The organism is Pseudomonas sp. WS 5532 (assembly GCF_012985445.1).
GTDB classification, from domain to species: domain Bacteria; phylum Pseudomonadota; class Gammaproteobacteria; order Pseudomonadales; family Pseudomonadaceae; genus Aquipseudomonas; species Aquipseudomonas edaphica.
This window is the reverse complement of the sequence record NZ_JAAQWK010000007.1, coordinates 1-226,788: the sequence shown is the minus strand read 5'-3', so window position 1 is coordinate 226,788 and position 226,788 is coordinate 1. Positions and strand designations below refer to the sequence as shown.

Here is a 226,788-nt window from a genome sequence, read left to right as displayed (position 1 = left end):
TTCCTCCCACATCTGCGGGTTTTGCTGGGTCATTTGCTCGTCCCAGACAATCGGTACCGTCGATTTCGTGCAGTGTTGTACCGTCGGGTCCACGGCGATGTATTCGCATTGGGTATAGCGTTGTCGCCACGAAGGCAGAAAGTTGTTGCTCATCACGACCTTGGGGCGGGTGACGGGTATAGGTATTCGGATCCCATAGGCGCAATAGTCAAACCCTAGATGTTTTGCAGTGCTTACGATCCGGGTCAACAATTCAACTTCGGTTCGGGCATTGTCGATCGTGTCTAGCAAATCATCCATCCACTTCACTGTCATTCTCCTTGAATTGACCTTGTTACGTTCTATCTGCGCCGAAAATCACTTTCGGAGGCACTGATGACGCAGGGCAGTGTTGTCATGGCTGGGTTGACTGATCGGCCACAACCACGCCGAGCCAGCAATGCCTGCCCCTGTCGTGCTACCGGTAGCTGGATAACTGAGGGCGGCTTTCGCCGAATTAACTAAATCCTTTACAGCGATGTCCTGGCAACCAATGGGCAATCAACTGGCTGGGCTCCGGATACGTCGAGGGCTTCGATCAGGTGCCGGGCGGCCCTGCGCCCGATCTCGTAGTACGGCAGTTGTACCGTTGTCAGCGGTGGGATGAACAGTTCAGCGATACCGATCATGTTGTCGTAGCCGAGTACTGCGACATCGTCTGGAATTTTCAGGCCACGGCCCAACAACAACTGATAGGCACAAAAGGCAATGCGGTCGTTGCCACAGATCAGAATGTCGAATTGGGGACGACCGTCCATGATGTGCCTGTCGAGGATGGCTGCGGTTTCACCATAGGCGTCATGATCAGAAAGGTCGTATTGCAGGAGCGCGTCAGGCGCCAGCCCGAATGCCTGACAGGCGCGCTGCATGCCTTTTTGTCGCAGGTGCCAGGCCAGGCTCTTTTTGGGCAAATTGATACACAGAGGGCGCCTATAGCCCTGGCTCAGGGCGTGGTGTACCGCCCGATACTGTCCCATTTCGTCGTCTGGCACATAACTGACCAGGTGACTGTCATCCGCCAGGCAATTGGCGAGTACCAGGGGTTTGCTCTTCAAACGCTCAGGAATGCACACCTGGCGTAACCCCATGGCGCTGAAGATCAGCCCGTCGGGACGGTGCGATAGCATCAGGTCGATATTCTGGTCGGTGGGCGGGTTGCTTAGCAGGTTGAGGATAAAGACATTCCAGCCAGCTTGTTGTGCGGTCTGTTCGATGGACAGCAGTAACTCGACAGCAAACGGTGTTGTAGCAGTGTCCAGTGCGAACACACCGATGGTTCGACTCTGGAGGTTGTCGCCGCGAATCTTTCGCGCCGACATGCTCGGTACGAATTGCAGTTCGTCAATGGCACGACGCACCCGCTGATAGGTTTCGGGGCTCAATTTTTCAGGATTGCTGAGCGCTCGAGAAACAGTCATCAGGGACACACCGGCCAGCTGTGCAACGTCTTTCACTGAAGTCATGCGAGGAGAAACCGGTCAGATTGACGACGAATCATGACACATGACACATGGTTTGCGCTTCTCGCGACTCCAATGATGCTGCTCATAACCATCCCGAGGCGAGAGACCATGCCCTGGAAATCGAGACACGTCCGCCACTCCCGCTTGCAACAAGCTTCACACCCAAACTACCGGGCTGTGGGTATAGGCGACTGCTGAGGCTGAAGCGCCCGTTTTCGTCGAATACCTCAATGGACGAACGATCGAGGAACACCCGCAGTGCCAGCACCCCTTGTGTCGGGTCTATCGCCACGCTGCGCTGACCGGTGACTTGTGCGCCTGAGTGGCTGCGGTCAAGTACCAGGCGCTGCAACACCGCGTCGTAGTAGAGCAGGGTCTGTTCATGGTCATCGTCGCTACAGCGCAAGGCGATCCCCAAGTGCCCATCGGTGCAGTCGAGCACATCCAGGTGCACATGGATTTCCAGCCTATCGCCATTCACGTGCGGCACGTCCCGGGTTCCCGGCTCATCCCACCAGGGCGTACTCGGCAACGCTGCCTGGCGCAGAGCGGTGAGCTCCCGTGCCGGAAACATGCAAAGGCGATCTGCGCTGAGTTCAAGCTCGCGTGGCAAACCGAGCATGCCGCACCAATGATGGGCCTGGCTTGGCATCGGGCTTTCCCACATGTCGAGCCACGCCCACACGAGGCGACGACCATCGGGGGCCAATAGCGTTTGTGCGGCATAGAAGTCGTGGCCATTATCCAGCTCGATAAACGGCCCGCCAGTGAAGTGCCACTCGTTGTCGAGTCGGCCCACGCGGTAACCCGTCTGGTACTTGTTGAGCCGTTCGTAACCTTCGGACTGCATTCCTTGAGGGGAGTACAGCAGTACATCGTGTCCGTTCAGCCGAAACAGGTCCGGGCATTCCCACATATAGCCATCACCCTCGCTGCCGCTTGCCACATAGTCGAGAAACTCCCAGGCGTGCAGATCGGTGGAACGGTACAACGGCAGCAGCGGCGTATCGCCCAGGCGTGCGCCGACAATGAGGTACCAGCAGCCATTTTCCTTCCATACCTTGGGGTCACGAAAGTGCATGATGGTGTCTTGCGGTGGGGTCTCGATGACGGCGCCATGCTTGACGAACTGGATGCCGTCAGTGCTGGTGGCCAGGCACTGAACTTGACGGATCAAGCGTTCATCCCCCACTTCTCCCAGCCAGGTGTGGCCGGTGTAGATCAGGGCCAAGGTCTCTCCACACACCACGGCACTGCCGGAAAAACAACCGTCACGGTCGAAGTCTTCGCCAGGTGCCAGCGCGATGGGCAGGTGCTGCCAATGAACCAGGTCGGCACTCTTGGCGTGCCCCCAATACATAGGGCCCCATTTGGCTTCGAAGGGGTAATGTTGATAGAACACGTGGTATTCGCCACGAAAGTACACGACCCCGTTAGGGTCGTTCATCCAGCCTGCCGGGGGGGCGATATGATAATCGGGTCGATAATCCTGGATGACGCGAGACAGGCCATCAGTCAGTGCACGCTGCGCAAGGTCGAGGCAGGAAGACATTGAATCACTGGTGTTATTCGACGACATGGTCATAGGGCCTGTACTCGGACTGCGTGCAGAGCGACATCACTGCGCAGGTTTTCAACGGTGTGTGTGGGGCGCTTCAAGGCTGTGCCGTCGTCGTCGAACAGGTGCAGGTTGCCGATGTCCAGTTGCAGTTCGACCCGGTCGCCAGTCTTCCAGCCGGCGCTGACCTCACAACGACAGATCAGTGGCTCGTCCTGACCTGTTTCGAGGTGCACATACGTTTCGCTGCCAAGGTATTCGACCCCGGTCACGACGATTCCGGCGTCTGCCTCTGCCGCTTTGAGCGAAATGTGCTCGGGGCGAACCCCCAGGGTCAGCAACGTACCCGCCGCCAGGTCGGCGCTCTCGAAGGGCAGGGTGGTCATGCCCAACACGGGGGCGTCGACCAGGCTGGTGGCTCCCGGGGCCTGCAGGCGTGCCGCCAGAAAATTCATTTTGGGCGAGCCGAGGAAACCGGCGACAAAGCGGCTTGCTGGACGCTCATAGAGTTCACGCGGTGAGCCGACCTGCTCTACGCGACCGCCGTTGAGCACAACAATTTTATCCGCCAGGGTCATCGCCTCCACCTGATCGTGGGTGACGTAGACCATTGTCGAGCCAAGTCGATCATGCAGCCGGGCGATTTCGTTGCGCATCTGCACCCGCAAGGATGCATCCAGATTGGAGAGCGGCTCATCGAACAACAAAATGTCCGGTTCGCGCGCCATGGCCCTACCCATCGCCACACGCTGACGCTGCCCGCCAGACAGTTCCTTTGGCTTGCGTTGCAGCAGTTTGTCCAACTGCAGGATTTGCGCAGTTTTCAGCACGCGCTCGCGCAGACTGGTCTTTTCAGTCTTGGCCAGTTTGAGACCAAAGCTGATGTTGTCGTAGACGCTCATATGCGGGTACAGCGCATAAGACTGAAACACCATGCCGACGCCACGCTCGCGCGGTTCCAGGTCGTTGACCCTTCGCCCGTCGATCAACAAGTCGCCGCCGCAGATGGAATCCAGCCCGGCGATCAGTCGCAGTAGGGTCGACTTTCCGCAACCCGAAGGGCCAACGAAGACCACGAATTCACCCGCAGCAATCTCCAGGCTGACGTCGCGAAGAATCCGTGCGCCGCCCAATTGTTTGTTCACATTATCTAGCTTCAATTTGATCACGATGCTGTTCCTTGTAGTTGTTGGGCATCAACCCTTTAGCGCGCCGGCAGTGAGGCCGGAAACGATTCGACGCTGGAAGATCAGCACCAGGACCACCAGTGGGACGGTGACCAGTACCGATGCGGCCATCAACAGCCCCCAAGGCAGCTCATGGGGGCTCCCGCCGGAAATCAAGGCGATGGCAACAGGCACCGTGCGTTGTGAGTCTGTAAGGGTGAAGGTCAAGGCGAACAGGAACTCGTTCCACGCGGCGATAAAGGCCAACAAACCGGTGGTGACCAGTGCGGGCCATAGCAGTGGCAACAGCACCCGGGTAAGCGTGACCCAGGGCGAAGCGCCATCCATGATTGCCGCTTCTTCCAGTTCATGAGGGAGTTGACCCATGAACGTGGTCAGCACCCAGACGGTGAAGGGCAGGGTGAAAATGGTGTAGCTCAGGATCAACGCCCAAGACGTGTTGTACAGGCCCAGAGCGCGGATCACTTCGAACAGCCCCGACAGTACCGCGACCTGGGGAAACATCGACACGCCCAGCACCATCATCAATACCGTGCCACGCCCACGGAATTTCACTCTTCCCAAGGCATAGGCGGCAGTCACACTGAGGAACAGCGCCAGCGTCACCACGCAAAGCGCGACCGTCAGCGAGTTACCGATAGCCCGCAGGAATGAGGCTTGGTGGAGTACCGTCGCATAGTTGGAAAAGTCGGGACTGTCGACCCAGTAACTGACCTCGAACAAAGCGCTGGACGGCTTTAGTGACGTCACGATGGCGTAATAGAAAGGGAAGACCGCATACAGCAACAAAACCCCGATCAGGCACCAGAACCCGAAGCGCAACAGCGCTTTTTTGAGTAAGCGCAGGCTCATGCTCGAACCTCCATTTGACGGCGTCCGAGGTAGAGGTAAAGCATGGCGATTACCGCAACGACCAGAAACAGCAGAGTCGAGGCCGCGCTGCCATAGCCAACATCCTGGAACTCCACCAAGTGTTGGCGGGCATAGACCGACATGCTCATGGTGCTGGAAGAGTTTGAGGTCAGCACATAGATGACGTCGAATACCCGCAGGGAATCGAGGATGCGGAAGATCGCGGCCACCAACAAGGCTGGCATCAACAGTGGAAGCGTAACGCGCCAGAACACTTTCAGCGGATGAATACCATCGACCTTGGCGGCTTCGTAACAATCGCTCGGCAACATCTGCAAGGCAGCCAGCATCAGTAGCGTGACAAAAGGCACCGTCTTCCAGACGTCGACGATGATGACCGCCCACATCGACAGATCCGCATCTGCTGTCCAGGCCAGGGGAGCATCAATCAGGCCGACGCTCAGCATCATGTGATTGATGATGCCGAACTGGTCGTTGAGCATCCATGACCAGATCTTCGCCGAGACAATGGTAGGAATTGCCCACGGAATCAGAATCAGCGCGCGCACCAGGGAGCGGCCGGTGAACTTGGTGTTCAGCAGCAACGCCACCAGCAGCCCCAGGACGACTTCCAGTCCCACCGACACCACGGTGAAATGCAACGTGTTGCGCACGGCGTTCCACCATTGTGGATCAACCAGGATGCCCGACCAGTTGGCGCCGTCGCGGGACAGATAATTGCTCAAGCCCACGAAGGATCCGCCACCGGTGTCCGCCAGGTCGGCGTCGGTCAGGCTGAACCAGAATGTCCGTAGCAGCGGCCAGGCGGCCACCAGGGCCAGACACAGCAACATCGGTGTCAGAAACAGCCAGGCAGCGCGTATTCGGCGACGCTCTATGGGGGTTTCCCTGATGAGCAGGCGCTCATCAGGGCAGGCATGGGTAATAGAGGCAGGCATGGTGATTTTCTTCCTTGTGGCTTACCAGTTCTTGCGTTTGATGCGCGTGAGTTCGCTTTCCAGTTCGGCCAGTGCCTGATCGACAGGCAACTCGCCTGCCAGCACGCCATGCACTCGGTCGAAGAACGCATTGGAGACCCGTGGGTAACGCTCGGCGGTGATTGAGGCGGGGCGCATGACCCCGTCGCTGAGAATGCTGTGGAGCTGACTGTAATAAGGCATTGACGCGAGCAATTCGGGGTCCTTATACAGCGACTCGATAACCGGGTTATAGGCGCCGATCAGGGCACGGTGTTTTTGCTCTTGAGCACTGGTGAGGTAGCTCACCAACTCTGCCGCGAGTTTGGGATGAGCGCTGTAACGGGATACCGCCAGGCCCCAGCCGCCGAGCGTGGACGCATGGCTACCGGTCATGCCGCCTCGGGGCAGGGGAGCAACCCCAACCTTGTCCTTGACGACACTGTCCTGGCTTTGCACCAGGGCCCAGACATAAGGCCAGTTACGCATGAACAACGCATTTCCCGACTGGAATACGCCACGTCCTTCTTCCTCGGTGTAGTTGAGTACGCCGCGTGGGGAGATGTCGCCTACCCAGCTTTTCGCCAGGGCCAAAGCAGTTCTTGAGGCCTGACTGTTGACCACGATCTCTCCGCGTGGATTGACCAGCCCGCCTTCCGGTTGGCTGCTGATCCACTCCAGCGCATTACACGTCAGCCCCTCGTAAGCGCGTCCCTGGAAGATATAACCCCACGCATTGGCGTTCCCGGCGTTGCGTTCAGCCTGTTGAACCTCCCTGGCGGTAGTGGTCATTTCCTCCCAGGTCTGGGGAACCTGCTTGTTGTACTTCTCGAGCAAGTCCTTGCGGTAATACAGCAGGCCCGAGTCGGTGAACCACGGCATCGTTACTAGCCGTCCATTCACAGTCGCGTTATCCACCTGTGCCTGGAAGTAGCCTTGCGTCGCATCGGCGGGCAGCACGTCGCGCAAATCCAACAGATGTTTGGCCAGCATCCCGGGCCACACCATATCGATTTGAATGATGTCGATGTCAGTGGACTGCGCGCTGAGAATTTGTTGGTAGAACGACAACCTCTCGGTCGCCGAGTTAGGCGTGGAAACCACTTGGACGTTGTGGCCGGTCTGTTTGGACCATGCCTCGACTGCCTCTTTGCAGAGTTGCAGCTCCGCACCCACCGCGCCGCACGAGATCGTCAAATCGGCTGCGTTCGAGACGGATGGAAGTCCGACACAGAGGGTGAACAGTGCGGCAGGAAGAAGAGATTTCAGATGTTTCATTGATCACCCTTTATTTTTGTTTTTAGAGAAGTTAACGTTAACACGGCCAAATGTATCAGCGTATTTGCGATAAGACATCCTTTTTTCGCCAATTGGAACAACTCGCAACTCACGCAAAAAAGCCCGGTCGCGGGAGCAAACAATAAAAAAATAGGAAATCCACCATGCGGAAAGGATCAAACTGGCTACTTGCAGGTGTGCTCGGCACATCGGCGGCAACCTCTCAGGCCATGACTCTGGAAGAGCGCATGGCCGCGTTTGAAGCCCGTGCCAGCGCAGCAGAACAGCGTGCAGCCGCGGCTGAACAGCAGACCCAAGCACTTGCCAGGGAACTGCAGCAGATCAAACTCGCCACACCTCCCTTGCAGCCCGCCGCGTCTACAGCGAAAGTCATTGCGGAGCCTGCTTTGGACACCCGGGTGGCGAAACTCGAAGCCCGTCAGCAAAGCCTGGAGAAAGAGGGCAATACCGGACACCTCACGGATGGGTTCAGCTTCCACGGCTATGCCCGCTCTGGATTGCTGGTCGACGAAGGGCTTGGTGGTGGCCGTGGTGGCCCTTATACAACGCCGGCCGGCTCGGTCGGTGGCGCAGTCGGGCGACTCGGTAACGAGGACGACACCTACATGCGTATAGACCTGTCGAAAGAAATCTATGCGCAAAACGGTACCCGTTCCAAATTCACGGTCTCCATCGCCGACGGGGTGGAAAGCTCCAATGACTGGACGGCCGACGAGAGCAAACTGAACGTACGCCAGGTGTTCACCGCGCTCGACCATGTGGCGGCGTTCAAAGGGAATTCAGTGTTCGAGAACGCCACGCTGTGGGCAGGCAAGCGATTTGATAGAGATAATTTCGATATCCACTGGCTGGACTCTGACGTCGTCTACCTGGCCGGCACCGGCGGTGGCATTTACGATGTGCAGATGAACAAGAATTGGCGCTCCAATTACTCCTTGATTGGGCGTAGCTACGGGGATTTCAGTCAGGGCGGTATTAATGCCAATGTGGAAAGCTACATCCTGACCTCCAACCAGTTCTTCGAGGAGGGTCAATGGCAGTGGATGTACAACGCCATCGGCGCAAAGAAAAACGATTTCGGTACCCGCACCAATAAGGCAGGTTTGACGCCTGCGAATTCCGGCTTGCACACCATGTTGGCCAATCACCAGAAAAACTTTTTCGGCAGAGAAGGCTTCTTCAAAACCGCGCTGCTCTATGGGCAAGGCCTGGGGGCCGAGGTCAAGAACGTTGGCTCGGACGGTGAACTGATTGACGACGCCCGCGCTCTGCGTCTTGCACTTTACGGTGAGACGCCTATTGCGCCTGACTGGCGCATCGGGCCCAGTTTGCTGGCCGAACAGAGCAAGGACAGATACGTCAAGGGTGACGACTACCGCTGGCTAACCCTCAACGTGCGATTGGCTAACCAAATCAACAGCAACTTCGAGATGGCCTACGAAATGAGTTGGCAAACCATGAAGCTCGACCCCAAGGGCTATCTACAACGTAATGCGGTCGACGGTAACTTCTGGAAATTCACTGTCGCCCCGACATTCAAACTTGACGTTGGAGATCTTCTCACACGCCCCGAATTGCGAGTGTTCGCAAGCTTCATGAACTGGTCTTCGGATCTGGACAGATTCAGTACCACAGACTCCTTTGGCATGACGGACTTCCACGCTGGAGGCGTATGGCAATACGGCATACAGATGGAAACCTGGTTTTAATATTTGAACGCGTCCGGCCAACCGCCTTCAGCGCACCTGTCGGCTGTTGTCGCAAACAGAGATGTCGGCTGCAGACATCTGCTTTGAAGTTGGCTATGAAGACCTCTCTAACTTCAACAGACACTTTCGCATCGAAATGGAACAGACACCGAGCGAATATCGTCGCGGAACAGGCAATGACGTTATTCAATCGAAACGGTGCTCATCAATCCCTGCCTTTCACCAAAGCGCATTGAGTAAGTGATTACCGGTCGAAGCTGATCAGCCAGCAGTTGTCCCTACGACAAGAAAATGAGGAAATGACGATGATATTGCCTCGCGCAGTGGTATTTGGCGAAGCCCTGACTGAATCGCCCCGGGTTTCGTAGACACCTCTTTGCCTTACATTGGATTAATATCGAGCCGTGTGAGTTGCATGGGATTAATCATTAAGATGGGGGGGCCGTAACATAACGCATTTACGTCCCCCGGTAACCGGGGTAAGTTGGATTTCTTGCCTATACGGTTAAGTTATTTCAGCAAATGAATGCTTCATGAGTCTCCAGGTGGCGGCCTATTGGCCGCCCCTGATCCAAAAGTGCAGAAGTATTGAGTCTTAATAACAAGCTTGCGCAACCTATGAAGCCTCAATCTTCAATGTTGCCCATCGCTGTGGTATTGAAGCCGCCATCGACATACAGTATTTCGCCGCTAATTCCGGACGCCAGCTCCGAACACAAGAATGCGCCAGCGTTGCCAACTTCTTCGATAGTAACGTTGCGGCGCAGTGGAGTCTGCGCCTCGTTAGCCGCGAGCATCTTGCGGGCCTAGTGAGCCGGCAAGATAACGTACACTGGCTTCGAGAGAGGCTTTTGCCATGCCCATGACGTTATAGTTAGGCATGGTGCGTTCCGTGCCCAGGTAGGAAAGTGTCAAAAGGCTGCCATTACGGCCTGCCATCATTTTACGCCCTGCCTTGGCCAGCGCGACGAAGCTATAAGCGCTGATATCGTGGGCAATCCGAAAACCTTCACGGGTGGTCGATTCGGTGAAGTCGCCCTCAAGTTGGTCACTGGGGGCGAAGCCGACAGAGTGCACAATGCAGTCCAGGCTGTCCCAATGAGCGCCCAAGGCTCGCGGCGCAGTTGCTGTCCCAGGTTGATTCTCTCGGGCAGCAGGTCGACCGGATGGGCAAGAAGAACGACCGCTACCAAACCATCATCGAGCAGCTCACCCACGAAATCGCCTGGTTCAAACGTAATAAGTTTGCCAAGCGCAGTGAGCAATTGAGCCCTGCCCAAGGCTGCCTGCTCGACACCGACATCGCGGCCATCGAAGCCGAGCTGAAGGCGTTGAATCCGCCGGCCGCGCCGGCCTGGCGATCGCCCGCTCGACACTGGCGCAGTGGGTCGGCCAAACTGGCGTGCAGTTCCAACCCTTGGTCGACGCACTGCGCGAAACAGTGCTTGCTCAAGGCGTGATCCACGCTGACGAAACGCCGGTGCAGATGCTCACGCCGGGCGAGAAGAAAATCCATCGCGCTTATGTCTGGGCCGACTGCACTACGCCTTTTTCGGCGCTCCAGGCAGTGGTGTACGACTTCAGCCCAAGCCGTGCGGGCGAACATGCACGCAACTTTCTTGGCCAGTGGAATGGCAAGCTGGTTTGCGATGATTTTGCCGGCTACAAAGCCAGCTTCCAACAAGGCATCACCGAAATCGGCTGCCAGGCCCACGCCCGCCGCAAGTTTTTCGATTTGCACGCGACGAATAAAAGCCATCTGGCTGAGCGGGCGCTGCACTCAATTGGCGGGTTGTACGAAATTGAACGGCAAGCGCGGGAAATGACCGACGAAAATCGCTGGCGAATACGCCAGGAAAAAGCAGCCCCCATTATCGACGCACTGCATACCTGGATGTTGGCCCAGCGTGATCTTGTGCCCGAAGGGTCGGCTATCGCGAAAGCTCTGGATTACAGCCTCAAACGCTGGACGGCACTGACTCGATATATCGAGGACGGGGCTGTGCCCATAGATAATAACGCGGTCGAAAATCAGATAAGGCCGTGGGCACTTGGACGCTCGAACTGGTTGTTCGCGGGGTCGCTACGCAGTGGTAAGCGGGCAGCTGCGATCATGAGCTGGATTCAGTCCGCCCGCATGAATGGGCATGATCCTTATGCGTATCTGAAAGATGTGCTGACGCGCCTGCCGACGCAGCGAGCAAGTGAGATCGACCAACTGCTGCCAGAGCATTGGATCTCGGCCTGACGTTCTCAACGTGAGGGTGCTCTTGCATTAGAATGACCGCTCAACTCATATGGAACAGGATTGATCCGAATGGAAGCGCGAGCCACTTTTTCCTCCAAGAATTTCAAACCAACTGACCTGACTCTCACGCCCGAAATTACAACAGGCTTACCAGTGTCGATCAGCTCCATGGAAAAGTCCTATACAGGAGCTATCGATGGTATTTCTTCAACAGCCTTTACTGCGGCGTTCGACCAAGCGTCAAGAAGGGGCAGCTACGTCGCGATGGAGAGCTTCAAGGGTACGGTGAATGGGGTAGAGGGTTCCTTTAACTTCATTCATTCCGCCTCCACTACCGGAATTGATCGTGCAGATGAGTTTTTCTGCATAGTTGGAGGCAGTGGTACGGACGGTTTGAAAGGGATATCAGGGTCAGGAGGGATCACAATTGACACCGATGGAACGCACCATATTTGGTTGAATTACCACCTCGAATAATTTAACAAACCGTAAGGGGCACCGCCCCTGACGCACCAGGGAGGTGTCCTGGCTAGGTGCTTACCGTGGCTTTGCCGGACGCTTACCTTTGATCGACGGTAACAATCCACGCAAAGGTAATGTGTGACCACACAGGCTGCAGTTGCCCCGGGCACTGCGTGCAAGGGGATATATTTTCATGGTAAAAAGTTTTATTGACTAAAATATTATATGGGGTAATTATTTCTCTGCATCTGCTTCATGCAGAGTCATCTTCAGGGTTACCCCGATGAGTCATAAAGCCCAATTCTCCCTCGCGACTTCTTATGTCGAGGCCAATGAGTCTTCATTGGCCACTCGCGTGGCGCCGCTGCTGATGCAGGGGTTTCCCGCCGCGCCGGAACACCGGGTAACGTGGAACAACTGGATGCGCACGCCCTTCAATCAGTGGGGGTTCCGTCATCTGGCGCGACTGCGCCCCAGCATTGATGTGTCGGCGGGGCCGGGGCCTGTCGGTCAGCTCCAGGAGGCCCCGCGCGCGCTGGATCAGCTGTGTTTCGACAGTGAGAGTGGGCTGGGCATCCGTGTGATCGAGCACCTTGTCGCCAGCCAGACGGACGCCTTTTTGGTGATGCAGGGTGACACGGTGTTGTACGAGCGCTACTTCAACGGTCAGCGCGCCTGTGACCGGCACATCATGTTCTCGGTCACCAAGTCGCTGATCGGTACCTTGGGTGAACAGTTGGTGACGCGCGGCGTGCTCAAGCCCGAGCGGCCGGCCGCTTACTACGTGCCTGAACTGGCGGGCAGCGCATTTGGCGATGCGACGGTGCGCCAATTGTTCGATATGGCGGTGGGCATCGACTACAGCGAAGTGTATGACGACCCCAATTCACAAAGCTCGCAGTACGGCTATGCCTGCGGCTTTCAACCGGCACCGGCGCAGTACGCGCAGTTCGAATCGTTGTACCAGTACTTGCCATCCCTCAAGAAACGCGGCAGCCACGGGGGCTTTTTCCATTATGTGACGGCCACCACCGAAGCCTTGGCCTGGGTCATGGAGCGTGCCTCGGGCAAGGCGTGCAGTCAGATGCTGGAGGAGGTCTGGGGGCACCTGGGGTGCGACCGCGACGGCTATTTCCTGGCCGATCCCTGGGGCCGTAACGTGGCCGGGGCGGGCTTCAGCGCCACCTTGAGAGACATGGCGCGTTTCGGTCGCCTGCTGGCCAACAACGGTTGCCACGACGGCGTTGAGCTGCTGTCGCCCGAGACTGTGGCCCGTATCACGGCCGGCGCGGATCCAGCGATCTACGCGCAAAATGCTGAGTTCTCCCGCTGGACGCCCGGTGCGTCCTATCTAAGCCAGTGGTACGTGTTCAACGACCACAGCCAGGCCCTGATGGCCGGGGGTATTCACGGCCAGTACCTGTTCATCGACAAGCCGTCCGGCGTAGTGATCGTCAAGCAGTCTTCGCTTACCGATGCGGTCAGCCCATTTGATACTGACAGCGTGCGCATGCTGCGCGCGATCGCCGCCCACCTGAGCCACTGACCCACGCCAAACAATAAGAGTTTTGCGTTCTATTCACCTGGCTTGCCCAGGTGTTGGCGGCGCCCTGCGTCGCCATTGACTGCCCTGTAACAACAATAATTCCACAGGAGCTTCTTATGGTATTCAGCAAGCGTTTCTCTCGAGCGCTGTTGGCGGTCGGCTTACCCTTGACCACCCACGTCGCATTCGCGGGCTACACCTTTGAGGACGGCGATCTCAAGGGCGAAGTCAATCTCACCGCAGGCGGGGCAACGTTGTTTACCCGTGGGGTCAACTTCGGCAGCGGCCGGGTCGATGCGCGCAACGGTAAAAACGGCGGCGCCCGGATCAACTGGCAAGAGGTCTACGTAAAGCCGGGGGTCAAACTCGAGTATGTGTTGCAACCGGATTTCAGCCTGCTCGCGGGCGGTTCCCTGGTGGCGGCGAGCACCTTTGGCGATGGTGATGCGGGTGGCTTCAGCCGCAGTTCCGATGGCAAGGCCGCCGCCGAAGAACTCTATGGCGGTTTTCGCGCCGGCGAGTGGAAGCTCACCGCCGGCCGCCAGAACTACATGATCGGTACGGGGTTCATCGTCATGGATGGCAACCTCGACCAGTTCAAGGATGGCGCCTACTGGCTCGGCCCGCGAACCGCCTTCAGGGATTCGGCGATCCTCGCCTGGGATCATGGTGCGCTGAAGTCTCAGGCTTTCACCTTGCGCACCGATGATGACTTGGGCGATTTTCGCATGACCGGCGTCAACCTGGATTACAACCTCGATGACCAGGTGACGCTCGGCGCCATGGCCATGAAGGTCAATGCCCTTGGCCCCAGAGGTAGCACGCTCCCGCGCCGCCGGGACGGGATGCAGGTGTATAACCTGCGGGCGCTCAACGCCAAAGTGCCCGGCGTACAGGCGCTGACGCTGAATGCCGAGTACGCGCTGGAGCGGGGCAGCGGCGAGGGTGTCGATTACGCTGCCAGCGCCTGGTATGCCCAGGCCGACTATGCCTTCAACACCTTGCCGCTGACGCCGGTCCTTGGCTACCGCTACGCGAGCTTTTCCGGCGACGACAACCTCACCGACAACCGGCAAAAAGCCTGGGACCCACTGAGCAAAGGCTTCGTCGACTGGAGCACGTGGCTGGTCGGGGACGTGGTCGGCAATTACCTGCTGTTCAACAGCAACGAAAATGTCCAGCAGTTCTCCCTCAAGACCCACCTCAATGAAACCCTGACCCTCGGCGCGATTCACTACCAGTTCTGGCTGGATGAGAAAAACTACCTGGGCGCACCGGTCAGCGATCGGCGCTTTGCTGACGAAAGTGTGGTTTTCCTCGACTGGACACCCACGCCGTCGTTCTATACGTCGCTGTCCTACAACTGGGTCAAGCCACTGGCCGCCGCCAAACAGGTGTTTGGCGATGACCAGACGTTCAGTGCGCTGGAACTGTATTTCACCTACCGCTATTAAGTGCTGCGAGCCATCGCGGCCGCGCTGGAGTGTTTTGATCATGAACAGATTTCTGCGTAATACCGTGCTGGGCACTGTCGCCTCGTTGCTCATCAGTGGTGTTTGCCTGGCTGAAGAACGAACCGTACGGATCTACAACTGGATCGAATACCTGCCATCCGAAGTGCTGAAGAGCTTCGAGGAAGAAACCGGCATTCGGCCTATTTATGATGTGTTCGACAGTGCCGAAACCATGGAGTCCAAACTCTTGACGGGCAACTCCGGGTACGACGTGGTGTTCCCCGGCACCGCTAACCTGGGGCACTTGATCACGGCCGGTGCCGTGCAACCGCTGGACCGCAAGCAGTTGCCCAACTGGCAGCACCTGGACCCGCAGTTCATGCAGTCCCTGGAAGCCGTGGGTGACACCGGCAACCGCTACGCCGCGCCTTACCTGTGGGGCACCACATTGATCGGCTACAACGTCGACAAGGTGCGCAAAGCCCTCGGCCCCGACGTGCAAATGAACAGCTGGGACATCATCTTCAAGGAAGAAAACCTCGCCAAACTCGCCAGTTGTGGCGTGGGTTTTCTCGACGCCGGCAACGAGATCCTGCCGATTGCCTTGCACTACAAGGGCCTCGACCCCAATAGCCAGAAGCGTGAGGACTATGTGCAAGCCCAGGCGGTGATGATGAAGATTCGCCCTTACGTGACTTACTTCAACTCGTCGCGCTACGGCATGGACCTGGCCAACGGTGATATCTGTGTGGGCGTGGGCTGGTCCGGCGGCGTCGCACTGGCCATGCGCCTGGCAGATGCCGCCGGCAAGGGCGTCAAGGTCCAGATGGCACTGCCCAAGGAAGGCGCGCCGATGTGGTCGGACGTGATGATGATCCCGGCCAAGGCCCCTGATCTGGCGGAGGCCCATGCGTTCATCAATTACATCCTGCGCCCGGACGTGATTGCGCGCATCAGCAACAAGATCGGCTACCCCAACCCGAACAGGGACGCTACCGCGCTGGTGGACGCCAGCATCCGCAACGACCCCAACATGTATGTGCCGGACGAAGCGCGCAAGACCCTGTTTGCCCTGGAGCCGATTCCGGCCGCCGTGGAGCGCATCCGTACCCGCACCTGGACCGCCATCAAGAGCAACCGATGATCTGTGTGACCCGGTGCGTGCGCGCCGGGCTCGACTCAGGAGGCAATCAGGCCTGCATGCCGTAAAACACCAGCTCGGTGATACGCCTGACCTGCAGGGAGTGCGCGTCGATATCCGGGTGTTCCTGGTTTACCAGCCTGAACAATTGCAGGTGCGAATAGTCGTTCAACAGGAACGCGGCCAATTCCACATCGAGTTGCGCGCGCAGCTTGCCGGCCCGTTGCAGTTCCCGCAGCAGTTCGCTGATTTCGGCCCTGAGCGCATCGTTCATGGCCCGGTAGCCTTCGGGCAGTCCATTGCTGCCGCCGAACAGGATCAGCGGCAGCAGTTCACGCCACAGGCTGGGGTGCATGACCTCCAGGGCATAGCCCGTGAGCAGGCGTTCCAGGTGGCAGAGCGCTTCGACCGGGTCGTCTATTTGGTGGATCAGGCTGCGGGTGTCGGTGATCGCGCGTTGATCGGCGTGGTGCAGGATCTCCAGGATGATTTCCTGCTTGTTGCCGAAGTACTTGAACACCGTCGGCGGCGACACTCCGGCCTGGCTGGCGATCTGTTCGATGGTGGTGTTCTGGAAACCCTGGCGCTCAAACAGTTCGACCGCAGCTTCACTGATAGCTTGCCGGCGCTCGGCTTTCTGACGTTCACGCAGTCCACTCACAGGAGATCCTTGTCACGAATAATAAAGAGGGGCGCGTGTCGGCCCCATACCCCTGCAAAATACTTAATTGGGTAAAGCTTTTAAAGCACTAATTGCCATTCAAGGAGTTTGCCGCCGGTGCTTCTTCATACGGTAAGCAAATTGAGCACGGCTGAGCCCCACGAGCCTGGCGGCCGCGGCCAGGTTGCCGGCGCTTTGTTGCAATGCTTCAGTGATCAGGCGCGATTCAAGGCCTTCAATGGAAACCCCCTGGTCCAACGGGTCGAGGGTATCCAGCAGCGTCGAGCGAGGCGCCTGCGCGGTATTTGACAGGCTGCCTTGGTCGTCGAGGCCATAGGGCTCGGCGGGCATCGGTTCGTTGCGAAACAGATGCACCAGGTCAATGGCCTGGCCTTCGTCGCTGGCGATCAGGCCGCGTTCGATGAGGTTTTGCAGCTCGCGCACATTGCCCGCGAAGTCGTAGCGCAGCAACGTCTTCAGGGCGCGCATGGTCAGGCCTGCCGGGGTCCGGGCGTAGTCCTGGCAGAAGCGCGTCAGGAACGCATTGATCAGTAGCGGGATGTCGTCCCTACGTTCACGCAGCGGGGGCAGGGCGATGGGGTAAACGTTCAGCCGGTAGAACAGGTCTTCGCGAAAGCTTCCGTCTGCCACGGCTTTACGCAGGTCGATATTGGTGGCGGCCACCACGCGCACATCCACCTTGATCCCGCGCACCCCGCCGACCCGTTCGATTTCCCGTTCCTGCAAGGCTCGCAGCAACTTGCTTTGCCCGGGCAGGCTGAGGCTGGTGATTTCATCCAGGAACAGGGTGCCACCCTGGGCCCGTTCGAATCGCCCGGGGCGCGAGTGCGTAGCGCCGGTATAGGCGCCGCGTTCGACACCAAAGAGTTCGGCCTCCACCAGGTTATCCGGGATGGCGGCGCAATTGAGTGCCACAAACGGGCTGTCATGGCGACGACTGAGCTGGTGCAGCTGGCGCGCAAACATCTCTTTGCCCACACCGGACTCACCGCTGATCAGCACCGTCGCGGGCGTCAGTGCAACCCTTTGCAGCGCTTGCATCGCCGCGTTGAACGCGGCACTGGCGCCTACCAACGGTTGCGGCTGGCGGGTTCCGCCACTGCTGCCCACGGGGCCTGCGAGCGTGGGGGTGGCAGGGCCAGTGACGGCCTGGGACACATTCAGGTAGCGCAGGTCCTGTTCGATATCACCCCATTGCTCGGCCGTCTTGCCAATCACGCGGCAACGGCGATGGCCCATGCCACGGCATTCCACTTCGCGGAAAATCACCATTTGCCCGAAGAGGCCACTGACGAAGCCGATGGCGTAGCCGGTTTCGGTCCAGCACACCGGGTCCTGGCCGATGCCGTAGGCCCCTATATGTTCATCGGCTTCGCACGAGTGGTGCCAGAGAAATTCCCCTTCATAGAACCCCGAGTCGGCATCGAACTTGAAGTGCAGCGGTTCGACCTTGGTCATGCCTTCCAGGGTGTGCAGGTGTGTCCCGGCGCGAAACACCGCGGCGGCATCGGCCTGTGGCCAGCGCTCGCGGATCAAGCGCGCATCCCGTGCGCCGGAGGCATAACCGGTGCGGGTGAACAGGCCCCGGGCCTGGTCCAGTCCCAGGCGCTCGATGACCTCGGCGCGCAGGGCGCCGAACGACGAACTGTGCAGCAACAACATGCGTTGATCGTTGAGCCAGATGCGCCCGTCTTCAGGGGAAAAGAACAGGCAGTCGGCCAGTTCCGCAGTGGTGGGCGAGCTGCTGTCACTGAGTTGGCGACTGTCGCCTCGCGGAGGGTAGGGCGCGCTGGCCACCCGGTCGTCGGGCAGCGCGCTGTGGGGATTAGTCATTGTTATGCCCCTGCAAAGCGAGTGATCGATATGAGCAACTGCTCAGATAGTTATAAAACATAACCTTATCAATTGAACAAGTGGCTGAGCCCGGGTTTTTTGCGGGTCAACGCCCCAGGCGTGTGAGCGTTGCGCGGCAGGCCTCGACCCAGAGCCCTCGCCGGTTTATGTGCGCGCCGTTGCGTGCAAGCGGCACAGCCTTTGCTCAAGACTGGATGCGGCGTTTGCACCCTGTGCAGACGATGACAATTACAAGAACCGGAGTTGCCAATGCCAGTGTCTGAAACCACCCCCTTTCTACAGCGGGCCATCGCGTCCGAATGCCTGTTCAACGGCGACTGGATTCCCGTGTCGGGATCTGTGATTGACGTGATTGAACCCGCCACCGGCGAACCCCTGATGCGCTGCGCCATGGCCAACGCGGCCGACATCGCCATCGCCTGCCGCAGTGCGGCCCTGGCGCAGCCGGCCTGGGCTGCGTTGGGCCCACGGGAGCGCGCCGAGGTGTTTCGCAAGGCGGCGGACCTGGCCCAGCGGTCCTTCGCCGAGCTGGCGCTGTACGTCGCCCGGGAAACCGGGGGCGCGTTGTTCAAGGGCGAGCACGAAGTGCGTGAAGCGATTGTGCTGCTGCATCAGGCGGCGGGGCTGTTGTCCCAACCTCACGGGGTGGTGCTGCCCAGTGCAGCCGGCCGACTGTCCTATGCACGGCGCCAGCCCCACGGCGTGGTCGGGGTGATTTCACCGTTCAACTTCCCGCTGGTGCTGTCACTTCGCTCAGTGGCCCCGGCGCTGGCGGCAGGCAATGCAGTGGTGCTCAAGCCTGACCCGCAGACCCCGGTCAGCGGGGGTTTTCTCATTGCCCGGCTGTTTGAAGAGGCGGGCTTGCCCAAGGGCCTGCTGCAGGTGATGCCCGGCGCGGCGCCGGCGGGGGAAGCGCTGTGCCGCGATCCGAATGTGCGGATGATTGCGTTCACCGGTTCGACGGCGGCGGGGCGCAAAGTCGCTGAAGTGGCCGGGCGACACCTGAAAAAGGTTGCGCTGGAGCTGGGCGGGAAAAACCCGCTGATCATTCTTGAAGACGCCGACCTCGACCTGGCCGCAAGCAATGCAGCCTGGGGCGCCTGGCTGCATCAGGGGCAAATCTGCATGGCGACCGGGCTGATTCTCGTGCATCAATCCATCGCCGAACGCCTCACCCGCAAGCTGGTGGACAAGGCCCGGACACTCACGGTGGGCAATGCCGCCCGGGGTGAAGCGGCGCTCGGCCCGTTGATCAACCAACGGCAATTGCTGCGCGTGCACGAGATCGTCAGTGACAGCCTGCAGGCCGGCGCACGGCTCGAGGCGGGCGGCGACTATGACCGGTTGTTCTACCAGCCCACCGTACTCAGTGGCGTACGTCCGGGCATGCGCGCCTTTGAGGAAGAGCTGTTCGGCCCGGTGGCCACGGTGGTCAGCTTTACCACCGACGAGGAAGCGATCGAACTGGCCAACCGCACGGAGTACGGCCTCTCGGCCGCCATCATCTCGCCGTCGGTTGGGCGCGCCATGGCCATCGGTGAGCGGCTGGACTGCGGCCTGCTGCACATCAACGACCAGACCGTGGCCGACGAATGCATCAACCCGTTCGGCGGGCGCGGTGCTTCCGGCAACGGCGGCAGCGTCGGCGGGCCGGCCGACTGGGACGAGTACAGCCAGTGGCAGTGGGTCACGCTGAAAAATACGCCGCCTGTCTATCCATTCTGAGCCATAGCCGTTCTGGGCGCTGGCTCATCGCTTTGTTACCCCCGTGCCTATACAAAAATAAGAGGGCTTGAACATGAACCTGAACAACAAAACCCTGATCGTCACCGGCGTCGCTTCCGGCATTGGCGCCGAGCTGGCGCGGCTCGCGCGTTTCCAGGGGGCCACGGTGATCGGTGTGGATCGCCATGAACCGCAACTGACCCTGGATGGCTTCTTCCAGGCTGACCTGGGTGACCCTGCCAGCATTGATGCGCTGGTGGCGCGCCTGCCCGCGCGGGTCCACGGGCTGTGCAACATCGCTGGTGTGCCCGGTACGGCGCCCGTGCACGCGGTGGCCACGGTCAATTACCTGGGGCTGCGGCACCTGACTCAATCGCTGCTGCCACGCATGCCGGCGGGCGGCAGCATCGTCAATGTCGCCTCGGTGCTTGGCGCGCAATGGCCGCAACGGCTGGAGCTGCACAAGGCGCTGGCCGCGATACCCAGCTTCGAGGCCGGGCAGCAGTGGCTGGCGGCCAATCCGGTGGAGCAGGGCAGCTGTTATCAATACTTCAAGGAGGCGCTGATCGTGTGGAGCTTCCAACAATCCCAGGGCTGGTTTCGCGATCACTCGGTGCGTATCAACTGCGTGGCGCCGGGGCCGGTGTTTACCCCGATTCTCGGCGATTTCGTCAGCATGCTCGGGCCGCAGCGGGTGGCCGAGGACAGCCAGCGCATGACCCGTCCAGCCCTGGCCGATGAGGTGGCGGCGGTGATTGCCTTCCTCTGCTCGGATGCTGCGCGCTGGGTCAACGGGGTCAATCTACCGGTGGATGGCGGTTTGGCCGCCACCTACGTGTAGGCCCTGCCACAGCAATAAATCCCGGTGCGGCCCCTCGTGCCGGGAGTCTTGAACAACAACAAAAATACAGGACATACAAGATGCTCAAGCCTATCTTGCGGACGGTTGCGGCCACGACATTTGTCGCACTGACATCGACTGCACATGCTTACGACCTGCCCGGACTCAACCTCGGCACCACCAGTTTCTACGACGGCTCGCCAGCGCCGGCCGGCCCTGGCTGGTACCTGGAGGAGTACCTGACCTACTCGCGGGCCAGCCGTTTCAATGATGCCCACGGCAACAAGCTGGCGCTGCCCAAGCAGGACCTGGAAGTGGTGGCGCCCACCACGCAGATCATCTACGTCGGCCAACCCCTGGTCAATGGCGCGATGCCCGGCTTCACCCTGATCAACACTTCCTTGGCCCGGGTGAATGTCGACGATGGGTTGAACAATGCGGCGCTGAGTTCCCGTGCTGGCGTCGGTGACCTGACGGTCGGTGCCTTCCTGCAACTGCCAACCCTGAATCGCGCTGATGGCAGCCCGCTGTTGACCCAGCGTGTCGAGGCTGATGTTTCGATCCCGGTGGGGGCCTATGACCGCCATCGCTCGATCAACCCCGGCAGCAACTTCTGGTCATTCAACCCGTATTACGCGGCGACGTACTGGTTGAGCCCGACATGGTCGGCGAGCGGGCGTTTCATGTACCTGTGGAATGGCAAGAATGATGATCCGCAGGCTGGCTTCGGGGATGTTTCCGATACCCAGGCCGGCCAGGCATTGCATGCCAACCTGACGCTGCAATATGCCTTGAGCCAGCAACTGAGCGTGGGGGTGAACGGCTATTGGTTGAAGCAGATCACCGACACCCAGGTCGCTGGGCACGCCGTGAGCGGGCGCCGGGAAAAGGTCTGGGCCATTGGCCCAGGCCTGGTCTATGCGTTCAGCAAGGAGGAGGTGCTATCGGTAAACGCCTACTTTGAACAGCAGGCGCAGAACCGCACCGAGGGCAACAAACTGGTGCTCAACTGGCTGCATAAGTTCTAGTAGGCGCGGTACGCACCATCACGCTGATGATGGTCAGTGCGGCAATCACCACCCCGGGGGACGTCGCCAGCAGTACCCCCGCGGTGCCGGCGCCGGCAGCGAGGAGTTGCCCGGCCGCCAGCGGCCCGGCCACCGAACCCAGGCGGCCCACTGCCACGGCGGCCCCGACGCCGGTGGCACGCACCGAGGTGGGATACGAGGGCGGTGCCGAGGCGTACAGCACCAACTGCGCAGCCATCACGAACAAACCGGCGGCAAAGCCGGCAATGGCCATGGGTACGATGCCCACTGACAGCCCGACCCCGGCCAGGGCCGCCAGCAGCCCGGCGTACACCGACAGCACCACTTTGAGGGCATTACAGCGGTCCAGCAGCACGCCGCCGAGCAGCGACCCCAGGGCGCCGCCGATATTGAAGAGCATCTGCACCATGCCCGCCTGGGGTTTGCTGAAACCCTGTTCCAGCAACAGCGACGGCAGCCAGTTAAGCAGCATGTACATCACGGTCAGGGTGAAGAAGTAGCTGAGCCACAAGGCCAGCGTGGTGCGCGCGCGACCGTCGCCGAACAGCGCCTGGCCGGTGGAGGGGCGGGCGCCGTGGGTGTTGTCGAGCTGTTGGCGAAAGGCACTGGATTCAGGCAGCAGCAGGATCATCAGCGGCACGGCCAGCAAGGGCGCCAGGCCGCCGATAATAAACGTGGTCTGCCAGTGCTCACTGGAAAACATCGCCACCACCGCGGCCAATGCTCCCCCCAGCGGCACCCCGCAGTACATCACGCTGATGGCCGTGCCACGGTTGCGTTCGCTCACCGCTTCGGCGCACAGCGCGATCAGGTTGGGCAACGCGGCGCCCAGCCCCAGGCCGGTGAGAAAGCGCACCAGCAACAAGCTTGAGTAGCTCTCGACAAATGCGGTGCTCAGTGAAAACAACCCGAACAGCAGCACGGCGCTGACCAGGATTTTCTTGCGCCCGATCCGGTCGGCAACCCAGCCCCCGAAGAACGCCCCCGGCAGCAGGCCGATGATGCCGACGCTGAACACCCAGCCGAGCATCTTCGGATCCAGGGCGAAGGTTTGACGTAACCCAGCGGCGGCGGTGCCGGCGGCTTGCAGGTCGAACCCTTCGATCAGCGCAACGATAAAGCACAACGCAATAGTCAGCGTCGAACGACGCGATGGACTGTCCATGGCAAACCTCATTGTTGTTTTTGTTGTGGTGGCGAGCTTGAGTGGCTGCTAAGGATTAAGATAACAAATATAACTAAAAAATGAATCGTGGAATAAAATCAGTAAAAAAACGGAATAAAGTCATTAAATTCAATTGATTGAGATATTTGTTTGTTCATGGATAAAAAATAGATAGCTTTATTAATGTTCGATTATCGGTCAGTTACGGTTGACGAGTACCGTCGGCTGTTTCCATTCTTGGTTTGCGAGGCTCACAGGGCCGCGCGTGCGCCAACCCAATAACAACAACAAAAATGGACATCGAAAATGCCAGAACTCCCTATGGAGGACGCCGTTGCAGCGGCGTCCGTCTCCTGTGTGTCGAACAACACTCCACGCCGGCTGATGGCATTGTTGGCCTTGAGCGTGCTGCCCGGTTCGCTGTGGGCTGCAGGCTTTATCGACGACAGCCACGGCACCCTGACCTTGCGCAATTACTACCTGGACCGCGACTACAAGGATGACGGTGCGAAGACCGCCGCACGGGAATGGGCCCAGGCGTTCATCCTCAACCTGGAATCGGGTTACACCCCTGGCCCGGTCGGCTTTGGCCTGGATGTACGCGGGTTGATGGGGGTCAAGCTCGACTCTTCGCCGGACCGCAGCGGTACCGAGTTGTTGCCGGTGTCGGCCAGCGACAAGCGCGCCGCCGACGACTACTCGCGCCTGGCCCCAACCGCCAAACTGCGGTTCGCCCAAACCACGATCAAGGCCGGCGATGTGTCGATCTTCCTGCCGTTTGCCTTTGCCAGTCCGTCGCGGCTGCTGCCGCAAACGTTTCGCGGCACCACGTTGAGTTCCAAGGACATCGATGGCCTGACCCTCAACACGGGCTATATCGACCGCATCAACAAGCGCGACTCCACCGACTACCAGGCCATGACCATCGCCTCACCCAACCGGCGCTTCAACGCCACCGCCACCACCTCGCACCTGGCTTATGTGGGCGGTGATTACCAGGTCAACAAAGACCTCAGCCTGCGGGTCTATCACTCGCAGATCGCGGACCTCTATCAGCAGGACACTCTGGCGCTGCTGCACAACCTGCCGGTGGGTGATGGCGTGCTCACCAGCGACCTGCGCAGTTTTTTCAGCCGTGAGGATGGCAGTGCCAAGGCGGGCAAGGTGGATAACCGCAACCTCTCGGCGTTGTTTGGCTACCGCCTGGGCGGCCATCGCGTCAGCCTTGGCTACATGCACTCAAGCGGGGAGACGGCCACGCCCTATATCTCGGGAACGGAGTTGATGGGCATGAGCGAACTGACCATGAGTTCGGACTTTCTCAACGCCAAGGAGCGCACCTGGCAAGCCATCTACGACTATGACTTCGCGGCATCGGGTGTGCCGGGGTTGAAGACTCGGCTGCGCTATGTGCGTGGCGACCACATCGAACTGGCCGCTTTGAACGCCGAGGATCGCAAGGAGCGCGAGTTCCAGATGGAACTGGGGTATGTGATTCAGAGCGGCCCGCTGAAGAACGTCGGGTTCATGGCGCGCAAGTCGATATACCGCAATGACTTCCCGAGCGGCGCGGCCTTTCGCGATGAAAACCAGACCCGTTTCCTGGTGCTCTACACCGTGGCGCTCTGGTAGGCCGATTAGTCCTGATAGACCTTCTTCAGCAAGCGCAGCAGCTCTTCACGTTCCTGGCCGTCAAGGGCGGCGGTGGCGTCGAGGTCACTCTGGGCGGCGATCGCCTTGAGTTCCTTGAGCAGGGTTTCGCCGCTCTTGCTGAGGAAGATCCCGTAGGAGCGCTTGTCCGGTTTGCAGCGTACCCGCACGGCCAGAGCGCGGCTTTCCAGCTTGTTCAGCAATGGCACCACCTGGGGCGGCTCGATGGCCAGGGCGCGAGCCAGGTCGGCCTGCATCAGCCCGGGGTGCTGCTCGATGATCGCCAGGGCCGAGAACTGCGCCGGGCGCAGGTCGTGGTCCGATAACCGGCCGATCAGGTTCTGGAACAGCTTGAGCTGGGCGCGGCGCATGGCGTAACCGATCAGATCGTCCAGGGCTGAATCCAGCGGCGGCCGTACCTCGTCGTTGTCGGGCAGGGCCTGGCTGGCGGTGGCGATGGTGGAAGGCTTGGCCATTGGCAGTGCAATCCTCAGAAGGTGCAGGTTAATAAGAGTATCTAGTTTGCCGGTGTTGGCGCGCTATGGCTATGCCGGGTTTTGAAAGCGCCTGCACCGCGCGGGTTTTAAGCAGGAAAAATATTGGTTATTCAGATTAATAGTTAATTGACATAACTATATTTGCGGTTTAATTTCGAATCATCTTCACACCCAGAACAAGAGCGTACCGCCATGAGCAATTACGAAGGCCGTTGGACCACAGTCAAGGTTGAGATCGAAGAAGGCATCGCCTGGGTCATTCTCAATCGTCCGGAAAAACGCAACGCCATGAGCCCGACCCTGAACCGGGAAATGATCGACGTCCTGGAAACCCTCGAGCAGGATCCTGCCGCCGGCGTGCTGGTCCTCACCGGTGCGGGCGAAGCCTGGACGGCGGGCATGGACCTCAAGGAATACTTCCGCGAAGTGGATGCCGGCCCGGAAATCCTCCAGGAAAAAATCCGCCGCGAAGCCTCGCAATGGCAATGGAAACTGCTGCGCATGTACGCCAAGCCGACCATCGCCATGGTCAATGGCTGGTGCTTCGGCGGTGGCTTCAGCCCGCTGGTGGCGTGCGACCTGGCGATCTGCGCCGACGAAGCGACCTTCGGCCTCTCGGAAATCAACTGGGGCATCCCGCCGGGCAACCTGGTGAGCAAGGCCATGGCCGACACCGTGGGCCATCGTCAATCGCTGTACTACATCATGACCGGCAAGACCTTTGGCGGGCAGAAAGCTGCGCAAATGGGCCTGGTCAACGAAAGCGTGCCCCTGGCTCAACTGCGCGAAGTGACCATCGAACTGGCGCGCAACCTGCTGGAGAAAAACCCGGTGGTGCTGCGTGCCGCCAAGCATGGCTTCAAGCGCTGCCGTGAACTGACCTGGGAGCAGAACGAGGATTACCTCTACGCCAAGCTCGATCAGTCGCGCCTGCTCGACACCGAAGGCGGTCGCGAGCAGGGCATGAAACAGTTCCTCGACGACAAGAGCATCAAGCCTGGCTTGCAGGCCTATAAACGCTGAAGGGCGCGGCCGCCTGGCCGCGCCGTTGTACCCTGCTTGAACGTATTCCCGATAAAGACAATAAAGAGGAATCACCATGCTGGACGTGCCCCTGTTGATCGGCGGCCAGTCGTGCCCCGCCCGTGACGGTCGAACCTTCGAACGTCGCAACCCAGTGACCGGTGAAGTGGTCTCGCGGGTGGCTGCGGCGACCCTGGAAGATGCCGACGCCGCGGTCGCCGCCGCCCACGCCGCGTTCCCCGCGTGGGCGGCGCTGGCGCCCAACGAACGCCGCACCCGCTTGCTCAACGCTGCCGAGCAATTGCAGGCGCGCAGCAGCGAATTCATCGCCGCCGCCGGCGAGACCGGCGCCATGGCGAACTGGTATGGCTTCAACGTGCGTCTGGCGGCCAATATGCTGCGCGAAGCGGCGTCGATGACCACCCAGATTACGGGGGAAGTGATCCCCTCCGATGTTCCCGGCAGTTTCGCCATGGCCTTGCGCCAGCCTTGCGGTGTGGTGCTGGGCATCGCGCCGTGGAACGCTCCGGTGATCCTCGCCACGCGCGCCATCGCCATGCCGCTGGCCTGCGGAAACACCGTGGTGCTCAAGGCCTCGGAGCTGAGCCCGGCAGTGCACCGCCTGATCGGCCAGGTATTGCAGGACGCCGGCCTGGGCGATGGCGTGGTCAACGTCATCAGCAATGCCCCGGCGGATGCCGCCGCGATTGTCGAGCGATTGATCGCCAACCCGGCCGTGCGGCGGGTCAACTTCACCGGCTCGACCCATGTCGGGCGGATTGTCGGCGAGCTCTCGGCGCGTCACCTCAAGCCGGCGTTGCTGGAGTTGGGTGGCAAGGCGCCGTTGCTGGTGCTCGACGATGCCGATCTTGACTCGGCTGTGGCGGCGGCGGCCTTTGGCGCCTATTTCAACCAGGGCCAGATTTGCATGTCCACCGAACGCCTGATTGTCGATGCCAGGGTCGCCGATGCGTTCACCGCCAAGCTGGCGGCCAAGGTCGCGACCCTGCGTGCGGGTGACCCTACTGCGGCGGATTCGGTACTCGGTTCCCTGGTGGACGCCAGCGCCGGCACACGCATTAAGGCCCTGATCGACGACGCCCTGGCCAAGGGCGCGCGGCTGGTGATAGGCGGCCAGCTCGAGGGCAGCATCCTGCAGCCGACCCTGATCGATGGCGTCACCGAACAGATGCGCTTGTACCGCGAAGAGTCCTTTGGCCCGGTGGCCGTCCTGCTGCGTGGTGAGGGTGATGAAGCCTTGTTGCGCCTGGCCAACGATTCCGAGTTCGGCTTGTCGGCGGCGATCTTCAGTCGCGACACCGGGCGCGCGCTGGCACTGGCGCAGCGGGTCGAGTCGGGTATTTGCCATATCAACGGCCCGACCGTGCATGACGAAGCGCAGATGCCGTTTGGTGGGGTCAAGTCCAGTGGGTACGGCAGCTTTGGTGGCAAGGCGTCCATTGAGCACTTCACGCAATTGCGCTGGGTGACCTTGCAGAACGGGCCACGGCATTACCCGATCTGAGCAGTTGCTGCGACATAACAATAACAAGGCGGCTGTGATCCGCCTTGCTGGAGGACATCCTTGTGAGTTCCGAATTCCGACCGCAACCCCAGCCCGCACCGCGATACCGCGAGGTCTCCATCGGCCACGCACCGGTGGCGGTCACTGAAGAACACGGCGTGTTGCACATGCGCTCCCTGGAGCCCCTGGCCGAGTTGCCGGCGCGCCTGCTCGATCGCCTGGTGCATTGGGCTCGGGTACGGCCCGAGCAGACGTTTATCGCGGCACGCCAGGCCGGTGGGGATTGGCGCCGTGTCAGCTACCGCGAAATGCTCGACAGCGTGCGCGCGATTGCCCAGGGCCTGCTCAGCTACGGGCTGTCGGCGGACAAGCCGCTGGCCTTGCTGTCCGGCAACGACATCGAGCATTTGCAGGTTGCCCTCGGCGCCATGTACGCCGGTATTCCGTACTGCCCGGTCTCGCCGGCGTACGCGTTGTTGTCCCAGGATTTCGCCAAGCTGCGGCATGTCTGTGACCTGCTGCAACCCGGGCTGGTGTTCGTCAGCGATGCGGCGGCCTACCAGCGTGCGATCGAGGCCGTATTGCCGGCCGAAACCCCGTTGATCTGCGTGCGCGGCCAAGTGCCCGGGCGCAGCCAGATAAGCTTCGCCAGCCTGTTGCACACGCCGGGGGGCGCTGAGGCCGAGCAGGCCTTCAATGCCACCGGTCCCGACAGCATTGCCAAGTTTCTCTTCACCTCGGGCTCGACCAAATTGCCCAAGGCCGTGATCACCACCCAGCGCATGCTCTGCGCCAACCAGCAGATGCTGCTGCAGACGTTTCCGGTGTTCGGTGAGGAGCCTTCGGTGCTGGTGGACTGGCTGCCGTGGAATCACACCTTTGGCGGCAGCCACAACGTCGGCATTGTGCTCTACAACGGTGGCACCTTTTATCTGGACGACGGCAAGCCCACGGTCCAGGGGTTTGCCCAGACCTTGCGCAACCTCAAGGAAATTTCGCCCACGGCTTACCTGACGGTCCCCAAGGGCTGGGAAGAGCTGGTCAACGCCCTGGAACAGGACGCCGAGTTGCGCGAGCGTTTTTTTGCGCGGATGAAACTGTTCTTCTTCGCCGCCGCCGGCCTGTCCCAAAGTATCTGGGATCGCCTCGACCGCGTGGCCGAACAGCACTGCGGTGAACGCATCCGCATGATGGCCGGGCTGGGCATGACCGAAGCCGCGCCGTCCTGCACCTTCACCACCGGGCCGTTGTCCATGGCCGGCTATATCGGTTTGCCCGCGCCGGGCTGCGAGGTGCGCCTGGTGCCGGTGGACGGCAAGTTCGAAGGGCGCTTTCGCGGGCCGCATATCATGCCGGGATACTGGCGGGCGCCCCAGCAAACCGCCGAAGTGTTCGACGAACAGGGGTTCTACTGTTCAGGAGACGCGATCAAGCTCGCCGACCCTCGGCAGCCGCAACTGGGCCTGATGTTCGATGGGCGAATTGCCGAGGATTTCAAGCTCTCTTCCGGGGTGTTTGTCAGCGTGGGTCCGTTGCGCAATCGCGCGGTGCTCGACGGCTCGCCCTATGTGCAGGACCTGGTGATTGCCGCGCCCGATCGCGAGTGCCTCGGAGCTCTGGTGTTCCCCAGGCTCTACGAATGCCGTCGGCTGGCGGGCCTGGACGCCGCCGCCAGCGACGCCGACGTGCTCGGCAGCGCGCCGGTGCGCCAGTGGTTCGGCGACTGGTTGCAACGCCTCAATCGCGAGGCCACCGGCAATGCCAGTCGCCTGGAATGGATTGCCTTGCTCGACGAGCCGGCGTCCATCGACCGTGGGGAAATCACCGACAAAGGTTCGATCAACCAGCGCGCCGTGCTGCAATGGCGCGCGGCGAAGGTCGAGGCGTTGTATCGCGGCGAAGAGGCCACGATCCTGCGCGCCGAGCCGAAACCTTGAGCGGGCAGTATTCGGCATTTGCCGATGTGGCAATTCTCGAGGCCGTGCGCACCCCCTGGATTGACCTGGGTGGAGCACTGTCTCAGGTCTCACCCATCGACCTGGGGATCAAGGTAGGCCGTGAGGTACTGGCCCGGGCGGGTATTGAACCGCAGGCAGTGGACAGCGTCCTGGCCGGCTCCATGGCCCAGGCCAGTTTCGATGCCTACTTGCTGCCACGGCATATCGGCTTGTACAGCGGGGTGGCGCAAGCGGTCCCGGCACTGGGGGTGCAGCGCATCTGCGCCACCGGTTTCGAACTGTTGCGCCAGGCTGCCGGGCAACTGCAGGACGGCGTGCAACTGGCCTTGTGTGTGGCCAGTGAATCCATGTCGCGCAACCCCATCGCGGCTTACACCCACAGGGGCGGGTTTCGTCTTGGCGGCGAGGTCCAGTTCAAGGATTTTCTGTGGGAGGCCTTGTACGACCCGGCCCCGGGCCTGGACATGATCGCCACGGCCGACAACCTGGCGCGCCGTTATGGTCTGGGCCGCGAGGCGGTGGACCGCTACGCCTGCGCCAGCCACCAGCGAGCGTTGCAGGCGCAGCGTGACGGCGCTTGGGTTGACGAGGTGGTGGCGGTCGATAACCAGCTATTCGAGCTTGAGGGATACCAGCCCAGAGGCATCAGCCTGGCGCGTCGGACCGCTGCCGTCAGCGAGGACAGCCACCCTCGGCCCACCGACCTTGCGAGCTTGAAACGCTTGCGCGCCGTGCATCCCGGCGGCGTGCAAACCGCCGGCAACAGTTGTGCCGTGGTGGATGGCGCGGCGGCGGCGTTGGTGGGCCGCGCCTCGGCCTGCATGCGGCCGGCCCTGGCGCGGTTGCTGGCCAGCGCGGTGGTCGGCGTGGCCCCCGAGTTCATGGGCATCGGCCCGGCACCGGCGATTCGTCTGCTGCTGCAACGCAGCGGGTTGAATCTGGATGACATCGGCCGCTTCGAGATCAACGAAGCCCAGGCCGCCCAAGTGCTGGCGGTGGCCCATGAACTTGAGCTGGACAGCGCCCGCCTCAACGTCCAGGGCGGTTCGCTGGCACTGGGGCATCCACTGGCTGCCACTGGCCTGCGCCTGGTCATGTCCCTGGCCCGACAACTGCGTCAGCACAACCTGCGCTACGGGATTGCCGCGGCGTGTGTGGGCGGCGGGCAGGGTATGGCGCTGCTGATCGAGAACCCTGCTTTTCGCGCTTGAGTACGTGATTCTTTTTAGTTGATGAGGTGTCCCGATGTGGAGCTATGAGGCGCCCCTGCGCGATATGCAATTTGTCCTCGAACACTGGTTGCAGGCGCCCGACAGCTGGCGACGCAACCCGGCGTTCGAGGCCCTCGACCTGCCGCTGGCATTTCAAGTATTGGAGGAGGCGGCACGCTTCAGCCAGGGCGTGCTGGCGCCGTTGAACAGCCGCGGTGATCGCCAGGGCTGCCGCTGGCAGGCGGGCCAGGTCAGCACCCCGGACGGCTTCGTCGAGGCCTATCGTGCTTACGTCGAGGGTGGTTGGCCGGCGCTGGCGTGCGCCGAAGAGCTGGGCGGGCAGGGCCTGCCGCAACTGCTTGATGCGGCGCTGCAAGAAATGCTCTACGCCAGTAACCATGCCTGGGCCATGTACACCGGGATCGCCCACGGCGCCTACCTGTGCCTCAAGACTCACGCCGCCCCTTGGCTGCAGGCACGCTACTTGCCGGAGATTGTCAGTGGCCAGGCGTTGCCCACCATGTGCCTGACTGAGTCCCAGGCTGGCAGCGATGTCGGTTTGCTGCGCTGTCGCGCTGAACCCCAGGCGGATGGCAGCTATCGCTTGAGCGGCAGCAAGCTGTTTATCTCCGGCGGTGAGCATGACCTCACGGCCAATATTCTGCACCTGGTGCTGGCGCGCCTGCCCGATGCGCCGCCGGGCAGTCGCGGCATTTCACTGTTCCTGGTACCCAAGCAGCTGGACGATGGCCGGGCCAATGGTGTGCATTGCGACGGTATCGAACACAAGATGGGCATCAAGGGCAGCGCCACCTGCTCCCTGGTATTCAACGCCGCCCAAGGCTGGCTGATCGGTGATGCCAATCAGGGCCTGGCGGCGATGTTCGTGATGATGAATTCGGCGCGCCTGCATGTCGGCCTGCAAGGTCTGGGGCATGTCGAGGCGGCTTGGCAAAATGCCCGGCAGTACGCTGCCGAGCGTGTGCAGATGCGTGCACCGTCAAGGCCCGAAGACGTGGCGGCCCAGGCCGCTGACCCGATCCGTTATCACCCGGCCATGCGCCGCGTGTTGCTGGAGCTGCGCACCACCAGCGAGGGCATGCGCGCCATCGGCTATTGGGCGGCGCACCTGCTGGATCAAGCCGAGCATGGCCAGGATTCGTCGGCCGCCCGGTTGGCGCCTTTGCTGACGCCCATCATCAAGGCGTTTTTCACCGAGCAGGGCTTTCGTCAGGCGAGCAATGCGCTGCAGGTATTTGGCGGTTACGGCTATGTCACCGAGTTCGCCATCGAGCAAACCCTGCGGGACAGCCGCATCGCGATGATCTACGAGGGCAGTAACGAGATCCAGGCCAATGACCTGTTGCTGCGCAAAGTGCTGGGGGATGAAGGTCGAGCCTTTGGCCTGCTGCTGGCCCAGTTGCGTGCCGAGGCCGGGCAGGGCGTGCAATATGTCGAGTGCGCAGGGTTCTCCCGCGCATTGGACAGCCTGTGCGACGCGCTGGCCAGTGTGGTGAGCGCCGTGCATGAACGCGCGCAGGAAGACAGTGAATACCCCTATCGGGCCGCGCCGGATTTCCTCCAGCTCTGTGGCGTGGCGTTGCTGGCCTTTGCCTGGGCGCGGGCTGCGCGGGTCTCCAGGGCATTGCCCGAAGACGATCCATTGCGTGCCGCCAAGCTGCAAAGCGCCGGGTTCTTTTTCGATTACCTGCCGTCGCGGCTGGCGCAACACCTGGGTGCCATAGAGGGGGCGCGCGCCGCGCTGGCGTTCGTCTGACGGGATCGGATGCTTGCGGTACTATGGCAGGCCACGTTTTCTGGAAGTTGCCTGGATGAGTAAGCCCGGTCAATTGGTGCTGGTTGCACTGCGCAAGATGATTGCCAACGGGGAGTTGGTGGCGGGGGAGCGCCTGATGGAAACCCCTACGGCGCAACGCTTTGGTGTGTCGCGCATGCCGGTGCGCATGGCATTTCGTACCCTGGAGCAGGAAGGGCTGCTGGTGCCGTTTGGCGGGCGCGGCTATCAGGTGCGGTCGGTCAGCGCCAGCGACATTGCCGGCGCCGTCGAAGTGCGCGGTGTGCTGGAAGGCCTGGCTGCACGGCAAGCCGCCGAGCAGGGTCTTTCCGACGTGGCGCGTGCGGCGCTGGAGCGCTGCCTGGTGGAAGGCGACCAACTGTTCGAGAAAGGCTACGTGACCGAAGATGACCTCGAGGTTTACCACGACCTGAACATGCGCTTTCACCAGGTCATTGTGGAGGGCAGCCACAACCCCGCGATCACGGATGCGCTGGCACGCAATGATCACCTGCCCTTCGCATCGGTGACCGCGCTGGCGGTGGATCGTGAGGACATGGCTCGTGAATACCGACGCTTCAACTATGCCCACATGCAGCATCACTCGGTGTTCGATGCCCTGGTCAATCGCCAGGGCGCGCGCGCCGAAGCCATCATGCGCGAACACGCCAATGCGACATTGCGTTATGCCGAGATCTTCAGTTCAACCACCGCCGACGCGCGCATGAAGGTGATTTTGCCCGCGTCGTGACACGGTTCAGATGTCCAGCACCAGCAGTGGCGTTTTCGAGCGTGAGCAGCAGGGCGTGAACTGGTCATTCAGCGCCTGTTCCTGCTCGGTGAGGAACAGGTCGCGGTGCTCCGGGATGCCGTCCAGCACACGGGTCAGGCAGGTGCCACAGATCCCTTGTTCGCAGGACACGGCAATCTCGATGCCTTGGCTTTCCAGGACCTGGACCACGGTTTTGTCGGCGGGGATCGTGAAGACCTGGCCGCTGCTGCCGAGCTTCACTGAAAAGCTCCCGTCGAGGCTGTTGTCCACTGGCGCCGCCGAGAAGTACTCGCGATGCAGGCAGTCCTCCTGCCAGCCTTGCGCCCGCGCGCTGTCGAGCACGTGTTGCATGAAGCCGCCGGGGCCGCAGACATACAAGTGCACATCGTCTGCGGGCGCAGCCAACACCTCGGCAGTCTTGAGGGCCGTGTGGGGCTGCTCATCGAAATGCAGGAACACGCGCTCGGCAAACGGTGACGCCTTGAGCCGCTGTACAAACGCAGCACGCTCACTGGCGCGGGCACAATAATGCAGGTCGAAGTCCGCACCTGCATGGGCCAGGCGCTCGGCCATGCACAGGATCGGGGTGATGCCGATGCCGCCGGCGAACAGCAGGCTGCGTCGCGCTTCATGGGCCAGGGGGAATAGATTGCGTGGTTCGCTGATCGTCAGGTGGGCGCCCTCGTGTACCTGCTCGTGCAAGCTGCGCGAGCCGCCGCGAGAAGCCGGGTCGTTGAGTACGCCGATCAGATAGCGATGACGCTCCTCGGGGTGATTGCACAGCGAATACTGGCGCACCAGCCCGTCCGGCAGATGCACGTCAATATGCGCGCCGGCACTGAAGGCGGGCAGCGGCTGGCCATCGACCCTGGCCAGTTCATAGCTGCAAATGTCCTGGGCTTCGTTAATACGGGATACCACCACCACATCGATCATGTTCGGTCCTCGCAGAGTTGTCGCGCCGTTCAGGCGGTGGTGGTCGTGATCAGTTGTGGTTCGAGGGTGTGTTCCTTGGCGATCAGTCGCTCCAGGATTTTGCGCGACTGCACGCCGCCGGCATCGATATTCAACTTGAGCAGGTTGCGTTGCGGGTGGGCCAGCAGGTTCTGCTGCTGACGTTCGAGCATCTCCAGGTCTTCGCTGAAAATCTTCCCTTGGCCTTCGCGAATGCTGGCGGTCAGCGCCTCATCGTGAGGGTTGAAGTTGCGCGCCATGCCCCAGAAATACCAGATCGACGTCTCGGTTTGCGGGGTGATGAAGTCGACCACGATGCTTGCCGCCTTGTGTTCGGGCGCTGCGTGGTAGCCGCCCTTGCCGGCGTGGGCCACGCCGACTTCGATCAGCACATGGCTGGGCGGGGTGAAGCGACAGATCTGCCAGCGGTCCACCGGCACATCGTCGGCGAGGTTGTTGCCGCGCAGGGCCATGCGCCAGAACGGCGGAGCCATGATGTTTTCCATGTGCCGGGCGGTGACGACTTCGTCGCCTTCAACCGTGGTGACGGGAGGCGCTTCATCGATTTCCTTTTGGCCGATGCTGGAAGCGTGGACGTAGGTTTCGTGGGTCAGGTCCATCAGGTTGTCGATCATCAGGCGGTAATCGCACTGGATGTCAAACAGCCCGCCGCCGTACGCCCACTGGTCACTCACTGCCCACTCCAGGTGATGTATCAGCGCCGGGTCGGCAAGGGCCTGATCGCCGGGCCATACCCAGATAAAGCCATAGCGTTCAACCGCGGCAAAGGTCTTGTTGCACGGAAAACCACGCACCCGCTGCCCGGGCATTTCGACGGTCTTACCGTCAGCCCCCATGACCAGGCCGTGATAGCCGCATACCAGGTTGCCATTTTCGACATAACCCAGTGAAAGCGGTGCGCCGCGATGGGGGCAGAAGTCTTCGACGGCTACGACGCTGCCTTGCGAGCCACGATAAAACACCATTTTTTCACCGCAGATCTGCCGACCCAGGGGTTTTTGGGCGATTTCATCGGGTGTGCAGGCGACGTACCAAGTGTTTTTGGGGTACATGGCGACTCTCTGGTTAATTATTTTTGTTTAATGGATCCATTAAATTTCCAGAGCTGCTATGAGTCAATATATATGGCAGTAATTTTGAGGTTATTATGGGCGATTATCGACCAATGGATTCTTATTGGATCCATTGAGTGGGCGGCGTTTGGTGCGCTGATGGCAAAGAAAGGCCTGCCAAAAAATACCCTGTCTAGATCATCGGGCGTAACCAAGCCCTTCACCGGACATCCGCTACTTTTTTGCGCAGAAATGGAAAGTCACTGCGTCATTTGGTAGCAAATCGCTTTACCCGCTTTGCGCAATTTCCCCCACCTGAACGAAAGACTTCATTTAAATCAATGACTAATGTTCTGTGGTAGGTGTTGGCACGCGTTATGCTTTTTTGTATTCGTGGATAATTGGATACAAAAATACAAAGAGGCCGCCGATGCAATTTGCTCCCGCTCACGTTGACCGCCAGCCCCTCACTGCCGAGGAGGAGGCCTACAACTTCCTGCTCGACGCCATCTGCGGCGGTCGTTTCCGCAAGGGCGATCGCCTGATCGCCGAGGATATCGCCGGCGAGATCGGCATGAGCCGCATGCCGGTGCGTGAGGCATTCCGCCGCCTGGATGCCCAGGGCCTGGTGACGCTGCGGCCCAATCGCGGTGCCATCGTCAGCGGCCTGGATATCGCTGAGCTGTACGAAGTGTTCGAGATGCGCAGCGCACTGGAAGGCCTGGCGGTGCGCGTCGCGGTCAGCCGCATCGGTGAGCGCCAGTTGGCGGCTCTGGAGCGGCTGCTGGACGAGATGGATGACTACCGCGACGAGAGCGCCGCGTGGGTCCGTTGCCACCGTGCCTTTCACGAATACCTGTGCGGGCTCAGCGGCCGGCCACGCTTGCTCAAGCAGATTTCGGCGTTGTATTCGCTGGTGGAAGCGCCCATGCGCTTGTGGCTGCAGCACAGCGAAAAACCCCTCGGTGCGCGCCAGGAACACGCCGTAATCCTCGACGCGATTCGCGCCGGTGACGCCGCCGGTGCCGAAGCTGTGGTACGCGAGCACATCGAAAGCACCGTGCCGCTGCTGATTCAATTTCTGCAATTGGAAAAATAAAAGAGGCGGGCCCCAACCCGCCCATGTTTAGACGTTGATTCCTGCCCCGTTATTTAACGAAGTGGAGTGTCTGGTCATGCATAAACAACACCGCGCCTTGCTGGTGGCTGTCACCCTGGGTCTCTGTACACAATGGGCCTGCGCCGCAGTCCAGGTGCCTGAACGCCTGAAGAGCCTCGACAAACTCACCTATTGCTCGGGGATGGATTCACCGCCCCTGGTGTCCTTCGACGAATCCCAGAAACCGCGTGGGCTCACCGTCGACCTGGGCCTGGAAATCGCCAAGCGCCTGGGCAATAAAACCGTGCAATGGCGGGTCATTCCGTTTTCCGGCCTGGTGCCGGCGCTGCTTGCCCAGCAGTGCGACATGATCGTCGACCAACTGTTCGACAAACCCGAGCGGCGCCAGGTGATCGACATCGTCAACTACATGTACTCCAGCCAGTCGGTGGTGGTGCCCAAGGGCAACCCCAAAGGCATCAAGACCCTGGATGACCTGTCCACGCGCAAGGTGGCGGTGCTCAACGGCTCTACCATCAAGACCCTGCTCGACACCCAGAACGAGAGCCTCGCCAAGGCCGGCAAGCCACCGATGAAACTGGTGGTCTACAACACTGACACCGATGCGTTCCAGGCGCTGCGCATCAGCCAGGTGGACGCCTATGGCACCACCGTGGAAACCGCCGGTTACTACGCGGCGATGGCCCCGGAGCTGTTTCAGGAAGGGGTGCCTGCGTTCAGCCGCATCCTCACCGGCCTGGGCATGCGCAAGGACGACCCGCAACTGACCGCCGCCGTGCAGCAGATCATCAACGACATGCGCAGCGACGGCAGCTATGTGCAATTGCTCAACAAATGGCATGTCAGCAGCGACACACTCGACTGAGGTTCTACCACGATGAATTTCAATTGGGATGTGTTCTGGCAATACCTGCTGCAACCCAGTGGGGTCTACCTCACCGGGCTGTGGCTGACTTGCCTGATCAGCGTGCTGGCGATGCTGCTCGGCTGTGCGCTGGGTCTGGCGGCGGCGCTGTTGCGCCTGTCGAAGAACCCGCTTTTGCACCTGCCGGTACGCCTTTATGTGTGGCTGATGCGCGGCACGCCGCTGCTGGTGCAGATCGTGTTTTTGTACACCGCACTGGCAGCGGGCGGGATCTTCCGCTTCGAGGACATCGAGCTGTTCGGGCTGATCATCCCCGGCAATATCCAGGCGGCGATCATCGCCCTGGGCCTGAATGAAGGCGCGTACATGGCCGAAATCATCCGCGCCGGCATCGGCGCGGTGGACAAGGGCCAGTACGAAGCCGGGCGTTCCCTGGGCATGGGGTTCGGCAAGCTGATGCGGCGCATCGTGCTGCCCCAGGCGTTTCGGGTGATCGTGCCGCCGCTGGGCAATGAGTTCAATGTGATGCTCAAGAACACCACGCTGGTGAGTGTGATCGGCGTGCAGGAGTTGTTGCTCAGCACGCAGATGGTGACCTCGGCGACGTTTCGCGTATTCGAGTTGTACCTGGTCGTCGCGATTTACTTCCTGACCCTGACCACGCTGTGGGGCTTTTTTCAACGCTGGCTCGAACACCGTTTCGGCCAGTCCGATCGACCTTCGGCGCCACCTCCGGCCGCCAGCCGCATGTTCGGTCGCAGCACCCTGAAACTGCTGAGGGGACGTTAACCATGGCGCACCAAAGTGAAGAGCTGATCATTGACGCACAGGATATCCAGAAGTCGTTCGGCGAGTTGCAGATCCTCAAGGGCATCTCCCTGCAAGTGCGGCGCGGCGAAGTAGTGGTGCTGATCGGCGCCTCCGGCTCCGGCAAGACCACCTTTATCCGCTGCATCAACCTGCTGGAAGACATCCAGGGCGGGCGCATTCGCGTCAACGGCCGCGCCATGGGCTATCGCGAACGCGCCGATGGCAGCCTGATGCGCGATTCGGAGCGCAACATCGCCCGCCAGCGCCGCGACATCGGCATGGTGTTCCAGCGCTTCAACCTGTTCCCGCACATGACCGCATTGGAAAACATTATCGAAGCGCCGATCCAGGTGCTCGGCGTGCCGCGTGCCCAGGCGCTGGAACAGGCTCGGGGCTTGCTGGCGCGGGTCGGCCTGGCGGACAAGGCCAGCCACTATCCGTCGATGCTCTCCGGCGGTCAGCAGCAACGGGTGGCGATTGCCCGTGCGCTGGCGATGAAACCCCAGGCGATGCTGTTCGACGAACCCACCAGCGCCCTCGACCCGGAAACCGTCGGCGAAGTGCTGCAGGTGATGAAGGAACTGGCCGAGGAGGGCATGACCATGGTGGTGGTCACCCACGAAATGGGCTTTGCCCGTGAAGTGGCCGACCGCGTGGTGGTGCTCGACCAGGGCGAGCTGATCGAACAAGGCCCGCCGGAACAGATTTTCAGCCGTCCCAGCCATCCGCGGACCCGGGCGTTTCTCAGCCGCGTGTTATGACCTTTTTTTGAAGAGCCTTTGCCATGTTGAAATTCTCCGCTCATGAATACCCCTACCCGTCGCAACGCCAGAGCGTATTTGCCCGTCGCGGCATGGTTGCGGCGTCCCAGCCGCTGGCGGCCCAGGCCGGCATCGAAATCATGCAAAAGGGCGGCAATGCCATTGATGCCGCCATCGCCACCGCCGCTGCGCTGACCGTTGTAGAACCTACCGGATGTGGCCTGGGTGGCGATGCCTTTGCGCTGGTGTGGTGCAAGGGGCAGTTGCATGGCCTCAACGGCAACGGCCATGCGCCGGCCGCCTTGAGTATCGAGGCGGTCAAGGCGGCAGGGCATCAACAGATGCCGCTGTACGGCTGGACCTCGGTGACGGTGCCCGGTTGCCCGTCGGCGTGGGCCGAGTTGTCCAAACGCTTCGGTAAATTGCCGTTTGCTGATTTGCTGCAGCCGGCCATCAGCCTGGCGCGCGACGGTTTCCCGTTGTCGCCGGTGGTCGCCCATCAATGGCAGATATCCTTGAACGAATTCAGCCCGCACCGCGATGACGTGCTGCAAGCCTGGTTCGACACCTTCCTCATCGACGGTCGCGCGCCCCAGGCCGGCGAGATTTTCCGCAACCCGGCCCAGGCCCGTACCCTGGAAGAACTCGGCGCCACCGGCTGCGAAAGCCTGTATCGCGGCGCTCTGGCCGAGCGCCTGGATGCGCATTCGCGCGCCAGCGGTGGTTACCTGCGCGCCAGCGACCTCAAGGATTACCGCGCGCAGTGGGTGGAGCCGATCCACATCAATTACCGGGGCGTGGATGTTTGGGAAATCCCGCCGAGCGGCCAGGGCCTGGTTGCACTGATGGCGCTGAAGATCCTCGAAGGCTTCAACTTCGATCACCGCGACAGCCAGCAAACCTGGCATCGCCAGCTGGAAGCCATGAAGCTGGCCTACAGCGACGGCCTGCATTACATCACCGACCCTGCGCACATGCGCGTGGCGGTGGCCGACTTGCTGAGTGACGACTACAGCACCCGTCGCCGTGGCGAGATCGGCGAGCAGGCGCAGCCGCCCAAACCCGGCACCCCCCATGCCAGCGGCACGGTGTACCTGGCGACCGCCGACGCCGAAGGCAATATGGTTTCGTTCATCCAGAGCAACTACCACGGCTTCGGCTCCGGCGTGGTGCTGCCCGACAGCGGCATCGCCTTGCAGAACCGCGGGCAGGAATTCAGCCTCGATGAGTCCCATGCCAATTGCCTGGCACCGGGCAAGAAAACCTTCCACACCATCATCCCGGGTTTTCTCAGCAAGGACGGCCAGGCCCTTGGCCCGTTCGGCGTGATGGGCGGCTACATGCAGCCCCAGGGCCATGTGCAGATGGTGATGAACCTGGTGGACTTCGGCCTCAACCCCCAGGCGGCCCTCGACGCACCGCGCTGGCAATGGCTGGGCGACATGAAGGTCGGCATCGAACACGGCGCGTCCCGCGACCTGGTCAATGCGCTGGCGCGACGTGGGCACAAGGTGCAGACCGACAGCGACCTGACCGACTATGGGCGAGGGCAGATCATCCTGCGTGACCCGGCCACCGGCGTGTTGTGCGGGGGCACTGAGCCAAGGGCGGACTCTCATATCGCGGTTTGGTGAGCGGCTACACAAGCGCTGGGCCAGACGGCTAATAATGACGGGGTGATGAGTTGTTTGATCTTCGCGACGGCGGGTTGGCGCCGCCGCAAGCCTCAATGTGCACTTTGACTCATCAAATACGACGAGGCTCGCCCTGCGTAATTTCGCGTATCAGGCTCAGGTAACGAAGCGCGCCCAGTCCCAGGGGCCGGTTTTTTACCCAGATGATATCGACCCATAGCCGCATCTGACTCGGCATGTAGTCAAACACCACCTCCGTCAATGCGCCTGACGTGATGAGAGGGTGTACCAGCGATTTTGGAAGATATGCCCAGCCTAATCCTTGCTGCACCAGGTCCAGCGTGGCCAGATAATTGTCGCTGTGCCAAATCCGCCGCGACAGCACAACACGTGGATCAGAGTCTGCAGGTCCTCCGGTCGCGACGATGATCTGCCTGACGTTGACCAGTTGCTCCTCACTCAAGGGGCTTTTTTTGCCGGCGGCCGCAGGGTGATCCGGAGCAGCAACCGCGACTAACAACTGGCTCCCCGCCTCAAGAAATGTTTCCCGCTCGTCAAGCCCTGGTCGCTCAAATCCAAGTGCCAATTGCACACGCCCTTCATGGAGCATGCGCATTGCCTCCGGATGGGACGCGGAGCGAATCTCGATTTCAAGCGTGGGAAACTCCCTGGCGATAATCGACAGCGGACGATTCCATACGCCTGTTTGCAACTCCGGCGCCATCGCAAAGACCAAGCGTTCCTCCAACCCCTGATGCAGCTGGAGGGCATGCGCATCCAGCAGGTTGATCTGGCTCGCGACCTGTCGTGCCTGGGGCTCAAGTGCCTTGGCGGCGGCGGTAGGAATGGCTTTGCGAGTTGATCGGTCAAACAGCAACAAATCCAGCTCTGCTTCAAGCTGCGACACCGCCATGTTGACGGCCGAGGGGACCCGGCCTAATTTTCGCGCCGCCGCCGAAAAGGATCCGCTGTCGATGACCGAAAGGAAAATCTTAAGTGACTCACTGGTAAACGCCATGGGGGTTGTCAGATTTTCTGATGATGATTGTCTTTATGTATCAGATTTATTCGCCTAGTTTCTACTCTCTTTCAAATGAAGTACGTGGGGCACACCATGTTGGATACGCAATTGAGAGGGTATGTTGCACTCGTCAGTGGTGCCGGGAGTGAATCCGGGATCGGCATGGCTATTGCTCGCAGGCTAGGTGCATCCGGAGCGAAGTTGATCATCACTGCCAGCAGCAACCGCATTGTGGATCGGGTTAAAGAGCTGCGCCGTGAAGGGTTTGAAGTTGAAGGCCGACCTGTAGACCTTACTGATGAAAAGTTGGTGCGTGAATTCAGCCTGTGGGCAGAGTCAGTCTGGGGACGGGTCGATATTCTGGTGAATAATGCCGGGATGTCCATGCACGGCAGCCCTGAGATTTTCTCGGAATTGGCGTCGATGGAACTGCATGACTGGAACCTTTCACTGGCCCGAAACCTGACCACTGCCTTTCTGCTGACCCGAGCCGTGTTGCCCGGTATGAAGGCGAGAAGCTACGGGCGCATTGTCAATATCAGTTCCACCACGGGCACCCGCGGGAGCAATCCGGGGGAAGCCGCTTATAGCGCCGCCAAGGCAGCGATGGTGGGCATGAACATGGGGCTTGCGCTTGAAGTCGCCAGGCAGGGGATTACCGTCAACAGCGTGGCCCCCGGCTGGATCACCACGGGTTCAACCACCCCCGTTGAAGCCGAGGCGGGGCGTTTCACCCCGATTGGGCGCGCAGGCAGCCCCCGCGAAGTGGCGGCGGCGGTTGCATTTCTGGCATCGCCTGACGCCAGTTACATCACAGGGGACGTCCTTGTGGTGGATGGCGGGAACTGTCTGGTCGAGAACAAAGCCCCTCACGGCGATTATTAAGTTTGAATACGCGCCAGCGCGCTCAATCCACGAGGGTGGGCGGGGGCGATAACCGAGATTTATAAAAGCGTGATGTATCAAAGAACCTATGAGTTCTTTGAGCCGTATCCGGCTGTCAGTCAGCAACGGACTTTTAATTAATTTGATAATTAACATGGGGTATTGATCATGTCGAAAAGTGGAATCAGTGAATCAGCGATTGCTGCTTTTACCGCCTCCGAGCGTGCCCGGTTTATACAAAACAACCCCACCTCACTGGCGCTTGCCGAGCGCGCCAAGGCGAATCTGTTCAACGGTGTGCCCATGCACTGGATGAGCGACTGGTCGATGCCTTCGCCGCTCTTCGTTCAGCGTGCCAAAGGGGCGCGCTTCACCGATGTCGACGGTCATGAATACATCGACTTTTGCCTCGGCGACACCGGCACGATGTTTGGCCATTCACCTGATCCTGTTGCCCGCGCCATAGCCGAACAGGCGAACAATGGCTTGACCACGATGCTGCCGGGCGAAGACGCGGTGGTCTGCGGTGAGTTGCTGGCTGAGCGATTCGAGCTGCCTTACTGGCAAGTGACCGCCAATGCGACTGACGCCAACCGTTATGTGCTGCGCTGGGCGCGCGCTATCACCCGGCGCAAGGTCTTGCTGGTGTTCGATGGCTGCTACCACGGCACCGTGGATGACGTGATGGTGCGCTACCGTGACGGCAAAACAGTGCACCGTTCAGGTCTTGTGGGCCAAGCGTACGACTTGAGCCAATACAGTCGATCCATCCCCTTCAACGATGTCGCCGCACTGGAGGCGGCGTTAGCCAAGGGCGATGTGTGCGCGCTGATGTGCGAGCCGGCGATGACGAACATTGGCATGGTCCTGCCGGATCCGGGGTTCATGCAAACGTGTCGAGAGCTGACCCTTAAATATGGCAGCCTGTTGGTCATTGATGAGACCCACACTATTTCCACCGGCCTCGGTGGATGCACGCGCCAGTGGGATTTGAAACCCGACTTTTTCGTGGTGGGTAAACCCATTGCAGGTGGCGTGCCTTGCGCGGTGTTTGGCGTTAGCGAGCCAGTCGCCTCGGCCATGCACGACGTCCAGAAGACCATCAGCGAAGAGAGCGGCGGGCATGGCCACAGTGGCATGGGAACGACGCTGTCCGCCAACGCACTGGCGATGCGTTGCATGCGCGTCAGTCTCGAAGAGGTCATGACCGAGTCTGCATACGAGCACATGCTGGCGCTGGCCTCTAGGTTGGCCCAGGGGTTTCGAGGGTTGTTCAAGCGGCACCAGCTGAACTGGTCGGTAACAGAGTTGGGCGCGCGTTGTGAATTTCAATTCTGTGCCACACCGCCAAGAACCGGTGCGCAAGCCGAGGCGGCTTTTCACGACAGCCTTCAAATGGCGCTGCATCTCTATCTGATCAATCGCGGAATTCTGATCACGCCTTTTCACAACATGACCCTGTGCTGCCCGCAAACAGGTGATGCGGATATCGACCGGCTGATCGCTGAGTTGGATAACGCGCTGACCACGCTGCTTGCCCTGCCTGGCGCGCGGGTTATCGCTTGATAACGGCACGTCTGAAAACGCCATTGTTCTTACATACTGCCAGTCGCTTGAATGAGCGCTAAGAGGTTTGACATGCAATTTGCGGATAAAAAAGAGGCCCTGGATTATCTGGCCGCCCACCCTGAAGTGCTGAGCATCGAGTTGTTCCTTATCGACGCGAATGGCGTTCCACGGGGCAAACTGTTGCATCGCGACGAACTGCTGGCGATCTACGAAAATGGCCGGCCATTGCCCAGTTCCATTCTCGCCTTGACCGTGCAGGGTGAAGACGTAGAAGACACAGGCTTGGTCTGGGAGGTTGCCGACGCCGATTGTTGGACATACCCCTTGGCGGGAAGCCTGACCTTGCAACCCTGGCGCACCAACCCCACCGGTCAAGTGCAGGTGAGCATGCACCCGACCCAAGGTATTCCCGCCGCACCGGCGGACCCGCGCCACGTACTGGTGAACACTATCGAGCGGCTGAAAGCCGATGGATTGCACCCGGTCATGGCGGTTGAGTTGGAGTTTTACCTGCTGGACCGACAACGCGACGTCAACGGTCGGCCGCAGCCGGCGTTGCAGGCCAATGGCGTACGCCCTGTGGCTCCACAGGTCTATGGCGTATACGAGCTGGAGCAGCTTCAACCGTTTCTTGATGACCTCTACGCGGCGTGCGCGCTGCAGGGCTTGCCGGTACGTACGGCGATATCCGAGTACGCGCCAGGCCAGGTCGAGTTGACGCTGGAGCATCGGTTCGACGCACTCCAGGCCATTGATGAAGGCGTACGTTACAAACGCCTGGTCAAGGGTGTGGCCAACAAACATGGGCTGCAAGCGTGCTTCATGGCCAAGCCATTCAGCGATCAGGCCGGCAGCGGTATGCACCTGCACGTCAGCCTTGCCGACGAGCACGGCAATAACCTGTATGCGAGCGAAGACCCACAGGGCACGCCATTGTTGCGGCACTCCATCGGCGGGATGATGGAGACCTTGTTTGACGCTCTGGCGATATTTTGCCCCCACGCCAATTCATATCGACGCTTCCAAACCGGTAGTTACGCGCCGCTGGCTAAAAGTTGGGGCGTCAACAACCGTACCGTTTCGTTCCGCGTGCCCGGCGGCCCTGCAATCAGTCGGCATATCGAACACCGCATTTGCGGTGCCGATGCCAACCCCTATCTCGCCGCTGCCGCGTTACTGGCGGGCATTCACTACGGCATCACGCATGAAAGCGATCCCGGCGCGGCGATTGTGGGGAATGGCTATGAACAGGCGACCGATTTTCTACCCACCGACTGGCTGACAGCCTTGCAGGCACTGCAACGTTCAACCTGGGCACGTGAGGCGCTGGGCGCTGAGTTCCTGAAGGTGTTCCTGGCGATCAAGTGGCGCGAGTTCCGTGAATTCAATGCTGAAGTCGGAGAACAGGACTGGCGCTGGTACCTCACTCACGCATAAATGCTGGCCCGTCAGTTTGGGATTGCACGGCGTGCTCCGCTCACGCCTGCTGAGGTGCTGGATCAACTCAATGTGACACGTGTTGTGCCTTATGAAGCGCACTCCATGTCGATATCAGGCACTAGTGTGCCGTTATGAGGCTATTTTTGCGGTTGGAAGGCCGCGTATTGTGACTCGTCATTGGAGAATGATGATCGCCTGACCCTATAGTCAGAACGTCTTAAAGCCGATCACAGAGAACAATAAGAATGATCAACAGCCCAAGTTCGAAGGATGCAAGCGGCCAGCTGGCGCAGGGTTTCAAGCCGCGTCACGTCACCATGCTCTCCATTGCAGGGATTATCGGCGCAGGGTTGTTTGTCGGGTCTGGGCATGCCATTGCGGCGGCGGGCCCGGCGGTGATGCTGGCCTACCTGTTTTCCGGCCTGCTGGTGGTGCTGGTAATGCGAATGTTGGGAGAGATGGCGGTCGCCAACCCCGACACAGGCTCCTTCTCAACCTATGCCGATCAAGCCATCGGCCGCTGGGCCGGGTTCACCATCGGCTGGCTTTACTGGTGGTTCTGGGTGCTTGTGATTCCCATCGAAGCATTGGCCGCCGGGCATATTCTCAACCAGTGGTTCCCGCAGATCGACGCTTGGCTGTTTGCCTTGTTGTCGATCTTTTTGTTGGTGGTTACCAACTTGTTCAGTGTGTCCAAGTACGGCGAATTCGAGTTCTGGTTCGCGATGGCCAAGGTGGTGGCGATCATAGGTTTTATCGGCCTGGGGGGCGCGGTGTTGATGGGCTGGATTCCCGAACGGGAGGCCAGCGGTTTGAGTCGACTGATGGATGAGCATGGAGGCTTTGCGCCTAATGGTTTGTCGGCCGTCGTCGGCGCATTCATTACCATCATGTTCAGTTTTATCGGCACTGAAGCCGTCACTATTGCGGCTGCGGAGTCCAGCAACCCGGCGCAGAATATCGCCCGAGCGACACGTTCGGTGATGTGGCGCATCGGCGTGTTTTACGTGTTATCGATCTTCGTGGTTATTTCCGTGGTGCCCTGGAATGACCCGTTGCTGGCGTCGGTCGGCTCTTATCAGCGTGCACTGGAGTTGATGAACATTCCCCATGCCAAGCTGCTGGTGGATGTCGTCGTGTTGATTGCGGTGGCCAGTTGCATGAACTCCTCCATCTACATTGCTTCGCGCATGCTGTATTCACTGGGCAAGCGTGGGGACGCGCCAGCCTTGATGAAAAAAACCTCGGCACAGAGTGTGCCCAGGGCTGCGGTGATCGCCAGCACCATCCTGGGCGCTGGCGTGACCTTGCTCAGTTACTTCATGCCGGCTGGGCTGTTCCAGTTTTTGCTGGCCAGTTCGGGCGCCATCGCCTTGCTGGTGTACCTGGTGATCGCCGTTTCACAATTGCGCATGCGCAAGGTATTGCAACAGCGCAATATTCTGCTGACGTTCAAAATGTGGCTGTTTCCCTGGCTCACCTGGGCGGTAATTGTATTTATCTGCTGTGCATTGGCGGTGATGCTTTTAACGCCCGAGCATCGCTCCGAGGTGTCTTCGACGATCGGCCTGGCCTTGCTGATTTCACTGATCGGCGTCATCACCGCGCGGGAGCCCCACTCTGTACAAAAACCGATTCCCGCCGTCTCGCGCCCATGAAAGAACGGTCGGCGCACTGTTATTGGCTTATCCGGGGGTGAGTGGTTTTTTTGCCTGCGATTTACGTAATAGACACTTCGGTGTTTTTTTCTCTCGACCGTCACCCGAGTTTTCTACCCAGCAGCCAAGTGCTTATAGCCTCAACCAGTTCCGTCTTGCACTCCACCGGCAACCAATGCCCACCGGGCAAGCTGGTTACGCTGAGGTCTGCGCAAGCCGCACGCATGGGGTCGCCCAACCGATTGCCCTTGATGGTATTCATCGGGTCGTAATCGCCATTCACAAACAACACGGGCAATGACAGGCGGCCGCCATCGGGCGCTCGGTGCGCATAGTCGATATTGGCATCGTCGTTCAGATACCACGCGCAGGGTGCGCGGAAACCATGCGCTTCGAAACTGCGTACCAGTGCAGCGAAGTCCGCCTGCGGCCATAGCGCCAGGTCTGGTTGGGTGGGGGGCGCCCGATGCGCCTCGCCAAACCGTCCACCTTTGCGGGTCACTTCGGCATTTGACGTCACCTTGGAGATATTCGCCGGGTCGCCTCGCCGATAAATCGACGCCAGCGATGCGGCTTTATCCGCATCAAGATCAGCGACAGCAGACGCAAAGTGCGTGTTGTAGTAGCGGTAGTAATCCCATTGACCGTCAGGGTACTGGTCCGCCGGATAGAGCGTTCGGTCCACCAGCGGGACGAGCGTGGGCAGTGCATTGGTGCTCGGGAAGTACGGCACCGACACCAGCACCACGCCACGGCTGCGCTGCGGTTGATGGGCGGCCAGTTCACCTGCCACCACGCTGCCCCAATCATGGCCCACCCAGATGGCGGGTGCCCCACCGAGATGCTCATGCAGCTCGGCCATGTCGGCCACGATGTTTTCAAGGGTGTAGGCGTTGATGTCGGAGGGCGCAGAGGAGCCACCATAGCCGCGCATGTCGGGTGCAACGCAGTGCCAGCCTTGGGCAGCGAACGCCTCGATCTGCGCGCGCCAGATCAGGCTTAGTTCTGGCCAGCCGTGCAGGAAGATCATCAACGGCCCATCGGCCGGGCCCGACTCCAGATAGTGCGTGGTATGGCGGGGCGTGCTGTAAAAACGCGAAGTCAGCGTGGAAGTGGTCAAAGGAAATCCTCCTGATTAGCGCACGAACTTTACATAGACAAGCTCAGGGTCATGCTCATCAAGGTTCTCGATTCGCCCGCTCGGTATAAACCCGGCCTTGGCGAGCATGGCCTGGGACGCCAGGTTGGAGGCGTTGGTTGACGCAAACAACTTGGGCGTTTTGCACAACGCTTCTGCGCCCGCCAATAATTGCAGCGCCAGACCCTGGCGTTGATGTATCGGCGACACAACCACCAGCGCAACGAAGTCGTAGCTGAAAAACTCATCAGTCAACACCAGGTAGCCCGCGCATTCACCGGCAATGACGACGACCAGGCATCGCTGGCTAATTACCGCGTCATGGATAAACACGCGTCGATGAGCGTGGGCTGTGGCGTAGGCGTCCAACTCCACCAGGGCGCGCACGTCATCAGGCGTGGCCTGGCGGATTAGCCGGCTCTCAGGGGCCGGCGGGTGTCGGTCTTGGGCCATTGGAATCACCGTTGGGGCGAATGGGTAAGGTATTAGTGTTGAAGGCGTTTGCAGTGTTCAAAAAAAGAACAGCGGGCAAGTGCATCAGCAGCATACAGCCAGCGCTGGCCTTGAGCGCCTCCTTGGCCAGCGCTTTGCTGTCAGCGTGTCAAGCGCCAGGCCTGACGCGCAATGCCAGGAAGACCGGGCCGTCATGGAAGGTACTGGCTTGCAGCTCATCGAGTGGATTGAGCGTATTTGTTCGCGCCCCTGGGTTGCTGTAGAGCGTGTGGAGGTATCAACCTGGTAGTCGATGTAATCTGTCGAGACGATGGTGCTGGTCGTGTTGGCGTCAGGTGCCCAGGTGAAATCCAGGACTCTTGCGGCTTTGATCTGCTCCTGCGAGACGGTGGCCTGGGTGGTAGTGGTAGCGCCTGACTGCTGCAAGTCGTCGTTCATGATACTCATCCTTAAGTAAAGTGCGTGCTTGAATGCGGGTCGACATGGCCCGAAGCGTATGACTGCCGTCATAGCGCTATTTTTCTACAGCGCAAGCGTGCTTCATTTTTTATGCTGTGTGGATAAACAGTGGTCTGAGTTTTGTCGCCTCGCAACTGTGGCGAGGGAGCTTGCTCCCGCTGGGGCGCGAAGCGGCCCCAAAAATGGGACTGCTACGCACTCCAGCGGGGCCAAGCGCCCTCGCCACGGGTCAGTGATTGTCAGCTCGAACGCTTAACTGGCTGGCATTACGTAGGCTGGGTTGTTTTAACTCAGCTGCGCGCCGCCATCCGCACGTGCGTATTGCGCCAGCAGATCGGCCGCATCCTGGTAGCAACCCGTCCGCCAGTCGTGCGCTCAATACTGATCCACCAGGCGCTGCAACTGCGGGTCTCGAATCCTGAACACCTCGAACAGCCCAAGGGCACGTAACGCCGGGAGCAACGCCAGCAGGTCCTGCTCGGCGACGGTTCGCAGGTGTGCATCGGTGTTTGGATCACACCAGGCCTGGGCATTCACCAGAAAGGCTCCGACGCTGCCTTTGCGGATCACAACGCCGTGGCGTTCAGTCTGGTTCTGGTCATCGGGCAACAGTTCTTCGGCGCGCATGCGGTGTATTCCTGGGAGTTGAGGCTGCGACTATAGACGCACCCATGTGGCCTAGGTACGCTATTGAAGACAATCAATAGTCCGCTAAGGCCACTTATGTCCGCTCCGCTGATTCCCACTTCGGTATTAACGGCTGTCGATGACCCGCTGGTTGTCGCCGTGGTCCGAGTGGGCGCTGAACCGCGTATCACCGAACGCCATTGCCATGCGCGTGGGCAGTTGCTGGGCACACGCCAGGGCTTGTTATCGGTGGACGCCGGCGTCAGCCAGTGGGTGGTGCCGGCGACCCATGCGGTGTGGATCCCGCCGAATGTCGCCCATGGCGCGCGCTCCCATGGTCCCTTCGCGGGGTGGAGTGTCTACGTGTCGCCGCAGGGCTGTGTCGAGCTGCCGGATACGCCTTGCATCCTGGCCACCTCCGGCCTTTTGCGCGAGGCGGTGATGCGCGCTGCCGCCTGGCAGAGCCCTGAACTGGATGCTGCGCAGCAACGCTTGGCCGGGGTGATTGTGGATGAGATTCGAACCTTGCCGCGTGTGACCCTGGGCTTGCCGATGCCTCAGGATGCGCGCCTGCGCAAGATCGCCGAGGCGCTGTCCGATTGCCCGGATGACGAGCGCCACCTGCAGGAATGGGCGACATGGGCGGGCATCGCCCCGCGCACACTGACGCGTCGCTTTGCGCTGGAAACTGGGTTCAGTTTCACCGCGTGGCGCCAGCGCGTGCGTTTGTTGCGCGCGCTGGAGAGGCTGGCGGCGGGTGTGCCGGTCACGCGTGTGGCGCTGGAGTTGGGCTATGACAACGTCAGTGCTTTTATCGCGCTGTTTCGCCGCACGTTTGGGGTTACGCCTGGGCGTTACTTCACAACGCATGAGAGTTTATGAGTAAAAAATCAATACCTGAAGTTAGTGGTTTGCACTTTTAATGATGGTTATTCAGCTGTTGTTCAGGTCGAATTAAACTGAATAAGCAGGGCGTATAACCTTTACAACTCTTTACCTTTGCGGTCTGGATGCTCGAAAAAACAACATGCTAGCCTGCGCGTTTTAAGACGGCAGTAGGTTCGCATGAAAAGGCTAAAGGAACTGGCTGTAAACAAACCCTGTTCAGCTATATTTATACTGGCGTTTATTGTGTTGGCTGTCCTGCAATACAAACCGGCCGTGCTCAACTACACCACACGCTTTGTCGACTTTGCCGAGTATATGCTCGCCCATGGCGTGACACTGTTTCCCATTGCTGATGACCTGCAGCCATACCCCGATTACACGGTGCTCAATACACTGCTTGTGTACCTGGTTTCCTTGCCGTTTGGGCGTGTATCCATACTGTCGATGGGGCTGCCTTTTTGCGTGGCGGCTGCCTTGATGCTGGTGTTTATTTACAAGCTGGGTGCCCTGCACGAAAAAAAATGGGGCGCCTATGCGGTGGTCTTTGCGCTGTTTACCTGGTCATTTCTGGACGGCGTGAATTCCTTGGCGCTGGACATCTACCCGGCGCTGTTTACCGTGATGTGTTTTTACCTGGCTTATGCGGGCCAACTGCACCCGCACCGTTTTCATGTGCTGCCGGTACTCCTGGGCCTGGCGCTGGGCTTTGCCTTTCGTGGCCCTATTGGCCTGATCGGCCCGGCGGGCGTGGTCGCCTCCTATTATCTGTTAAGTCGACAATGGCGCCTGCTGGTGGTGTTCTGCTTGCTCGCAGGCCTGGTGCTGGCCGCAGGTATCACAGTGCTGAGCGGCGCGGCCTACCTGCAAGGTGGGCAGGCTTTTGTGCAAGAGGTGCTGGTTATGCAAGGCTTGGGGCGCTTTGGCGCTGATCACGCCCCGCGTTATTACTTCTACTTCTCTGCAGGCTTGCTCACCTATGGCGTCACAGCCTTTATCGCATTAAACGTGATCATCAAGAAGGGCAAACACTTCTTGGATCGCTCGCCGGCGCCGGCCACTCAGATGCTGCTGTACCTGACGGGTTGGTTATTGGTAGTGATCGTACTGTTCACGATTCCAAGTTCCAAGAAAGCGCGTTACATTCTTTCGATTACGCCGGCGATTTCATTATTGGCCGCGTATATCTTCGTGGATCGCAGCCAGCGCTTTGCAAGTACCCGCGACAAGTTGCTGAAGTTCTGCCTCAACTTACCTATGGTCGGCCTGGGCATGCTGTTACTTACCTTCCTCTATGGCGTGTTTGCAGCGACGCCGCTGCGGCCTAACTATCTTGGCGCGTGTGCCGGGTTGATCAGCCTTATTGCCATTCGCCCTTGGGTGACGTCACGGTTTCATGTACATCCACACCGGGAGTTCGTACTGTTGTGTTTTGGTGCTGCCGCCTTCCTGGTCCTGGATATGTTCTTCTTTAATTCGATTACTTACCACCTGGAATTGGCCGATGAGCCGACACCCAAGTTTCTGCCTTATTGGTTTTGGTAGGGCATGTTCGCAGCCAGACCCGGAATCAAGCCAAACAAAAAAACGTCATGCGCCAACCTCAGTCGAGCATCGGGTGGTCGTTCAGGCGGGTGTTCAGGAAGTAGCCGAATAGCAAGGCGATCATCACACCCAAACCGTGACTGGAAAATTGCAGGCTGCCTACTGCGCTCCATGGCTTTATCGAGACCTTGATCGGCTGCCTGCAACGGGTCAACTGAACACTAACGTGTCAGGCTCGCGCCCGCGTGCCTGGCACGCTTGAACGCCCCCGCGGCGGCAATGTCGAGTAACCGCCGAAAGTTCGGGCATTGCGCGTGGTCGGGAGCAGGGCAGGCCGCAGCGTGGCGCAAGCCGCGGCTCATGGCTTGCAGTTGTTTGACCGTCGCGTCGAGTTCATCGGCCTTGGCCAGCAGCAGCGTTCTGTCCACCGTGGCCTGGCCATTGGGGGACAGCATGGCCTGTATCTCGTCCAGCGACAGGCCGCCCGCCTGGCCGAGGGCGATCACCGCCAACTGCTCAATCACCGCCGCGCCAAACTGACGGCGAGCGCCGGGCGGGCTGATGGAGGTGATGAGCCCTTTCTTCGCATAAAAACGCAAGGTGTGAGCCGGCACGCCCGTGCGTTTGACCACCTCAGTGATATCCATTACCAGACCCTTGACTTGAAGTTGACTTCAACTTCTATGATGCCTGCGCAGGTTAAATGGGTCCATGAATTAGAGGTCGATATGGCATCGCTGCACGTGGCTGCACAGGTAATTTTATTGGGGGCCGGGGCTACGGTCGTGATGGATATGTGGATGCTGTTGATGAAGGCACTGAAGGTGCCCACGCTGAATTTCGCCTTCGTGGGGCGCTGGGTCGGGCATGCGTGCCAAGGGCAGTTTACCCATCGCAGCATTGCCCAAGCGGCGCCCGTGCAGGGCGAGGTCGCCCTGGGCTGGATCGCGCACTACGTCACCGGGATTGTGTTTGCGCTGCTGCTGGTGGGGATAGAAGGAGTCGACTGGTTGCAGGCGCCCACATTCATGCCGGCATTGGTGCTGGGTATCGCCACCGTGGCTGTCCCGCTGTGTGTCATACAACCTGCCATGGGCGCGGGGTTTGCCTCCTCCAGGACACCCACGCCGGGCAAGAACTGCCTGCGCAGTCTGATCAGTCATGCGGTGTTCGGCGTGGGGCTTTATCTGGCTGGAGTATTTTCCAGCCACTGCTGGTAAGTGACGCGGCTGATGTGCGCGACTTCGCCGATACTTCATACTTGTGCCGCTACTCAAAGCGTCAAACCGGGGTTTCACTTTCCGGCTATCGCAGGCATCAGCATGTGGCAAGCGGGCAGGGTTGATCTGCGGCCCAGGGAAGAAGCAAGTGCCAGGCAAGGGAGTTGTTTTAATGAACCAATACGATCTGATTATTGTGGGGGCCGGCATTCATGGTGCGGCTTTGGCCTATTACAGCGCCAAGGCCGGGCAGCGCGTGATGCTTATTGAAGAAGCCCGGCCTGCCAGCGGTGCCAGCGGCCATGCCTTTGGGTGGATCAATGCCAGTGCATTGATTGAACCCGTGCAGCATCTGGCGCATAGCGTGATGGATGATTACCACCACCTTCAGGCTGCGTTGCCATCGTTCCCGTTGCGTTGGTGTGCAGAATTGACCTATGGCGTCTGCCCGGAAAATCCCCAAGCATCAGCAGCGGGCCTGAACCTTTCTTCCCTTCAACCGCGTACGGTTTCGCAGGCTGAAATCCGAGCACTGGAGCCCAATCTTGCTCACCCGCCTCTTCACGCCCGTTATACGCAGGCGGCAGGGATCATCTCGCCGGTCGAAGCCATTGAGTGCCTGGTTCTGGCCGCTGAAGGCTTTGGCGCACGGGTAGTCTGCGATTGTGCAGTCAGCCAGTTGCTCGTTGAAAATGGCCAGGTTGTGGGCGTCAGTACGCAGGCAGGCAATTGGTATGGCAAAAAAACGGTACTGGCTGCGGGCTTGGGAGTGCTTGATCTTTTAGTTGGCCAAAGCCTGCATCTGCCCATTCGACCGTCTCCGGCGATTCTGTTGAAGTTTGAAGTGGCGCAGGCGCTGCTCAATGGCATTGTTTCGAACGCCGATATGGAGGCTCGTCAAGGCGACACCTGTACGCTGATTGCGGCTGAAGACTACATCGACGATACGCCCGAAAATGGCCCCGCTGCCATTGGGCTCAGAGCCCTTGAGGCCATTCGTGGGCAGTTGAACGGTGCACAATCCATCGCGCTGAAGTCCGTAGCGGTGGGGTGGCGACCGCTGTCTGACGACCACCTGCCTATTGTGGGGCCAGCGGGCGACGACGGCGGGCTTTATATCTTGAGCGCCCATCCAGGCTTGACCCTGGCGCCCACCCTAGCGCGGCTCTTGAGCGAAGAGCTGATCACTGGTGTCACTTCGCCATTGCTGGGCAACTTTCGGCCGATGCGTTTTCGGGTGTGAGCGTCAGAACCTTGTATCGTCAGCTGCCGTTTCAATCACTTTCAACATTCCATTGAAAGTCTATGCGCCCCGAGCGGATGGCTAACGCAGCCGGGGTTTCATTACGCTGGGTTTCTCCTTAACCACCTGCGGCGTATATCAACATGGTATTTAAAAACCTCATCACTTCTACGGGTGTGACGCTGCTTGCGCTGTTGATTGCAGGTTGTGCGAGCCATTCCCCTGACGGAGCGACCCCTGTGTCAAAACCCTTGGTTTCCATCGCCGTACTCAAAGCCAAACCTGGCAAACAGCAGGCACTCAAACACGGCCTGCTGGCCCTGGTTGCGCCAACGCGCACCGAGCCCGGTAACCTCGACTATGTGCTGTTTGAGCTGCGCGACGCCCCCGGCACCTTCTACATGCGTGAGTCGTTCAAGGACCAGGCGGCCCTCGATGCGCATTTTGCCACGCCGTACTTCAAGCAATTTGCAGCCACGGCCGACGACTTGCTTAGCGAGCCGCTGCAGCTGATTTTCCTTGAGCAAGTGTCGAACTGAGCCATTCGTCATCTTGCACCGTTATCGACATAACGGTGGTGCGACGCTGGACCTGTGGCAAGCAGGCTTGCCACAGTTAGAGTGTTCGTCCTTTCGCGCTGCAGATCAGTGCGTGCCGTTGCCCGCAAACATCTGTTTGGCGTGTGCAAAACACTTCTCGGCGATGGCCGAGCGCGGTTCGGTCTTGCGCATCACCAACCCCAGTGGCGCGAGCACGCTGGCGTCCGGCAAGTTGATAAAGGCGAGGTTCTCGATCGGGTTTTCCATGCCACTGTCCAGCGGCATGATCGCGCAGCAAAAACCTTCGTGGATCGCCTGGAACAACTGATAGGTCGAGTCGCTTTCGAGAATGGGCTGCGGGTCGAGGCCACGGCTGCGGAAACTCAGGTCAATGGATTTTCGATAATGCATGCCGTTGCTGATCATCCCCAGGGGCAACTGCGCGGCATCTTCCCAACTCATTTCGGTACCTTCGAACTGGAAGTGGCGCGTGTCGTACAGCAGGCCGACGCGGGTTTCGCCCAGTTCAAAAACCTCCAGGTAATTGGGGTTTACGTGGTCCAGGTAGCACACACCCAAATCCAGTTGATTGGTGCCCAGGGCTTCGATGATCTTGTCCGAACTCATGGACGACAGGCTGAATTTGAGCTCTGGAAACGTCTGGGACAGACCTTGGATGTAGCTGATCGAGTTGAACCCGCTGAGCGGTACCAGCCCCAGGCGCAGGCTACCCACTAACTGCCCGCGACACGCCGCCGCTTCGGCAAACAAACCGTCATGGGCGGCGAGCAGGGTTCTGGCCCAGGCCAACACGCGTTCGCCGGCCTGGGTGAAGCCTTCGAAGCGCTGGCCACGGGTGACCAGCTCCAGGCCCAGCTCATCCTCCAGATTGCGCAGGCGCATCGACAGGGTCGGCTGGGTGATATGGCAGCGCGCAGCCGCCTGGCCGAAGTGCCGGGTCTGCTCCAGCGCGATCAGGAATTTGAGTTGCTTGATGTCCATTTAAAGCCCCAGCCTGGGAATAAGTGAGCGGTCAGGATAAGTGCCCGTGCCTGCACCCGCAGCAGACCCTCTCATTGTAAGGCCTGCGTGTCCAATCACCTGCATTGAAGTGATCCTCACCAACGGATAAAAAGCAGAGCAGCCACCTGATGTAACGCGATCTGAATGTGGGCTCGCGCGGCGTGATCGGTTTTTTTAGCGCCCACTGAAACCTGTACGCAATTTGAAACGTTTAAGTGGTTTAATGTTTATGTCGGCTTGCGATGGATCGCAGCCGCCGACAGACCTTCTGTCATTGAATCATCCCAAGGAGCTACACCATGCATGGAAGTATGAAGTCCAAACACCTCGCGTTTCTGTTGATCCCGCTGGTTGCCGCTTGTACCACACCGGACAGAACCCGTGAGTCGGCCGTCACACCGCAAGCCCAGCCCCAACAGGCCTGGCAGTTCGACAACTGCTCGGTCGGCTGCCCCAGCGGTGGCAGCCCACTGACGCTGAACCGCCAGGCGTACACCCTGAACAATAATGGCTCGACCAAGTTTGCCAACTGGGTGTCATACAAAATCACCAAGACCACCCCCGCCAGCGGCCGCTCGCGCGACTGGCAGACCGACCCGGACATTCCGGCCGGCGAAACCCTCGACCCGGTGGATTACAACGGCGCCAATGTCGCGCTCAAAGTCGACCGTGGCCATCAGGCCAACCTCGCCTCGATGGCGGGGGTAGCCGATTGGCAAAGCCTCAATTACCTGTCGAACATCACCCCGCAGAAGTCCGACCTCAACCAGGGGCCGTGGGCGCACCTGGAAGACCAAGAGCGCAACCTGAGCAAGCAGGCGGGGATCGACGCGGTGTATGTCGCCACCGGGCCGCTGTATGAGCATTTTGTCGGCACGCTGCCGGGTACGAACAAGGTGCACACCATTCCCAGTGGCTACTGGAAAATCATCTTTGTCGGCAGCTCGCCTGAAGGCGGAATGTACGCCTCGTTCGTCATGAACCAGGAAACGCCCAAAGGCGCGAACTTCTGCGATTACCAGGTGCCCGTGAGTCAAATCGAAGAGCGCTCTGGGCTGACGTTCTGGAGTGATCTGCCGCAGGCGGTGCAGGCCGCGTTGAAGGCCAGGCAAGGGCAGTTGCCGGGGCGCATTGGGTGCAAGCAAGCGTTGTAATAGTTAAGGATCCGTATCACTTCTGTGGCGAGTGAGCTTGCTCCCGCTGGGCTGCGAAGCGGCCCTGAAAAAAGGGACTGCTGCACAGTCCACCGGGAGCAAGCGCCCTCGCCACAGGTTACCGGTGCAGATACTGGCCTTTACTGTCAGCTTCGCTCGGCCTTCACATAGTCCAGGCGTAGTTCCCGGACCTGAAGAATCTGCTGATCAAAATTGACTACGATGATTGCGCAAGGGCTCGCCAGCAACTTGCGCTTATCAACACAGATAGCGGTTGCGTGCTTCTCTGAGCAGGTCACGCATCTGGTCGACGCGCAATAACAGCGTCATTTGCCGCTCATCGACGATAATCTCCACCACGATCAATGCGCAGATCATCGGTGCGGTCACCAGCCAGTGCTCGTAACATTGGGTGGCCAGCGATATGAAGATGCCTGCAATCCACAACCCCAGCACCCACTTCGGGGCACGCCGTTGCAGCGGCACCCAGAAACGCTGCAACCTTTTCAAACGGGCCGTGTGCAGCCTTAACGAGGCTTCGAGTCGGGAAATGTCATTGCTCATGTTTACCCTCCCTCAACGGTACGCGCGCAGCCTGGGAGCGTGGTTCCCAGCCAAGACAGGTTGACCCGTTCGACTTCTATCCAATGCTCGCCGACAGGTTTTGTGCGGCAGCTTTTAAACGCAATACACACCTGCTTTGCGTCCAATAAAGCAAAGTGCCGATAACGGGGCGGGCGCTTAAACACCGAAAAAAACATACGCATCGCCGTGCCTCGCTCAATCAAACGTGCCAACTGAGTTCAAACAGCGTGCCGCCGTTTTCCATGCGGCGGCAGGTCACTGCGCCGCCATGGGCGAGGGCGATAGCGCGCACCACGGCCAGGCCCAGGCCACTGCCGCCCTGGGCGCGTGAGCGGGAGTTTTCACCGCGTTGGAAGGCGTCAAACAGGCGCGCGGCAAAACCTTCGTCGATGCCGGGGCCGTCATCGCGCACGCGCAGGTAGTTGAAGCCGTCGCGGGTGCTCAGGTGGACGATGACATTGCCCGGTGTCGCGTGCCGCCGAATGTTATCCAGCAGGGCCAGCAAGGCCTGGCGAATGCGCGCCGGGTCGCAGCGCATCGTGCGGCGTTGCAGGTCCAGTTGCAGCACAAAACCTGCGGCCACCAGGCTCGGTTCGAACAACCGTACATCGTCTTCGATGCCTGTCGCCAGGTCGGCTTCTTGCAGGTTGAGTTCCAGGTAGCCACTGTCGGCCAGGCCCACCACGCGCAAATCCTCGATCAAGCGCGTCAAGCCTTCGACCTGGCCCAGCAGGCTATAGAACTGCGCGGTGTCGGGTTCGAATACACCCTCGGCCAACCCTTGCAGGCGCCCGCGCAGAATAGTCAGGGGTGTGCGCAGTTCATGCGCAATGGCGGCATTCCAGAACGCTTGCTCCTGCGCCATGCGCTGCAAGCGTTTGGCCATGCTGTTGAAGTCATTGACCAGGATCGCCGCTTCGCCGATCGACTGGTCACCGGCAACGGCCTGTACGTCCAGGTCGCCGTCGGCCAGTTTGCGCAGGTTCTCGGCCACGGAGTTAAGCGGCATCAGGATTCGCCGCGACAGTTTCAGCGCCACAATCGAGCCCACCGCCAGGCTCACGCACGTGGTCAGGCCCATCCACACCCATTCAGCCTTGGCCGGCAGCCAGGCATCCACTTCGGCGTCGGTGAGCGGCCAGTAGGTCCACAGCAATGCGTAAAAAATATACGAGCCGATCACCGCCAGGGCGATCACGCACAGCACCACGGCGCACATCGACAAGATGATCTGGCGGCTCAGGCCATTGAGCCCTTTCACACCATGCTCCCGAACCGATAGCCGACGCCACGGATACTGGTGGGCACACCCTGCACGCCGAGGTCTTCGAGCTTGCGCCGCAGTTTGCTGATATGGCTGTCGACCGTGCGCTCCAGGCTGTCGCTTTCCGGTGAACACTGGGCCAACAGCTCGGCGCGGGTGAACACCCGTTTCGGTGCCTTGGCCAGTTGCGCCAGCAGCCTGAATTCGGTGACGGTCAAGGCCAGCGGCACTCGGCGGCCGACCAGCGTCACCGTGGCTTCGTAGCTTTCCAGGTCAATTTCAAACGCGTCCACCCGCAGCACCGTGGGGCAGGCGCGGTCGCGATAAGCGATGGAGCGGCGCAGTACCGCCTGGGTGCGCGCCACCACTTCGGCGGGGTTGAACGGCTTGACGATATAGTCGTCGGCGCCGATGCGCAGGCCCATGAGCTTGTCCATGTCCTGGTCTTGCGCGGTCAGCATGATCACCGGCGTATGGCCGCGTTGGCGCACTTGCGCGAGCACTTGCCAGCCATCCACGTGGGGCATCAGCACGTCCAGCAACATCAGCTCCGGCTTGAGCGCCAGGTGCATGTCCAGCGCCTGTTGGCCGTCACGCGCGTGGGCGGTGCGAAAGCCGCTGCGTTTGAGGTAAGCCTCCAGAATGTCGGCGATTTGCGGCTCATCTTCGGCAATCAGCACGAGGGCCTGGGGTTCTCTGACACAGTCCGGGCGGGGCATCGATGCAACGGGGAAATCAGTCATGGTCTGCTCGGTGAATACGCGGCGAGCCTGTGCATCCCTGCGCTCGTGCTTATCTGCCTTATCGTGGCTGCCGGTCCATGGCCACGTTTGCCAGTAGTGATCATAGCTTCTGGGTGAGGGTGCTGACCTCCAGAGCAGGAATCATCGTGTTCTCCTGGTAAATCTACGCAACGGTGAACGCAAGTGTGCGCAACCAACGTGCGCATTCATGGGAGGTTTTGTGGAGAAACGATGGAGGCGGGCACTAATTTGTGCCCGAGCGCGTAGGAGGCGGGATGGATTGACGGATAATACCTAAAAGTCCAATATGGAATTATAAGTACAAAAAGCCTATGCCTCTCTTTCTTCACGCTTGCCAAACCAACAACAACTTGCGAGATAACGACCATGAAGAAACCCGCGCTGATCGCTGCACTGGCCCTGGGCCTGTTTGCTTCAAGCCATGTGCTGGCCGCTGAGAAAACCTTGCGTATCGGCATTGAGGCGGCCTACCCACCGTTCGCCTCCAAGACCCAGGACGGCAAGATCGTCGGGTTCGACTACGACATCGGTAACGCCTTGTGCGCGCAGATGAAGGTCAAGTGCGTGTGGGTGGAAGGTGAATTCGACGGCCTGATCCCTTCGCTTAAAGTGAAGAAAATCGACCTGGCCCTGTCATCCATGACCATCAACGAAGACCGCAAGAAATCGGTGGATTTCACCCACAAGTATTACTTCACTTCCTCGCGCCTGGTGATGAAGGACGGCGCGGTGGTGGATGACCAGTACGCCAGCCTCAAGGGCAAGACCATTGGCGTGCAGCGCGCCACCACCACCGACCGCTATGCCACCGAGGTGTTCGAGCCCAAGGGCATCAACGTCAAGCGCTACAGCAATAACGAAGAGATCTACATGGATTTGGCGGCGGGGCGCCTGGATGCGATTTTTGCCGACACCATCCCGTTGAGTGACTTTTTGTCGATGCCACGCGGCAAGGGCTACGCCTTCGTCGGGCCGGAACTCAAGGACCCCAAATACGTGGGCGAGGGCGCCGGGATCGCAGTGCGCAAGGGCAATACCGAACTGGTCAGTGAGCTGAATACGGCCATCGACGGCATCCGCGCGAATGGCGAGTATCAGAAGATTTCACAGCAGTATTTCAAGTCCGATATCTACGGCGACTGAGCGTGAAACAGCAACAGTAGAGCCATACTCGGTCACATGTGGGAGCTGGCTTGCCTGCGATGCAGACACCTCGGTACATCAGGAATACCGAGTTGATGCCATCGCAGGCAAGCCAGCTCCCACAGTTGATGAATGATCGTTCAGCCCTTCAATTCCTTAAGGTGCTTGTACACCGTCGCCCGGCCCATCCCCAGCACATTCGCCACGTAGTTCGACGCGCTCTTGCCCTTGAACGCGCCCTCGGCATGCAATGCCAGCACCAGCTCACGCTTATGGTCGCGGGTCAGCAGGTTCAGGCTCAACTGACGTTCACGCATCCAGGCATGCAAGAAGGTGTTGATGCGCTCCTGCCAGTCATCACGAAACAGTGAATCCGGCTGTGGGATCAGCTTGCTCGGTGACAGGAACAGGTCCAGCGCCGCCTTGGCGTTTTCGAACAACGAGATATTCAGGTTGATGCACAGCACTGCCAGCCGACGACCTTTGTGGTCATGCAGCACCGTGCTCAGGCTGCGGATTTTCTGACCATCCCAGTTGAGCTTTTCGTACGGGCCGATATTCACTTCGCGGATGTCATCGCTGAGCATGTCCTCCAGGGAGGAGTCGTCACCAATGGCGCGTTTCGACAGGTTGTTGGCGATGTAATCGACCTTTTGCGTGCGCAAGTCATGCAGCACCACTTCGGCGTGGGGAAAGAACAGCGTGGCGATCGCATCGGCGATCGCCCGAAAGTTCTGCACAACGTTTTCTTGTTCAGCAATGCTCATCAATGCGGCTCCAGGCGGACGGGCGAGAGCATACCAGCGTCCAGGCCAAACCGCGTCAGCGGCTCCGGCAACGGTGCGCCGCGTACCAGCGCCGCGCTGGCCTGGCCCATGGCCGGTGAGGTCTGGATGCCATAACCGCCCTGCGCCGCGACCCAGAACAGCCCCGGCACTTGCGGGTCGAAGCCCGCGAGCAAATCACCATCAGGCACAAAACTGCGCAGCCCGGCCCAGGTGCGGGTCGGACGGCGGATGGTCAAGGTGGTGGCTTCTTCGATCTGGTAAATGCCCATGGCAATGTCCAGCTCTTCGGGCTGTACATCCTGGGGTTCGACCGGGTCGGCGTTGGCCGGTGAGCCGAGGAACATGCCCGCGTCAGGCTTCATGTAAAAGGCTTCGTCGAGGGCCACCAGCATCGGCCACCCATGCGTGTCGACACCCTCTGGCCCGGCGAAGATAAACGCCGAGCGCCGTTTGGGCTGCAGGCCGATGGACGCCGCGCCAGCGAGGCCGCCGATCTGATCGGCCCAGGCACCGGCAGCGTTGATGATGATCGGCGCGGTGTAGGTCGCGTCCTGGGTGCGCACCTGCCACAGGCCGTCGGCGTCACGGCTCAGGCCCAGTACCGGGCTGTCGGTACGCACTTCGCCGTGGTGGCGGCGGATACCGCGCAAATAGCCCTGGTGCAGGGCATCGGTGTCGATGTCGCTGGCGGTCGGGTCGAAGATGGCGCCGTGGACTTTTTCACGACGCAAAATCGGCAAGCGTGCGCACGCCTCATCGACACTCAGCCGTTCCACCTGCGCCACCGTGGCCTTGGCGCTCTGGTATTGACGCTCCAGTTCCGCCGGGTCGCCGCTGAAATCCACGGTGATCTCCCCGCGTGGCGTCAGCAACGGGTGCTCACAGAAGCCTGCCGGCGGGTTATCAAAAAATGCACGGCTGGCCAGGGTCAACGCGCGCACTTGCGGTGTGCCATAAGCCGCGGTGTAGAGCGCCGCCGAGCGCCCGGTGGAGTGATAGGCCGGGTGGCTTTCTCGCTCCAGCACCAATACTTTGCCATGCTGCGACAACCAGAACCCGGTGGATGCACCGGCAATGCCGCCGCCGATGATGATGAAGTTTGCATGGCTCATAAACATCTCCTTAAACAATGGTTAGCGCTGGGTTTGGTACAGGGCATTGGCCAGTGCGACGTCTTCCAGGCCCAGGCCGATCGAGCGGAAAAACACGTGGCGGTCATAGTCCGGGCGCTGCGCCATATCACTGAGCAACTCCGGCAGGTCGCCGATCACGGCGCGCTTGTCCCAAGCGTGTTGCTCGGCGGCGATCAGCATCTCACCGGCCGCGCCCGGCGTGGTCTGGCGATAGTCGCAGAACACATGCATGGCGTGCAGGCTGGCGGGTGGCACTTCATGGGCGCGTGGCGCATTGGTGCTGATGGAGGTGATCAGCGCTGGCTTACGCAAACGCGCCGGGTCGAGCACCGGGCCGGCCGATGAGGTACACAGCAGGATCACATCGGCGTCTTCCACGGCGCTGTCACAGCTGTCGGCCAGGGTCAGGCGCGGGTCCAGGCCTTTGAGGTGGGCGAGGGTGTCGACGCTGGCGTGGCCCAGGCTCGGTGAATACAGGCGAATCTGCTGCCAGTCGCGCAGGTTGCGCACGTAGTGCAGGTGCGCTTGCGCCACCTTGCCACTGCCGATAATCGCCAGGCGCCGCGCGGCAGCAGGCGCCAGCACGTCCACCGCCAATGCAGTGGTGGCAGCGGTGCGCGCGGTGGTCAGCTCGGCCGCATCACACAGCATCAGCGGCTGGCCGCTGTGCATCGACATCAACAACGTCCAGGCCGTCACCAGCGGGCCTTGCTCGCGCACGATGTAGGGCGACGTCTTGACCCCATACACACCCTCGTCGGCCAGCACGCCCAGGTAGTTGATAAAGTCGCCGGCCCCGTGCGGGAACTCCACCAACTGTTGCGCCGGCTGCACCGCCAGCCCGGCCGCCAGGTCGCGGAACAGCTTGTGCAGAATGTGGGGCACATCGACCTGGGTGAGCAATTCACGGGCCTGGGCCTGATTCATGACAAGGGGCGTGCTGGACATGGCAATCTCCGCAGATAAACTAATTTGTCTATTATGGACTTTTAGTTCTGTTGGGCAATATCCACGTCAGAAAAAACTGCACGTTACTTCGCCAGCCACACCGTGACACACAAGCCCCGTTGCGCAATGGCGTCAGTAAACGCGAGTTGCACCCGTGCGCCTGTGCGATCGGCAATCACCTTGACGATCGAGAGTCCAAGCCCGGAGCCGGCCTCGTCGGTGCCCAGGCTGCGATAGAACGGATCGAACACGCGCGCCTGTTCCTCTAGCGTAATGCCGGGGCCGGAATCTTTGATTTGCAGTTGAGCGCCGTCGGCAGTCAGCGCAACCGACAGGTCGATACGCCCACCCGGCGGGGTATAGCGAATGGCGTTATCCACCAGGTTTTTCACCAGCGTAAACAGGTCCAATTCGTTGAACCTCACCTGCACATCCTGGGTGCTTTCAACGCCGATATCGATCTGTTTGCTCTCGGCCAACGGCAGCAAATCTTCCAGTATCTGGCGGTACACGGTATGCACCGACAGTGTGGTTTGCGCCCGCTCAGACGCCGACTGCGCCGCCGCGAGGCTCAGCAATTGATCAATCAGTTTGCGCCCGCGTTGAATGCCGCGTGACAGCGGCTCAAACCGCTCGCGGCTGACGGGCGATAGCTCGGTGGCGGCCAGCCGGTCGGCTTGCAGCGCCAGGGCGGTCATCGGTGAACGCAGTTCATGGGCGGCATCGGCGACAAAGCGCCGTTGGCTGTCCATGGACTGCCCGACGCGTGCCAGCAGGCGATTGATCGCGACCACAAACGGGCGTACTTCGCTGGGCAGGTGCTGCTCTTCAATCGGGTGCAGTTCCTGCTCGGCCCGTTGGTCGATCTCTGCGGCAAGCACGCCAATGGGGCGAAACAACTTGCGCACCAAGTCGCCGACCACCAGTAACAACACCGGAAACAGAATCAGGAACGGCAACAAACTGCGCCAGGCGCTTTCGCGGGCGTCCTTGTCGCGGGCATCGGATTCCTGGGCCACGGCGATGCGTTCACCACGGGCGGTGGTGTGCACCAGCACGCGAAAATTTTCGCCGACCATGGCGACGGTGGACAGGCCATCGGCGAGGCTGGCCGGAAACGGCAAAGGCAAGGCTTCATCCGTGGTGCCCGTGGCCCTTGGGCTGTCACTCAGGTGCTGGATGATCACCCGGGTTTCTTCGTCATCGCCTTTAAGCGCCGGGCCTTGTGGGTATTGCAGGGTCATGTGCTGGCGGTCATACAGCATCGCCACCTGGCGCAAGGTGGCGTCCTGCTGTTCGTGGGTTTCTTCAAACGCCGAGACAAAGGCGAACACGCTGGCCACCAAGGCCACCAGCAAAATAGCGAGGGATAACGCCACCGACAGGCGCAGTTGCACTGACTCGCTCAGACGTTTTTTGAAACCATCCATCCCATGCCCCTGACGTTCTTGATCACGTGAGTGCCCAATTTGCGCCGCAAGGCGTGAATCAGGAATTCGATGGCGTTGCTTTCCACCTCATTGCCCCAGCCATACAAGCGGTCTTCCAACTCGCTGCGCGAAAGGATGGCGCCGGGACGAATCAACAGCGCTTGCAGCAGCGCAAATTCGCGACTGGAAAGGGCGACCTCATGCTGTTCTTGCGTACTGGCTTGCTTGGTGAGCAGGTTCAGCGTCACCACGCCATTGCCCAGCAACGATTGAGCGCTGCCGCCTTTGCGGCGTAATACCGCACGCATGCGTGCGAGCAGTTCCGGGATATCGAAGGGCTTGAGCAAGTAATCATCGGCGCCGCCGTCAAGGCCCCGCAGGCGGTCGTCGAGGCTGTCGCGGGCGGTGATGATCAGCAAGGGCACGGGGTTGTTGCGTGCGCGAATCGTGTCCAGCACGTCGAGGCCATCCTTGCCAGGCAGGCCAAGGTCGAGCAGCACCAGGTCATAGGGATGGGTGTCGAGGGCGGCGAGGGCGGTGAGGCCATTCTTGACCCAGTCAGCGGCATAGCTCGCGTCGCTGAGCGCACGCTGGATCGCATCGCCAATCATCGGGTCGTCCTCGACCAGCAGTATTCGCATAAGTCTCTCCGCACAAAAAGCACGCGCGGCGAGGTGATCGCCGCGTGTGTATTGAAGCACCTGGGCAGGCATTTGTCCGATATCAGCCTTTCATCAGGTCGAAGGTCTTGAGCAGGTCGTCCATCGAGGCTTTGCACTCTGCCTGGTTCGGGTTGCCGTCACGCAGGGCCGAGAGGGCGCGGTCGATGGCTTTGTCGAGCACGTGCCAGTCGTTGGCGGCACGTGGCTTGATCCCGGCTTCAGCGCTGTCCCAGCTGGTTTCCAGGTCTTTGATGCGGGCTTTGGCACCTGCCAGGTCGTTCTTGGCGACAAGACCGGAAACGTCTACCGCGATGTTACGAAACGCCGACAGATCACCCAGTTGCGACATATGGCGCTGGCTGCTGGTGGGGTTGACCGCGCTGGCAGGTTTGTCAGCTGGCTTGGAACAACCGGTGGCGATGCCCAGCATGAAAATCGCTGAAACAATGGCGGCGTGGCGGATCACATTGCGAATTTTGCTCATGGCAGTTTCCTTGGAGTGAGAGTTTATTGAATGAGGGTTTTACGGCTGCCGATGCTGATTTGCGCCACGGCCACCAGCAACACGATCACGCACAAGAACAGCGCGCTGGTCCAACTGGCGCCCATGCCCAGGCCGCCGTACGTCTTGGCTTGGGTGAGCAGGTCGCCGAGGGAGGCGCCGAACGGGCGGGTGAGGATGTAGGCGATCCAGAAGGTCAGCACGCTGTTGACGCCCAGGCGCCAGGCCAGCAGTGTCACGCCGATTAAACCGGCGAAAATCACCGCGCCGAGGGTAAAGCCCAGGCCCAGGGCTTCGGTGGCCAGGTCACCGGCGGCGGTGCCTAAAGCGAAGGTGCACAGCACGGTGGTCCAGTAGAACCACTCGCGCCGTGGGGTCACGATGTCGCGGATCGACAGGCTGCGCTCGGTGCGATACCAGACGATGAAGTTAAGCGCGAGCAGCACCGAAAAAATCGCCGTACTGGTGTACAGGCTGACGTCGAGCTTATCGGTGAGGATATCGGTGATCTGTGTGCCGACAATGCTCACCAGCACCACCGTCAGCCAGTAGATCCAGGGCGTGTAGGCCTTGGTGCGCAGTTGGCAGAACAACGCGAGCCCCAGCAAAGCGGCCATGCCGAAGCTGGTCCAGCCGGCGCCGAAGCCTGCATCCACGGCGAGGTAATCCGCGCCGGTTTCGCCCACGGTGGTGGACAGTATCTTGATCACCCAGAATGACAGCGTCACCTCGGGTACTTTGTTCAGCCAACGGGCTGCTGTGGCATTCATCGGGGTTACCTCTCCTTGACTGCGCAGTGGTTGGCGCAGGGGAGAAGGTAAGCCCCGACACTTAGCTGAGACTGAGGGCCTGGGTTTTTTTCAATACATGCGCCGTGCCGAGTGTCGTGAGGTGCACCACACTGCCGGTGGGCGGGGCTTGCAGGCCGGAACTGCGCACCAGAATCGCCTGGCCCGGTTCATCCTCGGCAGGCTGCAACACCACGGTCAACGTGCAGGTATTGCCGCCGAATTCGCGCTCGGTCACGACACCACGGCAGCCCGACAGGTCGGTGGTACTCAGCTGCAATTGCTCCGGGCGCAGCATGATCCGCGTTGCTGCGTGGTCCGCCGTACTGTCCACCGGCACACGGCCTAGCCCGCAATGCGCCCAGCCAGCTTCAACACGGGCGGGCATCACCACCGCTTCGCCGAGGAACAACGCGGTTTGCTCATCGACCGGGTATTGGTACAGGTCCATCGGGTGGCCCGCCTGCACCAGGCGCCCCTGGCGCATCACTGCCAATTGGTCGGCAAACGACAGCGCTTCACTTTGATCATGGGTGACCAGGATCGTGGTGATGCCCGCGTCGCTCAGCAGGCGCGCGACCATTTTGCGCATGGCCGAGCGCAGGCCGGTGTCCAGCGCGGAAAACGGTTCATCCAGCAACATCAACCGGGGTTGCTGGGCCAAGGCCCGGGCGAGTGCCACGCGTTGCTGCTGGCCGCCAGACAGTTCATGGGGCCAGCGCCGGGCCATGTTGGCGTCGAGGGCCACGCTGTCCATCAGTTCGGCGATGCGCGTGTGCCGGGCTTCACCTTGGGTGGCCAGGCCAAAGCCGATATTGTCGGCCACCGTCATGTGCGGGAACAGCGCGCCATCCTGCGGTACATAGCCGATCTGGCGCTGGTGGGCCGGCACCGCATGGGTGGCGTCGACCAATACCTGGCCGTTGAGCGTGAGGCTGCCGGTGTCGGGGAATTCAAAGCCGGCGATCATGCGCAGCAGGGTGGTCTTGCCCGAGCCCGAAGGCCCGACGATCACTGTGCGGCTGCCGGTGGGCACCGCCAGGGAGACGTCCGCCAGGGCACGCTGGGTGCCGAAGGTCTTGCAGAGGGCGTGGAGTTCGAGGGCGTTCATCGGCCTGCCGTGCGTTTGGATTGATGGTAGAGAAGGCCGGTTAACGGCAGTGACAACAGGATCATGATCAGCGCGTAAGGCGCGGCAGCGGCGTAGTCGATTTCGCTGGTCAGCGCCCAGAAACCGGTGGCCAGGGTGCGCGTGCCGTTAGGCGCCAGCAGCAAGGTGGCGGTCAGCTCGTTGGTGATCGCCAGGAACACCAGCGCCGCACCCGCAGCCGCAGCAGGCGCGGCCAGCCGCAAAGTGATCAGCCACAGGGCGCGGCCCGGCGAACGGCCGAGGCTGCGCGCCATGTTTTCCAGTTCTACCGGCGCCTGGGCGATACCCGCGCGCAGGCTCACCAGCGCCCGTGGCAGGAACATCAGCAAATAGGCGAGCAGCACGGTGATGGTGGTCTGGTAGATCGGCCGGGCGAAATGAATGGTCACTGTGACCAAGGCCAGCGCCACCACAATGCCGGGCAACGAACTGGTGATGTAGTTGCAGCTTTCCAGGATGCGCTGTAAACGCCCTGGCGCCCGAATCGACAGCCACGCAATCGGCACCGCCGCACAGGTGGTCAGCACGGCACCGGCCACGCCCAGTAGCACGGTCTGCTCCAGCGCGGGCAGCAGTTCGTTGAACTGCCAGACCTCACGGCCACCGGCGATCAGCCACTTGCCCAGGGTGATCAACGGCACACCCAGGGCCAGCGCGCAGGTCAGCCCTTGCAGGCCAAGGGCGAGCAGCGTGGTGCGCGTGCGCAGGCTCACAATACGTTGCTCGCGTGCGCTGCCGGAGCCGACCCGCGCATAACGCGCATGCCCGCGTGCAGCGGATTCCGCCGTGAGCATCGCCAAACAACACAGCGCCAGCACCGCCGCAAGCATATTGGCGGCAGGGCCGTTAAAGGTGGATTTGAACTGATCGAAAATCGCGGTGGTGAACGTATCGAAACGAATCATCGCGTACAAGCCGTATTCGGCGAGTAAATGCAGGCCTACCAGCAGTGCGCCGCCGCAGATCGCCAGGCGCAACTGCGGCAGCACCACGCGAAAAAATACCGCCCAGGGCTTGAGGCCCAGGGACTCGGCCACGTCTTCAATGGCAGGGTCGAGCCGGCGCAAGGTCGCCGCCACCGGCAAGTACAAAAACGGGAAATAGGCAATCACCGAGACCAGCACGCCGGCCGGCAAACCATGCATCGACGGCACCAGGCTGACCCAGGCGTAACTGTGCACAAACGCCGGCACCGCCAGCGGCGCAACCGCCAGCAGCGACCACACACGGCGCCCTGGCAGGTTGGTGCGCTCGGTCAGCCACGCCAGCGCAATGCCCAGCACCACGCACAAGGGCAGGGTGAACACCACCAGCAACACGGTGTTGACCAGCAGTTCACCCACACGCGGACGCCACACCAACGCTTCAATCTGCGCCCAGCCGATTTGCCAGGACACGCCGATCACAAACGCAATGGGCAGCAGCGCCAGCAGCGACACCACTACTGACAAACTGGTGACCCACGTGCCCCCACGGCTTTTAAACAAACCGTGGGCGCGTTTACGCGGTTGCGCCTGCGTTAAGGCGGGAGCTAAAGGTTCAGGCAGCAATCAGAGCAGTCCGGCTTGGGTCATCAGTTCGACGGCCTTTTTGCTGTTGAGCTTGGAGGCGTCCACTTTCGGCGCGTCCAGCTGGGCTAGCGGTGTCAGCTTGGGGTTGGACTGTGCGCCCTGGCCCACGGCGTATTCGAACGAGTTGCCGTCCTTGAGGATCGCCTGGCCGTCTTTGCCGGTGATCCACTTCAAGAAGGCCTGGGCTTCTTCCTTATGCTTGCTGGAGGCCAATACACCGGCGCCGGAGATGCTCACAAAGGCGCCTGGATCCTGGTGTTTGAAGTAGTGCAATTGGGTGTTTTTGCTGTTTTCGCCGGTCTTGGATTGGTCGACAAAGCTGTAGTAGTGATAAATAACGCCGCTGTCGACCTGGCCGGCGTTGACGGCTTTAAGCACCGCGCTGTTGCCACGGTAGATGCTCGCGTTGGCTTTCATCGCCTTGAGCCAGTCGAGGGTGGCGGCTTCGCCTTTGAGTTCCAGCACGGCGGCGACGATAGCCTGGAAGTCGGCACCGGCCGGTGAGGCAGCCCAGCGGCCTTTCCAGCTTGGCGAGGCCAGGTCCAGCAGGGACTTTGGCAGCTCGGCTTCTTTGAGTTTGCTCGGGTTGTAAACGAACACCGTCGAACGTGCGGCGATGCCCAGCCACTTGCCGTGGGCGGGGCGGTAGGCGGCGTCCACTTGTTCCAACGTGCTCGGCGCTACTGGCGCGAACAGCCCGGCGTTGTCCACCAGCACCATGGCCGGGGAGTTTTCGGTGAGGAACACGTCGGCCGGTGAGGCTGCACCTTCCTGCACGAGCTGGTTGCCCATCTCGGTGTCGTCGCCATTGCGGATGGTTACCGGAATCCCGGTTTCCTCGGTGAAGCCCTCAACCCAGGCCTTGGTCAGGCTTTCGTGCTGGGCGTTGTACACCACGATGCCGGCGGTTTCGGCGGCATACACTTGCCCGGCGCCAACCAATGCAGTGGCGAGCAGGGCTTTAGTGAGGAAAGACGGTAGACGGGAAGCCATACGTTGAATGCTCCGGTTTTTATGTAGGCACGGGAAGCCCGTGAGGGGTCGACTGAGACTAGACCAATAGGAATCATTTGCATATTGAGGCGCGGCGAATGTAGAGGCGCAGATGAGAAAAAAACGTCAAATAAACGGTTAACAAATGTGATGAGGCCTATTAAATGACGCAGGTCAAATGTGGGAGCTGGCTTGCTCGCGGATGCAGTGGTTCAGTCAGCATCTCTGGGTCTGACCCACCGCATTCGCGAGCAAGCCAGCTCCCACCGTTTTTATTGTGTTCAGGCAGGCGGGGCTGTGGGTTTAAGGCACTCGATGGATCGGTCCACGGTGGTCTTGGCCATCTCCAGCAAATGCCACACCGCCAGAATCTTCGCGCGCTGGGGACTGGCCAGCAGATCACCGCAATTGAGTGCGGTAGCTGAAGCACTGTCGAGCAAGCTGGCGGTGTAGAGCAGGGCGTCTTCGAAGCTCAGGTCTTCGATTTTAACGCCGTTGGAGGGTAGGTAATGGTCGATGGCGCGGTTGAAGGCGGCGCGGTCTTTGGTGGTGTTGCGGGGTGGGTCGGGGACGACTTTTTTCATTGTTTAGCTACCTTTTGGATTCAAGGAGCCGAACCGTTCGCGACTAAACGTAGGGTGGCGGCTGTACGCAGGTTAGTCGACCGGACCAAAAGGTAAAAACCGGCGCACCCGAGGGCGCCCTGCGCACAGCCACCATAAAACCTCATGGAGGGCCATGCACCTTTTGGAATACCGAGCGACTAAACCCGATCACTGATAAGCAGTGACGGATCGCAGACTAGCCATCGATTCCAACAGGCACAAGGCGGCAAGGATTGTCTAGGAAACGTCCTGCAATTTAAAGGGACGCGCCCTGCTGGCCCTTTAAAAATCATGACCAAATGCCACTAATCTCGCCACAGATCGTTCCCACGCGCAGCAAAGGAACGCAGCCTGGGACGCTCCGCGTCCCGCCCACAACATTCAAGTTTTGCGCAGGTGCGACGCGGAGCGTCACGGGCTGCATTCCCACGCGGGAGCGTGGGAACGATCTATCAAGTCCGGCCATTTTTGTAGGCGTTAATTTCTAGTGATGTAGGCAACTTCCCAAATATCACTCAGCCTTCCCGACCTTGTGTCCGAGCCCTGTTCGCCTGCTTATATTCCAACGCCATCTTCATTGCATTCAGGGATACGAAGCATGGCGCAGGGCTATATCAACGACCGCCTCACGGACTACATCAGCTTGAAAAACCAGTTGATGGGTCATGCCCCGGGACGGCAGCGTGCCGATCCCTACAGCGTGATCTGCTCGCTGTAAGAGGCCTGGCTTGTGCGCCATGCCGAGGCAATCGGTCGGGAGCTGGACGCGCGCGCCGCCACCCAAGTGGTCAACAACTATGACCTGCTGCAAAGTCTTCTCGGGTACGGCTCGTTGGGAGTGGGCAGCTCAACATCGGCGTGGGCGCGGCATCTGGACGAAGTGGCGCAGACGCTGGAAGAGATTGAGCGGCTGCACCAGCGCCTGAAAACCGCAGGCTTGGAGCGTGAGGCTTTTTTGCGCCAGCGCCAGGCGCTGTTTGGGCTGCTGGATACCCAGTTGCAAGGCGCGGCGCGATTTGGCACGGGGTTGCGAGGTAATCAGGCGCTGAAAAGATATTGGGGGTTTCAACCAAAAGCTATCTGCACAAGGGTGAGATTGCCGGGTATGCGCAGCGGATGCGGAGCATTGCGCAGACCTCGAAGTGATTGGGGATGGGCACCTATGTGGGCTTGGCACTGGACGTGGGCGTGGCAGGGTTGGAGATCAAGGAGGCGTGTGTGGAGGGACGCGAGGCGCAGTGTCGGCGGGCGAAGTATGTGGAAACGGGGAAGTTGGTGGGTGGCGTAGGGGGCGCTTATGGCGGAGGGAAGGCGGGCGCGAAAATAGCCCGTCTCGGCTGCAAGGTTTTTTTGGGCGTCGTGGCTAAAGGAAACGGTGACCTGGCTTGCGCAGTGATCGGCGGCGCTGCGGGAGGGTTTGCAGTAGGCAATGTAGTTGGCGATTTCGGTGCGTTTCTGGGCGGGCAAATCGAAGAGATCGACGGTGATCTGATCTTTCAGCCAGAGGGCGCATAAGCATGGATTTTCAACTCATCCTTGCAATCATTCTATCCATAGCGACGTTCGTTTTTGGCGGACTCACTTTCTACGCCGAGTGCACAAAGCTCGAAGCCCTGGAAAGCTACTTCAGCGAAAACGAGGTGGTCTGCGCCAACAAACGGTTTTGGGGCAGAAACAAGCACATCGACAGGTTTCATCGCATGCTCGTGATCAGTGACCTGTTGGGCATGCCTAAATTTCACATTAAAAGAGGCGAGGTGACCGAGGCAGAGGTGGCGGCCGTCCCCCTGTCCCTCAAGCGTTGGGCGGTGTGGCCGTATCATTTTGGGATGGTATGGTTTGCTGGCTGTATCCTCTGGTCCATCTTGTATGGCTGGTAGCCTGCGGCCATCAGATCGTTCCCGCGCTCTGCGTGGGAACGCAGCCTGGGACGCTCCGCGTCCCGCCCACAACATTCAAGTTTTGCGCAGGTGCGACGCGGAGCGTCACGGGCTGCATTCCCACGCGGGAGCGTGGGAACGATCTGTTAGCGCATATGCAGGATAATCGGGCTACTACTGGCCGGGTCGGTATGCCCACGCAGCTTGTTCACCGCCGCAGCCTCCACCGCGCCGCCGTTGTTGCCCCATGTACCGCGCACGTAGCTCAACACCTGGGCGATTTCCTGGTCGGACAATTGCTCGCGGAATGCCGGCATGCGGTACGCGTCCGGCATACCGGCGGTCACGATGCGTTGCGAGCCATTGAGGGTGATGTTGATCGCCGAGGCACCTTCCTTGGCCAAGGCTGAGGTAGCACCGGCCAACGGTGGCATCCACTCCGGCTGGCCTTTGCCGTCCAGGCCATGGCAGGAGGCGCAGCGGGTGGCATAGGTGTGGGCACCCGGTGCGCTCGTGTCGAGCGCTGCCGTCTGGTACTGCCACGGTGAACCGTCACGCTGCGGGTCGCCCGGCAGTGATTTGAGGTAACGCGCAATGGCGGCCAGGTCGTCGTCCTGCATGAACTGCGTGGAGTTGTTAAACGCCTCGGTCATCGAGCCATACACCACTGCGTGTTTATTACGCCCGGTCTTGAGGAACTGCACAATCTCCGGCTCGCTCCAGCGGCCCAAACCGGTGTTGTGGTCCTGGCGCAGGCTGGGTGCGTACCAGCCGTCGAGCAAGGCACCGGCGAGGAATGGCGCGCCGGACTCGTCAAATGCCTTCTCGTTAAACGCCAGCCCACGCGGCGTGTGGCAACTGCCGCAGTGGCCGGGGCCTTGGACGATATAGGCGCCACGGTTCCACAACGCGTCCTGCTCGGGTTTGGCGGCATAGGTTTTAGTCGGCGCGAACACGCCGTTCCACAGTGCGATGGGCCAGCGCATGTTCAGTGGCCACGGGATGCTGCTGGGAATGTTCGGCTCGCTGGCCGGTTGCACGCCTTGCATAAAAAACGCATACAGCGCACGCATGTCGTCGTCGCTGAGTTTCACGTAGGACGGGTAGGGCATGGCCGGGTAGAGCCGTCGCCCGCCCGGTGCCACGCCGTGGCGCACGGCGCGGTCGAAGTCGGCCAGGCTGTAGGTGCCGATGCCGACGTTCTTGTCTGGCGTGATGTTGGTGGCATGAATGGCGCCCAGCGGGGTGGCCATCTCCAGGCCGCCGGCAAACGGCGCTTTGCCCGGCAGGCTGTGGCAGGCCACGCAATCACTGACGCGGGCGACGTATTCGCCACGGCTGACCAGTGTCGGGTCAGCCGTGGCGTTGGCCTGTTCAAACGGCGAAGCAGGTTGACGGGTGACGTACCAGGCCAGCAGGCCGGCGGCGACTGCGCCGGCCAGCACCAGCCAGCCAGCGGTTCTAGCCAATCGTTGGTTGTTCATAGGCGTTCCTTGTCGGTCAGGCGAAGGTGTATCGGCTCAGGGGCAGGCTGCGGATGCGCTGGCCGGTCAAGTGCGCCACCGCATTGGCCACGGCAGGCGCCACTGCGGGTAGCGGCGGCTCGCCGATACCGCCCATCTTTTCGCCGCTCTCGACGATCTTTACGTGCACCTTGGCCATCCGCGAGGGTGGCAGGATCGGGTAAAGGTCGTAGTTGCGCGCCCGTGGTTTACCGTCCACGTACACCGCTTCTTCCACCAACGTTTGTGACAAGCCCAACGCTACGGCGCCGTTGACCTGGGCCTCGATGATCGCCGGGTTGACGATGCTGCCAGGGTCGATGGCTTCCCAGATGTTATGCACCTTGACCTGGCCGTTTTCGATCGACACTTCGGCAACCACCGCCGCATGCGAGCCAAATGGCGAGGCCATGGCCACCCCACGGGCACGCCGGCTGCCGTCTTCTGCGGTATACGGGCCACGTTTCCAGCCACCGGACAACTCGCCCACCGCTTGCAGCAACGTGGTCAGGCGTTTGTTGTCGCGCAGCAGGTGCAGGCGCAACTCATACGGGTCATGGCCGCCTTTGTCAGCCAGTTCATCGAGGAAGGCTTCGTAGAAAAAGTCATTCAGCGAGTTGCCCACCGAGCGCCAGTAGCCGAGCATGGCCGGGCCTTTGACGTAGATCTGGGCGATGCGTTTGTTGGGAATCGCGTAGGACTTGCCTGACAACCCTTCAAGAGCCGTCGGGTCGATTTTGTCGCCCTGTTTGCCGGCGATGGCTTCGGATGGGCCTTCGGTGGCGCTCACGGCTTCGATGGCCACCGGCAAGCCTTTGTCATCCAGCGCCGCGCGGAACTTGACCACCGCGACCGGGCGCAGCACATCGCGCAGGAACTCTTCTTCGCGGCTCCAGATCAGCTTGACCGGGCGTCCCACAGCCTTGGCCAATGCGACGGCCTGCGGGTACGGGTTGGCTGAGTCGTACAGGAAATGCCGACCGAAAAAGCCGCCCAGCAACGGCGAATGCAAGGTGATCTTTGACACATCCAGCCCGGTGCGCTTGGCGATGTCGGCGCGGAACATGTCTGGCGCCTGGTTGGGCAGCCAGACTTCCAGCGTGCCGTCCGGGTTATAGCGCGCCAGGGCCGATGGCGGCTCCAGTTGGGCGTGGTTGACGTACTGGTTGTGGTAGGTGGCTTCGACCTTGGTCTTGGCGTTTGCCAGCGTGGCGTTGACGTCGCCTTCGTTTTCTTCGTCGCGGGCCGGGCCTTGCTGGGCGGCGAGGAAGTCACGGTATTTGTCGCTGGAAAAATCCGCCGGCATGGCGCGCACTGTAGAGTCAGCGGCGGCTTCCAGCCATTCGACCTGAATAGCTTCTACTGCACGCTTGGCGTGCCACCAGCGCTCGGCCACCACGGCCACGGCGCCAGGCAGTTGATGCACCGAGTGCACGCCTTTCATGGCCTCAACTTGCGCCTGATTGCGCAGGCTGCCCACGGTCATGCCCAGGCGCGGCGCATGCTGCACGGCGGCGTGGAGCATGCCGTCGACCTTGAGGTCGATGCTGTATTGCGCCTTGCCGGTGGATTTGTCGTAGGCATCCAGGCGTTTGACCGGCTTGCCGATCCAGCGGAACTGGCTCGGGTCGCGCAGGGTGATGGTGGACGGGTCAGGCACCGGCATGTCGAGGGCGCGGCTGGCGAGTTCACCGTAGCCCAGCGAGCGGCCCGAGGCGGCGTGTACCACGCGGCCGGGGGTGGTGGTCAGTTGCGCGACCGGCACGCCCAGTTGCTCGGCGCCGGCCTGCAACAGCATGGCGCGGGCCAGGGCGCCCAGGCGGCGCATTACCGGGTAACTCATGCGCACCGACATGCTGCCGCCGGTGATGCGCATGCCGTTTTCCATCACCACATAGGCATCGCCCGGTGGCGCGGCTTCGACGACAAAGGTGGCAGGGTCGGCGTCCAATTCTTCACCAACAATTTGCGCCATGGCGGTGTGGGTGCCTTGGCCGCCTTCCATAAAGGGGCTGAGCAGGCGCACCGTGCCGTCTGGGCGAATCTCGAGAAACGCCGGCACCTGCGTGCCGCGCTCCGCAGGGTTGGCGGTGGCCGCGAAGGCGCGGCCGCCACCCAGCGGCAGGCCGAAACCAATCACCAGCGCGCCCACGGCGGTGCTGGCCAGAAAGCGCCGGCGTGACAGGTTGACCGGGTCGCCCAGGGCCACATCAAGCAGTTCGTTGCGCGTATTCATCATGCGCGCTCCTTCTGCTGGGCCAAATCCTGCATGGCGGTGTGGATGGCGTTATAGGTGCCGCAGCGGCACAGGTTGACCATCGCGGCATCGATTTGCGCGACCGTCGGCGCGGGGGTGTGCTTGAGCAGCGCCGTGGCCGCCATCACCTGCCCGGACTGGCAATAGCCGCATTGCGCCACCTGATGCTCGACCCAGGCGGCGACCACGTGCTTGCCCACCGCATCGTCCTCAATGGCCTCGATGGTCGTGACCTCGCGGCCGACCACACCTGCCACCGGGGTAACGCAAGAGCGCACCACATTACCGTCCACCAGTACCGAACAGGCGCCGCACTGGGCCAGGCCGCAACCGTACTTGGTGCCGGTCATGCCGAGGTCGTCGCGGATCACCCACAGCAGCGGCGTGTCGGCGTCGGCATCGACCTGGTAGGTCTTTTGGTTGATACGTAATTCCATGGCGGGTTCACCTGCTGATCATCGGTTGGTGGTGCTGAGCTCTTTTGAGCCCTTATAAGAAGAGTGGGACTTGTGGCCCATCGTTGCACTCTAGACCACGGCGCAAGGGCTATCTATCCGCCAGTCGATAAGTCGGAGGATCAGGCAAGTATTTCGCAGGAATGCACTACCGGCAGCTTGATCGCTCCCACGCTCCGCGTGGTAACGCATCCTGTGACGCTCTGCGTCACGGCGTCAGAAGCGGGACGCGGAGCGTCCAGGGCGGCATTCCTTTGCGGCGCGTGGGAACGATCCTATAGGCACTCCTTTGTGTGTAGGCAACCTCTGATCCGACCCGGCTCGCCGCACTTTTTTTGATTCTCCTGATCTATCCCTGTCACGACCCCACTCATTCAGAGTGTGGGCAGCAGAATCAGACCCGGTGCCGATGGATCGAACGTCACATACTTGTATCTCCCGCTGGCCGTTGTTTTTGGTTGTTCTTTTGGCACTGTTTGCCAGTGGTTGCAGCCAGCAGCAGGGCCGCGATATCGCCAGCCAGTTCAGCAATGGCAGGCCCGATGAGTTCTTTCAGACCAGCGTTGACCGCATGGCAACCCTGAGCATGCGCGACAACTTGCAAAGCCTGTATCTGCTGATGAGCAAGCTCTACCTGCGCAACCCCAGCCAGTGGCGCCTATCCGGTTACCCGGATGCGGTGAGTGCCGCGCGGGAAATCCGCCAGGCCATCGAGCATCAGCAACCGCTGCCGGCCCTCGGCGAGCGGCGCGATCTCGCGGCCTTGAGTTACTCGTTAAGCCCCGACTTCAAAGGCGACCGGGTCGGTGCGTTTATCTACGCGATCGGCAGCATGCTGGTGACCGCCCACGGCGGCCGCACCCAGTTCTATATGACTGACTCGATCAACCCGCAGTTTGTCAGCAACGCCGCACGCAATATCGAAAAAGCCACCTGGCTGCTCAGTCAGCGCCAGGATGCCAATGGCGTGTTGCTGCTGTTTTCCAACGAGATATCGGAGGAGGGCAGTAACCTGAGCTTTGCGGTCGAGTTCGGCAAAGTGGTTGCGCGCCTGGACTTGCTCGCGCAGATGCTCGATGAACGCTACCGACGTGTGGCGCTCAACTACGCGCAGAGTTTGCTGCTGATGAATTTCTTGCCGGTGCAGTAATGTAGGTACGGTATTTCCCTTTCAGGTGTAGGAAGTGGCCTATCTTAAGTCCCCACGCTTGAAACACCCCTCGGTGGGCAATAGCCTCAGACTTTTCTCAACGGATGAGTGCCTACCTTGGGTAAGCGAAAAACGGTTTGGCCTACGGATCGCGAAGTTCGTCTGCGATTCATTCTCTTTGCGGTGATCGACGTGGCAAGCGCCCAGGGTGTTCCTGCCGAGGTGTTATTGACCGCACATAAACTGCTGCGCGACTCGCCGGCGGAGTCTCAGTTACGTAAAGCCCTGGCTGACATCCTGGCCTGCGATGAAATGGCGGGGTTCAGTTTCCTCAGGGGGTCTGAGGCGGATGATTTTATGCGCACGATCGAACCGCTCACGGACGCGACTGATCACCAGGTTTTGCTCTCGGGTTAGATCGTTTATTTCCTTAAGTGAGGTCGCAAGGCTTTAATCGCATATCCATCCTGACGTTTATGCGGTGCCAGTAGCGGCTTTAAACGTCTTTACAGCGATTTATCTGTTATCACGCCCGGTGTCGCTGTCCTGTTCACCCAAGCAAGCTCCCGAACAGCCATTTGTGCTGCTCTGCCGTCGTCTTGCGCCGTCGCCCGGTGTCTCTAGAATCGGCGCCAGAACTTAGCCATTTCCTGTCGATTACGGAGTTTCGAACATGATGAACGCAATGCAGATGCCGATGAACACGTCCATGCCAATGATGCCGATGATGGGCATGCCGATGATGATGGCGACCATGAAGTGCGAAATGGCGGGCGACGCCATGATGTGCACCATGAAGCCGGCGGCCGGTATGGACATGGCGCAGTTCAAGACCAATGCCGACATGATGGCGATGATGATGAACTGCGGCATGCCGATGATGATGCAGTGCGCAAATATGTCGATGCTGTGCATGTCGGCCGATGCCATGAAGATGATGGCTGACATGAACATGCCGATGATGACCATGGGCATGTCGATGCCGATGATGAAATGCATGATGGAATGCAGCGTGATGGGCCACAGCATGATGTGCAAAATGCTGCCAATGCCAGGCATGAGCATGGCCATGATGGAAAGCTGCTGCATGCTCATGAACAAACTGATGAATGACTGCGCCATGCCGATGATGATGAGCTGCAACGGCATGCCTATGATGTGCTGCACCTGCTGACCGCTGCTGCCTAAAACGCAAAAAAAAGCCCCGACTTGTCGGGGCTTTTTGCATTCAGTCCAGGCGTTCCGGGTAGGTGATCACCAAAAATGCCACCGCCTCGCTGTCCGCCGGGTTGCGGTAGCGGTGGGGCTGGTCGGCGTAGAACAGGATCGAGTCGCCGGTGGAGAGCAAGTAGCGCTCATCGTTGACGCTGACTTCCAGTACGCCCTGGGCCACCACCAGGTTTTCCTGAATGCCGGGGCCGTGACCGGCAGAAATTTCTTCGCCGAGCGCACGCAAGCGGATTTCGTAAAATTCCGATTGGCGGGCGGTATCAAAGGGAAACAACGCACGGCTGACGAATGCCCCGTCGGCACTTACCAGGCGTTTGCTTTGTCGCGCCGGCAACACCTCGACGCCTTCAAAGGCACGGTCCTCCAGAAAGGCCGCGACCGACACCTTCAAGCCTTTGGCGATTTTGCACAGCACCTTGATCGACGGCACGCTGCGGCCCGATTCGATCTGCGCCAGCATCGCCCGGCTCACGCCACACGCGCGTGCCAACCCGTCCAGCGAGAGGTGGCGCTTACTGCGCAAACGTTGCAGGTTCTGCGCCACGCACAGGCTGGTGTCGTCATCCTCAATCGCAGGTTTTGGCAGTGCTTGGGCTGATTCGGGCAGTACCTGTAAAAAATTCATCGGCGTTACGCCCGGCGCGTATCACTGGCGGTTGCGGTGTGGGCGGAGAACACCGCAAGCCCCGCGCGTGCCGCGTACATCGCCCACATCAGCTCGGCCGCGGCACGCGCCTGGCGGCGTTTACGGTGGAGGGTGAAGTCAATAACGCTGGCGGATGTTTGCATGGGGGAAATCTCGTGGGCGACTCAATGCCTCCACAGTAATGCGTGCTGGTTATTTCTTTAAATACTGAGTTTGCATGTGTTAATGCGATTTTGGACTTAGAAAATAATCCCGGTCCGATGCTGTTGTGGGAAGGGTCTGGTCCGTTAATTAAGCGTGACCTGGTGAGCCTGCCTGGCTTCCCATCACTGTTCGCGTGATGGCCCAGGCTTTGTCACGCCCCCGAATGCCAAGGATTTACCCCATGCTGTTGCGCCAACCCCCACTGCTGTTTGCCGCCCTGACCCTCAGTTCACTGGCGCACGCCGATACCCTGCAACTGGCCCCGGTCGAGGTCTCCAGCAGCGAAGCCAGCGCTGGCGAGGTGGCCCAGGCGCAGCTCAAGAGCGTGCCCGGTGGCACCAGTTTCATCGATATGAGCAGCGTGAAACGGGGGCGCGTCAGCACCAACGAAGACGTGTTCAAGTACCAGGCCGGCGTCTATGCCAAGGCGGCGAATAATGAAGGCGTGAAGTTGTCGATCCGCGGTTCCGGCCTGAACCGCAGCCCCGGCTCCCACGCCTCGGGCCTGTATGAAATGCTCGACGGTTTGCCGCTCACCGGCCCCGGCGGCACGCCCTATGAACTCAAGGACCCGCTGTGGCAAAGCCGCGTCGAGGTGCTGCGCGGCGCCAACGGTTTTGACCAGGGCGCCCTGGCCCTGGGTGGCTCGGTCAACTATGTCACGCACACCGGCTATGACGCGCCGAAGTTGCAGGTGCGCTATGAAGTGGGCAGTCGCGGTTATGCCCAACGCGAAATCAGCTCCGGCCAGGTGCTGGGCGACGCCGACTACTACATCAGCCTCACCGACTCCGAATCCGACGGCTACCAGCACCAGAGCGCCGGCACCGGCAAGGGCATTGCGGCCAACTTTGGCTACCGGTTCAACCCGGACCTGGAGACGCGCTTCTATTTTCGCTACCGCGAAACCACCAACGACAGCCCCGGCAAGCTGACGCGCTACCAGATCAGCCACGATCCAACCGCCGCCAACAGCCTCAACGCCGCCCGCGACTCGAAACGCCTGCAGCCGGGCTCGACCTGGATCGCCAACAAGACCACCTTGCAGCTCGATGACACTTCCCGCGTCGAGGTGGGGCTGGCCTATCACGACTACCCGATGGATTTGCGCGAAGGGCTCAACCGCCTGAAAGTCGCCTACACGGATGTCAGCGGCACCCTGAACTACATTCGCCAGGACAGTTGGTTCGGCCACGACAGCAAAACCACCATTGGCCTGCGCACCACCCAGGCGATGCCCAACAACGGTGCCTCGGAATATGTGCGCGTACCGTCGAGCAACCCCGCCACCTATTACGCCCCCGGCACCAAGACCCGCGACTACAGCTACCTGGGTTCCGACACGGTGTTGCATATCGGCAACGAGCTGGAACTGGTGCAAGACCTGTGGCTGACCACCGGCCTGGCTGCGATCTACACCCGCCGCGAAACCCAGGTCAGCTACCCGCAAGGGCAGGCGCCGCTCAGCCAGCATGATTGGGACTACGCGCCGCGCATTGGCCTGCGCTATGACTTCACCCCGCAGTTGCAGGTGTACGGCAACCTGAGTCGCTCGGTCGAACCGCCGCACGCGTGGTCGATGATTTGGGGCTCCAACAAGTATTTCACCGGCGGCCCGGCCAAGGGGCTGGCCCGCGAAGGCGTGAGCTTGCGCAATCAGACCGCCACTACCCTGGAGATAGGCGGGCGTGGTGAGCAATGGTTCGGCCAGTGGGATTTGGCGTTGTATCGCTCCGAAGTGCGTCACGAACTGCTCACAGTGGAGACCCAGGCGCAGACACAGACCAGCAGCGCCGTCGTCGCCGAAGCCAACGCCAGCCCCACCGTGCACCAGGGCGTGGAGTTGAGCCTGCTCAGCCCACTCTGGGACGGCGGTGGTAATGGCCAGTTGGCCTTGCGCCAGGCCTACACCTACAGCGATTTTCACTACCGTGACGACGACCGCTTCGGCGCCAACACCTTGCCGGGCATCCCCAAGCATTACTACCAGGCGCAAGTGCGCTACAGCCACCCGACTGGTTTCTACACCAGCCTCAACACCGAGCACGCTTCACGGGTGGCGGTGGATTACGCCAACTCTTACTACGCGGCGGCGTACACAACGCTGGGCGCCACTTTCGGCTATGACGCGCCGAAACAGGACTGGCAAGCCTGGGTTGATCTGCGCAACCTCACCAACCGGCGTTATGCCAATACCGTCACGCCGGGGTATGACGACAAGGGGTTGGATGTGGCCCGCTCCACACCGGCCGATGGGCGCGGTATCTATACCGGTGTGTCGTGGAACTGGCGCTAAGCCAATTTAACTGTCACCGAGGTCTAACTGTGGGAGCGAGCTTGTGTGGGGGGCTGGCTTGTGTGGGAGCTGGCTTGCCTGCGATGCAGGCGCCTCGGTCATTCAGTTGAACTGAGGCGATGCCATCGCAGGCAAGCCAGCTCCCACAAAAGCCAGCTCCCACACAGACCAGCATCCACACAGACCAGCATCCACTCAGACCAATTCCCACACAAGCCCGCCCACGGCATCCAGCCCACCCGAGTGGCCCTTGCCCCGCCACAGTTTTACTGGCATTGTTCGCTCAATTGGTAATCTTTCCCATTTGAGAAGTTTTTGCGCATGCATGACATTCCGGCCGCGCCGGGCGATTGCGCCCGTCAGCAGACCCTTACGGCGATGTACAGCGAGCACCATGGCTGGTTGCACGGCTGGCTGCGCAAAAAACTCGGGTGTTCCCAGTACGCTGCCGACCTGGCCCACGATGCGTTTATCCGCGTGTTGATGCTGGCCGATCCGCACACCATCAAGGAGCCTCGCGCCTTTCTCGCCACCACCGCCGGGCGCCTGTTGATCGATGGGGCGCGGCGCCGCCGGATCGAAAAGGCCTACCTGCAAGCCCTGCTGGTGCAGTGTGAAGACGCCGGCATGCCCGACCCGGCCGCGATCCATGTGGCGCTGCAAGCCCTGGAGCGCATCGCCGAGATGCTCGCCGGCCTGCCGGCGAAAACCCGTGAAGCCTTCCTGTTAAGCCGCCTGGACGGGCTCACCTACAGTGAGATCGCCACGCGTCTTGAGGTGTCACCCAGCACGGTCAAAAACTACCTGTCCACCGCGCTGGTGCATTGCTACCACAGCCTGTACGGGGCGGACCCGTTGCCGTGAACGCCGAGCAGATCATTCAACAAGCGGCGAATTGGCTGACGCGGCTGCACGATGAAGACGTCAGCGATGCCGAGCGCCACGCCTTCAATACCTGGTGTCAGGCCGACCCGCGCCATGCCGTGGCCATCGAGCGTATGCGCTCGCTCTGGGGTGGCTTCGATACGTTGCCCGCGCAACCGGCACGCATCGCCCTGAATCGCGCCTTTGCGCCCCAACGTTCGCGCAGGGTGCAGGCCTTGGGGGTGCTGGGCGTAGTGCTGTGCTGCTGGTTCGGTGTGCAGCACATGCCGGTGTGGACGGCCGACCAGCGCACCGGCATCGGCGAGCGCCGCCAGGTTGCTCTTGAGGACGGCAGCCAGTTGCAGCTCAACAGCAACTCGGCGGTGGACGTGAAATTCGACGGCCACCAGCGCGTGATCGAACTGCTGCAAGGCGAGCTGTGGGTTGACGTGGCCAAGGACGCGCAACGGCCGTTCGTGGTACGCACCGATCAAGGCACGGCCACGGCCTTGGGCACGCGTTATCTGGTCAAGCGCGCAGTGGACGGCAGCACCGTGGTCACGGTGATCGAGTCCACTGTGGCGGTCCAAGGTGACACGGGCGAGGGCGTCAAGGTCACGGCCGGGCAGCGCGCGATTCTTGATCATGGCCACGCGGGGCCTGCACAGGCCAGCGGCAGCGCCGACCCGGATGCCTGGACGCGTGGCCTGCTCAAGGTCAACGACCAACCGCTGAGTGAGGTGCTGCAAACCCTGGCCAGCTACCGCCACGGCTTGGTGCGCTTCGATGCCCAGGCGTTGAAAAACCTGCGTGTGTCCGGGGTGTTCAAACTCGACGACACGGCGGCGGCGCTCTCGGCGCTGGCCGATAACCTGCCGATTCGGGTGGAGTACTTCACCGACCTGATGGTGGTGGTCAAACCGCGCTAGATCAGCCTTCGTGCTGGCGCAGGCGCTTGTACAGGGTGTTGCGGCTTACGCCCAGTTCCCGCGCCAGGTGGGAGATGTTGCCGCCCGCTGCTTTCAAGCGTTGGCTCAGGTCGCTGTTGTCTTCCAGGCTTGGCTGGGTGGGCAAGGGCGCGGTCACGTTCAGGTCGACAAAGAAATCATCCGGCAGATGCTCCGGTCGCACCGGCTGCTCCTCGGCCATCGCCAGCGCCACCTGCAACACGCTGCTGACCTGGCGCAGGTTGCCCGGCCACGGGTGCTGCTCGAACAAGGCCAGCACTTCGGCACTCAGCCCGGCCCATTGGGTCGGCTCACGGTGCTGTTGCCACAGCTGCTGGAACAGTGCCTGCTTGTCGGTACGCTCGCGCAGGGGCGGCAGTTCCAGGGTCAGGCCACCGATGCGGTAGTACAAATCCTCACGAAAGCGCCCGGCCTGCACCCAGTCGCGCAGCACGCGGTTGGTGGCCGAGATGATGCGCAAGTCCACCGGGAACAGCTCGCTGCTGCCCACCGGCTGCACGCAACGCTCCTGCAACACCCGCAGCAAGCGGGCCTGGGTCGGCAAGGGCATGTCGCCAATTTCATCCAGAAACAGCGTGCCCTTATCCGCCTTGCGGATCAGGCCGATGCTGCCTTTCTGGTTGGCACCGGTAAAGGCGCCTTTTTCATAGCCAAACAGCTCGGACTCGACCAGTTCGGCGGGGATCGCTGCACAGTTCACCGCAATGAACGCCTGTTTGCTGCGCGAACTGGCCTGGTGCAGGGCTTTGACGAACACCTCTTTGCCAACGCCGGTCTCGCCGTGAATCAACAACGGAATGTCTTTTTCCAACAAGCGCTCAGCCTGGCGCACGGCCTTTTCTACGCGCACATCGCCAAAATGCAGGGTCTGGATGCTCATCGGCGCAGGTTTTGTGGGCTTGGGTTCAGCAAAGACCCGCGCCTGCACCGGCATCTTCTGCGGCCGCTTCAATAAACACTGGAACCGATTGCGGCCCGCGGCCTGTAACGAGAACGGCAAGCCCTCGGGTTGATTCAACAATTCCAGCAGCGAGACTTTAAACAAACTGTCGATCAGCACCCGCGACAAACTGATGCCCAGCAAGTTATCGGCGCGACGGTTGGCCGACAGCACCTGGCCGCTGTCATCAAAGATGATCAGGCCCGCCCACTGGCTGTCGAGGTTGTTCAGGCCGGTGTTGAAGGTCAGTTGGAAATGCTCGCCGCGAAACAGGTTGAGGATCAGCCGGTTCTCGACGGTCTGGCTCATCATCTTGACCATGCCAAGGGTGTGGGAGGGCGGCAGGTAGCTGTCGCTGGACACATCCAGTACCGCAATGATTTCGCGCTGGGCATCGAAAATCGGCGCCGCGGAGCCGGTCATGAAGCGGTTGGCCTTGAGAAAGTGTTCATCGTGCTCGATATGCACCGCCTGGGCACAGGCCAGCGCAGTGCCGATGGCGTTTGTGCCGCTTGAGCGCTCCCTCCAACTGGCGCCGGCACTGAAGCCGCGCGCCAGCTTCGGCTCGATAAAACGCTGGGTGCCCCACGAGGTCAGCACCTGGCCCTGGTTGTCGGCCAGCATGATCAGGCAGTTGGAATTGCTGAGGATGTTTTCGTAGTAGGGCAGCACTTCCTGATGGGTGGTCTGCACCAGTGAATGCTGGCTTTCGAGCAACTGGCTGATGCCTTCGGCGGGCAGTTGATCAAAGCTGGGGGTGCTCTGGTGGTCCAGGCCAAAGGCGCGGCAACGGCGCCAGGATTCCTGGATAAGGGTGTCGTGTGCGAGGGGTTCGGCCATGGGGGCGACCTTCTTTTATTTTTATTGTTATCAAGCCTTACGCCGTCCAACTGTGGGAGCAGGCAAGCCAGCTCCCACATTAAATCTGTGGCGCCCATCGATTGTTGTTCAGAACTGTTCAATGTCAACCCGCTTAATGTTCAGTTGTTCAGCGCTGGTTGTTCATTTGTGTTCATGCCTGAACATCCTGTTCAACCCATTTCCTTACAGATCAACCACCTGCCACTTCTGGCACGAAACTCGCTCTTACGAATGGCCAGAATCATTCCAATAATAAAAAGGGCGTGTCATGTCATTGACCCTGGAACATGTCTCCCGCGTTGTCGAAGGCCAGACCTGGATCGACGACGCCAACCTGCGTTTCGAAGCCGGTTCTTTCAACGTATTGCTCGGCCGCACGCTGTCCGGCAAGACCAGCCTGATGCGCCTGATGGCCGGGCTGGACAAGCCCGACAGCGGCCGCATCCTGATGAACGGCGTAGACGTCACCCACAAGCCGGTGCGCCTGCGCAACGTGTCGATGGTCTACCAGCAGTTCATCAATTACCCGACCATGACCGTGTTCGAAAACATCGCCTCGCCGTTGCGCCAGGCCGGTGTGTCCAACGAACTGATCCACAGCAAAGTGCTGGAAACCGCGCAGATGCTGCGCATCGAGAAGTTCCTGCAGCGCCACCCGCTGGAGCTTTCCGGCGGCCAGCAGCAACGCACGGCCATGGCCCGCGCCTTGGTCAAAGACGCCGAGCTGATCCTTTTCGATGAGCCGTTGGTAAACCTGGACTACAAACTGCGCGAAGAGCTGCGTCAGGAAATGCGCGAACTGTTCAAGGCGCGCCACACCATTGCCATCTACGCCACCACCGAACCCAATGAAGCCCTGGCCCTGGGTGGCACCACCACCATCCTGCACGAAGGCCGGGTGATCCAGAGCGGCAGGGCCGCCGAGGTGTATCACCAGCCCCAGACGGTGCTGGCCGCCGAGCTGTTTTCCGAGCCGCCGATCAACCTGATGCCGGGGCGTATCAGTGGCAATGAAGTGAGTTTTGCCAATGTCGTGCACTTCCCGTTGAACGTGGATCTGCGTCCCATCGGCGAAGGCGAGTTCCGGTTTGGCGTGCGCCCCAGCCATATCAGCCTGGTGCCGAGCAACGACGATGACCTGGAACTGGCGGTGACCGTGGAGGTGGCCGAGATCAGCGGTTCGGAAACCTTCCTGCACGTGCGCAGCGAGCATTTCCTGTTGGTGCTGCATTTACCGGGGGTGCATGAGTACGACGTCGACGCGCCGATTCGTGTGTACATCCCCACCCATAAACTCTTTGTGTTCGATGGCCAGGGGCGTTTGGTCCAGGCCCCCGGGCGCCGCGTCGCGAGGGTTGCCTGATGGCCGAGATCCATTTGCAGAACCTCGCGCACAGTTACAGCCCTACACCCAATGGCCCCGAGGACTACGCCATTCGGGCCATGAACCATGTGTGGGAGCAGGGCGGTGCCTACGCCTTGCTCGGGCCATCGGGCTGCGGCAAGTCGACATTGCTCAATATCATCTCCGGCTTGCTCAGCCCGTCCGAAGGCCAGGTGCTGTTTGACGCTAAAGTGGTCAACGAGCTGACCCCGGAGAAACGCAATATTGCCCAGGTGTTCCAGTTCCCGGTGGTGTACGACACCATGACGGTGTTCGACAACCTGGCGTTTCCCCTGCGAAACCAGGGCATGGCCGAAGCGAAAATTCACAGCAAGGTGCAGGAAATTGCCGAAGTCCTCGACCTGCAAGCCCTGCTGAGCAAAAAAGCCCGCAACCTCACCGCCGATGAAAAACAAAAAGTTTCCATGGGCCGTGGCCTGGTGCGCGATGACGTGTCGGCGATCCTGTTCGACGAACCGCTGACGGTGATCGACCCGCACCTCAAATGGAAATTGCGCCGCAAGCTCAAGCAGATTCATGAGCAGTTCAATATCACCATGGTCTACGTCACCCACGACCAGCTTGAGGCGTCGACCTTCGCTGACAAAATCGCGGTGATGTACGGCGGGCAGATCGTGCAGTTCGGCACGCCGCGTGAGCTGTTCGAGCGCCCCAGCCACACCTTTGTCGGCTATTTCATCGGCAGCCCCGGGATGAATCTGATCGAGGTGCAGGCCGAAGCCGGTGGCGTGCGCTTTGCCAGTACGTTGCTGCCGTTATCCGAGGCGTTGCAACAGCGCCTGCGCGAGACGGGCTACAAAAAGCTGCAGGTGGGTATCCGCCCGGAATTTATCCACGTGTGGGACGAGTACAACCCTGACGCGCTGCAGGCCGACGTCGTGCATGTGGAAGACCTCGGCACCTACAAGATCATGACCCTCAACCTCGACGGCGCGCCGTTGAAAGTACGCCTGGCCGAAGACAAACCGGTGCCGGAAGGCAAAGCCTCGATCAGTTTTCCCGCGCAGTGGTTGATGGTGTACGCCGACGATTACCTGCTGGAGGTGCAGCCATGAACAAGGTGCAGAACAACAAGGCCTGGTGGCTGGTGTTACCGGTGTTCCTGCTGGTGGCGTTCAGCGCGGTGATCCCGATGATGACCGTGGTCAACTATTCGGTGCAGGACATTTTCGACCAGTCCAGCCGCTATTTTGTCGGTGCCGACTGGTACAAACAGGTGCTGCTCGACCCGCGCCTGCATGACTCCTTGCTGCGCCAGTTCATCTACTCGGCCTGCGTGCTGTTGATCGAAATCCCGCTGGGCATCGCCATCGCCCTGACCATGCCGACCAAGGGCCGCTGGTCGTCACTGGTGTTGATCATCCTGGCGATTCCGCTGCTGATCCCGTGGAACGTGGTCGGCACCATCTGGCAGATTTTTGGCCGCGCCGACATTGGCCTGTTGGGTTCGACGCTCAACGCCATGGGCATCAACTACAACTATGCGGCCAACACCATGGACGCCTGGGTGACGGTGCTGGTGATGGACGTGTGGCACTGGACTTCGCTGGTGGCGCTGCTGTGTTACTCGGGGCTGCGTGCGATTCCGGACGTGTACTACCAGGCAGCGCGGATTGATCGCGCATCCGCTTGGGCGGTGTTCCGGCATATCCAATTGCCAAAGATGAAAAGCGTGCTGCTGATCGCGGTGATGTTGCGCTTTATGGACAGCTTCATGATCTACACCGAGCCTTTCGTGCTGACGGGCGGCGGGCCGGGTAACGCCACCACGTTCCTCAGTCAGACCTTGACCCAAATGGCCGTAGGCCAATTCGACCTGGGCCCGGCGGCGGCGTTTTCCCTGGTGTATTTCCTGATCATCCTGTTGGTGTCCTGGCTGTTCTACACCGCCATGACCCACTCCGACGCCAACCGCTGAGGCCGCCAACATGAGCAAGCGCAAGGTTATTCCGCTGCTGATCTACATCCTGTTTCTGCTGGTGCCGATCTACTGGCTGCTGAACATGTCATTCAAGAGCAACACCGAAATCCTCGGCGGGCTGACGCTGTTTCCGCAGGACTTTACCCTGGCCAACTACAAGGTGATCTTCACTGACCCGAGCTGGTACACCGGTTACCTCAACTCGCTGTACTACGTGAGCCTGAACACGGTGATCTCCCTGAGCGTGGCGCTGCCGGCGGCCTATGCGTTTTCGCGCTATCGGTTCTTGGGCGACAAGCACCTGTTCTTCTGGCTGCTGACCAACCGTATGGCGCCGCCGGCGGTGTTTTTGCTGCCGTTTTTCCAGCTGTATTCGTCCATCGGGCTGTTCGATACGCACATCGCCGTGGCGCTGGCGCATTGCCTGTTCAACGTGCCGTTGGCGGTGTGGATCCTGGAAGGCTTCATGTCCGGCGTGCCCAAGGAAATCGACGAAACCGCCTACATCGACGGCTACAGTTTTCCCAAGTTTTTCGTGAAGATTTTTATCCCGTTGATTGGCTCCGGTATCGGTGTGACGGCATTTTTCTGCTTCATGTTTTCCTGGGTCGAACTGCTGCTGGCGCGCACCTTGACCTCGGTTAACGCCAAGCCGATTGCGGCGGTGATGACGCGCACGGTCTCGGCCTCGGGCATTGATTGGGGCGTGCTGGCAGCGGCGGGGGTGTTGACCATTCTGCCGGGCATGCTGGTGATCTGGTTTGTTCGCAACCACGTGGCCAAGGGCTTTGCCCTGGGCCGGGTCTAGAGGGTTCGATGATGGAATGGATGGCCTGGACCACCCCCACCGCACTGTTCTTTGTGACGATTGGCCTGCTGCTGGCAGGCATGACCACCTGGGAACTGCGTTCGCCGAGTATTCCTCGGCGCGGTTTGTTGCCGATCAGCACCACCCGTGGTGATCGTTTGTTTATCGGTCTTCTCGGCAGCGCCTACCTGCATTTGCTGGTGATCGGCGTTACCGACTGGAGCATCTGGGTGGCGTCTGCGCTATCCCTGGTATGGCTGTTGAGTGTGATGCGTTGGGGCTAGTGCCCTTATGAACTAGTGCCCTTATGAATAAACCACCAGGAGGTCTCTATGTTGAATAAAAACAATAAGCTGCGACATAGCATTTCATTGGCCGCCGTACTGGCCTTGAGCGGTTTGAGCGCCACGGCCTGGGCCGATGCGTACGAAGATGCCGCGAAAAAATGGATCGGCAGCGAGTTTAAACCGTCCACCCTTACCGAAGCCCAGCAGCTCGAAGAGTTGAAGTGGTTTATCAAGGCGTCGGAACCGTTCCGTGGGATGAAGATCAACGTGGTGTCGGAAACCCTCACCACCCACGAGTACGAATCCAAGGTACTGGCCAAGGCCTTCAGCGAAATCACAGGTATCAAGCTGACCCACGACCTGCTGCAGGAAGGCGACGTGGTGGAGAAGCTGCAAACCCAGATGCAGTCCGACAAGAATATCTATGACGGCTGGGTGAACGATTCCGACTTGATCGGTACGCACTTTCGCTATGGCAAGACCGAATCCATCACCGACCTGATGGCCAACGAAGGCAAGGCCTTCACCTCGCCGACCCTGGATATCAAGGACTTTATCGGCATCTCGTTCACCACCGCGCCGGACGGCAAGATCTACCAGTTGCCCGACCAGCAGTTCGCCAACCTCTACTGGTTCCGCGCCGATTGGTTTGAGCGCGCGGACCTTAAAGCCAAGTTCAAGGAAAAATACGGCTACGAGCTGGGTGTGCCGGTGAACTGGTCAGCCTATGAAGACATCGCCAAGTTCTTCAGCGAAGACGTCAAGGAAATCGACGGCAAGCGCATCTATGGGCACATGGACTACGGCAAGAAAGACCCATCGTTGGGCTGGCGCTTCACCGATGCCTGGTTTTCCATGGCCGGCGGCGGCGACAAGGGCCTGCCCAACGGCTTGCCGGTGGACGAATGGGGCATTCGCGTGGAGGACTGCCACCCGGTGGGCTCCAGCGTGACCCGTGGCGGCGACACCAATGGCCCGGCCGCGGTGTTTGCCACGCAAAAGTACGTGGACTGGATGAAAGCCTACGCGCCTCCGGAAGCGGCGGGCATGACCTTCTCTGAATCCGGGCCGGTGCCGTCCCAGGGCAACATCGCCCAGCAGATCTTCTGGTACACCGCGTTTACGGCCGACATGACCAAGCCGGGCCTGCCGGTGGTGAATGCCGATGGCACGCCGAAATGGCGCATGGCGCCGTCGCCGGTCGGGCCGTATTGGGAAAAGGGCATGAAAAAGGGCTATCAGGACGTGGGTTCCTGGACCTTTCTCAAGTCCACGCCCGAGAAGCAAAAGCTTGCGGCGTGGCTGTACGCGCAGTTCGTCACCTCGAAAACCGTGTCACTGAAGAAAACCATCGTTGGCCTGACGCCGATTCGTGAGTCCGACATCAACTCCCAGGCCATGACCGACATGGCGCCGAAACTCGGCGGGCTGGTGGAGTTCTACCGCAGCCCGGCGCGGGTGGAGTGGACGCCGACCGGCACCAACGTGCCCGACTACCCACGCCTGGCGCAGTTGTGGTGGAGCAACATCGCCGCAGCGGCCAGCGGCGAGAAAACCCCGCAACAGGCGCTGGATAACCTGGCCAAGGAACAGGACGCGATCATGACGCGCCTGGAGCGTTCCAAGGTGCAGCCGGTGTGCGGCCCGAAAATGAACCCGGAGCGGGATGCGCAGTACTGGTTTGACCAGCCGGGCGCGCCGAAGCCCAAGCTGGCGAATGAGAAGCCCAAAGGGGAGACCGTGGCTTATGGTGATCTGTTGAAGCAGTGGGAGGCGGCGCGTAAGTAACCCAGAGGCCGAAACACTGTACCTGTGGCGAGGGAGCTTGCTCCCGCTGGCCTGCGTAGCAGGCCCATTTTTGGGGCCGCTGCGCAGCCCAGCGGGAGCAAGCTCCCTCGCCACAAGGGCAGGTAAACACTAGGTTAGGCGGCCTGCGGCTGAACCTGCAACTGCCCATCCACATCCTTGACCAGCTCACTGGCCAAAAACAGCGGCGCCAAGCGCTTGTGAAGTTGCGGCTCGACAAACTCCTTCACCGTCTCCAGCACCAATACGCCACTGAGCGGCAGCTCGGCCTTGGTGTATGACAGCCACGCCTTCTTCAACACCATCAACACATCGCTGCCCGCCGTAGAGGCAAAGCGGCGGTGCGTGGGTTTGCCGTCGAAGTTGAAGGTGTGCTGGAACGCGTAGCCGGTTTCGTCACCGTTGGCGGCGCTGCAGCGCACGCAGGTGCATGGGCCATCGCCGAATGCGCTGCGCAGGTAAGCGTTGAAGTCCACCACGGGCTTGAGTGACAGGCGCTTATCGACCTCGAACAGATCCCCAGTCATTTTATCGTCAGTGTTCAACGTCCATTTCCTCGCAGGTTGGCAGGTGTATTTCAAAGCGCGGCACAATAACAGCCACACGGCATTTTGGGGATGATTAGCATAACAATAGATCCCGATATTCTTTTCCAGTCTTAAAATTCGTCGCTAGTCTCTATCACCTTCTCGAAAACGCGGCAGATTCCCATGACTTTCAAGCGTTCCTCCCTGACCCTGTTGGCCGCGTCCCTGGCGGCCGCGAGCGCCTTGCTCAGCCCCGGCGCCCAGGCCGAAGGCAAGATCAGCATTGCCCAGCAATTCGGTATCGGCTACCTGATCCTCGACGTGGTGCGCGACCAGCACCTGATCGAAAAACATGGCAAGGAGCAGGGCCTGGATATCAAGGTGGAATGGAACAGCATTTCCGGCGCCACCGCCATGAATGAATCGCTGCTGGCCGGCGCCCTGGATGTGGTCTCGGCGGGTGTGCCGCCGATGCTCACCCTGTGGGACCGCACCAAGGGCAAGCAGAACGTCAAGGCCATCGCCTCCCTGGGTTCGATGCCCAATTACCTGCTGACCAATAACCCCAACGTGAAGACCCTGCAGGACTTCACCGAGAAAGACCGCATCGCTGTGCCGGCCGCCGGCGTGGGTTTCCAGTCGCGCACCTTGCAGATAGAGACGGCCAAGCTGTTCGGCGATGCCAATTTCAAGAAGTTCGACGACATCTCCATCAGCCTGGCCCACCCGGATGCCACGGCGGCGTTGATTGCCGGTGGTTCGGAGATCAATTCACACTTCTCCAGCCCGCCGTTTCAGTATCAGGAGTTGTTGAACCCTAACGTGCACAAGGTGCTCAGTTCCTACGACATTCTTGGCGGGCAGGCGTCGTTCAACGTGCTCTACACCACGCAGAAATTTCACGATGACAACCCCAAGACCTACAAGGCGTTTTATGACGCGCTGGCGGAGGCCGAGAAGATCATCAAGGCCGATAAACCTGCGGCCGCCAAGACGTATATTCGCGTAGAGGAATCCAAGCTGCCGCTGGACCTGGTGGAGAAAATCGTCCAGGACCCGGAAATCGACTTCACCATCGTGCCGCAGCGTACGTTTATCTATGCCCAAAAGCTGCAGGAATTGGGCGTGCTGAAGAACAAGGCGGCGAGCTGGAAGGATTACTTCTTTGAAGAAGCCCATGGTGGTGATGGCAGCTGATTTGTAATTGGGAGCCAATGTGGGAGCTGGCTTGCCTGCGATAGCATCAACTCGGTGTACCTGACACACCGAGGTGCCTGCATCGCAGGCAAGCCAGCTCCCACAGTGGATCGTTGTTGTCTATGTGTCAGCGGAAAAACTCACCCGGCGTAGACTCAAACTGCTGTCGAAACGCATTGATAAACGCCGACGTCGACTCATACCCACACCCCAGCGCCACATCCGTCACCCGCTCGCCTTGCTCCAGCGCGGGCAGGGCGCTGAGCAAGCGCAGGCGCTGACGCCAGGCGCGAAAGGTCAGCCCGGTATCACTCAAAAACAACCGGCTCAGGGTCTTTTCACTGACCCCAAGCTTGTGGCTCCAGTTACCCAGGGTGGTCTGCTGCTCCGGGTGCAGGTTCAGGCTGCGGTAAATCTGCCGCAGCCGTGGGTCATGGGGCAACGGCAGCATCAAATCCACCTGAGGCGCGGCCGCCAGTTGGTCGAGCACCACCTGGGCCAGCCGCCCGTCCGGGCCGTCCTCGGCATACTCCACCGGCAACTCGCTGAAACTGCGGATCAACTCGCGCAACAAACTGCTCACCTCCAGCACCTGGCAACGCTCGGCCGCCCAGGCGGTGACGCTGCAATCGAGGTACAGGCTGCGCATTTCCGTGTGCGGTGAGCTGAACACCCGGTGCGGTACGCCCGCAGGAATCCACACGGCGCGCTGGGGCGGGGCGACGAAACGGCCGACACTGGTCTGGATCTCCAGCACCCCCGAAATCGCATACGACAACTGCACCCACGGGTGGCTGTGCCGGCGGGTCAGTGCGCGGTTGGGCAGCGATTCGGTGCGGCCATACACCGGGCGTGGCAGGCTGGAAAGCCCGGGCACACTGCGTCGGACCGTCTTGTCATGTCCTTTAGGCGGCATTTACTGGCTCATTGGCGTTAGTCGGTAACAGGCCGTTAAGTTAGAGTCGCAGCGATGCTCTTGGCAACCCCTGGAAGATTTGCTTATGACCCGCCCGCGTTTTCTACCTGACAACTTCACCCTGACCCTGATCGCCACGGTGATCCTTGCGTCACTGCTGCCGGCCAGCGGCCAGACCGCCGTGGCCTTCGGCTGGGTGACGAACCTGGCCATTGCGCTGCTGTTTTTCCTGCACGGCGCCAAGCTGTCACGCCAGGCCATCGTTGCCGGTGCCGGGCATTGGCGCCTGCATTTGCTGGTGTTCAGCCTGACTTTTGTGCTGTTCCCATTGTTGGGCCTGGCGCTCAAGCCGCTGCTGTCGCCGCTGATCGGCAACGACCTGTACATGGGCATGCTGTATCTGTGTGCGCTGCCGGCCACGGTGCAATCGGCGATTGCCTTCACCTCGCTGGCCCGCGGCAACATCCCGGCAGCCATCTGCAGCGCGGCGGCCTCCAGCCTGTTCGGCATCTTCCTGACGCCGTTGCTGGTGACCTTGCTGCTTAACGTACACGGCGATGGCGGCTCCACGGTCGACGCCATCCTGAAAATCAGCGTGCAGCTGTTGCTGCCTTTTGTGGCCGGGCAGATCGCCCGGCGCTGGATTGGCGAGTGGGTGGGGCGTAACAAGTCCTGGCTGAAGTTCGTCGACCAGGGCTCGATTCTGCTGGTGGTGTATGGCGCGTTCAGCGAAGCGGTCAACGAAGGCATCTGGCACCAGATCCCGTTGTGGGAGCTGGGCGGTCTGGTCGTCGCCTGCTGCGTGTTGCTGGGCTTGGTGCTGGTGGCCTCCGCCGTGTTGGGCAAGGCATTTGGGTTTAACCAGGAAGACCGCATCACCATCTTGTTCTGTGGCTCGAAGAAAAGCCTGGCCACCGGTGTACCGATGGCCCAGGTGCTGTTCGCCGGGGCGACCATGGGCGTGCTGATCTTGCCGTTGATGCTGTTTCACCAGATCCAGTTGATGGTCTGCGCGGCGCTGGCGCAGCGTTATGCCAAGCGCCCGGAAAGCATCTCCGAGATGATGGGCCAGGTCGATCCGTGATCCAGCGCACACCTTGGCAAGATTGACCTCAAGTTAACGCTCGAGCAGACGACTTCCTTATTGAGAGCCCAATAAGGAGTGTCGGCATGAACGTTAAAGGTATTTCGGTATTAACCGGCCTGTTTTGCCTATGGGCGGGAGCCTGTGGTGCCGCGCAGACCATAGGGCAGGGCACCATTCAATTTCGCGGCGCCATCGTCGAACCCGGCTGTGCGACAAATGCGCGCAGTGGCGCGGTGATGGAGTTGACCGGGTGCGCCAGTTCCAATCGTGGTAGTCGCTTCGAGGTGCGCAATATTGCGCCAGTGGCCAGCGTCAACGCCGCCCATGTAAAGCTGGTGGCAGACAGCGGCGATGGGCGTTATTACAACCAGAGTTACTTGCTGGTGGATGCCGCCGGCAAGGCGATCCAGTCGGGCAACTACGTGATTACCATGACCTCGCCCTAAGCCTTCGGGCGACGATCCGCGTCAACAGCGGGCCAAGAAACCTATAGAATGCCCGGCGGCGGCGCTGTTCTGCGCGGCCGTCGGATCATCGCCAGAGTATCTCGCCCGCCAATGAGCATTTCAGCCGCAACGCCCCAAGCCAATTGGCAACCGGTCATCGCCTTGGCGCTGGCCGCCTTTGTGTTCAATACCACCGAATTCGTGCCCGTGGGCCTGCTCAGCGCCATCGGTGCGAGCTTCGACATGCCCATCGCCAACGTCGGCCTGATGCTCACCATCTATGCCTGGATCGTCTCGTTGACCTCGCTGCCGGTAATGCTGCTGACGCGCAACGTCGAGCGGCGAAAATTGCTGATCGTGCTGTTCGGCCTGTTTATCGCCAGCCATATCCTCTCCAGCGTCGCCAACAGTTTTGGCCTGCTGATGGTCAGTCGCATCGGCATTGCGTTGTCCCACGCGCTGTTCTGGTCAATTACCGCGTCCCTGGCCGTGCGCCTGGCGCCGGAAGGCAAGCAGGTGCAAGCCCTTGGGTTGTTGGCTACTGGCACCTCTTTGGCGATGGTGTTGGGCATTCCCCTGGGCCGTCTGCTCGGTGAAGCCATGGGCTGGCGCACCACCTTCCTGGTGATCGCCGCGTTCGCTGGCGCCCTGGTGTTCTGGCTGGCGCGCACCTTGCCGCCGCTGCCGAGCCAGAACTCCGGCTCGCTGCGCAGCCTGCCGTTGCTGTTCAAACGCCCAGCACTGGTGGCGCTGTACGTGCTCACCGCCATGACCGTCACCGCGCAATTCACCGCCTACAGCTACATCGAACCCTTCGTCGAAGGCGTGGCCGGTTTGGGCGGTGGCGCCGTAACCCTGATTTTGCTGGTGTTCGGCGGCGCGGGCATCATCGGCTCGCTGCTGTTCAGCCTGGTGCACCGTTTCAACCCGCATATTTTCGTGGTCAGCGCAGTGTTCCTGCTCGCGGCCTGCTTGACCCTGATGCTGCCCTTGAGCGGCGCCGAGTCGTACCTGGTGATACTGAGCATTTTCTGGGGCATGGCCATCATGGGCTTCGGCCTCGCCATGCAATCGAAGGTGCTGGTGCTGGCCCCCGACGCCACCGACGTGGCCATGGCAATGTTCTCCGGCATCTACAACATCGGCATCGGCGGCGGCGCCCTGATGGGCAGTTGGGTCGGCAGCCACTTCGGCTTCGCCTGGATCGGCGTGGCGGGCGGGGCGTTGGCAGCGGTGGCGTTGATCGGGTATTGCCTGGCGATTCGCAAGTTTGGGACGGGTGTGGTGCGTAGCTGAGGAGTAACGATTGATGATCAAACCTGCTGTTTTCGCGATGCTTGCCAGCGTGTCTGCGCTGTTGCTCAGCCCTTCGAGCGTTGCCGCCAGCTTCGACTGTGGCAAGGCCAAAGCGCCTGACGAAATTGCGATTTGCAAGAACGTCAGCCTCAACGACCAGGACGTGACCATGGCGTTGCTCTACGACCTGAACAAGCACTTCATGGCCATGGGCGGGCGCGGGTCATTGATGGACGGGCAGGCCGAATGGCTCAAACAGCGGCATGCCTGCGGGGCGAAAGTCAGTTGCCTGAGCGCTGCTTATACGCAGCGGATTGGCCTGTTGCGCGGGTTCATTGATGAGCGGGTGATGACGAAAGGGCCGTTTTGAGCCAGCAATCCTAGGCAAAAAAGCAACCTGTGGGAGCTGGCTTGTTGTGGCGAGCAGGCTTTTCTGTGGGAGCTGGCTTGCCTGCGATAGCGATCTGTCAGCCACCACCGCTATCGCAGGCAAGCCAGCTCCCACATTTGACCGCATGCGGTTTTAGTACCTTACAGCGCAGCCAGCACCGCCTCGAGCTTCTCCTGATCCCGCGCAAACTGGCGAATGCCTTCGGCCAGCTTCTCGGTGGCCATCGCATCTTCATTCGACGCCCAACGGAATTGCGCTTCGGTCAATGGCTGACGCGCTTCGCCTTCTACGCCCGGCGCCAATTTGCGTTGCAGCACGCCGTTATCGTCAGCCAGTTTTTGCAGCAGGTCAGGGCTGATGGTCAGGCGGTCGCAACCGGCCAGCTCTTCGATCTGGCTCAAGGTGCGGAAGCTGGCGCCCATCACCACGGTGTCGATTTTATTGGCCTTGTAGTAGTTGTAGATACGCGTCACCGACTGCACGCCCGGGTCTTCGGCACCTGTGTAGTCCAGGCCGGTGTTTTTGCGATACCAGTCGTAGATGCGGCCCACGAACGGCGAGATCAAAAACACCCCGGCATCCGCGCAGGCCTGGGCCTGGGCGAAGGAAAACAGCAGGGTGAGGTTGGTCTGGATGCCGGCTTTTTCCAGGCGCTCGGCGGTGCGGATGCCTTCCCAGGTGGAGGCCAGTTTGATCAGCACGCGGTCGCGGCCGACACCGGCCTGGTCATACAGGGCGATCAGCTGGTTGGCCTTGGCCCACAGCGCGTCTTCGTCGAACGACAAACGCGCGTCGACTTCAGTGGAAATACGCCCCGGAATCACCTTGAGAATGCCCGCGCCCACCGACACCGCGAAGTGGTCGCAGGCCAGGCCCACATTGCCTTTGGACAGGCTCACGGCATTGCGCAGCAGCTCGGCGTATTCCGGGATGGCGGCGGCCTTGAGCAGCAGCGACGGGTTGGTGGTGGCATCCACCGGGCGCAGGCGGCTGATGGCTTCCAGGTCGCCAGTGTCGCAGACCACGGTGGTGAATTGCTTGAGTTGTTCGAGCTTGGACGTCATGAGTGGCGGTCCCCAGGAAAAGAGTGAAGGTAGCTGTTGTACCATTTCCGGGGCGCCCTGTTTACCGCGCGTGCAAACCTGTCGCGGCCTTAAGGCTTCCAGGTCTGCACATCCTGCGCATCCACCGCCTTGGCGTAAGGCGTGCCTGTCATCACCGCGATTTTCTTGCGAAATAGCGCCAAGCTTAAAGTTATGAAAAGCATTCGATAAATACTCTTTCGATCTGAGCTTAGGGCGCTTTTTGCAGCGTCCGACGAATCGGGCATAACCATAGAGTTATATGATTCTTTCATAATCGTGCGTGATTAATATAATCAAAAGCGAACTTTCCCGCGAAGACGCTTTATGACCTCACGCCGCCAGATCCATTTGTCAGCCTTCCTGTTGAGCGGCCCGGTGGTGCACAGCCACGCGGTATGGCGCCACCCCGAAACCGTCGGCAATTACCTCGACCCCGAGTACTACACGCGTATCGCCAAAGTCGTGGAGGAAGGCTTGTTCGACTTCCTGTTTTTCGCCGATCGCCTGGCCGTGGGCGACCAGATGGGCGGCTCCCGTGAGTTTGCCTTGCGCTACGGCGCCCAGGACGCCACGCGCCTCGACCCGTTGCCGATCCTGTCGTACCTGGTGGGCCAGACCACCAAACTCGGCCTGGGCGCGACCCGTTCCACCACCTATTACGAACCGGCGCATATTGCCCGCGAATTCGCCACCTTGGACCACCTGTCCAAGGGCCGCGCGGCGTGGAATATCGTCACCTCGATGAATGACAGCGAAGGGCGCCTGTTCGGCAAGGCCAAGCACCTGGAGCATGACCTGCGCTACGACCGCGCCGATGAGTTTGTCGAGGTCGCGCTGAAACTCTGGAACAGCTGGGGCAAGGACGCGCTCAAGCTCGACCGCGAAAGCGGCGTGCTCGCCGACCCGGCATTGATTACCTCGGTGCAACACCAGGGCGAGTGGTTCCGGGTTGAAGGCCCGCTGAATATCCCGCGTTCGCCCCAGGGCCGGCCGGTGCTGATCCAGGCCGGGTCTTCCGGGCGGGGTCGGCGCTTTGGCGCACGGTGGGCCGAGGCGATTTTTACCATTCACCCGCACCTGGCGGCGATGCGGGCCTTTCGCGATGACGTGCGCGCCCAGGTGGTGCAACAAGGCCGCGCCGCCGACAGCTGCAAAATACTCACCGCGGTGATGCCGTTTATTGGCGGCAGCGAAGCCGAAGCCCGCGCCAAGCGCGACCAGCACAACGCCCTGGCGCGGCCGGAGTTGGGGCTGGTGACACTGGCTTCGCAGCTGAATGTGGACCTGTCGCCGTTCCCGTTGTCGGCCACCTTGGCCGAGGTGGCGCAATCGCCGCTGATCCACGCGGCGGCCGCTGAAAAGCTGCTGATGCAAGGCTCTGAGCTGACCCTGGAACAACTCGGCCGGATCTTCGCCAGCAGCGTGCGCGTGCCGCAACTGGTGGGCACCGGCGCGCAGATCGCCGACCAATTGGCTGAGCTGTTCGAGCAAGGCGGTTGCGACGGCTTTGTGATTTCGCCGGGGTACTCGCCGGGCTCGTTCACCGAATTTGTCGAAAGCGTGATTCCGCATTTGCAGCGCAAGGGCCTGTTCCGCACGGCGTACGAAGGTTCGACGTTGCGTGAGCACCTCGGTCTGGACTGATGCGCTCTATGTGGGAGCTGGCTTGCCTGCGATAGCGGTGGGTCAGTTTGCACCGTTGTTGACTGACACTGCGCTATCGCAGGCAAGCCAGCTCCCACATTTGGGCGGCGGTGTTTTTTATTGGGTACATCAATTTAAAGGAATAGTGCGCATGGCTGCTTTTGATCTCTTGACCCGTCGCCGCTTGCTCGGCATGGCAGGCATTTCCATGGCCGGCCTGGCGCTGCCCAGCCTGGGCTTGGCGGCCGACGAGCACGCCGGGCACGGCACGCCTGCGGAACCTGCAGGTACCGGCGAGTTCATCCGCTTCGACGCGCCGCGCAAGCTCAAACTGGCGGTCAACCTCAACGCTGTGTGCCTGGCGCCAGTGGTGATCGCCCACGGCCAGGGCTTCTTCACCAAGCACAACCTCGATGTGGAGCTGGTCAACTTCGGCAACTCCACCGAAGTGCTGCTCGAAGCCATCGCCACCGGCAAGGCGGATGCCGGCATAGGCATGGCGCTGCGTTGGCTCAAGGCGCTGGAACAAGGCTTTGACGTCAAGCTCACCGCCGGTACCCACGGCGGTTGCCTGCGCTTGCTGAGTGCGGCGAACGGCGGCGTGAACAGGCTGGAGGACCTCAAGGGCAAGGCCATCGGCGTCACCGACATGGCCAGCCCCGACCGCAATTTCTTCTCGATCCTGCTGAAAAAGCACGGCGTCGACCCGGTGCGCGACGTCGAATGGCGCCTGTACCCTGCCGACCTGCTGGGCACCGCGCTGGAGCGTGGCGAAGTGCAGGCGGTCAGCGGCAGTGACCCGTTCATGTACCGCCTGATCAAGTCCGGCGTGGCGCGGGAGTTGTCCACCAACCTGGTGGAGGAATACGCCAACCTCAGCTGCTGCGTGGTCGGCGTCACCGGCAAGCTGGTACGTGAAGACAAGCGCGTGGTCGCGGCGCTGACCCAGGCGATTCTGGAGGCCCACGATTATTCCGTGCAGCACCCCGAAGAAGTCGCCAAGGGCTTCCAGGCTTATGCGCTGAATACCACCACTGAGGAAGTGCAGGCGATCCTGCACGATCATACCCACGGCCACCATGCGGTCGGCGCGGCGCTGACGCAGGAAATCACCACCTATGTCACCGACCTGAAAACCGTCGAGGTGATCAGCAAAGGCACCGACCCGGTGGAGTTTGCCAAGGAGATCACCGCTGATGTCTTCAGTTGACGCTACAACTCTGAACCCAACCCTGACATTCAAGGCCGGCTGGCAGGGCGCCACGGTGGTGGCGGCCTGGGTGGCCGTGGCACTGTTGATCAGCTATTGGCCCAATGCCGTGCGCAATTGGCCGATGACCCAAGGGCTGGCCAATGTGTGCGTGGCGGTGGCTGCGCTGTTCATTCTGTTGAGCCTGCTGGGCCTGCGTTTTTCGCGGCTCGGCCAGCGCTTGCAAAAGGCCGGGCCGTGGCTGATTGCCTTGCCCGTGTTGCTGGGTATCTGGGAACTGCTCACCGCCAAACTGGCGCTGTTGCCGGTGCCGTTTTTCGCGCCGCCCCAGGCCTTGCTTGCGGTGTATGTCGAAGACTATGCGCGCCTGGCCGACAGCCTGCTGCATTCGGCCTTGCTGCTGGGTTCGGGCGTGGCGCTGGGCGCGGCGACTGGTTTTGTCGCGGGCGTCTCCATCGGCTGGTCCACGCGCATCGGCTACTGGTTGCACCCGGTGCTGCGTATCCTCGGGCCGGTGCCGTCGACGGCGTTGCTGCCGCTGTGTTTTTTCCTTTTTCCCAGCAGTTGGAGCGCAAGTGTTTTCCTGATCGCCCTGGCCACCTGGTTTCCGGTCACGGTGCTGACCTGGTCCGGCGTGGCGAGTGTCGATAAAGCCTATTACGACGTGGCACGCACCTTGGGTGCCAAGCCGGGCTTCCTGATTTTCAAAGTGGCGATCCCCGCCGCGTTGCCCCACGTGTTTGTCGGCTTGTTCATGGGCTTGGGCGCCTCGTTTTCGACCTTGGTGGTGGCGGAAATGATGGGGGTTAAATCCGGCATCGGCTGGTACTTGCAATGGGCTCAGGGCTGGGCCGCCTACGCGAATATGTACGCGGCATTATTGATCATGGCACTGGCCTGTTCGGGGTTGATCACCGGGTTGTTCCTGGTGCGTGACCGCTTGTTGGCCTGGCAGAAAGGAGCGATGAAATGGTAGCGCTGGCACAGGCAGTTCAACCCTCGTCGGGGCTGGCGCTTCGCATTGAAAACCTCAGCCATGGCTTTGCACTGGACGGGCAGCATTTGCCGGTATTGGAGCGGGTTTCCCTGGAGGTGGCGCCCGGTGAATTCGTGGCGTTGCTGGGGCCTTCGGGGTGCGGCAAATCCACTTTGCTGCGCCTGGTGGCCGGGTTGGAACCGGCTGACTCCGGGCGTTTGCTGGCCGATGGGCACGCCATCACCGGCCCCGACCCGAGCCGCGTGGTGGTGTTCCAGGACCCGACCCTGTACCCGTGGCGCCGCGTGTGGGACAACGTCGCACTGGGCCTGGAGGCTCAAGGCTTGCTCAAGACCCATTCGGCCAAGGTCGATCAAGCCCTGGAAAAAGTCGGCCTCAGCGCCTTCGCGCACGCCTACCCTCGACAACTTTCCGGCGGCATGGCCCAGCGCGTGGCGTTGGCCCGTGCGCTGGTCAACCAGCCACGGCTGCTGATTCTGGATGAACCCCTGGGCAAGCTGGACTCGCTGACGCGCATCACCCTGCAAAAGGAGCTTATCGACCTGTGGCAGCGCCAGGGCTATACGGCGTTGCTGGTGACCCACGACGTGGAAGAAGCCTTGCTGCTGGCCAACCGCGTGATCGTGTTCAGCGACCGCCCGGCGAAGATCCAGGCGCAGTTGACCATTGACCGGCCCTATCCTCGGCATCGCGATGATGCCTATCTGGTGGATTTACGCCGGCAGATTCTGGGGTTGTTGGGGTTGGGGGAGAGCTGGTAGTTGTTGGTCTGATCGTTCCCACGCTCTGCGTGGGAATGCCGCTCGGGGCGCTCCGCGTCCCGCAACCCCACAGTCTGACTGCATAGCCCTTGACACCGCCAACCCCTTGCGCAAGGATCAACTCAATTTTCGAAAATTGAGTTTCAGCGATGGCGAGAATCCATAAGCCAACCGAATTCGCCGACTTGTTAAAGCAATATGGCCTGGAGATTTTCGAGCTGGCGCGCCTCTACAAAGCGGTCGACGGCAAAGGTCGGTACTTGCACTGGGATGAATTTCGTCGATATCCCGCGCCGGGCATCAATAAAGACGCTGCCTGGGCCGCGATTAAAATGTCGCGGGCCTGCGCAAGCAAGACCCTCGAACTGCGCAGCGAGTGTGGCAGCCCTTTTTTTGTGTGCACCACGGATTTCTGTGACGCGGTCGTTCACGCCGTGGAGTCGGTGACGTCCAGGCTGGGCGGGGCGGCGGCGTCGTCTCCCCAATACCGGGATAACACCCGCTACCTGGTTGACGCCTTGATGATGGAGGAAGCCATCTCCAGCGCCCAACTGGAGGGCGCCGCGACGACCCGTAAAATCGCCAAGGACATGTTGGCCAAGGAACGCCCGCCTCAAGATGATGATGAGCGGATGATCCTGAATAATTATCAGCTGATGAAGCATGCCAAATACAACAAGGACGAAAGTCTGTCGCTCGGGTTGATCTGCGAGTTTCATGGCATTGCCACGGCGGGCATTGATGAGGCGCATGTTCATCCGGGGGCCATCAGGGACGAAGACGATGTTTTTGTCGGCGGTGCGGGCAATGACATTGTGCATCAGCCGCCCAAGGCAGCCCTGCTGCCAGCCAGGCTTGAAGCGCTCTGCCGGTTTGCCAATGAGCGGCATGACGGGCAGGAGGGCAGGCACTTTATCCACCCGGTGGTGAAAGCCATCATCCTGCATTTCATGCTGGGCTATGAGCATCCTTTCAGGGACGGGAACGGGCGCACCGCACGCGCGTTGTTTTATTGGTTCATGCTCAAAAGTGGTTACTGGCCGTTTGAATATATTTCTATCAGCACGCTGCTTAAAGAGGCGCCAATGCAATATGGGCGTTCCTATGTCTACACGGAAACCGACGCCTTCGACCTGACCTATTTCGTGATTTACCAATTGCGCGTCATTGAGCGTGCAATGCAAGCATTCATGACGTATTTCGAGGCCAAAAGGAAAGAATCCACCGAGCTGATGGGCTGGCTGGATACGCTTGAATTGAAAGATGCACTCAATTATCGGCAGGGACATTTCCTGAAAAAGGTGCTGCAACACCCAGGGCGCACCTTCACGCCCAAGGAGATCACCCATGACTATGACGTTTCGGAAAATACCGCGCGTAAGGACCTGGAGAAGTTGGTTGGCATGAAGGTGCTGTTCAAGGTCCAGGAAGGCAAAAGCTTCCTGTACCTGGCCAGGGATGACGCCGAAGCCAACCTGAAGAAACTCGTATCCAAGGCCTAGGTGCGCTCAAACCTGCTCCTGCGCCCGCAACTGCACGCTCATCTCATCACAACTGTTTGCCCAGTCACTCAGCCACTGCGGCATGGGCGGTGACGCTTCGGCCAAGCCGAGTTCGCGCACAAAGTCGGCCGGGGGCAGGGTGCCCTTGGCGGAGCGGAACAGGCCGCGCATCACCACCACGCCCACCACTCGGCCCTTGCTGATAAAACGATGCTCCATCAGGCTCCATTTGTGGTCCCAGCCGAGCATGCGCGTGTGTACCTCGAACACTTCAAAGAGCTTCAGCTCGCGGCGGAACTTGCCCCAGGTGTCGCCCACAATCGGCAACGCCTTGTTGCGCAGGGCCACGCGAAAAGCGCCGGTACGCAGCACAAAATCCATCCGCGCAACATCTGCCAGGGTGAAATACCGGCCATTGGTGACGTGCCGGTTGATATCCAGGTCCAGCGGCCACACACGCATGCGCACTACAGTGGTGTCCAAACCCTGCACGGGCTTGCGCCAGGGACGACGGAACAACATGAACAGCAATCGAAACCAGAGATTCATAAACGTGCCAGGCAGTTGATCAGAAGCCGCACTGTACGCAGCCGGAATCGGCTAAGGTAGGTGCGCAAATGACTTATTACATGCGAAAAACGCAAACAGGCTTTTTATGCACATTACCTTGCTCCTGGCTGATGATTGTTCTGCCGCCAACGCCACCCTGGTCCTGGAAATGCTCAGCGCCGCCAATCTGTTTGCCGACAGCCCACCCTTTGAGGTCGTGGTTGTCTCCCTGGACGGCCAGCCCGTCACCACGTGGAGCGGGCAGTGCATGCAGGTGGCGTGCGCGGCGGCGCAGGTGCGCCGCACCGACCTGATCCTGATCCCCGGTTTCCTGTTTACCCTCAAGCAGGCCTTGCCCACTTTTCCTGCCTACGGCCCGTGGCTGCGTGAGCAATATGCCCAGGGCGCGGTGCTGGCATCGATGTGCACCGCAGCTTTTTTGCTCGCTGAAAGCGGCCTTTTGCAAGGCTTGCGCGCTACCACCCACTGGGCGTTTGCCGAGCTGTTCCGGCGCCGTTACCCCGACGTGAGCCTGGAGGACGCGCAGATCCTGTGTGAAGAAAACCGTGTAATCACCAGCGGTGGCGCCAGCGCGGCGATGGACCTGATGCTGCACCTGATCCGCCGCTTCGGTTCACCAGAGCTTGCGCATACCTGTGGCAAATACCTGTTGATCGACGGCGTGCGTACCGAGCAGTCGGTGTACGCCCTGTGGTCGTTGCCCAAGAACCACGGCGACGGCGAGATCCTGCGGGTGCAGCATTGGCTGGAGCAGCACTTTGCCCAGGGGTTGGTAATTGACGACGTGGCGCGGCGCTTTGGTTTTGGTGTGCGCAATTTCAAGCGGCGTTTCAAGGAGGCGACCGGCTATACGCCCGTGGGTTATGTGCAAACCCTGCGCCTGGAGCGGGCCAAGCAGATGCTGGAGTCCACGCGCATGACCCTCGAAAGCATCACCTACGCGGTGGGGTATGAAGACAGTAATTCGTTTCGCCGCCTGTTCCAGCAGCGCGTGGGGATGCTGCCGGCGGCGTATCGCAAGAAATTCCTCGCCACGGCCTGAATCAGCGACGTAGCTGCGCCTGCGCTTCAATACATTCCACCAGAAACTCCATCACCACTTTCACCGACGGTGAGCGGCGCATATCCGGGTAGACCGTCAGCCAGATATCACGCACCGGGCCGTCGCTGGGCGTGGGCAACCGGGTCAACAGCGGGTCGTGGTCGCCCACCAGGGTCGGCAGCACTACCGCGCCGACCTGCGCGCGCGCGGCCATCTGCTGGGTGATCAACTCGCTGGCGGCAAATACGATAGGGCGAGGGCCGCGCAGTTGGTGCAGCCAGGCTTGCTGGGGCAGGTGGTCGCGGCTGGCGTCGTAGGCGATGAAGGTCCATTGCGCTGCCGGCAAGTGTTCGAGCGCAGGTGCGGCGTACAAGCCGAAGCGCACCACGCCGACTTTGCGCCGCACCAGGGCTGCTTCGTCGGGGCGCAGGGTGCGCAAGGCGATGTCGGCTTCGCCCTTGTCCAGCGCGGCCAGTTGAGTGGACGGCATCAGCACCAGATTCAGCTGCGGGTAGTGGGCGCGTAAACGCGCAAGCTGAGGTGCAATGCAGTGGTTGGCGATGGACGGCGGGCAACTGACGCGCACAGTGCCGGCCAGTTCAATGGAGGCCACACGCGACAAGCGCATCACCTGCGTGGCCATATCGCCCATGCCCGCCGCCACTTGCGCCAAGGCCAGGCCTTGCGCCGTGAGCGGGCGGCTGCGGGGCAGGCGGTCCACCAGCTTTACGCCCAGGGCTTTTTCCAGTGCATCGACCCGGCGCCCGACGGTGGCGTGCTCCACCTGCAGCTCGCGGGCGGCGGCCGACAATGACTGGGTGCGGGCCAGCACGGTGAAGTAGTAGAGGTCCTGCCAATCGAACATCGGGTTATTTCCGCACAGAGGCTGGGAGGGATTGGGGAATATTGCAACCGAATAATCCCTTTTACCATGGCCGCTTCCCAGTGCAAACGGAGTTGTTCCCTGATGAAAGCCATTACCCTGCAAGCCTACGGCGGTCCCGATGTCGCCCAACTGCGCCATGATGTGGCCAAACCCCAGGTCACGGCCGGGCATGTGCTGGTCAAGGTGGCCTGCGCCGGGATTAATTTCATGGATATTCATACCCGCCAGGGCAAATACGCGGCGTCGGTGACTTACCCGGTGCGCTTGCCTTGCACCCTGGGCATGGAGGGCGCCGGCGTGGTGGTTGAGGTTGGCCCGGGCGTGAGCCACCTGGCCGTGGGCGACCGGGTGGCCTGGTGCATTGCCTGGGGCGCCTATGCCGAATACGCCAATGTGCCTGCCGACAAAGTCGCGCAGATTCCGAGCGCCATCCCCTTCGATCAAGCGGCTGCGGCGATGTTTCAGGGCTGCACCGCGCACTACCTGGTTGAGGACGTGGCGCGCTTGCAGGCAGGCAGCAGCTGCCTGATTCACGCGGCGTCCGGCAGCATCGGCCAGTTGTTGGTGCAGATGGCGCGGCGGTTGGGCGCGACCGTGTTGACCACCGGCAGCAGCGCCGAAAAATGCGCGATTGCCCGGCAACGTGGCGCCCACCAGGCCTGGACCTATGACGGCTTTGCCGATCAGGTGCTGCAAGCTACGGATGGCCGCGGGGTGGATGTGGTGTTTGATTCAGTCGGCAAAAACACCTTGCGCGAGAGTTTCCGTGCTTGCCGCACGCGGGGTTTGATCGTCAATTATGGCAACGTGTCGGGCTCACTGAGCGATTTGGACCCGATTGAATTGGGCGAGGCGGGCTCGCTGTTTTTGACCCGACCACGCCTGGCCGACCACATGGCCGACGGGGCGACCGTGCAGCGGCGTGCCAATGCGGTGTTCGCGGCGATGCTGGAAGGGTCGTTGAGCGTGGAGATCGAGGGCCATTACAGCCTGGAGACGGTGCAACAGGTACACGCGCGCATCGAGGCGCGCCAGCAGATCGGCAAGGCGGTGTTGTGGGTGGACCGCGACCTGCGCTGATCGGTGTGGCGAGTAGGCTTGTTGTGGCTAGCAAGCTTGTTGTGGCGAGCAGGCTTGTTGTGGCGAGCAGGCTTGCCCTGCGTTGGGCTGCGAAGCGGCCCCAGTGCGGCTAATCCGATTTTTCAGTTAAACCGCGTGTTCAGGTTTCAGGGCCGCTGCGCGCCCCAACGCAGGGCAAGCCTGCTCGCCACAACAAGCCTGCTCGCCACAACAGCCCGTTAACCAGACGTTGGGTGGGGTACATGGCCAGATCGCAGGCGAAAAAAAACCGGCTGATCAGGCCGGTTTGGGGTGCCTCGCCAACAGCGAGGGTTATACGTGGTTGCTCTGCAGGCGATCCGAACCACCTTCAGCCAGGCCGCGTTCCTGCAGGCGATCAGCACCGCCTTCAGCCAGGCCGCGTTCCTGCAGGCGATCAGCACCGCCTTCAGCCAGGCCGCGTTCCTGCAGGCGATCAGCACCGCCTTCAGCCAGGCCACGTTCCTGCAAGCGATCAGCGCCACCTTCGGCTATACGGCGTTCCTGCAGACGGTCAGAACCATTTTCGGCTACGTGGTTGCCTTGCAGGCGATCCGCGCCGCCTTCAGCGACAACCGGGTGGGCAAAAGCGTTGGCAGCCAGTACCGAGAAAGCGAGGCTAAGCAAGAGTTGGCGTTTCATGGTGGTGTGCTCCGAGAGTTGTAGTTGGGTGTTGCCGGGTATGGGTTTGATGGTACGCGTTGGATTTTTTAAGAGAACTTCATTGCGCTGATGGTGACTATCGACGCCAGCGATGGCCCGTTGTGGCGGGCCATCGTGCAGGCGCTCAAGGCATCTGCGGCAGTTCCTGAGGGCGCAGGTCAAACACCAGCACCTCGGCGTCTTCGCCCTGGCTCAGGCGGATCTGCCGCTCATTGCGCAGCCGTGCGCCATCGCCTTCCTGCAAGCGGTGGCCATTGAGTTCGACGCTGCCGCGGGCCACGTGCACGTACACATGGCGGTCCGCCGGCACGTCCAGGGTTGCGGTTTCGTCGCCGTTGAACAGCCCGGCATACACCCGTGCATCCTGGCGAACGTTGAGCGAGCCATCCGTGCCTTCCGGCGAGATGATCAACTGCAAGCGCCCACGTTTTTGCGCTGCGCTGAAGTGCTCCTGTTGGTAGCGCGGTTCGGCGCCGACCACATTCGGCACAATCCAGATCTGCAGGAAGTGCACGCCATGGCTCTGGCTGTGGTTGAACTCGCTGTGGGCCACGCCGCTGCCGGCGCTCATCAGTTGCACGTCGCCAGGGCGGATCACCGAACCGGTGCCCAGGGTGTCCTTGTGTTCCAGGGCGCCTTCGAGCACATAGGAGAAAATCTCCATGTCCCGATGCGGGTGCTGGCCAAAGCCTTTGCCGGCGGCGACGCGGTCATCGTTGATCACCAGCAGGTCGGAAAAACCCTGCTCCCTGGGATCCCAGTAGTTGGCGAACGAGAAGGTGTGGAACGACTTCAACCAACCGTGATTGGCGGCGCCGCGTTCCGAGGCTTTGCGAAGGGTCAGCATGGTCTTGTCCTCAAGTGAGCGCTGGCTGCGAAATGCAGGGCGCTTGCGTTGAGAAGAAGGTTAATGGTTTTCCAGTGATTCATTAATAAGCTGAAAATTGAATTAATGTCTCATTTTAGTTGACAGTTTCAAGCGTGCCATAATGCCGTCCCGACTCCCGTTACGATGGACTTGCTCTTGATGAAAACCGTGGCCATGGCGCTGTTTCCAGACTTCCTGCTGCTCGATATGGCCGGGCCGCTGGAGGTGTTTTCCATAGCCAATCGCTACTTGCCGGCGTCGGAGCATTATCGGATCCTGACGATCGGTACCGAGCCCGGTCCGCTGCGCGCCTCCAATGGCGTGCACGTGCATGCCGACCTGCAACTGGCGCATGCCGATGAGGCCTACGACCTTCTGCTGGTGCCCGGCGGGCCTGGCGCTTATAACGAATGCCATCCGGCTCTGCTGCCTTGGCTGCGGGCCGCAGCGCCTCGGGCACGGCGCTTCGGTTCGATCTGCACCGGCGCCTTTGTGCTGGGGCACGCCGGGCTGCTCGACGGCCACCGCGTCACCACGCACTGGCACTACACCGACCGCCTGATCAAAGGCTTTCCCAAGGCCACCGTCGAAACCGATCGCATTTACTTGCAGGATGGCCGCTTGATTACCTCCGGCGGGGTCACTGCCGGCATCGACCTGGCGCTGTCGATCATCGCCCAGGACCATGGCCGGCAGGTGGCGGTCGACGTCGCCAAGGTGCTGCTGGTGGTGATGAAACGCCAGGGCGGGCAGGCTCAGTTCAGCCCGATGACCGCCGCCGTCGCGCCGCTGGAAACCCCGATCACCCGCGTGCAGAACCAGGTGCTGGCGCAGTTGGATCAGCCATTGAGCATCGTGTCCATGGCCGCGCTGGCGGGCATGAGCGCGCGCCATTTTGCGCGGCTGTTCGCCAAAGAGGTGGGCATGACGCCCATGGCCTTTGTGCAAGGCGCGCGTATCGACCGTGCCCGGCATCTGCTGGAAAGCACAGACCTGCCGCTCAAGACCGTGGCTTTCCGCGCAGGCTTCGGCAGCGTGCGGCATATGCGCTTTCTGTTCAGTGAAAAACTCGGCCTTAACCCCACGCAGTACCGACAACAGTTCAGTTGACGCCGAAATGTCCGTCTGGCTGCCCTGATTGTCCGTGTCGCTCCCTGTGCCAGCATTGTCCTGTCACGCATAGCTGGCAAGATAGCCCCAGGCCCCTTGAAAGGAGGCGCAGGCGCCCAAGGCCGGGTGTTCCAGCGCTGTCAGCAGATGAACAATGCACACTCGGTGAGCTTCGGCCCCTATACCTTTCATCGTGATCAACGTCTGGTCAGCAAGACCGGCCAGCCGGTGCCATTGGGTGGGCGTGCGCTGGATATCCTCGCGATACTGTTGGAGACGCCGGGGCAATTTGTCAGCAAGGACACTTTGATCGGCCGGGTCTGGCCGAACAGCGTGGTGGAAGACAATAATTTGCGCGTGCACATCGCCGCCCTGCGTCGTGCGCTGGACGGACAACGCTATATCCTCAATGAACCGCAACGCGGCTACTGCTTCGTGGCGCCGTCACCGGTGCCGTCACCGCGGCCTCGGCACAATCTGGCCGCACGGCTCAGCCCAGTGATCGGCCGCGACGAACTGCTGGGCAGCCTGGTGCGACGCCTGGGCGGCCAACGGCTGATGATGCTCACCGGCTGCGCCGGCATCGGCAAGAGCACCCTGGCACTGGCGCTGGCCGAACGGGTGTTGCCGCGTTATCGCGATGGCGTGTGGTGGCTGGACCTGGCAACTGTGCAGGCGCCGAACCGGTTGCTGGACTACCTGAGCGAAACCCTGCACCTCCAACCCTGTGTCGGCGCCCATGCACTGTGCGAGCAATTGGCCGCCCGGCAACTGTTGCTGGTGCTCGATAATGCCGATTTGTTGCTGGGCGCCTGCCGTCATCTGGTGCATACACTGCAAGCCAGGGCGCCTCTGGTGAGCGTGCTGCTGACCAGCCGCGAAACCTTGCAGGTGCCCGGCGAATGGGTGCACCACGTGCCACGGCTGGCGCTGCCGACATCGGCTGACCGGGGTGGTGTCGAGCAGGCCATGCTGTATCCGGCCCTGCAATTGTTTGTGGCGCGGGTGCGTGCCGGTCAGCAGGGATTTGTACTGCGGTCTGAGGACCTGGCGCCGTTGTGCGATATCTGCCGGCGTCTGGACGGCATCCCGCTGGCGCTGGAACTGGCGGCGGCCCAGGTTGAAGCCCTGGGAATACGCGGGTTGCAAAAGCAGTTACACAACGGCGTGCAAGTGTTAAGGCGTGGCCGACGCACGGCGGTCGAGCGCCATCAGTCGCTGACGGCGGCGCTGGATTGGACGTATCAACGCCTGAGCCTGCCGCAGCGTTGGCTGTTCCTGCAATTGGCGCTGTTCAAAAGCGCGGTGACGTTGCCGGCCTTGACCGAACTGGTGGCCGGCACTGAACTTGCGCACGCCGACCTGGCTTACCTGCTGGCACGCCTGGTCGCGATGTCTTCCCTGGTGGTCGAGCCCGGCCCCGGCCCGCGGCGCTATCGGCTGCTCAACAGTGTGCGCAGCTACGCCCTGGCGCAGCTGCGTGACCCGTTGCAGGTGGCGCGTTTGCAGCAGGGCTATGGGCATTATCTGGGGCCATTTTCAGGCCGGCCGTTTGTCCTGCAACTGGTCGAGCAGGCTGCGCACGCGGACTAGATCCTGGGTGGCATAGCCTTCGGTAAATTGCCCGTAGACCGAATTCAACAGCTCACGTGCTGCCCGCACACGGCCCTGGCTTTGCCACAGGCAAGCCAGTGAGGTCGCGCAGCGCAACTGCCAGGCCAGTGCGCCTTGCTCGTGCGCCAAGCCCAATGCCTCCAGCAGCAGCGATTCGCGCGCGCGCAGGTCGGGCAGGGCCTCGGCGCGCACCCTGAGAATCTCGGCCGTGCACCAACCGGCCGCGCCGTTTCTGGCGCGCTCAAATACCGTGTCATCTACCTGCGCGGCATTGAAGGTCACCAGTATGTCCTGAACCAGGCCCAGGCCTTGCAATGTCGCATGGGGTGCGGTGCCCTCGTAATGCCGCGCCCAGGTATGAAACAACTGCACCGAATGTTTCTGTGAGTGTTCCAGCAGCATCGCCAGCAGCGCGTGCGCCGCGCCGCTGCCACCGTTGTAGTGGGCAATCGGTACGCTGGCCAGGGCCAGGGTGTAGCAGATAGAGGTGCCGTGGTTGATCTGCAACGCCAGCTCCAGCGCCTGGTTTGCCATTCGTGCGGCCCGCTCTGGAAACCCGCGCAGCCACAGGATGCGCGCCAGCACCGTCAGCGACGCCACACTCTGGTCGTATTGCACGCCAAAGCCATGGGTGAAACGGTTGAGATGGCCGCTGTGGGCCATGCGCTGTAGTACTTGTTCGGCATTGTGCAGGGCCAGGACCTGGTTGCCCGCGAAATGCTGGGCCAGTACCCGTAAGCGCTGGGCACTCAAATCCAGCAGCGGATCGGTGCGCGGGTCGAGGCGGTCGAACTGCATGCTCTGCTCCAGCGCCTCACGGTAGCGGCCGGCACACAGGTTGACCGCCATGTGCCCGGAGACGGCTCGCAACTGGCCCCCATTGTCTTGGAGCGCTTGCGCCAGGCGCCGGGCCGCCACAAACGCAGCGATGGTCTGCGGTGCGCCGCCCAAGGCGTGATAGGACAGGCTGCCCAGGGCCAGTTGCAGTTGCATGGTCAACTGCGTGCAGGGCGCGCCCGATTGCGGCATCAGCGCCAGGGCCTGGTCTACGTACAGCCCATGTTCGCGCAGCAGCGACAACTCCTGCCACAAGGGCATGGCGCTGACCGTCAGGCGAATGCCAAGCAGGTGCGCGCCGTGTTCGCCCAAGCCCCAGTCGAGGGCGGCGCGAATGTCCTCGCGCAACGGCGCATAACGGTTGATCCACAGCTCGGTGGCAGTGAATTCCCAGTCTTCCCGCGCCTGGTCCATCAGCGCCAGACAGCGCGCCGCATGGCGTTCGCGTGTGCTGTCGAGTTCAGCTGCGTGGTCGAGCTTTTCCAGGGCATAGCTGCGGGTGACATCCAGCAGACGATAGACCATGTCATCATCGCCGGCCTCGACGTTGAGCAGCGACTTGGCCACCAGTTGGGTGATCGAACCCAGCACTTCGGCCGGTGCGATCTGCTCCCCGGCGATCACCGCCGCCGCGCTTGCCAGGCTGAACCCGCCGCGAAACACCGCGAGGCGGCGCAGGCAGATCTGTTCGCAAGCGGTGAGCAGGTTAAAACTCCAATCCAGCGTGGCGCGCAAGGTTTGCTGGCGGGGCAGGTCGCTGCGCAGGCCACGGTTGAGCAGGCGCAGATTGTCCTCCATCTGCACCAGCAAACCCGGCAAGCCGAAGCGCTCGATCTGTGTGGCGACCAATTCGATTGCCAGGGGAATGCCGTCCAGGCGCTTGCAGATCTCGATCGCCAGGGGCAGTTGCGCCTCGCTGAGCTCAAAACTGTCCTGGTGCGACATGGCACGCTCGATCAGCAGTTGCAAGGCCGGGTAGCCGAGGGCCTGGGCGCGGTTCCCGGTGGCGGGTGGGCAGGCCAGCGGCTCCAGGCGTTGCACGTACTCGCCCTCGGCGCGCAGGGCTTCGCGGCTGGTGGCCAAAATGTGCAGGTGTGGCAGGTGACGCAGTAAGGTTTCGCTGATCAGCGCGATGTCGTCCAGCAGGTGTTCGCAGTTGTCGATCACCAGCAGCAACTGCCGCGCGTGCAGGCTTCGGGCCAAGGTCAGCAGCGGGTCATGTTCGGTGGGTGCGAGATGGAGCAGGGCGGCCAGGTTGGGCAGGATCATTGACGGCGCGCTGAGCGGCGCCAAATCCAGCAGGTGAATGCCGTCGCGGTAATGGCCGATCAATAATTCCGCCACACGCAGCGCCACGGTGGTCTTGCCGATACCGCCCGCGCCGGTCAGGGTGATGAAACGTTGCTGCGGCAGTTGCTGCACCAGTGCGTCGATCAACACTTGGCGGCCAATCATCCGCGTACGGCGCAGCGGCAGGTTATGGCCCTGGTTGTGGGGAATACCGTCGATGGCTGTCGTCATCGGTTCAATGCTCAGGGGGGCGACAAAGCTGTAACCGCGCTGGGCGACGGTGACGATATAGCGCTGCCCGGCCTGGCCATCGCCCAGGGCCTTGCGCAACGCGGCCATATGCACACGCAGGTTGCCGTCTTCGACCACCGTTTTGGGCCATACCCGCGTGATCAGTTCCTGCTTGCTCACCACATTGCCGGCGTGCTCCAGCAAAATCAGCAAGATTTCTAGCGCGCGTCGGCTCAGGCGCAAGGGGCGGCCAGCCTCCAGCACCAGGCGCTGGCGCGGGTGGACACGGTAGGGACCGAAATGCACGGCCTGGTCGTTGAGGTCACGCATAGTGGCCCCTGTTCAGGAAAAGAGTTTGGCCAGCATATTCCAGGCCGGTGCAGACCACTAGGCTGCAATCACCTGTGATTTTTGACGGATGTGGTGACTTCGCCAGGTCATCGGGTTCACGCCCTCGCTGCGCGTGAACATATGGCAGAAGTGCGCCTGGTCGCAGAAGCCGCATTCGACGCTGATCTGGGTCAGGCTCAGGGACGATCCGGTGATCAGTTCCTTGGCCCGCTGAATGCGCTGTTGGCGAATCCACTCCTGGGGCGACAGCCCGGTGGTGCACTTGAACGCACGGGAAAAATGGCTGCGCGACAGCGCACAGGCCTGCGCCAAGTCGGCAATTGCCAGGCTTTCGCCGAGGTTGGCGAGGATCAGTTGCTTGGCAACTCGCTCGCGCCGGGGGCACAAGCCACCGGTGACGCCAAGGCGAGGGGCACAGTCATCAAGTCGGGCCATGACAAATATCCGTAGTCGATGGGAGCGTTCCCGGTGAATGGATGCAGTGTAGACCGCTGTATTTTTGGCGCCGGGCCGTCTGGCTGGCGAGTTAATCGTTGTTAATTTCGCCAGGTGCGCGCCCGGAAAAGACAGCACAGGCATGCAATCGTCGATCCGTGCGACATGCTTACCTGACGGCCTGATAACCGTTTGGATACCGCCATGAACCGCAACGACCTGCGCCGCGTCGACATGAACCTGTTGGTGATTTTCGAGGCGCTGATGTTCGAGAAGAACCTGACCCGGGTCGCCGAAAAACTCTTCATGGGCCAGCCGGCCGTGAGTGCCGCGCTCGGGCGCCTGCGCGACTTGTTCGACGACCCATTGCTGCTGCGCAACGGGCGCGGCATGGAGCCCACGCCACGGGCGGTGGCGATACTCAAGGAGCTGCAACCGGCGATGGACACCATTTCAGGCGCGGTCAGCCGCGCCAAGGATTTCGACCCTTCCACCAGTTGCGCGGTGTTTCGAATCGGCCTGTCCGATGATGCCGAGTTCGGTCTGTTCCCGCCGTTGCTCAGCCAGCTGCGCGAAGAGGCACCGGGGATCATCGTGGTGGTACGCCGCGCCAATTACCTGTTGATGTCTTCGTTGCTGGCCAGTGGCGAGATTTCCGTGGGCGTCAGCTACACCACCGAACTGCCGGCCAATGCCAAGCGCAAGAAGCTGCGGGACATTCCCTGCAAGGTGCTGCGCGGCGACGACGGCGCGGCGCCGTTGACACTGGATGACTACTGCACGCGGCCCCACGCTATGGTGTCGTTCTCGGGGGACTTGAGCGGCAATATCGACCTTGACCTGGCGCGCATCGGCCGGGCGCGCAGGGTGGTGCTGGCGGTACCCCAGTTCAGCGGCTTGCGCGCACTGTTGGCGGGCACGCAAATCATCGCGACAGTGCCCGACTACGCCGCCTGTGCCTTGACCGAAGGCACGGTGCTGCGCGCCGAGGACCCGCCGTTCGCAATTGAAGCCTCGGAATTGTCGATGGTCTGGAGCGGCGTGCATGACAACGACCCGGCGGAGCGCTGGTTGCGCTCGCGCATCAGTGAGCATATGGCGCGTGTGGCGTGAGCGCGCCAGGCGAAACAGCACAAACATCCAATTCCTGCCCCCCGTTCCCCGCCAGACTCCCCCCATCGCTTAGCTTTCCAGGGGGAATCACACCGTATGGACCCGACACCTGAAACCAGCCCCGACGAAGTCGTCACCCTGGTCGTCAAACACCTGATCAAGGCCGGCCGTGAAGCCGATTACGAGGCCTGGCTGCGGCGCATCGTGCGCATCGCCGGCGAGCGGCCCGGCCACCTCGGTGTGGATGTGGTGCGCGGCAAGCAGGGCGGGCAAGCACTGTTTACCTGCGTCTTGCGCTATCGCTCCACCGACGCGCTGCAACGCTGGCTCGACTCCCCCGAACGCCAGGCGCTGATCGCTGAAGCGGCGCCGATGCTGGCCGACGGCGACAAAACCGAAATCGGTGCGGCTAATGAGTTCTGGTTCGCGCCACTGGCCGACAGCGCCGCCAAACCGCCGCGCTGGAAGCAGGCGGTGGTCAGCCTGTGCGTGATTCTGCCGCAAACCCTGCTGCTGCCGTTTATCTGGGGGCCGATCCTGCGTCTGCACCCGTTCCTGTCCAACTATGTGGTTTCCACTTTTTTGGTGACCCTGACCATTGTGTTGCTGGTGGTTTACCTGCTGATGCCGGCCGCCACCCGCCTGTTCGCTCCCTGGCTTGAAGCCTCTGTAAAGGACACCCTATGAACGCCGATCTGATTCTGTTCAATGGCCAGTTCCACACCGTGGACCGCGAAAACCCACGGGCCACTGCGGTCGCAATCCACAAGGGCCGCTTTGTCGCGGTCGGCACCGACGGCGAGGCCATGGCCCTGCGCGGCAGCGGCACCCAGGTCATCGACCTCAAGGGCCGCACCGTGATCCCCGGCCTTAACGACTCGCACTTGCACCTGATCCGTGGCGGGCTGAACTACAACCTTGAACTGCGCTGGGAAGGCGTGCCGTCACTGGCCGATGCGTTGCGCATGCTCAAGGATCAAGCCGATCGCACGCCGACGCCGCAATGGGTGCGTGTGGTGGGGGGCTGGAACGAATTCCAGTTCGCCGAAAAACGCATGCCGACCCTGGAAGAGTTGAATCAGGCCGCGCCAGATACGCCGGTGTTCGTGCTGCACCTGTATGACCGTGCCTTGCTCAACCGCGCCGCCCTGCGCGTGGCCGGTTACACCAAGGACACGCCGAACCCGCCGGGCGGCGAGATTGTGCGCGACAGCAACGGCAACCCCACCGGCATGCTGGTGGCGCGTCCCAACGCGATGATCTTGTATGCAACCCTGGCCAAGGGCCCGAAACTGCCGCTCGAATACCAGGTCAATTCGACCCGCCAGTTCATGCGTGAACTCAATCGCCTGGGCCTCACCAGCGCCATCGACGCCGGCGGTGGTTTCCAGAACTACCCCGATGACTACGCGGTCATTGAACAACTGGCCAAGGACCAACAGCTGACGGTGCGCATCGCCTACAACCTGTTCACCCAAAAGCCCAAGGAAGAACTCAGCGACTTCAAGCACTGGACCGGCAGCGTCACCCTGCACCAGGGCGACGATTACCTGCGCCACAACGGCGCAGGCGAGATGCTGGTGTTTTCGGCGGCGGACTTCGAAGATTTCCTTGAGCCACGCCCCGACCTGCCGTTGACCATGGAGCAGGAACTGGAACCGGTGGTGCGCCATTTGGTTGAGCAGCGCTGGCCGTTCCGGCTGCACGCCACGTACGACGAATCCATTTCGCGCATGTTGGATGTGTTCGAGAAGGTCAACCGCGACATTCCGTTCAATGGTCTGCCGTGGTTCTTCGACCACGCCGAAACCATCACGCCGAAAAACATCGAGCGCGTCCGGGCCTTGGGCGGTGGTATCGCGATCCAGGACCGCATGGCGTTCCAGGGCGAGTATTTTGTCGAGCGCTACGGTGCCAAGGCCGCCGAAGCCACGCCACCGATCAAGCGCATGCTGGCCGAAGGCGTGCCGGTAGGGGCGGGCACCGACGCCACGCGGGTCTCGAGCTACAACCCCTGGACTTCGCTGTACTGGATGGTCAGCGGCCGTACCGTCGGCGGCCTGGAGCTGCACGCCGAAGGCCTGCCGCGCCTCACCGCGCTGGAATTGTTCACCCACGGCAGCGCCTGGTTCTCCTCGGAGCAGGGCAAGAAGGGCCAGATCAAGGTAGGCCAGTTGGCGGATGTGGCGGCACTCTCGGCGGACTTCTTCAGCGTCGATGAAGAAGCCATCAAATGGATCGAGTCGGTACTGACCGTGGTCGGCGGCAAGGTGGTGTACGGCGCCGGCGACTTCGAAGATTTCGCCCCGCCCCAAGTACCGGTGCTGCCGGACTGGTCGCCGGTGGTCAAGGTGCCGGGGCACTGGCGCCCAGGTTCAGCGGTGCAAGCTCAAGTACACCACTGCAGCGGACCGTGCGGCGTGCATGCCCACGGCCATGAAAAAGCGCGGCTCTCCAGCGTACCGGTCAGCGATTTCCAGGGTTTCTGGGGCGCGTTTGGTTGCTCGTGCTTTGCCTTCTGATTTTAAAAACACCCAAAGGAGTTCACCCATGACTTACAAGCGCTTGAACAAAGATGACGCCGTTGTATTGCTGGTCGATCACCAGACCGGCCTGATTTCCCTGGTGCAAGACTTCTCTCCGAACGAGTTCAAGAACAACGTGTTGGCCCTGGCCGACGTGGCCAAGTTCTTCAACCTGCCGACCATCCTCACCACCAGTTTTGAAAGTGGCCCTAACGGTCCGTTGGTTCCGGAACTCAAGGCGCTGTTCCCGGACGCGCCTTACATCGCCCGCCCTGGCCAGATCAACGCGTGGGACAACGAAGATTTCGTCAAGGCCGTCAAGGCCACCGGCCGCAAGCAGATCATCATTGCCGGCGTGGTAACGGATGTGTGCGTCGCGTTCCCGACCCTGTGCGCCCTCGCTGAAGGCTTTGAGGTGTTCGTGGTGACCGACGCCTCGGGTACCTTCAACGAAACCGTGCAACAAGCCGCTTGGGCACGCATGACGGCCGCCGGCGCGCAACTGGTGAACTGGTTCTCTGTCGCCTGTGAGCTGCAAGTCGACTGGCGCAACGATATGGAAGGCCTGGCCAACCTGCTGTCGCCGCGCATTCCGAACTACCGTAACCTGATGAACAGCTACTCGGCGTTTACGGCCAAGTAAGCTGCGTTTGAAGGGGTAGATTAACCCTGTAGGAGGGGGTAAGCCCCTCCTGCATTTAATTGTGTCGTAGCGGCTGACAGGCTATAAACCAGCCAAATGTCCACCGAGAAGCGACAATGAACCCCTTCGAAGACATGCGCCTGTTTTGCCAGGTCATGGAGTCCGGCAGCTTCACCGCCGCGGCCGAGCAATTGGGCTTGTCCAAACAATTCGTCAGCCGCCGTCTGATCCAGCTGGAAGACCGTTTGGGCGTACGCCTGCTCAACCGCTCCACGCGTCGGCTGGACGTCACGCCACTGGGCCAGAGTTATTACGAATCCGCTTTGCGCCTGCTCGGTGAAGTCGAGCAAGTGGAGCAGGGCATTGCCGGCCAGAACAGCGAACCGCGGGGCACGATTCGGCTCAGCGCGCCGTTGTCGTTTGCCATGGCCCATCTGGGCTGCCTGTTGCCGCAGTTCCTGCAACGCCACCCGCAGGTGTCGGTGGAAGTCGACTTGAGTGATCGCCCGGTGGACCTGATCGGCGAGGGCTACGACCTGGTCTTGCGCATCGGCACGCTGGAAGACTCAACCCTGATTGCCCGGCGCATCGCCAGTGTGCAGCGAGTGTATTGCGCCAGCCCTGATTACCTCGCCGCCAAGGGTACGCCGCTCAGGCCTGAAGACCTGGCCGACCACGACTGCCTGCCCTACGGCCATGGCCGCCAAGTGCAATGGCGCTTCAAAGGCAAGTTGCAGGCGCTCAATGTCAGTGGACGCATGCGCGTAAACAATGGCGAGTTGCTGCGCGACACTGCGATCGCCGGGTTGGGCGTCACTTATTTGCCGACCTTTATCGTCGCCGAGGCCTTGAAGGACGGGCGTTTGGTAACCCTGCTGGACGACTTCGCCCCCGAGGCCCTGACCTTGTCGGCGGTGTACCCGCAGCACCGGCAAAGTTCGCGGCCAGTGCAGGCGCTGGTGGAGTTTTTGCGCGAACGCCTGGCCAGCGGTTGCTGACCCACACGCATCTATTGTGAAGACTGGCTTATGTGGGAGCCAGCTCCCACACATATTCAAGGGGCGACAAGATTGGCCAACGTTGAACCTTGCACATACCGCTCCAGATTCGCCAGGAACGTATCGGCAATCTCCTGCTGGCTGTTGGTCGAAATCGCCGAGGTATGCGGCGACAACCGCACCCGCGCATGGCTGTACAACGGGTGGCCCTGCGGCAGTGGCTCAGGCTCGGTCACATCCAGCGAGGCCAGGCCGATCTGACCGTTATCCAAGGCTTCCAGCAGGGCCTCCTGATCCAGCAAACCACCGCGCGCAATATTGATCAGGTGCAATCCCGGCTTGGCGCTGCCGAGCACATCGCGGTCGACAATATGCCGCGTGGCCTCGGTGAGCGGCGCCGCCAGCACCAGGTGGTCGGCGCGGGCAAACAGGTCGTGGATGTCCTTGGCGGCCTCAACATGGTCCACCTCAAAGGGGGCCTGGCTCTGGCGCAGCGCAACCACGTTGATCCCCAAGGCCTGGGCTTTTTGCGCCAGGCTCTTGCCGATCGCACCAAAGCCGAGAATGCCCAATGTGCTGCCCTTGAGCGGGCGCAGCGCGGTGAATGTCCACTGGGCATCCTTCACCCAGATAGCCGGCAAATGCTTGGCCGCCGCAAAGATCGCCGCCAGGGCGAACTCGGCAAGGTTATCGGCCGCGCTGCCCCGTGAGGTGGTCACTGGCGGGCCGTTGAACAGCCACTGCGGGTAGAAGTCGATGCCCGACGACACCAGGTGTACCCACTGCGCGCCATACGGCCAGCCCGGCGGCGGAGTATCGGGCGCGGTGTAGCCGCGCACATTGATAGGGCGCAGCAGCAGGATATTGGCTTGCGGCGGCAGGTCGCTGGGCACACCGGCCGGCACGCCGATCACCTGGGCATGGGGGTGGATCGAGGCAAGGCGTTCGCGCAATACCTGGTTGTAATCTTCGTCCAGCTGGCTGGCGATAATCACCTGACTCATGAGCGTTCCTTATTCATTGTTGCGCACGTTGAGCGAACACTGCTTTACCCACACCTTGCAGCACCGCGTCGTTCTGCGGCGTATGCACGCGGCTGCACAGCACGTCGCGGTAATGCCGTTGCAGCGGGCTATGGCGCGACAGGCCAGGGTTGCCCGAGGCTTCGATGGCCAGCTCCACGGCGCGGATCGCATTGCCGGTCACCAGGTATTTAAGCTGCGCCGCATTGGCGGCTGGCGTGTGGCCCTGGGCGGCGGCCTCGAGCAGGCTGCGGTTGGCAAACAGCAGGGTGTCGATATGGCCGACGGTTTCCTGAAAACGCGGCAAGCTCGACAGCGCGGCGCCGAGGTTGGACGGCTTGCGCTGCTCCAGCCAGTTCACCAGCCAGTCCCGCGCCGCCTGGGCCACGGCGTCGTACACCGACGACAGCAGCACCGACATCCACAGGAACCCCTCGCCATCCAGCTCAGGTTGCGGTGCGCTCCAGGGGCTGACGCTGACGGCATGGTCCAGCGGCACCAGGACATTATCGAGCACCACTTCGTGGCTGCAGGTGGCGCGCATGCCCAGATGGTCCCAGGTGTCGATGATGCTCACGCCGGGGCTGTTTTTCGGCACCAGCCAGGCGCCCACCAGCGGGTCGGCATCATCACTGCGCGCCCACACGCTGAACCAGCTCAGGCCGTGGCTGCCGGTGGAGTAAATCTTGCGGCCGCTGATGCGCCAGCCGTCGGCGGTGCGCACCGCCGTGGTCGCCGGCAGCCCGCCACGGGCCGGGGTGCCCAGGTCAGGTTCGACGCGCAGCGCATTGATCAATGCACCGTTGCGCACGGCGTCTTCGGCGACCTGCACGCGCAGGTGCTGCGGCCAGGTTTTGCTGTCTTGCAGGCGTGTGTGTTGCAGGTACTGCATCACCAGAATCAGCGCGGTAGACGGCTCGCCCCTGGCAATCGCGCTGATGGCCTTGCGCGCCTGCGCCAAGCTGGCGCCACCCCCACCCAGGGCCTTGGGCACGGTGAGGGCGACCAGGCCATGTTCATGCAGCCGCTTGAAGTTGGCGTGGGGGAAGGCGCCGCTTTCGTCATACAGGTGCGCGCTGCTGGCCAGCTCGGCGCTGAGGCGTTCGAGCAGGGCGTCGAATTGCGCCGCCCCGTGTGGGAGCTGGCTTGCCTGCGAAGGCGGTGTATCAGCCACCCGCAAGGCAGGCCCAGAGACCGCTATCGCAGGCAAGCCAGCTCCCACCTTGGCTAGTCGGTTGAGAGGTTCACTCATGCCAGCGCTTCCTGTTGCACTTCCACTTCGCTGTACCGATTGGTCGGCACCTCCAGCCCCAGGTTGTCGCGCAAGGTCTGGCCGCTGTATTCGCTGCGAAACAGCCCGCGTTGTTGCAGCACCGGCACCACCAGTTCGGTGAAGTACTGCAAGCCATCGGGCAGTACCGAGTTGATGATGAAACCGTCGCTGGCGCCGGACTCGAACCAGGTTTGGATGGCATCGGCAACCTGGTCCGGAGTGCCGACAAACTCGCGCTTGGGCCGCGAAAAGCGCAAGGCCACTTCGCGCAGGGTCAGGCCTTCGTCCCTGGCCAGTTGCTTGATACGGTCAGAACCGCCTTTCTGGCTGTTGCTGCCCAGGTCGCCAAGTTCCGGGAAGGGTTCGTCCAATGGGTATTGGCTGAAGTTGTGGTCGTTGAAGGGGCGGCCCAGCGCCACAATCGCATCTTCGACGGTGACCAGATCCACGGCCTGCTGATAGCGGCTTTCCACCTCGGCGGCATCGCGCCCGACAATCGGACGAATGCCCGGCAAAATCGACAGGCTGCCCGCATCACGGCCAAAACCCTTGGCGCGGCGTTTTAAATCAGCCGAGTACGCCTTGGCTTCTTCGAGTGTCTCCACATGCACAAAAATCGCATCGGAATGCTCGGCGGCAAAGTTGCGCCCATCTTCAGAGGTGCCCGCCTGGAAAATCACCGGCTGGCCCTGACGCGAGCGGGCGATGTTCAGCGGGCCTTTGACCGAGAAAAACTCGCCCTTGTGGTTCAGCGCATGCAGCTTCTCGGGGGTGAAAAACTCGCCGCTCTGCTTGTTGTAGGCAAAGGCGTCGTCTTCCCAGGAATCCCACAGGCCCTTGACCACGTTCAAGTGTTCCTTGGCGATGCGGTAGCGCACGGCGTGGGGCGGGTGCTCGGCTTTGCCGAAGTTGTCGGCGGTGCCGCTCAGCCAGGAGGTGACCACGTTCCAGCCGGCGCGGCCGCCGCTGATATGGTCCAAAGAGGCGAACTGGCGCGCCACCTGGTAGGGCTCGGTGTAGCTGACGGTCACGGTGGCGACCAGGCCGATGTGGGTGGTCAACGCGGCGAGGGCCGAGAGAATGGTCAGCGGCTCGAAACGGTTGAGGTAATGCGGGCTGGATTTGGCGTGAATGTGCAGGCTGTCGGCGATAAACACGAAGTCGAACTTGGCGCTTTCGGCCAACTCGGCCTGCTGTTTGTAGAAGCCAAAGTTGGTACTGGCATTCGGTTGCGCCTGCGGATGGCGCCATTCGCCCCAGCCGTGACCGACACCGTGGACCATAGCGCCCAGTTTCAGATGACGTGGCGTGCTCATGTGCGGCTCCTTGCTTAGCGCGATGCTTGGGAAGTGGGAAAACGTTCGGCGTTAAAGCTCGTGTCGAAACCCTGGGACACGTCGATGCGCTTGGGCAGCAGGCCTTCTTGCTGATAGGTGTCGGCGGTGGCTTGCAGGCCCTTGATCACGCTGTCGTCAATCACCACGGGGTTCAGTTGCGTGTCTTTGGCCACCTCCAGGTGCACCGCCAAGGGCAGGCCGGTAATTTTGGCTTGGGCAGCGGCGTATTCATCCGGGTGTGTGTTGGCCCAGGCGTAGGCACGGTCGACGCGGGCCACGAAGTCATCCAGTTGCGGGCGTTTGTTGGCGATGGCCTGGCTGGTGGCGGCGAAATACAGGTGGTTGCTCAACAACTGTTTGCCGCTGACCAGGACGCGGGCGTGGCTTTGTGAGGTGACCACCGTGGTGTAGGGATCCCAAGTGGCCCAGGCATCAACGGTGCCGTTATCGAGTACCAGCCGGGATTCAGCGGGCAGCAGGAAAATGAATTGCACATCCTTGGTCGTCAGGCCTGCGCTGGCCAAGGCCCTGATCGCCAGGTAGTGCCCGATGGAGCCGCGTCCGGTGACAATTTTTTTGCCCTTGAGGTCGGCGGCCGTCTTGATCGGCGAGTCCTTGGGCACCACCAGGGCGGTGGTGTTGCGCCCTTCGGCGTGGATGATGCTGACCACCTTGAGCGCGGCCCCGGCGCCCAAGGCGAACACATACGGCGCGTCACCGAGGGCGCCAATATCGACGGCGCCCGCGTTCAGGGCTTCGCCCAGCGGCGAGGCGGAAGGGAACTCCGACCACTGGATTTGATAGGGCACGTTGTTGGTTTCGCCCGAGGCTTCCAGCAATGCCTTGATCGTGGATTTCTGGTTGGCCACGCGTAGCGGTTGCAAGTCGGCGGCGTGTGCAGTGCTGATCAGGCCGAGGGCCAGGGCGCTGCTCAGCAGCAGGTGTTTGAAGGGCGTGCTAAAGACCATGATGGATAAATCCCAGGCAAATTGAAAAAGTGTGGGTTACCTCCGCCTGGCAAGGGGTCGGTGCGGCCTGCCCCGGTGTGGGGCAGGCGTGAAGGTGGTTCAGATCACGTAGAAACCGTGGGTGCCATCGCGTGCCAGCTGGTCGACCAGGCCGAATTCCCAGTCCAGATACGCCTGCATGGCTTCCTTCGGGCTGTCGGTGCCTTCGTACGGTCGGCGATAGCGGTCGATACGCGGTGACGCGAGATGGGTTTCGCCTTCTTCCAGCGGTAGCTTCTCGGCGATCCAGTTAAGCGTGCCCCCTTGCAGCAGGAATACCGGCTTGCCGGTGATGGCTTCGACTTCGGCGACTGCCAGGCGCGCCAGTTGGCTGGTGCCGCAGGTCAGCACATAACGTTCGGCGGGTGGCACCTTGGCCAGGGCGTTGGCCAATTGCGCACGCAAGGCCCAGAAGGCACCGGGGATATGGCGTTTGACGTAGTTGACGCTGGGGGTGAAATCCAGCACCGCCGTGTCGCCATGGGGCAGCCACTCGGCCAGGGTGTGGGGGCTGATCAGTTCGGCCTGCAAGGGTGCCGGCACCGGCGCTACCCAGGCGCCTTGTTCGCTGAAGTTCGCCGCTTGCAGGTCGTCCAGCACGTACACCTCCCAGCCCAATTGCGCGAGCCATGAGGCGGACATGTTCGCCCGCACGCCGTCGTCATCGGCCAGCACCAGGCGCGCGCCGCGCACGCTGGCCACGTGGTCGGTTTCCTGCACCAACTGGCCGCCCGGTGTGGAGCGCGCGCCCGGCAAGTGGCCGGCTTCGAATTCCTCCGGCGTGCGCACATCGAACAGGTAGGTGGTGCGCTTGGGTTCTTGCTGCCAGCGTTGCAGGTCGGCGAGCGTGGCGCGGCCAACCCGCGCCTTGTCGGCCACGCTGCGCGCATCCCGTGCGGCGATCTGGCGGTGTTCTTCGCGGGTCGGCGCAAAGCGGCGCGCTTGGCCATGGGCGAGTTTCTGCCCGGCCAGGGTCCAGCCGATGGTGCCGTTGCGCAGTGCCGACACCGGGTTGGCGATGCCTGAGTTGATCAGCGACTGCGTGCCGATAATGCTGCGGGTACGCCCGGCGCAGTTGACGATGATACGGGTGGCCGGGTCCGGTGCCAGTTCACGGGCGCGCAGCACCAGTTCGGCACCCGGCACACTGATGCCGGTAGGAATGCTCATGGTCTGGTATTCGTCGAAGCGGCGCGCGTCGAGCACCACCACATCGGCCTGGCTGTCGAGCAGCGCCTGCACTTCTTCGGCGGCCAAGGAGGGCGTGTGGCGCTCACTCTCAACCAACTCGCCGAAGGCTTTGCTCGGTACGTTGACGTCGATAAACAGCTCGCCACCGGCGCGGCGCCAACCGTCCAGGCCACCTTCGAGCAAGCTGACCTGGGTGTAGCCCAACGCAACCAGGCGTGCGGCGGCACGTTCGGCCAACCCTTCGCCATTGTCATAGACCGTCACTTGGGTATCGCGACGGGGAATGCGCGCATACACCTCCAGCTCCAGCTTGGACAGCGGGATATTCGCAGCGAACAGCGGGTGCGACTCGGCAAAGGGCGCTTCTTCGCGTACGTCGACCAAGGCGACTTCTTCACGGTCCAACAGGGCCTGGCGAATCTGGGCGAAGCTGCGGTTCGATACGGTGGTCATAGGGCAGGGCTCTTTTCTTTGGACAAATCCCAGATGTTCGGGAGGTAGGCGTTGGAATAACCGGAGATAAACAGTTTCTCGCTGCCGTTGGGCTGATACACCGCACGGCGCACGGCACCAATATTGGCGCCGTACACGTGAATGCTGATCGACACCTGGTCGCTGTGGGCATTGCTGACCTGATGGATATCGCCGATTTTGGGCGACACCGCCTCAACCTGGCCGGGCAGCAGTTGAACCGGTGTGCCTTCGGCCACCAGGCTGCCATCGGGCGCACGCTCAAAACCCTGGGAGAACTCCGCACCACGCAACATGCCGATCAGGCCCCACACCCGATGGTCGTGAATCGGCGTGCGCTGGCCCGGCCCCCAGACAAAGCTGACGATGCTGAAACGCTGGCGCGAATCGGCATGCAGCAAAAATTGCTGGTAGCGCTCGGGATCCGGTTGGGCGTACTCGTCGGGCAGCCAGTCGTCATGGCTGACCAGTTGCGCCAACAGCTTGCCGCCACGGTGCAACAGGTCGCCTTCGCGCGGGTTGCCGTCGATCAGTTCCGCCAGGGCGCCTATAAAGGCTCTGAGTCTTTCGGGGTGTCGGGACTGGGTCATGGCAATTCCATCATGGCGGTTATGGGGATGGCTTGATGGGTTTATATAAGCATAATGTTTATAGTTAATATGCTATTTTTTAATGATTAGCTTATAGCTTTAGGTAATTTAGAACCGGTCTGAATAGCGTTAGACGTTATCGATCACAGCGCAGGCTATCCAGACCGCCGTGTGGCAACTATGCTTGCCACACATCTTAATGACTGTTCTCTATGTGCGGCCCAAATGAAAATTGACGATATCGATGCCTTTGTCGAAGTGATTCGTTGCCAGTCCATCAGCCACGCCGCCGAGTCGTTGCAATTGACTCAACCGGCCATCACCCGCCGCGTGCAGAACTTCGAGCAGGCGCTGGGCGTGGAGCTGTTCGACCGCAACACCAAGCCGCTCAAACCTACGCTGATCGGCACGCGGGTGTATGAACAATGCCGGTTGATCCTGCGCGAGATGGATGCCCTGCGTGAGTTGGTGGCCACCGATGCGCCGCCCACCGGCGTGTTGCGCCTGGGCGTGCCGCAGACCATTGGCGATGTGGTGCTGCTGGATGCGCTCAAGCATTTGCGCAGTGAATACCCCGACTTGCGCGCCCAGGTCGCCACGGGTTGGGGCAGCCAACTGGTCGGCAAGATCGAGCGCGGCGAGCTGGATGCGGCAGTGGCGTTGTTCCCGGCGGGCAAGATCTTCCCGGACAACATTGTCGGCGAGTCAATCGGCAAGATGGAGTTGGTGGTGGTGTGTGCCAAGGCACAGTTGCCGAAAAAGCCCTGCAAGTTGGCTGATGTGTACCAGGGCGGCTGGATTCTCAACCCGGATGGCTGTGGTTTTCGTGCCGGGTTGCAGCGCACCTTGTCCGACCAGGGTTTGGCGCTGCGAGTGAACCTGGAAACCTTTGGCACCGAATTGCAACTGGGCCTGGTGGCGGACGGCCTGGGCCTGGGGCTGGTGCCGCGCCCGCTGCTGGAACGCAGCGCGCACCTTGAGCAACTGGCGGTGGTGCCGCTCAAGGACTTCAAACCGGTGATGGATTTGTGGCTGATCTACCCGCACTTCCTGGGCAACCTGCAAGGGCCGGTGGATGCGTTTGGGACGCTGGTGGCGGCCTCTTTACACAAGATTCGCAACGCTGCGTGAGTGCAGACTGATCGTTCCCACGCTCTGCGTGGGAATGCCTCCTGTGACGCTCTGCGTCACGCTTTGGGACGCGGAGCGTCCAGGGCTGAATTCCCACGCGCAGCGTGGGAACTATCTATGTGGTAGCTGGTTTTTTTATAAAAAAAAATAATAATTAGCTTAGATTAAAATGTGATTTTTATTATTTTTGGCCATCCCCTAGGCTGACTGGAAGTCCTTAAGGCCATCCAGGAAGTTTTGCCATGAGCAGCGTCACCTCGCTTTCCAGTGTTTCCAGCAACGTCCGCCAGCGTGTCACGCCAGAAGAGTGGGAGGTGCGCGTCAAGCTGGCGGCGGCCTATCGGCTGGCGGCGCTGTATAAGTGGACCGATCACATCTACACGCACTTCTCCGCCCGTGTGCCGGGGCCGGATGAGCATTTCCTGATCAACGCCTACGGGCTGTTGTTCGATGAAATCAACGCCTCCAACCTGGTCAAGGTCGACCTCGACGGCACGATTGTCGACGACCCGACCGGCCTGGGTATCAACTACGCAGGTTACGTGATCCACAGCGCCATCCACGGCGCGCGTCATGACCTGCAAGCGGTGCTGCACACTCACACCCGCGACGGCATTGCGGTGTCGGCACAGAAGGATGGCCTGCTGCCGATCTCCCAGCACGCCATCGCGTTCTCCGGGCGCGTGGCGTACCACGGTTATGAAGGCGTGGCGTTGGACCTGGATGAGCGCGAGCGCTTGGTGGCTGACCTGGGCGATAAGAGTGTGATGATTTTGCGTAACCATGGGCTGTTGACTGCCGGTATCAGCGTGGAACACGCCTTCCAGCAACTGCAAGGGCTGGAGCGCGCGTGCAATATCCAGATCGCGGCGCAGGCAGGCGGCAATGCCGAGCTTGTCTTCCCGCCGGCAGAGGTGGTGGCCAAGGTGGAGGAGCAGGCCAAGGTGTTCAGCAATGGCGCAGGGCCGGGTGTGGTGCGGCATTGGAATGCGTTGATTCGGCAGTTGGAGCGTACGGATACCGACTACAAAAACTGAACCCATGCTTGACGCCAAACTCCTGTGGGAGCTGGCTTGCCTGCGATGGCGGTGTAACAGTCAAGATTGATGTTGACTGAGACACCGCCATCGCAGGCAAGCCAGCTCCCACAGTTGATCAGCTCTCACATGGGTTTTGTGGTGTGATTAGGCGACCTGTTTGGCTTGTTCGCGCTCGGCGACCAGCTGGCGGGTCAGCGGGATCAGCTGCTTGCCGTAGTCGATTGCGTCGTTGAGCGGGTCGAACCCGCGTATCAGGAAGGTGGTGATACCCAGGTCGTAGTAGTCCAGCAATGCCTGCGCGACTTGTTCGGCGGTGCCGACCAATGAAGTGGAATTGCCCTGCGCGCCCAGCAACTCGGCGATCCCGGTCCATAGGCGCTTATCCAGGCGCGAACCCTGCGCTGCCGCTGCCAGCAAGCGGCGCGAGCCTTCGTTGGGTGGTTCGCGGCGCACAAAGCCCTGCTTGTCAGCCAGTGCGGTCGCCTGTTGCAGGATTGTCTCGGCACGTGCCCAGGCCAGCTCCTCGGTTTGCGCGAGGATCGGGCGCAACGACAAGCTGAAGCGAATCGTGCGCCCGTGCTTGGCCGCTTCTGCGCGCACCTGGGTCACCACTTCGTGCACCTGCTCGTAGGTTTCGCCCCACAGCGCATACACGTCGGCATGTTTGCCGGCCACCGCAATCGCGGCCGCTGAAGAGCCGCCGAAGTACAGCGGGATATGCGGTTGCTGCGGCGACTTCACCGTCGAGTGCGCGCCTTCGACCTGGTAGTAGGTGCCTTTGAAATCGAAAGGCTGCTCGTGGGTCCATTCCTGGCGCACCACGCTGAGGTATTCGTCGGTGCGTGCGTAACGTTCGTCCTTGCCGATATGGCTGCCATCGGCGCGCAGTTCACGGTCATCGCCGCCGGTGATGATATGCACGGCCGTGCGCCCGCCGTTGAACACGTCCAGGGTCGCGAACTGGCGAGCTGCCAGGGTCGGCTGGGCAAAACCTGGGCGATGGGCGATCAGGAACTGCAGCTTTTGGGTCACGCTGGCGGCATGCGCGGCGATCAGCGTGCTGTCCGGGCTGTTGGAATGAAACGCCACCAACGCGCGGTCGAAGCCGGCCGCTTCGTGGGCGCGGGCCACGGTTTCGACGTAGTCCGGCTGCAGGGTAGGGCCGCTGCGCGGGTGAATCTCGGAAGCGTGATGGCCGCCGATGTAACCGATAAATTCGATGCTCATGGTCTGTCCTTGTCGATTGCGCGATTAACACCTCCTCCGGGCGTGGGGTCGGTCACTCGGGTCAAAAGTAAGGGCCGTGGCGGGGTCTGTAAAATGCCTGTTGGTTCTAACCTAATTATAAAAAGCAGAATTATCATGCGTAAATTTTATTAAAGCTGTGCATTCAATGTGGCAAGCCTGCTCGCCCTGCGTTGGGTGGCGAAGCCGCCCCAATTCAGACGGCGCGGTGAATCAACTGGAAGGGGCCGCTGCGCAGCCCAACGCAGGGCAAGCCTGCTCGCCACAGAACAGTGCGCTAAAGACTCAAACGAATCTCGGCGCACAAACCGCCTTCAACCCGATTGCTCAAGGTCAGCGTGCCGCCGATCGCCACCGCCAGTTGCTGGGCAATCGCCAACCCCAGCCCGGTGCCGCCGGTGCCGCGATTGCGTGAGCTTTCTACCCGGTAGAACGGCTGCAGCACCTGCGCCAATTCGTCTTCGGCAATTCCGGGGCCTTGGTCCAACACCTTGATCGACAACTGCCCATTGGCTGTCGAGCCGACTTCCAGCTCGGCGTTGCCGGCGAATTTAAGGGCGTTGTCCACCAGGTTCACCAACACGCGGCGCAGCGCGTGGGGGCGGGTGTCGAGGATCAGCGCGCTTTTGCCGCGCAGGCTGACCTGCTTTTGCATGTCCTGATAGTCAAACACCAGGCTGTCGAGAAAGGCGTCCAGGTCAATGCGGTGGCTGGCCTCGGTGGCGCCGTGAACGCTGCGCGCATACGCCACGCCTTCACGTACCAGGTGCTCCATTTCGCTCAGGTCGCTCCACAGTTTTTCGCGGTCGGCGCTGTCGTCCATAAACTCGGCGCGCAGTTTCATGCGGGTGATCGGCGTTTGCAGGTCATGGGAAATCGCCGCGAGGATCTGCATGCGTTCCTTGAGGTATTCGGCAATGCGCTGTTGCATGGCATTGAACGCCGCGGCGGCATGCGCGACTTCACTCGGGCCGGTTTCGTCCAGGGGTGTGGGGTGAGCGTTCGGGTCGAGGGTTTCGACCGCACGGGCCAAGCGTGTCAGCGGGCGCACGGCCAGGCGCACCGCGACCCAGGTGCAGCCGAGCAGCAGCGCCAGTTGCAGCACCAGCACCACCGGCAACCAATAGGCTACGGGCAGGGCGGCGGGGCGTACGTCGAGGGTGATCGGGTTGCCATCGGCCAGGGTCAGGTGCACCTGGAAGTGTTTCTGGATGCCTGGAATATCGCGAAAGGTCAGGGCGTAATGCTCGCCCAGTGCGTCCGCAATCGAGGTGGCGGCCATTGGCACATCGTTGCTAGTCATCGGTTCACCGGCCTCGCCGGCGTTGAGCAAGTACCGGTAATTCTGCCGGTCGAGACGCGCCAGCCAACTGGCGCGTTCGTTGGCGGGCAGGCGGTCGAGGATGGCCACCGAGGTGGACACGTCGTTTTCCAGGTTGCCGAGCATCACCGTGCGCGCACTGATATAGCGCTCGTAGAACTGCGCACTGAATGACAACCCATGGGCACACACCAGGCTGATCAGAAAAATCAGCGACAGTTGGGACGCCAGTGTGCGCGGCCAGCCAAACCGCCATGGCCTCATTGCTCGGCCCCGAGGATTTGCACCGGCAGTGAAAACACATAACCCTCGCTGCGCACGGTCTTGATATAGGCCGGTTCGCGGGCGTCATCCAGCAAGCGTTGGCGCAAGCGGCTCACCAGCAGGTCGATGGAGCGATCGAACAAGTCGGCGTCACGCCCCTGGGTCAGGTTCAGCAATTGGTCGCGGTTGAGTACGCGCTGCGGGTGGTCGAGAAACACCCGCAACAGACGGTATTCGGCGCCGCTGAGTGCCACCAGGGTGTCGTCCTCGTCGAGCAGGTGGCGGGCGGTGGTGTCCAGGCGCCAGCGACCAAAGCGAATCAGCCGCCCGGTTTCACTCACTATCAGGTTCGGTGGCAGCATGCGTGTGCGGCGCAATACCGCATTGATGCGTGCGAGCAATTCACGCGCGGCGAAAGGCTTGACCAGGTAATCATCGGCGCCCATTTCCAGGCCGATGATGCGGTCGGTTTCATCGTTGCGCGCCGTGAGCATCAGCACCGGCGTGGCTTTGTGCTTGCCCATCCGCAGTTCGCGGCACAGCTGCAAGCCGTCGTCGCCGGGCATCATGATATCCAGCACGATCAAGTCCACGGGGGTGGTGTCGAGGAAGCTGCGCATCTGGCGGCCGTCGGCGACTACGGTGGTGCGCATGCCGTTTTTCTTCAGGTAATTGCCCACCAGTTCGCGGATTTCCCGGTCGTCATCGACGATCAGGATGTGATCGACATGATCCATGCTGCCTTCCTCGTTAAATGCTCTTGGCCGCAGTCTAGCCATCGCCGCAGCCTTTGCCTTGTGCGCTTTGTATTGCAGTGTATCTGGCGCTGACCAGATACACGGCGAAGCAAAAATCAGTGGCGCACGGCCTTGAGCAACAGCGCCTCGAACACCCGCTGGGCGCGCGGCTCATCAGTGTGGGCGACATTGAAGCGCATCGAATTGAGGTGCGCCGGGTCGTAGCCGAACAGCGCGCCCGGCGCCAGCACCAGGCTGCGTTTCAACGCCTCCTGGGCCAGCAGTTCACCGTTTACGCCCTTGGGCAGGCGCGCCCAGATAAACATCCCGCCTTCATACGCCATCGGCAGCTCGCAGCCACAGCGCTTGAGCCATTGTTCGACGCGCCCGCCGGACTCCATCAAACGCTGGACCATACGCTTGCGGTGCTTGGCGTAGCTGCCTTCGCTGAGCATGCGGTAGACGATCTGCTCGAACAGCTCCGAGGTCACGCCGCCGCTCATCAGCTTCATGTTGGTGAGGTTGGCGGCCAATTGCGGCGCGGCCACCACGTAGCTGACGCGGGTGTTAGCGCTGAGGATCTTGGAGAACCCGGACAGGTAGGTGACCTGATCCAGCCCGGCGAGGGCGGCCAGGCGCGGCGGCGGGTTGGGGTGCAGGTCGCCGTAGAGGTCGTCCTCGACGATATGACAATGGTACTGCTGGGTCAGTTGCAGCAGGCGAAACGCCTGGCCGGGGCTGAAGGAATGGCCGGTGGGGTTATGCAGCACGCTGGTGGTCAGGTACAGGCTGGGGCGGTGCTCGGCCAGCAGCTGTTCGAGGGCAGTAAAGTCAAAACCGTCGGGGCGCCGCTCGATGGTCACCACTTTGACCCCGTGCAGGGCCAGGTTGGCGTGGAAGTTGAAGTAGCACGGCGCGTCCAGCAGCACCGTGTCGCCGGGGCGCGCCAGCAGGCGCATGAGCATGTCCAGGCCCTGCACGGTGTTGGGCGTGGTGATGATCTGTTCCACCGGTACCGACAAGCCTTCGCCGTGCAGCTTCTGTTGCAGGGCCTGGCGCAAGGGCAGCAACCCGGCCGGCGTGCCCAGGCCGGCGATGCGCAGTGACGGCGCACGCACCACGCTGCGCATCGTTTGGCGGATGGCCTCGCCGTTCAACCAGTCCTCCGGCAAGTGCCCGCCACCGGGGCGCAGCTCGCCGCTGGCGGTGACCAGCGGGCGGCGCAGCACGCTGAGCAGGTCTTGGGGCAGCAGGTCGACCCAGGTCGCGGCGGCCGGGCGTGCGGTTTCCATCGCCACAAAATAGCCGCGGCCCTGGCTTGAGGTCAGCAGGTGGCGCCCGCGCAGGCGGTCCAGTGCTTCGTTGAGGGTGAACTTGCTGACGCCCAGGGTCTGGGTCAGCTCACGCACCGACGGCAACTTGCTGCCGGGTGCCCATTCACCGGCCTCGATGGCCTGGCTGAAGGCGTCGACGATCTGCTGCACCTTGGGCGTGCCTTCCACAAAAGCGATGGCGGATACAAACATAAACCTTCCTTGTCTTTGCCGGTGCTTTTACCGGTGAAGTTAGGCCGGATTAGGCACCACTTTACCTGCCTTGTGCAATGACGCTGCCCTAGACTGCGCGCCATCTCGCCGGAAACTGGCGAAGTTTCTTACACGCGAGCAATGGATTTCGCATTCTCATGAAGACTTATATGTGCGCCCCCTGCGGTTTTATGTACGTAGAAGAATTGGGTATTCCGGAGGACGGAATCCCGGCCGGCACCCCTTGGGAAGAAGTGCCGGAAGACTGGACATGCCCTGACTGCGGCGTGACCAAGGCCGACTTTATGGCCATTGAACTCTAATCCTCCATCAACGAAAGGAATCGCTCCATGGAAAGCAAACTGATCAACCCCACCGTGCCGTTCTGTACCGGCGTGGCGCACCAGAAATACCTCAGCGCCGAAAAAGGCCTGCAAACCGCTATCGAGGGTGATTGCACCCATTGGTACATCGACGGCAGCCTGTTCGGCGAGATGGTCGATGACTGGACCGATGCACGCATTGAGAGCCTGCAGGCGCACATCGCGGCCAGTGGCGTCACGCCGATCTTCCACGGCAACTTCAAGGCGCCGCTGGGCAGTGACGTCGAGGCGTTCCGCGCAGCGGCGGTGGACTACGTGAAAAAAGAGATTGATATCGCCAGCCGCCTGGGCGCGCCGTTGATCATCCACGGCGGCAGCATCGTCGAGCCAAAAATGGTGCTGATGGCCAAGAAGGTTGCGCTGGAGCACTACCTCAAGTCGGTACAGGAACTGGCGAGCTACGCCGAGGCCAAGGGCACGGATATCTACCTGGAGAACCTGTCCAACTACGTCAACTACCGGCCGTTCCACTACATCTTTACCCATGAGGCCGAATACGCGTTTGTGTTCGAGCGCTTGAAGGCCCATGGCAACGTGTACTTCTTCCTGGATGCGGGCCACGCCAACATCGAGAACGGCCTGCCGGCCGACGTGGTGCGCAAGTATCACCACTTGATCAAGGGCATTTCTTTCAGCAACAACAATGGCGTGCAGGATCAGCACTTCGGCATTCATGACGGCAACTGTGATTACGCCGACGTGGTGCAGGCAATAGTAGAAACCAACTGGAAGGGCCTGGTGGCGTTCGAAACCCGCAACCAGACCGCGAAGGCCGCCCTGGCCGACCTGGCGCTGATGTACCGTGAATCCCTGACCACTGAAATTGCCGTTGCCTGACAGGCGCAGGGGCGTGCGTTTCAAGCGCGCCCCGTTGTTGTTTTTACCATTCCAAGGTTCTGGCCCATGACAAGTGCGTTAACGCTGTCTTCGTTTCTCTACTTCCTGCTGTTTTGCGCCACCATGACCTTCAGCCCCGGCCCCATGACCCTGTTGCTGCTAAGCCTGGGCTTGAAGGACGGCTTGCGCAGTTCGATCCCGGCGCAGATCGGCGCCAGTGTGTCCTACCTGATTTCCATCCTGATCTTTGCCGTGGGCTTTTCGGAACTGATCAAGGGCAACCTCGCCATTACCCAGACCATCCAGTTCGTCGGTGTGGCCTATATTCTGTACCTGGCCTACAAGCAGTGGACCAGCAGCGGCGTGTCGATCAACCAGGGCGGCGCCGTGGAAGGCTCGCGCAGCCTGTTCGGCAAGGGGTTGCTCACCGGGTTTTCCAACCCCAAGACCATCATCATGTTCAGCGCCGTGTTCCCGCAGTTTGCAGGCGCAGGCGAGCACAGCTCGGCGGCGGATATCGCCATCCTCGGGTTGACGTTTCTGACCCTGCAGTTTGCCAGCGGCTGCCTGTACTGCTATTTCGGCCAGCGCATCAAGCACGTGCTGGAAAACCCCAAGCGCCGGGTGCTGTTGCAGCGGATCACGGCGGTGCTGCTATTGGGTGTTGCGTTGATGCTGGCGCGCGGGTTTTCGCACTGAAGTATTAGCAGGTAAGCAGTAGTGGCGCTTTGACGTTGCCCTGTTAGACTCCAGGCACTCATCCAGGATTACACCCCACCATGTCAGCCGCCGGAGGAAATGGACTTCCGCTCGCTTCGCGCCTGTTCAAATCGCGGCTCTTGGGGCTGACGCTCGGTTTTGTCTGCGTGGTATTTGGCATGTACCCCTTGCACCCGTCGCTGTGGGTGTGGGCCTGGATGCTGATTAACGCGTTTGTGTGGCCGCACGTGGCCTACCAGTTGTCGCGCCGGGCGAGCAACTCACTGCGCAGCGAACGGCGTAATTTACTCTTCGATTCGTTCTGCGGCGGCTTCTGGGTCGGTGCCATGCACTTCAACCCGCTGCCCAGCGTGACCACGCTGTCGATGATGACCATGAACAACGTCGCCATCGGCGGGCCGCGCTTTATGCTCGCCGGCTGGGTGGCGCAGGGGCTGGGCATCGGCGCCGCCCTGCTGGTGTTCGCGCCGGCGTTTGTCGCGGTGACCAGCGAGGCGCAGCTGTATGCGTGCCTGCCGATCCTGATGCTGTATCCCCTGGCGCTGGGCTGGATCTGCTACCGCCAGGCCGTGACCCTGGCCCGCCACAAGCGCGAGTTGCTGGCCTTGAGCCGCACCGACAGCCTGTCTGGCTTGCTCAATCACGGCGCCTGGAAGGACCATCTGGAAATCGAGTTTCAACGTTGCCGCCGTGAACAGGTGGGCGCGGCCATTGCGCTGATCGACATCGACCATTTCAAGACCATCAACGACACCTACGGGCATGTCACCGGCGACATCGTGCTGCGCCAACTCAGCAAGGTGTTGCGCCAGAACCTGCGGGCGTCCGACCTGGCCGGGCGCTATGGCGGCGACGAGTTCTGTGTGATTTTGCCAGGCATGCCGCTCAATCGCGCCACCGAAGTGATGGACGCTTTGCGTGATCGCTTCAGCGCGCTGGCCTATGCGCAAGACCCGACCCTGCGCGCCAGCTTGAGCATTGGCCTGGCGCCGTACCAGCCGGCGCACGCCGACTCCACCAGTTGGCTCAACGACGCCGACCAGGCGCTGTATGAAGCCAAGAGCAGCGGGCGCAACCGCGTCAGTTCGGTGCAAGGCAGTTGGTTACGCTCGGTTTAGTGGGGTAGGGTAGCGCAGCACACCCCCACAACAACAAGGATCGGTCCATGCTCTTCACCTTCTCCCGTACCCTGCTGGCCGCCACCCTGGCCCTGACCTTCGCCGTGCCGGCCTACAGCGCCGAACCCCACAAGCAAATCCAGGCGGATGCCGAACAGTACAAGGCCGAGGCCCTGAAACTGCTCGAACGCCTGGTGAACATCGATTCGGGTTCTGGCTACGAGCCGGGCCTGACCCAAGTGCGCGACATTGCCGTGGATGAGCTCAAGCAGCTCGGTTTCAGCATTGAGCTGGTGCCCGACAAAGCGGCTAACAACAGCCATGTGATCGCCACCCTCAAGGGCACCGGTAAAGCCAAAATCCTGCTGATGGCGCATATGGACACCGTGTTCAAGGAAGGCTCGGCCGCCGAGCGACCCTTTCATATCAAGGATGGTCGCGCCTACGGCCCCGGCGTGATGGATGACAAGGGCGGCATCGTCGCCGGCATCTACGCGCTCAAAGTCCTGAAAAGCCAGGGCTTCAAGGACTACGCGCAAATCACCTTCCTGCTCGATGCCAGCGAAGAAACCGGCTCAGAAGCCGCCTCCGAACTGATCCGCAAAACCGCCAAGGCCCACGACGTAACCTTGAACCTGGAACCCGGTCGCCCAGCCGACGGCCTGGTGGTATGGCGCAAAGGCAGCGCCACTGCAGTGGTCGAAGTCAAAGGCAAAGCCGCCCACGCCGGCGTCGCCCCCGAACTGGGCCGCAACGCCGCCATGGAAGCCGCGCACCAGATTCTGCAACTGGGCAAACTCGGCGACGAAGAGAAGAAAACCACCATCAACTTCACCGTGATCAAGGCCGGCGACCGCACCAACGTCATCCCCGACCAAGCCACCGCCAAAGCCGACGTGCGCGCGGCACTGCCGGAAGAGTTTGATCGGATCGAAAAAGACCTGGCGCGGGTGTCAGCCAACAAATTGATCCCGGACACCGAAGTGAAAACCAGCCTGCTGCGCGGCCTGCCGCCGATGCCACAGACGCCGGAGTCGGACAAATTGGTCGCAATTGCCCAGGGAATCTACGGCGAACTGGGCCGCAAGCTGACCATTGAAGGCAGCGGCGGGGCAGCGGATGCGAGCTTGTCGGCTGGGGTTGGGACGCCGACGTTGGATGGGTTTGGGATTGTCGGTGGGAATATTCATACGCCGGAAGAATATGCCGAGGTGGAGAGCGTGGCGCCACGGGTTTATTTGTTGAGTCGGATGATTATGGAGCTGTCGAAGCGGTGATAAGGCGGCTCACCTGGTTACTCTGGGTGAACTGGCTTTGTGGCTGGCAAGCTAGGCTATTTTGTGGTGAACGAGGTTTTTGTGGCGAGCGAGCTTGCTCGCGCTGGGCTGCGCAGCAGCCCCAAAACCGTTACCCCGATACACCAGGAAAAATGCGCCGCCCTCATTGGGACCGCTTCGCGGTCCAGCGCGAGCAAGCTCGCTCGCCACAGGGGGAGTGGGCCAGTGAGAAAGGTGGTGTGCCTACCATGTTGATGGGTCTTCCTGGCTGGCTTTTTGGAGGTCGTCTTTCCATACCTCGTTGGCTAGTCGGTGAATGTCTGCGAAGAAACCGCGGGGGTTTACTATTTCCGTTTCGTCCCAGGCCATCGTTATGTATTCGTCATAATCACTCTCAAATTCTTTGGCGAAGTTAAAATCAGGCGAATCTAGAGCTTCCTTGAGTGTCGATATCAGTACGAAGCGATGTCTGTAAGAAAGATACATGAGGTCTTTTAAAATGAACTCGATAATGATTGTTTCTCTATCTTTTTCATCATTTGGATCATATTTCCATAGTGCTTCGCCGACGGTGTCTTCAAGGTCGTAAATCGATAGCGCTCCTAATATATGAGAAATGCTGGGAATGTAGGGTATGTCCATGAAAGGAGACTTCAACATTGGCTGCTCACTTAGGAAATGCGGTGAATGGTCGAGTTGGGTTGTTTTTATCAAATCTGATTTCAGCTCTATCCATGTTTTCTATATATTTTGGGTTTTTTGGGTTTTTGCTGTTAGGTTTGTAACCTCGACCTGCTCCAGGCAATTCAACTATAACCACAGGATTGCCCTGTTTGTCGAAACCTGTCGGTGATGGCGAATCGCCCTGCATTTTACCTAGGGCCTTGTTTATAGCGTGGAGTTGCATTTTCCAGGTTTTAAATTGAGAGCTTGAATTTATCGGCCCTTTCTTGCCTGTGGTTGGGTTTGTACCGTCTATGGAGCGTTGTTTTAAAGCGTGGTCTGGTATTTCGGGGCCGTGCTTTTCAGTGGCATGCATGTTGTATTTTTTTTCCCAGCTCAACACTCTATGCTTGGCATTCGACTCTGTTAGTTCACCTATTCTTGCCTGTCGTTCAGCTCTCGCCAAGTGAGGCAGAGCAGGTACTCCGTCATCAACGTTTGGCTTGGGCGGTTCTACAGTCGCAGTGGGTTTGCATGCACCGCTGCCAGGACAATTACTCAGCCCCAGCGGATCCACCCACCCCGTAGGATTCGGCACATACCGGTACGCATTAATCCCACCCGCCAACTTCACCGGGTCCGGCGTCAGGTAGCGACCAATATCTGGATTGTAGTAGCGATGGCGGTTGTAGTGCAGCCCGCTTTCCGCATCGAAATATTGGCCCTGGAAGCGCAGCGGATTGTCGATTTTTCTGACGTCTAGGCGGGCGATTTCACCGTAGGCGCGGTAGTGCGCGGACCAGACGATTTCGCCTTCGGGGTTTGTCAGTTCCTGTGGCGTGCCGAGGTGGTCGAGTTGGTAGTGAAAGGGCTTTGTTTCTTGTGGGCCAAAGCCTTCCAGCAGTACCAACGGGCGAAAACTATCTGGCTCGTAGATATAGCTGCGATGGCAGTCCGCGTGGTGTTCAGCTACCAGCTTGTCGCCTTGCCAGAAAAACTCCGTGGTTTTTCCGTCCACCGTTTTGCTGATCCGCCGTCCAAACGGGTCATAGCGATAGCTGGCGGTTTGCCCGTTGGGCTGTGTGATCCCTATCAACCGATGCTGGCAGTCGTAACGGTACTCGGTGACGAGCTGATGACCCTTGCCACGTCGCTGTCGGATCAGATTGCCGAAGGCGTCGTAGTCGTAGTGATGATCGCCCTGAATCATCAACCGGTTCCCCGCCACGATGTCCGGGCCGGGGCGGTCTTGCATGAGCAGGTTGCCAGCCGGGTCGTGGCCGAAGCGTTCCTGTACGTCTTGCGAGTGGTCGGCGCGGGTCAGGCGGGCGAGGGGGTCGTAGTGGTAGTGGTGTTCGCCTTTGCGGGTATCTAGCAGGCGGGTGAGGTTGCCGCTTTTGTCGTAGTCGTATTGGCGTTGGTATAGCGTGTGTTGCTGTTGGCTGACCGCGTGGGCGTGCAGGCGGTTTTGGTCGTCGTAGTGGTAGTGGCTGAGGAGCTGGCCCTGCTGGCGTTGGTGTTCGCGGCCGGTTTTGAACAGGTGGGAGGTGAGGGTTTCGCCGTTCAGCTCGACGGTGGAAAGGTGGCCGCCTTTGTCGTGATTGAACACCAGCCGGTTATTGTCCGGCAGGCGCAGGTTTTTAAGTTGGCCGCAGGCGTCGTAGCCGTAACGCAAGGTGCCCCAGCCTTGGTGTTCGGAGGTGAGGCGGTTTTGTGGATCGTATTCGTAGGCCAGCGACCAGTGGCCGTCGTCGACGCTGAGGAGATTGCCTTGGCGGTCGTAGGCATAGTCGACAATATTGCCGTCTGGCAGGGTTTTTCTTACGAGGCGCCCGGCGTGGTCTCGCTCGTAGCGGGTGACGAGCTGACTGCCGTCGTCGCCGTGTTCGGTTTTTTCCGCCAGGTTGCCGTTGAGGTCATACACATAGGCCGTGCGCTGGCCGTCAAAGCCGATTTCCTGCTGGATCAGGCCATTGGGGTGGTAATCGAGTTGGTAGGTTTCGCCTGCCTCGTTTTCGATCGAGGTCAGCAGCAAACGCGCATTGTCGTAGCGATACTTAACGTGGGTGCCATCGGCGTTGATACGGCGGCTGATCAGGTGCAGGCCGTCGGCGTATTCGTAGCGGGTGACGTGGGCAAGTTCGTCGTGTTCGGCGGTGATTTTTCCGTAGGCGTTGTAGCTGTATTCGCGTGTTGCACCGCCTGGCAATACGACACGAATCAACCGACCCACGCTGTCCCACTGATATTGGGTCAGCGCGCCCTGTTCATCCTCGCGGGCAACCTGTCGCCCGAGGTCGTCATAGCGATAACGCTTGCTACCCCCATTGGGCAGCAGCTCCTCAAGCAACTGCCCGCGCTCATTCCAGACCAGCCGATGGCAACTGTTATCGGGAAACCAAACCCCCGTCAGTTGTCCGTATTTGTTGTAGCTGTAGTCCGTGATATTGCCGTCAGGATCGGTCTTACGCGTGACGTCGCCCTGATCATTGCGCTCGTATTTCCAAACTGCCTCACCACGGCGCACAACGCGTACGAACCCGTTGTCATGCTCGTAGGACGTCGGCTCATCGTCCCCCGGAAACAGCGCCACCAAGCGTCCGGCTTCGTCGTACTGGTACGCCGTCACCGCCCCAAGCGGGTCCTGCTCTACGGTCAGCCGGCCTTTGTCGTCATAAGACTTGAAGTGTTCAGCGCCGTCCGGATCAATCCGTTGCACCAGCCGCGCACGGTCATCGTGGACATACACTTCCCGGCTGCCATCAGCGTTATGCACCGTGACACGGCCGTCATCGCCCCAGGCATACCGCGTATCCATCTGCGAAAAGCTGGCCCAATGCCGAACACACCGAGCGGCCTTGCCGGCCCGCTCCCATTCCCAAAAGAAGCTCGCTCCACCGGCCAACTCACGCTCAAGAATGACGTGCTGCTCGTCGTAGCGATAAACCTCGCTTTCGCCTACGGCATTGGTCGCAGAAACCAGTCGGCCAAGGTCGTCATAGGCGTAGGAAACAACACTCTGCTCGGTCACCCATTCAAACGGCTCATGCCCTTTGGCCCGATGAACCTGATAGTCCACCGCCACAATGCGGCCAAATTCATAACGCAGAAACAGGGAGCGACCTACACCATTATCCAGCCGCTCAACCCGCCCCAAACGATCGCGGAAAACTCGCAGTCGGTTGTCATACGCATCGCTGATCGCGGTCAGCACACCGTCGCGAAAGTGATAAAACCGCGATGCCTGAGCCAGCACCAACTCATCGGGCACGTCACCCAAATAGATCGCCGCTTCGGCCAAGCTATTGGTAATCGCCGGTCGAGCAGCGGTAGGCAACGGAAACTCGGTACGGCGGTTCTCATGATCCGTCCACACCACCGAATTACCGGAAACAGAAAGCCGCTGCGCGAGCGCATGACTCCAGCCAAACCCCAACCCGCCATCCACTTCCACCGCGCTGGTGCGATACACCCGCGTCCACTCAAACGGCAAAATCCCATCCAGCGTGCCATCGGTGAGCGTCAGCAATTCCTCGCCGGTAACCATCGACACCGGGCAACCATTGGTAACGGTTTTGTTCGCCGCAGCCGCCGCATCGCCATTCAGGTTCTTGCCCGAAGCCGGCACATCATCCACAGGTTCCTGGCGCACCAACGCGGTCTGCTGCGTCTTGCCGCGCACCGCCGGCACCGGGTTGGCAACCAACTGGTCCCCAGCCTTCAGCGGCGCAACCGGCACGGTCTTGATCGGCGTCGGGGCACTGCCCAGCAAGATCGGCTTGGCCGCCTCGACATGCTCAACCAAGCGAGATTTACCAAATTGCCCGGCCAGTTGCTCCAACCACCGGCGCGCACGCCGAGACTTGATGCCGCCCAGCACCTGGGCGCTCATGCGTATCGCAATCCCCATGCCGCCCGTGGCCAGGGCCAGCACCAGGTTAATCAGCACGTCGGCGCTGATCTCACCCAGCAACTCGTTCATGTATGCAGGCGGCAACAACCGCATCCAACTGACCATGGCCGACAGGTAGATAAACAGCAGCGGCTCATCGCTGAGCACCAACAGGCCTTTTTCAAGCGCCTCGGCGCTGGCATTCAGCAGCTGTTCAAACTCGGCCTGGGACAGATAACTCAGCAGCTTTTCAGCGTTATCCAACGGGTGTGCAAGCCACTCAAACAGCTGCTTGAGGCTGTCCCATAGTGAGTACAGCGCCTCGCCAAACCCTTTGGCGTAAGCCTGGTCCAGCATGAGATAACGCTTGAGGACATTGGCCTCGGAGTAGTCCTGCCACAGTGGCGCAAATGTGCCGCTCCACTCGCTGCGCAGCCAGCCTTCCAGCGGTTCGATGACCGACTGATAGGAGGCATACAACGCCTTGAAATGCGCAGGCGAAACGTCGGGGTAAAAGTTGACCCGGTACTGCTGGTTGCGATCACATTCGGTGATTTCGAGAATGCCGCTGGGGCCAATAGTTTTGCGGATCGGCTCGCCCAGTGGGCCGCCATTGGGGTCTACGCGTTGCAGCACCACCGGCGTATTGCCGATGGGCACAAAGCGCGTGCTCTGGAACATATGCACCAGGGTCAACGTGCCGCTGGCCTGGCAGGTGGCGACGGTGGTGCTGGGAATGATCGAGCGGTTGATCGGCGCCACCAGCGCCACTTCGTTGCCGACCTTGAACACCTGTTCGACGTCCAGCGCTGAAAAGCTGAAAAAGCTTTCCGCCCAGGCATCGTAGGTATTGAGGCAGCGTCTGAAATCGCCGAGAACGGACTCAACGTCCCGCGTTTTTGAATCCATGGCCGCCAGCACCAGCAGGCCAATGGTCTGGCCGGTGGCGGCGATCAAAAGACAACCCTATAAGTCGGAAAAACCATCTGCAATCCCTCGCACTGTGTGATCAGGCGAAGGACTTTGCAGAGATTTTCAGGACAACTCTGTAGAGCTTATCCGGCGTTTACGTGGGAAGTTTCAACGGCCTTCGTGCGCTCCCGCCCAAGCACCAGGCTGCACAGCGCCGGCAGGAACAACAGCGTCAACACGGTGCCTACCAGCACCCCGCCAATCAGCACGTAGGCCAGGGACGACCAGAACACCGACAGCGTCAACGGAATAAACGCCAGCGCCGCCGCCAATGCGGTCAGGATCACCGGCCGCGCCCGGCGCACGGTGGCTTCGATAATCGCCTCGCGCACCGCCATGCCATGGTCCTGGTTCTGGCGGATCTGGTCGGTAAAGATCAGCGTGTTGCGCATCAGAATGCCGCCGATGCCGATCAGGCCCAGAATCGCGTTAAAGCCGAACGGCTGGTTGAACAGCAGCAAGGTCGGCACCGCGCCAATCAACCCGAGCGGCGCAGTGGCGAAGACCATGAACATCACGCCGAACGAACGCACCTGGAACATGATCACCGTGAGGGTCAGCAAAATCATGATCGGGAACAGTGCCGCCAGCGCCACGTTGGCCTTGGCGCTTTCTTCCACCGGGCCGCCGATCTCGATCTGGTAACCGGCGGGCAGCTTGGCGATCAAGGGTTGCAGGTCTTTGTACACGGCCATTTCCACGTCGGGCGGTTGCACGCCGTCGATGATGTCGGCGCGCACTTCCACGGTGCTTGCACGGTTGCGCCGCTTGAGGATCGGCTCTTCCATCACCGCCTGGAAGTGCCCGACCTGGGCCAGCGGCACCGAGGTGCCGGCGCTGTTGGTGAGGGTCATGTTGTTGAGGTTGCCGAGGTTCTCGCGCTGGTTGCCCTGGGCACGCGCGACCACCGACACGGTGCGGTTGCCTTCGCGCACTTCGGTGATCGGGTTGCCGCTGAACAAGGCGTTGAGCTGGGATTTGACCTCGTTGGGCGTGAAGCCCAGCAGGCGCAGGCGGTCCTGGTCCAGCACCAGCCGATAACCGCTGGTGCGTTCGCCCCAGTCGAGGAAAGCGTCCTTGGTCAACGTGTTGGCCGCCACGACGCGGCGCACGTCTTCGGACACCCCGCGCAGCACATCCAGGTTCGGCCCGGACACACGAAACACCACCGGGAACGGCACCGGCGGGCCAAACAGCAATTGCGTGACGCGCACCCGCGCTGCCGGGAATTCGCCGGCGGCAATGCGCTCGCGCATGCGCAGTTTCAGCGCATCGCGGGCATGGGAATCCGGGGTTTGCACAATCAGCTTGGCAAATGCCGGGTCAGGCAGCTCGGGGTTCAGCGACAGGAAAAAACGTGGTGCGCCGCCGCCCACATAGGTGTCGACCAGGCTGGTCTGCGGCTCTTGCAGCAAGGCTTTTTCCAGCTGCGCCGCCACCGCTTCGGTGCTTTTGAAGGCGCTGCCGGGCGGCATGTACACCTCAAGGATCAGCTCGGAACGGTCGGAGTTGGGGAAAAACTGCTTCTTCACCACGCCCATGCCCAGCACGCACAGTACAAAGGCACCGACCACCAGGCCAGTGACCAGCCAGCGCTGGCGCACGCAGGCTTCGACCAGGCTGCGCAGTTTCTGGTAATAACGGCCGGCGTAAATCGCGTCATGCCCGCCTGGTACCGGTTTGATCTGCGGCAGCAACTTCACGCCCAGGTACGGCGTGAACACCACGGCCACCAGCCAGGATGAGATCAGCGCAAAGCCGACGATCCAGAAGATATTGCCGGCATATTCGCCGGCGCCGGAGCGGGCAAAACCCACCGGCAGAAAGCCGATGATGGTCACCAAGGTGCCGGTGAGCATCGGCGCCGCAGTGGAACTCCAGGCAAACGTGGCGGCGTGAATCCGGTCAAACCCTTCTTCGAGTTTTACCACCATCATCTCGATGGCGATGATCGCATCGTCCACCAGCAAACCCAGGGAAATAATCAGCGCGCCCAAGGTAATGCGGTCAAATTCACGCCCGGTGAGCAGCATGATCACAAACACCACCGACAAGGTCAGCGGCACCGCGGCGGCCACCACCAGCCCGACGCGAAAGCCCAGGGCCAACAGGCTGATTACCATCACTACGGCCAGGGCGACGAAGAATTTGAGCATGAACTCATTCACCGCCAGGCTGATGTTTTTCGCCTGGTCGGAGACCTTGGCGAAGTTCACGCCCAGCGGCAGGTCCGCCTGGATTCTGGCTTCCTGGGCCTTGAGGCTTTTGTCCAGTTCCAGGCCGTTCCAGTGCTTCTCCATGATCACGCCAAGCATCAGCGCCGGGTCGCCCTGATGGCGGATGCGATAGCTGGGCGGGTCTTCATAACCACGGCTCACGGTCGCCACATCGGCAATGCGCAGTACGCGGCCGTTGACTTCCAGCGGTACGTTTTCGATCAGCGCCAGGCTGTCGAAGGCGCCGTCGATGCGAATATAGGCACGCGCGCCAGCGGTTTCGACAAAGCCCGACGGCGCCACGGCGTTCTGTGCGGCGAGGGCGGCGAAGATCTGGTCCGGCTTGATGCCCAGCGTGGCCAGGCGCTCATAAGAGAACTCGACAAATATCCGCTGCGCCTGCTCGCCGAGGATATTGACCTTCTTCACGCCCGGCAGGTTGAGCAAGCCCTGGCGCAAGTCTTCGGCCATCTGCACTTGCTGGCGATGGGGCAGATGCTCGGCTTCCAGCGCATACAGGGCGAAATACACATCGGAATATTCGTCATTGAAGAACGGCCCGATCACGCCTTTGGGCAGTTTCGCCGCTTCGTCGCTGAGTTTTTTGCGGGTCTGGTAGAACAGGTCCTGGATCTCACTGGGGCGCGTGGATTCCTTGTAGGTCATGCGCATCGACACAAAACCCGGCTGGGCGATGGTCTCGACGCGGTCGTAGTAGTCCAGTTCCTGCAGGCGTTTTTCCAGGCGGTCGGCGACTTGCTCCTGCATCTCCTGGGCGGTGGCGCCGGGCCAGGCGGCGGTGATGGTCATGACCTTGACGGTAAACGACGGGTCTTCAGCGCGCCCCAGCTTGCCGAACGAGAAGATCCCGGCGGCGAGGATCGCAATGATCAGAAACAGCGTGACGGCGCGGTGCTTTACCGCCAGTTCGGAGAGGTTGATGCCGCGCATGCTCAGTGGTCCTGTTTACGGTTGAGGGCCAGTGCCTGGGCCGGCAGCAGGCGCACCGTGTCGCCGCTGTGCAGCAAGTGCGCGCCGAGGGCGACGACGATTTGGCCGGGCGTTACGCCGCTGTCGAGCAGCGCGTCTTCCTGGCCAAGGCTGGCGACTTTGACGGGGGCGAAGCTGACCTTGTCGTCCGCGCCAATCACCCACACGCCGGTGCCTTGCCCCGCATCCTGCAACGCGCCGATGGGCACGCGGGTTTGCTGGGCCTGGCCATTGCCTTGCAGGCGCACGGTGATGGTGGAGCCGAGGGCGAAACGGTCGACGGCGCCATGCAGCACGTAGCGTGCGCGGTAGGTGCGAGTGGTGGGGTCGGCGCTCGCCGACAGCTCGCGCAGGGTGGCCGTCACGGCCTGGTCCTGTGCGCCGAACGGGAAGGCCAGGGCTTTTTGCGCGGCTTGGTCGCGCTGGTTTTCCGGCAGGTTGACGATGGCTTCGCGGGCGCCGTCGTGGGCCAGGCGCGCCACGATCTGGCCTTCGGCGACCACTTGGCCGCGATCCACGCGAACATCGGTGATGATGCCGTCGCCGTCGGCCTTGAGCACCGAGTAGGTGCGGCGGTTTTCGATCTGGCTGGCATCCGATTGCGCCGCGGCCAGTTCGGCTTCGGCCACGCGCAGGTTGGTCGCCGACTGGTCGAAGATCTGCCGCGACACGGCGCCGGTGCTGGCCAGGCGCTGGTAACGGTTTTCGTCATCACGGCGTTGGCGCAATTGGGCCTGAGCGGCGTTGACGCGGTTTTTGGCCGAGCGCAGGGCCAGTTCGAAGTCGCCGATGTCCAGTACCAGCAAGGTGTCACCACGGGCGACATGCTGGCCGGGGTCGACCTTGCGTTCGATGACTTTGCCGCTGACCCGGAAGCCCAAATCGCTTTCGGTGCGCGCCGCGACCACGCCGGTGTAGGCGCTTTGCTGGGTGCCGGCGGCTTCTACCTTGGCGGCCAGAACGGGACGCGGCAGGGGCACTTCGGCGGCGGTGTCGGCCTTGCTGTTGCAGCCGCTGAGGATAATCAACAGGGCCAGGGGCGTGAGAAGACGCAGGGGAAGAGGGCGCATGACGGGCTCCAGGGGTGGCCAATGGATAAAAAATTATGGACATAATTTTTTGCTCATATTATGGTCGAAATATAAATTAATCCAGCCCCCGGATATTCCTTATGTCGAACGCCCCGGCCCCGTCGCGAAGCCTGTTGTTTTTACTGGTGGCGCTCACCGCACTCGGTGAAGTCTCGACCCAATTGCTCATCCCCGGCCTGGGCGCCATCGAGCAGGCACTGGCGGCGCCAGCGGGTTCGGCGTTGATGGCGTTGTCGGCATTTGTGGCTGCATTTGGCCTTGGGCAATTGCTGTTCGGGCCGCTGTCGGACCGCATCGGCCGTCGCCCCGTGCTACTTGGCGGCCTAGCGCTGTATGTGCTGGCAACCCTGTCGATGCTGCTGGTCAGCGACATTCAACAGTTCATTGCCGCCCGCGTGCTGCAAGGCCTGGGCGCCTGCGCCGCGCTGGTGCTGGCGCGCACGGTGGTGCGTGATGTGTGGAAGGCCGAAGCGGGGCCGGCGCTGGCGTTGACCATGATCGGCATGCTCTACGCCATCGTCGTGGCGCCGATGATCGGTGGCCTGCTGATCAAGCTGCTGGGCTGGCAGGCGCCGATCGTGCTGGCGCTGGTGATCGGCAGTGTGGTGCTGGTGTTGGCGCTGTTGTTCTTTCGCGAGAGCAATCACTTTCTGGACCCCAAGGCCGGGCATTGGCGCACCCTCGGCGGCCAATACCTGGATCTGCTCAAGGGCCGCCAGTATCGGGCGTACGCGGTGGCGTTGGCCTGTACCTACGGCGCGATGTTCGCGGTGATCGCGGGTTCATCGGCGGTGTTTATCAACCTGCTGGGGTTCAGCAGCCTGGAGTACGGGCTTAATTTTGGCCTGATCGTGTCGATGCTGATCGTTGGCTCTACCTACACCCGGCGCAATATCCTGCGCCTGGGGCCGCAACGCATTGTGTCGATAGGCGTGACGCTGGTCGCCATCGGCGGGATTCTAGCGGTGGTGATTTACGAGCTGTTCGGCCTGTCGGCGCTGGGCCTGGATATTCCGGTGGCATTGGTCACCCTTGGCGGCGGCCTGGTGTTGCCGGGCTCTGTCACGGGCGGGGTGATGCCCAACGCCCATCGTGCGGGGTTGGCGGCGGGGTTGATGGGCTTTTCGCAGATGTTTGGCGCGACGTGCAGTGGCCTGTTGCTGAGCCATCTGCGTGATGGCAGTGCCACGCCGATGATCATGATCCAGGCGAGCTTTGCGGTTTCGGCGTTTGTGGCGTTCCACCTGCTGCGCCAGCGCCAAGCGCTGCTGGCCGCGGCGTAGGTCTGTTTTTCTGTGGGAGCTGGCTTGCCTGCGATAGCATCACCGCGTTTCTACTGAAAGACCGAGGTGTCTGCATCGCAGGCAAGCCAGCTCCCACAGTTGAATCAGGCCATGTCGCTGTGCGCGAATTCCTCGCCGAGAAAATCAATCAGGGTGCGCACCGACGGCAACAGCCCACGGCGCGAAGGGAAAATCGCGTGCACGATCCCGGTCCTTGGCGACCAACCCGGGATCAAGTTGACCAGGCGCCCGGCGGCAATGTCCTCGCGCACCACCACACTCGGCAGGTGCGCAATACCCACCCCGGCGCACACCGCGTGGCGCAACGCCAACAGGTCATCGGTGATCATCCGTGGGAAGTGTCGAATCACCGCGCTGGCACCGTTCTCGCCAAACAATTCCCACTGGTACTCACGCTGCGCCGAGCCCCAATACACGCTCGGCAACCCATTCAAATCCCCCGGCAATGGCGGGCTGGACAGGCGCGACACAAACGCCGGGCTGCCCACCAGGCACTGCGTGCTGTTGCCAAGCACCTTCATCACCAGATCGGTGTCTTCCAAGGGCGGAAAGCGAATGCGCAGGGCGATGTCAAAGCCTTCGTGAATCACATCCACGCGCCGGTTGGTGCTCTCCAGGTGCAACTCCACCAGCGGGAATTTGAGCATATAGCGGGTCAGCATCGGCCCGACCCAGGAGTTGAGCAGGGCGGTGGGGCAGCTCAAACGCACAATGCCCTGGGGCTCGGAACGGTTGCGCTCGATCACTTCGGCAGCGGCTTCGGCCTCCACCCGCATGGCCAGGCAGCGCTGGTAATAGACCTGGCCGATTTCGGTGAGCGAACAATGCCGGCTGGTGCGGTTGATCAGGCGCACACCCAGGCGCTCTTCGAGCTCGCTGATACGCCGGCTGAGCTTCGATTTAGGCATGTCTAGCGCGCGGCCCGCGGCGGCAAAACCACGGTGCTCGACCACTTGGGTGAAGTAATAGAGGGTGTTGAGGTCTTCCACTATCGTTCTCCAAATAGAACGCTAAGGGTTATTTTTGCCGTCTAGCGCGGTAAAGGTAGCGGATTTAAGCTGTGTACATGCACTGCTTTCACGCCTTTGGAGAAACGCCATGAAAAATATCATCGGTATCTACACCAGCCCACGCAGCCATTGGGTAGGCGACGGCTTTCCGGTTCGCACGCTGTTTTCCTACGACACCATGGGCAAGCACATCAGCCCGTTCCTGTTGCTGGACCACGCCGGGCCGGCCGATTTCACCCCGACCCAAGCACGTCGTGGCGTAGGCCAGCACCCGCATCGCGGCTTTGAAACCGTGACCATCGTCTACAAGGGCGAAGTCGAGCACCGCGATTCCACCGGCGCTGGCGGCACCATCGGCCCAGGCGATGTGCAATGGATGACCGCGGCCAAAGGCATCCTGCATGAGGAGTTCCACTCCGCAGCGTTTGCCCAAAAGGGCGGCGCGCTGGAAATGGTGCAGTTGTGGGTCAACCTGCCGGCCAAGGACAAAATGACCGATGCCGGCTACCAGACCATCCTCGACGGCGATATCCCGTCGTTACCCCTGGCCGACAACGCCGGCAGCCTGCGCCTGATTGCCGGTGAGTTTGCCGGTAAACAAGGCCCGGCCCGCACCTTCACACCGATCGACGTGTGGGATGTGCGCCTCAATGCCGGTAAGTCTGTGACCCTCGACCTGCACGCCGGGCGCAACACCGCACTGGTAGTGCTCAAAGGCACGGTGCAGGTCAATGGCCAGGAACTGGTGCGCGAAGGGCAACTGGCGTTGTTCGAACGCGACGGCGACCAACTCGCCCTGGAGTCGAACAACGATGCGATGTTCCTGCTGCTCAGCGGCGAACCTATCGATGAGCCTATCGTCGGCCACGGCCCGTTCGTGATGAACACCGAGCAAGAGATTCACCAGGCCTTTGCCGACTTCCAGTCCGGCCAATTCGGCCAGATGCATCACTGATTCACCCCCGCAACACCCAACCCAGATAGCCAGGCCGGTTTACCGGCCAAGGATGGCTGTCGCCCATGGAAAAGAGGAAGCACTCATGACTACTCCCTACAAGCGTCTGGACAAGGACAACGCCGCCGTTCTGCTGGTTGATCATCAGGCTGGCCTGCTGTCTCTGGTGCGAGATATCGAACCGGACAAGTTCAAGAACAACGTGCTGGCCCTGGCTGACCTGGCCAAGTACTTCAAGCTGCCGACCATCCTCACCACCAGCTTCGAAACCGGCCCCAACGGCCCACTGGTACCGGAGCTGAAGGCACTGTTCCCGGACGCGCCGTACATTGCGCGCCCTGGCCAGATCAATGCCTGGGACAACGAAGATTTCGTCAAGGCGATCAAGGCCACCGGCAAGAAACAACTGATCATCGCCGGTGTGGTAACCGAGGTTTGCGTGGCGTTCCCTGCGTTGTCGGCTCTGGCTGAAGGGTTTGAGGTGTTCGTGGTGACGGACGCGTCCGGCACCTTCAACGAAATCACCCGCGATTCGGCCTGGGACCGCATGTCGGCCAGCGGCGCGCAACTGATGACCTGGTTCGGCCTGGCCTGTGAGCTGCACCGCGACTGGCGCAACGATATCGAAGGCCTGGGCACCTTGTTTGCCAACCATATCCCGGACTATCGCAACTTGTTTACCAGCTATAACGCGCTGACTGGCGCCAAGTAAGCGCAAGACCCAAGGGTTGCCACATACCCCATGTGTGGAGCGGGTTAGTGTGGGAGCTGGCTTGCCTGCGATGGCATCACCTCGGTTTATCAGTCATACCGAGGTGTCCGCATCGCAGGCAAGCCAGCTCCCACACAAAGCCTGTTCCCACATTTTGTTATTCAGTATTGCCGATTCATGCGATCTTCTCGCCATACACCCTGGAGTCGCCTGGATGCCCTCATTTATCGCTGATCACCCGATGCTGTGCGCCGTGGCGCTGATCTTTATCGACATCGCTGTGTGGCGGCTTATTTCCGCCAACCTCGCCAACTGGAAGCTGGCGGCGCGCCTGGCGATCTTTGCGGTGTTCAGCGCCGTGCTGTTCAACGACGGCATGAACCCCATGCAGCTTGCGCCCTATGGCGACAACACCGCCTTGCACCTGGCGGCCACGGCGTTGCAGATCGGCTGGTGGCTGTTCGCAGCGCGCACCCTCACGGTATTGCTCGGCACGGTCATGATGAATCGCGTCGGGCACGGCGGGCGCTTGCTGCAAGACCTGCTGGGCGCAGTGATCTTCCTGATCGCGATCATCGCCGCCATGGCCTATGTGCTCGACTTGCCGGTCAAGGGCGTGCTCGCTACCTCCGGCGCGGTGGCGATCATCGTCGGCCTGGCGCTGCAAAGCACCTTGAGCGACGTGTTTTCCGGGATCGTGCTCAACACCACCAAGCCGTATCAGGTGGATGACTGGATCTCCATCGACGGCACCGAGGGGCGCGTCACCGACATCGACTGGCGCGCCACGCGCCTGCAAACCTCCCAGGGCAGCATGGCGGTGATCCCCAACTCCCTGGCGGCCAAGGCCAAGATCATCAACTTCTCACGCCCGGCGGACATGTTCGGCCTGGCGGTCAGCCTGCAAGTCAGCCCGCATGCGCGCCCGCAAACCGTGATCGAAGCGCTGGAGCGCGCGATGCAAGGCTGCCGGCCATTGTTGACCAAGCCCGCGCCCAGCGTGGCGTTCAAGGCTTCAGCCAGTGGCGGCGTGGAATACGAGATCAGCGGGTTCGTGCCGGCCATGGGCCAAAAGCGCGAAGTGCGTAACCAGCTTTACGACCTGGCGTTCCGTCACCTGCAAGCAGCGGGCGTGGGCCTGCTGTCGGCCACTGAAAGCAGCGCGCCGCCGGTGATGTCCCACGCACGGGCATTGCTGGAGCGTTCGTCGATTTTCTCCACGTTGCGCCAAGAGGAAAAAGACACCTTCAGCCAGAACATGACCCTGCACACCTATCGTGCCGGCGAGATGATCCTGCCGGCGGGGGAGGTCAGCGACCATTTGTTTATCGTCGAGTCCGGCGTGGTCTCGGTGATGTTGATCAAGGATGGCCACAAGTTCGAAGCCGGGCGCATGGGGCCGGGCGAGGTGATTGGCGAGTCGGGGATTTTGTCCGATCAAGCGGCGCTGGCGGACTTCACCGCCAAGACCTTCTGCACGCTGTACCGCATCGAGAATGAATACCTCAAACCCTGCCTGGACGCGCGCCACGACATCAGCGAAGCGATGAAGGCACTGCTGGATTTTCGTGTGCACGCCGCGCAAGCCCTGACCCAGGACGCGACGGTGGTGCCGGTCAAGAAAGGCTTTTTGCAATGGCTGCGTAACCGCGGGTTGTGAGCCCGTAGCGCCTCAAATCAAAAGCAAAACCTGTGGGAGCTGGCTTGCCTGGAAGCTGACTAGTGTGGGAGCAGGCTTGCCTGCTCCCACATTCAGACCGTTGGGCAGTGTGCGCTTGCTCAATGACTCAAATACACCGGGCTGTCGGTGGACAGCGAAGCTTTTACCGCGTGGGTCATGTCGGTGATCAGCGCTTCTTCGCGGTCCTCACTTAATGCCTTGAGGGTAATGGCAACCACTTCCTGCGGGGTGCTTTTTGGCGCCTGCACATCCGCCACCATGTCAGTGTCGATATAGGCCGGGTGTACGCCGATCACCAAGGTGTTCTGCTCGCGCAATTCACCACGCAGGCCATTGGTAAGACCCCACTGCGCCGACTTGGAGGTGCTGTAGCCGCCGGAGCCGGGCGGGCTCAGCCAGCTCAGTACCGAAAGGATATTGATCAACGCGCCGCCACCGTGCCGGGCCAGGATCGGCGCAAAAGCGCGGCTCAGGCGCAAGGTGCCGAAGGTGTTCACCTCAAAGTGCTGTTGCAGGTTTTCAATACTGTCTTCGGCCAGCAACGAGCCGTACTTGAGCCAGCCCGCGTTGTTGATCAACACGCTGACATCGCCGCACTGCTCGGCGGCGCGCTGCACGCTGGCCGAGTCGGTAATGTCCAGGGCAATCGGCGTGCTGCCGGGGATATCCACACTGGCCGGGTCGCGCGCACCGGCATACACCTTGGCCGCACCGGCTGCCAGCAGCGCGGTGACAAACGCTTTGCCCAGGCCACGATTGGCACCGGTAACCAACACCACTTTTCCACGAATATCCATGATGCACTCCAGGCGACGAATTAGGTTTAATAATGAAACCGTTTTTATCTTGAGCCTGTTGGTCCTATAATGCAACCTAATATTTATGCATGCCTGGAGGCCCGACGATGAAACGCAAATGCCTGGAAGGCGACTGTTGCCCGGTCGCCCGCGCGCTCGACGTGGTGGGGGATTGGTGGACGCTGTTGATCATCCGCGACGCCTACGCCGGGGTGACGCGCTTCGGTGACTTCCAAAAACACCTGGGCGTGGCGAAAAACATCCTCGCCACGCGCCTCAAGGACATGGTCGAACAAGGCCTGTTGCAAACCAGTGAAGTGGGCGCGCGCAGCGAATATCAACTCACCGACAAAGGCCGCGCGCTGATGCCGGTACTGGTAACCCTGGCGCAATGGGGCGAAACCTTCACTCAGCCGGCCGATGGCGCCACCCACTTGCTGGATGCGCGCTTGCTCAAGCCGCTGCGCAAGGTTGAGATCGTGTCCGAGGATGGCCGGGTGCTGGGCCTGGAAGACATCATCACCCAGATGCCAGCGGCATAACGACTGGGCCATTGTGGCGAGCAGGCTGTTGTGGCAAACAGGCTTGTTATGGAAAACAGGCTTGTTGTGGCGAGCAGGCTTGCCCTGCGTTGGGCTGCGAAGCAGCCCCAGCTCTTTCTGCCTGACTCACCGCGCCGCCTGGATTGGGGCGGCTTCGCCACCCAACGCAGGGCAAGCCTGCTCGCCACAAAGGGAACATGGCGACCTGAAACGCTCTCAGGCAAAGCCTCCAAGACCTCAGGGGCATTTTCTTCAATACCACCGCCGTTCAGCCCTTTACCGTGAAGCCATCGTCACTCGGCATCACCAAAAGGAACTGCAATGAGCTTGATCATCTCCATGGCCGCCTTCGCTTTGGCCACGTCCATCACCCCCGGCCCGGTCAACGTGGTGGCGCTCAGCTCCGGCGCGCGCTTTGGCTTTGCCGCCAGCCAGAAACACGTAGTCGGCGCCGCCGTCGGTTTTACCTTGCTGCTGGTGCTGATCGGCCTGGGCCTGCATGAAGTGCTGGTGCGCTGGCCGATCCTCACCCAGTTGATCCAGTGGGGCGGGGTCGCCTTTTTGCTGTACATGGCCTGGAAACTCGCGGTCGACGATGGCCGACTCGACGCCGAAGGCACTGCCACCGCGCCATCGATGCTCTACGGCGCGATCATGCAATGGCTCAACCCCAAAGCCTGGCTGGCCTGTGTGGCGGGCATGGGCTTGTTCGTGGCCGATGGCGATGCGCGCCAAGTGTGGCTGTTTGCGGCGCTGTACCTGGTGATCTGCTACCTGTCGGTGGCGTGCTGGGCCTACGCCGGCACGTTTTTGCGGCGCTACCTGAGCAACCCGCAAGGCGTGCAGCTGTTCAACCGCTCAATGGCCGCGTTGCTGGTGGCCAGTGTGGGTTATTTGCTGATGGCTTGAGCAAGTCGCGGTACTGGCCCGGCGTGGCGGCGAAATGCAGTTTGAAGGTGCGCTGAAAATGCGCCTGGTCGGCAAACCCGGCGGCCAGGGCTACATCGGCGATCAGCTCGCCATTGCGCAATTGCGTGCGGGCAAACTGAATGCGCCGGTTGACCAGAAACGCATGGGGCGTGAGCCCGTAATACTGCTTGAACGCACGAATCAAATACGACGGCGACAGCTCGGCCGCCAGGCAAATATCCTCCAGCTTCAACGCCTCGGTGCAGTGCGCGCGGATGTACTCAGCGGCGCGCTCCAGCTTGTGGTTGACCTCACGCAGCGGCGTCAGCGACGGGTTCAGGCGCTGCTGCACCTCGGTGAAATAACTCACCAGCGCACTCTCTTTCTGCAGCAACTCGGCCTGCTCATCCAACAGAATGCCGTACAGCTCGATCAGGCCGTGATACAACACCGTGTCGCGGGTATGCGGCGTATTGAAAGGCCGATAACCCTGCTCGGTACTGAAACCCAGCTGGTATTGCAGGTCCGTCAGCCACGGTGTGTCGAGGTAAATCATGTGATACGACCAATGCTGGTCGTGGATCGGGTTGCACGCGTGCACATCGCCGGAGTTCATCAACACCACCGTGCCGGCGCTGATCTCGAAGGTCTGCGCGCCATAGTGGTAATAACTGCGCCCACTGGTGATGGCGCCGATGGAAAAATGCTCGTGGGCGTGACGGGTGTAAGTGACCTTGCGCCCGTCGGCGATGGTGCGCGCCTCAATGAACGGCAAGCGCTCGTCACGCCAGAAGCGTGGCGCGTGCGCAGGGTGAGGCGGGTTGTTCAGCGACATGGCGGTGGCTCCATCCCTTGAGGCGAGTTGCGATCATTGCACAGACCGCCGAAGGCGTCAGCTTCAAAGCTGTTTGGACAAAAACACCCGGCTGCTGCCTTCGGGCTGGCAGGGTATTTCACCCAACCGCACCCACCCCTGTTTCTCGTAAAACCCCGGAGCCTGAAAACTCAGGGTGTACAGCACCGCATGCTGGCAGCCCCTGCGCCTCGCCTCGTCTTCGAAGGCCTGCAGCAACTGGCTGCCCAGGCCCGAACCGCGCAGGGCGTCGGGCAAGTGGAACAGGTCGAGGAAGGCCATGCCCAAGGTGGTTTTGCCCGTGATGCCGCCCAGGATCTGCTGGGTGTCCGGGTCTTTGAGCAACACCATCAGTGGCCGCCGATCATTGGAGCCGGTGAAGGCCTCATTGAAGGCGGCGAGGCCATCGCCCAGCAGGCGCTCGGCGTCGGGGTTGGGTTGGTCGCTGATTTCAATCATGCTCATGCGTTCTCGCTCCTCAAAGCCGCTGGCGCACCATATGCAGCAGCCGTTCACCCACCTGATCAAACCCTTTGTTTTGCGCCACAACCTGTGTGCCTTCCATCAGCAGAGACAGCTCCTGCGAGCGGCCGAAGGTGTGGGCCGGGTTCGTCTAGCGCTTAGAACACCCTCCACGGAGCCTAACACCGTCAGCGACTCACACTCGCTGCCAGCCGCCCATGTTGTCGGCCTTGATTTCGAAATCGATGGCTTCGCGGTAAGCGTCGCCAAGATTGGCGTGCAGCCCCCCGCCGAGTGCTTGGGTAGGCTGCCATGTTTGCGTCTCTGGATCGAACACTTCGGCATCGTCACCGGCAGTGTCATCCATCTTGTTGCGAAAGGGCGTGTCGCTATCAATTCGGTGTTCGAGGCTGGCCCAGAGTTTGGTATTCGAATTGACCAGCGGGAAATCTGCCTGGTTTTCCGTCTTGCCCCTTGGGGACATGATTGTATGCGAGGCCTGGGGCTCGCGATCCAAGGGAGCACGGTGAGCTGCCTCATGCATGTGTTGGATGTGCGAAGGGGGAGTGTAGGGCATACGGGTGATTGGAAACATGGACGTACCTCGGCGATCTTTAAGAGAAAGTATCGCCAGAACCTGATCCGGCGATTCCTTTCGAAAACTACAGAGCCCTGCCAAGGCATTCAATAAGGTGATTTTTTGCAGATGTAACTGCTCAAAACTGCTGGTGACTGCGTTCATGTAACGATGGGTGCGGTCTATCGGCCGTGGCTCAAAACCGCGTATGACGTTTCAACTTGGCTGTCAGAAAAGGCAATAGAGGCGCGCTTCTTACCTGTTGCAACACAGTTGCCCGTTCAATGATGGCTGACGGGCGTAAATCCCGTTACATAAACACGACCAGAAAGTTAACGGCCTAAAGGCCCATCACCATCTCATGCCACGCCATCCCGCCATGCTCCGACGGCGACGGCCGTACATAGCCGTAACCCATGCGCGTATACAACGGCACATGCTGCTCCTTGCACATCAAATGAATCGTTTGCTTGCCCATCGCGCGCATGCGCTGCACAAACTCAGTCATCAGCAGTTTGGAATAGCCCTTACCCTGCTGCGCCGGGTCGACCACCACCGACATGATCACCACATTCGGCGCCTCGGCCGCATGCCCCACCAACTCCTTGAACGCCTCATCCGACATCACCACCTGATGCGCGCAGCCACAATTGATAAACCCCACCACCGCGCCATCCGCCTCCAAAATCAAAAAGCCCTCGGGGTACTGCGCAATACGCGTGGCGATCTTCTCCAGCGTCGCCGCTTCATCGCCTTCGTAGGCGCTGGTTTCGATTTCAAAGCAACGCGCGGCGTCGGCGGGCAGGGCGTTGCGGAAGGTGAGGGCGGGCATGGGAGGTTCCTGGGGCATTAAGCGAAAGGCCCCATCATAAAGAAACATCCAGTGCCTGACACAGATTGTGGTGACGGCAAACAGCCCACTGTGGCGAGCGGGCTTGCGCTAATGCCAGTCAGTTAAGACATAGCCGGTAATTGTGGCGAGGGAGCTTGCTCCCGTTGGACTGCGTAGCAGTCCCATTTTTGGGGCCGCTTCGCGCCCCAGCGGGAGCAAGCTCCCTCACCACGGAAGCCGGGGTTTCCAACAGCCATTTCCGCCAATAAAAGAGGGGAGTGTGAATCGAGCATCACGCCTATCACCGCGTACCTTAGTCGAGAATACAAGCGCCTGTTTGGCGAGCTGCCTAGAAAAAACGTTGTGACCATCAAGAACGCCAGGCAGTAGCCGCCCCAAAAACCAGAAAACCCGCCAAAGCGGGTTTCCTCACAGCTCACATCACGTCAACTCACAGCAGGCACATCAAACCCGCGCCGCTCCATCACCGTAAACACATCCGACACGTCCTGGATCATGATCCGCGCGGTATTGGCGACGGTATTAACGTCATGCTCGGCGTAGTCGGACACATTGGAACAGGCCATCAGGTGCAGGTAGGCGAGGGCAGCATTGAGACGCTCGCTGGCGCAGGCATGGAGCTCGCTGAGCGGGGCGTCGCTGTCGATGAGCAGGACAGGGTATTCGGTTGCGGTTTGGGACATGGGGGTGAAGCGGCGGGGCGGGTGTTGAGTAGTCATAAGGTTCGATTCTATTTTGGGTAAAAAGAACTGCCACCTTGCTGCTGCGAAACAGCCTGGGTGGCAACTGTGCGCGGGTTCGCAGACCAGGAAGAATCACCCCCGGCAGACCCGAAGGTCTCCCACGCACAGCCGCCATAAACAAGACGCAGGCGGGCTCCGCCTGAGGGTCTGATGACTGTGCAGGTTGATTCTATTTTGGTAGGGCTGCGAAACCCGGTCGCTGACTGAGGTCGGCGACGGGGCGAACTATAAGGTGTGGATAGCCAGGGTGCAACTGAGAGGATGTATCAACCTCAGTCATTAACTTTCCCACCCGTAGGTCCGGAAGATTTGGCTGGTTTCACCGGCCGGCGCAGCCATCCGTGTTCAACTGCTCAGTCGTTTGCCGAGGTGTTTGTGTGCATAGTCGGCAGAATTCTGCCGGCTGGCGACTAACGTAACAGGGCGCAAATAGCTGAGAGCCGTCGAACGTGAAGGGCAGCAAATGGCCAGAAGCGGCCATTAGAAAGTGACTATTAAACTAGGGGCGATTCAGTATTTGTATTTGAAAGCGCAATGCCATACACCGATCTAACTTTATTTTCGTACCGCATACAGCTTGATCTAACTAACAATCGCTGCACGCTTGCGTCATACAGTCCACCGCTAGGGGAAAGTATTTCTAAACTTACAATCTTGTCATGTTCATGAACTTGAAGAATTCTCTGCTGCAGCGTAACAGCTTGATTAGTCAGTCTTGATATTTTTGAGCTGTCGCGATCATCATTCAGGATTAAATTATTCGCGCTTTTCAAAAAATCTCTACACTCCGAGAATAAGCCACTGCTTTTACGAAGATTTTGTAAAAAATCGTAATCAACTGGAAGTGAGCAAAATTGGCCTAGTCCGCTGTTCCATGGGTAGTTAATAATTCCTTGGTCGCGGTGTTGCGCCGTAATTAATTCACGCCATCTTGAACTACTATCTGTGACCAAAATCGAGCCGGTTACTTGAGCTAAAAATAATGCCATTTCGTAGTTCGGCCCCATTCGAAATTGCATGAACTGTCCTCCCTCAGGATAGTCAAGCTTTTGTAACAATATTAGTGGAGAAGATTCTGCTAGTAGCTCTAATTCAGACACAGCTGTTTCCGCATCCTCGTGCGTCAGCCCGAAATTATGAACCAAAAACTGAACTCTCGCCTCGCTCGGCATCATGGCGGTCGAATTAAGTAAATCATCCAGTTGCAGCTTATAGCTTGCCTTTAAGTCTTCTACGCTCATAGCGTCTTTGGTGCGATTTTTAGACCGGTCTCTCGCCATTTCTAACATTGCGCTCATTAGAGCACTGTCGAAATCAGAGGGGTCGGGAATAAGGTTTACTAATCCATGCGCAATAAGTGGCTCTATATCAAGCATGAAAAGAAATTCTTTTAATGCTTGATACTTGTACTTGGCTGGCGATTGGATTGGGCTGAATTCTGGGCGAATATTGTTAGGATTGGTAACAGGCGTTTGTATAAGGAACTCGTCAAAAAAAGATGCCGCTGGTAATGCGTTCTCGCTAATGACGCGAACGTCCAATATTCCGCTATAAAGCGCCCGAAATTTTCCGTCCGGCTTCGGCAGCATCGCATAAATGTCGGTGCTGCGAGGCCAAAGAATTCCGTAAAATTTATAAATTTCTGAAATTTGTTCGTTGGTCAGCTCTCGACGCACGTCTTGCCAACACTTACCATTGCTGAGTCCTAAAACGTCTCGTATGCAGTTGCAGAATGCTAGGTTTCGCTCTCGAACGCTGGCGACACTCCACGTCGTTCGAAGCTCGATCGGAGTGTTCCTGCAACAGTTTTTATACTTTCGGCCGCTACCACAGCCACAAGTTCCGTTCCGGCTAATAGAGTCCTCGACAATATTCTTGTTTAGAAACTCATCGTGGGGCTCGGTGCGCCCGAATGCATCTTGGTAGTGAACGGAGCCATCAGCAAAAGAGGCGTACATTTCTCCACCAAATCTGTGAATCATATCTTTTGGTGGCAGTAATAAATTTTTTAACTCCGCCCAGTCAGCAGTTATTTCTAGTTCTGGATAAAGCCACTCTTCTTTCCCGGCAGCCACAGACTCGGCTCTGCTCTTGATAATATAGTTTATTTTTGTAACTTCCTCTGAGGTTAGATTTCGGGAGTTGATGAACTCAATTGTATTTACGAGGCTTTGACGAACACGATTAGCGTTTGTGCGTGGTTCGAGTGGGTCGACCGCATTAGGGCTTTTAGCAAATTCCAAGTTTGTGAGAATTAAACAGCGATTCTTATTTAGGGGGAATATTGTCTGAGAACCTTTCAGCGCTATATCTGGGTCGCTAGGGTACTCGCACATTAGTGAATCGGGCGGGCAAGCGTAGTTATAAATGGTGATCGGATGATCTGAAACAATAAATTTAACGTCAGAGTTTTCCGCGGACACCAACTCGCGGACCCCTTCCGCCCACAGGGTGCAATGTATGGATCGTAGCGACTGCATCTCTGTCATGAGAGAGAGTTGGCTTAGTTCAGGGTATTTGTTTTGAATCCAATCCAGACCTTTCGGCGTTCGCAGTTTTTGAGCATCCAGATAGGTGAAAAAATTTTCAAAGTTATAATGCCACTGAGACTGATCGTTCGTTGAAAATGCCCGAATGGCCTTGGAGCCGCTGTCGTCAATTGGGCCAAACAACTTTTGCTCTATGTCGTCGTTAACCTCGTCACCAAAAAATGTAGAGTAAAGATCTTTCCTATAAAATTGTTGAGCTGGGGTGCGCCACTTCTTCGAATATATCGTTTCGTTCTGCCCGTTTCGAACAATATCCCTGCGGGTTAAGTAGCAAAGTTTCTCTCCAGAGTCGATAAAGCCCTTCTGATGCCATTGTGCTACGAAGTGATTATCTCTGGTCTTAGTCATTACGGTGGGCAGTCCTTGGTGGGAGGAGCGGGCAGGCCCCTAAAAGATTGACATCGGCGGGAGCGGCGCTCGCGCTGTGGGTTTAGCCCATACTACGTTTTCTGCTATTAAGCGGCACGCCGTCAACAGTTGCCGTATCCAGTTCCGATAACTGCGCATCCAAAACGCCGTACTTTCCATCGCGTGGAGTTACTTGCCTATCGCCAATCTCCTGAGCGAGCACCGCGATTTTCGCCGCCAAAATATTCATCACAAAGCCGAGTGAATTACCCCGGCTTTCGTAGACACTCAGTGACGGCTTTTGGCCGATTGCTGACGGTAACGAAGTACAGCAAGCGGCTATCAGCAACATTACCGTTTTTGCCTGCGCCCACTGCACGCAGCCAACCTCGTCGGCACTGAGCCTATTTTTAGCTTGCTGAAACGTTTCATCAAGTTTATAAAAATGGCACAACTCCAAGAAAGGCTGCCGCCATGACCCCGCTCAAACTCTTCGTTGCCCTCAGCGCACTGTCCGCTGCCTCCCACGCCATGGCCTGGGATTACGTTCTGCTCGACACCGACAAAGCCGCCCAGAGCTGGCAGATCACCAGCCAGCAACTCGGAATAAAAACCGACAAGCCCTTCAGCGTTGCCCTGCGCACCTTGCACGGCGGTCGCCAGGAGGGCGTCAGCATCGTCGACATCGATAACGGCACCATGAAACTCTCGGTAGTGCCGACTCGCGGCATGAACGTCTTGCAGGCCTCGGTCGGCAGTGTGCGCATGGGCTGGGATTCTCCGGTCAAGGAAGTGGTCAATCCGTCCTTCATCGAACTCAATGGCCGTGGTGGTCTGGGCTGGTTGGAAGGTTTCAATGAACTGGTCGCCCGCTGCGGATACGAATGGGTCGGCCACCCCGGCGTCGACAACGGCGAACTGCTGACCCTGCACGGCCGGGCCGCCAACATTCCTGCGAATAAAGTCACGCTGCATATCGATGAAAAACCACCGTACGCCATCACCCTGCGCGGCGAATTGAAAGAGCAGGCGTTCAAGAAGGTCGACTTCTCGGTCGCGACCGAACTGGTCACCGAACCCGGCAGCGTCGTGTTCGCCCTCAACGACACCCTGACCAACAACGGCGACTATCCGAAGGAATACCAGGCGCTGTATCACAGCAACTTCAGCACCCCGTTCCTGGAGCAGGGCGCTCGTTTCGCCGCGCCGGTGAAACAGGTATCGCCGTTCAACGACAAGGCCAAGGGCGATCTGCCCGACTGGCAAACCTACCGCGCACCGACCAAGGACTACGACGAAACGGTTTACAACGTGGTGCCGTATGCCGATGCCAAGGGCGATACGTTGACCGTGTTGCATAACAAGGCCGGCAGCCTGGGCGTTTCGGTCGGCTTCAATACCCAGACACTGCCGGTGTTTTCCCTGTGGAAAAACACCGATACCCAAGGCCAGGGCTATGTCACGGGGCTGGAGCCGGGGACAAGTTTTTCCTACAACCGCCGTTACCAGCGGCCACTGAACCTGGTACCAACAATTGGGCCCAAGGAACACAAGCAGTTCCGCATCAGCTACAGCTTGTTAGCGGATAAGGCCGCGGTGGATAAGGCCTTGAAGCAGGTGAGCGAGATTCAGGATGGGCGGGAGACTGAAGTGCGGCAGACGCCGTTGGTTGATCTGACCAAGGAGTGACTCCGGCTGGAGCATTGTCGGCCGATATTGCAGCTCCTCGGCCAAGTGTCGCGTCTGATTCCGTTGGCTTGTTCAAGGTCCGCCCGCGAGCGCGCGACCTTGGGCCTGCGACTGGCAGCAATAGATCAATGCCCTGCGGATGTCACCGGACAGCGCTCACTGATGCTCTGGATATGTACAGTCTAACTGTATATATTCGGGATTCTACGCATTCAAGCATCAGGTGGCGTTATGTCAGCAGTGAACAAAGCTATCGTCCGTCGTTTCAATCAGAAGGTTATTGAGAACTGCGACCGCCACGAATTTGAAGTGCTCGTGGCGCAAGATTTCATAAACCATTCAGCGGCGGCGGGGCAAGACGGCGGTCGGGAAGGTCTATGGCATACCTTTCACAATGTTCTGCATCCGGGCTTGTCCGACCTCCAGGTCGAGGTGCTGGATCAGGTTGCTGAAGACGATAAGGTGACGACCCGAAAGCGCATTACCGGCCGCCACTCCGGGGTGATTGCTGGGATACAGGCAACGGGACGTGAAGTGTCCATTGATATCATCGACATCGTTCGCATCCGCAACGGCCAATATGTCGAGCACTGGGGCGTCAATTCGTTGCCGAGTGTGCTGGCGGCTTTGCGCTCAGGTTGATTGACCGTTTGGGGCGGCGGCAATCAATTGCTCCAGGATTCTGACCGCAGCTTCGAGTGTTTGCAGCTGTGACGCGGTGGTTTTTTCCTTAAGCTGGCGTGCCAGCCAGTCACTGCGCTGAAGACGACTGTGTTCAAGCGCAGCTCGACCAGCGTGCGTCAGCTCAAAGAGCTGCTTTCGTGCATCGCTTGGATCAGGACCTCGTGTAACCCGCTGCTGCTGCTCCAACTGGGCGATAACCAGCCGCATGCTTTGATGCTTGACGTGACGATGTGCAGCAAGCGCGCTTATGCTCGCGGGGCCATGACGGTCAAGCAAACCTAGCGTTTCAGATTGTGCCGAGGACGGTGTGTCCGACCCACTGCGCACTTCCCGGACAAGATTGCCGACTACTCTTCGCAGATCTTCGGCTAACTGTTCAACGGCCTCTTCAAAAGAAGCAGAGTGATGATTGGGAGATTCTGAAGGGGAGGACAATGGGCTTTCTCAGATGTGGTTGAGCAGACGAGCATACATGAGTTCAGAATGACCGCTTCTGATCAGGAGCTGTCCATCGTCAACGACTGCTTTTGGGCCGGTTTCAGCCAGTCACAATGGGCCGTAACCGACCGAGGCGTAAGCACCGATTGTTGGGGGCTGCCGACATTACCGAGTGAATTGACGTTGCCGAAGACCTCCCGCAGTCGCTCCTGCACTAGCCTTCCAGCGTTCGCAGTTTTTCCTCGAAGTAGCGAATTTGCGCAGCATCATCGGGGTCGACCTGCCTGAGTAGCTGAAGCGCTTTTGTATACGCATCGCGCGCCTTGGCGGTGTCGCCTTGAGCCTCATAAACTCTTGCAAGGTTGAAGTAGCGCAAAATCACCTTGGGGTGGTTCTCTCCGAACGTTGCGCGGTCACTGTTCAGGGCCTTAGTCAAAAAGGCTTCAGCTTTGTCGTACTGGCCCAGGCCGCGATAGGCGTCGCCGAGGTTGTTCCAGCGGATGGCGACCGTTGGATGGTTGGGGCCACGCAGGGCCATGTCGATATCCAGTGCTTGTTGAAAAAGCGGCAACGCGGCCTTGTGGTTGCCCTGGACGTTATAGGCGTTTCCCAGATTGTTCAGGGCGGTGGCTACCGAAGCGTCGTGTTCTCCCAGCCGCTTTCTTAACGCGATATTTTTGCGCAGGTTTTCGAAACCCTCTTCATGCCTGCCCAGTTTGCTCTGCGCGGTACCGATGTTGTTGTAGCTGTCGGCAATCTGCAGGTCATCTGCGGCGAGTACCGCGAGGCGCATTTTCAAGGCTTTTTCATAGTAGCCAAGAGCAATTTCGAGATTGCGTTGTCGTTCGTGAAAATAGCCGAGGTTGTTCCAGTAGGTCGCCTGTTGCGCGATGGATGCCTGCCCGTTTTGTTTGGCTGCCTCTATTGCCTGGGTGACCAGGTGGATCGCGGTGCGGTCATCGCCCAGCACGTAGACTGCCAGCGCCTTGATATTCAATACCTCGGAGTTGTCGGGGTCGGTTTCAAGCACGCGGTCCGCTTCCTCAATGGTCGCCTGGTATTGTTCCGCCTCGAAAAGGCTTACTACTTTGTCGCTCGCCACTACGGAGGCAGCTTCAGCACAAAACATGATGAAGAGCAGTGGTAACGGTAATAGAGCCTTGAGCCCACGAATGTGCATGGAAGTCCTTTTGTTTGAAACGCAGAACGGGCACAACCAACCCAACACTGACAAAAAATGATGCTGGCCTTGCCCGGCCGTAAAAGTCACAAGTCCAGGGCCAACGCTGCAAGCTTTGCCACGCCAATGGGGGTATCCAGCTCCATGTTGTCCTCGAGCATCCAGGCTGCTGACAATCCGGCCCAGGCAAGCACCCATTGCAATAACCGGTGTCGATCAATGTTGGAGGCTTGTGTCACGATACCGATCCGGCGCGCGAAACAACTTGGCGCCAAAGCGCTTTTGCTATCGGGATTGCAGAAAATATTCGCGTAATCGAAGCCGCGCTCACCGTAGAGTCCCTTAGGGTCGATAGCGAGCCACCCCTTAGCTCCGAAGTCCAACACATTGCCGTGGTGGATATCCCCATGCAATACCCTGATGTCACGCGGGGCATCCAGAAGTTCGCGAGCCGTTTTGGCGCATTGTTCAAAGACCCCTCGGTGCGTTGCCGCCGCGCTCCATAAGGCTTCGAACCGTAGCTCCAGTGGGACTAAAGCAGGAGCCGGTTTTGCAAGGGGTGTGTGAAGGCGGCCAGCCACAGCACAGAGTATGCGAGTAGCCTCGTCGTCCTCGCCGCAGTTCACCATCTGCGTAAGTGAGACCGGGCTGGTCGCGCGCTCCATCAGTAAGGCCTCGCCATCATGTGCCAGCACGGGCGCCGCCCCTTCACCGTCCCACCAAGCCATGAGTAAATTGCCTGCTTGCTCCTCCGGCTCTTGCGAGATTTTGAGCATGGCTGGCATGCCATGGTGACGAACAGGTAGTAGGTTGCCATTCAATGAGCCGAAAGCGTCACCGTCGATCGTCAACGCCCATCGTTTCAAGTATTGATCAAACATCAGCGCTTAATTCTCGCTCTTACTGGAACAATCATTATGAATGACGGGGGCGTAAGTCTAAATGTCTGCTCTTGGCCGATTCTGCCCAATTACGCTCCCCATCCACATCACTCGAACTGAGCCCTTACGTACTTTCGATTATTGCGTAACCGTGAACCGAAACGCTTGTTCTTGCAGCCCCGCCTTGATCAAAGCAGCCAATTGCTGGGCCGCCGCAGTGGGCTCGCCGCCACCGCTGTGCAGCACATAACCAAGGCTTGGCACGACGGGTAAGCCGGAAACAACACTGAGATGGCTCGGCAGCCCAATGCGGGTACGCAGCGTCACGCCCAACCCGGCGGCGACGGCTGCCCAGATACCCGCCACGCTGGGGCTGGTGAGGGCGATGCGCCAGGGTATTTGCGCGGCGTCCAGCGCCTGGGTGGCGGCGCTGCGGAGTACGCAAGGCGCGTCGAACATTATCAAGGGCAGTGGTGAGTCGTCAGCGGCGGTCAGCAATGGCGTATCGCGCGGCCCGATCCAGTGCATCGGTGTTTCGCCCAGGCGCGTGGCATAGGGCGACATAGGCCCGGTGTCCCAGGTCAGGGCCAGGTCCAGGGCTGCACTTTCGATCAGCGTCAGCAGTTCGGCATTACGGGCGATCCTGACTTCGAGGCTCACCCTCGGGTAAGTCTGTACAAAGCGTCGCAGGATATCGCTCAGGAAATGTTCGCCAAAGTCCTCTTGAAGCCCCAGGCGCAGGGTTCCGGCGGTCTGGCTTTGATGCACGCTGTGGAAAATGCTGTCGTTCAACTCCAGTAACCGGCGGGCATGGCTCAGCAGTGATTCGCCTGTGGGGGTCAAGACCAGCCCGCGCCCGGACTTAGCCAGTACCGGCGTGCCTATCTGCTCCTCAAGTTTCTTTAACTGAGCACTCACGGCAGACGTCGACCGACCGAGACGATCCGCAGCTTTGGCAAAGCTGTTGAACTCCACACCCGTGACGAAGGTGCGCAATACATCAAGATCGAAGGTGGGGCGGCGCATTCAATAGTCCACTAATTCCGGATGGTAGGCGCTATTAAATCTGATATTCGGAAGGGTTGCGACTTGATAATTTCATCCTTCAGATTGGGACATTGAAGGGAAAAACATCATGAATACAGCTATGGCCACTGGGGGAGAGCCCCAGGGCAACTATCCGCAGAAGTTTGCCGAGTTGACCGACAACGTATTGTTCGGCGACATGTGGGCGCGTACGCAACTCCAGCCCCGTGAACGCAGTTTGGTGACGGTGGCTGCGCTGGTGGCGATGTACCGTCTTGAGCAACTGCCGTTTCATTTGCAACGAGCGCTGGATAACGGCGTGAGTGCTGACGAACTGGCCGAAGTCATCACCCATCTGGCGTTTTATTCAGGTTGGCCGACGGCTGCTTCGGCGCTGAATGTGCTGAGCGAATTGCAGGTTGGCCTTTCAGAGCGACAGGAGTAACCGTTGATGCCGTTTGCACGAATTTCACTGCACCGAGGCAAGTCGGCCGAGTATTTACAGGCGTTGTCTCAGGGGTTGCACGACGCCCTGGTCGAGAGCTTCGAAGTGCCGAAGACAGATCGCTTCCAGGTCATTCACCAGCATGAGGTCGGCGAGCTGATATTCGATCCCCACTACCTGGGTGGGCCGCGTAGCCATGACTTTGTGCTGATCGCGATTACCGCTGGGCGTGCTCGAAGTGTTACGACTAAACAGCATTTTTACCGTGATCTGGTCGAGAAATTGGGGCGGGCGACGGGGTTGAACGCGGAAGACGTCATGGTGGTGATCACCACGACGGCCAGTGATGAGTGGTCGTTTGGAGGAGGGCGGGGCAACTAGGCTTTAAGTAAAACGGGGTCATACCCCAGTTAAATATGATCCCGTTTTTACGCTACAGCGCCGGCAGCCGATCCAACGCACAAATGCGTTCTATTTTCGGCTCTTTGGCCGTGGGCACGCGCACGCCCGTGTCGACATTGAATATGCCGATGTAATAACGGCTCAACGAGCCCGGGACGTCGCCAATCCTCCCTTGATCACATAGCGTGCGCCTGAACCTAGGCTCGTCCAGATTGTTGGCGTAATGCCAAGGCCGCTACACCACACAAGATCAGTGCGATACAGGACACATAGAACGCATCGCTGTAGGCCATCAGGTACGCCTCACGACGCACGGTATGGACCAGGCTTTCAAGGACCTGCTGTTGGGCGGGTAACAGTTGGTTGAATAGGAAGTCTTCGCTGTCTGCCATGCTGGCGCGCAGGCGCTCCTGCAAGGGAAAGGAAAACAGCGTGATTGACTCTCCCACCCGCTCTGAGTGAAAGCGCTCGCGCATGGCGACGATTTGCGTCAGCCCTGCAGTACCCACGGCCCCGCCAAGGTTTCGCAGCATGGAAAACAACGCGGATGCGGAACCGGCTTCAGTTTTGGCCAGCCCGGAAACCGCCAGAACAGAAAGCGCCACCATGATCAGCGGCTGTCCGATACCCCGTACCACGGTGGAAGGAATGATCACGTTGGCGGCACTATCGACGTCCAGGTGCGCGCCGAGGTAGCAGCCCAGCGCCATGATGAAAAAGCCGCTGGCGACCATCAGTTTCGGGCTGAGGCACTTCATCAAGCGCGGCATGAACGGTGCCAGCACCAATTGCACCATGCCGTAGGCGATCAGGCTGATGCCGATTTCCCGGGCGTTGTACCCCTGCAGTTGGGAAAGGTAATTGGGCACCAGGAACACCAGGCCGAAGGTAGCCCCGCCGAAAATGAACATCGCCGCACTGGCCACTCCGAAGTTGTAGCTCTTGAGCAGGCGCAGGTTGATGAATGAACGCCTGCCGTACAACTGCGACAGCACGAAGTACACCAGGGCGACGCCGGCGATCAACGACACCCACACAATGAAATCGGAGCCGAACCAGTCCTTGCGACCACCTTCCTCCAGCACGATCTGCAAGCCCCCCAGGCCGACGATCATGGCCAGGATGCCGCCCCAATCACCGCTTTTGAGCAAGCTCAACTGCATGGGCTTGGCATCGATGGACCATGCCACCGCCAGCAACAAGAGAATGCCCGGTGCCAGTTGCAGGTAAAAAATCCAGCGCCACGAGTAAGCATCGGTCAACCAGCCACCAATGGATGGCCCGGCAGCCTGGGCAACGCTGTTGGACAAGGCGAACAAGGCCATGCCCATTGCGATTTTGCTGGGCGGGAGCTCGGTGATGATCAGCTGGAATGACAAAGGGATCAGCACCGCGCCGGCAGCACCCTGGATCACCCGAATGATGATCATCACTTCCAGGTTGGGCGCCCAGGAGCAAGCAATGGATGCCACCAGGAACACAAACGAGCCCGCCAACATCACCCGCCGCAGCGAGAACACCTGGACCAGCCAGGCCGTCAGAGGAATCATCACGATTTCCGCGACCAGGTAAGCCGTGGAAATCCACGAGCCCTCCTCGAAGGTAGCCCCCAGGGAGCCCTCGATTTCAGGCAGCGCGGCGCTGGTCACATGCACGTTCATACCGGCCATGAAACAGCCGAAAAGCCCGCCGATCACCGCCACCCAGGCGCGAAAGGAGACAGTTTTTTCAACGGACTCAGTCATGCGTCGCGCCCTTTGTGCCAGGCCGGGTGTCAACGGTGGTGATCACCGACATGCCCGGCAGAATAGGCCCGCCCTCGTCATGTTCATCGATGGCGATTTTCACCGGGAAGCGCTGCACGATCTTGGTGAAGTTGCCGGTGGCATTATCCGACGGCAGCAGTGCGAACACGGCCCCGGAACCTGGCGAAAAGCTCACCACATGGCCCTTGAGCTGGCGTCCCGAATAGCTGTCGACGCTGATATCCACCGGTTGACCGGCGCGCATATCGCGCAACTGGGTTTCCTTGTAGTTGGCCACCACATAGGCCTGCTGCAGGGGCACCACCGCCAGCAACGGCAAGCCCGGCGCGACGTATTGGCGAATGCGCACTTTGCGCTGCCCCACAACCCCGTCGATGGGCGAGCGGATCAAGGTGTCTTCCAGCGCATGAGACGCAAGGCTCAACTGCGCCTCGGCCTGGCTGCGCCGGGCAATCTGTTGTTGGAGCGAGGCTTGGGCCAGCTGGCGCCGGCTAATGGCGACGGTCAACCTGGTTTGCTGTTGACGCTGCATGGCCTTGGCGATTTCCACCGCGGCGTTAGCCTGGGTGTAGCTGGCAGCCGCCGTTTCCAGACGCTGGGCACTGGCCGCGTGTTCGCGCACCAGGCCCTGGTAGCGGCGCTGGTCAAGGCTCGCGCGGCGCAACTCGGCCGCCACGCTGCGGGTGTGGGCCTCAGCCTGGTTTACCCCGGCCTTTTGCTGGGCGATCAGGCTGTCGGTCACTTGCAGGTTGGCCTGTTGGGCCGCGACCGAGGCCTGGGTTTGCGCCAATTGCGCACGCGCCTGCGCCAACCGCGCCTGGTAATCGCGGTCCTCGATGCGCACCAACACATCCCCGGCCTTGACGGGCTGATCATCCTCCACCAGCACCTGGGCCACATACCCGGAGACCTTCGGGCTGATGGGGACCCAGTCGGTACGCACATAGGCATCATCGGTCTGTTCCAGGTAACGGCCAACCGTCATCCAGTACACCCCGAACCCTACCGCCGCGATCGACAGCACAACGCATCCCAGCAGGATAAGGTTACGTTTGCGGCGTTGCTTGCGCGCATGCATGAGCTGCTCGTCCTGGACAACGGTTTTTTCATCGACAGCAATATTCATGGCTGGGTACCGGAAAAATTGACGGAAGTGTGGCTGAGGGCAGCGGTCGCAGAGGCAGAAGACTGCCAACCGCCGCCAAGCGCGCGAAACAGGCCGATCTGGCGCTGCAACAGCTGGCCGTCGGCATCGGCAAGCGTGGCCTGCAGGCGGATCAGCTCACGCTCGCTGTCCAGCACGTCGAGAAAGTCGATAGACCCGGCGTCGTAATTGAACTGGGCCAATTTGTAGGCTTGGCGACTGCTGACAAGGGCCTGGTTCAACGCGGCGTGGCGCCGGCGCTCGCCGTCGTATAGCGCAAGCGCCTGGCGTACCTCCTTGAGGGCGTTGAGAACACTGGCCTCGAATTGCGCCACTTGCATGCGCTCCAACGCCCTGGCCTGGTTGACCCGTGCGCGATTGACACGCCAGTTGGGGAATTGCCAGGTAATCAGCGGCCCAACGCCGAACACCAGCGCGCTACTGTCTCCCAACTCATGGGGTTTGTTGGCGGATGAGGACACTGAAGCGCCAAAGGTCACCTTCGGATACAGGTCGGACTGGACGATATCCACTTGCAGCGTGGCCGCTTGCAGCGCGCGCTCGGCCTGACGGATATCGGGGCGGCGCGCCAGTAATTGCCAGCCATCACCCACCGGCAGCTCGGCATTGAGTTGCGGCACGACCTCACAGGTCACCGCGCCAATGCCTTGTTCCAGGTCCGCCACGCCGGTCAGCATTGCCAGCTCGTACAGGGCAGCTTGCCGGCGTGCTTCCAACATCGGCAGCAGCGCCAGGGTTTCAGCCTGTAGGGCCTGCATCCGGGTGTATTCGAGATCTGTCACCACACCGGCCTGACGCTGCCGGTCGATCAACGCCAAGCTGTGCCCGACCACATCCATCGAATGGCGCTGAATCCTGGCGCGTGCGCCCATGGCGCAGGCATTGACATAAGCGCGAGTGGTTTGCGTCACCACCGTGATGCGCAACAAGTCTTCGGCGTCCTGCGCTGCAGCCGTCTGGACCCGAGCCCGCTCGATACTGCGCTGAACCTGGCCCCAGATATCCACCTGATAAGCCAGCTCGAAGCCTGGGTTGAACGCCCACTGTGACGGAGCATGGCTGTCCGTGGCTTTGGCCAGGGTCTGATCATCGGCTGTCTTGCCGTACTCGGCGCCCAGTGAGGCCTGGGTCGACGGCCAGCGCCCGGCATCGGCCCGCATGATCCCGGCCAACATCGCCTGCACATGGGACTGAGCTGCAGCCAGGTCGCGGTTATGCATCAATGCCTGCTGCACCAGCGCGTCAAGTTTCGGATCGTTATACAACTGCCACCAATGGTCGGGTAACGCTTGGGCCGAAACACCCTGCGGCAGGCGGCTCAGGGCATTAAAGCGCTCCGGCTGCGGCTGCACGGGTATATGGGCGACCCAAGAGGAACAACCCGCCAACAATACGACCGCCACACCCAGGAGTGAGAGACGACCATGCCATGCACAGAAAAAAGGCGGACCCATCGAAATAACCCAGAATGCCAAGTAGACGCACAGGTTAAGAGAGCACTGGGCCGCGCATCTCCCGAGTTCCAGACAACCATCGTTTCGATTTGGACAATGTGCCTGTAGACCGCCTTATCGCAGGCGCTCACGGGCCGGGCACGCGCAAAGACATGGCCCTGCCTGTAGGCGGGGCCATGGACGCTTGGGGTTGCGCGCTCGCCGGGGTGTCAGACCAGGCGGCAGGTGCTCGGGGTGTAGCCCATTGTGCGTTTGAACATTGCAGTAAACGCGCTCGGGCTCTGGTAACCGTGCTCCAATGCCACCTCCAGGATCGATACGCCGCAGGCCAGCCGTTGCATGCTGAGTAGCAGCCGGGTGCGCTTGCGCCACTCCCCGTAACTCATGCCCAACTCTTTCTGGAACAGCCGCGCCAGGGTGCGCGAACTCATATTGAGCTGCACCGCCCAACTCTCCAGTTTCGACTCCTGTGAAGGGTTGTCGATAAACTCGGCACACAGCGACTTGAGCCTTGGCTCATCAGGGATCGGCACATGCGCCAGCACCCTCTGCGCAATGTCGAGCTCCGAGAAAATCAGCTCGACAATCTGCACATGGCGCAACAGAGCGGGTTCAGTGTCATGTTCATCGGCCGCGGCGATGATCAACTCCCGCAGCAACGGCGAAACCTTGAGAACGTGGCATTCCTCCGTCAACGCCCGGTGTGCGCCCGGCGAGATCAACAGGGTGCGCATGCGCACCTCGCCGGTCATGCGGATCTGGTGCTCCGCCCCCGCAGGGACCCAGAGCGCATGCCCGGAAGGCACCACCCAAGTGGTCCCGACGACCGATACCAGCATCACACCGTTAATGGCATAAACCAGTTGACCTTCTTCATGCCGATGCGAGGCCACTATGTCGCCATGACCATAGTCACCAGCGAGCGCCGCCAATGCGGTGTGCGCGATCATCGCAGGAAGGTACCTCGGGCAGGCAAGTCCACGGTATTAAAATGGCGATATGTGCTGGACGGATCCTTGAGCATCATGACGGTTTCTCCTTTTTTCGACAGTTACGACAGTGGGCCGCAGAAGCTGCCGTTAACGCTCGCTCGCTAGATCAAACACTAAACGAAACAGACAAAAACCAATTGCAAAGTATCTCAAAAAAATCATTATTTTCAGCATAAAAAACTAACAAATATGATTTTACTGGTTATTTAACTGGCTCATATATAATTAACTGCAATCGCACCAGCAACAATATATCGGCGCTGGTACTGGCCAGCGGGCCGAACCGAGTGAACGAGAAGACCATTTCGCGTCTAGTGGCGACATAAAATCCGAACGGTAGAAACTGGCCGATAACTGACTTTCTGATTGGAAAGGCCGAGCTGGAAGGGCTGATAGGCAGCTAGTACGCTTGAGTCCCTCTAATGATAGGAACCTGACATGGGACATGATTCCTCGTTGCAGATCGAATGCGCCGCTTATGAGGAGTTCGTCCGGCTTTGGAGTCAAGGAAGCTTCGAGCATCAGCGACTGGGCCAAGCGTTTTACAACCACTTCAATCTACACAAACTCACCGATCAGGCCGGATTACACGGTCTATATGAGGCCGACGGTGATAAAGCCTCACGCTTGATCTTGAGGCTTTTCCACCTTCACTGAGTTGCAACTATCGACCCAAAGCGGACATTTCCTGTAGCTGAAGTTGACCGACCATGAATCCGTATTGCAGCATGGAATTGAAGTGTGGCACCGCTGTCCGGCCACTCTGTAAGCACTACCTTCGCACCTAACAGGGAGAAGCTCATGATCATGGTGTTATCGAAGGTCGAACTCAAGGAACTGTCGGTGAAAGCGGAAGCAGAGGGTTTAATGCTGAGTGATCTAGTCCCCATTTGCGAAAGGTTCGGCGTTGCACCGCTTGATGTGCTGAACGAAATGTCCGTCGCGGTTGCGGAAGGCTATCTACAAGGATCTCTACCCTATGATTTTTGCGACGGCGTTATGAACGGGATCATAAATGCTGTGGTTGAAGTAGGGATGACTAACGATATGCCTCAGCCCGCTTTCTCGCTTTACCAGGCATTCGATCAAGGTGAATGGTTCCGCAGTAACGACCCACCGGAAACTGACTTCAGTGAGAAATACACGAAGCATGTGGTCGAGGAAATAATGCGTACCCTTAGAGACTAGCTTTCACAGATCGGGAGGTTTCCGCTTTTCGGCTGGAAGGTGGTGGATCGAACGCCGCTTTTGGCCGCTCTCTGCCGGTCGCGAGTGCCGTAATCGGCCAAGATGGAACGTATCGGAAGTGTATTATGACAAGCAACAAAAAGCCGCAATACTGCACGATCTGCGGATGCCTACTCGACAATCCGGATGATCCGCTATCAGGCAATACCGGTGGCGATTGCTGGGGATGCATAGGCGCTATAGAGGCGGAAATGGGATGCGCAGAGTCACTCGCCTACGTACGCAAAGAATGCGAGGCAGGACTTCGGCCTGGATGGATCGATCCATTCAAGACCTGATTCGGGAGCTGCACTACGACCACTTTGGGTTGGCCGCAGCCCTTCAAGGCCGGCAGCTTTCACCCCAAGGCAGCGATCCGCTCCTGACTATTGGGTTCATAAAACCACGTCATTTACAAGTTTGCACCAGCCATCCTTTGCCTCCTGCTCCGAGGTGAAGACCTGTACCTTTGGCTGCCAGAACTGCCCCTCAATGACGATGCATTCCAGGGTAGAGTCCTGAAACGTAAAGACGTAATGGATAGCATCTTCCATGAACCGCTGTTTATCGTGTCGAGGGTGAATGGCGTTTCTCTGCTCAAGCTCTGCTAGCCAAGGCGAATTATCTATCCGATGAATTTGGTAATGCTTAAGGCCAAGTCCAATAAGCGGATGGCCGCCCAAAGTCTCGTCGTTAGGCGAGCCGAACTGGATTTTCTTTACTAGCGGAAAATGAACTACAGCTACTTCTTCTCCAGCGGTGCAATACCGTAAACATAGCTGCGTATCCGTGGCGAACACTACGGGTTCGGGAGACGTACTTGGCTGTGGCCAGGAGTCGAGCAGCACTACGGTCGCTAATGACATGGGGGAGCCTAATGCATACATGGGAGTTCAACAGAGTGCGAGAGCCACTCGTTGTCGTCAAACCTTTCTGATCGCGACAGACCGCTTCTGGCCGATAGCTGTCGGTCACAAACGGCGGATTCCGGCCCAGCTTTTTAAGACAAACGGGAGCAAGTATTCAGCTTACTGTCTGTGACGTTCAACCCGCAGCAGTCGGCCGCTGAGGCGCAGGCCGTCACGCATATTCAGCCCCATTAATGCAAGATTGGTGGCCCCTGCGATCAGTTCGATTAACTGTACGAAGTAAAAACGCGTATCGAAGATTCCCGCCGACGCCCATTGGTTAAGCACAATGGCGCACGGCATCAGAACCAACAGGCCATTGGCGGCAATGAATGGCATGCGTTTGTTCTTCAAGGCGACCAGTCGTCCTTGTCGTTTCCGACTCATTAGCACTCCACTTGCACCGGTCGCAATCATTGTCGGTACCAGTATCCAAAGCCCGGGACTCACGATCAGGTGCTTGAGTGAGGCTATCGAGCGTCCGGATCCGATGAGTTCGACAAAAATAGTCGACAGAAAGAAGGTGGCGATGCACATCAGTGCCAGCGTGCTGGAGATCAAATGTAATCGTCTAAGCATTTATCTAATACCGTCAGACAGTTGGTTAATACTCAGGCCGTGCAGATATTCGGCACAGCTACCTTGGTGAACAGATGCGGCATGGCCAAGGCACTTGAGGGATACCGCGCCAAGGCATTGGTGAATTCCGGATGATTGAAAGCATCGCGAAACCGCTCTACCGATTCCCATACGGCGTAATTCAAGAACATGTTGCTGCCACCGATGGCCTGATGAAGCTGCGTGGAGATGAAACCGGCACGTTGTTTCATCCAGTTGGCATCCAGCTCCCATGCGCAAAGGAGGTCAGGTATATCGTCTGCGTCGACAGTGAAGAGGTTGATCAATACCACTGGAGCTTCGCTGCAATGCAGCTGTTGAGTGATGGGGACGATCGGATCAAGGGGGCGAATAGAAAGCATGGCGACCTCTACATTGTAATCATGATGACAATTTGGGTTTCACGCTCCAAACCTACTGTGATTGACATCATGGTGTCAACGTGGAAGGATTCGCGCCATGAAAAAGACAAACTACACCCCCGCAGGACGCGCCATGAGCGATCTGGTTCTTGAGATCTTTCGAGCAAGTGCGCGTCTGCTTACTGCAGGCGATCGACTCGTCGCAGAGCTAGGTCTGACAAGCGCCCGCTGGCAACTACTGGGTACTATTGTGTACGCCGAACGAGCACAACCGGTTTCATGGATTGCTCGCGACATGGGGGCAAATCGGCAAAACGTTCAGCGGATCGTTAACGATCTGGTGAATGATGGACTGCTGGAGTTTCAGCCAAACCCACACCACCGCAGAGCGCAGTTGGTTGTCCTGACTGAAGCTGGAAGAGAAGCATTCGATCTGGCGATGAATCTTCAGACGCCCTGGATTAATGAGCTGGCGGAGGGGGCGGACATCGATGCTATCCAGACTACCCATCAGGTTCTAAACCACCTGCGCAATAGGCTTGAGGATGACCAGGCCGACTGACGCGGCCAGCCTCAGCATAATCCAGCGTGTCAGAATCCCTGAGGGTCTGACCCCGTTTTATGCCCAGTGCGTAGGCATGTACTTAGAGTGAAGTAGTCCGTTTCTGAAACGTTAAAAACACCCCGATACACGTCTTACCTCCGCTGTGGCGCCTTCTTATAGTCGTGCGCCTCAGCCACTTGGAGGTGCACGCATGCAGGGACCCTACGCATTTATCAATGAATATCCCCAGCCTTATCCATTGCTTAAACTAAGCTTGGCGCTTGATCCGTATTCACACACCAAGTTCGACACCCTCAACCAGCACATCCGCAACACGGTGGTGTTGCCGGGGCAATTGGTGATCATCGGGGATAGCCGAACCGCCGCTTGCACCGCTGAAGAGGCACAGCTGATGCGCTCGGCGCAAAATATAAAGCTCGCCCTGTTGGCGCACTCCGCAACTGACCAATTTCTGATCAAAAACTATGATCAGTTGCAGGCCATCTTGACCTATTCGTCCCTTGGCATCGGCAGTGCCAGCAGTGCATGGAGCAAGCATTTGGCGCAAGTCGAGAAGACCCTTATCGAAATCGAGAGTTTGCATAAGCAGTACTTGAGCAAAGGCACCACTGGGGCAAGGGAGGAGTTTTTGGTTAAGCGAAGGGCGCTGTTTGCCAAGTTGGATAGCCAAATCTCGGGCATGGCGCGCTTTGGTACGGGGTTGAGAAACGAAGGTTCGATTAAAAAGATGTTAGGGATTTCCAGTAAAAGCTATTGGCACCATGGAGACATTCGTGGGTATGAGGAAAGGGTTAAACGTTTAGCCAAGGCCTCGCAAATATTGAAGAAGGGGACTTACATTGGCATAGCGTTGGATGTTGGGGCGACGGCGCTGGAGATAACGGAGGCGTGTTCCACAGGGCGTGAGCAAGAGTGTACGCAGGCGAAGTATGTTGAAGGGGGAAAATTGGTGTTGGGGGTGGGTGGTGCATCTGTGGGCGCGGCGTTTGGGGCGCCTATCGGTGTCGGCGCCTGCATGATTGTTTTTGGCATACCCACAGCGGGTGCCGGAGCGTTGGCATGTGCCATTGTCGGCGGTGCCGCAGGTGGATTTGCCGCAGGTAAAGCCGGAAGCGTCTTGGGAGAAGGCACAGGGAAATTTCTCTATAGGACGGTGGGGGATTAAATGGTCTTTGAATATATCGGCATGTGCGCTGGGGTCGTCATGATATTAAGCCTCCCGCTGGTTTTTTGTGCCATGTTCAAAAAGCTCGACGCTGCAGAGCGCTACGTGGAGGGCAGTGCTTACATCACTGTGCACAGGGATATTTTTCGTCATGCACCCTTTGATGGAAGGCCCCAGCGGCTGGTTGCCATGGCTATCATCATTCTTATTCCAAGAATATTTGAATGGAGGCGTTTAGTACGGGTTGAGGACGTTGAAAAAATCCCACGACATCTCAAGTACTGGATGGTCATTCCGACACTGATTGCTTTCACATCCGTTACCGTCATGTGTATCAGTTGGCTATTGATATCACGCTAATTCCCCTCGGATGTGGCGGCTCATGCCAGGCTCTCTATACTGGCCGTCCCAGGATCCTAGTTCGAGCGCAGACTATGCCGGTCACACCCGATCAAAATTCCCCAATCATGTTGGTCCAGGCTCAAGAAAGTGACTTGGATGATCTGGTAGCCATTCGAATTGAGGCCATGCGCGAAAGCCTGGAGCGTGTTGGGCGATTTGATCCAGTGCGTGCGCGCGAGCGGTTTGTTAGCGGTTTTGAAGCTCGCACCACACGCCACATCGAGGCATCTGGCGAGAGGGTCGGTTTCGTAGTGGTCAAGCATCACCACAATGAACTCTTGCTCGACCATTTGTATGTGAGGCCGGGCGCGCAAGGATCAGGTGTAGGGTCTGCGGTGCTCACTCAAATTTTCAAAGAGGCGGATGCAGCTGCACTCCCCATTAAAGTGGGTGCTCTCAAGGACAGTGCGTCGAATCGCTTTTACATCCGCCATGGTTTCCAATTCATCGAAAGCAGTGAATTCGACCATTATTATGTTCGCCGGAGTGTTCCGGCGATTGGCCCAGCTGGCTAGCTGGATGCCTAATTGACGGCTAACACCCCCCTTGCCCTCGACCGCCAAGCAAACCCCACCACCATCAACAACCCCAACCCGGCCATCCCCGCACCCGCCAACGAAATCGCCGGATAGCCCCACCCGGCATTAATCACCACACCGCCCAACGCCGCCCCAATCGCATTGCCAAAGTTAAACGCCCCAATATTCACTGCCGACGCCAGATTAGGCGCGTCCTTTGCCGCCTCCATCACCCGCATCTGCAACGGCGGCACCAGGGCAAAGCTCGCGACACCCCATATCAAGATGGCCACAGCCGCGGGCAACGGCCAGCGCATCAGCACGGTAAACGCCAGCAACACCACAATCAGCACGCTCAGCGACACGATCAGGGTGCGGTCTATCGAGCGATCCGCAGCCTTGCCGCCCCACAGGTTGCCGAGGGTCAGGCCCACGCCGAACAGCACGAGCATGGCGGTTATGTAAGGGGTGGAGGCGTGGGTTTCGCTGCTGAGGATGGGCGCGATGTAGGTGAAGACGGTGAACATGGCGCCCGAGCCGATGACGGTGAGGGCCAGTGCGCCCAGCACCGGGCCACGGCCCAGTACGCGGATTTCGGCCATCACGCTGACGTGTGGCGGCGCCTTGAGGTTGGGCAGGGCGAACCACAGCGCGGCCATGGCGACAACGCCGAGGCCGGTAATGCCCCAGAACGCGGTGCGCCAGCCGAACAGTTCACCGAACCAGGCGGCCAGCGGCACGCCGCCGATGGTCGCGAGGGTGAGGCCCATAAACATGGCGGCCACCGCGCCGGCACGTTTCTCCGGGGCGACCACGCTGGCGGCGACCACGGAGCCCACGCCAAAGAACGCGCCGTGGTTCAGTGAGGTCACGACTCTGGCGATCATCAGGCTGTAATAGTCGGTGGCCAGGGCGGACATCAGGTTGCCCAGGGTGAAAATCGCCATCAGCCCGATCAGCAGGTAGCGCCTGGGGATCTTGCCGGTGGTCAGGGTCATCAGTGGCGCGCCGAGCAGCACGCCCATGGCGTATGCACTGACCAACAGGCCGGCGGCAGGAATCGATACGCCGAGGTCGGCGGCGATGCCCGGTAACATGCCCATGGGGGCGAACTCGGTGACGCCGATGCCAAAGGCACCCATGGCGAGTGCAACGAGGGGTGGATTGATACGCATGGAAGGCTCCTTATCTATGCCGCCAATGCTACGATCCAGCGATTGAAGGCGGTAGATGGCGTTTTTGCCAATCACCTTTGCGTAAGGGGCACAAATGGACTTCAACGGCAGGTCAGGTGAGATGTTGGTATTCGCCAGCGTGGCGCAGGAGGGCAGCCTGTCGGCGGCGGCGCGTGCGTTGGGGCTTACGCCGTCGGCGGTCAGCCGGATCATCGCGCGTGCCGAACAACGCCTTGGCACTCGGCTGCTGTTACGCACCACCCGTGCGATTACCTTTACCGCCGAGGGCGAGGCGTTCCTGCGCGGGGCGCGGCGTATCCTGGCCGACATGGACGAGGTGGAAGAGGCGATTGCCGACCAGGGCGTGCCGAGGGGCCGGCTGCGGGTCAGCGCCGCCCTGGGCCATGGGCGCATGACGATCGTGCCCTTGGTGGCCGCCTTCAGTGCGCGCTACCCGAACATCGTGGTCGACCTGACCCTGGGCGACGAGGTGGTCGACATTCTTGGCGGCCAGGCCGATGTGGCGATACGCTTTGGCCATCTGCCCGACAGCCCGCTGACCGCGCGCAGGCTCGGCGAAACCGGCCAGGTGGTGGTGGCCTCGCCCGAGTACCTGCAGCGCCACGGCACCCCGCAGCAACCCGAAGACCTGCTGCGGCACAATTGCCTGCGCTTCAACTTCCGGCGTGCCGAACCCAACTGGCCGTTTATGCGCGACGGCCAAGCGTATTCCTTGAAGGTGAGCGGCAACATCGAATGCAGCAGTGGTGAGGCGCTGGCACAGCTTGCGCGTGTGGGCGCCGGTATTGCGCGTATCGGTGAGTTCACCGTCAGCGAAGACCTGCGGCGCGGCGAGTTGATACCGCTGCTGCAAGCCTGGAACCCCGGCGACGTTGAGCCGATTCACGCGGTGTTCGTCGGCGGCGCGGCGATGCCGGCGCGGGTGCGCTTGTTTGTGGACTTTTTGCTCGAGCATCATCAGCTGTAAGCGCCGGCTGCGGGCACCGTGAGGCGCGGCAATATGAACCATTCTCGTCCACATAATCTGTTGCTGCGAAGGCTTGTAACTGCTTGTATCCTTGCCCGCGAATAAGGGCGAATGGCTGCCGCCGGTGCCCAGGTCCACTGTCCGCTGTTACGGAAAACCGTAGGTTCCAAAGGTAGCAATGTGAAGCGTGATACCCACCTGGTTGTGCTTTTGCTGGCCGTTATCGGTTGCTCCCTGGGGTCATTGACGGTCTGGAAGGTGTTTGCCTCTCGAGATCGCGCCCTGCAGGAGGTGGACGTCCATGGCCTGAACCTTACCCAGGCGCTGTCGACTTATTCCGAAGGCATCGTGCGCCAAAGTGCGCTGCTGTTGCTCGGGCTGGTCGAGCGTCTGGAAACCGAAGGCAGCGGCCCGGTGCAGATTCAGCGGCTGAGTACATTGATCAACCGCCAGCAGCCGCTGATGCCTCAGCTCAGTGGTGTCACGATCTACGATAAACAGGGGCACTGGTTGATGTCCTCCAACCGGCCGATTCCTGCGGGCGCCAACAGCACAGACCGTGCCTATTTCATTCATCACCGTGACGATCCTTCCCACGAGATCTTTATCGGCCCGCCGATTGTCAGCCGGTCGAATCAGGAATGGGTGATGACCATCAGCCGGCGTTTCAATGATTCGCAGGGTGATTTTGCCGGTGTTGTGGCGGTGACCTTAGGCATCGAAAACTTCCTGCGCTTGTTTGGCAAGATCGATGTCGGGCAGGACGGCGCGATTGGCTTGTCCCATACAGACGGTACGTTGCTGGCTCGCTATCCGTTTCGCGAGCAGGACATGGGGCGCAACTTTTCCAAGTCGCCCATCTATGTGAAGTACCTGGTTGATCAGTCAGTCGGCACCGCCTCATTTACCTCCAGCCTGGACGGCGTGGAGCGGCTCTACGCCTTTCGCCAGAGCGACCGGCTGCCGCTGATCACCACGGTGGCAATCGGCAAGCACGAAGCCCTCGCCGCGTGGCGCACCGAGGCGCTCTTGTCGGCGGTGGTAGTGGCGGGGCTGCTGGGGCTTACCGGTCTTATCGGCTGGTTTTTGATCCTGGATATCCGTCGGCGCACCGAGGCTGAAGATCAGTTGCGTGAAACCCAGCGGCAGTTGCTCACCTCCAACGGGCAGCTTGAGTTGCTGGCGATGAAGGATGCGCTGACGGGTTTGGCAAACCGGCGCTGCTTTGATGAGAGCCTCGCCAGGGAGGCGCTGCGCGCCAAGCGTGAGGGCACGACGCTGGCATTGCTGATGATCGATATCGACTATTTCAAGCGCTTTAACGACGCTTACGGGCATGTGGCAGGGGACGCATGCCTGCAGACGGTGGGCAGAATCTTCGAGGCGTGCGTAAGGCGGCCGTTAGACCTGGTGGCGCGGTATGGCGGCGAGGAGATGGGCATCATCATGCCGGACACCGACGCTGACGGCGCCGCCGTGGTGGCCCAGCTTATTCTCGACCTGTTGAAGCAAGAGAACATCGTGCACAGCACCAGCCCGTTCGGGCGGCTGACGGCAAGCATCGGCATTGCGACGGCCACCGGGGTTCAGTTGGAGGACTTGCAAGGGTTGGTGGAGGTGGCGGATCAGGCGTTGTACAGCGCCAAGGCGGCGGGTCGTAACCAGTGTGTGACGGGGGCTGGTGACTGGGGTTCACCATTGAACCCCAGTTGAACGGGGCCAGCCCGCTTCAGTCGGTTTGCTTAAACCCCGCTCACCAATTTCCCGCCGTCCATCCGGCGCTTATAAGCACTGTCACGACTGGCCAACCAGAAGTACAGCGGTGACGTCACCACCAGCCCCACCACCCAGGACAAATCCGCGCCATTGATGTGCTCGGAAATCGGCCCTACATACAGCGGCGTGTTCATAAACGGAATCTGCACTGCAATCCCGATCGCATAGGCCAGCAGCGCCTGTGGGTTGTACTTGCCATAAATCCCGCCATCCACGCGAAAGATCGAGGCAATGTCGTACTTGCCTTTGTGAATCGCGTAGAAGTCGATCAGGTTGATCGCCGTCCACGGCACCAGCACCACCAGCAGCACCAGCACCATGTCGACGAAGTGGCCGATGAAGTCTTTGGAGGCGAACACGGCAGCAATGGCGCACGCGGCCAGCACCAGGGTGGAGATCACTGCGCGGCTTTTGGCGGTGGGGATCCAGCGGTAGGCGAAGGTCTGGATCAGGGTAATGATCGACAATACCGCACCATACAAATTGAGGGCGTTGTGGCTGATCACGCTGAGCAAGAACAGCACCAGCATCAACGGGCCGATGGCGCCGGTGGCGAGTTTTACTGCGTCCATGGTGTCCATGCCCACCGGGGTGGCAAGCACGGCGACGGCGCCGAAGATAAAGGCCAGGCTGGAGCCGAGGGCGGAGCCCAGGTAGGTGGTCCAGAAGGTCGATGCCACCGGTACGTCGGCCGGCAGGTAGCGCGAGTAGTCGGACACGTAGGGCGCAAAAGCAATCTGCCACAACGCCGCCAGGGATACGGTGGCCAGCCAGCCGGAGATGTTGAAGCTGCCACGGGTCAGGAAGTCGGTGGTCTGCACATGGGTGAAGATGTAGCCAAAACCCAGCACGATGCCGGCGCCGAGCACCCAGGTGCCGATGCGGTTGAGCACGTGGATAAAGCGGTAACCGATGATGCCGATGATGCCGGAACCAATGGCGCCGATCACGATGCCGACGGGCACGGGCACGCTGTCGACCACGCCGTGCAGGGATTTACCCGCCAGCACGATGTTGGAGGCGAAAAAGCCGATGTACATGACGCCGGCGATCACCACCACCAGCAGGGCACCCAAGGAGCCGAACTGCGCGCGGCTCTGGATCATTTGCGGGATGCCCATTTGCGGGCCTTGGGCCGAGTGCAGCGCCATCAGCACGCCGCCGACCAGGTGGCCAACCAGGATGGCGACGATGCCCCACACCAGGTTCAAGTGGAATAATTGCACGCCCAGCGCGCCGGTCACGATCGGCAACGGCGCGATGTTGCCGCCGAACCACAGGGTGAACAGGTCTCTTACCTTTCCATGGCGGTCTTCGGGGGGCACGTATCCGATCGTGTGTTTTTCGATAAGCGGGGCGGAGGATGTTGCAGTGGTGACCATGACGAACTCCAAGGCAAGGTGAGTACGTTGACGTACTTCGCTGTGCGCAGCGTGGGCGGCGCTTTGTTGTTGGAGTGATCATCTGCAATGGGCGCAGGGAGGTAAATTAGTAAGTTTGTTGCTATAGACCTTAAAAAATATAGCTCACCGGAATTTTTGCTCCGGTATGTTGCATGGTCTTGAATCAGTGTGAAAAAGCCGATTTTTACGCACTTGTTTGGGGCGAAGTCCCACGTTTCTGGAGGTCCCGATGGCTGCCTATAACCTGCGCCAGCTCAGATATTTTGTCACCACGGCCGAGTGCGGCAGCGTTGCCGAGGCATCGCGCAAGCTGTATATCGCCCAGCCCTCGGTGTCGACCGCGATCAAGCAGCTGGAGGACAGCTTTGGTGTGCAGCTGTTTATCCGTCATCACGCCCAGGGCGTTTCACTCACCCCCAGCGGCGCGCGCTTTTATCGCAAGGCGCTGGAGTTGCTACGGGTAGCCCATGAGTTCGAGCAAAACGCCCTGGCCGACAATGATGTGGTGGCGGGGCAGATCGATATCGGCTGCTTTGAGACGGTGGCACCGTTGTATTTGCCGCGCTTGATCGCGGGGTTCAAGGCGCTGTGGCCTGGGGTGGAAATCCGCATTCGCGACGGCGAGCAGCAAGAGCTGGTGCAGGCGCTGACTGCCGGCAGTATCGATGTGGCGATGCTGTTTGAGCACGACCTGGGCGGCACCATCGAAACCACGCCATTGATGCCGCCGCAGCAGCCCTATGCGTTGTTGCCGGCCGATCACCGCTTTGCACAACAAGCCAAGGTATCGCTGGCGGACCTGGTGCTGGAGCCGATGATTTTGCTCGATGTGCTGCCGAGCCGGACCTACTTCGTGAGCATCTTTGAAGAACGCGGGTTAACGCCGAATATCGTGTTCAGCTCGCCGTCCATCGAGATGGTGCGCGGCATGGTAGGGCGCGGGTTTGGCTTTTCGATTCTGGTGACCAAGCCGTTTACCGAGTACACCTACGACGGGCAGAAAGTGGTGTGTGTGCCGTTGGCGGAAACGGTCACCGGTTCAGGATTATCCGCCGTCTGGTTGCGACGGGCACCGTTGACCAAACCGGTGCAGCTGTTTGTGGATTACTGCCGCGAAGAACTCGCAAGACTCCTTGGCTGAATACCTTCTGATAAACACTGAAAATCACCTGTGGGAGCTGGCTTGCCTGCGATAGCGGTGGGCCAGCCGCAAATGTGCCACCTGATACACCGCCATCGCGGGCAAGCCCGGCTCCCACAGGTTGTGCGGTGCCTGGACTGGAACACAGGGCAAAAAATGTGGGAGCTGGCTTGCCTGCGATAGCGGTGGGCCAGCTGCAAATGTGCCACCTGATACACCGCCATCGCGGGCAAGCCTGGCTCCCACAGGTTGTGCGGTGCCTGGACTGGAACACAGGGCAAAAAATGTGGGAGCTGGCTTGCCTGCGATAGCGGTGGGCCAGCTGCAAATGTGCCACCTGATACACCGCCATCGCGGGCAAGCCCGGCTCCCACAGGTTGTGCGGTGCCTGGACTGGAACACAGGGCAAAAAATGTGGGAGCTGGCTTGCCTGCGATAGCGGTGGGTCAGCTGCAAATGTGCTACCTGATACACCGCCATCGCGGGCAAGCCAGCTCCCACAGGGGGAGGCCGCCCCTCACGGCCTTACACCGCCAGGCCGTGTTGCGCGTCTTTTCAACGGCCTGAAAGAAGCGCTTGGCGTTCGACGCTCAGGCGCGCCAGCAGTTGCTCCATGCGAGGGGCGCCCAGATGCCCGCCAAACACTTCGCACTTCATGGCGGCGGCAATGTTGGCTGCGTGCACACGCTTGTCGAGTGTCCAGCCGTGCGCCAGGCCATACGCATAGGTGCCGTGCCAGATATCCCCGGCGTTGAGGGTGTCGATGGCTCGAATACGCGGGCTCGCAACGTGTTGCACAGTCAATGTGCCGCGCTGCCAGATCAGCGCGCCGTGCTCGCCAAGGGTGACGCCGATGACGTTGGCTTGGCTGCGGGCTGCCAACGTCAGTAGTGCTTCTTCGGGCGTGGCGTTATCGACAAGTGAGCGCAGAGCCGGTTCGGAAAACAGCAGGTGGTCTGCCAAGGGGATCAGTGTGTTGAGGTCTTCCACGGCGGCGACATCGGCGTCAAGAATCGTGGGTACGCCCACGCGCCTGGCCTCGGTGAGCGCCGCCTTTGCGCCTTCTACCCAGCGCACGTCGGCCATCACCGCCGCAGCGCCCGCGATGTCGTGGAGGGGCAGCCAGTCGGGGGCTGCGTCCAGGGCGGGGTCGATGTAGGGCACCACGAGTCGCTCGCCATCGCGGTCGACCAGGATGGTTGAGAACGGAGTGTGCCCTCCTGGGACTGGTTGGATACCGGCGGTGGAAACCCCGGAGCGCTTCAGGTTGTCGATGAGCATTTTGCCGGTGGCGTCGTCGCCGACACGCGCCCAGAGGGCGACCGGGCCACCCAGGCGCGCGATGCTGATCGCCGCAGCGGTGGCCATGCCTGAAGCGGCCTGGACCGCCAGGCGGGGCAGGACCTTGGCACTGAGTGGCGGGATGTGATCGACACTGAAAATGGTGTCCCACAGCGCGCAGCCGACACAAATCACAGGGTTAGCCGACATGCAGCCGTTCTCCTGCGGGCGTGCCTTGCGGGGCGTCAAGCGCTTGAATCCTGGCGCGAAAGTGTTCGGTGCCCGCAACGATTTTATCCAGCACCGCATCCAGGGCCCAGAAACGCTCACGCACGTCGTAGTCGATCACCCGGCAACGGATTGAATCAAAGGTGCCCAGCCGCTGATGGTAGATTTTGGCCAGTGCCGGGTAGCCCATGCCTTCCGTGGTGGCCGCCAGCACCAAGAACGTTGCCAGCTCTTCAGCCAATTGCGGGTGGTGCGTGCCCTGCAGGCGCAGCCATCGGTACAGGTCGGGATGGAAGTTGGTAAACACGCCGTTGAAACCTGCTGCGCCGGCTTGCATGGCGTCCCAGGCGATCGCCGCATTGGCGTTGAGAATGCGCAACGACGAGCCTTGCGCCAGGGCCACGCGGCGCTTGACCACCTGCAGGTCGCAGCTCACGTCCTTGAGCATGATGAAGCGCTGGCTGTCGATGCAGGCTTGCAGCTCCTCATCGCTGAGCAAGCGCCGATAAGGCGCCGGGCACTCGTAGAGGCCCAGTGGCAAGTCGGTGGGCAGGCGGTCCAGCAGGGCATGCAGGTTAGCGAGGAGCACGTGACTGCCCTCGCGTTGCGGGTCAAGGTGGTTGGTGACCAGCACCACCGCATCGGCGCCGCTGCCGGCCATTGCATTGAGCTCATGCACCTGGGTGTCGAGGTCGTCGCTGATATGGCCCGACACCACCACCGGCACTCGCTCTGCCACGTACTCTACGACATGCCGGGCCAGCTGCGTGCGCTCCTCAAGGCTGAGCCATTGCATCTCACTGGACTGGGCCACTGCGAACAGGGCGTCGCAGCCATGTGCCAGGTACCACTCGATCAAGCGTTCAACGCTGGGGAAGTCGATTTTGCCGGCGTCGTTAAAGGGGGTGAGCATCACCGGGACAATGCCTTCGATGATGGGTTGGGCAGGGCGTGGCATAGCAGTGTCCTCTGTGCGAGTGCTCATGGGTGAGCTGTTATTGCGGCTTGGGCCGAAGGTGATGGCCGAATGTCCGGAATGGGTTTGCGTACCAGCAACAGGTACGACAGCGCGCCGACCAGGGCTATGGCGGCACCGGTGAGCAGTGCGGGTACGAACGACCACGTCTGGGCGATAAAGCCGGTGATGATGGGCGCCAGTGCACCGCCCAGGAAACCGCCGAAGTTCTGGATCGAACCCAGCGAGGCCACGCGATTGGCCGGCGCCACCGCAGTGGCCAGTGACCAGGCGCAGGCCGAGGAGGCATTGGCGAGGAAGATCACCACGCAAATGCAGGCCACGGCGATCACGTTGCTCTCGACCAGCGCTGCCGGGATGGTGAATATCACCATGCCCAGCATGGCGGCGACCATGGCGTTGCGCCGTCCCAGCACCGCTGTTTCACTGCGGCGGGTGATCCGGTCGGACACCCAGCCGGCCACCAGCGCGCCGATAAAACCGCAGAGGAACGGCAGGGCGGCGGCCACGCCGCTCATTTCCAGGCTCATGTTCCGGGCGCTGCGCAGGTAACCGGGCAGCCAGGTCAGGTAGACCCAATTCAAATACACCGAGCCCATGAAGCCAAGCATCATGCCCCAGGTCGTCGCATGGCAGAACAGCGCGCGCCAGTCCGCGAACGTGACCTTGGGGCTGATGAGGTCGGGCTCGTCGCTGTACAGGTAGCGACGTTCCTCCTCTGTGAGCGTGTTCTTGACCGGGTCGCGATAGACTGCCAGCCAGACCACCGCGACCAGCAGGCCGGCGGCACCGGTAATGTAAAACGCCCAGCGCCAGTCGAGTGCCGCGATCAGCGCCGAGAGGCACAACGGGGCCAGGGCAATACCCAGTGGAGAGGCCGAATTGAAGATGCCGGTGGGCGTGCCGCGCGAGCGCACGGGGAACCAGTTGCTCACCACCCGCGCCGCAGACGGAAATTGCGGCGACTCACCGATACCCAGCAGCACACGGGCGAGCAAGAACCAGCCAAAGCTCGACATCAGGCCGCCCGCCGCTTGGGCCAGGGACCAAAGCACCAGGCCGCCGCCCAGCAACCAGCGCGGCCCGATGCGGTCGACCAGGGCTCCGACGGGCAGTTGGCACAGCGCGTAGCTCCAGGAGAACGCCGAGAGCAGGATACCCATTTCGCCCATCGACAGGCCAAGGTCGGCGCGCACGAATTCATTGGCGACGGCCAGGGTGCCCCGGTCCAGGTAGTTGATGATGCCGCTGAGCACCAACAGGCTGAGGGCGAGGGTTTGCTGGCGTCGAATACGCGGTGGCGCAACCGGGTGTGCAGGTGTCTGGCTCATGGTGGAGGTCTCTTTTTATTGTTTTTGACAGCGTGCCTTAACTGGCGCGTTGGCTCGGCATAAAGGTTGGCCTGGCCGTACGTGGCGTTATGTAACCGTTTATCATCAAGACAAAAAAGCGCTTAGGGCTTTTAAAGTTTTACTGATTGTTGCCCAATATAACCTTCTTATTTTGCCGTTTATTATTTTTGTCTAGCGCTTACATCCTAGGTTTTCAGTTTGCGCGCTGTCAACGGTTCATTGACTGTGTCTGGGCGCCCGCTTAGTTTGTGCCTGACGCTTAACTTTTGACATGAAGCCGCCTATGCCCGCTGCCACCACCACGCCCCCCGACACGCCCCAAGCGCTGGTTACCCAGGAGCCGGTACTCGCCGACGTTGCCCGGATTGCTAATGTGTCGACCGCAACGGTTTCGCGCTATTTGAATGAGCCGCAACGTGTCAGTGAGAAGACCCGGGCCAAGGTCCGCGCGGCCATTGACCAATTGGACTGGGTGCCCAACGCGGCGGCGCGGTCGCTGGTTTCCAGGCGCTCGTATACCATCGGCGTGATCGTGCCGACCCTAGAGCACGAAAAGTTTCACCAGCAGTTACAGGCTTTCCAGAACCGTTTGGGGGCTCAGGGGCTGGCAGTGTTTGTCGCCTGCTCGGCCTATGATCCTGGCGAGGGTTATCGTCAGGCTCGAGGTATGCTGGCGCGCGGCGTCGATGCGTTGGCGCTGCTGGGGGATGATTACCCCGATGCGTTATTTGATCAGTTGAATGCCAAGGGCACGCCGTATGTGGTCACCTTCGGCAAGCGTGCCGGTGCGCGGCACCCCTGCGCGGGTTTCGACCACGGGCAGGCCTACGCCATGATTACCCGACACCTGCTGGCGCTTGGGCATCAGCGCTTGGGCATTATTTTCCAGTCGGTCACCGACAACGGCCGGATCCAGGCGCGGCTGCAAGCCGTGCACGCCACCCTGGCCGAACAAGGGCTTGCGCTGCGGCCTCAGCATCAGGCTATCCGCGACCAGCGCCTGAACGAGGGACGCGTCGCGTTTGCCCGTGCCAGCCTCAGGCACATCATGAGCCAGCAACCGGCCCCCACCGCCATCATTTGCGGTAATGACATGCTTGCCATCGGCGCGTTGCTGGAGGCTCAGGCACTGGGTATCGCAGTGCCCGGCCAATTGTCGATTTGCGGCTTCGACGACATCGAGATCGCGGCCCACAGCCAGCCCGGCCTGACCACCGTTCAGGTGCCTGACCGGCTGATAGGTGAAATGGCGGCGCAGTACCTGATCGACCGTCTGGCGGGACTTGCCTGTGAGGCGCCGCCGATGCTGGAGGTGCAGCTCGTCGAGCGCGAGTCGACAGGCCCGGCGCCAAGCCGGCCCCCACAGTAGCTAGATCGTTCACGCCTGCTCTGTGTATTCAGGTGGTGATCCCGGCGATGAGCTTGAAAAACGGCTCTTGTTTCAATGCGGCGCTTTGGCTTTCGGAGCCCTGCCGGTCGCTGCGTACTTCATTGCGATAAGACACGTATCCCCACTGCGGCGCCGAGACATCGGAGGCGGGTTTGTGCTCGCTTTTACCGACGCCGGCCTCTTGCAGCGCCTGTTCGAGGGCTTTTACCAAGGCCCGGGTTTTTCCCATGTGCTCGGGGCTATAGGTGCCATCCGTGCGGTCTGGCTTGGGGTAGAGCGTGAACTGAGCGCCCTGCGAAATTCGGGTGTCCCTTGGATCAACACGGCTTACATCAGTGGTTTTCCAGCTATTGATCGGGCTGTCCTCTGAGTGAATGAGCGTGCTGATGACTTCAAAGGCTTTGGGCACATCCTTTTGTGTCACGCTGATGTGGAACTTGTCGCCCACCGATTTCCCTTCTTCTTTGGCGGGTGTGCGCGTGAATTTGATAAATGGAAACTTCTTGAGCTTCAGTGCTTTATTTTCGCAGCTCCAGCCACCCAAGACCTCACCAGTGGACTGCTGAGCAACCTCAAATGTCGGCGCGCCATAATTCGGGCTAAAGCGCACGTTGGCGTGACGTGCGACATCGGCGTTGCTCATGTTCTCCAATCCGCCGGTATCAAAGGGGGATCGCCCATTCAATAGCGCATCTCTGACGCCCAAACTGATATAGGGAGGAGGAGAGGTTTCTACTCGCATGTGGGTTACCTTTGTTGAAAAGATGACGCAGTCAGTGGGCTACTCAATGTCTGGACTTTTCGTACACGCACGAAAAAGCCTGCACCTGTGTGGTTGCGTACACGCAGCGAGTTCCAGGTTTAAACGTAGGCGGGGGCTGGTGGGTGACGGGGTGTCTCAGATCAAAAGCAAAAGCACGGCGGCCGAGTAGCCGACCTGAGTGGTAGAAGCAAAAGCACAGCAACACAGCATCCACCTGATGTATCGAAATCCAAATATGTGCGGGATTGCTCACGAAGGCGGTGGGCCAGCTGCAAATGTGCTACCTGATACACCGCCATCGCGGGCAAGCCCGGCTCCCACAGGTTGTGCGGTGCCTGGACTGGAACACAGGGCAAAAAATGTGGGAGCTGGCTTGCCTGCGATAGCGGTGGGCCAGCTGCAAATGTGCCATCTGATACACCGCCATCGCGGGCAAGCCCGGCTCCCACAGTTGAACTGTGGTGTTTGGTAGGGAGGTGGCTTAGGCGCGGATTGAGTCGAGCATGCGCGCCAGCATGGCATCACACCCAGCCAACTGTTCGAGGCTCACAAACTCATCCGGCTTATGCCCCTGGTCCATGCTCCCCGGCCCGCACACCACCGTGGGTATGCCCACCGCATCAAACAACCCACCTTCGGTGCCAAACGCCACGGTGCCGAAGTCCCGCGAGCCACTGAACGCTGCGATCAACTCCGCTGCCTGGCTGCGCTCGTCGGTGACTAATCCCGGATATGCCGAAAGCTCAGTAAACCGAATCGCGCTCTGTTTACTCACGGCCTGCATACGCGGCAACACCTGCTGCATGGCATAGGCTTGCAGCTCCTCAGCCACTTCACCCGGGTCCATCGACGGCAATGCGCGCACTTCAAAATCAAAGCGGCAGTCGGCAGGCACGATATTCAAGGCCTTGCCGCCCGTAATCACGCCGGTCTGCACCGTGCTGAACGGCGGGTCAAACCGCGGGTCCTGTTGCTCGCGCAGCCGCAGGCCAATGCGCCCCAGTTCGCCAATCAACTCGGCGGCATGCTCAATCGCATTCACCCCATACGGCGCATACGCCGAATGGCACGCCTCGCCATGCACATCACAACGCATCGCCAGTTTGCCCTTGTGGCCGAGCACCGGTTTCAGTTCGGTCGGCTCACCGATAATGCACAGCATCGGTTTCACCGGCCGCTGCTCCAGCACTGCGAGCAACGAGCGCACGCCCAGGCAGCCGACTTCTTCGTCGTAAGACAGGGCGATATGCACCGGGATACGCAAGTTGGCTTTCACCAACGCTGGCACCAACGCCAGCACACAGGCGATATAACCCTTCATATCCGCCGTGCCGCGGCCAAACAGCTTGCCGTCGCGCTCGGTCAGCGCAAACGGCGGCACAGTCCACGGTTGGCCGTCCACCGGCACCACATCGGTATGCCCCGACAGCACAATGCCCGGCAATTGCACCGGGCCAATGCTGGCGAACAGGTTGGCTTTGCTGCGTTCCTCGTTGTAGACCAGTTCGCTGGCCACGCCGTAACCCGTCAGGTAATCGCGCACAAATTCGATCAGCAGCAGGTTGGACTCGCGGCTGGTGGTATCAAAGCCCACCAGTGTCTGCAGCAGTTCGCGGCTGCGGCTCATCGCTCGTCTCCGGCCACGCCGTAGCCCGGCGAGCGGTCGGGGGCGAGGGCGCGGTCGATGTAGTCCTGCACTTGCGGGCGGTAGGCATCCCAGAGCTTTTGCAGTTCGGCGATGGGCTGTTCATCGGCCCAGTCCACGCGCAGGTTGATGATCGGCCAGGTCAGTTCGCCCACCACCACCAGCGCGGCGGAATGCACCGGCCCGGCTTCGCCACCGGCGTTGATGGCGGCGTGCATCGCCGCCAGCAGTCGATCGGCGAGCTGGCCTTCGCCGTGTTCGAAGGCATGCACCATCGCTTCGATTACTGCGCGGTCGGCGAGCATATTGCCCGCCGCCACACACTGTTCGCCCGACACGGCATTGTGGGTGCCGAGGGTTTCGCTGCCACTGAAATGCACACTGCGGCCCAGGTGATCAACCGCCGTCAGTTGTCGGTATTGGCTGTAGCCGTTGCTCGTCAGGGCTTTGTCGACGGCGGCCGCAGGATCGAGGCCTTGTTCCAGCAGGTCGAGCACGTCCGGGCCGAGGGCCGGTAACGTGATGTTCTGGGTCGACACTGCGCCCACGCCGGGCCGCAGCCATGGGCAGCGGGCGCCCACGGCGATGCTCGAGGAGCTGATGGCGATGCCCAGTTGGCCGGTGTCCGCGCAACGGGCGACGATTGAAAAGGTCATGGGCAGCTCCTTATTCGGGGATCACGGCGATCACGTCAATTTCCATCAGCCACTGTGGCTGGCCCAGGGCCGACACCACCAGCCCGGTGGAGATTGGGAACACGCCCTTGAGCCACTTGCCGACTTCCTGGTACACCGGCTCACGGTAGCGCGGGTCGATCAGGTAGGTGGTGGTCTTGACGATATGGCTCAGGTCGGAGCCGGCCTCTTCGAGCAGTTGCTTGACGTTTTTCATCGCTTGCTCGGCCTGGGCGCGCGGGTCGCCAAGGCCAATCAGGTTGCCATCAAAATCGGTGCCGACCTGGCCGCGCACATACACGGTGTTGCCGGCACGCACGGCCTGGCACAGGTCGTTGTCGAGGCTCTGGTTAGGGTAGGTTTCCTTGGTGTTGAACATGCGGATGCGAGTGTGAGTAGGCATCAAAAAAACTCCGAAAAAAGTGATCAGGCAAGGACCGGCGACGGGTGAGCAACCGGTGCGGCTTCGCGGTATTCAAGGTATTGGCGCTGGATGGCGATGTGGTCGGCCACGTATTTAGCGTCATGCCACACGCCCCAGATAAACGACGAACCCCGGCGCGACTGCCATGGCAAGCCCAGGAAGTAGATGCCCGACTCGCTGGCCACACCGCGCTGATGCTGTGGCTTGCCAGCGGCGTCAAACGCATCGACTTTCAGCCAGCTGTAATCCACGGCAAACCCGGTGGCCCAGATGATCGAGGTGATACCGGCCTTGGCCAGGTCCAGCTCCAGGATCGGGTTTTTGATGCACTCGGCATCCGGGAATACGCGGCGCGCTTGGGGCTCCACGGGCAGGTCGAGGCCGTTGCGCTCGATGTAGGCGTCCGCCGCATCCAGCAAAGCCAAGTAGTTTTCGTCGCCACGGGCCAGGTTTTCAACCAGGTTGGCTTGGAAGCGCGCGACGTTGCCGTCGAAGGCTTGGGTGAGGCCGACTAGGGTCATGCCTTGCTGGGCGAGCTCACGAAAATCGATGGTCTTGCCGCCGTGGGCGCCGCTCACGGCAATGGTCACGTGCTCGCGGCCGGGTTTCATCGCGGCCTGGTCCCACTCACCCAGCACGCCCAGCCACCAGCAGAAGTCGCGGTTGCGATAGGCACGCGGCGGGCGGTCGTGGGCGCCAACTGACAGGTACACCTGGCGCCCGGAACGCTGCAGCTCATCGGCAATTTGCACGCCGGATGAACCGGCGCCCACCACCAGCGCGGCGCCGGCGGGCAGTTGTGCGGGGTTGCGGTAGTCGGCGGAGTGGATCTGGTGCAGCGCGCTGTCTTCAGGCGCGATGGCCGGGATCACCGGCTTCTGGAACGGCCCGGTGGCGGCGACCACACGGTTGGCTTCGATCACGCCTTCGCTGGTGTGCACGGTAAAGCCTGGGCGGCCCACGTTACGCACCACAGAGGTCACGTCCACGCCGGTGCGGATCGGTGCATTGAACTTGCGGGCATAGGCTTCGAAGTAATCGGCCACGCGCTCTTTTGGCGCAAAACCATCGGCGGCGACGTCATCAAATTCCAGGCCGGGGAAGCGGTCATGCCAGGCCGGGCCGTTGGCGACCAGCGAATCCCAGCGCCCGGTGCGCCAGCGCTCGGCGATACGGCTGCGCTCCAGCACCAGGTGCGGCACGCCTTGCTTGCTCAGGTGCTCGCTCATGGCCACACCGGCCTGGCCGGCTCCCACTACCAGTGTGTCTGTTTTTGTTATGGCTTGAGTCATGTGTCTGTCCTTGCGTAATGCAGTTGGATTCAGCTTGGGCATGGCTTCAAGGCTAGGGGGAGGGCGTTTTTTAATAAAATATTATTAAGCTTTGGAGTGAGCATAAATATCGGATGCAAGCTCACCCTATCGGGTGATTTCGAGGACGGAGCGGGTGTGTGACCATCCTTGCAGTTCTTTGAGCGAGGCTTCGACGTGGAAAACGACCGGCTTTCTTCTGCGCAATGGTTCGAACAGATGGCCCTGGTGACCGATAACATCGGGCAATCGGGGTTCGCTGCCGCCTTGTTCGATGCCCTCGGGTGTGTGCAGCCGATACAGGCCACGACGCTGTATTTTTACCCGCGTGGCGGCATGCCCAGTGCACTGTTCGAGCTGGATGGGCCGTGGTTGCCGCAAGGCAATGTGCGCCAGTACCTGTCGGGCTTTTACTTGCTCGACCCGTTTTACGACGCCTGTGTGGAAGGCGTCAGTTCAGGCTGCTATGCCTTGGCCGACGTTGCGCCTGACCACTTCGAATTGAGCGAATACTTCCAGTCGTTCTACCGCCACTCTCAGCTCGAAGACGAGCTCAATTACATCCTGCAGTCGAGCAAAGGCTCCAGCCTGGCGGTGTCCCTGGCGTTTACGCAAAAGCTCGACGCCGCCACCATCGCGCAATTCAAGCGCATAACCCCTTGGGTACTGGCCGTGCTGGGCAAACATTTTGTCGGCCTGGATGCCCACGGCGCACGCTTCGAAAACCTGCTGGAGCAACGTATTCACGCGGCATTGAACAACTTCGGCTCGTCGATCCTGACCGAGCGTGAATGCCGCATTGCCCAACTCATTTTGCGTGGGCACTCCACCCGCTCGCTGGCCGAGCGCCTTGAGGTGGCGGAAGACACCATCAAGTCCCATCGCAAACACATCTACACCAAGCTCGATATCGGCGCGCAGTCGGAACTGTTTGCCTTGTTTATCGACTCGCTCGCCGAAGCCCAGGGCGTGCTGAGCAAAGACCCGCTTGAAAGTTACATGAGCAAGCACCGCTGAGTGGCTTGCCAGCCCTTGCGTCACGACCAATAAGAGAGAGAAACCATGAACCTACCCGCCCAAATCAACCGTCGCACCGAGGATTACCAGCAGTCTGATGCGGCCCACCATATCCATGGGTTTGTCGACCAGAAGGCGCTGAACGCCGAAGGCCCGCGTGTGATGGTGCGCGGCGAGGGCTTGTACCTGTGGGACAGCGAAGGCAAGCGTTACCTGGACGGCATGTCCGGCCTGTGGTGTACCCAGCTCGGTTATGGCCGCCGCGACCTGACTGCCGCCGCCGCCGCGCAGATGGACCAGCTGGCGTACTACAACATGTTCTTTCACACCACCCACCCGGCGGTGATCGAGCTGTCGGAGCTGCTCTTCAGCCTGTTGCCGGGGCACTACAGCCATGTGATCTACACCAACTCCGGCTCCGAGGCCAATGAGGTGTTGATCCGTACCGTGCGCCGTTACTGGCAAGTGGTCGGGCAACCGCAGAAGAAAATCATGATCGGCCGCTGGAACGGCTATCACGGGTCAACCCTGGCAGCCTCTGCGTTGGGCGGCATGAAGTTCATGCACGACATGGGCGGCATGATTCCCGACGTCGCGCACATCGACGAGCCGTATTGGTTTGCCCATGGCGGCGAGCTGACACCGGCCGAGTTTGGCCGTCGTTGCGCGCTGCAATTGGAAGAAAAGATTCTGGAATTGGGCGCCGAAAATGTCGCCGGTTTTATCGCCGAGCCGTTCCAGGGTGCGGGCGGCATGATCTTCCCACCAGAAAGCTACTGGCCTGAAATCCAGCGCATTTGCCGCCAATACGATGTGCTGCTGTGCGCCGATGAGGTGATTGGTGGGTTTGGCCGTACCGGCGAATGGTTCGCCCATCAGCACTTCGGCTTCGAGCCCGACACCTTGTCGATCGCCAAGGGCCTGACCTCGGGCTACCTGCCGATGGGCGGCCTGGTGCTGAGCAAACGCATCGCCGAGGCGCTGGTGGAGCAGGGCGGTGTGTTCGCCCACGGGCTGACCTATTCCGGCCACCCGGTGGCGGCGGCGGTGGCGCTGGCCAACCTCAAGGCGCTGCGCGATGAAGGCATCGTGCGCCAGGTCAAGGACGACACCGGGCCGTACTTGCAGCAACTGCTGCACGACGTGTTCGGCAACCACCCAATGATCGGTGAGATCCAGGGCACAGGCCTGCTCGGGGCGTTGCAGTTCGTCGAAGACAAGGCCACGCGCAAACGCTTTGCCAACGAAAACGACCTGGCCTGGCAGTGCCGCACCTTTGGCTTTGAAGAGGGCGTGATCATCCGCTCGACCCTGGGCCGCATGATCATGGCGCCGGCCCTGGTGGCCACGCGCTCAGAGCTGGATGAGCTGGTCGACAAGACCCGGATTGCGGTAGACCGCACCGCACGGATCGCGGGAAAACTCTGAAGTGACCTGCCCACCACCCTCAGGTGCGGGGTGGCGGGCAATCTCCATCAGACACGGCTTGAACGGCAGCGAGGTTATCGACTGCCGCGATGGCCCGCATCCCTCTTTCCAGGAGTCACCCATGAATACAATAACAAGCGTGGCCGAAACTCCCTCCCATCACACCTCAACCAAAGCCGCTTCAACGCGGCGCTTTCGCCAGCCGCTGGGGCTGGTCGGGCTGGTGCTGTTCGGCCTGGCCTACATGGTGCCGCTGGCGGTCTTTACCACCTACGGGCTGGTCACGCAGATGACCAAGGGGCACTTGCCGACCGCCTATATGCTGACTCTGGCGGCCATGCTACTGACCGCCTACAGCTATGGTCGCATGGTCCAGGCGCATCCGTTTTCCGGCTCGGTCTATTCCTATACACGCAAGGCGTTTGGTGCGTATTTCGGTTTTATCGCCGGCTGGACCTTGCTGCTCGACTACATCTTTTTGCCGCTGCTCAGTTATTTGTTGATCGGCATCTACATGTCCGAGTACTTCCCGGCGGTGCCGACATTTGTGTGGGTGCTCGGCTCGATTGCGCTGGTAACCACGCTGAACCTGGTCGGTATCGAGTCCATCACGCGGGTCAACTGGATCCTGATCGTGGCCCAGTTGGTGTTCATCGTGGTGTTCGTGGCGCTGTCGGTACACAACCTCAGCGGTCAGCCGGCGCCCGTTTCGCTGCTGGCGCCATTCCATCATGAAGGCTTCAGCGCCCCCTTGATCATGGCCGGTGCCGCGGTGCTGTGTTTGTCGTTCCTGGGCTTCGATGCGGTGTCGACCATGGCCGAGGAAACCCCCAACCCGCGCCGCACCATCCCGTTGGCGATCATGGTGGTGTCGCTATTTGGCGGCTTGCTGTTTTTGCTGGTGTCGTATTTCGCGCAAATGGTCTTCCCGGAATGGAACACGTTCGCCGACCCGGATTCGGCGTCGGTGGATGTGATGCGCCGGGTCGGTGGCGAGGTGCTGGTGACGGCGTTTACCGCGACTTATGTGGCCGGCTGTTTCGCCTCGGCGATGGTCTCCCAGGCCAGTGTGTCGCGGGTGTTGTTTGCCATGGGCCGCGACGGCGCGCTGCCTCGCGTGCTCGGCAAGCTGGTGACGACAAAACGCGTGCCGGCCACCGCGATTGTGCTGGTCAGCCTGTTCTCGCTGATTGCGCTGTTTATCACCCTGGACACGGTGGCCAACATGATCAGCTTCGGCGCGCTGTTCGCGTTCTCGGCGGTGAACCTGGCGGTGATCAAGCATTACGTGGTCGACCAGCAGTTACGCGGCACCCGTAATTACCTGCTGTACGCCGCGCTGCCGGCGCTGGGGTTCCTCAGCACGGTCTGGCTGTGGACCAGCCTGTCGAGCTTGTCCTTCACCATCGGCCTGTGCTGGATGGGGGTTGGCCTTATTTGTTTGCTGGGGATCACGCGCGGCTTGCGCGTGAAGATGCCTGAACTGCAGATCGCGGAATAAAACCTTCGCCTGTCCATCGACCTTCATTGGGAGTACACCGTGTTCGACCTTCATTACTGGCAACAACGCGTTGCCCGCCAGACCTTTATCGACACCGCCTTGATCGGTGGTCGACCCGTGAGCGCAGCCAGCGGGGAGACTTTTGATGCAATCAACCCCGCCACCCACCAGCTGCTGGCGCGTGTGGCCGCCTGTGGTGACGCAGAAGTAGACCTGGCCGTGCGCAGCGCCCGCCAGGCTTTCGAAAGCGGCCCTTGGCGGCGTATGCCGCCGGTTGAGCGCAAGAAAATCCTGATCAGGCTCTCCGAGTTGCTGATGACCCATCGCGAAGAGCTGGCCCTCCTGGATTCGCTGAACATGGGCAAGCCGGTGATGGACGCCTACAACATTGATGTGCCCGGCGCCGCGAATGTATTTGCCTGGTACGGCGAGGCGCTGGACAAACTCTACGATCAAGTCGCGCCCACCGCGAACAACGCACTGGCGACCATCACCCGTGAAGCACTGGGCGTCGTTGCGGCGGTGGTGCCGTGGAATTTCCCACTCGACATGGCGGCCTGGAAGCTCGCACCGGCGTTGGCGGCCGGTAACAGCGTGGTGCTCAAACCCGCCGAGCAGTCACCCTTTTCGGCCCTGCGCCTGGCCCAACTGGCCCTGGAAGCGGGTATCCCGGAAGGGGTTTTGAATGTGGTGCCGGGCCTCGGCGAAAGTGCCGGCAAGGCGCTGGGGCTGCACCCTGACGTGGATTGCCTGGTGTTCACCGGATCCACGCAGGTCGGCAAGTATTTTATGCAGTACTCGGCGCAGTCCAACTTGAAGCAGGTGTGGCTGGAGTGTGGCGGCAAGAGCGCGAACCTGGTGTTTGACGACTGCCATGACCTGGACCTGGCGGCCGAGAAAGCGGCCTTCGGGATTTTTTTCAACCAGGGCGAAGTGTGCTCGGCCAACTCGCGGCTGTATGTGCAACGCTCCATCCATGATGAATTTGTCGAGCGTGTGATTGCCAAGGCGCGTGCCTGGATGCCGGGTGATCCGCTGGACCCTGGCAGCGCTGCCGGTGCCATTGTCGACAGTGAGCAAACCGCCCGCATCATGAGGGCGATCAATCAGGCCCAGGGCGAGGGCGCCAAGCTGCTGGCGGGTGGCGAGCAAGTGAGCATGAATGGCTCCTCCAACTTCATCCAGCCGACGATTTTTGCTGAGGTGACCGGCGACATGCAGCTCTCGCGCGATGAAGTGTTTGGCCCGGTGTTGGCGATCAGCGCCTTTGACACTGAAGAGCAAGCGGTGCAACAAGCCAATGACAGCGTCTACGGGCTGGCGGCCTCGGTCTGGAGTGATGGCCTCAATCGCGCGCATCGGGTGGCGCGAGCGTTGAATGTCGGCACGGTGTCGGTCAACACCGTCGACGCCCTGGATGTCGCGGTGCCGTTCGGGGGTGGCAAGCAGTCCGGGTTCGGGCGTGACCTGTCGCTGCACTCATTCGACAAGTACACGCAGCTGAAAACCACCTGGTTTGCGCTGCGATAGCCGAAGCGGTCAGCCGGTCGTGTATTCATGGGTGCGTGGCCGGCGCAGCTTCCTGCAACACCTGCTGGTGCTGCCGGACTACCGCCGCCAGGGCATCGCCCAGGCCATGAAAACGCCTAGAACTCCCCGGAATACTTGACCGCCGCCGCGGCGCGCGAGGGCACTTTCAAACTGCGCAGCAGCGATGACACATGGATGCGCACGGTGAACGGCGAGATCGCCAGGGCCTTGGCGATTTCCTTGTTGGTCTTGCCTTGGGCGATCAGGCGCAGAACTTCCTGCTGGCGCGCGGTGAGGGTGTGGGTGCCCAGCGGCAGCAGGCCGGAGGGAGAAAACTTGACCAGCACTTCGCCTTCGCGGATCGCCAACAGGGCCTGGCCGATTTCATCGGGGGTGATGTTCTTGCCGATAAAGCCATCGGCGCCCAGAGCCATGACCTGATCGATCAGCGCCGGGTCATCGACCATCGACACCACGATCAAGGTGGTGCGCCGCAGTTGCTGGCGCAGGTCGGCCAGTTGGCTCATGCAGGTAAGGCCCGGGAAGCGCAGGTCGAGGATCAGCATGTCGATGTCGCCACACGCGTGGATCAGCGCCTGCACCGCATCGAGGTCGCCGGCCTCTTGCACCACGGCCTCGGGCAACAGGCGCTGCACGGTGCGCAACATGCCTTCGCGAAACATCGGGTGGTCGTCGGCTATGATGATTCGGCAGGTCATGGCGTGCTCCTTCCTGGGGCATGGGTGTGCATTGGCATGCTACTTTAGCACCGCGCCACAGGGACGCCTCTGGCGCGCAAAGGATAGACCGAATGCCGCACAAGGACGTCCCCCATGAGTCATGAGACCAATTCCGAACTCGACCAGGCCAACCTGCGCATCGTGGTGGCCGCCATCGCCATTGTCTACATCGGCGCGCTGGGCTTTTTGCCGGGCCAGTCGGTCGACACCTACTTGCCGGTGATCCTGTATATCGTCGCGTTCCTGTTGGTCTCCATCGCGTTGCGCCAGGTGATCGCGCGCTGGCCCGGGCATTACCCGGCGCGGCGGATATTCGGCATGATCCACGACTACACCGGCACCTCGTTCGGGTTGGTGGTGGGCGGCGAACCGGCATTGCCACTGTATGCGGTGATGGTGTGGGTCAACCTGGGCAACGGCATGCGCTACGGCTCGCGCTACCTGGCGATTGCCACCGGCCTGGCCTTGCTCGCGCTGCTGATCGTGTACCGGCTGACGCCACTGTGGCAGGCGCAGCCGTTCATGGTGCTGATGCTGATGATCACCAGCACAGTGATCCCGGTGTACGCGCATATCTTGCTTGAGCGCACGCGCAAGGCTTCCGAAGAAGCCATCGCCGCCAACCTGGAAAAATCGCGCTTCCTGGCTCAGGCCAGCCACGATCTGCGCCAGCCTATTCACTCCATCGGCCTGTTCACCGCCTGTTTGCGTGAAGCGCAGTTGGGCGAGGCTGAGCAGCGCTTGGTGGACAATATCGACCGCTCGTTGCTCAACGTGTCGCAGCTGTTCCGTTCGATTCTCGACCTTTACACCCTCGACAACGGCAGGCTGTTGCCCAAGTACCAGGTGATTCACTTGGGCGAATTTCTCGCCGACCTGGTGCGCCAACACGCCGAAGCGGCGCATTGGGCCGGGGTGCAACTGCGCCTGCGCCCGTGTGCGCATTGGGTGCAGGTCGACCCCGCGATGCTGGCGACGATGGTGCAAAACCTGCTCTCCAATTGCTTTAAATACGGCGCACAACGTCCCGTGCTGATCGGCGTGCGCGTGCGCGACGGCGGGTTGTCGGTGGAGGTGCATGACCAGGGGCGCGGTATTGCCGAGGAGCATCAGGTGAAGGTCTTCGAAGAGTTTTATCGGGTCCGCCAACTGCGCGACAAGGACGTCGAAGGCGTGGGCCTGGGGCTGTCCATCGTCAAGCGCCTGGGGCAATTGATGGGGGTGCAAGTGAGCCTGCGATCACGGGTGGGCCATGGCACCTCTGTGAGCCTGCATGGCCTGGCATTGGCGACGGCGCCACGCCAACCGGCTGCGCGCGACGACGCGCGCCAGGCCGGCCTGCTGACGGGTTTGAAAGTCTGCCTGGTGGAAGATGACCACAACGTGCTGCTGGCCACCCAGGCCTTGCTGGAGCGCTGGGGCTGCGAGGTGCAGGCCGAATCCAGCGGGCAAGGCCTGGCCAGCGACTGCGACATCATCGTCGCCGACTACGACCTGGGCAACCACGCCACCGGCATCGAGTGCATCGACGCCCTGCGCGAGCAACGCGGCTGGGCGGTGCCGGCGCTGATCCTCACCGGCCACGACGTGGAGAAAATCCAGGCGGCCTTGCACGACCGCCAGATCGCGATTCTGTCCAAACCGGTGCGGCCTGCGGAACTGCGCGGCACGCTGCGTGACCTCAGCCAATCGGGCGTTACTGGTTAAACGGCATCAGGCCATTGCCCCGAGCGCCCTTGGGCTGGCAGTAGGCGGCAGGCTTCATCAGGCCAAAGCTGGCCACGGCAAACATGCCACCGCTGGCACCGCTGGGCACTGAGCAGTTGTAATCGCCGGAGGCGGCGCTGGCGATGTAGTAGGTGGTCATGGAGTCGCTGCGTACATTGGAGATACGCTTGACCGGTTCACCGAGGTTGGTTTCCGACAGCGTCTTGAGATGGTCTTCGCTGGGCTTGACGTTGCTGCAACCGGCGACACCGATGATCAGGGCGCCGAGCAGGGTGAGACGGGTAACGGGAGCGTGCAGGTTCATGATGCTTCTTCCTTGGGATTGTTTTGGTTTTTCCAACGCGCAATGCACCCTCGCGCAACAGGTGTGCGGTGCCGGGGGGAGCGTTGGAAGTGCCGAGGAATATAGCGCCGCCGGGTAAAGGGGTCGATTAGCACAAGTGTGCTAATGGCACGGTGAGGTCATGGATGGAGAGAGCAATGCTAGCGATCAAACGCGCCACCCAAGCGGACGCCCAGGCGGCGTTCGACATTCGTCTGTTGGCCATCCGCAGCCAATGCATCGGCGCCTACACCGCCGAGCAAATGGCGCTGTGGACACGCGGCAGCGCCGAAGACGGTTACGACACACTGATGGACAAGCCGTTTTACCTGGGCTGGGTCAATGACGTACCGGTCGCCACCGGCATGCTCGATCTGGACAACAACGAAGTGGGCGCGCTGTTTGTGCTGCCGGCGTTTACTGGCCGAGGTTACGGCAAGACCATGCTGGATCACCTGGAAAAACTCGCGCGGGAACTGGCGATTGAAGAGGTCGTGCTGGACGCGACGTTGAATGCGGCGAGTTTCTACCGGGCCTGCGGGTATGTGGGTGAGGAGCAGGCGGTGTATCACTCGCCTTCGGGGTTGGCGTTGGCGTGTATCCCAATGGTAAAACGGCTTTGACTCTTGCCACAGTTGAGCTTGTCGCTGGGGGATTTGTGTATGTCGCGATGGCCCTGCGAACTGAGATCTAACCAACACAGCCGATCCCCTGTGGGAGCTGTCGAGCTTTAGCGAGGCTGCGAAAGCGGTGGGTCAGGCTACTTATGTATCGCCAGTGCCGCCGCCTTCGCAGCCTCGCCGGGGCTCGACAGCTCCCACCGTTGATTTCATTCGGCGCCGAAGGCTGTGCGCAGTGTTTGAATAACCTGTTCCACGGTGGGACCTTGGACGGGCGGCGGTGTAAGGCTCTCGCCAAATTCGCGCCATACGAACAGCGTCAGCTCAGCCCCATCGGTCAGCCCTTGTTCCTTTGAGCCAAAACCTTGCAGCACCCGATAGCGCTCATCTCGCCAAAACGCCTGCTCCACCCAGTCATGCACCGGGATGAAGTGAAAGTGCAGCGGCAAGCCCGGCATGTGTCCGTAGCGGCTGATATACAGCCACTTCGGCCGCAGCTGTGCCTCCATCACCCGTTGGGTTTTGGCGAGCAGGCCACCCAGTTCAGCCAACGCGGCCTCGGGCATAGCCGCCAGGGAGTCGATCGGCGCTTTGGCGCCCAGCATCAGGTAGCCCGGCAGCTTTGAGGTCAGATGATGATTGAGCAACCAGTGCTCGGTTTCATGAAGGATGAAGGCGGGGTCGATCTGCATGCGCATGCGTCCATGAGAGCCGGGTGGGCAGGATAACAAGCATGGGCGGCTGTATCTCACAAAAGCTGGTGATCTGTGTCTGTCGCTGCGTGTGCCAGGCGGATAGTGTCGTGCCACGTTAACTGACAACCGAGCCCACCATGGAACTGACCGCTGTCCCGTTTGGCACCACCGACTGGTCCACCGTCGAGCCGGAACTTCACCCGGGCATTACCGGCAATGCCCTGTGGCGTACCTGCCACTTCGGCACCACCCGCGTGCGCATGGTCGAGTACACCCCTGGCTATCTGGCCGATCACTGGTGCTGGCGCGGGCATGTATTGCTGTGTCTTGAAGGGGAATTGCACACGGAATTGGAAGACGGCCGCCAGTTCACGCTGACGGCCGGGATGAGTTACCAGGTGGGCAATGACATGGAAGGCCATCGCTCATCCACCCACAGTGGCGCGAAGCTGTTTATTGTGGATTGAGGCGCACGATCAACTTGCCGAAATTACGCCCCTCCAGCAGCCCGATAAACGCTTCAGGTGCCTGCGCCAGACCGTCGATGGTGTCTTCGCGAAATTTCAGTTTGCCCTCGGCGATCCACTGCGCAGCTTCCTGCAAGAACCTGTCTTGTTGTTGGTCGACAAATTCGGTCTGGATAAACCCGCGCACCGTCAGGCTCTTGGCGAGGATGTCATGCATCGTCGCCGGCAGTCGGTCGGCCTGTGCGTGCTGGATAGCGCCGTCGTTGTAGTGGGCGATCAGCCCGCACACCGGAATCCGCGCGAAGTTATTGAGCAGTGGGCGCACCGCGTCCCACACCGGCCCGGCGACGTTTTCGAAGTACACATCAATGCCGTCCGGGCAGGCCTTGGCCAGTTGCTCGGCAAAGTCCGGGGCGCGGTGGTCGATGACTGCGTCAAAGCCCAGTTCATCCTTCACGAAAGCACACTTGTCGGCGCCGCCGGCGATCCCCACGGCGCGGGCACCCTGCAGCCGAGCGATCTGGCCGACCACCGAGCCGACTGCGCCACTGGCCGCTGCCACCACGACGGTATCGCCCGGTTTTGGCTTACCGATATTCAGCAGCCCGGCGTAGGCGGTAAACCCCGGCATGCCGAGTACACCGAGAGCAGTGGTGGGATGGGCGATGCTGGGGTCGAGGCGGCGCAAATCCTGGCCGTTGGATAAGGCAAAACGCTGCCAACCGGCGTAGGCCAGCACTGTATCGCCTTCGTGCCAATCGCTGTGACGCGACTGTTTGATGCGCGCGACGGTGCCACCCACCATCACTTCGCCAATGCCCACCGGCTCGGCATAGGATTTGGCCGCGCTCATGCGCCAGCGCATATAGGGGTCGAGGGACAGGTAGAGGTTTTCCAGCAACACTTCGCCGTCGGCGGGTTCGGGGACCGGTGAGTGTTCCAGGCGGAAGTCGCTGGTTGTCGGGCGCCCGTCGGGGCGTGCGGCCAAAACGATGCGTGTGTTTTCGGTGTGGTTCATGGCGTATTACTCACTGATTGAACAGGCTGAGCAGCGTAGCCATGGGCAAGCTATCAAGGTAGGCTCATAACAGTTGATTCAGAGTTATGCCAAACATGATATTCGATGCCTTCGAACCGTATTTGCTGCGCACTTTCGTTGCGGTGTGCCACCACGGCAGCCTCAGTGGCGCCGCCCAGCAGGCGGGCAGGGCGCAATCGGCCCTGAGTGCGCAGATTCGCCGTCTGGAGGAGCTGCTTGGGCAACGCCTGCTGCGCCGAACTGGGCGTGGCGTGGTGCCCACCACCGAGGGTGAGTTGTTGCTCAGCTACGCCACACGCATCCTGGCCCTGGGTGAAACGGTCGCCACACGCCTGAAGGAGCGTACGGTGATGGGCACTGTGCGCGTGGGCTTGTCCGAAGACGTGGCGGTCACTACCTTGCCGGCGGCGCTGGGCCGTTTGCGCCGCACCTGCCCGCATATGCACATGGAAATCACCGTGGACCACGGCGATGCGTTAGCGCAGCGCTGGCACGACGGCCTGTTGGATGTGGCCATCGGCGTCAGCTCGGTATTCGCCGCCGACCCGGTGCGCACCTGGAATGTGCCGCTTTATTGGGTGTGCGCGATTGACGATGAAGTCGATCCGGCGCTGCCTCTGGACGTGATCGTGTACGCCGAGCCTTGCGCGTGGCGACGCTTGATGTTCGACGCATTACTGGCGGCCGGTCGCGACTTTCGCGTGACCGTCACCAGCCCGAACGTCGGTGTGATCAGCGCGGCTGTCGAAAACGGTTTGGGCGTTGCCCTGTTGCCTGCCGACAATATCAACCCGCACACCATGCGCGTGATTGCGCTGGCGCCCGCTGGCAATGCCGCATTGAGCGTCAACTATGGGTTGTTCGCGGTGCCGCGCCAGACCGAAAGCATCCGTGCCACGGTCGAATTGCTCAGCGAGGGGTTTCATTTGATGACGCAACCGAGGGTGAAGGGTCTCAGCCTTTGCGATACACCGCCCCCAACTCCCGCGCCAGCCCAATAAAATTCTGCAACGGCGCCGACGGATTAAACGCGCGCCGCACCAGCGTAATCGGCGCCAGCAGCTTGGGCCTGGCGTCTTTGATTCGGCAATACACCACGCTGTCACGGTGCACATCGCGCATCGACGCCGGCACCACGGAGATGCCTTCGCCGGCCGCTACCAGGCTGACGTTGGTCAGCATGCGTTCCACTTCAAAGGCAATCCTGGGTTCGAAACCGGCGTTCTGGCAGGCGGTGATCAAGTTGGCGTACATGCCCGGCGCGCCAGGGCGGCGTACCAGAATAAAGCGTTCGTCCTTGAGTGCGCCAATGGGGATGGCGCTGTCGGCGGCAGCCAGCAATGGGTGGCCGGTGGGCAGGACCAGTAGCATTTCTTCGTTGAGCAGGCGGTGGAAGGTCAGGCTTTGATGGGTACTGACCGGGGCGCGCAGGATGCCGACGTCGATGCGCTTTTCGATGGCGTCCTCGGTCAATTCCCGGGCGCTGCCTTCATTGATCGAAAGCTCTACCGCCGGGTAGTGCTCGCGGTAGGCGCGGATGATGCGCGGGATCAGCGCGTGGGCGGCGGCCGAACTGGTGAAGCCGATGGCCAGGGTGCCCTCGATGCCCTGGGCCACGCGGGAGGCCTTGAGTGCGCCATGCTCAACACGCGCCAAAATGGCTTGGGCTTCTTCAAGAAACACCAGGCCACCGGCCGTCAGGTCCACGCCCTTGGGGTGGCGCTTGAAAAGATCGAACCCCAGCTCCTGCTCCAGGGCGCGAATCTGTTGGCTCAGGGGCGGTTGTTGCATGTTCAGGCGTGCGGCGGCACGGGTGAAATGTCGTTCTTCGGCCACCATGATGAAATAGCGTAAATGGCGAAGTTCCATGGTGGCCTATCCCGTGACAAGAGGCAGTGGTGGGCGGCCGCAAGCAGCCCGGCCGTCAATATGCCCAAAGCCTGCGACCACCACAATCCGTTCAGCGTTTGCTGTCGGCCAGCTTGTCGAAGGCCTGGTCGAGATGGGTTTCGGCGCCTTTGAGCTTTTCATGCCGCTCCTTGAGCCACTGCTGATCAGCCTGCAGCGTCTTGCGCGCCTCCACCAGCATGCGCTTGACCTCCTGTGGCTGCGGGCCGCCGGTGCCTTTGCGGGTCTGGACCATGTTGGTGGGCGACAGCGCCGCTCTAAAACCTGCTTCATCGAGCGGCAGGGTATTGGGCGTCCATTTGTACTTGTCCGCCGCCTGGCTATACAGTTTCTGCGCGTCGGCATAGGCGAAGGTCTTCGGCGTGGTGCCGTTGCTGCGCGCTTCGGTGACGATCAGCGAGGCAAAGCTGTGGCCGATGCGAAACGGCACTTTGTACTGGCGCTCCAGCGTGTCGGCCAGTTCCATCGAGGTGGTCCATTCCGACTCCAGTTCTTCGAGCGCGCGCTGCGGGTTGATCTGCAGCGCGTCGAGCACCGCGTCGAGGCTGTGGAACATCTCCTGGGTCGAGCGGAACACGCCCAGCGAGTCGAAGGCGAACTTGTAGTCGGTCATGCCGGTGGTGACGTTATGCGCGCGCAAGGTGACGGCCTGGGCCAGACCCACCACGTCAGAGGCACTCTCACGCGCGCGCATCAGCAAGCCCGGGTTGCGTTTTTGCGGCATGGCGCTGCTGGTGTAGGTGGCTTCCTCATCGAGCAACAGCCAGGGGCGAATCTGATGATACTGGGTGTGGATATCGCCAATCATCGCGCCCACACGGATGGCGGACGATGACGCCATATTGGCCGCTTCGATGGGAATGTCATAGGTCGAGACCTGGCTGGAATCCAGCGAGTTCTCGCGCACGCCATCAAAGCCCAGCAGCTCGGCCAGGCGCTCACGGTTCAGCGGATACGCCGAGTTCGCCAGCACGGCGGTGCCCATCGGGCTCTGGTTAAGGCGTGTGTACAGCTCGCGGATACGCTGGCCGTCGCGGTCGAACGCGGCTTCAAAGGCCAGCAGGTAATGCGCATAGCTGATGGGCATGGCCTGCACGCCGTTGGTGTAGGCGGGCACCAGGGTGTCGACGTTTTTGTCGGCGATGTTCAGCAGGCGTTGGCGTGTGGCGTTGAGCGCTTCGCTGTAGGCCAGCACCTGGCTGCGCAGGGCGGCCAGGCGGTAGGTGGCAAGCATGTCCTGGCGGCTGCGGCCGGAGTGGATCAAGGAGGCTTCGGGACCGATCTTGTCGGTCATGATTTTTTCCAGTTGCAGCACATCACTGGGGCGCGTGCCGCCGGGCTGCTCGGCCTGGGCGATGGCGTAGCGCACACCGCCGGCGATCTTCTGGCCCATCTCAGGCTTGACGATGCCTTCTTCGGTGAGCATCACGATCGAGGCTTTGTTGATGCGGTTGAGCCAGGCGAATTGGGTCTGGGTGGGGTCGCCCTTGGCCTTGCGCTCGGTTTGGGAACTGTCGGGCGTGGCGCCGACCTTGGCCGCTTGGGCCGCGCATTGTTCGGTGGTGGTGCAGGGTAGCTCGCCGGTGTTGGCGGCATAGGCGCTGAGGCTGTTGAACAGGGCAAAGGCCACGGCAAGGGAAAGCAGGCTTTTCACAGCGCGTTGGGGGGATGTGTTGTTCACAGAGACACCTGATTTATTGTTGGAATTATGGGCCGTCGTTGCGGCGCAATCAGGCTAGCGGGTGTGCGGGTAGATTGAAAATATATAGAAAGTGTTGATGGCAGAGGTTTTGGATATGGCTAATAGCGCTTGCCAGATTAAGATCAAAAGCACATTTGTGTGCGCCGCGAACTGCTTTTCTGTGGGAGCTGGCTTGCCTGCGATGCAGACACCTCGGTACATCAGGCACACCGAGTTGATGCCATCGCAGCGGTGCGACGATTCGACAAGCCAGCTCCCACCTTCATCAGCGGTTTTCAGTGCATCTTGCTGTGGTCCATGTCACCCATATCGGTCAGCGCGCGGGCAGGGGCTGTTACTTCAACGGTCTGCTTCTCACCCTTGGCGTTTTCCACGGTCAAGGTCAACGGCACCTGGTCGCCTTGCTTGATCTGGCCGGTGAGGCCCATGAGCATCACGTGGTAGCCCTCCGGGTCGAGCTTGACCGCTTTACCGGCAGGCAGGGCCACCGAATCCACCGGGCCCATGCGCATCACGTCGTCCTTCATGCTCATCTCATGAATCTGCACGTCCTTGGCCACAGGCGACTTCACGCTGAGCAATTTGCTGTCGCTGTCGGCGGTGACGGTCATGAACGCGCCGCTGGAGGTCTGGCCCGCCACGGTCGCGCGTACCCATGCATCGCTGACCTGAACCTGGGCGCTGGCGTGCGCCGCGAGGCCGAGCAAGGTGAGGCCGAATGTCAGGCGCTTGAGGGTTTGAACGGCAGTCATTAGCAGACCTCCATGACGGTGAGCAGGTCTTCTGCGCACTCTTTAGCGGTAAGGGATGCCGACAGGCCCAGGCGCAGATTGCCGCGGGTGTCGAACACGAAACTGGTGGAGGTGTGGGACAGGGTGTAGGTGTCTCCGGCCGGGATCTTTTCATAAAAGATGCCGAACTCCTTGGCGGCCACGGCGATTTCTTCCGGGGTGCCATACAGCGCTTCGAAGCTGGGGTCGAAGGCCTTGACGTAGCGGTCGAGCAATTCGGGTGTGTCACGCTCGGGGTCGAGGGTGATAAACACCACCTGCATGATTTTGCCATCGCGGCCCATCAGCTTCTTGGCCTGGGCGGCACGGGCCAGGGTGGTGGGGCACACGGCCGGGCATTGGGTGAAGCCGAAGAACACCACCGGCATCAGGCCACGGTACGAACTCAGGGTGACGGTTTCGCCGTCGGTGTTCTTGAGCTTGAAGGTGCGGCCCATGATCTTGTCACTGAGGTCCTTGCCGTACTTGAAATTCAGCTTGGGGCTGTAGTCACAGCCGCCCAGCAGGCTGCCCAGGCCCAGCAGGCCCATACCGGTCAGCACTTTGCGGCGGGTGAATAACGTACTCATCAACTGTGCATCCTGTGAAACGCCTGCATTGCTCTGGATCTACAGTTCAGGCTTTGAAAAGGAGTAATGATGCGGGCGCACAGTCTACCAACCCCGGCCAGCCCACGTAATCTGCGACGTTCTGCCACAGGGGCGCGTGGCGCTTCATCCTTTTGCGGCTTCGGTGGTAGAGTCGCCGCCATGAAATTGAGCCACCCCGACCGTTCACTGATCGCCTGGGCCCTGTACTTCTGCGTGCTGATGAACCTGTTCGTCTGCGGTTTGGGGCATGGGCAGATGATGGGCCTGCAGCTCAATGGTATCGGCGGGGCGTTCTGTTCGGTGGACGGCAGCCAGGCGCCGCTTTCCGACAAAGGGTCAGGAAACACGGCCTCCAGCAACATCTCGAACTACTTTGCCTGCCCGGTGTGCGCGGCCGTGACCGTGGCCATCGTGTTCATGATCGGCCTGGCCTGGCTGCTCGGCCTTGGGCAAACCCCGCGCCCGGCCCATGAACGGCGCAACAAGGCACCGCCACGCTATTGCTGGCCGTCGGCCAACCCTCGCGCTTCCCCCACTTTCTGACGTGTGCCTTGGGCTTCCTGTGATCAGGAGGCGTTCTATCGTCACGACTGTGAGTGCGTTTCATGAACCCACCTTTGCCAGCAGGCGCCAGCCGCCTGGTCAGCAAGGCATCCCGGCGTTTGCGCGCGGAACCCTTGCGCCCCGAATACCCGAGCAATTCGCGCTGCTTCGTGCACCTGGATGCACGCCTGTTGCCGTATTGGCACACCTTGTTCGATATCTGCCCGGCGCTGCTCAAGCTCGACCCGCCGGAGGGCTTGAACTTGTTCCGCAGCTTTATGACCTGGGCCTATCGCAACCAGGTCGCCCAGGATTGGACCTATCACCTGAATGTGTGCCGCTGGCTGTTGGCGTCCTCGTATCGGACGCGCATCGATGAGGAGCCGATCGAAGCCTTTATGGCGGCCGCGGCAGCACGCTGGATCAATGCCGATGAAAGCCACGCCCAGGGCGTGGTCCTGGCCTGGCGAGACGCAAGGGTGTTCGACTGGAAGGGCAGCGCCTTGGCGGGCGTTGAGCATCAGATACTGCCGGACCCGGCAGGCGACTTTGCCTGGTGCCCGCTGGCCAAAAACGGTTTCCGCGGCTGGTTGCCGGTGCCTTGAGGTTCTGGCGAACCCATTGGGTGACACTGTGGCTCCAGAACGATCATCGTCACTGTGGCGAGCAGGCTTGCCCTGCGTTGGGCTGCGCAGCAGCCCTCGCTCTTTCTTACGGGCTGACCGCGCCGCCTACAAGAGCGTCCCATTATCTCGTAGGAAACGGCCTGATGTTCCGTGCGGGCATCCTCATCAATTCTATTTTTTTGCCGGGAATGCCATCTTCACGGTCTTTGTAATGCACAGACTAATAAGAGGCTGAGATGACGAAAACTTCTGATGAGATGCCCCATTCCTTCTGCGCGAGCGACCGCTACGACCCGGTCAGTCGGGCCTTGCATTGGTTGATGGCAATTGTGTTTGCCTGGAGTTATTGCTCGGCGGTTGTCCACTTCCTGTCCTCCGATTCTGCGCTGGACAAGTGGCTATGGCCGTATCACAAGTCGGCGGGCCTGCTTTTGCTGGTGCTGCTGATACTGCGAGCCGGCTGGAACCTGCTGAACCGGCACAACCGCCCGCCGAGTTTCAACCGTGCGGCTGCTGTCGGGCATGCTGTGCTGTATGCGCTGATGTTCCTTATCCCTGTTATCGGGCTGGTACGCCAGTACGGCTCCGGTCGTGAGTTTTCGGCGTTTGGCCTGCCGATAATGGCGGGTTTCGAGGGCGATAAAATCCAGTGGATGATTGACCTGGGGCGCAATTTTCATAGCTTGCTGGGCTGGACAATGCTGGTGTTGATCGTCGGTCATATCGGCATGGTGATCGTGCATTCTCTGCGCGGCAATCCGCAGGTGTTGCGACGCATGACGGGAGGCGCCCGCCGGTTATGGCGCTAGGTCAACGGCCTTTTTTGGGGGCTTTTTTCTGGGTTTTCTTCCCGCCTTGCTGCTGAGTTGACGTGCCGCTGGAGGAGGTCTTTTCCTTTGGCGGCGTTTCAGCTTTTTTGTTGCTCTCCGACGGGCTGCTGGGGTAGGTGCCCGGAGGCAGGGCCGAACCGGGTACGGCATCACCGAAGGCTGCGTAGGCGGGGGTTGCCAAGCACCCGGTCAGGCAAATCACTAACACGATCTTGCAGGAAATACCGGTCTTCATGACGAGAATCCTTTTCCATGCTTCACCTGTCAAAAGCTGCCCTTGCTCTGAATCCGAAGGGAGGCATTAATTGGGAGTGCAGGGGATCCGGCAAAGTTTTGATTTTTTTCGCCGCCACGACGAAAGGCCATGAACCGACATTTTTAATGAACCCTCACGCCGATCCCTTGACCTAATGCATACGACCTCAGGAGGTGATGCATGCAAATAGACTATATCTGGATCGTGCTGGCGGTGATTTTGCTGGCGTTGGAATTGTGGGCGATCAACATCGTGTTGCGCAGCACCGGCGGCTGGGAGACCAAGGGGTTGTGGTTGATCATTCTGATTTTTGTGCCGTTGTTCGGGCTGATTGCCTGGGCCATGTTCGGGCCAAAACGTGAGATGGCCCAGCACCGTAAATAAATAGCACCGTAAATAACCAGCACCATAAATAGCACCGTAAACACTGAACACAAGCCACACAGCAAACAGGCGCCCCCGGGCGCCTGTTTGCGTTCAAGCCTGCCCGTTATCCCGCGACCGCCTTGGCAATCGCTTCGTTGAATGCCGGCAGGTCATCCGGTGTGCGCGAGGTGATCAAGGTCCAGCCATTGGCCTTGCACTCCTTGACCTGGGCATCTACCACGCCTGCAGCGCCGGCGTTTTCAAGGTCGATGCGCACGCTCTTGTATGCGGTGAGCGTCTTGCCTTCGATCACGCCGGCATCGATCAGCGCCCATGGCCCGTGGCAGATGGCGGCGACGGTTTTGCCGGCTTTGACGAAGTCGTTGATCAGCTTCAATGCGGCCGCGTCCTGACGCAGGGTGTCGGCATTCACGGTGCCACCGGGAATCACCAGCGCGTCGAAGTCACTGCTCAGCACCTGCGACAGCTTGACCTCGGATTCCACGGTCTGGTCCTTCTCGGTGTCGCCGACGAACGTCTGCACGGTGCCGCCTTTGCTGGAGCCATGCGTCACCGTCGCACCATAGCCACGCAATGTTTGCAGAGGCTTGAGCAGCTCGTCGCGCTCGATGCCGGTGTTGGAGGTGATGATGAGGATGTTCTTGCCGTTGAGTTGTGAGCTCATGGTCGAGTCTCTCCTGCTGGATGGATTAATCATGCGGTGTGGGAGAGTGGATCGAGCGTGGGCGGCAAAGGTTTAAATTAATTTGGACTTTTTTCTTGGGTGGTTTTCGAGGAGGGCCGACCTGCAAAAATCCTGAACTATCGAAAATCGCTGGCCTCTGCTGCATAGACGCCTGCTGCTTTTTGCGGGCCTTCTATTGCCTGGAGACTCACCATGACCGATCCCAAGACTGTCGACAAAACCCCGGAACCCATCAGCTCTGAAGATGCCCAGAAAGGCCGTCAACAACCTGCCAAGGGGCAGACGCTGGAACAGCCCAACCCGAAGACCAAAGCCGTGGACAAAGTGTTGACGCCCACGTCGATCAAGGACACCGAACGCCAGACTGACGCCATCAACGAGCAGGCTGCCAAGGCCGAGCGCAAGCTGGGCCACTGAGCATGGCCCGTTCGATCACGGCGTCTGAACTGGGCATTGAGCTTGCGCCCGACGATGATGCCAGCCTGTTCAAGTGGTTTATCGCCAGCTTCCTGATGGGCAAGCGTATTCAGGCGCCCATCGCGGCGCAGGCTTACAAGGTGATCGTGGAGCAAGAGGGCCGCGACACTGCACGCAAGTTGCAACATTGCACGTCGCGTGAGCTGGTTTCGATGCTCGGGCGTGCCCATTACGTGCGTTACGACGAAAGCACAGCGCAGCGTCTGCTGGACCTCAGCGCCAAGTTGAATGCCGAGTACGCGGGCAAGATCAGCCACATGCGCAGCGCCAGCGAAAACCGTGAGGCCTTCGAAAAACGCCTGGCCGAATTCGACGGCGTGGGGCCAAAAACCATCGAGATTTTCATGCGTGACGCGGCCAAGGTTCTGTTTTGATGGCACCGCTATTCGTGCGCTGTGCCGGCTGGAGTCTGCCGCGCGCACACTGGCCGGACTTTGCGGGCGTTCGGTTTTCGGTCAAGGCGCCCAGGGCATCACCCATGAACTGCGCTTGCAGCACTGCGAGACGGTACTGGATGAGTTCCTTGAACACTGCTTGAACTTGGGGGAGCAACTGGGCTGCCTGCTGATTCAATCACGCCGTGACCGATGGCTTGTTGCTACTCGACCTCTACCCGCAGCACTTCCAGGCCTAGTTGCTCATACGCCTCGACACTCGGCACATGCCACTCGGTGATCAGCGTATGAATACGGCTGCACGGCGCCACCACAAAGGGTTCTACCGCGCCGAGCTTGTCGGCCATGGTCACGGCCACCACGTGGGAGGCGCTGTCGAGCAGGGCTTGTTTGACCGTTACTTCATCGAAGTGCAGCGAAGTGATGCCCACTTGCGGGTGCAATGCACAGACACCGGTAAACAACAGGTCTGCCTGGATGCTCTGAATCAGGCGTACAGCTTCGTGGCCGCTGGTGGAGAGGGTCGCCGGGTTGATCTGGCCACCGGCCAAAATCACTTTGACATTTGGGTGGTCCGCCAAGGCGATGGCAATCATCGGTGACGGCGTGACCACCGTCAGGCGAATGGCGTGCGGCAATGACTGGGCAATACGCAGCGTGGTTGAGCCCGAATCGAACAGCACAATCTGGCCGTCTTCTACGCGGTCCGCCGCGAGTTGCGCGAGGTGGCGCTTGGCTTCGTTGGTCTCGCCGACGCGGGTGAAAAAATCCTTGCCGGTGTCTTTGGGCCGGGGCAGGGCGCCGCCGTGTACGCGTTGCAGCAGCCCGGCGGCGGCGAGTTCGCCGAGGTCGCGGCGGATGGTGTCCTGGGACACGGCGAAGTGCTCGACCAATTCTGACGCAGTGACTTTGCCGTCGCGCTCCAGCAGCAGCAAAATCTTCTGTTTGCGCAATGAAGGCAGGTCGATAGCTTGATGTGTGTTATGCATGTTTGTGCGTCTTTTTGCGTGTTTGTGCAAGATTAATCACCCGTCCACGCAAACGCAATGGCTGGTTACCAAGCCGATGGGCGGTTACTCTCCAGGCTCAGTTCAGGGAGAGGTGACCTAGATGCCGTTGATCACAACCATCGAAGATTTACGCAGGCTCGCGCAAAAACGTGTCCCACGGATGTTCTACGATTACGCCGACTCCGGCTCCTGGACTGAAAGCACTTACCGGGCAAATGAAAGCGATTTTGCCCGCATCCAATTTCGTCAGCGGGTGGCGCGCAATATCGATGAGCGTTCAATCCGCGCCAGCATGATCGGCCAGGACATGGCCATGCCCGTGGCTTTGGCGCCCACTGGGCTGGCGGGCATGCAGCATGCCGATGGCGAGATCCTCACTGCCCGCGCGGCTGCCGCTTTTGGCGTGCGTTATACCTTGTCGACCATGAGCATTTGTTCGCTGGAAGACATCGCCGCCCACGTTGGCCAACCGTTCTGGTTCCAGTTGTATGTGATGCGTGATCGCGTGTTTATGCAGCAGTTGATCGAGCGCGCCAAGGCTGCCGGTGTGGACGCGTTGGTGCTGACTCTGGATTTGCAGATCCTCGGCCAACGCCACAAAGACTTGATCAACGGCTTGTCGGCGCCGCCCAAGCTGACTGTGCCGAATATCCTCAATATGCTGACCAAGCCGCGTTGGGTGGCGGGCATGCTCGGCACCAAGCGCCATGGCTTCGGCAATATCGTCGGGCATGTCAAAGGCGTGGCCGATATCACTTCGCTGTCATCCTGGATCGGCCAGCAATTCGACCCGCGCCTGAGCTGGGACGATGTGGAATGGATCAAGCAATGCTGGGGCGGCAAGCTGATTATCAAGGGCATCCTGGATGTGGAAGACGCGCGGCTGGCCGCCAATTGCGGTGCGGATGCGCTGGTGGTGAGCAACCACGGTGGGCGCCAGCTCGATGGCGCACCGTCGAGCATCAGCCAATTGGCGGCGATTGCAGAGGCTGTGGGCGAGCAGATTGAAGTGTGGCTCGATGGCGGCATTCGCTCCGGCCAGGACGTGCTCAAGGCCATCGCATTGGGGGCCAAAGGCACCATGATCGGCCGGGCGCATTTGTATGGTTTGGGCGCGTTGGGTGAAGTCGGTGTGACCAAGGCGCTTGACATCATCGCCCGCGAGCTGGATGTGTCGATGGCACTGTGTGGCTATAACGATATACGCGATGTGAATCGCGAGATTTTGCTGCCGGGTAGCTTTCCCACAGGGGTTTGCTGAGCAAAAAAATCGTAAAAAAGTAAAAAGAGTTGTCCACGAAAACCGTGGGTATCTCTGTGGATAACTTTGCGAAGGCCCGGCAGGGTTGGCGATTTAACCTTCGGTTAATATTTGATCAGATTCTATTTTGGACCAGTATGGGCAGGGTTGGCGCTTGACAGCCAAGCGCGAACCCAGTGCCGAAAACTGCTATTACGACTCGCCGTCGCGACCTGTGGAGTGCGTGGCGATGGTTGCTGGCGTCGTTGCTGGCATCTTCGCCTGCATGAGTTTTTCCAGGGCCTGGCCATAACTGCGACCCGCCAGGCTCATGCTGTTGTTGTGGGTGGCGCCGGGTACGAGCAGCAACCGCTTGGGCTCCTGGGCGGCTTCAAACAACTGCTGGCTGAAACGCGGTGGCACGTACTGGTCGGCCAGGCCGTGCACCACCAGCAGCGGCATGTGCACGTCGGCAATCTTGTCGATGGAATCGAATTTCTGCGACAGCAGCCAACGCACCGGCAATGAGGTATTGGCCACGGCGGTGGCCGCATCCCCCAGGGAAGTAAAGGTGGACTCGATCACCAGCCCGCGCACCGGCACAGGCGTTTGTTTGCTCAGCTCAGCGGCGAGATCGATAGCCACGGCGCCGCCCAGCGAATGCCCGTAGATCAGGCGTTTGCCGGGGTCGGGCTGCAATATCTGGAAACGTTCCCAGGCAATGCGCGCGTCCTCATACACACTGGTTTCCGACGGCAAATCACCGTGGCTCTGGCCAAACCCGCGATAGTCGATGGCCAGCACCGAGAAGCCCAGCGCGTGCAGCTGTTCAATGCGAAACAACTGCCCGGTAAGGTTCCAGCGCACGCCGTGCAGGTAGAGGATCGCCGGCGCATCCTTGTGGCCGGCCGGGTACCACCAGCCGTGCAGATTCTGCCCCGATTTGAAACTGGCCGGCTTGATATCGAATTCCTGCACCGCCTTGGGCAGGCCGGTGTACCAGCCGGCGGTGCCCGGCTCGATGCGAAACACCAGCTCACGCTCCTTGTGTTGCAGCACGGCGCAGCCCACCGGCAGGCCGACAATCAGGATGGCCATGCACAGCAGGGGAACCCAGCGCAGGCCCAGGCGGGACAGAAAACGAGAGGACATGAAGGTTCCAGGACAAAGGCGAAGCAGGCGTTTTACCAGATGGCGTGGGCCGGCAGGCATTAATTCGACGGCCGTAGAGGGGGATTGCTTGCAAAGTGTTGCTGCCTTGAACAACCTCTGCTCGGGTTGTTAGGGTGGGCGGCCGAACAGGAGAGCACAGACATGGATTTCACCGGCAAAACGGCAATCATCACCGGCGGCGCGCGCGGGCTGGGCCTCAGTTATGCACGGGCGCTGGCCCAAGGTGGCGCGCGGGTGGTGATCAGCGATATCGGCGCCAACAAGGTAGGCGTCGGCACTGATGCATCGGTGGTGCACGCGGCGGCCGCAGCCTTGCAGGCCGAAGGGCTGGCGGTGCTCGGGCATGGCGGCGACCTGTCTACGGACGAGGGTTGCCGACAACTGATCAGCTTCACCATCGAGGCTTACGGCCAGCTCGATATCCTGATCCATAACGCCGGTTGGGTCGGTTACCAGAACATCGCCGACCTCGACGCCGCGTTCCTCCAGCGCACCATGGACATCAACCTTTACGCGCCGCTCTGGCTGTGCAAGCACGCCTGGCCGCACCTGCTGCGCTCAGCGGCGCCGCGCATTATCCTGACCACCTCCGACCGCGCCATGTACGTGGAGTACGAGCAAACCGGGCTGGTGGCTTACAGCGCCGGCAAGATGGCGCAATTGGGCATCATGAATGCACTGAGCCATGAAGGCGCCGAGGCCGGCATCAACGTCAACGCGATCTCGCCGGTGGCCAAGACGCGCATGTGGGGCGTGACCGACGAACCGGATGAACTCAAGCCAGAGTGGGTGACGCCGGGCGTAGTGTTCCTGGCCTCTGGGCAGTGTCAGGACACGGGCTACATCCTGCGCGCCAGCAATGGTCAATTCACCGCCGCGCGCTTCACCGAAAACCCAGGCGTGGAGTACCCGCGCAATCTCGCACGCATCAAGGCGGCCAATGCGCAAGAAGTCGCCGCCGCGTGGTCGCGCATCAAGCAGCCGCTGGCTCAGGCCGGCGTGACCAGTTGAACCCGATTACGCCCCTGCGCCTTGGCCAGGTACAGCGCCTGGTCGGCCTGGGACAATAAATGCGATAAGTCACTGCCCGCTGCCTGGGTGGTGACGATGCCGATACTCACGCTCAGAAAGCCCGGCGCCAGCAATTCCAACCGCGCAAATGCCAGGCGGATTCGCTCGGCCACTGCCAACGCATCGGTTTCATCGCTGCCTGCCAACAGGCAGGCGAACTCTTCGCCGCCAATGCGTGCGAACACATCCTCGTTGCGTAACGCGTCCTGCAGCACCTGGCTGAAGGCAATCAACGCCTGGTCGCCCATGGGATGGCCGAAGCTGTCGTTCAGGCGTTTGAAGTGGTCCAGGTCGCAAAGCAACAGGGCCGCGCATTGATGGCGGTGCAGCAGGTGTTCACCCTTGAGCATAAAGGCGCGGCGGTTGCCGATGCCGGTCAGCGCGTCACTGAAGGCGGCGGCCTTGAAGCGCAACTCGGCGCGCTCCTTGACCATCGCCAAGGTGACGTAGGCGATACCGATGGCGTACAGCATCGACTCAAACAGCATGAATGCAAAAAACGGCGTGCTTTCACTCTCCGAGGCCCGTTCGCTGTTGATCGGCAGGCCAGGGTCGGTAAAAGCGCGCACGCCATAAAAACCGGTGTGCCACAACGTCAGCACCAGGGCCGGCACGTAGGCCACTTCCAGGCTTTTGCGCTTGCGCCACAGCTCCAGCGCCGACAGCACTCCGTAGCCGGCAGCCAATAGTGAATACAGGGTGACGCGCGCCGACAGCGAGCCATAGAACGGCGGCACCAAACACATCACCAACCACAGGACGGCGCCGGCGAGGATGCCCGGTACATTGGGTTTTTGTTGCACGAAGGTGCGCATGGCGGTCCAGTTCATGGCGGCGCTGAGCAGCAGCACCACGTTGCCGATGACCAGCGCGACAAAGTCCATGCCCACGCCGCGCACCACAATCAGCCCGGTGCCCAGGGCGGCGAGCAGCAGCATGCTGCCCAGATAGCCCAGGGTCGGTTCGCGGCCACGACTCCAGGCATGTACCGTGAGCAGGCCCATGAGGCCGAACACGAACATGGCTACCATCAATAGCGTCGGGATGTGCAGCATCATTGGCGTGAACCTGGCGATCCTTCTTGGGTGGCGATTGTATCCGTAAGCAGGCCGCTTGACGCTGGTATTGCTGGCGCGACATGCTCCCGGCTTCTATGAGCAAAGGCCCGACCATGGACAACAGCCCTATTCGCATCACCGCTGAAGAAACCCTTTCAGACAGCTGGTACAACTTGAAAAAGTACAGCTTCGACCTGCGTCGCCAGGATGGCAGCTGGCAGGCCCAGACTCGTGAGGTGTATGACCGGGGCAATGGCGCGACCATCCTGTTGTACAACCGTGGTCAGCGCACGGTGCTGTTGATCCGGCAGTTTCGCATGCCTACGTTTGTCAACGATTACCCCGGCTACTTGATCGAAACGGCTGCCGGGTTGCTGGACAATGCCAGTCCTGAAGAACGTATTCGCCTGGAGGCTGAGGAAGAGACCGGGTATCGCGTCGGTCATGTGGAAAAAATCTATGCGGCGTTTATGAGTCCAGGTTCGGTGACTGAGCGGATTCACTTTTTTATCGGTGAGTATACGCAGGCGGATCAGATTGGTACGGGGGGCGGGCTGGAGGAGGAGGGTGAGGATATCGAAGTGCTGGAGTTGGGGTTTGAGCAGGCGCTGGCGATGGTGCAGAGTGGGGAGATTGTCGATGGCAAGACCATTATGCTGTTGCAGCATCTGGAATTGCGGATGCTTAAAGATGGCTGGTGAGTGAGTGGGTTGATTGAGTACATATCCGTTGCTGCGGTCACGGCGGCCTATGGTTCCGCTCTTACAGCGGGTCACTTTTGGCAAACGCCCCAAAAGTAACCAAAAGGTCTTCGCCCCACCACTCGGCACCTCGCTAATGCTCGGTGTGCCCTCACTCCGGCTTGAATCCGTGGGCCGCCGCGATGGGCCATCCTTGGCCCAGCGCGGCTAACCCGGCGTCCTGCCGGGTTACCCACGGATTCAAGCCTGCGTTCGGCCATCGTGGTTAACGGGGCGCCTCAGATCAAAAGCAAGATCAAAAGCAGAGCACGGCGGCCTGAAAGCCGACCTGAGTGGTTG

The 226,788-nt window shown here is 60.5% G+C and carries 213 protein-coding genes and 6 pseudogenes (1 of these 219 only partly in view); 111 read left to right on the top strand and 108 right to left on the bottom strand.

The window, feature by feature from the left end:
* The 7 genes from HBO23_RS14685 to HBO23_RS14655 all read right to left on the bottom strand — a co-directional run.
* A protein-coding gene (locus tag HBO23_RS14685) for an autoinducer binding domain-containing protein (protein ID WP_032865893.1) crosses the window boundary here: on the bottom strand, window positions 1-300 show its beginning. 402 nt of this gene lie to the left of the window's left edge; the window shows 300 of its 702 coding nt (coding positions 1-300); it begins with the start codon at window positions 298-300; its stop codon lies beyond the left edge, outside the window.
* A 209-nt stretch (window positions 301-509) separates the two neighbouring features.
* A complete protein-coding gene (locus HBO23_RS14680; RefSeq protein WP_170038693.1) occupies window positions 510-1,502 on the bottom strand; it encodes a LacI family DNA-binding transcriptional regulator in 993 nt (330 codons plus the stop codon).
* A gap of 82 nt (window positions 1,503-1,584) precedes the next feature.
* Window positions 1,585-3,087, bottom strand: a complete 1,503-nt coding sequence (locus tag HBO23_RS14675; RefSeq protein WP_170038691.1) for a sucrose-6-phosphate hydrolase — start codon at window positions 3,085-3,087, stop codon at window positions 1,585-1,587.
* Window positions 3,084-4,229: a sn-glycerol-3-phosphate ABC transporter ATP-binding protein UgpC gene (gene ugpC / locus HBO23_RS14670; RefSeq protein WP_170038689.1), complete on the bottom strand. Its 1,146-nt coding sequence runs from the start codon at window positions 4,227-4,229 to the stop codon at window positions 3,084-3,086. Before ugpC ends, HBO23_RS14675 begins: the two co-directional genes overlap by 4 nt.
* Before the next feature lie 27 nt (window positions 4,230-4,256).
* On the bottom strand, window positions 4,257-5,099 hold the full coding sequence (locus tag HBO23_RS14665) for a carbohydrate ABC transporter permease (RefSeq protein WP_170038687.1): 843 nt from the start codon (window positions 5,097-5,099) through the stop codon (window positions 4,257-4,259).
* A complete protein-coding gene (locus tag HBO23_RS14660) occupies window positions 5,096-6,058 on the bottom strand; it encodes a sugar ABC transporter permease (protein WP_099547696.1) in 963 nt (320 codons plus the stop codon). Before HBO23_RS14660 ends, HBO23_RS14665 begins: the two co-directional genes overlap by 4 nt.
* A 21-nt stretch (window positions 6,059-6,079) precedes the next feature.
* Entirely contained in the window at window positions 6,080-7,354 is a 1,275-nt protein-coding gene (locus HBO23_RS14655) for an ABC transporter substrate-binding protein (protein ID WP_170038685.1), read from the bottom strand.
* Window positions 7,355-7,518: 164 nt separating this feature from the next.
* Between HBO23_RS14655 and HBO23_RS14650 the strand changes: the two genes are divergently transcribed.
* Both HBO23_RS14650 and HBO23_RS14645 read left to right on the top strand, forming a co-directional pair.
* Window positions 7,519-9,084, top strand: coding sequence for a carbohydrate porin (locus HBO23_RS14650; RefSeq protein ID WP_017139041.1), 1,566 nt, complete (start codon window positions 7,519-7,521; stop codon window positions 9,082-9,084).
* A 22-nt stretch (window positions 9,085-9,106) separates the two neighbouring features.
* Window positions 9,107-9,320, top strand: a pseudogene (locus HBO23_RS14645) (helix-turn-helix domain-containing protein); the annotation flags it as partial.
* 390 nt (window positions 9,321-9,710) lie between these two features.
* Here HBO23_RS14645 and HBO23_RS14640 read toward each other — a convergent pair.
* Window positions 9,711-10,197: pseudogene (locus HBO23_RS14640) on the bottom strand (SDR family oxidoreductase); the annotation flags it as partial.
* 11 nt (window positions 10,198-10,208) lie between these two features.
* On the opposite strand from HBO23_RS14640, the pseudogene HBO23_RS14635 reads away from it, so the two are divergent.
* From HBO23_RS14635 to HBO23_RS14615, 5 genes and pseudogenes are all read left to right on the top strand, one after another.
* Window positions 10,209-11,332, top strand: a pseudogene (locus HBO23_RS14635) (IS66 family transposase).
* 69 nt (window positions 11,333-11,401) lie between these two features.
* Entirely contained in the window at window positions 11,402-11,809 is a 408-nt protein-coding gene (locus tag HBO23_RS14630) for a DUF3224 domain-containing protein (RefSeq protein ID WP_170038683.1), read from the top strand.
* A gap of 268 nt (window positions 11,810-12,077) precedes the next feature.
* Window positions 12,078-13,340, top strand: coding sequence for a serine hydrolase domain-containing protein (locus tag HBO23_RS14625; RefSeq protein ID WP_170038681.1), 1,263 nt, complete (start codon window positions 12,078-12,080; stop codon window positions 13,338-13,340).
* A gap of 116 nt (window positions 13,341-13,456) precedes the next feature.
* Window positions 13,457-14,794, top strand: coding sequence for an alginate export family protein (locus tag HBO23_RS14620; RefSeq protein WP_170038679.1), 1,338 nt, complete (start codon window positions 13,457-13,459; stop codon window positions 14,792-14,794).
* Between the two features lie 40 nt (window positions 14,795-14,834).
* Entirely contained in the window at window positions 14,835-15,938 is a 1,104-nt protein-coding gene (locus HBO23_RS14615) for a polyamine ABC transporter substrate-binding protein (RefSeq protein ID WP_170038677.1), read from the top strand.
* Between the two features lie 46 nt (window positions 15,939-15,984).
* Here the strand turns inward: HBO23_RS14615 and HBO23_RS14610 are convergent, their stop codons facing one another.
* Together HBO23_RS14610 and HBO23_RS14605 are read right to left on the bottom strand one after the other, a co-directional pair.
* Entirely contained in the window at window positions 15,985-16,596 is a 612-nt protein-coding gene (locus HBO23_RS14610) for a TetR/AcrR family transcriptional regulator (RefSeq protein ID WP_170038675.1), read from the bottom strand.
* 99 nt (window positions 16,597-16,695) lie between these two features.
* Window positions 16,696-18,450 (bottom strand): sigma-54-dependent Fis family transcriptional regulator, encoded by a 1,755-nt coding sequence (locus tag HBO23_RS14605; RefSeq protein WP_170038673.1) that lies wholly within the window; start codon window positions 18,448-18,450, stop codon window positions 16,696-16,698.
* A gap of 270 nt (window positions 18,451-18,720) precedes the next feature.
* On the opposite strand from HBO23_RS14605, the gene HBO23_RS14600 reads away from it, so the two are divergent.
* The 3 genes from HBO23_RS14600 to HBO23_RS14590 all read left to right on the top strand — a co-directional run bounded on the left by HBO23_RS14600 (window position 18,721) and on the right by HBO23_RS14590 (window position 22,065).
* On the top strand, window positions 18,721-20,196 hold the full coding sequence (locus HBO23_RS14600; protein WP_170038671.1) for a benzaldehyde dehydrogenase: 1,476 nt from the start codon (window positions 18,721-18,723) through the stop codon (window positions 20,194-20,196).
* A 73-nt stretch (window positions 20,197-20,269) separates the two neighbouring features.
* Window positions 20,270-21,037 (top strand): coniferyl-alcohol dehydrogenase, encoded by a 768-nt coding sequence (locus HBO23_RS14595; protein ID WP_170038669.1) that lies wholly within the window; start codon window positions 20,270-20,272, stop codon window positions 21,035-21,037.
* A gap of 80 nt (window positions 21,038-21,117) precedes the next feature.
* Complete coding sequence (locus HBO23_RS14590) at window positions 21,118-22,065, top strand: transporter (protein ID WP_170038667.1); 948 nt, start codon at window positions 21,118-21,120, stop codon at window positions 22,063-22,065.
* Here HBO23_RS14590 and mhpT read toward each other — a convergent pair.
* Window positions 22,043-23,251, bottom strand: coding sequence for a 3-(3-hydroxy-phenyl)propionate transporter MhpT (gene mhpT / locus HBO23_RS14585; RefSeq protein WP_017139053.1), 1,209 nt, complete (start codon window positions 23,249-23,251; stop codon window positions 22,043-22,045). The genes HBO23_RS14590 and mhpT overlap by 23 nt on opposite strands.
* Window positions 23,252-23,557: 306 nt before the next feature.
* On the opposite strand from mhpT, the gene HBO23_RS14580 reads away from it, so the two are divergent.
* Complete coding sequence (locus HBO23_RS14580; RefSeq protein ID WP_170038665.1) at window positions 23,558-24,883, top strand: OprD family porin; 1,326 nt, start codon at window positions 23,558-23,560, stop codon at window positions 24,881-24,883.
* Window positions 24,884-24,888: 5 nt separating this feature from the next.
* Here HBO23_RS14580 and HBO23_RS14575 read toward each other — a convergent pair whose 3' ends face one another.
* Entirely contained in the window at window positions 24,889-25,377 is a 489-nt protein-coding gene (locus HBO23_RS14575; protein WP_099547707.1) for a MarR family transcriptional regulator, read from the bottom strand.
* 213 nt (window positions 25,378-25,590) lie between these two features.
* On the opposite strand from HBO23_RS14575, the gene HBO23_RS14570 reads away from it, so the two are divergent.
* The 6 genes from HBO23_RS14570 to HBO23_RS14545 all read left to right on the top strand — a co-directional run bounded on the left by HBO23_RS14570 (window position 25,591) and on the right by HBO23_RS14545 (window position 33,661).
* Window positions 25,591-26,421, top strand: a complete 831-nt coding sequence (locus HBO23_RS14570; RefSeq protein WP_017139056.1) for a p-hydroxycinnamoyl CoA hydratase/lyase — start codon at window positions 25,591-25,593, stop codon at window positions 26,419-26,421.
* A gap of 76 nt (window positions 26,422-26,497) precedes the next feature.
* Window positions 26,498-27,946 (top strand): aldehyde dehydrogenase, encoded by a 1,449-nt coding sequence (locus HBO23_RS14565; RefSeq protein WP_170038663.1) that lies wholly within the window; start codon window positions 26,498-26,500, stop codon window positions 27,944-27,946.
* Window positions 27,947-28,008: 62 nt separating this feature from the next.
* A complete protein-coding gene (locus tag HBO23_RS14560) occupies window positions 28,009-29,883 on the top strand; it encodes a feruloyl-CoA synthase (protein WP_170038661.1) in 1,875 nt (624 codons plus the stop codon).
* Window positions 29,880-31,115 (top strand): thiolase family protein, encoded by a 1,236-nt coding sequence (locus HBO23_RS14555; RefSeq protein WP_170038659.1) that lies wholly within the window; start codon window positions 29,880-29,882, stop codon window positions 31,113-31,115. Before HBO23_RS14560 ends, HBO23_RS14555 begins: the two co-directional genes overlap by 4 nt.
* Before the next feature lie 34 nt (window positions 31,116-31,149).
* Window positions 31,150-32,892, top strand: coding sequence for an acyl-CoA dehydrogenase (locus HBO23_RS14550; RefSeq protein WP_170038657.1), 1,743 nt, complete (start codon window positions 31,150-31,152; stop codon window positions 32,890-32,892).
* Between the two features lie 55 nt (window positions 32,893-32,947).
* Window positions 32,948-33,661, top strand: a complete 714-nt coding sequence (locus tag HBO23_RS14545) for a GntR family transcriptional regulator (protein ID WP_170038655.1) — start codon at window positions 32,948-32,950, stop codon at window positions 33,659-33,661.
* A 6-nt stretch (window positions 33,662-33,667) separates the two neighbouring features.
* On the opposite strand, the gene HBO23_RS14540 is transcribed toward HBO23_RS14545, so the two are convergent.
* Together HBO23_RS14540 and HBO23_RS14535 are read right to left on the bottom strand one after the other, a co-directional pair.
* A complete protein-coding gene (locus tag HBO23_RS14540) occupies window positions 33,668-34,618 on the bottom strand; it encodes a PDR/VanB family oxidoreductase (protein ID WP_170038653.1) in 951 nt (316 codons plus the stop codon).
* A 29-nt stretch (window positions 34,619-34,647) separates the two neighbouring features.
* Window positions 34,648-35,709: an aromatic ring-hydroxylating dioxygenase subunit alpha gene (locus tag HBO23_RS14535; RefSeq protein WP_170038651.1), complete on the bottom strand. Its 1,062-nt coding sequence runs from the start codon at window positions 35,707-35,709 to the stop codon at window positions 34,648-34,650.
* Between the two features lie 430 nt (window positions 35,710-36,139).
* Here HBO23_RS14535 and HBO23_RS14530 point away from each other — a divergent pair, with 430 nt between their 5' ends.
* The 5 genes from HBO23_RS14530 (at window position 36,140) to HBO23_RS14510 (ending at window position 40,899) form a co-directional block, all read left to right on the top strand.
* The gene (locus tag HBO23_RS14530) at window positions 36,140-36,808 is read left to right on the top strand and encodes a GntR family transcriptional regulator (protein ID WP_170038649.1); all 669 of its coding nucleotides are present in this window, start codon (window positions 36,140-36,142) and stop codon (window positions 36,806-36,808) included.
* 76 nt (window positions 36,809-36,884) lie between these two features.
* Complete coding sequence (locus tag HBO23_RS14525) at window positions 36,885-37,694, top strand: ABC transporter substrate-binding protein (RefSeq protein ID WP_170038647.1); 810 nt, start codon at window positions 36,885-36,887, stop codon at window positions 37,692-37,694.
* Between the two features lie 12 nt (window positions 37,695-37,706).
* Window positions 37,707-38,483, top strand: a complete 777-nt coding sequence (locus tag HBO23_RS14520) for an amino acid ABC transporter permease (RefSeq protein WP_056857994.1) — start codon at window positions 37,707-37,709, stop codon at window positions 38,481-38,483.
* A gap of 2 nt (window positions 38,484-38,485) precedes the next feature.
* Entirely contained in the window at window positions 38,486-39,265 is a 780-nt protein-coding gene (locus HBO23_RS14515) for an amino acid ABC transporter ATP-binding protein (RefSeq protein ID WP_170038645.1), read from the top strand.
* Window positions 39,266-39,288: 23 nt separating this feature from the next.
* Complete coding sequence (locus HBO23_RS14510) at window positions 39,289-40,899, top strand: gamma-glutamyltransferase family protein (protein ID WP_170038643.1); 1,611 nt, start codon at window positions 39,289-39,291, stop codon at window positions 40,897-40,899.
* A 112-nt stretch (window positions 40,900-41,011) separates the two neighbouring features.
* Here HBO23_RS14510 and HBO23_RS14505 read toward each other — a convergent pair whose 3' ends face one another.
* Window positions 41,012-41,917 carry a LysR family transcriptional regulator gene (locus HBO23_RS14505; RefSeq protein ID WP_017136660.1) on the bottom strand — a complete coding sequence of 302 codons (906 nt, stop codon included), beginning with the start codon at window positions 41,915-41,917 and terminating at the stop codon, window positions 41,012-41,014.
* A gap of 96 nt (window positions 41,918-42,013) precedes the next feature.
* Here HBO23_RS14505 and HBO23_RS14500 point away from each other — a divergent pair, with 96 nt between their 5' ends.
* The 4 genes from HBO23_RS14500 (at window position 42,014) to gabP (ending at window position 47,472) form a co-directional block, all read left to right on the top strand.
* Window positions 42,014-42,805: an SDR family oxidoreductase gene (locus HBO23_RS14500; RefSeq protein ID WP_170038641.1), complete on the top strand. Its 792-nt coding sequence runs from the start codon at window positions 42,014-42,016 to the stop codon at window positions 42,803-42,805.
* Window positions 42,806-42,973: 168 nt separating this feature from the next.
* The gene (locus HBO23_RS14495) at window positions 42,974-44,371 is read left to right on the top strand and encodes an aspartate aminotransferase family protein (RefSeq protein WP_170038639.1); all 1,398 of its coding nucleotides are present in this window, start codon (window positions 42,974-42,976) and stop codon (window positions 44,369-44,371) included.
* A 72-nt stretch (window positions 44,372-44,443) separates the two neighbouring features.
* Entirely contained in the window at window positions 44,444-45,811 is a 1,368-nt protein-coding gene (locus tag HBO23_RS14490) for a glutamine synthetase family protein (protein ID WP_170038637.1), read from the top strand.
* Between the two features lie 251 nt (window positions 45,812-46,062).
* The gene (gabP, locus tag HBO23_RS14485) at window positions 46,063-47,472 is read left to right on the top strand and encodes a GABA permease (protein ID WP_170038769.1); all 1,410 of its coding nucleotides are present in this window, start codon (window positions 46,063-46,065) and stop codon (window positions 47,470-47,472) included.
* A gap of 100 nt (window positions 47,473-47,572) precedes the next feature.
* Here the strand turns inward: gabP and HBO23_RS14480 are convergent, their stop codons facing one another.
* From HBO23_RS14480 to HBO23_RS14465, 4 genes are all read right to left on the bottom strand, one after another.
* Complete coding sequence (locus tag HBO23_RS14480) at window positions 47,573-48,592, bottom strand: alpha/beta hydrolase (RefSeq protein WP_170038635.1); 1,020 nt, start codon at window positions 48,590-48,592, stop codon at window positions 47,573-47,575.
* A 15-nt stretch (window positions 48,593-48,607) separates the two neighbouring features.
* The gene (locus HBO23_RS14475) at window positions 48,608-49,063 is read right to left on the bottom strand and encodes a GNAT family N-acetyltransferase (protein ID WP_170038633.1); all 456 of its coding nucleotides are present in this window, start codon (window positions 49,061-49,063) and stop codon (window positions 48,608-48,610) included.
* 84 nt (window positions 49,064-49,147) lie between these two features.
* The gene (locus HBO23_RS33870) at window positions 49,148-49,501 is read right to left on the bottom strand and encodes a hypothetical protein (RefSeq protein ID WP_262378188.1); all 354 of its coding nucleotides are present in this window, start codon (window positions 49,499-49,501) and stop codon (window positions 49,148-49,150) included.
* 396 nt (window positions 49,502-49,897) lie between these two features.
* Entirely contained in the window at window positions 49,898-50,149 is a 252-nt protein-coding gene (locus HBO23_RS14465; protein ID WP_017137683.1) for a hypothetical protein, read from the bottom strand.
* A 96-nt stretch (window positions 50,150-50,245) separates the two neighbouring features.
* On the opposite strand from HBO23_RS14465, the gene HBO23_RS14460 reads away from it, so the two are divergent.
* Both HBO23_RS14460 and HBO23_RS14455 read left to right on the top strand, forming a co-directional pair.
* Window positions 50,246-51,031 carry a helix-turn-helix transcriptional regulator gene (locus HBO23_RS14460; protein WP_017137684.1) on the top strand — a complete coding sequence of 262 codons (786 nt, stop codon included), beginning with the start codon at window positions 50,246-50,248 and terminating at the stop codon, window positions 51,029-51,031.
* Window positions 51,032-51,214: 183 nt separating this feature from the next.
* Window positions 51,215-52,579, top strand: a complete 1,365-nt coding sequence (locus HBO23_RS14455; protein WP_170038631.1) for a hypothetical protein — start codon at window positions 51,215-51,217, stop codon at window positions 52,577-52,579.
* 58 nt (window positions 52,580-52,637) lie between these two features.
* On the opposite strand, the gene HBO23_RS14450 is transcribed toward HBO23_RS14455, so the two are convergent.
* The gene (locus HBO23_RS14450; RefSeq protein ID WP_170038629.1) at window positions 52,638-52,793 is read right to left on the bottom strand and encodes a hypothetical protein; all 156 of its coding nucleotides are present in this window, start codon (window positions 52,791-52,793) and stop codon (window positions 52,638-52,640) included.
* A gap of 7 nt (window positions 52,794-52,800) precedes the next feature.
* Window positions 52,801-53,226: a helix-turn-helix domain-containing protein gene (locus HBO23_RS14445; RefSeq protein ID WP_017137689.1), complete on the bottom strand. Its 426-nt coding sequence runs from the start codon at window positions 53,224-53,226 to the stop codon at window positions 52,801-52,803.
* An 81-nt stretch (window positions 53,227-53,307) separates the two neighbouring features.
* Here HBO23_RS14445 and HBO23_RS14440 point away from each other — a divergent pair, with 81 nt between their 5' ends.
* The 4 genes and pseudogenes from HBO23_RS14440 (at window position 53,308) to HBO23_RS14430 (ending at window position 55,581) form a co-directional block, all read left to right on the top strand.
* Window positions 53,308-53,799, top strand: a complete 492-nt coding sequence (locus HBO23_RS14440; RefSeq protein WP_170038627.1) for a DUF2938 domain-containing protein — start codon at window positions 53,308-53,310, stop codon at window positions 53,797-53,799.
* A gap of 8 nt (window positions 53,800-53,807) precedes the next feature.
* Window positions 53,808-53,924: pseudogene (locus HBO23_RS33865) on the top strand (AraC family transcriptional regulator); the annotation flags it as partial.
* Between the two features lie 47 nt (window positions 53,925-53,971).
* On the top strand, window positions 53,972-55,042 hold the full coding sequence (locus HBO23_RS14435) for an FAD-binding oxidoreductase (protein ID WP_170038625.1): 1,071 nt from the start codon (window positions 53,972-53,974) through the stop codon (window positions 55,040-55,042).
* Window positions 55,043-55,281: 239 nt separating this feature from the next.
* Window positions 55,282-55,581: a putative quinol monooxygenase gene (locus HBO23_RS14430; RefSeq protein ID WP_017137694.1), complete on the top strand. Its 300-nt coding sequence runs from the start codon at window positions 55,282-55,284 to the stop codon at window positions 55,579-55,581.
* A gap of 105 nt (window positions 55,582-55,686) precedes the next feature.
* On the opposite strand, the gene HBO23_RS14425 is transcribed toward HBO23_RS14430, so the two are convergent.
* Entirely contained in the window at window positions 55,687-56,583 is an 897-nt protein-coding gene (locus HBO23_RS14425) for a LysR family transcriptional regulator (RefSeq protein WP_017137695.1), read from the bottom strand.
* A gap of 320 nt (window positions 56,584-56,903) precedes the next feature.
* Here HBO23_RS14425 and HBO23_RS14420 point away from each other — a divergent pair, with 320 nt between their 5' ends.
* A complete protein-coding gene (locus HBO23_RS14420) occupies window positions 56,904-57,758 on the top strand; it encodes a DNA/RNA non-specific endonuclease (RefSeq protein ID WP_099547733.1) in 855 nt (284 codons plus the stop codon).
* A 258-nt stretch (window positions 57,759-58,016) separates the two neighbouring features.
* Here the strand turns inward: HBO23_RS14420 and HBO23_RS14415 are convergent, their stop codons facing one another.
* From HBO23_RS14415 to HBO23_RS14405, 3 genes are all read right to left on the bottom strand, one after another.
* A complete protein-coding gene (locus HBO23_RS14415) occupies window positions 58,017-58,322 on the bottom strand; it encodes a hypothetical protein (protein WP_169987176.1) in 306 nt (101 codons plus the stop codon).
* A 220-nt stretch (window positions 58,323-58,542) separates the two neighbouring features.
* Window positions 58,543-59,604 carry an ATP-binding protein gene (locus HBO23_RS14410; protein WP_017137699.1) on the bottom strand — a complete coding sequence of 354 codons (1,062 nt, stop codon included), beginning with the start codon at window positions 59,602-59,604 and terminating at the stop codon, window positions 58,543-58,545.
* Window positions 59,601-60,350, bottom strand: coding sequence for a response regulator (locus HBO23_RS14405; protein ID WP_138450006.1), 750 nt, complete (start codon window positions 60,348-60,350; stop codon window positions 59,601-59,603). Before HBO23_RS14405 ends, HBO23_RS14410 begins: the two co-directional genes overlap by 4 nt.
* Before the next feature lie 387 nt (window positions 60,351-60,737).
* On the opposite strand from HBO23_RS14405, the gene HBO23_RS14400 reads away from it, so the two are divergent.
* Window positions 60,738-61,514 carry an ABC transporter substrate-binding protein gene (locus HBO23_RS14400; protein ID WP_138450004.1) on the top strand — a complete coding sequence of 259 codons (777 nt, stop codon included), beginning with the start codon at window positions 60,738-60,740 and terminating at the stop codon, window positions 61,512-61,514.
* A 140-nt stretch (window positions 61,515-61,654) separates the two neighbouring features.
* Here HBO23_RS14400 and HBO23_RS14395 read toward each other — a convergent pair whose 3' ends face one another.
* The 11 genes from HBO23_RS14395 to HBO23_RS14345 form a co-directional block, all read right to left on the bottom strand.
* Window positions 61,655-62,281, bottom strand: coding sequence for a PAS domain-containing protein (locus HBO23_RS14395; protein WP_017137702.1), 627 nt, complete (start codon window positions 62,279-62,281; stop codon window positions 61,655-61,657).
* Complete coding sequence (locus HBO23_RS14390) at window positions 62,281-63,414, bottom strand: FAD-binding oxidoreductase (protein WP_170038623.1); 1,134 nt, start codon at window positions 63,412-63,414, stop codon at window positions 62,281-62,283. The genes HBO23_RS14395 and HBO23_RS14390 overlap by 1 nt, the downstream gene beginning before the upstream one ends.
* Before the next feature lie 21 nt (window positions 63,415-63,435).
* A complete protein-coding gene (locus tag HBO23_RS14385) occupies window positions 63,436-64,383 on the bottom strand; it encodes an ornithine cyclodeaminase family protein (RefSeq protein ID WP_170038621.1) in 948 nt (315 codons plus the stop codon).
* An 83-nt stretch (window positions 64,384-64,466) separates the two neighbouring features.
* The gene (locus HBO23_RS14380; protein WP_170038619.1) at window positions 64,467-65,813 is read right to left on the bottom strand and encodes an ATP-binding protein; all 1,347 of its coding nucleotides are present in this window, start codon (window positions 65,811-65,813) and stop codon (window positions 64,467-64,469) included.
* A complete protein-coding gene (locus HBO23_RS14375; protein WP_017137706.1) occupies window positions 65,789-66,454 on the bottom strand; it encodes a response regulator transcription factor in 666 nt (221 codons plus the stop codon). The genes HBO23_RS14380 and HBO23_RS14375 overlap by 25 nt, the downstream gene beginning before the upstream one ends.
* A gap of 82 nt (window positions 66,455-66,536) precedes the next feature.
* Window positions 66,537-66,959 (bottom strand): hypothetical protein, encoded by a 423-nt coding sequence (locus HBO23_RS14370; RefSeq protein WP_170038617.1) that lies wholly within the window; start codon window positions 66,957-66,959, stop codon window positions 66,537-66,539.
* Window positions 66,960-66,982: 23 nt separating this feature from the next.
* Window positions 66,983-67,747 carry a membrane protein gene (locus HBO23_RS14365; protein WP_017137708.1) on the bottom strand — a complete coding sequence of 255 codons (765 nt, stop codon included), beginning with the start codon at window positions 67,745-67,747 and terminating at the stop codon, window positions 66,983-66,985.
* 61 nt (window positions 67,748-67,808) lie between these two features.
* Complete coding sequence (locus tag HBO23_RS14360) at window positions 67,809-68,876, bottom strand: ABC transporter ATP-binding protein (RefSeq protein ID WP_170038615.1); 1,068 nt, start codon at window positions 68,874-68,876, stop codon at window positions 67,809-67,811.
* Window positions 68,873-70,402 carry an iron ABC transporter permease gene (locus HBO23_RS14355; protein ID WP_017137710.1) on the bottom strand — a complete coding sequence of 510 codons (1,530 nt, stop codon included), beginning with the start codon at window positions 70,400-70,402 and terminating at the stop codon, window positions 68,873-68,875. Before HBO23_RS14355 ends, HBO23_RS14360 begins: the two co-directional genes overlap by 4 nt.
* Before the next feature lie 63 nt (window positions 70,403-70,465).
* Entirely contained in the window at window positions 70,466-71,479 is a 1,014-nt protein-coding gene (locus HBO23_RS14350; RefSeq protein ID WP_017137711.1) for an iron ABC transporter substrate-binding protein, read from the bottom strand.
* Window positions 71,480-71,760: 281 nt separating this feature from the next.
* A complete protein-coding gene (locus HBO23_RS14345) occupies window positions 71,761-72,063 on the bottom strand; it encodes a hypothetical protein (RefSeq protein WP_099547742.1) in 303 nt (100 codons plus the stop codon).
* 619 nt (window positions 72,064-72,682) lie between these two features.
* On the opposite strand from HBO23_RS14345, the pseudogene HBO23_RS14340 reads away from it, so the two are divergent.
* Together HBO23_RS14340 and HBO23_RS14335 are read left to right on the top strand one after the other, a co-directional pair.
* Window positions 72,683-73,599: pseudogene (locus HBO23_RS14340) on the top strand (hypothetical protein).
* A gap of 2 nt (window positions 73,600-73,601) precedes the next feature.
* Window positions 73,602-73,964 (top strand): hypothetical protein, encoded by a 363-nt coding sequence (locus HBO23_RS14335; RefSeq protein WP_170038613.1) that lies wholly within the window; start codon window positions 73,602-73,604, stop codon window positions 73,962-73,964.
* Between the two features lie 146 nt (window positions 73,965-74,110).
* Here the strand turns inward: HBO23_RS14335 and HBO23_RS14330 are convergent, their stop codons facing one another.
* From HBO23_RS14330 to HBO23_RS14320, 3 genes are read right to left on the bottom strand one after another with little or no spacing between them, the layout of a single operon-like run.
* A complete protein-coding gene (locus tag HBO23_RS14330; protein WP_170038611.1) occupies window positions 74,111-75,448 on the bottom strand; it encodes a cytochrome c in 1,338 nt (445 codons plus the stop codon).
* A gap of 16 nt (window positions 75,449-75,464) precedes the next feature.
* Window positions 75,465-77,702: a molybdopterin cofactor-binding domain-containing protein gene (locus tag HBO23_RS14325; protein WP_017137715.1), complete on the bottom strand. Its 2,238-nt coding sequence runs from the start codon at window positions 77,700-77,702 to the stop codon at window positions 75,465-75,467.
* Window positions 77,702-78,160, bottom strand: a complete 459-nt coding sequence (locus HBO23_RS14320; RefSeq protein WP_017137716.1) for a (2Fe-2S)-binding protein — start codon at window positions 78,158-78,160, stop codon at window positions 77,702-77,704. The genes HBO23_RS14325 and HBO23_RS14320 overlap by 1 nt, the downstream gene beginning before the upstream one ends.
* Before the next feature lie 427 nt (window positions 78,161-78,587).
* Between HBO23_RS14320 and HBO23_RS14315 the strand changes: the two genes are divergently transcribed.
* Both HBO23_RS14315 and HBO23_RS14310 read left to right on the top strand, forming a co-directional pair.
* Complete coding sequence (locus HBO23_RS14315; RefSeq protein WP_170038609.1) at window positions 78,588-79,328, top strand: hypothetical protein; 741 nt, start codon at window positions 78,588-78,590, stop codon at window positions 79,326-79,328.
* Window positions 79,329-79,445: 117 nt separating this feature from the next.
* A complete protein-coding gene (locus HBO23_RS14310) occupies window positions 79,446-79,745 on the top strand; it encodes a hypothetical protein (RefSeq protein ID WP_169987194.1) in 300 nt (99 codons plus the stop codon).
* Between the two features lie 240 nt (window positions 79,746-79,985).
* Here the strand turns inward: HBO23_RS14310 and HBO23_RS14305 are convergent, their stop codons facing one another.
* From HBO23_RS14305 to HBO23_RS14295, 3 genes are all read right to left on the bottom strand, one after another.
* Window positions 79,986-80,495 (bottom strand): hypothetical protein, encoded by a 510-nt coding sequence (locus tag HBO23_RS14305; protein ID WP_170038607.1) that lies wholly within the window; start codon window positions 80,493-80,495, stop codon window positions 79,986-79,988.
* A gap of 61 nt (window positions 80,496-80,556) precedes the next feature.
* On the bottom strand, window positions 80,557-81,183 hold the full coding sequence (locus tag HBO23_RS14300; RefSeq protein WP_236447651.1) for an XRE family transcriptional regulator: 627 nt from the start codon (window positions 81,181-81,183) through the stop codon (window positions 80,557-80,559).
* Between the two features lie 5 nt (window positions 81,184-81,188).
* A complete protein-coding gene (locus tag HBO23_RS14295) occupies window positions 81,189-81,347 on the bottom strand; it encodes a hypothetical protein (RefSeq protein ID WP_017137721.1) in 159 nt (52 codons plus the stop codon).
* 242 nt (window positions 81,348-81,589) lie between these two features.
* Here HBO23_RS14295 and HBO23_RS14290 point away from each other — a divergent pair, with 242 nt between their 5' ends.
* The 3 genes from HBO23_RS14290 to HBO23_RS14280 all read left to right on the top strand — a co-directional run bounded on the left by HBO23_RS14290 (window position 81,590) and on the right by HBO23_RS14280 (window position 85,497).
* Window positions 81,590-83,704, top strand: coding sequence for a TonB-dependent receptor (locus tag HBO23_RS14290; RefSeq protein WP_170038605.1), 2,115 nt, complete (start codon window positions 81,590-81,592; stop codon window positions 83,702-83,704).
* Between the two features lie 321 nt (window positions 83,705-84,025).
* Window positions 84,026-84,568 (top strand): sigma-70 family RNA polymerase sigma factor, encoded by a 543-nt coding sequence (locus HBO23_RS14285; protein ID WP_017137723.1) that lies wholly within the window; start codon window positions 84,026-84,028, stop codon window positions 84,566-84,568.
* Complete coding sequence (locus tag HBO23_RS14280; RefSeq protein WP_170038603.1) at window positions 84,565-85,497, top strand: FecR family protein; 933 nt, start codon at window positions 84,565-84,567, stop codon at window positions 85,495-85,497. The genes HBO23_RS14285 and HBO23_RS14280 overlap by 4 nt, the downstream gene beginning before the upstream one ends.
* Window position 85,498: 1 nt before the next feature.
* Here the strand turns inward: HBO23_RS14280 and HBO23_RS14275 are convergent, their stop codons facing one another.
* Window positions 85,499-87,316: a sigma-54-dependent Fis family transcriptional regulator gene (locus HBO23_RS14275; protein ID WP_170038601.1), complete on the bottom strand. Its 1,818-nt coding sequence runs from the start codon at window positions 87,314-87,316 to the stop codon at window positions 85,499-85,501.
* Window positions 87,317-87,605: 289 nt separating this feature from the next.
* Here HBO23_RS14275 and HBO23_RS14270 point away from each other — a divergent pair, with 289 nt between their 5' ends.
* Genes HBO23_RS14270 through HBO23_RS14245 form a run of 6 tightly spaced genes read left to right on the top strand, consistent with a single transcriptional unit; the run spans window position 87,606 to window position 93,546 of the window.
* On the top strand, window positions 87,606-88,700 hold the full coding sequence (locus HBO23_RS14270) for an ABC transporter ATP-binding protein (protein WP_017137726.1): 1,095 nt from the start codon (window positions 87,606-87,608) through the stop codon (window positions 88,698-88,700).
* The gene (locus HBO23_RS14265) at window positions 88,700-89,797 is read left to right on the top strand and encodes an ABC transporter ATP-binding protein (RefSeq protein ID WP_138451761.1); all 1,098 of its coding nucleotides are present in this window, start codon (window positions 88,700-88,702) and stop codon (window positions 89,795-89,797) included. The genes HBO23_RS14270 and HBO23_RS14265 overlap by 1 nt, the downstream gene beginning before the upstream one ends.
* A complete protein-coding gene (locus tag HBO23_RS14260) occupies window positions 89,794-90,660 on the top strand; it encodes a sugar ABC transporter permease (RefSeq protein WP_017137728.1) in 867 nt (288 codons plus the stop codon). Before HBO23_RS14265 ends, HBO23_RS14260 begins: the two co-directional genes overlap by 4 nt.
* A gap of 10 nt (window positions 90,661-90,670) precedes the next feature.
* Window positions 90,671-91,471, top strand: a complete 801-nt coding sequence (locus HBO23_RS14255) for a carbohydrate ABC transporter permease (RefSeq protein WP_003174634.1) — start codon at window positions 90,671-90,673, stop codon at window positions 91,469-91,471.
* Between the two features lie 11 nt (window positions 91,472-91,482).
* The gene (locus tag HBO23_RS14250) at window positions 91,483-91,755 is read left to right on the top strand and encodes a DUF2160 domain-containing protein (protein ID WP_026013758.1); all 273 of its coding nucleotides are present in this window, start codon (window positions 91,483-91,485) and stop codon (window positions 91,753-91,755) included.
* 48 nt (window positions 91,756-91,803) lie between these two features.
* Entirely contained in the window at window positions 91,804-93,546 is a 1,743-nt protein-coding gene (locus HBO23_RS14245) for an ABC transporter substrate-binding protein (RefSeq protein ID WP_017137730.1), read from the top strand.
* A gap of 134 nt (window positions 93,547-93,680) precedes the next feature.
* Here the strand turns inward: HBO23_RS14245 and HBO23_RS14240 are convergent, their stop codons facing one another.
* Window positions 93,681-94,109, bottom strand: a complete 429-nt coding sequence (locus HBO23_RS14240; RefSeq protein WP_017137731.1) for a hypothetical protein — start codon at window positions 94,107-94,109, stop codon at window positions 93,681-93,683.
* 165 nt (window positions 94,110-94,274) lie between these two features.
* Here HBO23_RS14240 and HBO23_RS14235 point away from each other — a divergent pair, with 165 nt between their 5' ends.
* Window positions 94,275-95,288, top strand: coding sequence for an ABC transporter substrate-binding protein (locus HBO23_RS14235; protein WP_099488667.1), 1,014 nt, complete (start codon window positions 94,275-94,277; stop codon window positions 95,286-95,288).
* Window positions 95,289-95,415: 127 nt separating this feature from the next.
* On the opposite strand, the gene HBO23_RS14230 is transcribed toward HBO23_RS14235, so the two are convergent.
* The gene (locus tag HBO23_RS14230) at window positions 95,416-96,204 is read right to left on the bottom strand and encodes a helix-turn-helix transcriptional regulator (RefSeq protein ID WP_170038599.1); all 789 of its coding nucleotides are present in this window, start codon (window positions 96,202-96,204) and stop codon (window positions 95,416-95,418) included.
* An 85-nt stretch (window positions 96,205-96,289) separates the two neighbouring features.
* Between HBO23_RS14230 and HBO23_RS14225 the strand changes: the two genes are divergently transcribed.
* The 4 genes from HBO23_RS14225 to HBO23_RS14210 all read left to right on the top strand — a co-directional run bounded on the left by HBO23_RS14225 (window position 96,290) and on the right by HBO23_RS14210 (window position 99,403).
* Window positions 96,290-97,288: a bile acid:sodium symporter family protein gene (locus HBO23_RS14225; RefSeq protein ID WP_138453533.1), complete on the top strand. Its 999-nt coding sequence runs from the start codon at window positions 96,290-96,292 to the stop codon at window positions 97,286-97,288.
* Window positions 97,289-97,374: 86 nt separating this feature from the next.
* A complete protein-coding gene (locus HBO23_RS14220; RefSeq protein ID WP_017137735.1) occupies window positions 97,375-97,737 on the top strand; it encodes a hypothetical protein in 363 nt (120 codons plus the stop codon).
* Window positions 97,738-97,848: 111 nt separating this feature from the next.
* The gene (locus tag HBO23_RS14215) at window positions 97,849-99,033 is read left to right on the top strand and encodes a sugar transporter (protein ID WP_170038597.1); all 1,185 of its coding nucleotides are present in this window, start codon (window positions 97,849-97,851) and stop codon (window positions 99,031-99,033) included.
* Window positions 99,034-99,046: 13 nt separating this feature from the next.
* Window positions 99,047-99,403 carry a hypothetical protein gene (locus HBO23_RS14210; RefSeq protein ID WP_170038595.1) on the top strand — a complete coding sequence of 119 codons (357 nt, stop codon included), beginning with the start codon at window positions 99,047-99,049 and terminating at the stop codon, window positions 99,401-99,403.
* A 161-nt stretch (window positions 99,404-99,564) separates the two neighbouring features.
* On the opposite strand, the gene tal is transcribed toward HBO23_RS14210, so the two are convergent.
* Complete coding sequence (gene tal, locus HBO23_RS14205; protein WP_170038593.1) at window positions 99,565-100,488, bottom strand: transaldolase; 924 nt, start codon at window positions 100,486-100,488, stop codon at window positions 99,565-99,567.
* A gap of 345 nt (window positions 100,489-100,833) precedes the next feature.
* On the opposite strand from tal, the gene HBO23_RS14200 reads away from it, so the two are divergent.
* The 5 genes from HBO23_RS14200 to HBO23_RS14180 all read left to right on the top strand — a co-directional run bounded on the left by HBO23_RS14200 (window position 100,834) and on the right by HBO23_RS14180 (window position 106,623).
* A complete protein-coding gene (locus HBO23_RS14200; protein ID WP_170038591.1) occupies window positions 100,834-102,153 on the top strand; it encodes an LLM class flavin-dependent oxidoreductase in 1,320 nt (439 codons plus the stop codon).
* A gap of 151 nt (window positions 102,154-102,304) precedes the next feature.
* Window positions 102,305-103,363: an ABC transporter substrate-binding protein gene (locus tag HBO23_RS14195; RefSeq protein ID WP_170038589.1), complete on the top strand. Its 1,059-nt coding sequence runs from the start codon at window positions 102,305-102,307 to the stop codon at window positions 103,361-103,363.
* Window positions 103,350-104,339 (top strand): ABC transporter permease subunit, encoded by a 990-nt coding sequence (locus HBO23_RS14190; RefSeq protein ID WP_170038587.1) that lies wholly within the window; start codon window positions 103,350-103,352, stop codon window positions 104,337-104,339. The genes HBO23_RS14195 and HBO23_RS14190 overlap by 14 nt, the downstream gene beginning before the upstream one ends.
* Complete coding sequence (locus tag HBO23_RS14185) at window positions 104,333-105,121, top strand: ABC transporter ATP-binding protein (protein ID WP_170038585.1); 789 nt, start codon at window positions 104,333-104,335, stop codon at window positions 105,119-105,121. The genes HBO23_RS14190 and HBO23_RS14185 overlap by 7 nt, the downstream gene beginning before the upstream one ends.
* A 260-nt stretch (window positions 105,122-105,381) precedes the next feature.
* The gene (locus HBO23_RS14180) at window positions 105,382-106,623 is read left to right on the top strand and encodes a Fic family protein (RefSeq protein WP_170038583.1); all 1,242 of its coding nucleotides are present in this window, start codon (window positions 105,382-105,384) and stop codon (window positions 106,621-106,623) included.
* A 6-nt stretch (window positions 106,624-106,629) separates the two neighbouring features.
* Here the strand turns inward: HBO23_RS14180 and HBO23_RS14175 are convergent, their stop codons facing one another.
* Window positions 106,630-107,172 (bottom strand): acyl-CoA thioesterase, encoded by a 543-nt coding sequence (locus HBO23_RS14175; RefSeq protein WP_099547759.1) that lies wholly within the window; start codon window positions 107,170-107,172, stop codon window positions 106,630-106,632.
* 106 nt (window positions 107,173-107,278) lie between these two features.
* Between HBO23_RS14175 and HBO23_RS14170 the strand changes: the two genes are divergently transcribed.
* Complete coding sequence (locus HBO23_RS14170) at window positions 107,279-108,235, top strand: helix-turn-helix domain-containing protein (RefSeq protein ID WP_170038581.1); 957 nt, start codon at window positions 107,279-107,281, stop codon at window positions 108,233-108,235.
* A 1-nt stretch (window position 108,236) separates the two neighbouring features.
* Here HBO23_RS14170 and HBO23_RS14165 read toward each other — a convergent pair whose 3' ends face one another.
* Window positions 108,237-109,100: a LysR family transcriptional regulator gene (locus HBO23_RS14165; protein WP_138453424.1), complete on the bottom strand. Its 864-nt coding sequence runs from the start codon at window positions 109,098-109,100 to the stop codon at window positions 108,237-108,239.
* Window positions 109,101-109,202: 102 nt separating this feature from the next.
* On the opposite strand from HBO23_RS14165, the gene HBO23_RS14160 reads away from it, so the two are divergent.
* Both HBO23_RS14160 and HBO23_RS14155 read left to right on the top strand, forming a co-directional pair.
* Complete coding sequence (locus HBO23_RS14160; protein ID WP_170038579.1) at window positions 109,203-110,201, top strand: quinone oxidoreductase; 999 nt, start codon at window positions 109,203-109,205, stop codon at window positions 110,199-110,201.
* A 318-nt stretch (window positions 110,202-110,519) separates the two neighbouring features.
* Window positions 110,520-110,885, top strand: a complete 366-nt coding sequence (locus tag HBO23_RS14155; protein WP_170038577.1) for a hypothetical protein — start codon at window positions 110,520-110,522, stop codon at window positions 110,883-110,885.
* 121 nt (window positions 110,886-111,006) lie between these two features.
* Here the strand turns inward: HBO23_RS14155 and HBO23_RS14150 are convergent, their stop codons facing one another.
* Window positions 111,007-111,729: a pirin family protein gene (locus HBO23_RS14150; RefSeq protein ID WP_170038575.1), complete on the bottom strand. Its 723-nt coding sequence runs from the start codon at window positions 111,727-111,729 to the stop codon at window positions 111,007-111,009.
* A gap of 180 nt (window positions 111,730-111,909) precedes the next feature.
* Between HBO23_RS14150 and HBO23_RS14145 the strand changes: the two genes are divergently transcribed.
* Together HBO23_RS14145 and HBO23_RS14140 are read left to right on the top strand one after the other, a co-directional pair.
* Entirely contained in the window at window positions 111,910-112,860 is a 951-nt protein-coding gene (locus tag HBO23_RS14145) for a GlxA family transcriptional regulator (protein ID WP_017137750.1), read from the top strand.
* A 147-nt stretch (window positions 112,861-113,007) separates the two neighbouring features.
* Window positions 113,008-114,453, top strand: a complete 1,446-nt coding sequence (locus HBO23_RS14140; protein WP_186354706.1) for a winged helix-turn-helix domain-containing protein — start codon at window positions 113,008-113,010, stop codon at window positions 114,451-114,453.
* Here the strand turns inward: HBO23_RS14140 and HBO23_RS14135 are convergent.
* Together HBO23_RS14135 and HBO23_RS14130 are read right to left on the bottom strand one after the other, a co-directional pair.
* Window positions 114,400-117,162, bottom strand: coding sequence for a winged helix-turn-helix domain-containing protein (locus tag HBO23_RS14135; RefSeq protein WP_170038573.1), 2,763 nt, complete (start codon window positions 117,160-117,162; stop codon window positions 114,400-114,402). The genes HBO23_RS14140 and HBO23_RS14135 overlap by 54 nt on opposite strands.
* Before the next feature lie 57 nt (window positions 117,163-117,219).
* On the bottom strand, window positions 117,220-117,618 hold the full coding sequence (locus HBO23_RS14130) for an AraC family transcriptional regulator (protein WP_017137753.1): 399 nt from the start codon (window positions 117,616-117,618) through the stop codon (window positions 117,220-117,222).
* A 204-nt stretch (window positions 117,619-117,822) separates the two neighbouring features.
* On the opposite strand from HBO23_RS14130, the gene HBO23_RS14125 reads away from it, so the two are divergent.
* The 5 genes from HBO23_RS14125 to HBO23_RS14105 all read left to right on the top strand — a co-directional run bounded on the left by HBO23_RS14125 (window position 117,823) and on the right by HBO23_RS14105 (window position 122,897).
* On the top strand, window positions 117,823-118,731 hold the full coding sequence (locus HBO23_RS14125; protein ID WP_017137754.1) for a LysR substrate-binding domain-containing protein: 909 nt from the start codon (window positions 117,823-117,825) through the stop codon (window positions 118,729-118,731).
* A gap of 96 nt (window positions 118,732-118,827) precedes the next feature.
* Window positions 118,828-119,418, top strand: coding sequence for an antibiotic biosynthesis monooxygenase (locus tag HBO23_RS14120; RefSeq protein WP_017137755.1), 591 nt, complete (start codon window positions 118,828-118,830; stop codon window positions 119,416-119,418).
* Window positions 119,415-121,253 carry an amidohydrolase gene (locus tag HBO23_RS14115; protein ID WP_170038571.1) on the top strand — a complete coding sequence of 613 codons (1,839 nt, stop codon included), beginning with the start codon at window positions 119,415-119,417 and terminating at the stop codon, window positions 121,251-121,253. Before HBO23_RS14120 ends, HBO23_RS14115 begins: the two co-directional genes overlap by 4 nt.
* Window positions 121,254-121,281: 28 nt before the next feature.
* Window positions 121,282-121,899 (top strand): isochorismate family cysteine hydrolase YcaC, encoded by a 618-nt coding sequence (gene ycaC / locus HBO23_RS14110; protein ID WP_017137757.1) that lies wholly within the window; start codon window positions 121,282-121,284, stop codon window positions 121,897-121,899.
* A 116-nt stretch (window positions 121,900-122,015) separates the two neighbouring features.
* A complete protein-coding gene (locus tag HBO23_RS14105; protein WP_170038569.1) occupies window positions 122,016-122,897 on the top strand; it encodes a LysR family transcriptional regulator in 882 nt (293 codons plus the stop codon).
* Between the two features lie 56 nt (window positions 122,898-122,953).
* On the opposite strand, the gene HBO23_RS14100 is transcribed toward HBO23_RS14105, so the two are convergent.
* From HBO23_RS14100 to HBO23_RS14075, 6 genes are all read right to left on the bottom strand, one after another.
* Window positions 122,954-123,901: a D-isomer specific 2-hydroxyacid dehydrogenase family protein gene (locus HBO23_RS14100; protein WP_170038567.1), complete on the bottom strand. Its 948-nt coding sequence runs from the start codon at window positions 123,899-123,901 to the stop codon at window positions 122,954-122,956.
* Window positions 123,902-123,914: 13 nt separating this feature from the next.
* Window positions 123,915-125,171, bottom strand: a complete 1,257-nt coding sequence (locus HBO23_RS14095; protein WP_262378187.1) for an acyl-CoA dehydrogenase family protein — start codon at window positions 125,169-125,171, stop codon at window positions 123,915-123,917.
* Window positions 125,168-126,508: an LLM class flavin-dependent oxidoreductase gene (locus tag HBO23_RS14090; RefSeq protein WP_170038565.1), complete on the bottom strand. Its 1,341-nt coding sequence runs from the start codon at window positions 126,506-126,508 to the stop codon at window positions 125,168-125,170. The genes HBO23_RS14095 and HBO23_RS14090 overlap by 4 nt, the downstream gene beginning before the upstream one ends.
* A 14-nt stretch (window positions 126,509-126,522) precedes the next feature.
* Window positions 126,523-127,497, bottom strand: coding sequence for an ABC transporter substrate-binding protein (locus HBO23_RS14085; RefSeq protein ID WP_170038563.1), 975 nt, complete (start codon window positions 127,495-127,497; stop codon window positions 126,523-126,525).
* A gap of 99 nt (window positions 127,498-127,596) precedes the next feature.
* A complete protein-coding gene (locus HBO23_RS14080; RefSeq protein ID WP_170038561.1) occupies window positions 127,597-129,180 on the bottom strand; it encodes a rhodanese-related sulfurtransferase in 1,584 nt (527 codons plus the stop codon).
* Complete coding sequence (locus HBO23_RS14075; RefSeq protein ID WP_170038559.1) at window positions 129,177-129,788, bottom strand: cysteine dioxygenase; 612 nt, start codon at window positions 129,786-129,788, stop codon at window positions 129,177-129,179. The genes HBO23_RS14080 and HBO23_RS14075 overlap by 4 nt, the downstream gene beginning before the upstream one ends.
* Before the next feature lie 225 nt (window positions 129,789-130,013).
* Here HBO23_RS14075 and HBO23_RS14070 point away from each other — a divergent pair, with 225 nt between their 5' ends.
* Both HBO23_RS14070 and HBO23_RS14065 read left to right on the top strand, forming a co-directional pair.
* Complete coding sequence (locus tag HBO23_RS14070) at window positions 130,014-130,919, top strand: LysR family transcriptional regulator (RefSeq protein WP_017137765.1); 906 nt, start codon at window positions 130,014-130,016, stop codon at window positions 130,917-130,919.
* Window positions 130,920-131,161: 242 nt separating this feature from the next.
* Window positions 131,162-131,956, top strand: a complete 795-nt coding sequence (locus HBO23_RS14065) for a class II aldolase/adducin family protein (RefSeq protein ID WP_170038557.1) — start codon at window positions 131,162-131,164, stop codon at window positions 131,954-131,956.
* Window positions 131,957-132,103: 147 nt separating this feature from the next.
* Here the strand turns inward: HBO23_RS14065 and HBO23_RS14060 are convergent, their stop codons facing one another.
* The 4 genes from HBO23_RS14060 to HBO23_RS14045 form a co-directional block, all read right to left on the bottom strand.
* Window positions 132,104-133,186 (bottom strand): LLM class flavin-dependent oxidoreductase, encoded by a 1,083-nt coding sequence (locus HBO23_RS14060; protein ID WP_169987238.1) that lies wholly within the window; start codon window positions 133,184-133,186, stop codon window positions 132,104-132,106.
* Between the two features lie 295 nt (window positions 133,187-133,481).
* Window positions 133,482-134,789 carry an ATP-binding protein gene (locus tag HBO23_RS14055; protein WP_017137768.1) on the bottom strand — a complete coding sequence of 436 codons (1,308 nt, stop codon included), beginning with the start codon at window positions 134,787-134,789 and terminating at the stop codon, window positions 133,482-133,484.
* Window positions 134,786-135,526, bottom strand: coding sequence for a response regulator (locus HBO23_RS14050; RefSeq protein WP_170038555.1), 741 nt, complete (start codon window positions 135,524-135,526; stop codon window positions 134,786-134,788). Before HBO23_RS14050 ends, HBO23_RS14055 begins: the two co-directional genes overlap by 4 nt.
* A gap of 116 nt (window positions 135,527-135,642) precedes the next feature.
* Entirely contained in the window at window positions 135,643-137,052 is a 1,410-nt protein-coding gene (locus tag HBO23_RS14045; protein WP_138452299.1) for a PLP-dependent aminotransferase family protein, read from the bottom strand.
* 158 nt (window positions 137,053-137,210) lie between these two features.
* On the opposite strand from HBO23_RS14045, the gene HBO23_RS14040 reads away from it, so the two are divergent.
* From HBO23_RS14040 to HBO23_RS14020, 5 genes are all read left to right on the top strand, one after another.
* Window positions 137,211-137,375 (top strand): rubredoxin, encoded by a 165-nt coding sequence (locus HBO23_RS14040; protein WP_016968943.1) that lies wholly within the window; start codon window positions 137,211-137,213, stop codon window positions 137,373-137,375.
* Window positions 137,376-137,402: 27 nt separating this feature from the next.
* Entirely contained in the window at window positions 137,403-138,272 is an 870-nt protein-coding gene (locus tag HBO23_RS14035) for a sugar phosphate isomerase/epimerase family protein (protein ID WP_017137771.1), read from the top strand.
* Window positions 138,273-138,338: 66 nt separating this feature from the next.
* The gene (locus HBO23_RS14030; RefSeq protein ID WP_017137772.1) at window positions 138,339-138,971 is read left to right on the top strand and encodes a LysE family translocator; all 633 of its coding nucleotides are present in this window, start codon (window positions 138,339-138,341) and stop codon (window positions 138,969-138,971) included.
* Between the two features lie 80 nt (window positions 138,972-139,051).
* A complete protein-coding gene (locus HBO23_RS14025; protein WP_099547776.1) occupies window positions 139,052-140,110 on the top strand; it encodes a diguanylate cyclase in 1,059 nt (352 codons plus the stop codon).
* A gap of 47 nt (window positions 140,111-140,157) precedes the next feature.
* Window positions 140,158-141,387, top strand: a complete 1,230-nt coding sequence (locus HBO23_RS14020) for a M20/M25/M40 family metallo-hydrolase (protein WP_170038553.1) — start codon at window positions 140,158-140,160, stop codon at window positions 141,385-141,387.
* 243 nt (window positions 141,388-141,630) lie between these two features.
* Here HBO23_RS14020 and HBO23_RS14015 read toward each other — a convergent pair whose 3' ends face one another.
* The 4 genes from HBO23_RS14015 to HBO23_RS14000 all read right to left on the bottom strand — a co-directional run bounded on the left by HBO23_RS14015 (window position 141,631) and on the right by HBO23_RS14000 (window position 151,190).
* Complete coding sequence (locus HBO23_RS14015; RefSeq protein WP_346274596.1) at window positions 141,631-142,029, bottom strand: hypothetical protein; 399 nt, start codon at window positions 142,027-142,029, stop codon at window positions 141,631-141,633.
* Window positions 142,030-142,054: 25 nt separating this feature from the next.
* Window positions 142,055-146,851, bottom strand: coding sequence for an RHS repeat-associated core domain-containing protein (locus tag HBO23_RS14010; RefSeq protein WP_170038761.1), 4,797 nt, complete (start codon window positions 146,849-146,851; stop codon window positions 142,055-142,057).
* A gap of 146 nt (window positions 146,852-146,997) precedes the next feature.
* A complete protein-coding gene (locus HBO23_RS14005; protein ID WP_170038550.1) occupies window positions 146,998-150,081 on the bottom strand; it encodes an efflux RND transporter permease subunit in 3,084 nt (1,027 codons plus the stop codon).
* A gap of 2 nt (window positions 150,082-150,083) precedes the next feature.
* Window positions 150,084-151,190, bottom strand: coding sequence for an efflux RND transporter periplasmic adaptor subunit (locus HBO23_RS14000; protein ID WP_170038548.1), 1,107 nt, complete (start codon window positions 151,188-151,190; stop codon window positions 150,084-150,086).
* A 101-nt stretch (window positions 151,191-151,291) separates the two neighbouring features.
* Here HBO23_RS14000 and HBO23_RS13995 point away from each other — a divergent pair, with 101 nt between their 5' ends.
* Entirely contained in the window at window positions 151,292-152,494 is a 1,203-nt protein-coding gene (locus HBO23_RS13995; RefSeq protein WP_170038546.1) for a multidrug effflux MFS transporter, read from the top strand.
* Between the two features lie 104 nt (window positions 152,495-152,598).
* Here HBO23_RS13995 and HBO23_RS13990 read toward each other — a convergent pair whose 3' ends face one another.
* A complete protein-coding gene (locus HBO23_RS13990) occupies window positions 152,599-153,504 on the bottom strand; it encodes a LysR family transcriptional regulator (RefSeq protein WP_187699730.1) in 906 nt (301 codons plus the stop codon).
* Between the two features lie 109 nt (window positions 153,505-153,613).
* Between HBO23_RS13990 and HBO23_RS13985 the strand changes: the two genes are divergently transcribed.
* The 3 genes from HBO23_RS13985 to HBO23_RS13975 all read left to right on the top strand — a co-directional run bounded on the left by HBO23_RS13985 (window position 153,614) and on the right by HBO23_RS13975 (window position 156,852).
* Complete coding sequence (locus tag HBO23_RS13985) at window positions 153,614-154,480, top strand: pirin family protein (RefSeq protein WP_017139688.1); 867 nt, start codon at window positions 153,614-153,616, stop codon at window positions 154,478-154,480.
* An 85-nt stretch (window positions 154,481-154,565) separates the two neighbouring features.
* On the top strand, window positions 154,566-155,192 hold the full coding sequence (gene ycaC / locus HBO23_RS13980) for an isochorismate family cysteine hydrolase YcaC (protein ID WP_170038544.1): 627 nt from the start codon (window positions 154,566-154,568) through the stop codon (window positions 155,190-155,192).
* Between the two features lie 214 nt (window positions 155,193-155,406).
* Window positions 155,407-156,852, top strand: coding sequence for a mechanosensitive ion channel family protein (locus HBO23_RS13975; protein WP_170038542.1), 1,446 nt, complete (start codon window positions 155,407-155,409; stop codon window positions 156,850-156,852).
* Window positions 156,853-156,971: 119 nt separating this feature from the next.
* Here HBO23_RS13975 and HBO23_RS13970 read toward each other — a convergent pair whose 3' ends face one another.
* Complete coding sequence (locus HBO23_RS13970; protein ID WP_170038540.1) at window positions 156,972-157,670, bottom strand: SDR family oxidoreductase; 699 nt, start codon at window positions 157,668-157,670, stop codon at window positions 156,972-156,974.
* A gap of 107 nt (window positions 157,671-157,777) precedes the next feature.
* Here HBO23_RS13970 and HBO23_RS13965 point away from each other — a divergent pair, with 107 nt between their 5' ends.
* Both HBO23_RS13965 and HBO23_RS13960 read left to right on the top strand, forming a co-directional pair.
* Window positions 157,778-158,212: a helix-turn-helix domain-containing protein gene (locus tag HBO23_RS13965; RefSeq protein ID WP_138453489.1), complete on the top strand. Its 435-nt coding sequence runs from the start codon at window positions 157,778-157,780 to the stop codon at window positions 158,210-158,212.
* A gap of 321 nt (window positions 158,213-158,533) precedes the next feature.
* The gene (locus HBO23_RS13960; RefSeq protein WP_170038538.1) at window positions 158,534-159,121 is read left to right on the top strand and encodes a LysE family translocator; all 588 of its coding nucleotides are present in this window, start codon (window positions 158,534-158,536) and stop codon (window positions 159,119-159,121) included.
* Here HBO23_RS13960 and HBO23_RS13955 read toward each other — a convergent pair.
* The 7 genes from HBO23_RS13955 to HBO23_RS13925 form a co-directional block, all read right to left on the bottom strand.
* Window positions 159,063-159,956, bottom strand: coding sequence for an AraC family transcriptional regulator (locus HBO23_RS13955; protein WP_170038536.1), 894 nt, complete (start codon window positions 159,954-159,956; stop codon window positions 159,063-159,065). The genes HBO23_RS13960 and HBO23_RS13955 overlap by 59 nt on opposite strands.
* Window positions 159,957-160,019: 63 nt before the next feature.
* On the bottom strand, window positions 160,020-160,439 hold the full coding sequence (locus HBO23_RS13950) for a GNAT family N-acetyltransferase (RefSeq protein WP_170038534.1): 420 nt from the start codon (window positions 160,437-160,439) through the stop codon (window positions 160,020-160,022).
* Between the two features lie 193 nt (window positions 160,440-160,632).
* On the bottom strand, window positions 160,633-161,178 hold the full coding sequence (locus HBO23_RS13945; protein ID WP_170038532.1) for a hypothetical protein: 546 nt from the start codon (window positions 161,176-161,178) through the stop codon (window positions 160,633-160,635).
* A gap of 175 nt (window positions 161,179-161,353) precedes the next feature.
* The gene (locus HBO23_RS13940) at window positions 161,354-161,845 is read right to left on the bottom strand and encodes a GNAT family N-acetyltransferase (protein ID WP_170038530.1); all 492 of its coding nucleotides are present in this window, start codon (window positions 161,843-161,845) and stop codon (window positions 161,354-161,356) included.
* A gap of 446 nt (window positions 161,846-162,291) precedes the next feature.
* Window positions 162,292-162,585: a hypothetical protein gene (locus HBO23_RS13935; RefSeq protein ID WP_056859523.1), complete on the bottom strand. Its 294-nt coding sequence runs from the start codon at window positions 162,583-162,585 to the stop codon at window positions 162,292-162,294.
* A gap of 518 nt (window positions 162,586-163,103) precedes the next feature.
* Window positions 163,104-165,506, bottom strand: a complete 2,403-nt coding sequence (locus HBO23_RS13930) for a DUF4238 domain-containing protein (protein WP_170038528.1) — start codon at window positions 165,504-165,506, stop codon at window positions 163,104-163,106.
* 82 nt (window positions 165,507-165,588) lie between these two features.
* Window positions 165,589-165,966, bottom strand: a complete 378-nt coding sequence (locus tag HBO23_RS13925; protein WP_170038526.1) for a hypothetical protein — start codon at window positions 165,964-165,966, stop codon at window positions 165,589-165,591.
* Window positions 165,967-165,980: 14 nt separating this feature from the next.
* Between HBO23_RS13925 and HBO23_RS13920 the strand changes: the two genes are divergently transcribed.
* Window positions 165,981-167,195, top strand: coding sequence for an aldose 1-epimerase family protein (locus HBO23_RS13920; protein WP_170038524.1), 1,215 nt, complete (start codon window positions 165,981-165,983; stop codon window positions 167,193-167,195).
* A gap of 231 nt (window positions 167,196-167,426) precedes the next feature.
* Window positions 167,427-167,837 carry an ester cyclase gene (locus HBO23_RS13915; RefSeq protein WP_170038522.1) on the top strand — a complete coding sequence of 137 codons (411 nt, stop codon included), beginning with the start codon at window positions 167,427-167,429 and terminating at the stop codon, window positions 167,835-167,837.
* Here the strand turns inward: HBO23_RS13915 and HBO23_RS13910 are convergent.
* From HBO23_RS13910 to HBO23_RS13895, 4 genes are all read right to left on the bottom strand, one after another.
* The gene (locus tag HBO23_RS13910) at window positions 167,829-168,206 is read right to left on the bottom strand and encodes a MarR family transcriptional regulator (protein ID WP_239694256.1); all 378 of its coding nucleotides are present in this window, start codon (window positions 168,204-168,206) and stop codon (window positions 167,829-167,831) included. The two genes, HBO23_RS13915 and HBO23_RS13910, sit on opposite strands and share 9 nt — an antisense overlap.
* Before the next feature lie 325 nt (window positions 168,207-168,531).
* Window positions 168,532-169,497, bottom strand: a complete 966-nt coding sequence (locus HBO23_RS13905) for a tetratricopeptide repeat protein (RefSeq protein ID WP_170038518.1) — start codon at window positions 169,495-169,497, stop codon at window positions 168,532-168,534.
* A gap of 86 nt (window positions 169,498-169,583) precedes the next feature.
* Window positions 169,584-170,378: an aminoglycoside phosphotransferase family protein gene (locus HBO23_RS13900; protein ID WP_170038516.1), complete on the bottom strand. Its 795-nt coding sequence runs from the start codon at window positions 170,376-170,378 to the stop codon at window positions 169,584-169,586.
* 138 nt (window positions 170,379-170,516) lie between these two features.
* Window positions 170,517-171,404, bottom strand: a complete 888-nt coding sequence (locus HBO23_RS13895; protein ID WP_170038514.1) for a LysR substrate-binding domain-containing protein — start codon at window positions 171,402-171,404, stop codon at window positions 170,517-170,519.
* A 109-nt stretch (window positions 171,405-171,513) separates the two neighbouring features.
* On the opposite strand from HBO23_RS13895, the gene HBO23_RS13890 reads away from it, so the two are divergent.
* Complete coding sequence (locus tag HBO23_RS13890; protein ID WP_170038512.1) at window positions 171,514-171,849, top strand: carboxymuconolactone decarboxylase family protein; 336 nt, start codon at window positions 171,514-171,516, stop codon at window positions 171,847-171,849.
* 6 nt (window positions 171,850-171,855) lie between these two features.
* Window positions 171,856-172,230 carry a tautomerase family protein gene (locus tag HBO23_RS13885; protein WP_099548738.1) on the top strand — a complete coding sequence of 125 codons (375 nt, stop codon included), beginning with the start codon at window positions 171,856-171,858 and terminating at the stop codon, window positions 172,228-172,230.
* A 218-nt stretch (window positions 172,231-172,448) separates the two neighbouring features.
* On the opposite strand, the gene HBO23_RS13880 is transcribed toward HBO23_RS13885, so the two are convergent.
* The 4 genes from HBO23_RS13880 to HBO23_RS13865 form a co-directional block, all read right to left on the bottom strand.
* Complete coding sequence (locus HBO23_RS13880; protein ID WP_099548739.1) at window positions 172,449-173,996, bottom strand: MDR family MFS transporter; 1,548 nt, start codon at window positions 173,994-173,996, stop codon at window positions 172,449-172,451.
* Window positions 173,989-175,143: an HlyD family secretion protein gene (locus tag HBO23_RS13875; RefSeq protein WP_099548740.1), complete on the bottom strand. Its 1,155-nt coding sequence runs from the start codon at window positions 175,141-175,143 to the stop codon at window positions 173,989-173,991. Before HBO23_RS13875 ends, HBO23_RS13880 begins: the two co-directional genes overlap by 8 nt.
* On the bottom strand, window positions 175,140-176,636 hold the full coding sequence (locus HBO23_RS13870) for a TolC family protein (protein ID WP_170038510.1): 1,497 nt from the start codon (window positions 176,634-176,636) through the stop codon (window positions 175,140-175,142). The genes HBO23_RS13875 and HBO23_RS13870 overlap by 4 nt, the downstream gene beginning before the upstream one ends.
* A 209-nt stretch (window positions 176,637-176,845) precedes the next feature.
* Complete coding sequence (locus HBO23_RS13865) at window positions 176,846-177,586, bottom strand: helix-turn-helix transcriptional regulator (RefSeq protein WP_099548742.1); 741 nt, start codon at window positions 177,584-177,586, stop codon at window positions 176,846-176,848.
* Window positions 177,587-178,429: 843 nt separating this feature from the next.
* Between HBO23_RS13865 and HBO23_RS13860 the strand changes: the two genes are divergently transcribed.
* Complete coding sequence (locus HBO23_RS13860; protein ID WP_170038508.1) at window positions 178,430-178,816, top strand: hypothetical protein; 387 nt, start codon at window positions 178,430-178,432, stop codon at window positions 178,814-178,816.
* 434 nt (window positions 178,817-179,250) lie between these two features.
* On the opposite strand, the gene HBO23_RS13855 is transcribed toward HBO23_RS13860, so the two are convergent.
* The 3 genes from HBO23_RS13855 to HBO23_RS13845 form a co-directional block, all read right to left on the bottom strand.
* Window positions 179,251-179,721 (bottom strand): hypothetical protein, encoded by a 471-nt coding sequence (locus HBO23_RS13855; protein ID WP_170038506.1) that lies wholly within the window; start codon window positions 179,719-179,721, stop codon window positions 179,251-179,253.
* Window positions 179,722-179,883: 162 nt separating this feature from the next.
* Window positions 179,884-180,342 (bottom strand): hypothetical protein, encoded by a 459-nt coding sequence (locus HBO23_RS13850; protein ID WP_099548745.1) that lies wholly within the window; start codon window positions 180,340-180,342, stop codon window positions 179,884-179,886.
* A 32-nt stretch (window positions 180,343-180,374) separates the two neighbouring features.
* A complete protein-coding gene (locus HBO23_RS13845; protein WP_169988757.1) occupies window positions 180,375-180,743 on the bottom strand; it encodes an antibiotic biosynthesis monooxygenase family protein in 369 nt (122 codons plus the stop codon).
* A gap of 97 nt (window positions 180,744-180,840) precedes the next feature.
* Here HBO23_RS13845 and HBO23_RS13840 point away from each other — a divergent pair, with 97 nt between their 5' ends.
* The 4 genes from HBO23_RS13840 to HBO23_RS13825 all read left to right on the top strand — a co-directional run bounded on the left by HBO23_RS13840 (window position 180,841) and on the right by HBO23_RS13825 (window position 183,390).
* Complete coding sequence (locus HBO23_RS13840; RefSeq protein WP_169988759.1) at window positions 180,841-181,305, top strand: MarR family winged helix-turn-helix transcriptional regulator; 465 nt, start codon at window positions 180,841-180,843, stop codon at window positions 181,303-181,305.
* Between the two features lie 193 nt (window positions 181,306-181,498).
* Window positions 181,499-182,473, top strand: coding sequence for a hypothetical protein (locus tag HBO23_RS13835; RefSeq protein ID WP_099548747.1), 975 nt, complete (start codon window positions 181,499-181,501; stop codon window positions 182,471-182,473).
* Window positions 182,474-182,833 (top strand): hypothetical protein, encoded by a 360-nt coding sequence (locus HBO23_RS13830; RefSeq protein ID WP_099548748.1) that lies wholly within the window; start codon window positions 182,474-182,476, stop codon window positions 182,831-182,833.
* A 74-nt stretch (window positions 182,834-182,907) separates the two neighbouring features.
* Complete coding sequence (locus HBO23_RS13825; RefSeq protein ID WP_099548749.1) at window positions 182,908-183,390, top strand: GNAT family N-acetyltransferase; 483 nt, start codon at window positions 182,908-182,910, stop codon at window positions 183,388-183,390.
* A gap of 8 nt (window positions 183,391-183,398) precedes the next feature.
* Here the strand turns inward: HBO23_RS13825 and HBO23_RS13820 are convergent, their stop codons facing one another.
* A complete protein-coding gene (locus HBO23_RS13820) occupies window positions 183,399-184,568 on the bottom strand; it encodes an MFS transporter (RefSeq protein ID WP_170038504.1) in 1,170 nt (389 codons plus the stop codon).
* A gap of 94 nt (window positions 184,569-184,662) precedes the next feature.
* Here HBO23_RS13820 and HBO23_RS13815 point away from each other — a divergent pair, with 94 nt between their 5' ends.
* Both HBO23_RS13815 and HBO23_RS13810 read left to right on the top strand, forming a co-directional pair.
* Complete coding sequence (locus HBO23_RS13815) at window positions 184,663-185,556, top strand: LysR family transcriptional regulator (RefSeq protein ID WP_017139663.1); 894 nt, start codon at window positions 184,663-184,665, stop codon at window positions 185,554-185,556.
* 180 nt (window positions 185,557-185,736) lie between these two features.
* Window positions 185,737-187,269, top strand: a complete 1,533-nt coding sequence (locus tag HBO23_RS13810) for a sensor domain-containing diguanylate cyclase (protein WP_170038502.1) — start codon at window positions 185,737-185,739, stop codon at window positions 187,267-187,269.
* A gap of 29 nt (window positions 187,270-187,298) precedes the next feature.
* On the opposite strand, the gene HBO23_RS13805 is transcribed toward HBO23_RS13810, so the two are convergent.
* Window positions 187,299-188,714, bottom strand: a complete 1,416-nt coding sequence (locus HBO23_RS13805; RefSeq protein WP_017139661.1) for a cytosine permease — start codon at window positions 188,712-188,714, stop codon at window positions 187,299-187,301.
* Window positions 188,715-188,964: 250 nt separating this feature from the next.
* Between HBO23_RS13805 and HBO23_RS13800 the strand changes: the two genes are divergently transcribed.
* Window positions 188,965-189,876, top strand: coding sequence for a LysR substrate-binding domain-containing protein (locus HBO23_RS13800; RefSeq protein WP_010171799.1), 912 nt, complete (start codon window positions 188,965-188,967; stop codon window positions 189,874-189,876).
* A gap of 555 nt (window positions 189,877-190,431) precedes the next feature.
* Here HBO23_RS13800 and HBO23_RS13795 read toward each other — a convergent pair.
* Genes HBO23_RS13795 through HBO23_RS13785 form a run of 3 tightly spaced genes read right to left on the bottom strand, consistent with a single transcriptional unit; the run spans window position 190,432 to window position 193,692 of the window.
* The gene (locus HBO23_RS13795) at window positions 190,432-191,367 is read right to left on the bottom strand and encodes a PfkB family carbohydrate kinase (protein WP_017134541.1); all 936 of its coding nucleotides are present in this window, start codon (window positions 191,365-191,367) and stop codon (window positions 190,432-190,434) included.
* On the bottom strand, window positions 191,357-192,343 hold the full coding sequence (locus tag HBO23_RS13790) for a dihydrodipicolinate synthase family protein (protein WP_017134542.1): 987 nt from the start codon (window positions 192,341-192,343) through the stop codon (window positions 191,357-191,359). The genes HBO23_RS13795 and HBO23_RS13790 overlap by 11 nt, the downstream gene beginning before the upstream one ends.
* 23 nt (window positions 192,344-192,366) lie before the next feature.
* Entirely contained in the window at window positions 192,367-193,692 is a 1,326-nt protein-coding gene (locus HBO23_RS13785) for an MFS transporter (RefSeq protein ID WP_099548755.1), read from the bottom strand.
* Window positions 193,693-193,996: 304 nt separating this feature from the next.
* On the opposite strand from HBO23_RS13785, the gene HBO23_RS13780 reads away from it, so the two are divergent.
* A complete protein-coding gene (locus HBO23_RS13780) occupies window positions 193,997-195,082 on the top strand; it encodes a LacI family DNA-binding transcriptional regulator (protein ID WP_017134544.1) in 1,086 nt (361 codons plus the stop codon).
* A 28-nt stretch (window positions 195,083-195,110) separates the two neighbouring features.
* Here the strand turns inward: HBO23_RS13780 and HBO23_RS13775 are convergent, their stop codons facing one another.
* The 5 genes from HBO23_RS13775 to HBO23_RS13755 all read right to left on the bottom strand — a co-directional run bounded on the left by HBO23_RS13775 (window position 195,111) and on the right by HBO23_RS13755 (window position 199,901).
* On the bottom strand, window positions 195,111-195,746 hold the full coding sequence (locus tag HBO23_RS13775; RefSeq protein WP_170038500.1) for a type III effector: 636 nt from the start codon (window positions 195,744-195,746) through the stop codon (window positions 195,111-195,113).
* A 601-nt stretch (window positions 195,747-196,347) separates the two neighbouring features.
* A complete protein-coding gene (gene argE / locus HBO23_RS13770) occupies window positions 196,348-197,493 on the bottom strand; it encodes an acetylornithine deacetylase (protein WP_170038499.1) in 1,146 nt (381 codons plus the stop codon).
* The gene (locus tag HBO23_RS13765; RefSeq protein ID WP_170038498.1) at window positions 197,490-198,167 is read right to left on the bottom strand and encodes a DUF1028 domain-containing protein; all 678 of its coding nucleotides are present in this window, start codon (window positions 198,165-198,167) and stop codon (window positions 197,490-197,492) included. The genes argE and HBO23_RS13765 overlap by 4 nt, the downstream gene beginning before the upstream one ends.
* Window positions 198,168-198,177: 10 nt before the next feature.
* A complete protein-coding gene (locus tag HBO23_RS13760; protein WP_003207327.1) occupies window positions 198,178-198,588 on the bottom strand; it encodes a RidA family protein in 411 nt (136 codons plus the stop codon).
* A 23-nt stretch (window positions 198,589-198,611) separates the two neighbouring features.
* The gene (locus HBO23_RS13755; RefSeq protein ID WP_170038497.1) at window positions 198,612-199,901 is read right to left on the bottom strand and encodes an NAD(P)/FAD-dependent oxidoreductase; all 1,290 of its coding nucleotides are present in this window, start codon (window positions 199,899-199,901) and stop codon (window positions 198,612-198,614) included.
* Window positions 199,902-200,096: 195 nt separating this feature from the next.
* On the opposite strand from HBO23_RS13755, the gene HBO23_RS13750 reads away from it, so the two are divergent.
* The 4 genes from HBO23_RS13750 to HBO23_RS13735 all read left to right on the top strand — a co-directional run bounded on the left by HBO23_RS13750 (window position 200,097) and on the right by HBO23_RS13735 (window position 205,395).
* Window positions 200,097-200,936, top strand: coding sequence for a helix-turn-helix transcriptional regulator (locus HBO23_RS13750; RefSeq protein ID WP_026013485.1), 840 nt, complete (start codon window positions 200,097-200,099; stop codon window positions 200,934-200,936).
* 45 nt (window positions 200,937-200,981) lie between these two features.
* Entirely contained in the window at window positions 200,982-202,364 is a 1,383-nt protein-coding gene (locus HBO23_RS13745) for an aspartate aminotransferase family protein (protein WP_170038496.1), read from the top strand.
* Window positions 202,365-202,485: 121 nt separating this feature from the next.
* Window positions 202,486-203,865, top strand: coding sequence for an APC family permease (locus HBO23_RS13740; RefSeq protein WP_170038495.1), 1,380 nt, complete (start codon window positions 202,486-202,488; stop codon window positions 203,863-203,865).
* Window positions 203,866-203,904: 39 nt separating this feature from the next.
* On the top strand, window positions 203,905-205,395 hold the full coding sequence (locus HBO23_RS13735) for an aldehyde dehydrogenase (protein ID WP_170038494.1): 1,491 nt from the start codon (window positions 203,905-203,907) through the stop codon (window positions 205,393-205,395).
* Window positions 205,396-205,511: 116 nt separating this feature from the next.
* Here the strand turns inward: HBO23_RS13735 and HBO23_RS13730 are convergent, their stop codons facing one another.
* Complete coding sequence (locus tag HBO23_RS13730) at window positions 205,512-206,114, bottom strand: response regulator transcription factor (RefSeq protein ID WP_170038493.1); 603 nt, start codon at window positions 206,112-206,114, stop codon at window positions 205,512-205,514.
* A 114-nt stretch (window positions 206,115-206,228) separates the two neighbouring features.
* Between HBO23_RS13730 and HBO23_RS13725 the strand changes: the two genes are divergently transcribed.
* A complete protein-coding gene (locus tag HBO23_RS13725; RefSeq protein WP_170038491.1) occupies window positions 206,229-207,842 on the top strand; it encodes a hybrid sensor histidine kinase/response regulator in 1,614 nt (537 codons plus the stop codon).
* Here the strand turns inward: HBO23_RS13725 and HBO23_RS13720 are convergent.
* Complete coding sequence (locus HBO23_RS13720; RefSeq protein WP_099548712.1) at window positions 207,832-208,167, bottom strand: hypothetical protein; 336 nt, start codon at window positions 208,165-208,167, stop codon at window positions 207,832-207,834. The two genes, HBO23_RS13725 and HBO23_RS13720, sit on opposite strands and share 11 nt — an antisense overlap.
* Before the next feature lie 176 nt (window positions 208,168-208,343).
* On the opposite strand from HBO23_RS13720, the gene HBO23_RS13715 reads away from it, so the two are divergent.
* On the top strand, window positions 208,344-208,808 hold the full coding sequence (locus tag HBO23_RS13715; RefSeq protein ID WP_017134556.1) for a GNAT family N-acetyltransferase: 465 nt from the start codon (window positions 208,344-208,346) through the stop codon (window positions 208,806-208,808).
* A gap of 206 nt (window positions 208,809-209,014) precedes the next feature.
* Here HBO23_RS13715 and HBO23_RS13710 read toward each other — a convergent pair whose 3' ends face one another.
* Window positions 209,015-209,497 (bottom strand): HIT family protein, encoded by a 483-nt coding sequence (locus tag HBO23_RS13710; RefSeq protein WP_170038489.1) that lies wholly within the window; start codon window positions 209,495-209,497, stop codon window positions 209,015-209,017.
* Window positions 209,498-209,637: 140 nt separating this feature from the next.
* Here HBO23_RS13710 and HBO23_RS13705 point away from each other — a divergent pair, with 140 nt between their 5' ends.
* Window positions 209,638-209,967: a DHCW motif cupin fold protein gene (locus HBO23_RS13705; protein ID WP_017134500.1), complete on the top strand. Its 330-nt coding sequence runs from the start codon at window positions 209,638-209,640 to the stop codon at window positions 209,965-209,967.
* On the opposite strand, the gene HBO23_RS13700 is transcribed toward HBO23_RS13705, so the two are convergent.
* Window positions 209,954-210,985 carry an NADP-dependent oxidoreductase gene (locus HBO23_RS13700; protein ID WP_170038487.1) on the bottom strand — a complete coding sequence of 344 codons (1,032 nt, stop codon included), beginning with the start codon at window positions 210,983-210,985 and terminating at the stop codon, window positions 209,954-209,956. The genes HBO23_RS13705 and HBO23_RS13700 overlap by 14 nt on opposite strands.
* A gap of 86 nt (window positions 210,986-211,071) precedes the next feature.
* Between HBO23_RS13700 and HBO23_RS13695 the strand changes: the two genes are divergently transcribed.
* Complete coding sequence (locus HBO23_RS13695) at window positions 211,072-212,007, top strand: LysR family transcriptional regulator (RefSeq protein WP_170038485.1); 936 nt, start codon at window positions 211,072-211,074, stop codon at window positions 212,005-212,007.
* Here the strand turns inward: HBO23_RS13695 and HBO23_RS13690 are convergent.
* The 4 genes from HBO23_RS13690 to HBO23_RS13675 form a co-directional block, all read right to left on the bottom strand.
* Window positions 211,961-212,875 (bottom strand): LysR substrate-binding domain-containing protein, encoded by a 915-nt coding sequence (locus tag HBO23_RS13690; RefSeq protein ID WP_170038483.1) that lies wholly within the window; start codon window positions 212,873-212,875, stop codon window positions 211,961-211,963. The two genes, HBO23_RS13695 and HBO23_RS13690, sit on opposite strands and share 47 nt — an antisense overlap.
* A gap of 91 nt (window positions 212,876-212,966) precedes the next feature.
* Window positions 212,967-214,595, bottom strand: a complete 1,629-nt coding sequence (locus HBO23_RS13685; protein WP_236447202.1) for an argininosuccinate lyase — start codon at window positions 214,593-214,595, stop codon at window positions 212,967-212,969.
* Window positions 214,596-214,891: 296 nt separating this feature from the next.
* Window positions 214,892-215,368 carry a copper chaperone PCu(A)C gene (locus tag HBO23_RS13680; RefSeq protein ID WP_017134495.1) on the bottom strand — a complete coding sequence of 159 codons (477 nt, stop codon included), beginning with the start codon at window positions 215,366-215,368 and terminating at the stop codon, window positions 214,892-214,894.
* On the bottom strand, window positions 215,368-215,976 hold the full coding sequence (locus HBO23_RS13675) for an SCO family protein (protein ID WP_017134494.1): 609 nt from the start codon (window positions 215,974-215,976) through the stop codon (window positions 215,368-215,370). Before HBO23_RS13675 ends, HBO23_RS13680 begins: the two co-directional genes overlap by 1 nt.
* A 180-nt stretch (window positions 215,977-216,156) precedes the next feature.
* On the opposite strand from HBO23_RS13675, the gene HBO23_RS13670 reads away from it, so the two are divergent.
* The 3 genes from HBO23_RS13670 (at window position 216,157) to HBO23_RS13660 (ending at window position 217,975) form a co-directional block, all read left to right on the top strand.
* Window positions 216,157-216,540 (top strand): DUF2946 domain-containing protein, encoded by a 384-nt coding sequence (locus HBO23_RS13670; protein ID WP_017134493.1) that lies wholly within the window; start codon window positions 216,157-216,159, stop codon window positions 216,538-216,540.
* A 62-nt stretch (window positions 216,541-216,602) separates the two neighbouring features.
* Window positions 216,603-217,145, top strand: coding sequence for a putative natural product biosynthesis protein (locus HBO23_RS13665; protein WP_170038481.1), 543 nt, complete (start codon window positions 216,603-216,605; stop codon window positions 217,143-217,145).
* Window positions 217,146-217,402: 257 nt separating this feature from the next.
* Window positions 217,403-217,975 (top strand): cytochrome b, encoded by a 573-nt coding sequence (locus HBO23_RS13660; RefSeq protein ID WP_017134491.1) that lies wholly within the window; start codon window positions 217,403-217,405, stop codon window positions 217,973-217,975.
* 1 nt (window position 217,976) lies between these two features.
* On the opposite strand, the gene HBO23_RS13655 is transcribed toward HBO23_RS13660, so the two are convergent.
* On the bottom strand, window positions 217,977-218,231 hold the full coding sequence (locus HBO23_RS13655; protein WP_170038479.1) for a hypothetical protein: 255 nt from the start codon (window positions 218,229-218,231) through the stop codon (window positions 217,977-217,979).
* Between the two features lie 201 nt (window positions 218,232-218,432).
* Between HBO23_RS13655 and HBO23_RS13650 the strand changes: the two genes are divergently transcribed.
* Window positions 218,433-218,636 carry a hypothetical protein gene (locus tag HBO23_RS13650; RefSeq protein WP_017134489.1) on the top strand — a complete coding sequence of 68 codons (204 nt, stop codon included), beginning with the start codon at window positions 218,433-218,435 and terminating at the stop codon, window positions 218,634-218,636.
* Between the two features lie 106 nt (window positions 218,637-218,742).
* Here the strand turns inward: HBO23_RS13650 and HBO23_RS13645 are convergent, their stop codons facing one another.
* Window positions 218,743-219,303: a type 1 glutamine amidotransferase domain-containing protein gene (locus tag HBO23_RS13645; protein WP_138450255.1), complete on the bottom strand. Its 561-nt coding sequence runs from the start codon at window positions 219,301-219,303 to the stop codon at window positions 218,743-218,745.
* Between the two features lie 213 nt (window positions 219,304-219,516).
* On the opposite strand from HBO23_RS13645, the gene HBO23_RS13640 reads away from it, so the two are divergent.
* The 3 genes and pseudogenes from HBO23_RS13640 to HBO23_RS33855 form a co-directional block, all read left to right on the top strand.
* On the top strand, window positions 219,517-219,741 hold the full coding sequence (locus HBO23_RS13640) for a hypothetical protein (RefSeq protein ID WP_017134487.1): 225 nt from the start codon (window positions 219,517-219,519) through the stop codon (window positions 219,739-219,741).
* A gap of 2 nt (window positions 219,742-219,743) precedes the next feature.
* Window positions 219,744-220,175, top strand: coding sequence for a hypothetical protein (locus HBO23_RS13635; protein ID WP_017134486.1), 432 nt, complete (start codon window positions 219,744-219,746; stop codon window positions 220,173-220,175).
* Window positions 220,175-220,374: pseudogene (locus tag HBO23_RS33855) on the top strand (DUF72 domain-containing protein); the annotation flags it as partial. The gene HBO23_RS13635 and the pseudogene HBO23_RS33855, both read left to right, overlap by 1 nt.
* Before the next feature lie 25 nt (window positions 220,375-220,399).
* Here the strand turns inward: HBO23_RS33855 and HBO23_RS13630 are convergent.
* Window positions 220,400-221,185 carry a DeoR/GlpR family DNA-binding transcription regulator gene (locus tag HBO23_RS13630; RefSeq protein ID WP_138450257.1) on the bottom strand — a complete coding sequence of 262 codons (786 nt, stop codon included), beginning with the start codon at window positions 221,183-221,185 and terminating at the stop codon, window positions 220,400-220,402.
* Between the two features lie 121 nt (window positions 221,186-221,306).
* Between HBO23_RS13630 and HBO23_RS13625 the strand changes: the two genes are divergently transcribed.
* Window positions 221,307-222,467 carry an alpha-hydroxy acid oxidase gene (locus HBO23_RS13625; RefSeq protein WP_170038477.1) on the top strand — a complete coding sequence of 387 codons (1,161 nt, stop codon included), beginning with the start codon at window positions 221,307-221,309 and terminating at the stop codon, window positions 222,465-222,467.
* Between the two features lie 192 nt (window positions 222,468-222,659).
* Here the strand turns inward: HBO23_RS13625 and HBO23_RS13620 are convergent, their stop codons facing one another.
* Entirely contained in the window at window positions 222,660-223,598 is a 939-nt protein-coding gene (locus HBO23_RS13620; protein WP_017134483.1) for an alpha/beta hydrolase, read from the bottom strand.
* A 162-nt stretch (window positions 223,599-223,760) separates the two neighbouring features.
* Here HBO23_RS13620 and HBO23_RS13615 point away from each other — a divergent pair, with 162 nt between their 5' ends.
* Window positions 223,761-224,630, top strand: a complete 870-nt coding sequence (locus HBO23_RS13615; RefSeq protein ID WP_170038475.1) for an SDR family oxidoreductase — start codon at window positions 223,761-223,763, stop codon at window positions 224,628-224,630.
* Here the strand turns inward: HBO23_RS13615 and HBO23_RS13610 are convergent.
* Window positions 224,609-225,748 carry a GGDEF domain-containing protein gene (locus tag HBO23_RS13610; protein WP_170038473.1) on the bottom strand — a complete coding sequence of 380 codons (1,140 nt, stop codon included), beginning with the start codon at window positions 225,746-225,748 and terminating at the stop codon, window positions 224,609-224,611. The genes HBO23_RS13615 and HBO23_RS13610 overlap by 22 nt on opposite strands.
* Window positions 225,749-225,861: 113 nt before the next feature.
* On the opposite strand from HBO23_RS13610, the gene HBO23_RS13605 reads away from it, so the two are divergent.
* Complete coding sequence (locus HBO23_RS13605) at window positions 225,862-226,449, top strand: NUDIX domain-containing protein (RefSeq protein ID WP_026013479.1); 588 nt, start codon at window positions 225,862-225,864, stop codon at window positions 226,447-226,449.
* Window positions 226,450-226,788 lie beyond the last annotated feature (339 nt).

Coding starts and splice junctions, on each gene's coding strand:
- HBO23_RS13695 (WP_170038485.1), top strand. CDS start 211,072: ATGCCAAACATGATATTCGATGCCTTCGAACCGTATTTGCTGCGCACT.
- HBO23_RS13870 (WP_170038510.1), bottom strand. CDS start 176,636: ATGGGTCCGCCTTTTTTCTGTGCATGGCATGGTCGTCTCTCACTCCTG.
- HBO23_RS13725 (WP_170038491.1), top strand. CDS start 206,229: ATGAGTCATGAGACCAATTCCGAACTCGACCAGGCCAACCTGCGCATC.
- HBO23_RS14665 (WP_170038687.1), bottom strand. CDS start 5,099: ATGAGCCTGCGCTTACTCAAAAAAGCGCTGTTGCGCTTCGGGTTCTGG.
- HBO23_RS14580 (WP_170038665.1), top strand. CDS start 23,558: ATGCCAGAACTCCCTATGGAGGACGCCGTTGCAGCGGCGTCCGTCTCC.
- HBO23_RS14630 (WP_170038683.1), top strand. CDS start 11,402: ATGGAAGCGCGAGCCACTTTTTCCTCCAAGAATTTCAAACCAACTGAC.
- HBO23_RS14235 (WP_099488667.1), top strand. CDS start 94,275: ATGACTTTCAAGCGTTCCTCCCTGACCCTGTTGGCCGCGTCCCTGGCG.
- HBO23_RS14440 (WP_170038627.1), top strand. CDS start 53,308: ATGGCATCGCTGCACGTGGCTGCACAGGTAATTTTATTGGGGGCCGGG.
- HBO23_RS14490 (WP_170038637.1), top strand. CDS start 44,444: ATGCAATTTGCGGATAAAAAAGAGGCCCTGGATTATCTGGCCGCCCAC.
- HBO23_RS14290 (WP_170038605.1), top strand. CDS start 81,590: ATGCTGTTGCGCCAACCCCCACTGCTGTTTGCCGCCCTGACCCTCAGT.
- HBO23_RS14165 (WP_138453424.1), bottom strand. CDS start 109,100: ATGTTCGATTGGCAGGACCTCTACTACTTCACCGTGCTGGCCCGCACC.
- mhpT (WP_017139053.1), bottom strand. CDS start 23,251: ATGGACAGTCCATCGCGTCGTTCGACGCTGACTATTGCGTTGTGCTTT.
- HBO23_RS14225 (WP_138453533.1), top strand. CDS start 96,290: ATGACCCGCCCGCGTTTTCTACCTGACAACTTCACCCTGACCCTGATC.
- HBO23_RS13950 (WP_170038534.1), bottom strand. CDS start 160,439: ATGAGCATGATTGAAATCAGCGACCAACCCAACCCCGACGCCGAGCGC.
- HBO23_RS14120 (WP_017137755.1), top strand. CDS start 118,828: ATGGACCCGACACCTGAAACCAGCCCCGACGAAGTCGTCACCCTGGTC.
- HBO23_RS13675 (WP_017134494.1), bottom strand. CDS start 215,976: ATGAGTACGTTATTCACCCGCCGCAAAGTGCTGACCGGTATGGGCCTG.
- HBO23_RS14615 (WP_170038677.1), top strand. CDS start 14,835: ATGAACAGATTTCTGCGTAATACCGTGCTGGGCACTGTCGCCTCGTTG.
- HBO23_RS13690 (WP_170038483.1), bottom strand. CDS start 212,875: ATGGAACTTCGCCATTTACGCTATTTCATCATGGTGGCCGAAGAACGA.
- HBO23_RS14090 (WP_170038565.1), bottom strand. CDS start 126,508: ATGAGCACGCCACGTCATCTGAAACTGGGCGCTATGGTCCACGGTGTC.
- HBO23_RS14650 (WP_017139041.1), top strand. CDS start 7,519: ATGCGGAAAGGATCAAACTGGCTACTTGCAGGTGTGCTCGGCACATCG.
- HBO23_RS13650 (WP_017134489.1), top strand. CDS start 218,433: ATGCAAATAGACTATATCTGGATCGTGCTGGCGGTGATTTTGCTGGCG.
- HBO23_RS14085 (WP_170038563.1), bottom strand. CDS start 127,497: ATGGTCTTTAGCACGCCCTTCAAACACCTGCTGCTGAGCAGCGCCCTG.
- HBO23_RS13635 (WP_017134486.1), top strand. CDS start 219,744: ATGGCCCGTTCGATCACGGCGTCTGAACTGGGCATTGAGCTTGCGCCC.
- HBO23_RS14095 (WP_262378187.1), bottom strand. CDS start 125,171: ATGAGTGAACCTCTCAACCGACTAGCCAAGGTGGGAGCTGGCTTGCCT.
- HBO23_RS14460 (WP_017137684.1), top strand. CDS start 50,246: ATGTCCGCTCCGCTGATTCCCACTTCGGTATTAACGGCTGTCGATGAC.
- HBO23_RS14465 (WP_017137683.1), bottom strand. CDS start 50,149: ATGCGCGCCGAAGAACTGTTGCCCGATGACCAGAACCAGACTGAACGC.
- HBO23_RS14100 (WP_170038567.1), bottom strand. CDS start 123,901: ATGAGTCAGGTGATTATCGCCAGCCAGCTGGACGAAGATTACAACCAG.
- HBO23_RS13665 (WP_170038481.1), top strand. CDS start 216,603: ATGAACCCACCTTTGCCAGCAGGCGCCAGCCGCCTGGTCAGCAAGGCA.
- HBO23_RS13840 (WP_169988759.1), top strand. CDS start 180,841: ATGAAAAAGACAAACTACACCCCCGCAGGACGCGCCATGAGCGATCTG.
- HBO23_RS14230 (WP_170038599.1), bottom strand. CDS start 96,204: ATGCCGCCTAAAGGACATGACAAGACGGTCCGACGCAGTGTGCCCGGG.
- HBO23_RS13945 (WP_170038532.1), bottom strand. CDS start 161,178: ATGAACGCAGTCACCAGCAGTTTTGAGCAGTTACATCTGCAAAAAATC.
- HBO23_RS14270 (WP_017137726.1), top strand. CDS start 87,606: ATGTCATTGACCCTGGAACATGTCTCCCGCGTTGTCGAAGGCCAGACC.
- HBO23_RS14500 (WP_170038641.1), top strand. CDS start 42,014: ATGTTGGATACGCAATTGAGAGGGTATGTTGCACTCGTCAGTGGTGCC.
- HBO23_RS14190 (WP_170038587.1), top strand. CDS start 103,350: ATGTCTTCAGTTGACGCTACAACTCTGAACCCAACCCTGACATTCAAG.
- HBO23_RS14260 (WP_017137728.1), top strand. CDS start 89,794: ATGAACAAGGTGCAGAACAACAAGGCCTGGTGGCTGGTGTTACCGGTG.
- HBO23_RS14295 (WP_017137721.1), bottom strand. CDS start 81,347: ATGCAAACATCCGCCAGCGTTATTGACTTCACCCTCCACCGTAAACGC.
- HBO23_RS14265 (WP_138451761.1), top strand. CDS start 88,700: ATGGCCGAGATCCATTTGCAGAACCTCGCGCACAGTTACAGCCCTACA.
- HBO23_RS13975 (WP_170038542.1), top strand. CDS start 155,407: ATGCCCTCATTTATCGCTGATCACCCGATGCTGTGCGCCGTGGCGCTG.
- HBO23_RS13900 (WP_170038516.1), bottom strand. CDS start 170,378: ATGTTTGATCAATACTTGAAACGATGGGCGTTGACGATCGACGGTGAC.
- HBO23_RS14140 (WP_186354706.1), top strand. CDS start 113,008: ATGAACAATGCACACTCGGTGAGCTTCGGCCCCTATACCTTTCATCGT.
- HBO23_RS14535 (WP_170038651.1), bottom strand. CDS start 35,709: ATGTACCCCAAAAACACTTGGTACGTCGCCTGCACACCCGATGAAATC.
- HBO23_RS14415 (WP_169987176.1), bottom strand. CDS start 58,322: ATGAGCAATGACATTTCCCGACTCGAAGCCTCGTTAAGGCTGCACACG.
- HBO23_RS14345 (WP_099547742.1), bottom strand. CDS start 72,063: ATGAAAAAAGTCGTCCCCGACCCACCCCGCAACACCACCAAAGACCGC.
- HBO23_RS14400 (WP_138450004.1), top strand. CDS start 60,738: ATGAAGAAACCCGCGCTGATCGCTGCACTGGCCCTGGGCCTGTTTGCT.
- HBO23_RS13760 (WP_003207327.1), bottom strand. CDS start 198,588: ATGCCTACTCACACTCGCATCCGCATGTTCAACACCAAGGAAACCTAC.
- HBO23_RS14445 (WP_017137689.1), bottom strand. CDS start 53,226: ATGGATATCACTGAGGTGGTCAAACGCACGGGCGTGCCGGCTCACACC.
- argE (WP_170038499.1), bottom strand. CDS start 197,493: ATGAGCCGCAGCCGCGAACTGCTGCAGACACTGGTGGGCTTTGATACC.
- HBO23_RS13775 (WP_170038500.1), bottom strand. CDS start 195,746: ATGAGCAACGCCGATGTCGCACGTCACGCCAACGTGCGCTTTAGCCCG.
- HBO23_RS14330 (WP_170038611.1), bottom strand. CDS start 75,448: ATGAACAACCAACGATTGGCTAGAACCGCTGGCTGGCTGGTGCTGGCC.
- HBO23_RS14350 (WP_017137711.1), bottom strand. CDS start 71,479: ATGGCTTCCCGTCTACCGTCTTTCCTCACTAAAGCCCTGCTCGCCACT.
- HBO23_RS14200 (WP_170038591.1), top strand. CDS start 100,834: ATGACCTCACGCCGCCAGATCCATTTGTCAGCCTTCCTGTTGAGCGGC.
- HBO23_RS13670 (WP_017134493.1), top strand. CDS start 216,157: ATGAAATTGAGCCACCCCGACCGTTCACTGATCGCCTGGGCCCTGTAC.
- HBO23_RS13880 (WP_099548739.1), bottom strand. CDS start 173,996: ATGACTGAGTCCGTTGAAAAAACTGTCTCCTTTCGCGCCTGGGTGGCG.
- HBO23_RS13795 (WP_017134541.1), bottom strand. CDS start 191,367: ATGTCGGCTAACCCTGTGATTTGTGTCGGCTGCGCGCTGTGGGACACC.
- HBO23_RS13960 (WP_170038538.1), top strand. CDS start 158,534: ATGAGCTTGATCATCTCCATGGCCGCCTTCGCTTTGGCCACGTCCATC.
- HBO23_RS13920 (WP_170038524.1), top strand. CDS start 165,981: ATGACCCCGCTCAAACTCTTCGTTGCCCTCAGCGCACTGTCCGCTGCC.
- HBO23_RS14575 (WP_099547707.1), bottom strand. CDS start 25,377: ATGGCCAAGCCTTCCACCATCGCCACCGCCAGCCAGGCCCTGCCCGAC.
- HBO23_RS14275 (WP_170038601.1), bottom strand. CDS start 87,316: ATGGCCGAACCCCTCGCACACGACACCCTTATCCAGGAATCCTGGCGC.
- HBO23_RS14550 (WP_170038657.1), top strand. CDS start 31,150: ATGTGGAGCTATGAGGCGCCCCTGCGCGATATGCAATTTGTCCTCGAA.
- HBO23_RS13645 (WP_138450255.1), bottom strand. CDS start 219,303: ATGAGCTCACAACTCAACGGCAAGAACATCCTCATCATCACCTCCAAC.
- HBO23_RS13865 (WP_099548742.1), bottom strand. CDS start 177,586: ATGATCGCGCACACCGCATTGGCGGCGCTCGCTGGTGACTATGGTCAT.
- HBO23_RS14020 (WP_170038553.1), top strand. CDS start 140,158: ATGCTCTTCACCTTCTCCCGTACCCTGCTGGCCGCCACCCTGGCCCTG.
- HBO23_RS13640 (WP_017134487.1), top strand. CDS start 219,517: ATGACCGATCCCAAGACTGTCGACAAAACCCCGGAACCCATCAGCTCT.
- HBO23_RS13680 (WP_017134495.1), bottom strand. CDS start 215,368: ATGACTGCCGTTCAAACCCTCAAGCGCCTGACATTCGGCCTCACCTTG.
- HBO23_RS13835 (WP_099548747.1), top strand. CDS start 181,499: ATGCAGGGACCCTACGCATTTATCAATGAATATCCCCAGCCTTATCCA.
- HBO23_RS14210 (WP_170038595.1), top strand. CDS start 99,047: ATGATCAAACCTGCTGTTTTCGCGATGCTTGCCAGCGTGTCTGCGCTG.
- HBO23_RS13930 (WP_170038528.1), bottom strand. CDS start 165,506: ATGACTAAGACCAGAGATAATCACTTCGTAGCACAATGGCATCAGAAG.
- HBO23_RS14015 (WP_346274596.1), bottom strand. CDS start 142,029: ATGGACATACCCTACATTCCCAGCATTTCTCATATATTAGGAGCGCTA.
- HBO23_RS14380 (WP_170038619.1), bottom strand. CDS start 65,813: ATGGATGGTTTCAAAAAACGTCTGAGCGAGTCAGTGCAACTGCGCCTG.
- HBO23_RS14135 (WP_170038573.1), bottom strand. CDS start 117,162: ATGCGTGACCTCAACGACCAGGCCGTGCATTTCGGTCCCTACCGTGTC.
- HBO23_RS14590 (WP_170038667.1), top strand. CDS start 21,118: ATGCTCAAGCCTATCTTGCGGACGGTTGCGGCCACGACATTTGTCGCA.
- HBO23_RS13655 (WP_170038479.1), bottom strand. CDS start 218,231: ATGAAGACCGGTATTTCCTGCAAGATCGTGTTAGTGATTTGCCTGACC.
- HBO23_RS13995 (WP_170038546.1), top strand. CDS start 151,292: ATGTCGAACGCCCCGGCCCCGTCGCGAAGCCTGTTGTTTTTACTGGTG.
- HBO23_RS14395 (WP_017137702.1), bottom strand. CDS start 62,281: ATGAGCATTGCTGAACAAGAAAACGTTGTGCAGAACTTTCGGGCGATC.
- HBO23_RS13965 (WP_138453489.1), top strand. CDS start 157,778: ATGAAACGCAAATGCCTGGAAGGCGACTGTTGCCCGGTCGCCCGCGCG.
- HBO23_RS13825 (WP_099548749.1), top strand. CDS start 182,908: ATGCCGGTCACACCCGATCAAAATTCCCCAATCATGTTGGTCCAGGCT.
- HBO23_RS14360 (WP_170038615.1), bottom strand. CDS start 68,876: ATGAACGCCCTCGAACTCCACGCCCTCTGCAAGACCTTCGGCACCCAG.
- HBO23_RS14065 (WP_170038557.1), top strand. CDS start 131,162: ATGAGCAGCGTCACCTCGCTTTCCAGTGTTTCCAGCAACGTCCGCCAG.
- HBO23_RS13885 (WP_099548738.1), top strand. CDS start 171,856: ATGCCGTTTGCACGAATTTCACTGCACCGAGGCAAGTCGGCCGAGTAT.
- HBO23_RS13755 (WP_170038497.1), bottom strand. CDS start 199,901: ATGACTCAAGCCATAACAAAAACAGACACACTGGTAGTGGGAGCCGGC.
- HBO23_RS14540 (WP_170038653.1), bottom strand. CDS start 34,618: ATGATCGATGTGGTGGTGGTATCCCGTATTAACGAAGCCCAGGACATT.
- HBO23_RS14070 (WP_017137765.1), top strand. CDS start 130,014: ATGAAAATTGACGATATCGATGCCTTTGTCGAAGTGATTCGTTGCCAG.
- HBO23_RS14035 (WP_017137771.1), top strand. CDS start 137,403: ATGGAAAGCAAACTGATCAACCCCACCGTGCCGTTCTGTACCGGCGTG.
- HBO23_RS14620 (WP_170038679.1), top strand. CDS start 13,457: ATGGTATTCAGCAAGCGTTTCTCTCGAGCGCTGTTGGCGGTCGGCTTA.
- HBO23_RS14045 (WP_138452299.1), bottom strand. CDS start 137,052: ATGTTTGTATCCGCCATCGCTTTTGTGGAAGGCACGCCCAAGGTGCAG.
- HBO23_RS14050 (WP_170038555.1), bottom strand. CDS start 135,526: ATGGATCATGTCGATCACATCCTGATCGTCGATGACGACCGGGAAATC.
- HBO23_RS14455 (WP_170038631.1), top strand. CDS start 51,215: ATGAAAAGGCTAAAGGAACTGGCTGTAAACAAACCCTGTTCAGCTATA.
- tal (WP_170038593.1), bottom strand. CDS start 100,488: ATGACGTCCAAGCTCGAACAACTCAAGCAATTCACCACCGTGGTCTGC.
- HBO23_RS14505 (WP_017136660.1), bottom strand. CDS start 41,917: ATGGCGTTTACCAGTGAGTCACTTAAGATTTTCCTTTCGGTCATCGAC.
- ycaC (WP_170038544.1), top strand. CDS start 154,566: ATGACTACTCCCTACAAGCGTCTGGACAAGGACAACGCCGCCGTTCTG.
- HBO23_RS14250 (WP_026013758.1), top strand. CDS start 91,483: ATGGAATGGATGGCCTGGACCACCCCCACCGCACTGTTCTTTGTGACG.
- HBO23_RS14405 (WP_138450006.1), bottom strand. CDS start 60,350: ATGACTGATTTCCCCGTTGCATCGATGCCCCGCCCGGACTGTGTCAGA.
- HBO23_RS14005 (WP_170038550.1), bottom strand. CDS start 150,081: ATGCGCGGCATCAACCTCTCCGAACTGGCGGTAAAGCACCGCGCCGTC.
- HBO23_RS14130 (WP_017137753.1), bottom strand. CDS start 117,618: ATGGCCCGACTTGATGACTGTGCCCCTCGCCTTGGCGTCACCGGTGGC.
- HBO23_RS13720 (WP_099548712.1), bottom strand. CDS start 208,167: ATGAACCTGCACGCTCCCGTTACCCGTCTCACCCTGCTCGGCGCCCTG.
- HBO23_RS13605 (WP_026013479.1), top strand. CDS start 225,862: ATGGACAACAGCCCTATTCGCATCACCGCTGAAGAAACCCTTTCAGAC.
- HBO23_RS14220 (WP_017137735.1), top strand. CDS start 97,375: ATGAACGTTAAAGGTATTTCGGTATTAACCGGCCTGTTTTGCCTATGG.
- HBO23_RS13915 (WP_170038522.1), top strand. CDS start 167,427: ATGTCAGCAGTGAACAAAGCTATCGTCCGTCGTTTCAATCAGAAGGTT.
- HBO23_RS14420 (WP_099547733.1), top strand. CDS start 56,904: ATGCATGGAAGTATGAAGTCCAAACACCTCGCGTTTCTGTTGATCCCG.
- HBO23_RS13740 (WP_170038495.1), top strand. CDS start 202,486: ATGAATACAATAACAAGCGTGGCCGAAACTCCCTCCCATCACACCTCA.
- HBO23_RS13890 (WP_170038512.1), top strand. CDS start 171,514: ATGAATACAGCTATGGCCACTGGGGGAGAGCCCCAGGGCAACTATCCG.
- HBO23_RS14495 (WP_170038639.1), top strand. CDS start 42,974: ATGTCGAAAAGTGGAATCAGTGAATCAGCGATTGCTGCTTTTACCGCC.
- HBO23_RS13905 (WP_170038518.1), bottom strand. CDS start 169,497: ATGCACATTCGTGGGCTCAAGGCTCTATTACCGTTACCACTGCTCTTC.
- HBO23_RS14255 (WP_003174634.1), top strand. CDS start 90,671: ATGAGCAAGCGCAAGGTTATTCCGCTGCTGATCTACATCCTGTTTCTG.
- HBO23_RS14370 (WP_170038617.1), bottom strand. CDS start 66,959: ATGAGCAAAATTCGCAATGTGATCCGCCACGCCGCCATTGTTTCAGCG.
- HBO23_RS13800 (WP_010171799.1), top strand. CDS start 188,965: ATGGCTGCCTATAACCTGCGCCAGCTCAGATATTTTGTCACCACGGCC.
- HBO23_RS14315 (WP_170038609.1), top strand. CDS start 78,588: ATGGATCGAACGTCACATACTTGTATCTCCCGCTGGCCGTTGTTTTTG.
- HBO23_RS13715 (WP_017134556.1), top strand. CDS start 208,344: ATGCTAGCGATCAAACGCGCCACCCAAGCGGACGCCCAGGCGGCGTTC.
- HBO23_RS13780 (WP_017134544.1), top strand. CDS start 193,997: ATGCCCGCTGCCACCACCACGCCCCCCGACACGCCCCAAGCGCTGGTT.
- HBO23_RS14170 (WP_170038581.1), top strand. CDS start 107,279: ATGCACATTACCTTGCTCCTGGCTGATGATTGTTCTGCCGCCAACGCC.
- HBO23_RS13730 (WP_170038493.1), bottom strand. CDS start 206,114: ATGACCTGCCGAATCATCATAGCCGACGACCACCCGATGTTTCGCGAA.
- HBO23_RS14145 (WP_017137750.1), top strand. CDS start 111,910: ATGAAAACCGTGGCCATGGCGCTGTTTCCAGACTTCCTGCTGCTCGAT.
- HBO23_RS14655 (WP_170038685.1), bottom strand. CDS start 7,354: ATGAAACATCTGAAATCTCTTCTTCCTGCCGCACTGTTCACCCTCTGT.
- HBO23_RS13785 (WP_099548755.1), bottom strand. CDS start 193,692: ATGAGCCAGACACCTGCACACCCGGTTGCGCCACCGCGTATTCGACGC.
- HBO23_RS14105 (WP_170038569.1), top strand. CDS start 122,016: ATGAACCCCTTCGAAGACATGCGCCTGTTTTGCCAGGTCATGGAGTCC.
- HBO23_RS13820 (WP_170038504.1), bottom strand. CDS start 184,568: ATGCGTATCAATCCACCCCTCGTTGCACTCGCCATGGGTGCCTTTGGC.
- HBO23_RS14435 (WP_170038625.1), top strand. CDS start 53,972: ATGAACCAATACGATCTGATTATTGTGGGGGCCGGCATTCATGGTGCG.
- HBO23_RS13790 (WP_017134542.1), bottom strand. CDS start 192,343: ATGCCACGCCCTGCCCAACCCATCATCGAAGGCATTGTCCCGGTGATG.
- HBO23_RS13630 (WP_138450257.1), bottom strand. CDS start 221,185: ATGCATAACACACATCAAGCTATCGACCTGCCTTCATTGCGCAAACAG.
- HBO23_RS13765 (WP_170038498.1), bottom strand. CDS start 198,167: ATGACCTTTTCAATCGTCGCCCGTTGCGCGGACACCGGCCAACTGGGC.
- HBO23_RS14060 (WP_169987238.1), bottom strand. CDS start 133,186: ATGAGCATCGAATTTATCGGTTACATCGGCGGCCATCACGCTTCCGAG.
- HBO23_RS13615 (WP_170038475.1), top strand. CDS start 223,761: ATGGATTTCACCGGCAAAACGGCAATCATCACCGGCGGCGCGCGCGGG.
- HBO23_RS14595 (WP_170038669.1), top strand. CDS start 20,270: ATGAACCTGAACAACAAAACCCTGATCGTCACCGGCGTCGCTTCCGGC.
- HBO23_RS14160 (WP_170038579.1), top strand. CDS start 109,203: ATGAAAGCCATTACCCTGCAAGCCTACGGCGGTCCCGATGTCGCCCAA.
- HBO23_RS13850 (WP_099548745.1), bottom strand. CDS start 180,342: ATGCTTAGACGATTACATTTGATCTCCAGCACGCTGGCACTGATGTGC.
- HBO23_RS14320 (WP_017137716.1), bottom strand. CDS start 78,160: ATGGAATTACGTATCAACCAAAAGACCTACCAGGTCGATGCCGACGCC.
- HBO23_RS13955 (WP_170038536.1), bottom strand. CDS start 159,956: ATGTCGCTGAACAACCCGCCTCACCCTGCGCACGCGCCACGCTTCTGG.
- HBO23_RS14285 (WP_017137723.1), top strand. CDS start 84,026: ATGCATGACATTCCGGCCGCGCCGGGCGATTGCGCCCGTCAGCAGACC.
- HBO23_RS14185 (WP_170038585.1), top strand. CDS start 104,333: ATGGTAGCGCTGGCACAGGCAGTTCAACCCTCGTCGGGGCTGGCGCTT.
- HBO23_RS13845 (WP_169988757.1), bottom strand. CDS start 180,743: ATGCTTTCTATTCGCCCCCTTGATCCGATCGTCCCCATCACTCAACAG.
- HBO23_RS13830 (WP_099548748.1), top strand. CDS start 182,474: ATGGTCTTTGAATATATCGGCATGTGCGCTGGGGTCGTCATGATATTA.
- HBO23_RS33870 (WP_262378188.1), bottom strand. CDS start 49,501: ATGAACGACGACTTGCAGCAGTCAGGCGCTACCACTACCACCCAGGCC.
- HBO23_RS13895 (WP_170038514.1), bottom strand. CDS start 171,404: ATGCGCCGCCCCACCTTCGATCTTGATGTATTGCGCACCTTCGTCACG.
- HBO23_RS14520 (WP_056857994.1), top strand. CDS start 37,707: ATGAATTTCAATTGGGATGTGTTCTGGCAATACCTGCTGCAACCCAGT.
- HBO23_RS13875 (WP_099548740.1), bottom strand. CDS start 175,143: ATGAATATTGCTGTCGATGAAAAAACCGTTGTCCAGGACGAGCAGCTC.
- HBO23_RS14425 (WP_017137695.1), bottom strand. CDS start 56,583: ATGGACATCAAGCAACTCAAATTCCTGATCGCGCTGGAGCAGACCCGG.
- HBO23_RS14215 (WP_170038597.1), top strand. CDS start 97,849: ATGAGCATTTCAGCCGCAACGCCCCAAGCCAATTGGCAACCGGTCATC.
- HBO23_RS14075 (WP_170038559.1), bottom strand. CDS start 129,788: ATGACCCAGTCCCGACACCCCGAAAGACTCAGAGCCTTTATAGGCGCC.
- ycaC (WP_017137757.1), top strand. CDS start 121,282: ATGACTTACAAGCGCTTGAACAAAGATGACGCCGTTGTATTGCTGGTC.
- HBO23_RS14040 (WP_016968943.1), top strand. CDS start 137,211: ATGAAGACTTATATGTGCGCCCCCTGCGGTTTTATGTACGTAGAAGAA.
- HBO23_RS14385 (WP_170038621.1), bottom strand. CDS start 64,383: ATGTCCAGCACGCCCCTTGTCATGAATCAGGCCCAGGCCCGTGAATTG.
- HBO23_RS13660 (WP_017134491.1), top strand. CDS start 217,403: ATGACGAAAACTTCTGATGAGATGCCCCATTCCTTCTGCGCGAGCGAC.
- HBO23_RS13815 (WP_017139663.1), top strand. CDS start 184,663: ATGGACTTCAACGGCAGGTCAGGTGAGATGTTGGTATTCGCCAGCGTG.
- HBO23_RS14115 (WP_170038571.1), top strand. CDS start 119,415: ATGAACGCCGATCTGATTCTGTTCAATGGCCAGTTCCACACCGTGGAC.
- HBO23_RS13860 (WP_170038508.1), top strand. CDS start 178,430: ATGATCATGGTGTTATCGAAGGTCGAACTCAAGGAACTGTCGGTGAAA.
- HBO23_RS13625 (WP_170038477.1), top strand. CDS start 221,307: ATGCCGTTGATCACAACCATCGAAGATTTACGCAGGCTCGCGCAAAAA.
- HBO23_RS13610 (WP_170038473.1), bottom strand. CDS start 225,748: ATGATGCTGCACATCCCGACGCTATTGATGGTAGCCATGTTCGTGTTC.
- HBO23_RS14660 (WP_099547696.1), bottom strand. CDS start 6,058: ATGCCTGCCTCTATTACCCATGCCTGCCCTGATGAGCGCCTGCTCATC.
- HBO23_RS14025 (WP_099547776.1), top strand. CDS start 139,052: ATGTCAGCCGCCGGAGGAAATGGACTTCCGCTCGCTTCGCGCCTGTTC.
- HBO23_RS14680 (WP_170038693.1), bottom strand. CDS start 1,502: ATGACTTCAGTGAAAGACGTTGCACAGCTGGCCGGTGTGTCCCTGATG.
- HBO23_RS13705 (WP_017134500.1), top strand. CDS start 209,638: ATGGAACTGACCGCTGTCCCGTTTGGCACCACCGACTGGTCCACCGTC.
- HBO23_RS14325 (WP_017137715.1), bottom strand. CDS start 77,702: ATGAATACGCGCAACGAACTGCTTGATGTGGCCCTGGGCGACCCGGTC.
- HBO23_RS14515 (WP_170038645.1), top strand. CDS start 38,486: ATGGCGCACCAAAGTGAAGAGCTGATCATTGACGCACAGGATATCCAG.
- HBO23_RS14300 (WP_236447651.1), bottom strand. CDS start 81,183: ATGAATTTTTTACAGGTACTGCCCGAATCAGCCCAAGCACTGCCAAAA.
- HBO23_RS14335 (WP_170038613.1), top strand. CDS start 73,602: ATGGATTTTCAACTCATCCTTGCAATCATTCTATCCATAGCGACGTTC.
- HBO23_RS14510 (WP_170038643.1), top strand. CDS start 39,289: ATGTTGAAATTCTCCGCTCATGAATACCCCTACCCGTCGCAACGCCAG.
- HBO23_RS14545 (WP_170038655.1), top strand. CDS start 32,948: ATGAGTAAGCCCGGTCAATTGGTGCTGGTTGCACTGCGCAAGATGATT.
- HBO23_RS13855 (WP_170038506.1), bottom strand. CDS start 179,721: ATGTCATTAGCGACCGTAGTGCTGCTCGACTCCTGGCCACAGCCAAGT.
- HBO23_RS14375 (WP_017137706.1), bottom strand. CDS start 66,454: ATGCGAATACTGCTGGTCGAGGACGACCCGATGATTGGCGATGCGATC.
- HBO23_RS13940 (WP_170038530.1), bottom strand. CDS start 161,845: ATGCCCGCCCTCACCTTCCGCAACGCCCTGCCCGCCGACGCCGCGCGT.
- HBO23_RS14675 (WP_170038691.1), bottom strand. CDS start 3,087: ATGACCATGTCGTCGAATAACACCAGTGATTCAATGTCTTCCTGCCTC.
- HBO23_RS14245 (WP_017137730.1), top strand. CDS start 91,804: ATGTTGAATAAAAACAATAAGCTGCGACATAGCATTTCATTGGCCGCC.
- HBO23_RS13970 (WP_170038540.1), bottom strand. CDS start 157,670: ATGGATATTCGTGGAAAAGTGGTGTTGGTTACCGGTGCCAATCGTGGC.
- HBO23_RS13710 (WP_170038489.1), bottom strand. CDS start 209,497: ATGCAGATCGACCCCGCCTTCATCCTTCATGAAACCGAGCACTGGTTG.
- HBO23_RS14000 (WP_170038548.1), bottom strand. CDS start 151,190: ATGCGCCCTCTTCCCCTGCGTCTTCTCACGCCCCTGGCCCTGTTGATT.
- HBO23_RS13700 (WP_170038487.1), bottom strand. CDS start 210,985: ATGAACCACACCGAAAACACACGCATCGTTTTGGCCGCACGCCCCGAC.
- HBO23_RS13935 (WP_056859523.1), bottom strand. CDS start 162,585: ATGACTACTCAACACCCGCCCCGCCGCTTCACCCCCATGTCCCAAACC.
- HBO23_RS14125 (WP_017137754.1), top strand. CDS start 117,823: ATGAACCGCAACGACCTGCGCCGCGTCGACATGAACCTGTTGGTGATT.
- HBO23_RS13745 (WP_170038496.1), top strand. CDS start 200,982: ATGAACCTACCCGCCCAAATCAACCGTCGCACCGAGGATTACCAGCAG.
- HBO23_RS14475 (WP_170038633.1), bottom strand. CDS start 49,063: ATGGCCCAAGACCGACACCCGCCGGCCCCTGAGAGCCGGCTAATCCGC.
- HBO23_RS14390 (WP_170038623.1), bottom strand. CDS start 63,414: ATGAGCCATGCAAACTTCATCATCATCGGCGGCGGCATTGCCGGTGCA.
- HBO23_RS14525 (WP_170038647.1), top strand. CDS start 36,885: ATGCATAAACAACACCGCGCCTTGCTGGTGGCTGTCACCCTGGGTCTC.
- HBO23_RS14195 (WP_170038589.1), top strand. CDS start 102,305: ATGGCTGCTTTTGATCTCTTGACCCGTCGCCGCTTGCTCGGCATGGCA.
- HBO23_RS13620 (WP_017134483.1), bottom strand. CDS start 223,598: ATGTCCTCTCGTTTTCTGTCCCGCCTGGGCCTGCGCTGGGTTCCCCTG.
- HBO23_RS14010 (WP_170038761.1), bottom strand. CDS start 146,851: ATGGATTCAAAAACGCGGGACGTTGAGTCCGTTCTCGGCGATTTCAGA.
- HBO23_RS14570 (WP_017139056.1), top strand. CDS start 25,591: ATGAGCAATTACGAAGGCCGTTGGACCACAGTCAAGGTTGAGATCGAA.
- HBO23_RS14030 (WP_017137772.1), top strand. CDS start 138,339: ATGACAAGTGCGTTAACGCTGTCTTCGTTTCTCTACTTCCTGCTGTTT.
- HBO23_RS14080 (WP_170038561.1), bottom strand. CDS start 129,180: ATGACCACCGTATCGAACCGCAGCTTCGCCCAGATTCGCCAGGCCCTG.
- HBO23_RS14055 (WP_017137768.1), bottom strand. CDS start 134,789: ATGAGGCCATGGCGGTTTGGCTGGCCGCGCACACTGGCGTCCCAACTG.
- HBO23_RS13805 (WP_017139661.1), bottom strand. CDS start 188,714: ATGGTCACCACTGCAACATCCTCCGCCCCGCTTATCGAAAAACACACG.
- HBO23_RS14530 (WP_170038649.1), top strand. CDS start 36,140: ATGCAATTTGCTCCCGCTCACGTTGACCGCCAGCCCCTCACTGCCGAG.
- HBO23_RS14150 (WP_170038575.1), bottom strand. CDS start 111,729: ATGCTGACCCTTCGCAAAGCCTCGGAACGCGGCGCCGCCAATCACGGT.
- HBO23_RS14625 (WP_170038681.1), top strand. CDS start 12,078: ATGAGTCATAAAGCCCAATTCTCCCTCGCGACTTCTTATGTCGAGGCC.
- HBO23_RS14565 (WP_170038663.1), top strand. CDS start 26,498: ATGCTGGACGTGCCCCTGTTGATCGGCGGCCAGTCGTGCCCCGCCCGT.
- HBO23_RS14175 (WP_099547759.1), bottom strand. CDS start 107,172: ATGAATCTCTGGTTTCGATTGCTGTTCATGTTGTTCCGTCGTCCCTGG.
- HBO23_RS14365 (WP_017137708.1), bottom strand. CDS start 67,747: ATGAATGCCACAGCAGCCCGTTGGCTGAACAAAGTACCCGAGGTGACG.
- HBO23_RS14605 (WP_170038673.1), bottom strand. CDS start 18,450: ATGACTAATCCCCACAGCGCGCTGCCCGACGACCGGGTGGCCAGCGCG.
- HBO23_RS14600 (WP_170038671.1), top strand. CDS start 18,721: ATGCCAGTGTCTGAAACCACCCCCTTTCTACAGCGGGCCATCGCGTCC.
- HBO23_RS13985 (WP_017139688.1), top strand. CDS start 153,614: ATGAAAAATATCATCGGTATCTACACCAGCCCACGCAGCCATTGGGTA.